The following is a 230,686-nucleotide window of genomic DNA, read 5'->3' as shown; positions in this document are numbered from 1 at the left end:
CGTGCCGAATGCGTCGGTGATGGTTATCGAATCGGCCGAGCGGTTTGGCCTCTCGCAGCTGCACCAGCTGCGCGGCCGCGTGGGCCGCGGCGCCGACCAGAGCTACTGCGTGCTGATGACCGGCTACAAGCTCAGCAAAGACACCCGCACCCGCCTCGAAACGATGGTGCGCACCAACAACGGCTTCGAAATTGCCGACATCGACCTGAAGCTGCGCGGCCCCGGCGACCTGATGGGCACCCAGCAAAGCGGCGTACTGGATTTGCTGATTGCCGATTTGGCCAAAGACGGAAAGATTTTGGCCGAGTCGCGGGCGGCGGCGCAGGAACTGCTCAACGACGACCCCGACCTGAGCAAACCGCTGAATGCCAACATCCGGCAGCACATCCTGTCGCTACCGGCCACGGCCGTAAACTGGAGCCGAATCAGTTGAACGGTTGAGCTTCGGGCAAAAAAAAGCGACTCCTGCAGAGTCGCCGCTCGTTAATTCATGCTAACCGCTGCCGCACTTGCAGAAGGGCCTGGTATCCGGTCCCGATTGACGGCGGGACCGACCAGGCTAACCTGTCGGGTAAAAAAGGATTGTACCGACCGCGTGGGCTGGGTGCCGGGCTGGCTGATGGCGGTGGGAAATGCACCGGGTTGTTTGGCAAGCTTTCCTAGCACAACAAGGCTAAGGAGTAGGATGAGGCGTAGCAACGATTTCATAGCAAAAACACTTGGTGGAGTAGCGCGGCAGGGCCGCTCTGCAAGAACTACGCCAACAACCACATACAGGCCGGCAGCTTGCGGGTGGAGTTGGCTAAAAAAATTCCCGGGCCGTGGCGTAACCAGAGAAGGTAGAAAGGAACAAATACGCTGAGTGCATAAAACTCCAGCTTACATCCAAGATAGTAAAACCATTTAGTTTCCCTACCTCGGCTGCAAAAACCTCTCAAAGTAAACGGGCGTCTTCCGTCAAGGTCTTGCTTTCGCTGTTATCAATGCATCAACAAATGGTGACCGGCCGGATGCCAGCGGGGCGTTTACGGTAGGCCGGGGGAGAATGATACCTTTGGGGAGGACTTTTTTTGCGCATTTCTCCTGCGTGTTTCTAACTGTCTTACTCTGTGCGAATTTCCTTTTTGACTTGCTCGACCATTGCTTTAGCCATCGGTTTGAGTCTTGGCCCCACTCCTTTTGCTTCGGCTCAGAAAGTTCGGTCGGCAGCATTTGCTTACGTGCCGGAGCATACCGAAGACCCTTATAACCAGCGTGTACACGTGAAGACGCTGGCACTGCCTGGCGGCAAAGACTTCATTATTCTCAGTCACCGCTCGGCCACCGAATACGCCGTGGAGCGCTACGACGCCGACCTCAAGAAAGTATGGACCGCCGCCGTACCCGTAACGGCCGACGAAAGCCTGGAAGCCTTTGCCCGCAACGACCAGCAGGCCTTGGTGGTGGTGCACAACAAAGACGAAACCGGCCAGCATCTGCTGGTGCAGCCCATCAACCTCGGCAACGGCCAAAAGCTGCCGGCCAAAAAGATGGCCGAAGCCGGGCCGCGTGAACGGCGGCCGGGCGTGAGTATCTCGCCCGACGGCACGCACGTGGTGGCGTGGCGCTACGTTACCCGCGACGAGCAAATTAAGTCGCTGACGGCGGCGCACTACGACCGGCAACTCAACAAGCTGAAGGACCGCACCTACGACTTCCGCGACCTAGGCTCGTTTTTCTCCCCCACCGTGCAGGTTGCCAACGACGGCACGCAGTACGTGGCCCTCATCGGCGACAACAACCAGAAGCTGACCGTGCGCCGCTACCGCGACGCCGAGCCCGACGTGAAGGCCATGTCGGTAGCCGTGGGCGGGACGTTTGGCGGCAAAAAAGTAACCGTGCGCGACACCCAGTGGCGTCTGCTCGATGGGCAGACGCTCTACGCGGCCACCATTTGCGCCGACTATGCCAGTGGAGACTTCTACAGTCTGAAGCTCGTCAAATTTGACTTTGCCAACGCCGACATGAAGTTTGCGCCCGAATCCCGCTTCACGCCGGAGTATTTGGCCGAAGTCAACAAAGCCACCGGCGGCAGCGCCAAGCGGCTCGACGACGTGTACCTCTCGGATGTAGTGCGCACCGCCGACCAGAACGTAGTGGTCGTTGCCGAAAAGAAAGCGGAGGAAGGTCCCGATGCTCCCGTGCGGGCCCGGGAGTTGCACGTCTTTGGCTACAACGAGTTTCAGTCGCCCACCTGGCACAGCATCATTGCCAAAAACCAGCAGGCCCCCATCACCGAAAGCTTCACCGGCATCGGCTACCGCGCCGCCGCAATCGGCAACGACGTGCAGGTAGTAACCCTAGAGAAGCTGAAAGACAAAACCGACCTATACCTGCGCAAAATAGCCGGGCTGACGGGCGTTGTGTCTGAACCCAAAGGCATTGGCCTGAACGTGGCCAACGACCAGCAGCTTGCCTACGTGAAAGACTTCACCACTTGGCTCGATGACAAAACGATGATAGTGGTGACGCGCCCCAGCAAGAAATCGGCGGCGCTGCAGCTCAACAAGCTGGTTTTTAAGTAAGCCATGCTTGATTTTTACCTACTGGCCGATGCAGACCCAAAGCCTAGCCCTGCGCGTTTGGCGGAACTGCCCAAAGCAGGTCAACTGTCAGCCGAAGACTTTGCGCATCTGCAGAAGCAGCGCATCATCGAAGTCCGTCTCGATTACCACCAAGATTTTCGTTGGAGCAGCAGCGTGGTGAAGATGAAACTACAACTGCTGTTGCACCAGCACCCGCAGCTGCGCCCCGAAAACGCCAGCACCCCGGAGCAGCGACTCTTTGTGGTGCTACTAAATGCTTCGACGGCGGACTCGGGGCTATTGGCTGCAGCCGATTAAATTCGACCATTGACCCGGTAGGATTTGCGTCGAAATACTTGCATCTTTTGGGTAACCGTTTTGGTTTCACCCAATTCTGCTAAGTATCATGGGGTATTTTGAGGTTTACACCGGCAAAAACGGTGACCATTACTTTCGGCTACGAGCCGGCAACCACGAACCCATTCTGCAGAGCGAAGGCTACACCACCCGCGCCGCCTGCGACAATGGCATCGACTCGGTGAAGCGCAATGCCCCGGAGGATGCCCGCTACGTCCGCCGCGACGGTAGCACGTTCTCCTTCTCCCTAAAAGCCACCAACGGCCAGGTAATTGGGCACAGCGAGTCCTACACCAGTGCCTCAGGCCGCGACGGCGGCATTGAGTCGGTGAAGAAAAATGCACCTGGTGCCGAGGTAAAAGACAAAACCACTGTTTAACCGACCCATACAAAAACCGCCGCCCCAATGCTGGAGCGGCGGTTTTGTTTTCCCCCATCGGGAAGTATAACCGGCCGTTTCCCCGCGGCCGGTTATGGGTTGTGTACCGGGTTAGTACACGAAGTCGTTGGCGTCGATGAGCGTCTTGGCAATGCGGCGACGGGCGTCTTTCACGTTGAACAAGTCGGCTTTGGTGAAGCGCTTCAGGCCCATGGCCAGCAGGCGCTGCTCGTCGCCTTCGGCCATCGAGGCAATGGCGTCCTTGCCGGCCTTGTTCACCTGGTCGATGGTATCGGCGAGGTACACGCGAGCAATATCGATTTGCGTGGCCAAGGCTTCCTCGCCTTTGGTGCCGGCTTCCTTCTCCACGCGCAGCAAGGTGCTTTCGGCGGTGTACACCTTGATGGCCATGTCGGCAATGTTCATCAGCACTTCCTGCTCTTTGGCGAGCGAGTTCATGTACTTCTGCACGGCCGTACCGGCTACCATTAGAATGGCTTTCTTGAGCTTGGCAATGGTTTTCTTCTCGGCTGCAAACAGGCCGGTTTCTTCCTCACCGCCGAAATCCGGAATAGCCATCAACTCGTTCTGCACTGCCTGAGCCGGACCCATCAGGTCCAGTTCGCCGTTCAAACCCTTCTTCAGGATCATGTCGACGGCCAGCATGCGGTTGATTTCGTTGGTGCCTTCGAAAATGCGGTTGATGCGCGAGTCGCGGTAGGCGCGGTCCATAGGGTAGTCGGCCGAGAAGCCGTAGCCGCCATATACCTGCACGCCTTCATCCACCACGTAGTCGAGCACTTCCGAGCCTTCTACTTTCAGAATGGCGCACTCCACAGCAAACTCGCGGGCGGCACCCAGCAGCGCTTCGCTGTGGCTTTTGCCCGAAGCCAGCAGCTCCTGCTCCTTGTGGAAGATGTCCATACCGGCGCGGTAGATGGCCGATTCGGCGGCGTAGATGCGCACAGCCTGCTGGGCCAGCTTGTACTGAATAGCGCCGAACTTGCTGATGGGCAGCTTGAACTGCACCCGCTCGTTTGCATACTTCACGCTCAGCGAAGCGGCCATTTTAGAAGCACCCAAGCAAGCAGCTGCCAGCTTAATGCGGCCGATGTTCAGGATGTTGAAGGCAATCAAGTGGCCTTTGCCAATCTCGCCCAACACGTTTTCTTTCGGCACTTTGCAGTCCGAAAGAAACACCTGACGCGTCGAGGAGCCTTTTATGCCCATCTTGTGCTCCTCGTTGCCGAGGCTCAGGCCGGGCGTGTTTTTCTCGACGATGAAGCCCGTAAACCTCTCGCCGTCAATCTTAGCAAACACCACGAACACGTCGGCAAAGCCGCCGTTCGTAATCCACATTTTCTGGCCGTTCAGCACATAGTGCTGGCCGTCTTCGGTGAGGACGGCTTTGGTTTTGGCGCCCAGCGCGTCGGAGCCCGAGCCGGGCTCGGTGAGGCAGTAGGCGCCCATCAGCTCCCCGTTGGTGAGGCCGGGCAGGTATTTGGCTTTCTGCTCCTCGTTGCCGAAGTACAGAATGGGGAGCATGGCAATGCCCGTGTGCGCGGCAAAAGCTACCGGGAACGAGTGGCCGCCGCCCACGCCTTCCGTCACGCGCAGCGACGTGGGGAAGTCCATGTCCAGCCCGCCGTATTGCTCGGGAATGCTCACGCCGAACAAGCCCAGCTGACCGGCTTTTTCCATCAGCCCGCGCATCAGACCTTCCTCTTGGTTGTCGAGGCGCTCGAGCAGCGGCTGCACTTCCTTCTCCACGAAGTCCAGGGCCGTCTGGTGCATCATGTTTTGCTCCTCCGAAAAATCGGCGGGCGTAAATACGTCTTGCGCGTCGGTTTCTTTGATGATGAACTCGCCGCCCTTGGGGATTTTATTGGTGACTTCCATGGCCGTGGTGGAAAATTGAGAGGTCAAAAGTGTTAGGCTTGCCGACTATTACGAGCCGGCAAGGGCCGGCTGCTGTGTGTACCGAAAGGTAACAAAAAATGTTAGGCGTGCCGACTATTTTCGGTAAAAGAAACCCCGAAAGACCGGGGTTTCTGTTTGTTACCAATATCTAAACAGCAAACTATTCGCTTGCGTTCTGACAATCAGCGGGTTTTTGCGGGCTACTTCAGCAGCTCGTAGATGCCCGCCACGCCCTGGCCGCCGCCCACGCAGGCGGTTACCATGCCGTACTTCTTGTTGGTGCGCCGCAGCTCGTCGAACAGCTGAATCGAGAGCTTGGCGCCCGAGCAGCCCAGCGGGTGGCCGAGGGCAATGGCGCCGCCGTTCACATTCAGCTTTTCGGGGTCGATGCCCAGTTCGCGCGTCACGGCAATCGACTGCGAAGCGAAGGCTTCGTTGAGCTCAAACAGGTCGATGTCTTCGAGCTTCATGCCGGCTTGCTTGAGCACTTTCGGCACGGCCTTGATCGGGCCCATGCCCATGATGCGCGGGTCCACGCCCTCGGTGGCGTAGTTCACCATGCGGGCTACCGGCTCCAGGTTCAGCTCCTTCACCATGCGCTCCGACATGACAATGACGAAAGCCGCGCCGTCGGAAGTCTGCGAAGAGTTGCCGGCCGTTACCGAGCCGTTCTGGGCGAATACCGGACGCAGCTTGCTCAGGGCTTCTACCGAGGTGTCGGCGCGGGGGCCTTCGTCGGTGTCCACCACGTAGGAGCGGGTTTTCTTTTTGCCCGAAGCCGGGTCGAGGAAGGTCTCCTCCACCGTAATCGGCACAATCTGGCTTTTGAAGCGGCCTTCGGCAATGGCGCGAATGGCTTTCTGGTGCGACTGGTAGCTGAATTCGTCCTGCTCTTGGCGCGTGATGTTGTAATCATTGGCCACGGCTTCGGCGGTGAGGCCCATGCCGAGGTAGTAGTCGGGGTGCTTGGTGGCGAGGTTGTAGTTGGGCACGGTCTTCCAGCCCACGGTGGGCACGAGGCTCATGCTTTCGGTGCCGCCCGCAATAATGCAGTCGGCCATGCCGGCCTTGATTTTACCCACGGCCATGGCAATGGTTTCCACGCCCGAGCCGCAGTAGCGGTTCACGATGAGGCCCGATACGTTGATGGGCAGCGCCAGCAGCGAAATCAAACGGCCCATTTGCAGGCCCTGCTCGGCCTCCGGCACGGCGTTACCCACAATCACGTCGTCGACGCGCGTGGGGTCCAGTGCGGGCACCTCTTTCAGCAGGTGCTTGATTACCTCGGCGGCCAGGTCGTCGGGGCGGGTGAAGCGGAAACCACCACGGGGCGCTTTGCCCACGGCCGTGCGGTAACCAGCTACGATATATGCTTCCATGAGGAGTTTCTTCTTTTAAGGATTGTCCAAACGTCACCAATCGTTGTCATTCTGAGGCGCAAGCCGAAGAACCTTATCACGCTTGAACTCTTGTAGAACAGTCACGCGACCGTAATAAGGTCCTTGACTACGTCGACCTTCGGTTCGCTTTGCTCAGGATGACAGACGGGAGCTTAATTCCGCAGCGGTTTGCCTGTCGTGAGAATCGACTGAATGCGCTCCAGCGTTTTCCGCTCACCGGTCAGGCTCAGGAAGGCTTCGCGCTCCAGGTCCAGCAGGTACTGCTCCGACACTTCCGTGGGCGCCGACAGGTCGCCGCCGCACATCACGTAGGCCAGCTTGTTGGCAATTTTCAGGTCGTGGTCGGAAATGTAGTTGCCCTGGCGCATGGCGTGCACGCCGGTCATGAACATGCCCAGGGCGCCTTTGCCGTGCACCTTGATGTTGGTTTTCTGCGTGGGCTGGGTGTAGCCGGCGTCGGCCAGCTCAATGGCAGCTTCTTTGGCGGCCGCAATGGCGCGGTTGCCGTTCACCACCACTTCGTCGCCGCGGCGCAGGAAACCGAGGTCGAAAGCTTCTTGAGCCGACGTAGACACCTTGGCCATCGAAATGGTCATGAAGGTGTTGCGCAGCAGGTTGTATTCCGGTTCGCCTTCTTCGTACTTGGCGGCCGTGCGCAGCACCATTTCCTTGGTGCCGCCGCCGGCCGGAATCAGGCCCACGCCGAATTCCACCAAGCCCATGTAGGTTTCGGCCGCGGCCACCACCTTGTCGGCGTGCAGGTTCAGCTCGCAACCGCCGCCCAGCGCCAGGCCGTGCGGCACGCCCACCACCGGAATGCTGGAGTAGCGCATGCGCATCATGGCGTTCTGGAACTGCCGGATCATCATGTTAATCTCGTCGTACTCCTGGTCGAGGGCGTACATATACACCAAGCCCAGGTTGGCACCGGCCGAGAAGTTGGCCGCGTCGTTGCCCACCACGAGGCCACGGTAGCCTTGCTCGGCGAGGTCCACGCCTTTCATCAGGCCCTGAATCACGTCGGAGCCCAGCGTGTTCATCTTGCTGTGGAACTCCACGTTCAGGATGCCGTCGCCGAGGTCGAGTACCGACGCGCCGGCGTTTTTCCACAGCACCTTGCCCGAAGCGCGCAGGTTGTCGAGGATGATGAAGTTCTCGACGCCCGGAATAGCCTTGTAGGCTTTGGTTTCCAGGTCGTAGAACTGCTTCACGCCCTGCTCGTTCACTTGGTAGAAGGTGGTGTTGCCGGTAGCCAGCATTTCCTCCACCCACGGGGCAATCTGCTTGCCTTCGGCCTTGGCCAGCTCTACGCCTTTGGGCACGCCTAGGGCGTCCCAGGTTTCAAACGGACCCATTTCCCAGCCGAAGCCGGCGCGCAGGGCGTCGTCGATTTTATAGAGGGCATCGGTGATTTCCGGAATGCGGTTGCTCACGTAGGCGAACAGGCTGCCGAAGCTCTTGCGGTAGAACTCAGCGGCTTTGTCTTTACCCGCCACCAGCACCTTGAAGCGGTCGGCCAGCTTTTCAATCGGCTTGGTGGCTTCCAGCGTGGCAAACTTCACCTTCTGGCTGGGCTTGTATTCGAGCGTACCAAGGTCGAGGGCCTGGATTTCGGACTTGCCGCCTTCGCCCTTCACTTTCTTGTAGAAACCCTGGCCGGTTTTGTCGCCCAGCCACTTGTTCTCGCCCATCTGCTTCAGGAAAGCGGGCAGTTGGAACGCGTCTTTGGCTTCGTCGTTCGGCAGGTTCTGCGCCAGGCCGTTGGCCACGTTGATGAGCGTATCGAGGCCCACCACATCGGAGGTGCGGAAGGTGGCCGACTTGGCGTGGCCGATAACCGGGCCGGTGAGCTTGTCGACTTCTTCCACCGTCAGGCCCAGCTGCTGCATGATCTGCAGCACGTCCATGATGGCAAACACGCCCACGCGGTTGGCAATGAAGGCGGGCGTGTCTTTGGCCAGCACCGTGGTTTTGCCCAGGTATAGGTCGCCGTAGTGCATCAGGAAATCCACCACCGCCGGGTCCGTATCGGGCGTCGGAATGATTTCCAGCAGCTTCAGGTAGCGCGGCGGGTTGAAGAAGTGCGTGCCGCAGAAGTGCTTCTTGAAGTCCTCCGAGCGGCCTTCCGTCATCAGGTGAATCGGAATGCCGGAGGTGTTGGAGGTGATGAGCGTGCCGGGCTTACGGTACTGCTCCACCCGCTCAAACAGGCTCTTCTTGATATCAAGGCGCTCCACGACAACCTCAATCGTCCAGTCGCAGGAGGCAATGTCCTTGAGGTTGTCGTCGAAGTTGCCGGTTTTGATGCGGGCGGCGTCCTGCTTGCGGTACAACGGCGAGGGGTTAGAGGCCACGGCCGCCTGCAACGAGGCATTCACGATGCGGTTTTTCACCGTGGGGTGGTCCAGCGCAAGGCCCTTCTTCTGCTCGTCGGGCGTCAGCTCTTTGGGCGCAATGTCGAGCAGCAATACCTGCACGCCGATGTTGGCGAAGTGAGCCGCAATGCGCGAGCCCATCACACCGGAGCCCAGCACGGCTACTTTCTTGATGGTACGATTCATAAGGGGTTCGGTCGAGAGGGGTTGGGTGCCGAAGCGTATGAAAAGAGTAAGAGGATGCAAACGACAAAGCCGCCGGCCGATGAAGCAGGTTAGCCTTTCTTCTCGGTCTTCAGCGGTTTCACCTTGAAGCCATCGAAAATGGCTTTGCTCTCAATGGAGCTGGTAATCTGGCCAATCACGCGAAAGAACACCTCCAGCTGATCGGCCGGGATTTTCTCGCGGATGTTGAGGTTGAAATGCCGCACCGTTTGGCGCGACACCTCTTTTTTGCGCTGGCCTTCCTCGGTCAGTAAGATGCGCACCGAGCGTTTGTCCTGGGTATCGGCCTGCTTGTAGATGAGGCCTTTCTCTTCCATTGAGCGCAGAATGCGCGTCAGGCTCCGGGTTTCGAGGCCTAGCAGCGGCGCAATCTTGGTGGCCGGCGTGCCGTTGTCCTGATCAATGTTCAGGAGCACGAAGCCAATGCTCGTGGTGATGTCGTGCTTGGCGGCCTGCACATTGTACATGCGCGAAATGGCGTGCCAGGCTACTTTGATGTTATAGTCTACGGTTTCTTCGGGTCTCATCTCGGGGTCGATGTCCGGTAAACGTACACAAATTTGTTATGCTTGCATACTAAATTACAAGAAAAAAGTTGGGCCCGAAACAAATATGCTTCCGGCCCAACCTCTACGCAAGCAGAACTACTACAGCAGGAAGAACGCCACGTTGGAGGCCGTCGAGCTAACGCCCGTAAAGACCGTGCGGCCGTTTTGCGGGTCGATGTAGGTTGGGTTGATGGCCGATACAGCGTAGGCGACTACGTATACGGGGGCGCCAATGGGGAAGCCCGCTCCCGTAAACGATGACTTCGACAGCGACGAATTAATTGTGCCACCGGCAGTGAAGATGGCCGTGGTGATGAGCGTACCGTTTGCGGCCGTTACGCCGGGCGTGGTGCTGGCGAAGAACGACACCCGATACGTGGCGTTAGTCGGGTTGGAGTTGTTGAGCGTGAGCGTGAACGGCACCGTGGAAGACGAGCTGGAAGTGCCGGTCAGCGCCAGGTTGGTTACCACACCGCTCGACGGTTGGGTAATGGAGGTAGTCCCCAGAAACGTCGGCTGGTCGCCGCCTACGTGGCCGATGCCGATGCGACGGAGCGACGCGTAACCCGCACGGCTGTAGGTCAGGTTGTAGGTGCCGTTGCGCAGGTTGGCAAACTCGTAGCGGCCGTTGGCGTCGGAGGTGGCGGTTTGGACCGGAGTCGTGTTTTCGAGCGTCACCGTGACGCCGGCGCGGCTTTGCACCGAACCGTTTTCGTCGACGGGGCTCACGAAGCCGAAGAGGTTGCCGGTCAGGTTCTGGCCCGAGGGGCCGGTTGCGCCGGTCGCGCCCGTGGCTCCCGTAGGGCCTGGGTCACCGTCTTTGCCTTTGCAGCCACCGAGCAGGGAGCCCACCACGACAGTAGCGGAGAAAAGTAGTTTGGTAAACGTGTTCATAAAAAATGGAGGGTTCAAAAGAATGTGCAAGTTATTGCCCAATGAGCGGTTTCTGCTGCGTATCGAGTGATTTACGGTCACAAAAAGCCCCGACTGGCACTAACCAATCGGGGCGTTGGGCCGACTTACGGCGGTCGGGCGCTATGGCACGATGAAGCTGATGGCCGGGTAGATGTATCGGCTGGTGGTTAAGTCCCGGTAGGAGTACTCGGGAAAATAAGATACCTCGCCGTGGGCTACAGCTTACACGCGGGTGCCACTGGCAAAGCCTTGGCTGCGCAGGAGCGCGCCGTCCAAATCAATCTGGTTGACACCGGGGTTCAGGAATTCCAACTGCTGGTTTTGAAGCGCCGTGGCGGCGGACACGGTAGCCTGCCGTAGAATACCGAGTAACGCATGAACAACGATGGAAATGAAACAGGCCGGCAAGATGCCGGCCTGCAAATCACACCTGATGCGTTGTACTCAGCAAAGGCTATTTGTACATACTCTCGATGATGTCCTTGTAGTTGGTGCTGACTACCTTCCGCTTGATGGAGAGTTTGGGCGTCATTTCACCCGACTCAATGGTCCAGGCTTTGGGCAGCAGGATTTCCTTTTTCACCTGCTCCCACTGTGCGAAGCTCTGGTTGTACTTGCCGATCAGCTCGTGGTACATCTTCTGCACCGCGGGCTCCTGCACCACTTGCTCGGGCGCGGTATAGTTCACGTTGTTGCGCTGGCACCACTTCTTCAGTTCGTCGAAAGCCGGCACGATGAGCACGCCCGGGAACTTCTGGTTGTCGCCCACCACCATGGCTTGCTCTACCAGCGGCGACTCTTTAAAGCGGTTTTCCAGCAACTGCGGCGCCACGTACTTGCCGCCGGAGGTCTTGAACATCTCCTTCTTGCGGTCGGTGATTTTCAGGAAGCGGCCGTTCACGAACTCGCCGATGTCGCCGGTGTGGAACCAGCCGTCGGCGTCGATGACCTCAGCCGTCATGTCGGGCTTGTTGTAGTAGCCCTTCATCACCGACTCCGACTTGGTCAGGATTTCGCCGTCGGCGGCAATCTTCACTTCGGTGTTGGCAATGATAGGCCCAACCGTGCCGATGAGGTTGTTTTCGGGCTCGAAGCCGCCCACGGCAATAACGGGCGAGGTTTCCGTCAGGCCGTAGCCTTCCATCACCCGAATGTCGGCGGCCCAGAACACGCGGGCCAGGCGCGGCTGCAAAGCGCCGCCCCCCGAAACGATGACGCGGATGTTGCCGCCGAGGGCTTCCTGCCACTTCGAGAAGATGAGCTTGCGGGCCAGCTTCAGCTGGGTGTTGTAGAAGAAGCCTTTGTCTTCCTGCGTGTCGTAGGTCAGGCCCAGGTTCAGGGCCCAGAAAAACAAGTTTTTCTTGACGCCGGTCAGGTCGTGGCCTTTCGCCACAATCTTATCATACACCTTTTCGAGCAGGCGCGGTACCGTGGTGAAGATGCTGGGCTTCACTTCGCGCAGGTTGTCGGCAATGACTTCCATGCTTTCGGCGTAGTAGATGCTCACGCCGTTTTGCATGTAGAGGTAGGTCACCATCCGCTCGAAAATGTGGCAGAGCGGCAGAAAGCTCAGGGCCGTGTCGGCTTTGGTGACGGGCACGAACGGCTGCGAGTTGCGGCAGTTGCTCAGGATGTTGTTGTGGGTGAGCATCACGCCCTTCGGAAAACCGGTGGTGCCCGAGGTGTAGATGAGCGTGAGCAGGTCGTCGGGCTGCACGGCGGCTTTCATGCGCTCCAGCTCGGCTTTGTCGCCGTCCTGGCCCAGGGCCAGCAGCTCGTCGAAGTGGCGGGCACCGGGCAGCTTCTCGAAGGTGAAGATGTTGGCGGCCGGAATGTTCTGGCCGGCAATGGCCAGCTGCACTTTGTCGTACAAATCCTGGGTCGAGACGAACACGGCCTTCACGCCTGCGTCGCCGAAAATGTACTTGTAGTCGTCGGCGGTGATGGTGGGGTACATGGGCACCGACACGGCCCCCAATTGCGCGATGCCGAAATCGGCCATCATCCACTCGGGGCGGTTCATCGAAATGATGGCCACCTTGTCGTCTTTCCCAATGCCCAGCTTGCGCAGGCCCAGGCTCACCTGTTCGGCTTTGTCCTTGAGCTGTTGCGTGCTGATTTTCTCCCATTGCCCGTTGATTTTGGCTGCGAGGCAGTCGGGCTGGGGAAACTTCTCAAGCTGGTAAGGGAGAATATCAAAAGAGCGGCGGACTTCCATTGCGGAGAGGGAAACGAGGGTAAGACTTCTGAAAGAAATAGAATTTTCGGCGGAAAGGCTATTCGGCACTTAACGGGCGGCTATTGGAGCGGGTTTTTAGTAGCTTTGACACCGGCAGTCTGGCGCATATTCACCGCTGCCCCGTTTGCCGTGAATCTGGCTTTGTTTTTCGACCCGCTTGCCGACGACGCGCCCGCCTTGGGCGGCACCACGCTGGGGGCCCACGTAGCCCGGTTTGTCGATACGTTTCCCGACTGGCGCACGGCCGACCTGGCCCTCATCGGCCTCAACGAGTGGCGCGGCAGTGCCGCCGGCGCGCCCGCCGCTTCCTCGGCCGATGCCGTGCGTCAGCGCTTCTACCCCCTGCAGCGCGGCACCGGCCCCTGCCGCTTGGTCGATTTGGGCACGCTGCGCAACGGCCTGACGCTGGAGGACACTTACTTACGGCTGCGCGAAATTGTGGCGGCCCTGCTGGAACACAACACGGTGCCCATTCTGCTGGGCGGCTCCCACGACCTCGATATCGGTCAGTTTCTGGCCTACGAGACCCTGGACCGTGCCGTGAGCCTGACCTGCATCGACGCTCGCGTGGACATGGTGGAGGACGATGACGCCCCCGCCGAGGCCAACCACCTGCGCCGCGTGCTCATGCACGAGCCCAACTTCCTGTTCAATTTCGGCCAGCTCGGCCATCAGCAGTACCTGGTGCCCACCAGCGTGCTGGCCGCGCTGGAAAAGCTGCACTTCGAAACGCTACGCCTCGGCCAGATTCGCGACGACGTGCGGCAGGCCGAGCCGCTACTGCGCCAGGCCGACCTCGTGAGCTTCGACCTCGCGGCGCTGCGCTGGCCCGATTTCCCGGGCTACATGCCGGCCAGTCCTTACGGCCTCACGGCCGAAGAAGCCGCGCAGCTGTGCTGGTACGCCGGCCACAACGACCAGCTCACCAGCATCGGCCTCTACGGTTACCGCCCCGACCACGACACCCACGGCCTGGCTGCCGCCACGGTGGCCACCATGCTCTGGTACTTTGTGGAAGGCTACTACCACCGCCGCCACGAAACCGATTTTCAGAGCCGCCGCTTCATTCGCTACGCCGTGGGGCTGCCCGGTAATCCGGCCAAGCTGGTGTTCTACAAGGCCAAGCGCACCGAAAAGTGGTGGATGGAAGTGGAAAGCCTGGCCGACCACGAAGTGCGCCGCATTGTGCCCTGCAGCTACCAAGATTACCTGCGCGCCGCCCAGGGAGACCTGCCTAACCGCTGGATTCTAACGCAGGCACTGCTCGGTTAAAAGCTGTCGATTCGCTGATGTCCGTATTCGACACTCCCCCACCCCACGTTCCCGCCACCGCTACCGGTCAGCCCGTGGCCGACCTGCCGGAGTACACCGTGCACCAGCTGGCCCTGCGCAACGGGCAGGACCGCGACGATATTTGGTTTGCCTACCGTGGCCTCATTTACGACGTCACCAGCTCGCGGCTCTGGCGACGCGGCAACCACTACGAGCATTGGGCCGGCCAGGACCTGACCGCCGAAATGGACAAGGACGCTCCGCACACCGTAAACGTGCTCGACAAGTTCTACGTCGTTGGGCGGCTAAAACAAGCTAACACGTAACAGGTGCTGAGGTGACAGGACCACTTGCTACCTTATCACCATTCCCCTCTCTTTTTCTCATGAGCACTACCGAAAGCCCGTCGCTGTTCAACGACCTGGAGCAGCAGTCGACCCGCACCTTGCTAACCAGCATGAACCAGCTCGACCAAACCGTGCCGCTGGTAGTAGAAAAAGCCCTGCCCCAGGTTGAGCGGTTGGTGGAAGCTACGGTTGCGGCGCTGAAAGCCGGTGGGCGCCTGTTCTACATCGGGGCCGGCACCAGCGGGCGGCTCGGCGTGCTAGATGCCTCGGAGTGCCCGCCCACGTTTGGCGTGCCGCAAGGCTTGGTGGTGGGCCTCATTGCGGGCGGCGACACCGCCATTCGCAAAGCCGTGGAAAACGCCGAAGACGATGCGGAGCAAGCCTGGCGCGACCTAAGCGCGCACGATATCAACGAGAAAGATATTGTGGTGGGCATTGCCGCTTCGGGCCGCACGCCCTACGTTATCGGCGGCTTGCAGATGGCCCGGCAGCGCGGCTTGGCTACGGGCTGCGTGGTGTGCAACGCCGGCTCGGCGGTGGCGGCCGCGGCCGAGTTTCCGGTGGAGGTGGTAACGGGCCCGGAGTTTGTGACGGGCAGCACGCGTATGAAGGCCGGCACCGCTCAGAAGCTGGTGCTCAACATGCTCACCACCGCGACCATGATTCGGCTGGGCCGCGTGAAAGGCAACAAAATGGTAGACATGCAGCTCAGCAACGCCAAGCTCGTGGACCGCGGCGAACGGATGCTCATGGACGAGTTGGGCATCGACCAAACCAAGGCTGCCGAGTTGCTGCAGCTGCACGGCTCGGTGCGGGCGGCGCTGGCGGCACAGAGCGGACACTAAGCCAGGGCTGCAGGTACTCAGCAGGAACGCGCTTCGGCGCGTTCTTTTTTTGCTCCGACCGGAACGCCACCGCCCGTTGTGCGTTCCTATAGCAGAGGCACTCCGCTGACGCTGCGGCTTTGCCCTGGTTATCCATCAGCCCAAACGCCTGTCCGCGTCATGCATACCATTGAGCCCCATTACCACTGGATGGAGCTGTACTCAGCTTCCGAAGACCCTCGTTCCCCGCTGTTCGAGGCCGAAAACAGCATCGATTCGTTTACCAATACCATCTACGGCTACTACATCCACCCGCAGTGGGACAGCATGGAGTCGGACACGCTGTTTCTGAAGATCTTGTTCGTGGATTACGAGCAAGGCGTAGGCGTCATCGAATTCATCGGCGAGTGGAACGACGCCATCGAAAACGACATCATGCAGCTCAAGCGCGGCATCATCGACCCGATGGTGCACGAGGGCATCCGCAAGTTCATCCTGGTGGGCGAAAACGTGTTCAACTTCCACGGCTCCGACGACTCTTACTACGAGGAATGGTTTGAAGACGTGGAAGACGGCTGGATTGCGGGCGTAAACTTCCAGGACCACGTCATCCGAGAGATGCACCAGTTCAACCTCGACTCCTACATCAACTTCGGCGGCAAGCTCGACGAGCTGCCGTGGCGCACCTACCCGCCTAAGCAGCTGGTAACCGTGGTGGATGGGTTGCTGCAGCGCCGACTCAACTAACGACCAAGCAAGGCAAAATAAAAAGGGCTCCTCGTTGCCGAGGAGCCCTTTTCGTGGTCTATACCAGACCGGAGCAGTAATTACTGAGCCGGGGTGGTCGTGGTGCCTTCGGCAGGAGCCGGGGTCGTCTGGCTAGCGCCAGCGTCGGCAGCATCTTCCATTTTGTCGGCGGTAGCGTCGGCCGAGTCACGAACGGCATCAGCTTGTTCTTCCATAGCGTCAGCTTTGGCTTCGCCAGCAGCTTCTACGTTGTCAGCAGCGTTTTCGCCAGCGTTTTCGGTTTTGCTGTCGCACGAAGCGAAGGTGAACGAAGCAGCAGCCAGGGCAAGGAACAGAACCTTTTTCATGGTGAGGGGTGTGGTGGAAATGATGAAAAATGAAATTTCTTGGGTCAGGTTCACCGCCTCGCGGCAGCAAAGTCTGGAGCTTTATACCCGGTAGCGGTGGAGGTAACCCGGCCAGAGGAAAAAATTTCTAAATTCCTGACGGTCTTCGCCTAAAAAACAAAAGCCCGGCTTTCCGGCCGGGCTTTTGTTGCGCTTCAACAAGCGTCCAACGCTTACTTCTTGCGGTACACGATGCCGATGGGCACGCCCGTGAAGTCGAAATGCTCGCGCAGGCGGTTTTCGAGGTAGCGGGTGTACGACTCCTTCACGTACTGCGGCAGGTTGCAGAAGAAAGCAAACACCGGCGTGTGCGTGGGCAGCTGCGTCACGTACTTGATGCGCACCATCTTGCCCTTCGACGAGGGCGGCTGGTGGGCTTCGATTTCCTTCAGCATCACCTCGTTCAGCTGCGAGGTCGGAATCTTCTTGGTTTTGTTGGCATACACCTCCATCACCGTTTCGATGGCCTTGTGCACCCGCTGCTTGGTAACGGTGCTGGTGAAAACGATAGGCGGGTAGCTGATGGGCGCAATGCGCTTGTAAATCTCGTCTTCGAACTCCTTGGCGGTGTTTGACTCCTTGTTTTCAATCAAATCCCACTTGTTCACCAGAATCACGATGCCCTTGCGGTTGCGGTCGGCCAAACCAATGATGGCCACGTCCTGGGCCTCGATGCCGCGGGTGGCGTCGAGCATCACAATGCACACGTCGGAGGCTTCCATAGCGCGCAAGGCACGCAGGTTGGAGTAGAACTCCACGTCCTCATCCACGCGGGCTTTGCGGCGCAGGCCGGCGGTGTCCACGAGGATAAACTCGTTGCCGAACGCGTTGTAGCGCGTGTCGATGGCGTCGCGGGTGGTGCCGGCAATGTCCGTTACGATGCTGCGCTCCTCGCCCAGCAGGGTGTTAACGAACGACGACTTGCCCACGTTGGGGCGGCCCACCACGGTGATGCGCGGAATGCCCGCGTCGGGGTCTTCCACGCCTTCCTGCTCGAAGTGGCTGACCACGGCATCGAGCAGGTCGCCGGTTCCGGAGCCCGTTTGGGAGCTGATGGTGAAGATGTCGCCGATGCCGATGCCCAGGGAGTAAAACTCGCCCACGGACTGCACGCGCTGGGCCGAGTCGGCCTTGTTGCCGACCAGATAAATCGGTTTCTTATTGCCGTAGCGGCGCAGCACCTCGGCAAACTCTTCGTCGAGCGGGTGCAGGCCAGCATCGAGGTCGACGAGGAACAGCACCACGGTGGCTTCGTCGATGGCCAGCTTTACCTGGCGGCGGATGCCTTCTTCAAACACGTCGTCGGAGCCCACCACGTAGCCGCCGGTGTCGATAACGGTGAAGTACTTGCCGGTCCAGTCGCCGTAGCCGTAGTGCCGGTCGCGCGTCACGCCCGACTGGTTGTCCATGATGGCCTTCCGCTCGCCTACGAGGCGGTTGAAGAGGGTGGACTTGCCCACGTTGGGGCGGCCCACAATTGCAATGGTGTTCGTCATGTTGCTGACCCCAGCCGCCGCTCCGACCAAGTGCGGCAGTGCCCGGGGTAGTTAAGTGGATGTGAGTGGTCGGTTGTTTTTAGAACATAAATGTGAGAACGGAGAGCTTAGAAGCCGTTCTCACATTTATGAAGAACGATTCTTACTTCTAAGTTCTACGCTCTCAAAAGCTAGTCCTGCTTGTAGCCGAAGCGGCCGAGCATCTTGGGGTCGTGGCGCCAGTTTTCGTTGACTTTCACGTGGATTTCGAGGAACACTTTCTTCTGGAAAAACTTCTCCATTTCCTCCCGCGCCCAGGTGCCTACCTTCTTGATGGCGCCGCCCTTGTCGCCGATGATGATGCCCTTTTGCGAGGCGCGCTCGGTGTAGATGATGGCGCGCATCCGGATGATGGCGTCGTCTTCCTTGAACTCCTCAATCACGACCTCGGTGCTGTAGGGCACCTCCTTCTTGTAGAGCTTGAAGATTTTCTCCCGAATCATTTCGGAGGCGAAAAAACGCTCCGGCTTGTCGGTTAGTTCGTCTTTGGGATAGTAAGCCTCATGCTCGGGCAGGCGGTCGATGATGTGGTTGAACACCTGCTCGGTGTTGAAGGCATTGAGGGCCGAAATCGGGATAATTTCGGCGGCGTTGGGCATGTGCTCCTGCCAGTAGGCCATTTTGGCCTCTACCTCTTCCTGCGTGGCCTGGTCGATTTTGTTGATCAGCAGCAGAATCGGCACTTCGGAGCGGCGCAAGCGTTCCACCACCGGCTCCTCGTCGTGCTTCTCGTAGATGTCGGTGACGAACAGAATCACGTCGGCGTCTTCCAAGGACGAATACACAAACGACATCATGGCCGACTGCAGTTCGTACTTGGGCTGGATGATGCCAGGCGTATCGGAGTAGACGAGCTGAAAGTCGGGGCCGTTGAGAATTCCCAGAATGCGGTGGCGCGTGGTCTGGGCTTTGCTGGTGATGATGCTGAGCCGCTCGCCCACCAGCACGTTCATCAGCGTCGACTTGCCCACGTTGGGCTTGCCGATGATGCTCACGAAGCCGGCGCGGTGCGGTTTGGGGGCTGTATCCACAGGTGGTAATCGGTTAAGGGGCACAAAGGTACGGCTTTGCGGCCGGCCGGGCAGCATGAACTGAATAATAGCAGCTTACGGAAAAGAGAGGGGTCCAGTGCGCCGCTTCCGCAGCGTCTCGCCAGCTGAATTCCTGACGGAAATCAGCTGGCGAGTCGGCTTGCCGGGGTCGGGCCGAAACTTTGGCGCCGTACCTTTGTATGGCATTCAGACGCTTGTATCCCGCATGATTTCACCTGCTTCCGCTCCAATTACCGCTCCCGCTTCCACCGCTACCCGTGGCCGCATCGGCGTGCTGCTCGTCAACCTGGGCACGCCCGACTCGCCCAGCACGCCCGACGTGCGCCGCTACCTCAACGAGTTCCTCACCGACGGCCGCGTGATTGACATGCCAGCCGCCGTGCGCTACCCGCTGTTTCAGGGCATTGTGGTGCCGCTGCGGGCGCCCAAGTCGGCCAAAATCTACCGGCAACTCTGGGATGAGCGCGGCTCGCCCCTGCTCTACCACGGCCTCGATTTGCAGAAGTTGGTGCAGGAGAAACTGGGCAAAGACTACTTGGTAGCCTTTGGTATGCGCTACCAAAAGCCCAGCATCGAAGCCGCGCTGCAAGAGCTAAGGGACGCGGCCGTGGAGCGCATCATCGTGCTGCCCTTGTTTCCGCAGTACGCGGCGGCCAGCACCGGTTCGGTGCAGGAAAAAGTGATGGAGCTGGTGAAAGACTGGTGGGTGGTGCCCAGCATCAGCTTCATCAGCACCTTCGCCGACGACCCCGGCTTCATCAACACCTTCGCTGCGCTGGGCCTGGCCGAAATGCAGAAGCGCGACTACGACCACGTGGTATTCAGCTACCACGGCATTCCGGAGCGCCACGTGCTGAAGGGTAGCCACAAGGGCTACTGCAAACTAGGCTCATGCTGCGCCAGCTACAACAAAAACAACCGCTATTGTTACCGGGCGCAGTGCTTTGCCACTTCGCGCCTGCTGGCCGCAGCCATGGGCCTGAATGCGGACCAGTACACCGTCACCTTCCAGAGCCGCCTGCAGAGCCGCCTACGGGACCCGTGGCTGCAGCCCTACACCGACGAAGTGCTGAAGGAAATGCCGGCCAAAGGCATTAAGAACGTGCTGGCTTTCAGCCCCGCTTTCGTGGCCGATTGCCTGGAAACCACCATCGAAGTGGGCGAGGAATTCAAGGAAATGTTTGAGCAGGCCGGCGGCAGCCACTGGCAGCTGGTGCCCAGCCTGAACTCGCACCCCATGTGGGTAGACGCCGTAGCCGATATGGTTCGGCGCAACTAACGTCTGCTTCCTTTTGGCGGAAGTTGCAGCTCATTAGCTCATTGCGGGCTGATGAGCGGCAATTTTTTATTCCGCGGCGTGGCCGCCGAAGTGATATTGCACGCCCACACCGGTAGCAAAAATCAGCACCGAGGGAAAAGTCTTTTGCAACGGAAAAAGGAAGCTCTGGCTGACCTGCAGCCGCAGCCGGGGCGTGAGGCGGGCGAATACATTATAGCCCGGTTGCATAGTCAGGCCGCCGTAGCCGGGCTGGTTGGTGGTCGTGCGCTGCTCCAATACTCCCCGCGGGTCGTTCGGATCGAGCACGAATTCGCGGCTGGAGGTGCGCCAGCGCAGGAAATCATAAGCGGCCATTTTTACGCCCGCACTCAGTGCAATGCTTTCGTCGGGCGTCCAGAGGTAAGTAGGCTGCACGTAGCCGTAGCCGTAGCGCACCCGGTACGAGGCCGGCAGGTCGCAGAGGTCGGGGCAGAACGTGTCGTAGGCGTAGCCCGCGCCGTAGCCCAAGCCGCCATACACCGTCCAGCGCTGCTTGTTGGGGCGGGCCAAGGTGTAGCCGGCGCCCGCTTCGCCGCTGTAGGCCCAGTGGCCGTGCTTGCTGCGGATTCGCTGGTGGCCGCTGCCGGTCACCGTGAGTCGGTCGGAAATTGCGTGGGCTGCTTGCACGTCGGTGCCGTGCAGGCCAACGTTGGCACCTAGTTCGGTGTCGCCGCGCTGTTGCACCAGCGGCGTTTGCAAGGTGTGCGGCACCACGGCGGCGCAGCCACTCAAGCCCGCCGCCACGGCCAATGAGCATATTTGAATAAAGAGGCGCATAGACGTAACAGAGGAGAATTCAAGCACGGGAGTCACCAGCCGGCCCGAAGGTTGGCAGGCGAGGCAAAAGTGGCGCAAATTCGATGGCTTATTTCCGCTATGTCGATTGCCCTAAGAATCTTTTTACCGATTTATCGGCGCCGCCCTAGCATTTGGGCATCCATTCTTTCTTCCCCGAAAGATTGTTTCCATACAGAGGCTCCGCGAACCTGACTGGGTTCTTCGTCGCCTTCGCCAGCGCCTCACGTTTTTCGCCACGCTGGGCATTACGCTCTGGCAAGGGGTGCTCGGGCTGATTATTAGTTGCGTGCTGGCCGCCTCGTTTGCTCCCCGGTTGGTCGGCCGCATTCCCATCCGCTGGATGTTCGTGGGCGGCATGGTTCATCGTCTGGAGTTTGTGGGCGCTGCGTAAGCTAGTGCTCTAAGCCGCCGGCTCGATTTCGCCACAAGCGTAAAACCGCCGTCGGGCGCCACAACCACTCAAAACTGGCTGCGGCGCCCGACAGCGGTTTTACGCTTGGTTTGTTTATACTAACGGAGGGTGGCCACTATCGGGCAAGCGCCGCATCGAGGCTTGGTCGGCGGCGCGGCGGGCGTTGTAAAAGTGGCTTTCGTCGTACGATGGACCGTCGTAGAAAGGTGAGTCGCTGGAAACAGGCACGGGCAAGCGCAAAGCCCGCAGCATAGCTTCCTCAAACTCGCGGCTGATGTAGATGTCTTGGTAGGGCGGGTAGCTGAGCACCGAATTGCTGTCGAGGCTGGGCACGAATACGTTGTCGTCGTCGTGGTCCAGGGCCGCGGCCCCGATGGGAATGAGCACGTGCCGTTCCCGGTCGTTGATGTGCAGCGACGAATCCAGCTCCACGTCGAGGTAGCGCACTTTCAAAGCCTCGGGCTCCACAATCAGCTCGTACACGTCGCCGAAGCGTTTGCCATCGAGGCCGCGCACCGCCCAGCCACGCACATCGGGGCTGCCGTCGGCTACTTCAAAGTCCTTCAGGTCGCGCAGGCGCACCAGGTGCATGCCATCGGCGCGGGGAATAGGGGTCGGTTCCATTACGTATCGGAAGTCAGAAGTACACTTACGGGGCGGGCTTTTCCAGCACGCGCAGCACGTTGGCGGCCTGTTGGAAAAACTCCTGCGTGGCTTGCTGCTCGGCTTGGGTAGTGGTGCGGCCGCTGAGCTGCATGGCTTGGTCGCGCAGGGTGTTCACGTCGCGCTCCAGCGTGGTGTAGCCGCGCTGCTGCAGGGCGCGCAGCATGTCGGCGGCGGCCACAAAACCGGGGCGCAGGCTGGCGTTGGGCTCTTCCAGCCGGCTGGTGGCGCTGGTCAGGTCGTTACGACGCTCCTCCACGGTAGCGTCGCGCAGGTCGCCGCGGTCGGCCATGCCGATGAGCACGTTGCTGAGCAGCAGCAACCCGCGGCGGGCGTAACTCTCGGAAGCCGGGTCGTCGGCCACAAAGGCGTAGAAATCGGCCGGCGCTACCGAGGTTTCGGTTGCCAGGTTATCGGTATCGGCGGCCGGGCGCGGCGTGGTTTCGGCACCAGCTTGGCTGGCAGCGGCAGTATCGGCGGGCGTGGCAGCCGGCACGGCCGCGGCGGTCGAAGCGGCTGGTTCGGGCGCCGAATCGCGCCGCAACAGGTACCACGCGCCCAGGCCCACTAGCGCCAGCACCAGCAGAATCAGCAGCCACGGACTCGCCGATTTCTTTTTGCGTTGAATGTTGATGTCGGCCATATGCGGAAAGGTCGTTTTGGTGGCAAGTACGCACGGCGGGCAAAATAGGTACTGCATTTATAGCCCACGGAGCATATTCTTGTCGAAGCACTGCTATGTCAGGAAGTTGATGCTACACTTATTTAACCCGAAAGCAAAAAAGCCCGCGCTCCAGAGTGGGCGCGGGCTTTTGATAGGTTGGTGCGACTAGGCCGGTACTTTGCGGTACATCTTGGCCAGCTGCGCCACGGCGTAGTCTACTTCATCGGCCGTGTTGTATTTGCTCATCGAAAACCGGATGGCGCCGCGGTTTGGGTCGCAGCCCAGGGCCGACAGCACGTGTGAACCAATGTTGGATCCGCTGGTACAAGCCGAGCCGCCGGAGGCCGAAATGTGGTTGATGTCGAGGTTGAAGAGCAGCATCTCGTTCATGTCCGACGGCGGCAGGCTCACGTTCAGCACCGTGTAGAGGCTTTGGTCGGCTTCGGCCGAGAGGCCATTGAACTGCACGTCGTCGATTTCGGCCCGCAGCCGGGCAATGAATCGCTCCTTCAGCGCCTGAATGTGCTGGTGGTGCTGGTCCATGTCGCGGTAGGCAATTTCCAGCGCCTTGGCCAGGCCCACAATACCGTACACGTTTTCGGTGCCGGCGCGAACGTTGCGCTCCTGCGCGCCGCCGTGAATGAGCGGCTGCACCTGCACCTCGCTGTTGCAGAACAAAAAGCCCACGCCTTTCGGACCGTGGAACTTGTGCGCTGAGCCCACCAGGAAATGGTTGCCGAGCTGGCGCACGTCGTGGCGGTAGTGGCCCATCGTCTGCACCGTGTCGGTATGAAAAATGGCGCCGTGCGTGCGACAAATGCCGCTAATGGCTTCGATGTCGTTGAGGTTGCCGATTTCGTTGTTGCCGTGCATCAGGCTCACAAACGAGCGAGTGTGCGTGCCCAGCAGCTCATCAAGGTGCGCCAGATCCAGCCGCCCTTGCGCGTCGTGGCGCACAAAGCTCAACTCAATTTCGCCCTGCTTGGCCAGCGCCTCCAACGTGTGCAGTACTGCGTGGTGCTCCAGCTTCGAGGTCACGGCGTGCTTCAGGCCCAGCGTCCGAATTGAGCCGAAGGCGGCGTAGTTGTCGGCTTCGGTACCCCCCGAGGTAAAGGAAATTTCCGCCGGGGCCGCGTTCAGGAAGTGGGCAATGGTTTTGCGGGCGTTTTCGATGGCGGCGCGCACCTTCCGGCCGTGGCCGTGGATGCTGCTGGGGTTGCCGAAATGCTCGCGCATAAAGGGCAACATAGCATCCAGCACCTCGGGGTCGAGGGGCGTGGTGGCGGCGTTGTCGAAGTAAACCGAAGCGGGGTTGGAAATCGGCGTCATACGCGGCGCAATCAAGGGTATCGGGGTGGGCAGGTAGGCCAGTAGCCCCGGGTGAGGGCGCCGCCAGCATACAAAAATAGCGTTTTACCGCTGAGCGCGCGGCCATTAAAAAAGCCAGCCCGCGGGTAGCAGACTGGCTTTCTAGGTTTCAAGTGCCTAGCGCTAGGCTTTGGCCGAAATGATTTCCTTGATGTCGCCGATGATCTTCTGCGCCAAATGGTCGGCCGTGGCGTTGGAATCCGACTCGGCGTAGATGCGGATAATCGGCTCGGTGTTCGACTTGCGCAGGTGCACCCACTCCTTGTCAAACTCGATTTTCACGCCGTCGATGGTATTCACCGGTTGCTTGGCATAGCGTTTCTGCATCTGCTCCAGCACCTTGTCGGTGTTGATGTCCGGCGTCAGCTCAATCTTGTTCTTCGAGATGAAGTAGTTGGGGTACGAAGCCCGCAGGCGCGTCATCGTCAGGCCCGATTTGGCCAGGTGCGTCAGAAACAGCGCAATGCCCACCAAGGCGTCGCGGCCGTAGTGCAGCTCGGGGTAAATGATGCCGCCGTTGCCTTCGCCGCCAATCACGGCATTGGTTTGCTTCATCATCGTCACCACGTTCACCTCGCCCACGGCCGCCGCCGAGTAGCTGCCGCCCTGCTTTTCGGTCACGTCGCGCAGGGCGCGGGTGCTGCTCAGGTTGCTCACGGTGTTGCCGCCGCCCTGGGCTTTCAGGATATAATCGGCCACCGCCACCAGCGTGTATTCCTCGCCGAACATCGAACCGTCTTCGCACACCAGCGCGAGGCGGTCCACATCGGGGTCAACGACGATACCGAGGTCGAACGAGCCTTTCTCAAGCACCTTGGCAATGTCGCGCAGGTTTTCGGGCAGCGGCTCGGGATTGTGGGCAAAGTCGCCGGTTGGTTCGCAAAACAGTTTCTCTACCGTTTTCACGCCCAAGGCTTCCAGCAGCAGCGGCACCGCAATGCCACCCGACGAATTCACGGCATCGACCACCACGCGGAAGTTCTTGGCCTGAATAGCCTCCACATCCACCAGCGGTAGGGTCAGAATGGCCTTGATGTGCTTTTTGAGGAAGGTATTGTCGGTGGTGTGCTGGCCCAGCTTGGTTACCGGCGCAAAATCGAAGGCTTCGGCTTCGGCCAGCTGCAGTACCTGCTGCCCGTCGGCATCGGAAATAAACTCGCCGTGCTGGTTTAGCAACTTCAGCGCATTCCACTGCTTGGGATTGTGCGAAGCCGTGAGAATAATGCCGCCAATGGCCTTTTTGGCCGGTACGGCCATTTCCACGGTCGGCGTGGTGCTCAGCCCCAGGTCGACCACGTCGATGCCCAGGCCTTGGAGCGTGCCCACCACCAGCTTGTTTACCATGTCGCCCGAGAGGCGGGCGTCGCGGCCGACCACAATGGTGCGGCCCTGGCCGTTGGCTTGTTTGAGCGCCCAGGTGCCAAAAGCAGCCGTGAACTTCACTACGTCGATGGGCGTAAGGGCTTCACCGGACGCGCCGCCGATGGTGCCTCGGATGCCCGAAATGGATTTGATCAGTGCCACAAGTACTATCTTCTTTAGTGAGCAAAAGTAACGAATACACCGTGCCCCGCCTACTACAGACGTGTACCGGCCGCCGCATGTTCTGGCCTGCATCGTATATTTGAACACCATGGAGCACTCCTCACCCAGCCGTCGGCCTGCCCAGTTAGAGGCGTTTGGCCGCCTTCTCGATGTACTCGAACGCCTTCGCGCCGAATGCCCGTGGGACCGGAAGCAGACCATGTCGAGCCTGCGCCACCTCACCATCGAAGAAACCTACGAGCTGAGCGACGCCATCCTGCGCCACGACCTGCCCGACGTTAAAAAGGAGCTCGGCGACGTGATGCTGCACTTGGTATTCTACGCCAAAATTGCCAGCGAAACCGGCCAGTTCGACATTGCCGACGTGCTCAACGCGCAGTGCGAAAAGCTCATCCACCGCCACCCGCACATCTACGGCGACGTGCAGGTGCAAAGCGAGGAAGACGTGAAGCGGAACTGGGAGCAGCTGAAACTCCAGGAAAAAGGCAACCACTCCGTACTCGGCGGCGTACCAGTTTCGCTGCCTGCCTTGGTAAAAGCCATGCGCATCCAAGAAAAGGCCCGCGGGGCCGGCTTTGATTGGGAGCGTAAGGAGCAAGTCTGGGACAAAGTACAAGAAGAGCTCCAGGAGTTTGCCGCCGAATTTCGCGACGGCGACATTACAGACCCAGCCCGGGCCGCCGGGGAGTTTGGCGACCTGCTGTTTTCCCTCGTCAATTTTGCGCGTTTCGCTGGCATCAACCCCGAAGAGGCTTTGGAACAAACCAACCGCAAATTCATGTCTCGTTTTCGCTACCTCGAAACCGAGGTAGCACGCACCGGCCGCCCCTTAGCCGATCTGACTTTGGCTGAGATGGACCGCTACTGGGAAGAAGCTAAAAAACTCCCCCTTGGCAGCCCGGATGAACACTCCGTGAAATAGCCTTTTTTTGAGTCCAACTCCCGTTTAAAGCGTTTAAAGCCATTTTTAATTTGGCGGCGCATCACCTTTTGTTTAGGTTTGCCAATGATAGACCGACTTCGGACTGAAGCCCCGCGCACGAGCAGACCCACGACTTTGGCTTTTTTTTAAGAGCTAAAACAGTGCGGGTGAGCGGGGCTCCGCCGTCTTCGGCCCTATCGTCGTTTGTAGTTTTTTCTACCCCCAGTTCAACCTTTTTTCACCAACCATCCCCTCCTAATTCTTCGGAACAATGGAACAAAAGAATGCCATGAATAAGCCCGCGGCTCCGGCCCGGCCTGCCGCTTCTGCCGCACCAAAAGGTGACGCAAAATCGGGCTCCTCGCTTTTCGCCGTTATCGTCATTGTTCTGGCGTTTGTCGTAAGCTATATCATTTTCCAGTTCGTACTGGGTGATTCAAGCCACTTTCAAGGCGGCAACAACGAAAACAACCCCCTGCCCGGCGACTACTTCGGCACGGTATACAAAGGTGGTTTCATTGTACCGTTCCTGATGACCATGTTCCTGATGGTAATTACGTTCTCGATTGAGCGTTTCCTGACCATCAGCAAGGCCAAAGGCTCGAAAGGCATCGAGGGCTTCGTACGCTCGATCCGCCAGAAGCTGAACGTGAACGACATCACCGGCGCCATTGCCGTGTGCGACCAGCAGAAAGGCTCGGTAGCCAACGTTGTAAAGGCTGGCCTGCTGAAGTACCAAGAAATGGCCCGCGAGCGGGGCATGGAAAAAGACCAGAAAATCCTGGCTATCCAGAAGGAAATTGAAGAATCGACGGCTCTGGAGCTGCCGATGCTGGAGAAAAACCTGGTTATCCTCTCCACCCTGGCTTCTATCGCCACGCTGGTAGGTCTGCTCGGTACGGTATTCGGTATGATCAAGGCCTTCTCGGCTCTGGCCCAGGCCGGTGCTCCTGACGCTGTAGGTCTGGCAACGGGTATCTCGGAAGCTCTGATTAACACGGCTTTGGGTATCGGTACGTCGGCTCTGGCCATCGTAGCTTACAACTTCTTCACCAGCAAAATTGACGAGCTGACCTACAGCATCGACGAGGCTGGTTTCTCGATCATTCAGACCTTCGCCGCTCAGCACGGCGAGGAGCGTACGCACGGCGCTGCTTAATTAGCTCATGCGCAACACCTTGTTGCGTGTAAACTAAACAGCGACCCTTGTACGTTACTGAATCAACCGAACCTTTTACTAGTCAGCAATGCCTAAAGTAAAGCCCCATAGAAAGTCCCCGTCGCTCGACATGACCCCGATGGTGGACTTGGCATTCCTGCTGGTGACATTCTTCATGCTCACCGCCACCCCTACGGAGGATACCGCCGTGTTGGTCGATACGCCGTCGTCGGTTTCCGACAAGAAGCTGCCCGAAACGGGTGTGCTGACCCTGGCCATCGACAAGGAGGGGCGCGTGTTCTTCAGCACCGAAGCGCAACAGGTCAAGATTAAAGCCCTGGAAACGGTAGGTGCCAAGTACGGTGTGAACTTCTCGCAAGCGCAAAAACGCACTTTCTCCCTGCTGCCCGATTTTGGGTTGCCGGTGCAGAAGCTGGGCCAGTACCTCAATCTTTCGAGCGAGGAGCGTAAGCAGGTGAAGCAGGAAGGCATTCCCACCGACTCGCTCAACAACCAGTTGGCTGAGTGGGTCATTGCCTCCCGTAGTGCCAACATCGCGCAGACGGGCAAGGCCCCCTACATTGCCATCAAAGGCGATGGACAGGCCGATGTACCGACGGTGAAGAACGTCATCAAGATTCTGCAGGAAAAGAACCTCAACCGCTTCTATCTCATCACCGACCTGGAAATCCAGCCGGTGGCAAGCAAATAGCGTCATGGCAGAAATTCAACAACAAGCCGATTCCGGCAAAGGCGGGAAGAAGCGGGCCAAGAAAATGTCGACCAAAATCGACATGACCCCGATGGTGGACTTGGCCTTCCTGCTCCTGACCTTTTTTATGCTGACGACCACGTTTGCCAAGCCAAGCGTGATGCAGATTTCGATGCCGGTAAAGCCCAAGGACAACGAAGAGCAGAATGAGCTGAAAGCTTCGGAAGCCTTTACCATTCTGCTGGGCGAGAACAACAAGGTTTTCTACTACGAAGGTCTTGTGGAAGCCAAGCCTGAGCTGAAGCTTTCCAACTACTCCGCTACCGGTATTCGTACCGTGCTGCAGGAGCGGATGGCCCGCCAGCCGAAGACGGTGGTGCTCATCAAAGCCGACGACAAAGCGAACTACAAAAACATGGTCGACATCCTCGACGAAATGACCATCACGGGGCAGAAAAAATACGCCTTGGTGGACATCTCGAAAGACGACGTAGACCTGATTAAATCTTCTGGCTTATGATGGACAATGCACAATTGGCCCGGGCCTCCTTCGAAGACATCGTTTTTGAGGGGCGCAACAAGGCTTACGGCGCTTATGTACTGCGCAAGCTGTACAGCAAGCACGTAACGCGGGCTTTCCTCATTTCCGCTCTCCTCTTCACCATCTTCATCGTGGGCCCGATTGTGGCCAAGCGCTTGATGCCGAAAGAGGAAGTGGCAGTGAAGCAAAAGATTGACGATGTGGTGCTGGAAGCGCCGCCTCTCAACCCCGATACGCCGCCACCGCCTCCCCCTCCCCCCTCGGCGCCGCCGCCCCCTCCGCCCAAGCTTTCCACTGTTAAGTTCACTCCGCCCGTCGTAAAGAAGGATGAGGAAGTGAAGAAGATCGAGGAAATTCCCGATCAGGAAGAACTGGAAGATAAGGTGGTAGCCACCAAAACGGTGGAAGGCAACACCAACCAGCAAATTGACCTCAGTGGCCTCGGCGACGAAGGCAACAAGGTGGTAGAAGAAGTAGTGGAGCAGAAGGTCTACACCTACGTAGAGCAGATGCCCACCCCTCCCGGCGGCATGGAAGGCTTGATGCAATACCTCGGTAAAAACATCAAATACCCCTCGCTGGCGCTTCGCAACCAGGTTGAAGGCAAAGTATTCGTCAACTTCGTGGTAGGCCCTAGCGGTCAAATCACCGATGTAAAAGTGACCAAAGGCATTGGTGCTGGTTGCGACGAAGAAGCAGTTCGCGTTATCAGCAAAATGCCCGCTTGGGCCCCTGGTAAGCAGAACGGCCGCGCAGTAAGTGTTTCGTACACCGTGCCGGTAACCTTCACCATCAAGTAGGTATTGTTCCGAGGCAACTCGGAATAAGCAGAAACCCCGAATCAGGCCTTGGCTTGGTTCGGGGTTTCTTTTTGCGAATATTTTTTCGCCTCGCATACGCTACACTTCAGCACCAGCGTTTTGCGGTTGATAGTCAGGCCTTGTTGACGGGGAGATGCAAGGGAAAGGCCGGCTGGAGAGTGACGTTTTGCAGTTTCACTTAACCTCATCCAGCTCATGCAAACCACCAACCTGCAGACGGCTTCGCTCGATGATATCGTGTTCGAAGGCCGCAACAAAGAATACGGCGCCTACCAGCTGCGCCAACTCTACGCCCGGCACTTGCAGCGTGCCCTATTCATTGCGCTTTCGCTCTGCCTGCTCCTGCTGGGCGGCTTGTTTGGCGTGCAGTACCTGAAGCCAGAAAAGATGGTGGTGGTACCGGAAATTCCGCTTGGCGACGGCGTGGTACTCACGCAGGTGGTACTGCCCGAAATCCACCAAACGGCGGCAACAGCTCCGGTAACTGTGCGGAGCGTGCGCGTGGAAGTGCCGACTCACGTTATTCGCGACGATAAAGCCACGACGAAAAACGTGGTGGAAGAACGCCCGACGGTGGTAGACGACAATGAACTGACGACAATAGGCCCAGCGACGCCAGGGGTTGCGAACGGCCCCGGTGGCCCCGGTACGGCCGTGGCTGGTCCTCCCACAGTGGTTGCACCACCCGCCAAGCCCGACATCTTTATTTCGGTGGAGGTAATGCCTGAATTCGTAGGCGGCCAACCGGCCATGATGGAGTACTTGCAGAAGCACCTGCACTACCCGCGCCAGGCGCTCAGCAACCAGATTGAAGGCAAGGTATTCGTATCCTTTACCGTGGACGCTACCGGCGCCATTACCGATGTGGAAGTGCTGAAGGGCTTGGGCTACGGCACCGACGAAGAGGCCGCACGCGTCATCGGCAGCATGCCCCGCTGGGAGCCGGGCCGGCAAAACAACCGGGCTGTAGCCGTGCGCTACACCCTACCGATTTCCTTTCACTTTGCTAAATAAGAGGGACATCCTCCAGCAGAAAACAGTCTGCGCCTTTTCAGCAGCCCGCCCGGAAACGCATTTCCGGGCGGGCTGCTCTTTTTTACTGGTTCGCATTTGGCCTATATAGCACTGGCACCCGTATTCAGCGAACAAACTGGCTACTTTTGCGCGTTAAGGAAGATCATTCACAGTCCAATGCCATGATTCCAACCAACACCGACGAGCGTATCCGGCACGATAAGACCCTGCGCATTCGGCTTTACTTCATGCTGATGATGGCGGTGGTGTACATCGGCCTGGGTTTGTTCCTGATACTTGTGCCCGAAGGAATTTTCCGGGCCCCCAAAGCTTACCGCATCGGGGCCGGCGCCCTGTTGGTGGTGTTTGGATTGGTTAGATTTGTCCGCATCATTCGCCAGAACAAACGCACCCGTCATGATTCGTACTAGTGGTAGCCGGCTATGGGCCGGGGTTGGTTTAACCTGTGCACTAGCACTTGGCAGTTGGGGCTTCATGGGGTGCGGCAACAACAACGGCGGCCAGGCACAATTCACCGACACGCCCACCAGCGGCACGGTGCCCATCGCCGTCGACGCCACCTTCGAGCCCATTCTGAAGTCGCACGTCGACACGTTCCAGAAGCTGTACACGTCGGCCCACGTAACGGCGAGCTACAAGCCCGAGCAGGAGGTCATGCGCGACTTGCTCGACGATAGTGTGCGCCTCGTGGTGGTGGGCCGGCCCCTGCTGCCCGACGAAAAAACTGTTTTTGACCAGCTCAAGATTGTGCCCCGCGTAACCCACGTGGCTACCGACGGGGTAGCCATCATTGTGCACCCGTCCAATCCGGACTCGTTGCTGACGATGGCCCAGCTGCGCGACATTTTTACGGGTGCCAAAACCAAGTGGAGCCAGCTGGGTGGGAAAAAGAGCCAGCCCGGCGACATCAACGTGGTATTTGACCAGAACCGCTCCAGCACCGCACACTACGTACAGGACAGTGTTGCGCGTGGCGCGGCGCTCATCAAACAGGCTTTTGCCAGCGAATCGAACCCCAAGCTCATCGAGTACGTAGCTTCGCATCCGAACGCAATTGGCGTGATTGGCGTTAACTGGATCAGCGACCAGGACGACGCCCAGGTCCAAAGCTTTCTGCGCCAAGTACGCGTAGTGGGGGTAAGCCGCTCGGCCACCCCTACCAAACCCGAGGATTACGTTCAACCGTTTCAAGCCTACTTGGCTACCAAAACCTACCCGTTGCAGCGGAAGGTATACATCATCAGCCGCGAGGCCCGCGCCGGACTTGGCACCGGGTTTGCATCCTTCGTAGCTGGCAACAAAGGGCAGCTGATTTTCCTGAAATCAGGCCTGATGCCCGCCACCGGGCAAGTGCGTTTGGTTCAGGCCAACGCCGAATAGCCCACCCGTTCTTTTGTCTCTCATTCACTCACTTTCCCTCACCACATGAACATTAAGCCCTGGAAGCTCACTTTCCTCGCTGCTTTTTCGCTTGCCGGCTCGGCTGCTTTTGCGCAGAATGTGCAGAGTGCTCAGAAAGCCATTCAACTGGAGCGCTACAGCGAAGCCAAACGCACGCTGCTGCCCCAAAGCTCGAATCCTGACGCTGCTTTTGAGCTAGGTCGCCTGTACCAAATGCAGGAAAAGCCCGACTCGGCTGCTTATTTCTTCAACCTGGCATCGAAAGACCCCAAGTCGCCCAAGTCGATGGTAGCGGCCGGCCGCGCTTTCCTGGCGCAAGGCAAGAAAGCCGAGGCTGAAATTCAGTTTGAAAACGCCGCCAAGGCGACCAAACGCAAGGACGCTCAGATTCTGGCGGCCATTGGCCAAGCTTACGCCGAAACCAAGACCAAGGACAACCAGAAAGGCATCGATTACATCAACGAGGCCCTGAAGGTGAACAAGAAGGATGATGCCGCTATGCTGGTAGCACTGGGCGACATCTACGAAAACCGCGACAACGGCGGCGGCGACGCCATGAACGCCTACGACCGCGCCCTGCGGGCTGACCCCAACTACGTGCCGGCTTACTACAAGAAAGGCCAGCTGAGCGTGCGCGCCCGCAACGGTAAGGATGCCCTGGAAAACTTCCAGAAGGTAACCAGCCTCGACCCGAACTTTGCGCCGGTGTACCGCGACATGGCTGAGATGTACTACTACGGCAACCAGTACGACCAGGCTGCCCAGACCATGAAGAAGTACACGGATATGTCGGAGAAGTCGCCCAACACCCAGGCGACGTACGCGGCCTTCCTGTACCTCAACAAGAAGTACCCCGAAGCCCTGACGCAGATTCAGGAGGTGTTGGCCAAAGACCCCAATAACCTGACCATGAACCGTCTGCTGGCTTATACCTACTTCGACATGAACCAGAACGATCTGGCGGTGACGGCCATGGACAAGTACATGAAGATGGCCCCGGCTGATAAGATCATCACCGAGGACTACGTGTACCAAGGCAAAATCCTGACGAAAGCCGGCCGCTCCGACGAAGGCATTGCCATCATCGAAAAGGCCATTAAAGCCGATCCGTCAAAGGCTTCGGACCTGCAGAACGACCTGGCCTCGGCTTACGTGCTGAAGAAGGACTACGCCAAAGCCATCAAGATCTACCGCGACAAACTGGCCAAAGAACCCGCGCTGGCCGACCAGGTACGCTTGGCTAACCTGTACAGCGTAAACAAGCAGTACACCCAAGCCGACAGCTTGCTGAACATCGTAGTAACAGCTCGTCCGACTTACGCGCCCGGTCACTTGCTGCGCGCGCAGGCCAATGCTAACCTCGATGCCGACATGAAGCAGGGTTTGGCTAAGCCGTACTACGAAAAGTACATTGAACTCTCGAAGGCTGAAGGCTCTGACCCCGCCAAGTTCCGTGGCGGTTTGATTGAAGCCAACAACTACTTGGGCTTCTACAACCTGCAGAAAGGCGACAAAGCAGCCGCTCAGACCTACTTCCAGCAGGTGCTGGCCTTGGACCCCACCAACGCCGATGCCACGCGTGCCATGAGCAGCACCACGGCCAAGGCAAAAGCGCCGGCTAAGGCTCCGGTAAAGAAGAAATAACCCGGTTTTACTACCGCCCAAATAGAAAAGCCCGCGGCCAATGGCCGCGGGCTTTTTGTTTATTGCATTCCAAGTAATTGGTTGCGGCGTTGCTATGCCTGCTGGGCGGCAAACGTTTCCCAGCGCTTCACAGCCGCCGAAAAATCCTCCGGCAGCGGCGTTTCAAACTGCAGGTTCTCGCCGGTGGTGGGGTGCACAAAGCCCAGCGACTTAGCATGCAACGCTTGGCGGGGTATGACTTCGAAGGTGCGCTCAACGAAAGCTTTGTAGGCGCCGGTGCGCTGCCCGAACAGGATACGGTCGCCGCCGTAGGCGGCATCGGCAAACAGCGGGTGGCCGAGGTGCTTCATGTGAGCCCGAATCTGGTGGGTGCGCCCAGTTTCAAGGTTGCACTGCACCAAGCTCACGTAGCCGAAGCTCTGCAGCACGCGGTAATGCGTTACGGCGTGCTTGCCCTCGGCGCTGCCTTCGGGAAAGACCGTCATCAGCTTCCGGTCCTTCGGGTGGCGCCCGATATTGCCGCGAATGGTGCCGGCGGCTTCTCTGGGTACGCCCCACACTAGCGCCAGGTACGTCCGCTCGATGGTGTGGTGGAAGAACTGCTGGGAGAGGTGCGTCATAGCCCACTCGCTTTTCCCGATAACCAGCAAGCCGGAGGTGTCCTTGTCGATGCGGTGAATAAGGCCTGGCCGGATTTCGCCGTTACGGCCCGTTGGCAGGTTTCGGATGTGCCAGGCCAGCCCATTCACCAGCGTGCCCGTCCAATTACCGTAGGCGGGATGTACGACCATGCCAGCGGGCTTGTTGACGAGTAGCAGCTGGTCGTCTTCGTAGGGAATGTCCAGCGCCATTTCCTCGGGCACTACTTTGCCTTCGCGTGGCGGCTCGGGCAAGGTCACCGTCACTACGTCGCCGGGCTTCACTTTGTAGCTCGATTTGGCGGCTTGGCCGTTCACCTGCACCGCCCCCACTTCAATGCCGGCCTGCACCTTGGTGCGCGACACGTTGGGCAAGCGGTTGAGCAGGAATTTGTCGAGCCGCATGGGCTCCTGCCGGCCGTCGGCCTGAATGCGGTGGTGCTCATACAGCTCGTCTTCGGCGCCGGTGTCGATGCCGTCGTCGGGCAGCAGGTCGGGGTCTAGGTCGTGCATGGCGTGTGGGGTAGCGGCGGAAAACAGAAAGCCGGAACCCCTAACAGGCTCCGGCTTTCGGAAACGAATAACGAAGAATTACTTCTTCTTGACTTTGGTTTTGCTGCTGGCCGGCGCTGCCGGAGTAGCGGCGGGCGTGCTGGCCGGCTTGGCCGTAGCAGCCGGGGCATTGTTTTGGCCCGGCGTCACGCCCATTTCCTTCAGCACAAGGTCGGAGATGTCGCCATCTTTCGGGCCGTGCAACAGAATGGGGGTAGTGCCGTAACCAGCGTCGGAGTTGAAGACGTAGGTGTAGCCGTTCTTCTCGGATACGGCGTCAATCGTCTTCTGTACTTTGTCTAGTACCGGCTTCAGCAGTTGCTGCTGCTTCTGCTGCACCGACTGTTCGGCGTTCTGCTGAAACTCCTGGATGGACTGCTGCAAGTTGGTCAGCTCTTTCTCTTTATCGGCACGGATGACATCGGTCATCGTGGCGGCGCCTTTCTGGTAGGCTTCGCCTTTCGTGCGGTATTCGGCTACTTTGGTGTCGAGCTGGTTCTTCAGCTGGGTGCTGTAGTCTTTCAGCTGCGATTCAATTTGCTTGCTTTCGGGCATCTGGCTCAACACGTAGTCTACGTTGGTGTAGCCAATTTTGAGGGGGCCTGCCGAAGCAGTAGCCGGCGCCGTAGTCTGGGCCAGGGTAGCGGGAGCAGCGGCGAGCGTGAGGGCTGCAACAGCCAGCGCGAGGCGAAACTTGCGGGTTAGAGTCATTGGGGTTGGAAAGCGTCTGGAAAGTTTACGAAGCAAATGTACTTATTCTGGCTTGGAGCCCTTGCGCACCGGCGGTTTGCGGGTGGCCGGCGCCTTGGAGGCCGGGGTTTGGTCGTCGAACACCGCGTCGTCGGCGGCCCCGCCGGGCGTAGCAGGCGTCGTTACGGTACGCACCGCGCCTTTCTGCGCCGGCTGGTTCCGGTCCTCAGATGCCAAACCTAATTCTTCCAGAACAAATTCCGTGTAATCGTGCGCCGGGTTGGTGTAGAGCATCGTCAGGTCGCCCGACTTATCGAACACGATGGCCAGCTGCTTTTTCTTGGCCACTTTCTCGATGGCCTCGAACACCTGATCCTGCACCGGCTTGGTGAGTTCCTGGCGCTTCTTGAACATCTGGCCTTCGTAGCCAAACACCTTGTTCTGGTAGGCCTTGATGTCCTGCTCTTTCTTCAGAATCTCGTCTTGGCGCTTCTTCTTCATGGCCTCGGTCAGCAGCACTTCTTCCGCTTGGTAGGTGCGGTAGAGCTTGTCAAGGTCCTTTTTCTGCGCTTCTACCTCCTTCTGCCAGTTTTGCGAGAGGGTATTCAGCTCGGCTTGGGCTTGCGCATAGCTGGGCATTTTCGACATCAGGAATTCCGAGTCGACGTACCCAAACTTCTGGGCTTGGCTGGCCATTGGCCACAACACGAGCCACAGCAGCGGCAACACATACAACAATCGTTTCATAGACGGAAAACGCTCGAGCTAGGCCGTTTGGTGCCCTAGCGAATTTGCTGACCGATGATGAAGTGGAACTGGCTCTTGTCTTGCTTGGCTCCGGCCACCGGCGCCACGTTGTCGAAGCCGTACCCAAAGTCGAAGCCCAACAGACCGAAGGCGGCCATGAACACGCGTGCTCCTACCCCAGCCGAGCGGTACAGCTTGTAGGGGTTGTAGTCGGAGTACTTGTCGAAGGCGTTGCCGGCTTCGGCAAAGCTGAGCACGTACACCGTGGCCGCCGGGTTCAGCGACACGGGGTAGCGCAGCTCCATCACGTACTTGTTGTAGGCAATACCGCCGCTTTCACCCTGGCGGGCCGTCGGAATGGCAAACTGCGCGTTCGGGTCTTCGTAGCCGCGCAGGCCCACGTACTCGGTGCCAATAACAAAGTTGGAAGCGCCACCGAAGCCCAGACCGGCACCACCCAGCTTGAAGCGTTCAAACGGACCGTAGGCCCGGCTGTGGTTGTAGCGGCCAATGAAGCCGAAGTGGGCCCGCGTGTTCAGCACCAGCTTGCCCACCAGCGGCGTAAACCACGAGGCGTCAAACATCCATTTGTGGAATTCCACCCACTCGTTTACGCCCGGGTGTGCCCCTTTGAAAATCGAGTACGGCGGCGTCAGGTTCACCGACAGCGACAGGGCCGAGCCCCGGCGGGTGAAAGTGGGGTTGTCGGTGCTGTTGCGCGCCAGCGTGGTATTGAAGGTGATGTTGTTAGCGTTGCCCGTGCTGAAGTTGGCGAAGTACGGGTAATCCTTCAGCTTGTACTGGCTGTACGACAATGAGTTGCTGAGCGTGAAGTAGTCATCGGGCCAGCGCAGGCGGCGGCCCAGGCTCACCGTGGCACTGTTCACCTTGATGTAACTGCCGTTCTTGATGTCGAGCACGCTACCGGTGGTGCTGGTACGCTGGATGCTCTTGTTCAGGCTCACCGAGAACGAGTTGGGCTTACGCCCGCCCAGCCACGGCTCCGTAAACGAGAACGAGTACGACTGGTACTGCAGACCGTTGGCCTGAATGTTCAGGCCCAGGCGCTGCCCGTCGCCGCCCGGTACGGGGCGCCAGTTGTGGAAGTCGCTGGCTTTGCGTAGCGAGAAGTTGTTGAATACCAAACCCACCGTGCCGATGAAGCCGGCATAACCGCCCCAGCCACCCGACAGCGTAATCTGATCCGAAGGCTTTTCAGACACCGTGTAGTTGATGTCTACCGTGCCGTCGGCGGGGTTAGGTACCGGGTTCAAGCCCACCTTCTCGGGGTCGAAGTAGCCCAGCGACGAAATTTCGCGTTGCGAACGAATCAACAGCTCACGGTTGAACTTGTCGCCCGGCAAGGTGCGCAGCTCGCGCCGAATTACGTGGTCCGAGGTTTTGGTGTTGCCGGCAATGTTGATGTCCTTGATGCGGGCCTGCACGCCTTCGCTCAGGCGCATCTCAATGTCAATCGAGTCGCCTTCTACCCGCGTTTCCACCGGGTCGATGGAGAAGAACAAGTAGCCATCGTTCATGTAGAGCGACGTCACGTCCTGCCCCGTGGGGTTGTAGTTCAGGCGCTTGTCCAGCGTTTCCTTGCTGTACACGCTTCCCTCCTTGATGCCCAGCACCGACGACAGCGTTTTGGAGTCGTAGAGGTAGTTGCCCGACCACGTGATGTTGCGGAAATAGTATTTGGGGCCTTCGTCGAGGTACACGCGCAGCACCAGCTTGTCGGCTTCGCGCACGGTGGCTTTGTGAATGCCGAATTTCCCGTTTTCGGTGCCAATCCAGCGGTAGCTGTACTCGTCCTGCACCGTTATCAGCGAGTCGCTGGTAATGATGGCGTCGCGGTAGCCCTGGGCATTGTAGAAATCGAGGATTTTCTCCTTGTCGGCTTCAAAATCGGCCCGCTGAAACTTGCCGGAGTTCAGAAATTTGTACGCTTTCTTCTCCTTCGTCTTCTTCATTTTGCCCTTCAACTTGCCATCCGAAATGGCCTCGTTGCCGACAAAGCTGATGTCGGAAATGCGCACTTTGTCGCCTTTCCGCACGTCCACCACTAGCTCTACGCTGTTGGGCAGCGACGAGTCCGGCTCTTGCGTGATGCCGACCTTCACGTTCATGAAGCCTTTGTCGGTGTAGAACTTGCGCACGGCCTGGCGCGTGTTGTTCAGCAACGCATCGGTCACCACCTTGCCGCGCACAATTTTCACCTTGTTGCGCAGCTCGTCCGCCTGGGTCTTGCTGATGTTGGTGAAATAGATTTTCGACAGGCGCGGCCGTTCTTTTACGTCAAACGTCAGGAACACGCGCTGCCCTTCGAAACGGTCGATGACCACGTTCACGTCGCCCAGAATGCCTTGGTCCCACAGCTTGCGGATGGCTCGGCCCAAGTCGTCGCCAGGAATGGAAATCTTGTCCCCCACCTTCAGGCCGGTCAGGCCAATCATGGTGTTGGGGTCGAGGTACCGGGTGCCCGTTACGTTGATGCCGCCGATTTCGTAGCGCGGGGGTTCTTGACTAGCGCCTTGTTGGCCCTGCGCACGAAGCGGTCCGGCGGCCAGCCACAACAGCAGCCACGCCAGCGCAGTGGCGCGCAGCCGATAAAAGGAAGAATGCATTCGAAGGAAAAAACTTACGAAACGGTCAGTTGCTCACTGGTTTTGCCGAAGCGACGCTCGCGGCTCTGGTAGGCCAAAATGGCCTCGTAAAAATGCTGGCGCCGAAAATCGGGCCACAGCAGCTCGGTGATGTAGAGTTCGGTATAAGCCAGCTGCCACAGCAGGAAGTTGCTGATGCGCTGCTCCCCGCTGGTGCGAATCAACAGCTCCGGATCGGGCATTCCGGCCGTGGCCAAAAAGCCCGCCACCGTATCTTCGGTCACGTCGTCGGGTTGCAAGTTGCCCTGCGCCACCTCCTGCGCCACTCGGCGGGCAGCTTGCGCCAAGTCCCAACGCCCGCTGTAGCTCAAAGCCAGCACCAACGTCATGCGCGTACCCGCGGCCGTCAACTCAATGGCTTCGGCCAACTCGCGCTGACACGCCTCGGGCAGTTGCGTCGTGTCGCCGATGGATTGGAGCCGCACGCTGTTTTTGAGCAGCGTGGGCGTTTCCTGCCGAATGGTGTGCACCAACAATTGCATCAGCGCCATCACCTCGTGCTTCGGCCGCCCCCAATTCTCCGTCGAAAACGCGTAGAGCGTCAGGAAAGATACTCCCAACTCAGCAGCGGCCTCTACCGTATCCCGAACCGCCGTAATGGCGCTTTGGTGCCCAAAAATGCGTAAGCCACCGCGTTTTTTAGCCCAGCGCCCATTGCCGTCCATAATAACGGCAACGTGGCGGGGCAAACGAGCAGAATCAATAGCCGGATGAGCGGACATGCGTAGCGTTTGCGTAAAGAGGCCGCAAGTTACGCAAATGGTTGCACACGCTTAGGAGCCGGAATCCTTAGCGCAACAGCTTAGGATTGGCCTTATACGATTCGGGGCACTGGATTTTATAGAATGTATACGAGACACTTAGCCCGCCCAAGTAGTACCAATCCTGGTCGTGGCTGTTGGCAAAGGCTGGGCTCTGCTCACTTACGTTATCAAGCATATCCGTGAAAGCTTTGCGCGCCCCGGCTTCTATACCCAGGTTCCAGCGCCGCGACAAGGCCAGCTTCATGCCGACGCCCGCAGGAAAGGCAAAGCCCACCATGGTATTGGCGGCAGTGAAACCGGGCTGCGGGCCAGTAGTACGGACTCTGGATAGAAAAGGCGCCACCCCCACGAAGACATAAGGCGTGAAATGCACCTTGTCTCGCCGGTTGCGGTAGTCGAGGAAGTTGTACTCCGCAATACCGGCTAGTTCTAGCAGGTTACCGCTCATGCTGGCTTGCCGTGCCGCTGCCAACGGCAGCACGTTGCCGTTTTCGCCAGTCACATTGGTATCGGCGGCCCGAAGCATGCCATAGGCTACGTTGGCCCGCAACGTAATGGGCACCGAAATATCTTTTCGGTAGAAGGCGAATACGGCCGGGCGGTTATTACTCAGCCGATACTCGGGCGACAATTCGCCTTTGTAGGCTAAGCCGCCAAGGCCAATGCCTACTTCACTCGTGTTCTGTGCTTGCGCATGAAGCGCAAAAAAAGCACTCCCCATTTGCGCGAGGCAAACAAGGAGTGCTTTTTGGAGAGTTGTATTTACCATCAGGTTTGGCTGCGTTGGCAGCAGCCAACGACTGATTAGCGGAATTTGGGGCTCTTAACGCGCGGAGCCAAGATGTAGTTTACCGACAGACCCGTAACGATGTACCAGTCGTCTTCATTACTCTTGCCACGCTGACCACCGGCTTGGTTGGCTTCGGAGTAAGTACCATCCAGACCTTTGGTGATGTCGTAACCGAAGTAGCGAGCCGCGCCAGCCGACAAATCCGCCGGGTTGTTCACGTAGTTCGTGCTTACGTCGTCGATGTAGTCGGTGAAAGTTTTACGCCAGCCGATTTCCAGGCCCAGGTCGAAGCTCTTGTTCAGTTTGTAGCGCACACCACCGCCGAAGGGGATGGAGAACTGCCACAAGCCGTACTGGTCGCCGGTGAGGCGCTGGCCTTCGGTGCCGAGCGGTTGCAGGGCAATGTAGTCACCCTGGATGTCGGTCGGACCGTCGTTGCCCACCAGACCTTTGGGGTTGTGGTGGAAGCCAGCAATACCGGCAAAGATATACGGAACGAAGTCCGGACGCTTCAGGTAGTTGTTGCGGTTTTCAATCAGGTCGAATACACCAACCAGCGAGCCTTCCACGATATCGTTGCGGAAGTTCATGTTGCGGTTGAAGCGGTATTTAGCGTCCGGATCGGTGTCGTCGGCAGCTTTGGCATCGTCGCCGGTAATACGACCGTAGGCCAGACCAGCGCGTACCGAAATGCGCGGGGCAAAGCGGTGGGTGAAGCTAAAGCCGATGTTCGGACGCGTAGCGGCGAAACGGAAGCTGGCAATGCTGGGTTTGGGTGTGATGTCCCCAAAGTAGTTCATGGCGTTTAAGCTCACGCCTACGGAGTTGTACTGCTTCCGCTTGCTGAACTGCTGCGCACTCGCCTGGCTGCTTACCAGCACCAGTGCCAGCACCAGAGACAAGGTGAGAGTCAAAAATTTCTTCATATGGGGGCAAGGTTAAAATATCAAAGTCGAGGCGACGGGAAACGCGTGGACGCGGTTACAGTCGGAAGCAAAAGTAGTAGCTTAAGCCAATTATAAAAACAATTCATAGAAAAAATCCGATGCTTCATCCGTTGAATGCTACTGGATTGCGGCGGTCGAGGCCCCAATTGAGCTTACTACGCAAGGTGCTCAGGAAATTAACATGATTGAGTTTTATCAGGCAAGCATCAAAGGTTTCGCGCCGCACCGCTATTTGCACGCTGTTTTCCACGGGCATCGATCTGGAATCGAGGGACAACAGGCAGTTGTTGCTGCGGCCTTCTATTTCAAACGAGATGACGCTGTGGTCAGGCACAATAAGCGGACGGACGTTCAGGTTGTGCGGACATACGGGGGCAATAACGAAATTGTTGGTTTGCGGCAGCATTACCGGCCCCCCGCAGCTCAACGAATACCCCGTTGAACCAGTTGGAGTTGAGACTATTAAGCCATCGGCCCAGTAAGAGTTTAAATATTCGCCGTCGATGTAGGTATGCACCACAATCATCGACGACGTGTCGCGCTTGAGAATCGAGAATTCGTTCAGGCCGAAGTTGAGGCTGCCGAAAACCTCGGGGTCGGTATCTACGTGAATCAGGCTGCGGCGGTCGAGCACGAAGTGCCCGCGGAAAAGCGCGTCGACGGCTTGGGCGATGCGCTCGAGGGTAATAGTGGCCAAGAAGCCCAACCGCCCGGTATTGATGCCAAGAATAGGTATCTGCTGCTTGCCCACGTACGTGACAGTGTCAAGCAAGGTACCGTCGCCCCCGATGCTGAGCACGAACTGCGTGCCCTTGAGCGACTCGCCGTGCTGAAAGGTCGTCACTCCTTCGGGCAGACGCAGGCCGTCGAGGTGTTGGCGAAAAGGCTCGGCTATGCTGATTTCGGCGCCTCGGGCCGCCAGATCATCGAAGAGAGCCTGCAGGAATGGCGTTACGGCTGGCTCAAAAGGCTTGCCCAGAATAGCAATGCGCATAGGAAGAGAAAGCAGCCAAGAAGGCCCAGAAAATCAGATGGGAAACTCGCTTCGGAAAAAAAACCCGCCGAAGCCGTGCCTCGTGTGGGTGTACTCCAAGGTAAGCACGCGGTCGTAGTAGGTGACCAAGTGCAACCCGATTCCGGCACTTGCTAACAAGCGGTTGGGGAATTGGTTGGTGGATGGTACCGTTCGTTCAGCCACGTACCCGGCGTCGGTAAAAGTATTCAAATACACTTGCAGGGGCACCGAGCCAATACGCGGATCGGTAAAAAGCGGCAGCCGCAGCCGTCCTAAATCGAACAACTGGTACGAAAGCCCCTGGCGTATAAGGCCGTAGTGACGGCCGTCGATGACGTAGGCGTCGTAGCCACGCACCAAAGCCTGGTTGAAGCCCAGGGCATGACTATCGGCATAGGCGAGGCGGCGGGCGAAACGCAGGCGCGCTTCCAGGCCGATATTGTAGTAAAAGCGGCGGCCCACATCGGCGTAGCGGGCATACCGGCCGAGGGCGGTGGTTACCGGCGGCGTGCCATCGAAGAAGACGCGTTGGGTGAGGGCAAACTGCGCAAACCGGCCGGTAAGCGGATAGGAGAAGGTGTTGCGCTGGTTTACCGTTCGCGTGAGCACCACATCGAGGTAGCGGCGCTGGGTGCCGGAGAGAAAATACGTGGGGTTGCGACGGAAAACGGAGTCGCTGACTTGTTCGTGGTAATAGAAGGCCTCCAACGTGGTGAGGCGCTGCACGGTGCGGCGCCAGCGGAGCCCGGCGGTGGCGTACCACCGTTCGATGGGAAAGCCGTGGTCGTCGCGGAAGGCTACCAGACTATCGCGCCGAGTGGTGTAGTCGAGGGTGTGGCTGCGGAAGTAGGACGCACCGGCCGAAATACCTACGCGGTGCCGCCCGAGGCGAGGCGTGAGGTAGAACAACTCGTACTTGCGGTTGAAGCCCAGCTGCAGGTTGCCGCGGATTTCTTCGTTGCGCCCCCGGAAATTGTAGCGCACCAAGTGCACGCCGTAGTCAACGCGGCGCCACCGGTCGGGACGGTTGGCCCAGGCTCGGAAGTTGCGGTCGGCAATGGACAGGATGGGAACTGGGAATGTGTACCAACGCTCCTGCAGGGCAAACAGCACGATTAGTTGCCCGTCGCGACACGTCACCTGAACCTGCACTCGCGTAAAAAGGCGCAGGTTGAAAAGGCGGAGCCGGTTTTGCTCAAGCCTTTTTGCTAATGTACTTACGGTCAGTGAGTCGCCCTCGCGAAAGTCCAGCTCGGCCCGCAGAATCCGTTCCTTGGTAACGTCGTTGCCCACAAACAGCACCTGGCTAACGTGCACCGCGGTATAGCCGGGGCATTGCGCCAGCACCAAGCTATCTAACGTGGCGGGCCGCAGCGAATCGGGGATGGAAGCCGGGCGGGGCGGCTGCGGCGGCAACCGAACAGCCACCGGCGGAACGACGTGCAACCAGCCTGACAGCGCAACGAGGAAAAGAGCAAGCACCCAGCTACAAACTCAGGTAGCGCATCAACGCATCGAGGCGCTCCTGATCGGACTCGGTGATTTCGCCGCCGCCGCTGAACTGGGCCGTAATGAGGTACCCAAACCGTTCCAACGTAGCCACAATACGGCCCATGTTGCCGGTATTGAGCTTGAGGGTGAGGCGAATGCGCTGCGGGTCCAGCTCGTCCTGCGCCACGTGGGCACTCATCACTTTGGCGTTGTTTTCCTCGACGTAGCGGCTGATCTGGCTGAGCGAATAGTCGCGCTCTTCCATCGACAGCACCAGAATACCGTTGTCGCCGGCGGCGCCGGGCAGCTGGCCGAAAGCAGCTAAGGTGTCGCCCACCGTTACCACACCGATGTAGTCGCGGTCTTCGCCGAGCACGGGCACCAGCTGCACCTTGTTGCGAATGGCCATTTCCATCACGGTATAAAAGTGCTGGTCGTGGCGCACGTGCACGTCGGCAAACCCAAAGGGCACGCTCGAAAGCAACTGGTCGGGGTCGGCGGCTACGTCGATGAGGTCGGCTTCGGTGACCATGCCACGGTACTTGCGGTTTTGCACCACCGGCAGCTGGTCGACGTGGAATTCCTCCAGCCAGCGCGCGGCTTTGCCCGCCGAGTCGGACACTTTCAGCGGAGGAATCATTTGGTTGAGCAAGTCTTCGGCGAGCATCGAATGCATGGCGGCTCGGGAAAAGCGGTGGAAAGGAGCCCCTGTATAAGCAGCAAAGGCCCGGCAAGGTTCGGCAGCCGTACCCATAGCAGCGGCTACGGCGGCAGATGAAGCTACGAGCCAGCGCGCACTTTTGCTACGCTGCGCCGGAAGCCTACAGAGAATCTACGGAGAAGAGGCTCAGGCGCTGGCCGTTGGTTGCAAGTCTTCCTGCGCCAGAAACGCTTTTAATAAGCGGTTGAACGCCTGCGGGCGTTCCATCATGGGCGCATGGCCGCAATGGTCGAGAAAATGCAGCTGAGCGCGGGGCAGCAGCCGGTTGAACTCGTGGGCTACCACCGGGGGCGTGATGGTGTCGTTGAGTCCCCATATCAGCAGCGTGGGCACCTCAATGCGGCCCAGGTCTTTGGCCAGATTATGCCGCTGAGCCGAGCGCGCAATGGTGATGATGCGCAGGCATTTGGAGTTAGAATTGGTAATGCCGAATACCTCGTCGACCAGCTCTTTGGTGGCTACTTTGGGGTCGTAGAACGTGTAGGCCACGCGCTCCTGCACGTAGGCGTAGTCGCCGCGGCGCGGGAACGAGCCGCCCATGGAATCTTCGAACAAGCCGCTGCTACCGGTGAGAACCAGCCGCTTCACTTTGGCGGGGTTGCGCAGCGTGTATACCAGCGCCAAATGACCACCGAGCGAGTTGCCGAGCACCGTGGCGGGCGCGGTCAGGCCGATGGCTTTGACGAAATCCTGCACAAAGTCGACCAGACCCGAAATGCCCGCCCGGGTGAGGGGCATGTCGTAGAGCGGCAACATGGGAATGATGACGCGGTAGCCGTGGCCAAACTCGTCGATGACGCCGTGCCAGTTGCTGAGCGCGCCGAACAGGCCGTGCAGCAGCAACAGCACTTCCCCGCTTCCCTCGTCTACGTACTGAAACCCGCCTTGCTGCTTAATCTGCAATTCCATCGTCAACAATAAGCCCGTGGGTAGCGGCCGAAGTGGCAGCCCTATCCTTGCAATTATACGCAATACGGACCCAATTGCGCAGCAGTTCGAGGCCGTGGGCCGTGAGCAAGGCTTCGGGGTGAAACTGCACGCCGTAGAGCGGCAGGGTGCGGTGGCGCAGGGCCATGAGTTCGGGCGCGGGCGCAACCGTTTGGGCCAGAGGCTGCAACTCGGCCGGCAAGCCCCGTAGCACCAACGAATGGTAGCGGGTAACGGGAAAAAGCGCCGGCAAGCCTGCAAACAGCGGTTCGTTGGGCTGCAGCAGACCGATGTCGGATACTTTGCCGTGCATGGGCCGTGCCCCGCGGGTTAGTTCGGCCCCGAAAAACTCGCCCAGTGCCTGGTGGCCGAGACACACGCCCAGCACGGGCAGCCGCTGGTACACCTGCGCCAGCAACGTCATCATGACGCCGGCGCGGCGCGGCGTGCCCGGCCCCGGCGACAGTACCACGCCGTCGACATCGAGGGCCAACAATTCTGCTAAGGGCGCGTCGTTGCGGCGCACCAGCACCTCTACTTCCAACTGCTGGAAATAATCGAGCAGATTGAAGGTAAAAGAGTCGAAGTTGTCGAGCAGCAGCAGGCGCATGGGGTGACAATGGTCGAATTGCGGAAGGGCTAGCCGGTGGCGGTTCAACGTTTGATGCACCGCCACCGGCTAGCCCTTCAACAGGGCAGCCATTTAGAAAACGTTCCGCAGGGTACTCAGCAGCTCTTTGGCGAAGGGCAACACCACGCCCACTACGTTCAGCGCGACGGGCGTAGCTTGTTGCACAATCGGCAGCAGCATGGAATCGTGGGTGAGCTGCTGACCAATGGGCAAACCACCCAAACCGGTGAAATACAGCAGCAGGCTCAAGCCCAGCACCCACTTCACCACGCCCACGGCCCCGCCCAGAATATGGTCGAGCACGCCCAGCGGCGTGAGGTGAATGGCGCTGCGCACCATGCCGCCCACCAGATGCACGCCCCAGGTGAGCAGTGCAAACACGAGCACAAACGAGACGAGCGGCAACATGCCAAAGGCCTCGCCCACGTAGTGCCGCACCAACGGAATGGCCGCACCCAGCAGTTTCAGCCCGCCAATGAGGCCCAGCACAAACGCCACCAACGACACGATTTCCATGACGATGCCGCGCCGAAAGCCTTTCACAGCGCCCACGGCCAGCGGCATCAGCAGCAGCAAATCGAAACCGGACATGTTTTTTAGTGCTTGGTGGTCAGTGCTTGGTGCTTAGTGCTTGGTGCAGGACGCAACGAGAACGAACCAGGCACTAAGTCCCAAGCACCAAGCACTAAAAGTTCGTGTTGTTGAGCAGGCGGTTGACTTCCTGCGAAATGGCTTTGCCGTCGGCCTGGCCCGACAGTTCGCGGGCCGCGACGCCCATCACCTTGCCTAGGTCGGATGGGCCGGCAGCGCCCACGCGGCGGATGATTTCGATGAGCTTTTCGGTCAAATCGGCTTCGGAAAGCTGGGCCGGCAGGTACTCTTCGATGATGGCGAGTTCGGCCAGCTCCACTTCTTCGAGGTCGGAGCGGAACTGCTGCTGGTAGGTTTCGGCGGCTTCGCGGCGCTGCTTGGCGGCTTTATTGAGCAGCTTCAGCTCCGTGTCGGCGGTGATGGTGCCGTGGGCACCTTCGGCTGTTTCGGCCAGCAGGATTTGCGACTTAATGCTGCGCAGGGCCGTGAGGCGCACTTTGTCTTTGGCCAGCATGGCCTTCTTGATATCGGCGTCGATGCGTTCTTTCAGCGTCATAGGGCAAGAAAAAAGAAGTGCAAGATTAGGCCTTTTAAGCCATACCTGGCGAATCGGTGGCGGGCAAGGAGGCGCGTCAAGCCCACCGATGGGCTGCGGACGGGTACGTATCTTTGACCGGCTGCCGCCCGGTGAAGCGCCGGCCGCTTTCCGCTTCTTGCGGCACCAGGGTCCACTCAGCGTAAACCTGCCCAGCATGACCAAGCTTAGCGTAAACATAAACAAAATTGCCACCCTGCGGAACGCCCGCGGCCACAACCGCCCCGACGTGCTCCAGGCCGCCAGCGACTGTGAACGGTTCGGCGCCCAGGGCATTACGGTGCACCCGCGCCCCGACGAGCGGCACATCCGCTACCAAGATGTGCGCGACCTAAAACCCATCGTGACCACCGAGCTGAACATCGAAGGCAACCCCACGCCCGATTTCCTCGACCTGGTGCGCGAAGTGCGCCCCGAGCAAGTAACGCTGGTGCCCGACGCCCCCGACGCCATTACCTCCAACGCCGGCTGGGACACGGTGCGTCACCAGCAATACTTACAGGGCATCGTGCGGGAGCTGAAGGACTTGGGCTGCCGCGTGAGCATCTTCCTCGACCCCGACCTGGAGATGGTACGGGCCGCCGCTACCACCGGCACCGACCGCATTGAGCTGTACACCGAGGCCTACGCCAGCGGCTACCACGCCGACCGCGAAGCCGCCATAGCTCCCTACCGCGCGGCCGCCGAGCTGGCGCAGCAGCTGGGTTTGGGCCTGAACGCCGGCCACGACCTCGACCTCGACAACCTGGCCTACCTTCAGCAGCAGTTGCCGGGTCTGGCCGAAGTTAGCATCGGTCACGCCCTCATCTGCGACGCGCTCTACCTCGGCCTGGAAAACACCATCCAGCTTTACCGCCGTCAACTGGCATAATGGGAAATGCCGAGCAAAGGACGAGGCGTTATCGGGACGTCTTCGTCCTTCCCTCTTCGTTTCTCGTTCTTCATTAAACGCCATGCCCCGCCTTCCCCTCGACGAGTTCCTGACCGGCCCTACCCACGCGCCTATTTTCGACGCCCGGGCGCCGCTGGAATACACCCAGGGGCATATTCCGGGCGCGGTGAGCTTCCCCATTTTTTCCGACGAGGAGCGGGCCCGCATCGGCACTACCTATAAACAAGTCAGCCAGGACAAGGCCGTGCTGCTGGGCCTCGATTTCTTCGGGCCGAAGATGAGCCAGATGGTGAAGCAGGCCCAGAAACTCGCGCCGCAGAAGGAAGTGCGGCTGCATTGCTGGCGCGGCGGCATGCGCTCGGGCGCCATGCAATGGCTGCTGGAGCTGGCCGGCTTCAAGGTGCATTTGCTCGACAAGGGTTACAAAGACTACCGCCGCTGGGCGCTGGGCGCCTTTGCCGAGCCGCGGCCCCTGCTGGTGCTCGGTGGCCTCACCGGCTCGGGCAAAACCGACGTACTGCAGGAACTGGCCCGCCGCGGCGAACCGGTGGTCGACCTCGAAGGGCTGGCCCACCACAAAGGCTCGTCGTTTGGGGCCATCGGCCTGCCGCCGCAGCCCACCCCCGAGCAGTTTGAGAACGAGCTAGCCTGGCAGCTGCGTCACCTGCCCAGCGAAACGCCGGCGTGGCTGGAAGACGAAAGCCGCATGATTGGCGCCATTCCACTTCCCGGTGCGCTTTTCGAGCAGATGAGCGTGGCACCGCTGGTGCTGCTGGAAGTACCGCGCGCTGCCCGCACCCGCAAGCTGGCCGACGAATACGGCAGCCAAGACCCGCAACTGCTGCGCGAGGCCATTGGTCGTATTCAAAAGCGCCTGGGGGGGTTGGCTACCAAGGAGGCGCTGGCGGCTATTGACGCGGGCGACATGGAAAAGATGGTAGCTCTTGCGCTTGACTACTATGATAAAACGTACACGCACGGGCTCGAAAATCGCCGCAGCGCCAGCATCGTGCGGGTAACCTCTGATACCTGCGACGCGGCCGTAAATGCCGAGTTGGTGCTGCGGGCTACTCACGAACAGCGCCTCGGTCGGGTGCAGATTCACCCAAAACGCTAGGTGCTTGTGGCGCCATTTCCCACATTGCGCGTGGCTCGGCCCACCAACGACCTAGCCGCCCTCCTGCCCTTCTACCGCGACGGGCTGGGCTTTGCCGTCATTGGGCAGTTTGAGAACCACGCCGGCTTCGATGGCCTGATGCTAGGCCACCCGCGGGCCCCATACCACCTGGAGTTTACCTGCCAAGCCGGCCACGATGCTGGCCGGGCGCCCTCGAACGAGCACCTGCTGGTGTTCTATTTCCCCGATGCGGCCGAGTGGCGCGCCGCCGTGCAACGGATGCAGGATTGCGGTTTTTCGCCTGTAGCGGCCCACAACCCTTATTGGGACCAGCACGGCCGCACCTTTGAGGACCCCGACGGCTACCGCGTGGTGCTACAGCAAGCTTCCTGGAACGTGTAGCTGCGTTGCTTCTACACTCGCGTCGTTACCTCTTTCCTACCACCACGTCACAAACTCGCGCTGGAGGTGCTCCGCCTGCTTTGGTAGCTCAACTATGCTATAAGAGCCCGGCCGCAGCTGCTATTTGCTGCTACGCGCTAGAAAAGACACTACTAAAATAATTTTCGGCAAGGCTCCGCATTTAGCAATATATTTTGCACTTTTATCACATAAACTATCAGCCCAGCAAGCACAAGGTTTCCAGTTGGGCAGTTGCTGAAAGTTGCCAGAGCGGGGTGCAGGCGGGTTAAGCGTAATGGTTCTGCTAGCGTCTTTTCAGAGGCGGAATTTGCGAAGTTGAAGGATAACTCGAAAAAAGCAGCACTGATTGACAAGCAACTGTGGATAACCTCTCTATATTTGCTATAGGTAATGTTAAATTACGAAAACCTTGCCTGCTCCTCAAGTGCCTGTTCTTGCCCTATTCAAAAGCTTAGCAACGGCTCCTTTCTGTCGGGCCATTGCCGCACACGAGTAGCAAGTAAGAACTTGTACTTTCTGCCTAGACTTGGCTTTTCTCAGCTACTCACAAACCAGCTAGTGGCCCCTTGGCCGCGCGGTTTTAGTCCCGTTTCACCCAACCCTTTTGCCTGTGCCCCACTTTTACTCCTCGCTTTCTGCTGTACTGCTTTGTAGTGCACTGGGTACTACCCAGGCCACAGCCCAGCAGCGGGCCCCTGCCACGCCTTGGCACGACGAAGCCGCTGCCCGCACGCTTATGCAAGCCGGTCCTTCCGGCAACTGGACCACGCATTCCCGTGCTCTTTCCCTCGACGTAACCGCCATGAAGGCGGTGCTGGCCGCTACACCGCTGGAAAACCTGGCTGCCCGCGGTACCCAGGCCGGCACGGTGCTCACGTTGCCGCTACCCGATGGCAGCAACGGCCGCTTCCGCATTGTGGAGGCTCCCATCATGGAGCCGGCTCTGGCGGCGCGCTACCCCGGCATTCATACCTACACCGGCGTGGGCCTCGATGACCCGTACGCAACACTGCGCTGCGACCTGACCCCACAGGGTTTCCACGCGCAGGTGTTGTCGCCGGTTACGGGCTCGATTTACATCGACCCGGTTAGCCTGACCGACACGGGCCACTACATCAGCTACTTCAAGCGCGACCTGCGCCGCGGCGGACAGGCCAGCATGGGGTGCGGTTTTGTGCCCACGCCCGAAGAAGCCGGCAAAGTACTGCCCAGCCTTGCCGAAGAAGCCGCCGGAAACGTGCGCCGCTCGGCCGTGGGCAGCGGTACCCAACTGCGTACCTACCGCTTGGCTATGGCCGCTACCGGCGAATACACGCAGGTGAAAGGCGGTACCGTAGCCGCGGCGCTGGCCGCCATTACCACGAGTGTAAACCGTGTGGTGGGGGTGTACGAGAAGGAATTAGCGGTACGCCTGGTGCTGGTTGGCTCCACCGACCAAGTCATTTATACCGACCCAGCCACCGACCCCTACTCCAACCTGAGCAACAGCGCGACGCTTTCGACCAACCAGACGACGCTGGACAACCGCATCGGCTCAGCCTCTTACGACATCGGCCACGTGTTCAACACGGCCGACGGCGGCATTGCCGGCTTGGGCGTGGTGTGTTCCTCCACCCGGAAAGGGCAAGGCTCTACCGGTTTACCCAACCCCACCGGTGATGCTTTCGACATCGACTACGTAGCCCACGAAATGGGCCACCAGTTCGGCGGCAACCACACCTTCAACAACAACAGCGTGGGCAGTTGCACCGGCAACCGCAACGGCAGCACCGCTTTCGAGCCGGGCTCGGGCTCTACGATTCAGGCCTACGCCGGTATTTGCGGCACCGTCAACAACCTGCAGGCCCACTCCGATCCGTTTTTTCACTCGGGCAGCTTCGAAGAAATGCGGACGTTTATTGCTGGCACCAGCTGCGGTACCACCACGGCCACCAGCAACACGGCGCCGGTGGTAACGGCACCGGCCAGCGGCAAAACACTGCCCATCAGCACCCCCTTCAAGCTCACGGCCTCGGCGACTGATGCCGAAGGCGACGCGCTGAACTACAACTGGGAAGAAATGGACCTGGGCCCGGCGGCCAACACCAACGATGCGCAGGTAGCCAACTCCACTGTACCGCTGTTTCGCTCGTTCAATGCCACCACCAGCCCCACCCGGTACTTCCCCCAGCTGAGCGACATTCTGGCGGGCACCTCGGTAGTGGGTGAGCGGCTGCCGACGGTAACGCGCACCCTGAAGTTCCGCTGCACCGCCCGCGACCAGCACAACAGCGGCGGCGCGCTCGGCGTCATCGGCGGCGTCGACTTCAGCAGCTTCGTGAACCTGAACGTAACCAGCGCGGCCGGCCCTTTCGTGATTAACTCGCCCAACACGGCCGTAAGCTGGGCCGGCAGCTCTGTTCAGACTGTTACCTGGAACGTGGCGGGCACCAGCGCGGCTCCCGTGAGCTGCGCGCAGGTAAACATTCGCCTCTCGACCGACGGCGGCCTTACTTACCCCTTCCTGTTGGCCGCCAACGAAGCCAACGACGGCTCAGCGTCGGTAACGCTGCCGAACGTGGTGACCAGCACCGCGCGCGTGATGGTGGAAGCCGCCGACAACTACTTCTTCGACCTGTCGGACGTGAACTTTGCCATTACGCCGGCCGCTACCGGCCTGAGCGTATCCAGCTTCACGCCCACGAGCGGCCCCGTTGGCACTTCCGTAACGGTGAACGGCAACGAATTTACCACCGGCGCGGGCACGCTAGGCGTGACCTTCAACGGCGTGGCGGGCACTCCGACTAACATTACCAATACCAGCTTCACGGTGCTGGTACCCACCGGCGCAACCACCGGCAACCTCACCGTTACCAAAGGCGCGGCTTCGGCCACCGGCGGCGTATTTACGGTGACGGTGGTGGCCACGGCGGGCTCCAACGGCCCGCTTTGCGCCGGCAGCAGCCTGAACCTAACGGCCTCGGGCGGCACGTCCTACAGCTGGACGGGCCCTAACGGCTTCACCAGCACGTTGCAGAATCCGAGCATTTCGAACGTGACCACCGCCGCCAGCGGCACCTACACCGTGACCGTGACCAGCGGCACCATCAGCGCCCAGGCTACCACCAGCGTAACGGTAAACGCGGCGCCAGGCGTCCCCACTATTGGGCCGACTACTCCGAGCACCTGCTCCGGCACGCCCGTAACCCTGACGGCCAACGCCCCAACCAACGGCTCCATCAACACCACGCTGATTGATGAGAACTTCAACGGTACGGCTACCGGTTGGACGCCAACCTACTCGACTACTGGCAACGCCGCTAATGCGGCCAATACAGCGTGGCAGTTGTATGGCCCTTCCGACATTCTTTTGAACAGCGCCGATTATTCGCTGGACGGCACGCAATACATGGCTGCCGCTTCCGCTTTCGGAGGCAATGCCACCAACACCCGCACCCAGCTGACGTCGCCGGTATTCAGCGCAGCTGGCTATTCTTCGCTGACGTTGTCTTTTCAGCACGGCTACTTCTATACCAACACCGTGGATGCCGCTGCCATTGTGGAAATTTCAACCAATGGAGGCAATAGCTGGGCCGCAACCTTAGTCGATTACAAAGCCATTGGCAGCGACCAAAGCGGAAGCGTTTCGCTTAACCTGAACGCCTACGCCGGCCAGAGCAACCTGCGCCTGCGCTGGCGTTATGAAACCAATGGCAAAACCCTGCTCTGGGCCATCGACAACGTGAAAGTCATCGGCTCGGTGCCAGCGCCGAATACTTACGCCTGGACGCTGGTGAGCGGCAACGGTTTGCCGGCTACCACCAATACGGCCAGCCTCACCGTTAGCCCCACCACCACCTCGGTGTACCAAGTAACGGTGACCAACAGCACCGGCTGCCCCGGCGTGGGCCAGGTGACGGTGAACGTAACGGCTGGCTCTACCTGGACCGGCAATACGTCGACCAGCTGGACGGCGCCCGGCAACTGGTCGGGCTGCGGCGTGCCCACCGCCACCACCGACGTTCAGATTCCGGCCGGCCGCACCAACTACCCCAGCCTGCTGGCCGGTACCACGGCCCAGGCCCGCTCGCTGACCATCGAAAACGGCGGCCAACTGACCATGAATGCCACCGCCACACTGCAGGTTTCCGGCAACTTTATCAACCAGAACGCCGCCGCTTACAGCGCCGCCGGCACGCTTCAGTTCCTAGGCACCAACCCCGAGCTGACGGGCCTGGCATCGGCCAACAATCTGGTGATGGACCTGGCCACCGGCAGTACCAACCTCGCAAACGACCTAAGCGTGACGGGCGGCCTGACCATGACCAACGGCCTGCTTAATACCGGTTCGCACACGCTCACCTTGGGCTCCGCGGCAACCCTGACGGAGAGCGAAACCAGCTACGTCGTTGGGAAGGTGCAAACGACCCGCCCGCTAAGCCCCGGCACGGCCCAAACGTTTGGCGGCCTGGGCCTGACCCTGGCGCCCGTCGCCGGTTCCACGTCGCCCGGCTCCACGCTGGTTATCCGCACCACCGGCACGGCGCTGAACGGCACCAACAACAGCCAGAGCGTGAAGCGGTATTTTGACATCCGGCCGGCCACCAGCACGGGCCTGAACGTGAACATGGCCTTCCGTTACTTCGCCGCCGAGCTGAACGGCATCAGCGAATCGAACCTCATGCTGTTCCGCTCGACCTCGGGCGTGGCCGGTCCGTGGCAGCCGCAGGGCTACAGCACCCGCGACGCCGCCACCAACACCCTGACGAAAACCGGCGTAACGGCCTTCTCCATCTGGACCTTGGGTAGCTCGGTGCTGCCGCTGCCGGTTGAGCTGAGTGCCTTTACCGCCGAACGCCGCAATTCGGCGGTGCAGCTGAAGTGGACCACGGCCCAGGAGAAAAACAACGACCACTTCGACGTGGAGCGCAGTCTCGACGGGAAGAGCTTTGCCGCTCTTGGGCAGGTAGCGGGCAGCGGCTCCAGCAGCACCCCGCGGGAATACGCCTGGACCGACAGCCACCTGCCCACGGCTTCGGTACTGTACTACCGTCTGCGGCAGGTTGATTTCGATGGCAAGAGCACGGTATCGGAGGTGCGCACTGTGGTGCTGGCCGAAAGCGCCGACCTGTTGGTGGCTTCGGCCATGCCCAACCCCTTCGATTCCCGCCTCGGCCTGGCCGTGACGGCGCCCGTAGCGGCTCCCGCCAAACTGGCGCTGACCGATGCCCTGGGCCGCCCGGTGCTGCACCACAGCGCCACCTTGCCGGCTGGCTACTCCGAGGTAGAGCTGCCCGGCGTGGCGCGCCTGGCGCCCGGCGTGTACTTCCTGCGCTTGCAGCAGGGCCGCATGCAGCGCGTGGTGAAAGTGGTGAAGAACTAGCCTCCACGCCTGCTGCGTAGCCGGGCCATTAGCCCGTACCACGTGCAATACCCCCACGAGCCGACGGCCTCTTCGGATGGCCGCCGGCTCGTGGCCTTTCGGCTGGTTGCCTCCCGTTACCTTTGCTTGCGCGGGCGTTATTGCCTGCGGGCCGGTTGTATGCCGTAAGCTCTTTTCCTCCCGTTCCTCCTAGCCATGTCTGCCGATACCCCCGCCACTATTCGCCTGACCCAGTACAGCCACGGGGCCGGCTGCGGCTGCAAAATTGCGCCGAAAGTGCTCGACCAGATCCTGCACACCAGCCTGCCCCAGGCCCACGACCCGCGCCTGCTCGTGGGCAACGCCTCCCGCGACGACGCGGCCGTGTACGACCTTGGCACCGGACAGGCGCTCATCAGCACCACCGACTTCTTCATGCCCATCGTCGACGATGCCTACGACTTCGGACGCATTGCCTCGGCCAACGCCATTTCCGACGTGTACGCCATGGGCGGCCGGCCCGTGCTGGCCATTGCCGTGCTGGGCTGGCCCATCGACAAGCTGCCGCCCGAAGTGGCCCGCCGCGTGATTGAAGGCAGCCGCAGCGTGTGCGCCGAAGCCGGCATTGCCCTGGCCGGCGGCCACAGTATCGACTCGCCCGAGCCCATTTTCGGGCTGGCCGTGAGCGGCCTCGTCGACATTGCGCACCTGAAGCGCAACGACACCGCTACCGAGGGCAACTTGCTGTACCTAACCAAGCCCCTGGGCGTGGGCATGCTCACCACCGCTCAGAAAAAAGGCCTGCTCCGCGACGAAGACGCCCACCTGGCCCCGCAGCAGATGATGCAGCTCAACAAGCTGGGCGAGCCGCTGGGCCGGTTCCCGCAGGTGAAGGCCATGACCGACGTGACGGGCTTCGGCCTGCTGGGCCACCTGGCCGAAGTGTGCGAAGGCAGCAACCTGACCGCCGAAGTAAACTTTGCCCGGGTGCCACGCCTTGCCGCCGCCGAAACCTACCGCGCCCAGAACGCCATTCCGGGCGGCACACACCGCAACTGGGACTCCTACGGCCACAAGATTGCGCCCCTCGAAGACGAGCAACGGCACTGGCTCTGCGACCCGCAAACGTCCGGCGGCCTGCTGGTGTGCGTGGCGCCCGAAGGCCGCGCCGAGGTAGAAGCCCTGCTGCAAGCCGCCGGGGTGCCGGCCGAGCCGTTTGGGGTGCTGCGCGCCCACCAGCCCACCGAGCCTTACGTGCTGGTGCGCTAGATGCGGCGCTTGATTTGGCCGCTGCTGGAAATGGCCGTGGCCTTGGGCTTCACGGCCTACGGGCTGCGCTGGCTGCTGGGGTTGTTCGGCCGCAAGCGGGTAGTGTTTGAGGTTACGTACTGGCGTAGCGTGTATTTGCTGGCTTGGCCGCTGGCCTGTTTGGCGGTGGGGCTGCCGTTTGTGGCCACGTTTTTCGCGGGCACGCACTCGGCCTGGGAAACGGCGTTGCTGGGCGCGCTCGGCGTGGTGGTGTTGGGTTTTTCGGTGCCGGCGTTTCTTCTGCACGCCCAGTACTACGTGCGCAACCGGGCCACGTCCCTCGTTTTCGACCCCGCGCGCAACCGGCTGGAAGTGTACCAGGCCGGCCAGCGCGTGGCCTTCGAGCGGCGCGACATCGTGCGGGTAGAACGCGTGACTTGCCGCTCGCCGCGCCTGTTTTGGAGCGCCTACGACTACCTGCGCCTGCATTTGCAGGACGGGCGCGTCGTCACCCTCACCTCCTTGCTCACGGATTTACAACCGCTGGCGACGTTCCTGCGCAACACCCATTTTGTGCCGGAGCAGCGGTGGCTGTGCTGGGCCTGAAGTTGCACTATTGCAAGGCATCCAGCATAGTGTATATTTGTAGGGTGCCGGGCTCTGCTGCTTGGCCAAATCGTTGAGTACAATGCGGTTCTTCCCGCTCTGGTTCGTCTTCCTCTTCGCGTTTCACGCCGCGTGTGCCCAAGACACGCTGGCGGTGGTACGCCTGCGCCAGCAGCTCGGCTCGGCTACCGATACCAGCCGGGTCCGCATCCTCAACAGTCTCTGCTACCAGCTGCACGACCAGGCCCCGCTGCGCGCCATGCACTACGGCGAGCAGGCCGCCGCCCTGGCCCGCTCCACCGCCGACAGCCTGGGGCTGATGCGCGCCCTGCTGAACCTGGGCAGCTGCTACGGCAACCTCTCCGACGGCCCCCAGGCCCTGCGCATGCAGCAGGAAGCCCTGCAGATTGCCCGCCGCCTGCGCAACGCCGACGGCCTTGTGCGCGCCTACGCCGGCATGGGCAGCATCCACCACGAGCGCGGCGACACCCTCAGCGCCATGCGCAACTACCAGCAGGCCCTGCAGCGGGTGCGCGAGCCGGGCGTGAGCACCCGCACCCAGCTCATGCTCTACGGCAACCTGGGCAGCATCTATTCCTTTATGGGGCAGTACCAGAAAGGCCTCACCTACACCCGCGACGCCATGTTTCTGGCCCGCCGCTCGGGCGACAAAGCCGGCGAGTCGATGTACGTGGCCAACCTGGGCAGCTACTACCTCCAGCAGCAGCGCTACGAAGTGGCCGAGGGCCTCCTGCGCAAGGCCCTTTCCATCAGCGAGCCGCTGCATGCCCCGCGCTACGAAACCAGCCAGCTGGAAATGCTGGCTACGGTGCTGCTGCTCACCAACCACCTCGACGAAGCCGAAGAACTGACCCGCAAAGCCCTACGCAAGGCCCGCAGCATCGGCTACCAGGAGCGCGTGCTCGATGCCTACGACCTGCTGGCCAACATCAACGTGAGCCGGCGCCAGTACGAGCAGGCCTACGGCTGGCGGCAGCTGTACCTGGGCCTGAACGACACGCTCAACAACCGGGCGCGCCTGAACACGCTCACGGCCTTGCAAACCCGCTACGAAACCCACGACAAGGAAAACCAGATTCAGCTGCTCACCCAGCAGGGCCAGCTGCAGCGCGCCCACAACCGCGAGCTGTGGGTGGTGGTGGGGGCCCTGGTGCTTGGCCTAATGGGCGCGGGTGTGTTCTACGGCAAGCTGCGCCGCAGCCAGCAGGCCCTGGCCGCCAACAACGCCGCCCTGGCCCGCGCCACCGAGCAAACCCGCCAGCTGGCTGCCAGCAAAGACCGCCTCTATTCCATTGTGGCCCACGACCTGCGCGGCCCCGTTACCTCCTTTGTGGGCGTAACGGAGCTGATTGATTTCTACCTGCGTACCGGCGACGAGAAAGGCCTCAAGCGCCTGCCCCAGCAGGTGCGCCAGTCGGCCCAGAGCCTCAACAACCTGCTCGACAACCTGCTGAGCTGGGCCGTGACCCAAACCGGGGAGCTGATTTTTCAGCCCGAGCCCCTGGCCGTGGCCCCGCTGCTGGAAGGCGCCGTGGAGCTGCACCGCACCACTGCCGAGGCCCGGCAGGTAACCGTAACCACCACCGACCCCGAGCACCTCTCGGTGCTGGCCGACGTGAACATGACGCGCACCATCCTGCGCAACCTGTTGGCCAACGCCCTCAAGTTTACGCCCGTGGGCGGGGCCATTCAGCTCACTGCCGAAGCCTCGCCCGACGGCCGCTCCGTGACCCTGGCCGTTACCGACACCGGTCCCGGCATTCCGCCCGAGCAGCTCAAGCAGCTGCGCAGCGCCGAACCGGCCGCCGGCCGCCCGGTGGTCAACGGGGCCCGCAGCGGCACCGGCCTGGGCCTGCCCCTGTGCCGGGCCTTCGCCCAGCGCCACGGCGGCGCCCTCGACATCCGGAGCACGCCCGGCCACGGCACCCAGGTGCGCGTGCAGCTGCCCCGCGCCGTGGCGTAGGGTGCGCCTGTTCCTGCTCAAGCACAACGGCCCGGACCGCGCAAAGCAGTCCGGGCCGTTGTGGTACCCGTTGGCAAGGCGTGTTATGACTTTGCAGTGGGCGCCGGGCCCGCTTTGCCGGCCGCGGCTTCCACTACATCAAAGCCGTACTCGCCGAGGCGGCGCAGGTTCTGGCTGTGCACCCCGCTGAGCAGGTCGCGGGAGCGGCGCACCAAGGGCGTGAGCACGTCGAGGTATTGATTACGCTGTCCGTACATCACTTTCAGGTCTTTTTCGGCCTGCTCGATGCGGCTTTGCAGCTCCTGGGCCGTAGCCACGCTGCCACCGGCATCGGCCCAGGTGGGGCCTTCTTCGAGGGCGTTGAGCGGCGACTTGGCGGCCAGCTTCTGGTGCTGGGCGTACACCGACGCGCTCAGCTTTAGCAGCTCACCGGCATTTTCGGGAATTTCAATACGGGGTTTGCGGGGCATGGAGAAAGGAATGTGAAAGTGAAACAATACTTCTTTGAAATATAAAAAGGCACCCGCATAATGCAAAGCTTGGCTGCCCTTCCTCCCCTTTTCTTTCCCCGGCTGCCCCCGGCAAGCTGCCGCGGAGGCCTTGCGGCTGCAGCGGAGGGCGTCCGGCTGTAGCGGAGGGGCCTCCGCTGCACCGGAATACCGTTCGGCTACAGCCGTTTCACGTTCGGCTGCACCGGAATGGCAATCCGCTACAGCCCGATGGCATTCCGGTGCAGCCGAACGTGGTTCCGGCGCAGGGGAATGGCGTTCGGCAGCAGCCGAACGGCCTCCGGCTGTAGTCCGAGGGCTTCCGCTGCAGCCGGACGCCATTCCCCTGCACCGGAATGGCGTCCGGCTGCAGCCGGACACCTCACGGGCACCCGACCGAGCCGGCGCGGGCCTATGACGACTACTCGTGGTGGAGCAGGCGGGCGTGCCAGCGGCGGCCGTCGGGGGCTTGGAGCTGCACGTGGTAGAGGCCGGCGGGCAGGCCGGCCAGCGGCACGTCGGCCGCGGGGGCACCGGCCGGCAGCGGCCAGGTGCGCACCGCGCGGCCCAGCGCGTCACGCAGCACCAGCGTGGCGGCCCCGAGCAGGGCGGCGAGCCGCGCCGCCTGCGCCCACTCGCCGGCCGGGTTGGGCCACAGGGCCAGCACGCCGGCCGGGCCGGGCGCGGCGGGGCGCCCGGCCAGCACGCGGGGGGCGGGCTCGAGGCGCGCCAGCCAGGCGCGCTGGGTGTTGTCGGGGTAGCCCGCCGTGCCGCAGACCACGAAGCTCGAGTCGCCGCGCACGGGCTGCCAGTCGTAGGGCGTGAGCCAGCGCGGGCCGGGCACGAGCACCTCGCGCCGGCGCAGCAGCTGGCCCGTGGCGGCCGCCAGCGTGTACACGTACAGGTAGGGCGTGTTGGGCGCGTACTCGCCGGCCAGCACCGCCAGCTCGCCCGTGGGCAACTGCCGCACCTGCCCGATGCGCAGCTCGGCGCTGCGCTCGGGCGGCAGCAGCCGCGTCCAGACCGGGGCCAGGGCCGTGTCGAGGCGCGTGACGAAGCCCGTCCAGCCCCCGGCCGCCCCCTGCACGTAACCGTTGAGCACGTAGCCCGTGCCGTCGGCCGTGGCCAGCAAGCTGCCCCACAGCCGCTGGTGGTGCTCGAAGAGGTTCGGGTCGTGGGCCACCACAAACCGCCGCCGCCGTTCCCGGCCCAGCGAATCGGTTTCGAGCAGGAAGGGGTGCGGCGCGTAGCCGGGAAAGCCCGGCCCTTGGGCCGTGGCCGAGAGCAAGTACCCCCCGCGGGCCGTGCGCAACAAGCAGGTGGATACCACTGTGCCGTTGGGCAGCGGGTTGGGATAAGTACGCTCCCAGAGGACCGCCCCGGCCGTGTCGGTGCGCTGCAAGAACAATTGCGGTTCGTTTGGCAGGGTTTGGTTGAACCCCGCCGCGGTGAGCCCGCTCGCATCGGCCACCAGGGCCGTGGCGGCCCGGACAGTTCCGGGCACCAGGTAACGCCGGGCGGGCAGCGTGTCGCCGTTCGGCCGCAGGCGCTGCACCAGCAAGGGTATCTCCCGGTCCAGGGATTCGGACCCGGCAAAGACAAGTCCGCCGCGCCAGGGCACCAAATCCTGCTCGCCGGTAGCCAGCAGGCGCCCGTCGCGCTGCCAGCGGAAGGTGCCGGCCGTGTCGTACTGAGCGAAAATGCCGGGGTAGTAGTTGCCTGAGCCCGTACCGCTGAGCGTGATAGTGCCGTTGGTACCCAGCACCAGCTTGTCGAAATACGAGCTGCGGCTGGGGGCGGGCTTGAGGTAGGTCTGCTGCCAAGCCACGCGCAGGCCCTGGGCCGATGTACTGAGCGGGGCCAGCAGCAGTGCTGCCAGCCCCAGTAGAACAGAGAAGAGTTTCATGCTACTCGACTACGGCTAAACGGCGCACGGCCACGGGCCGCCCGTCAACTACGAGCGTGCAGCTGTACTGGCCGGCGCGCAGGCCGGTGAGGGACACAGCCGCTTCCGCCGCGCCCACGGCCAGCGGGGCGGTGTGGGCGGCGCGAGGCAGCGCATAGCGGAGGCGCACTGCACCCGTGGCGGGGTCTGGGTGCAGGGCAAGGGCAGAAAAAGCCGGTGGGTTGGCAAGCCGGTGGTGGAGCAGCATGTAGGTAATAGATAGTGAGCGGATTGACCTACGCGAAAGTTGCACATTAATCGTACCCCGGCCAAGCGCCCGGCCCTGGCCGCCGCCCGTTTGCCCGCCGCTGCCGACCTTTGCCCCATGACGCTTCCGCTGCATTTCCGCGAACTGGGCCAGGGCCGCCCGCTGGTCATTCTCCACGGCCTCTTCGGCACCCTCGACAACTGGCAAACCCTAGCCCGGCGCTGGGCCGAGCACGCCCGCGTGGTGGTGGTCGATTTGCGCAACCACGGCCGCTCGCCCCATTCGCCCGAGCATTCCTACGCCCTGATGAGCGCCGACGTGCTGGCCCTGTTCGACCAGCTTCAGCTCGGGCCCGACACCACCCTGCTGGGCCACAGCATGGGCGGCAAAGTAGCCATGCGCTTCGCCCTCGACCACCCCGAACGCCTCGCCAAGCTGGTGGTGGTGGATATTTCGCCCCGCTTTTCCACCATGGAGCACCAGCACGACGTGCTGGCCGGCCTCAACTCGGTCGACTTTACCACCCTCAGCAGCCGCCAGGAGGCCGACGACGCCCTGGCCCGGCACATCCGCCAGCCCGACACCCGCCAGTTCCTGCTCAAAAACCTCTACCGCCGCGACGACAACACCTTCGCCTGGCGCATCAACCTGCCCGTACTCACCAGCGGCCTGACCACCGTGGGCGAGGCCATTACGGCCGAGCATCCCTTCCTGAAACCGGCCCTGTTCATCCGCGGCGGCAAGTCCGACTACATCGACGCCGAAGACAAGCTGCACCACATTCCGGCCCTGTTCCCCAACTCGCAGGTCGAAACCGTGGTAGACGCCGGCCACTGGGTACACGCCGAGAAGCCCGAAGAAGTCTACGCCTTGGTGCAAGCCTTTATCAATTCGTAATTACTACTCAACGCATGACGCTCTACCTCATTCCCACCGTGCTGGCCGACGACACGGCCGCGCAGGTGCTGCCGGCGCAGGTAGCCGAGCGCGTGGCGGCCCTCTCCTGCTTTTTGGTGGAAAACGCCCGCACCGCCCGCCGCTTCATCAAGCAGGTAGCCCCCGCGCAGGTGATTGAGGAGCTGCGCATCAGCGTCATCGACAAAGACTCGACCGAAGCTGAGGTGCGCACCGCCCTGCAAACGGCCGCCAAGCAGGGCCTCGACGTGGGCGTGCTCAGCGAGGCCGGCTGCCCCGGCATTGCCGACCCCGGCGCCGCCCTGGCCCGCGAGGCGCACCGCCTGGGCATGCGGGTGGTGCCGCTGGTAGGCCCGAGCAGTCTGCTGCTGGCCCTCATGGGCTCGGGCCTGAACGGGCAGAGCTTTGCCTTCCACGGCTACCTCCCCATCGAGCGGGCCAAGCGGGCGGCGGCCATCAAGCAGCTGGAGCGCACCGCCGTGCAACAGCGGCAAACCCAGCTCTTCATCGAAACGCCCTACCGCAACGGACAGCTGCTGGAAGACTTGCTGGCGAACCTGCAGCCCACCACGCGCCTCTGCATTGCCGCCAACCTCACGGCATCCGATGAGTTCCTGCGCACCGATACCGTGGCCGGCTGGCGCGGCAAGCTGCCCGAACTGCACAAACAGCCGGCGGTGTTCCTGATTGGAACATAAACTTGGTGCTGTCATCCTGAGCGTGAGCGAAGGACCTTCTCACGCCAGAACGAATGTCTTTGCAATGACTCGTTCAGCGGTAAGAAGGTCCTTCGCGTTGCTCAGGATGACAATTGCTTTCGCAACGCCCCTCCTACTTCATCAGCTGGTACACCAGCAGCGAGGCGGCGTAGGCCAGGCCGGTCATGTACACCAGTTGGAGCAGCGGCCAGGTCCAACCTTTGGTTTCGCGGTAGGTGGTGGCCAGGGTGCTCACGCACTGCATGGCAAACACGTAGAACACCAGCAGCGAGAAGGCCCGCGCCGGGGTGAAGAACGGCTGGCCGTCGGGGCCTTTTTCGGCCAGCAGCTTCTCGCGCACGGTGCTCATGTCGGCGTCCTGCCCCACGCTGTAGATGGTGGAGATGGTGCCCACAAATACTTCCCGCGCGGCAAATGAGGTGATGAGCGCAATGCCGATTTTCCAGTCGAAGCCCAGCGGCCGAATGACCGGCTCGATGCTGCGGCCGAACACACCGGCGTAGGAGCTTTCAAGCTTCTGCGACGCTATTAGGTTGTCGGTTTGCTCGGGCGTGAAGGCCCGCTGTGCGGCCTCGGTGCGAGCTTGGGTTTCGGCCTGTTGCAGCGCACTGCCCGGGCCGTACGAGGCCAGTACCCACAGCAGCACCGATATGGCCACGATGACCTTACCGGCCTGAAACACAAACGCCTTGACTTTCTCGACGATGGTCAGGCCCACGTTTTTCCAGCGCGGCCAGCGGTACACCGGAAACTCCATGATGAAGAAGCTCCGCTCCTTGGCCCGCAACAGCGTCTTGAGCACCCACGCCGACAACACCGCCGACACGAAGCCGAGCAGGTACAACCCCATCAGGGCTACGCCCTGCAGGTTGAAGATGCCCAATACCGGCTCGTCGGGTACCACCAGCGCCACCAGCACCGTGTACACCGGAATGCGCGCCGAGCACGACATCAAGGGCACCACGAAAATGGTGATGATGCGGTCTTTCCAGTTCTCAATGGTGCGCGTGCTCATGATGGCCGGCACGGCGCAGGCCATGCCCGAAATCAGCGGCACCACGCTCTTGCCGTTCAGCCCAAACTTGCGCATGATGCGGTCCATCATGAACGTGACCCGCGCCATGTAGCCCGATTCTTCGAGCACGGCAATGAAGGCAAACAGCAGCGCAATCTGCGGAATGAACATCAGCACCCCGCCCAGGCCGGCCAGAATGCCGTCGGCCGCAAGGTCCACGAGCGGGCCGCTGGCGCGGGCTTTCAGCTGCCCACCCAGCCAGGCCACACCCTGGTCGATGAGGTCCATGGGGTACTGCGCCCAGGCGAAAATGGCCTGGAACAGCAAAAACAGAATGCCCAGAAAAATGAGGTAGCCCCACACCCGGTGCGTGAGCACCCGGTCGATGCGGTTGCTGTACGACTCGTTCTTTTCGGCCCGCGTCACGCGCACCACGTCCAGCAGCAGCTCCGAAATGTGGGCATAGCGGGCAATGGTTTCCTGCGCCTGCTGGCTCACCGAATCGAAGCCGTAGCGCTGGCACAGCTCGTGAATGTAGCTGCGCTCATCGGCGCTCAGAAAAGCCAGCCGCTGGTACTGGTGCGCGTAGTGCAGCGCCAGATAGTCGTTGTGCAGGTTGAAATAGTAGCGAATCTGCCGGATCATCGGCAGCAGTTCCTCGCTCGGCTGGTAAAACGTCTGCGTCGGCGGCCCCAACTCCTGCGCCATCACAATTTTGAGGGCCGTGATGCCCACGCCCTTGCGGGCGTTCATCGGGATGATGGGCACACCCAACTGGCGCTGCAGCTCGGCCACGTCAATCTGAATGCCGTGCTGCTCGGCCGTGTCCATCATGTTCAGGGCCAGCACCATCGGTAGCTGCAAATCGGCCAGCTGGGTATACAGCAGCAGGTTGCGCTTCAGGTTCGAGGCGTCGGCCGTTACCACCACAAAATCGGGGTATTCGCTGGAGCCCCGGTCGTACAGCAGGTCGGTAATGACCTTCTCGTCGAGGCTCTTGGGGTACAGCGAATAAGTACCCGGCAGGTCGATGATGGCGGCGCGGTGGTGCGGCGTGAGCTGTGCGGTACCGGTTTTGCGGTCTACCGTCACGCCGGGGAAGTTGCCCACCTTCTGGTTGAGGCCCGTGAGCTGGTTAAACAGCGACGACTTGCCCGAGTTGGGGTTGCCAATCAGCGCGATGCGCGTAAGCCGAACCGACTCGAAAGAAACCGATTGCGCCGCTGTCTGCTCGGCTTCTAGTACTGCCCCACGCCCCATCCAGTTGTTACTCTTTAAGCAGAATCGTAGCCGCCTCGCTCACCCGCAACGACAACGTGTATTCCCCGTCGACGTGCAGCGTAATGGGACAGCCCAGGGGGGCCCGGCCGTTCAGCGTTACCCGCGTGCCCGGAATACAGCCCATTTCCAACAGCTTGAGGGCCATTTCGGGGTCTTTCAGGCAGCAGATAGTGCCCGTTTCGCCTAGGCGCAAATCTTTCACGCTGCGTTGGGCAGAGGCAGAAGTGGTGGACGCTGTAGGCACGGGCGGCGGGGTTATTTAGACAAACTATAAACAAAGATACACTGCCCAAAGGTTTCCGCCAAAGTACCCGGTATGATGGGCCGAACGGAAGTATCATTTAGGTAAACACAAATTGGATTCTTATAAATATTCGAAGCAAACGCATGGCGGGCCGCCAAACTGCTTGTATTTTTGACATATAATCCACCTCTTATGCTCAAACGCCTACTCTTTTTCGTTGCGCTCGGATGGCTGCTCCCCCAGCTGGTGTCGGCGCAGGATAACCGCATTACGGGCCGGGTTGTTGACTCGAAAACCAAAGAGCCCATTCCCTTCGCTTCCATCGGCCTGAAAATCGAAGAAAGCGGCGCCCTGACCAACGAGTACGGGTTTTTCCAGATGGCTCAGCCCGAGAAATCGGCGCAGGACTCCCTGATTGTGCAGGCCCTGGGCTACTTCCGCAAGGCAGTGGGCGTGAAAAAAGGCGACAAGCTGGAAGACCTCATCATTGAGGTAGAAAAGCGCAACATCGTGCTGGAGACGGTGAAAATCGAGGCCGGCAAGGTAAAGGCCAAGGACTTGGGTGCCAGCTCGAATACGCCCGGCGAAGGCATGATTCAGGGCATGCCCGGCAGCCAGTACGCCTTCTTCGTGAAAAACGAGAAAAACAAAAAGCTTGGTGCCATCCGTTCGGTGTCGTTCTACATTGGGGAGCACGGCTTCCCGAAAGAGCCGTTCCGGGTGCGCATTTACAAAGCCGACGGTGACTATAACGCGCCCAACAGCGACTTGCTGACGGAAAACGTGGTAGTATCAGCCCCCGGTGGCGGTGCCTGGTTCACCATCGACATGACGCCGTACAACATCATTGCGCCCGACGAAGGGTTCTTCGTGGCCATGGAATGGATTGTGTCGGGCGACAAGTTCTACACCACCAACTTCATGGACAACTACACGCCCTACGGCCAGATCATGCGTCCGACCTTCGAATTCAAGGAAAGCCGCACCTGGACCTACACCATGGGTAAAGGCTGGAGCCTGATTACGATGTCGAACGGCTCGGGGCTGCGCTACAACGCTATGATCAAGGCGGAGGTAGACATCTACAAGTAAGCCTCTCTCGCTTTCTGCCAGAGCAAAAACACCGCGGCCCGGACGAGTAGTCTGGGCCGCGGTGTTTTGCTTAGTTCTAACTTTTACTTGGAAGCGCAGGACGTTGCTACTGCTTCTTTGCTTGGGCTACAATCCACTCCCGAATCATTTCCTGAGCTAAGGGCGAAAAGGTTTCGCGGGGCTGGCCATTGACCAAAGGCCACTGGCCAGGGTCGGACTGAAACAGGTGGTTGACGCCCGGCAGCTTCTTTACGATGACGTTCTTGTTGCTCTTCAACCCCTTTGCCAGAATGGCTAAGTTGGTTTCGGGGGCTACAAACATATCGGCAGTCCCGTTGAGCAGTAATACCGGGCAGCTCACCTGGGCCAGCTTCTCGGCGGGGTCGAAAGTCAGGAAATGGCGGTAGCGGGCCGAAGTCAGTTCGCCGGCGCTGGCCAGGGCCGTGTTTTGGTCAATCGAGGTATTGGTTTGGCGCAGCATGTTGGCCACAATGGCCTGTGCCTGCGGTCCATCAGGAGTTTGCCGGATGATTTCCAGCATGGCCTGGTGGCGCTTCACGGCCGCTTCTATTTGGGCTGGCTCGGTGCCCAGCGACCGGAGAATGTTGGCTTGCTGCTGCACTACAATATCACTGCCGGGCTGCCCATAGGCGGCCAAGGCTACCACAAAGGAGGGGGGCAAGGGCTGAGCAGCAGCCAACAGCGCCACGTTACCGCCTTCGCCGTGGCCTATCACGCCCAGGTGCGAAACGTCGGCTTCCGGACGGGTACGCAAGAAATTTAATGCGGCTTGCACGTCGGCTACCAGCTCGGGGATGGTAGCGCTACCGGCAGTGCCGCCCGACTGGCCCACGCCCCGGTCATCGACGCGGAGAACGGCAATGCCACGGCGCGTCAGGAAGTCGGCCAAGGCACCCATGGGGCGGTAGTCGCCCACGGTAGCGTCGCGGTCCTGGGGCCCTGCATCGGAAACCAATACCACGGCCGGAAACGGGCCTTTGCCGGGCGGAACCGAAAACATGCCGGCCATGCGGAGGTTCACCGGAATGTTGGTGAAATTAACTTCTTCTTCGCGGTAGGGTGGCGTCAGGCGCACTTTGCCGCCAGGAGCAGCCTGCGGTGCGGCGTACTCCAGCGTCATGGGAGCTTTCAGGCCCGGTTGCTGCCAAGTGCCTTCCACGTGCTTGCCATCGGCCGAAATGCGGCCCACAAACTGGCTAGCGGCCTCGTCGGCCACGAAGATGACGGTGTCGCCGTGCGCTTGCACCTTCACCCCCATGCGGGTGACTTTCTGCATAGGCACGTCGAGGGTAGCGTAGTAAGAGCCACCCGTCAGCGTAACTACTCGGAAAATCACTTCCCACTGCCCACCAGGCACTTTCAGTGGCCCTTTCCACAGGCCATCGAGAGCAGGAGTAGCTTGAGCGGAGGCACTAATCAGGCCCAAGCCCAGCAGCAATGCGAACCAGAAACCTAACTTTTTCATTGCAAGCGCGGGTAATGCAGTAGAAGTAGATAATGAGCAGCGGCTTTGACGATGCTAATCTAGTAAAATATTATTAAATAATAGAACTATAATACCAGCGCATTTATTTAAAACCAAGTTAATTGCATTTGGGCGGCACGTTATACTATCTCAAAGGCCAAACTGGTAGGCAGCCTTCAGGTAAAAGAACCGGCCGTTGAAACTCATTTGCTGCGACTGGTAAGGCAAGATGTCAAAGTCGTAGGGCAGGTTGGAAGGGCGTCCGTATTTGGCCTGGAAATAAGCATTGAACTCGTCGAAAGTTTTGAACCCGACCGGCGGACGGCCGTTGCGGTAAGCAGCCGTGTGAATGTTGTCGGGGTACACGTTGAACATGTTGTTTACCCCGCCGGTGAGCATGAAAGCCTTGTTCGGACGGAAGTTGAGGATGAGGTCGGTGGATACTTTCGGGCGAAACACCATGTACACACTGCCTTCATCGAGCGGGTCGAAGTTGAAGTCGTAAGTCTTCACTTGACCGAAGGACTGGTTGCGCACCAAGACGCTGAATTTGCCGATTTCGTACCCCGTATTCAGCACGATCTTCTCGTTGGGGTTGCCGGTTTCAATCAGCGAGAGTTGGCGTTGGTCGACGTAGTCGTTGCCGGGCAGGTTATCGGTTTGCAGGTTCTGGAACGCGGCCGGCACCTGCAGGCTCCGGATGATGGTTTTGTTGAAGTTAGCCGCCAAACCCAGGTTCAACGTGCCGTGGCCCACCGTCGGGCGGTAGGTAGCCACCAAGTCGAGCCCGCGGGTGCGGGTGTTCACGGCATTGGTGAAAAACTGCGCGTTGTCAGCGTTGGCGCGGGTCAGGGCGTTGTTGAGGGCCGCGCGGGTACCGGAGGGGTCGAACCCGAAAATACCCGACAGAATGATGCGGTCGTCGATGGCAATCTGGTAAGCATCGACGGAGAAGCTGAGCGCAGGGGCCGGCGTCAGGACCAATCCGGCGCTCAGGTTGCGCGAGCGTTCGGGCTGCAGCTGCCCAATGCCGGCGGCGCGGGCCACGTCGCTTTGGTTGTTGAAAATGCCGCTGTAGACGTTGCCGTTGGAAGTCGGCAGCAGCGTGAGTTGGCGGTACAGCTCCTGTTGCAAGGCGGGTGCCCGGAACCCGGTGTTGTAGGCTGCCCGAACAGCTACCGGCTTGGCCAGTTGCAGGCGCGACGAGACTTTGTAGATGAAGGCGGAACCGAAGTCGGAATAATTCTCGAAACGCACGGCCGTGCCCACGGTCCACTTTTTGGTAACGTCGGCCTCCACGTCGGCAAAGGCGCTGACGTTGCGGCGGTTGCCGGCCACCGCCGAATTGGGGTCGAAGCCAATGAAGCCCTGCGCACCGGGCGAGGCGTCGGGCTTGCCTTGGCCGTAGTCTTTGTAGGAAGCTTCTTCGCCCGCTATGATTTCGTACCGGTCGGCCCGAAATTCGCCGCCGAAAGCCACGTTGGTTCCGGCCAATGCCTTGGGGAACAGGCGGCTCAGCGTGGCGTTGCTCACGTTCTGCGAGAACCGGAACCCGCCCGCATCGAAGTTGGTGGGCGAGGCCGCCCCGAGGGAGCTGTTGAGGGTGTGGCTGATGTCGTAACGCATCTGGTTGACCCCGAGCACGTGGCTCAGGTCCAGGGTCCACTGGCCCAGGCCGAAGGCAAAGCCTGCCGTGCCGGTGGCGTCGTGCACGCGGGTGTTGATATGGGGCTGGTAGCCGTCGGGGAAAATGCCGTCAACGATGTCGACTTCCTGGGCAGCGGGCAGCACCCACGGCGCTACAGCCTGGCCGCGGCGGCTGTTGTAGCTGCCGAAGGAGTAAAAGTTCGATTTGGCGCCCACGGGTACGCTCAAATTGTAGAGTCCCCGGAAGTTACGCACGTTGGCGTCGCCGTTTTTCTGCCGAAAGTCGTCGTAGGTTTTGCCACTGGCGGCCAGCAATTCGGCTTCTTCCTGGGCGTCGTACGAAAACACCGGCCACGAGGTGATGTCGCGCTGGGCGCTGCCGCGGGTGGTGGCGCCGCGGTGGTCGGCCTCGGCGGTTAGGTTCAGAAAGCCCTTCTGCCCCAACTTCAAGCCTTTGTTAACGCTTAGCAGGCTGGTAAATCCGTCGCCTCGGCTGGTAATACCGGTATTTAGCAGCACGTTACCGCCTTTGTTGTCGGACTTCAGGTTTAGGTTGATTACCCCGGCAATGGCGTCGGAGCCGTACTGGGCAGCAGCCCCGTCGCGCAGGATTTCCACGCGGTCCAGCGCGTTGGAGGCGAAGGCGTTCAGGTCGTAGTTGACGCTGCCCAACCCGCGGCTCCCCAGCAGGTTGATGAGGCCGGTGGTGTGGTAGCGTTTGCCGTTCACGAGCACCAGTGTTTGGTCGGGCGCCAAACCGCGCAGGCTGATGGGGTCGATGTGGTCGGCGCCGTCGGCCGAAGTCTGCCGGGTGGAGTTGAACGAGGGCACCACGTAGTGCAACACCTGCGTCAGATCGGTCTGGGGCGCAGTGGGCGTCAGTTCGCGCATGTCGATAACGTCTACGGCTACGGCCGATTCGAGCAGGGTACGGTCGGTACGGCGCGTACCTACCGCTACTACTTCGGGCACCAGCGTAAAGTCCAGCACGGTGGGCTTGTCGGAGGCGAAAAATACGTTGGTTACCACCTGCGGGCGAAAACCCGGCTGCAGCACCTGCAACGTAAACGGTCCGCCCGACAGTACGTCCGGCATGGTGAAACTGCCATCGGGCCCGGCTACGCTGGTGCGCCGAATGCCGGTGGGCATGTGAATGGCTACCACCGTGGCACTGGCTACCGATTCGCCCTTTTCCGAGTGGATGCTGCCGTTGAGGCTAGCGTTTTTGGACTGTGCTTGCCCAACAAGCGGCATGCTTGTAGCGGCGGTCAGGGCAAGCAATACAACTAGAGTAGAAGTTTTTCCCATATGGGCCAGATCGAATATGGAACAGCAAGGAGTCACCTAGCAAGTCAATATTCAACCGGAATAGTGCACGATACCAGGTATGCAAACCTACTACACTGCTGTCTTTTACCAAGATTATATTATCCAAACCAGAAATTTTTCTCGCTCAAATCAGCTAATTGCTTGGCAGACATATCATATAGTAGCACAGCCCTACGTGGCTCCGATCTTGCAAGCCTAGAACCTTCTGCCTCGGCTTTAGCAGCCAGGGTTTATTCCGAGACAAAGATTCGCTTTACCCGCTCGCTTACGCTCGTCAGCAGTTCGTAGGGAATGGTACCGATGCGCTTGGCCAACTCAGTCAGGCCCAGACCTTCACCGAATACCAGGGCCGTGTCGCCTTCCTGCACGTCGGCAATACCGGATACATCGACCATACACATATCCATGCACACATTGCCCACGAGCGGGGCGCGCTGCCCGCGAATGAGCACCTCTCCTACGCCGCGCGAAAAGCGCCGGTCGTAGCCATCGGCGTAGCCAATGGCCAGGGTGGCAATGCGGCGCGGGTAGTCGGCCGCGTCGCCACGGCGGCCATAGCCTACGGTTTCACCGGCCGGCAGCTGCTTGATCTGCGACACGGTGGTACGCAGGTTGCTCACCGGGCGCAGCGCTGTCGGGTCGAGTCCGGCGGCTTCGACCCCGTAGAGGCCTATGCCCAGGCGCACCATGTCGAAATGGGCCTCGGGAAAGCGCAGGATGCCGGGCGAGTTCAGAGCGTGCTTGATGATGGGGTAGCCCAGCTCGTTTTCCAGCCGCGCGGCCATGCGCTGGAAAGCCGAGAGCTGGCGGCGAGAGAAGTCGTTGTGCTGCTCTTCGTCGGCACCGGCCAAGTGCGTGAGGGCGCTGGCCACGCGCAGGCGGGTGGCGTGCTGGCGCAGCAAGGGCAGCAGCTCGTCGAGGTCGGCTTCGTCGAAGCCCAGGCGGCGCATCCCGGTATCGAGCTTGAGGTGCACGGCGGGCAGCGGCCCGGCGGCGGCGGCTTGCAGGTACTCGCGCAGCCGGGCGAAGGAATAGATTTCGGGCTCCAGATGATACTGCCGCAGCAGCCCAAAGCTGTCCGGCGACGGGTTCATCACCATGATGGGCAGCGAGATGCCGTTTTCGCGCAGCTGCACGCCTTCGTCGGTGTAAGCCACGGCCAAGTAGTCGACGCGGTGAAACTCCAGCAGGTTGGCTACTTCGTAGGACGAGCTGCCGTAGGCGAAGGCCTTCACCATCACCATCAATCGCGTGCCGGGCTGCAGGCGGGCGCGGTAGTAGTTCAGGTTGTGCACCAGCGCATCGAGGTTCACTTCGAGCACCGTGCCGTGAATTTTCTGCTGAAACGCGGCCACTACCCGCTCAAACCCGAAACGCCGGGCGCCTTTCACAAGGATGGTCTCCTGCCGGAACTTGTCGGGGTGGAACCAGGCCAGCAGCGCCTCGGTATCGGCGAAGAACAACACCTCGGGCACGGCTGCCGCCAGCACAGCCTGGTGTTGCCCGATGGCCTCGCCCACGGCCAGCAGCCGCTGCACGCCGTGCTGCGCGGCCAGCTCGGCCACCCGGCCATACAGTTCCTCCGGCGCCAGTCCCGATTCGAGCACGTCGGAGAGGATGAGCGTGCGGCGGCCGCGCCGGGGCTGGCGCTGCAGGGCGTCCAGCGCAAGGTCGAGGCCGGTGAGGTCGTTGTTGTAAGTGTCGTCGAGTACGTAGCAGTCGTGAATGGCCTGCTTCATTTCGAGGCGCATGGCCACGGGGTGCAGGCGCAGCAGCCGCCGCTGAATCTCGGCCGAGGCGAGGCCGCGCCAGAGCAGCACCGTGAGGCAATGCAGCACGTTCTCCACCGAAGGCTCGTCGGCGAAGGGCAGCGTGAATACTTCTTCGGTGCCGGCGTAGCGCACTTTGGCCAGCATCTGGCTGGGGTCGGCAGAAGGTTCCAGCGCCACTTGCACGGCGGCATCGGGCACGGCGTGGCGCGACCAGGTAAGGCGCTGCACCGAAGCCGGCAGCGCGGCGGCTGCGGCGTGCACGGCGGCGTGGTCGCGGCAGTACACCAGCCTTTCAACGCCGGCAAAGAGCTGCATCTTCTCGGCGGCTTTTTGCTCGCGCGAGGCAAAACCGGCGTCGTGGGCCGGGCCGAGGTTGGTGAAGATGCCGGCCGTGGGCTGAATGATGTGGGCCAGCCGGGCCATTTCATCCGGCTCGGAAATGCCGGCCTCGAAAATACCCAGCGTGTGCTGCGGGCGCAATTCCCACACGCTCAGCGGCACACCCACCTGCGAGTTGTAGGAGCGCGGCGAGCGGCAAATCAACTCGTCGGGGCTCAGCAGTTGCGCCAGCCATTCCTTCACAATGGTTTTGCCGTTGGAGCCGGTTATGGCCCACACCGGACCGCCGAAACCTTGCCGGTGCTGCGCTGCCAGCTGCTGCAGAGCTTCCAATGCGCTGTTTACCTGCACAAATCCAGCTTCGGAATACGCGGCCGCGAGGTTGGCTACCGGTACCTCCACCACAAACAGCCGCACACCGCGCTGGTACAGCTCGGCTATGTACTGGTGGCCGTCGTGGTGCGGGCCGCGCAGGGCGAAGAACACGGTGCCGGCCGGCACGCCCACGCGGCGGCTGTCGAGCAGCAGGTGCTGCACGGTGGCAGCGGCATCGGTGGGCGCTTGCAGCAGGGTGCCGCCAAGCAGCGCGGGCAAAGAAGCGAAGCGAAGCATGGGAACAGGAATGGCGCCGGCAAAGGTACGCCACGCCGCCAGCCGGGGCGGTGTTTGTCGGTGGCGAGCAGCACGCCGTCAAAAGCTAGAACCCGAGGCCGAGGCGGAAGCCTTGCTGCACCTTGCGGCCCGACTGCACGGCCGTAAAGTAGTCGACGCGCAGGAGCTTGAACACGTGCTCCAGGCCCACGCCCAGCTCGGCGTAGTGGCCGGCGGCCGGGGTATGCAGGTAGTTCACGGTGCCCACTTCCTGCCATTTCAACCGGCGCATGAGCGGGATTTTGTTCAGGAAGAAGCCGTTGAAATGGTGGTCGAAGTGCGCCTCCACGAACGTCTTGCGGGTGCTGTAGCGGTAGTAGTCGAGCAGCTGAAACTGGGTGAAATCGGCGGCCAGAAGGGTTTGGTTGCCCGCGAAATGCCGGTAGTCCATAAACGCCAGCTTGGGGTTGCCCAGGAAACCGCCCACGTTGACGTGGTAGCTGCTCGAGCCCAGCAGCCCAAACTGCACCGATTGCCGGATACCGCCTTCGAGGTAGGTGTAGCGCACGTCGGAACCGGGCACGCCCCAGCCCTGCCGCCACGTGAGGCGCAACAGCGGGTACTTCGAGCCGAGGTTGATTTTGCCCGTGGGCCGCGTGATGAACCGCTGGCCGGGACGGTAGCTCAGCCACAGTTCGGAGCCCAAGGCCCGGCTGCGGCCGAAACCGGAGCCGTTGGGCAGCTCGGCCGCCACGGGCGTGTTGGGCGTGAAGGCCCGGCCGGGCACGTCGGTAATCAGGTCGATGGTGGAATTCTGCAGCTCGCGGCGGTCGAAGTAGCTAACGGCGGTGCGCACATCGAGGCCATTGAGCATTTCGGCCAAGTAGCCCACTTCGGCCCCGCGGCGCTGGTAGTACTTGGCGTAGTTGCGGTTGCGAAACAGCGTGTAAGTAGTATTAATGGCCGGCGTGAGCTGCGAGTTGGGGTCGAAGTTTTCGATGGTGCGGCCCACTATTACCTGCAGCCGGGCCGTGCGCATAGCATCGTGCTGCCAGTTGATTTCCACCGATGGACTGAAAAGCTTGGCATCGACGCCGTAGCGGAACGAGGGCGTCATCCAGAAACGGCGCCGGTCGTCGGTGTAGCGCGAGTACGTCAGCTGCGGGTTGACGATGGTGCCCTCGACGGTGCTGTACTGCAAAATTTGGAACACCGGCGCTACGTAGTATTGCTGCTTGCGGTGGGTATCGTTGTAGGTGTAGCCGGTCAGCAAGAACTTATCGGTGCTAAACCGATTCCTGATTCGGTCGAGTGAGTCCTGGTAGGGCTTGGAGTTGCGAATGGTCTCGGTGCTGTCCTTCACGTGGTAGTCTTTCACCTCCTCCTCGGTCAGGGGCACCGGCCGAATCTGGGCCCAGTAGGCGCTGTCCCGCTCGTTGGCACCTTTCTCCACCCGCATAATTTCGCCGTGCGCCAGCTTTTCCACTTCCATCAGCGGCGCGCGGCGGCCGGCCGAGTCGGCAGCCGCCGCGGCTTTGCGGCTCTGGCGCTTCACCTGCCGGCTGATGGCCCGCACGGCCGGACGCTCCTGCTTGGCCTCGGCCACGGTTTCGGCGTGCACTTCGGCGGGCGTGGGCTGCGGGGCAGGCGCGGCCGGCGCCGGGCGGCTGGGGTAGGTGGGCGTTACGCGGTAGTTGGAAAAAATGGCCGTCAGGTAGGCGTTGCCGTGGAAACCAAACGCCGAAATGTTGGCCGTCAGCGTCTGGCTCTGCATCACCCACACGTGCGGCGCGTTGGGTGCGGGCGCGTACTGCTGGTCGATGCGCACGTTGTCGACGTAATCGAGCTGGGCATCTTGGTTGAGGGTGAGGCCCACCGAATGAATGCGCCACGTGCCGTCGGCAATGTAGATGTGGCCGGCAAACACCGGGTCGGTGCGGCGGCGCGGTATTACTTTGATTTTGTGGATCAGTTGCCCGGCCTGCTCGGTGGTGCCCTCCAGCACATATTGGTAGAATAGAAACGCGTTCGGCGCGATGGGCGACACAAACCCCCGCTCCGAAAACGCCTTGATGACGGGGTTGTAGAAGCTCATGCCCCGCCCCGCCCCGGCCCGGTTCAGGCTGAAAGCCTTGGCGTCGCCGCTCACGCGCGAAGAAATCATGCGCTCTTTCACCACGTTGGGCTGCTGAAACGATACTTCCGACACCGACTCGGACAGATACAGAATGCCCGGCTTCAGATCGGGCCCAACCTTGAACAAGCCCAGCACGCGGCTGGGCGCGTCTTTCAGCCGGGCCAGCGCCTTGATATAAGTGCGCGCCGTGAAGGCCGCCACCTCGCGCCGGTGGTAGGTGCGCCAATCCATGGCGTGCTGGATGATGGCATAAGCGGGGTCGCGGTCTTTGGCGCGCACCACCACTTCGCGCAGCTGGTACTGCTCGGGCGTGAGCGTCACGTTGAGCACCGTGGCCGTGTCGCCGCCGGCAATGCGCACCTGCTCCAGCCGGGGCTTGAAGCCCACGTACTGAAACACAATTTCGTAGCTACCGGCCTGCAGCGGCAGCTGGTAGTTGCCCTGTTCGTTGGAGGCGGTGTTGGTGGTGGTGCCTTTCACGGCCACGTTGGCAAAGCCCAGGGGCTGCCCGGCGGGGTCGGTAATGCGGCCGCGCAACACCCCGGCATGGCCCAGTAGGGGCAGGAGCAAAAGCAGACTCAACAGGCGGGGTATCCGACGAAACATAGCTAATCGCGCGTTTAAGGGCAAGTTAGGAGGTAGAGCCGCTTGCCGGTGAAGCCGTTGCCTGCACCAGCAAAATATATTGGCTGCCCCGCAACATCCTGCATCCTCAACGCTCCAGCGGCGGCGTGGCCGGAATGGCGTCGGGCTCGGGTACCGGCAACGGGGCGCGGCGAGCGTGCTGAGCAAGGTACCAAGCGTTCAGCAACACGCCGGCCAGCACCAGGCCCATGCCGGCGTAGGCACCCGGCGGGAAGGCTTCGCCGAAGAAAGCCAGCCCAAAGCCCAGCGCGTACAGAATGCCCAGGTAGTTCCAGTTGGCCACTTTCGAGAGTTGCTCGGCCTGATAGGCTTTGGTCATGTACACCTGCGCGCCCTGGGTAAACACCCCCGTGAGCAGCAGCCACAGCCAGTCCCAGCCGTGTGGAGCCGTCCAGTTGAAGAGGCAGTACACGCCCGCAATGGGCAGGGCCACCATCGGGAAGTAAAACACCACCACCAGCGGGTGCTCTTTCCCCTTGAGCCGCCGGATGGAATTGTAGCTGAAGCCCGAAAAAACCGCCGACAACACGCCCAGGCCCAGCCACAGCGGCTCCACGCGGGTGTCCACGCCTTCGGCCCACAGCACGCCGGCAAACGAGAGCAGAAAGAACAGCCATTGCCAGGGCTTCACTGCCTCCTTCACCACGAAAATGCCGATGATGGCCGTGAAAATGGGCGCCAGGTATTGGAGCGTGACGGCCGTGGCCAGCGGCATGCGCTGCAGCGTGCCAAAGTACAGCATGAGGGCCAGCGCGCCGGTGGTGCCGCGGGCAATCAGGAAGAAGTGGTTGGTGCCCCAGGGCCGGATGCGCAAGGCGCGCAGCGTGAGGTAGCTGAGCCCAACCGAGATGAGCGAACGGAACAAAATGATTTCCATGGCCGGCAAATGCGGCAGCAGTTTCACGCACACGTTCATGAGCGCGAAACAGAGCGTAGACAGCAGCATGTAGCGGACGCCGCGGGTAAAAACCATACATCGGAGATTCTGGCGAAGGCGGCTGCAACCCGAAAGTGCGCACACACCTACCCGATTGCAACTAGGTACCAAACAAGCAAACAATCTCGCGGTTGTATATGGAAATGTGCGGTTTGCATACTACATTGCCTCCCGGTAGCCCAATGGTCTTCGGATAATACAGCGGGCTGCCGGTTTTTGGATGAATCAATCCAACTTGTTTATGTGAGCGAACAGCCGCCGCCTTCTGGGCGGCGGCTGTTTTTTTACCCCCTCCGGTTTTCCGGCCAAAGTCGGTGGTACAGGCGCCCCGTGCGGCACCAATTGCGTACAAGAAGGACTCCATTTCCCGTTAGCCAGCCCATGGAAGACGCTTCCCGCAAACGCAAATTCTACACGCCTGCCGAAGCCCTGCAGAAGATTGCCGCCTTCTGCGCTTACCAGGAGCGCAACCACAAAGAAGTAGAAGCCAAGCTGCGCACCTACGGGCTCGACGAAGACGAAGCCGCCGAAATCCTGATGCGGCTGGTGCGCGAAAAGCTGCTCGACGACGAGCGGTTTGCCCGCTCGTTCGTGCGCGGCAAGTACCGGCTCAAAAAGTGGGGCCGCCGGCGCATCCGGCAGGAGCTGAAGCAGCGCGGCATTTCCGAGTACTGCATCAAGGCCGGCATGAGCGAAATCGACGGCGACGAGTACTACCAGAACCTGGTGGAAGTGCTGGAGAAGAAGAACGCGCAGGAGAAGGAGCCGAACCCGCACAAGCGGCGACAAAAACTCACGCTCTACGCTACGGCCAAGGGCTACGAAGGCGAGTTTATTCAGGACGCGCTAATTGAGGTGCTGGGCGTGCGGAAATAACCGCGCCTAACGGCTTGCCCGTTAAACGCGGCAGGCAATGCCAGCTTGGGCAGCGGAGCAACTGATTATGTACGCTGGTGCCGCCGGGCGTTGTGGCGTCTGTCGCAGCGTCAGCACTGCTCCTACGCCCAAGGCGGCACCCACGGCCAGTAGGCAGATGCCGGCAATCATGCACAGCAGGGCCCAAGACCGAAATACTAACTGGTACATCGTTTCGGTGGGTTAAGTAGGTCGAGATTATTCAACTGAATACTGGGACGTGTCAACTGGCCTGTAGGCCGTAGTGCTTGGCTACGGCGGCAATCCGGGCGGCATTGGGGTTGGTGGGAAGCGCTGGTATTACCAGTGCCTGGGCCGGCTCCGCCAAGTCGCGGAAGAAGTTTTCGAACCCGGCGGGCGAAATATGCAGCAGCGTGCGGGCGTAATCGGTTTCGAGCCGGAAGGTGTGGCGAATGCCGCGCGGCAGGTGCACCACGTCGCCGGGACCGGCGTGCAATTCTTCGTCGCCCACGTGAAAGGTAAGCTGCCCGTCGAGCACGTACACGGTTTCGTCTTCGCGCAGATGCGTGTGAACCGGCGGCTCGACTCCTCGCTGCAGGCTGACATCGAGCAGAGCAAATTCCCCGTTCGTTTCGGCGCCCGTAATCAGTGGGGTGGTGAGCGTGCCCATGTACCACCACGATTCGGCGAGCGTGCGCCGCCGCAGAAAGGGCGAGCGGGCCGGCATCAGGGTGGTTTGCATAGCGAAGTCGGCGGCCAGGACGTGCGGAGGCGTGAGGGTTTTCATAGCGGCAGTAGCGGCTTGGGTGGGTACACCAAAACTACCACCGCCTCGCTCCTACGCCCAACCTCGCTTCGTCACATAAACATGCGAACCAAGCAGTTGCCCGCCGTTTTCGCCGCGCTGCCTACATCAATATGTTAGGCCACCGGGCTAGCGTAGCGGTTCGCGGCGGGGCGCTGCCAGTTGGTGCGTCAGCACCACGCGCCGGCCGGTCATGGTTTCGAGCATGGGCCGCAGGATCTGCTCGGCGTTTTGCTCGGTTTGGGCCAGAATACCCGACTGCAAGGCAGCGCGGCGCACATTCTGTTCGGCGTATTTGTAGCCGGCATCTACCAGTTCGGCATCGTTGAAAAAGCCGTTTTCCACGCTGTACACCTTGCTGCCGTTGTGGTCGATGCGCCACGTGCACAGCTCGGGCGCCGGCAAAGCCACGCGCACCACCGAGTCGCCTTCGAACACCACATCAAGCGGCTTGATTTTGCGCAGATCGAGGCAGCCTACTGCTTCGCCGGCCACAATGAGGGCCACTTTGGCGTCGGGCAGAAAGCGGTAGGTACTCTTCTTGTACTCCACCACGTCCTTGAAGCGGTAGCGCACCAGCTCCAGCTTGCCCAGGGCTTCTATTTTTTCCAGCACGGTGTTATGCGTCACCGTCACGCGCGGCGCGGCCCGCAGCGGGTTAAAGGTGTCGAGCGAGGGGGCCACTTTCTGCCACAGAAACCAACCCAGCCCAACCAGGAACAGCAACGGCAGCAAACGGCGCAACAAACGAAACAGAGGCGGCATAGGTAGCAACAATACAAACTCAACCGCAAACTATACGGCGGCGGGCGGCCGCACGCCGAAACGCGCGGCAAAGCCGGCCCAGCCCTGCAGCCCGCCGGTATGCACCGCCACCACGGTGCTGCCGCGCGGGAAGTGTCCGGCTTCAACCAAGGCCAGCGTGCCGTAGAGCAGTTTGCCGGTATACACGGGGTCGAGCAGCACGCCGTGCCGCTGGTAGAACTGCTCGATGAAAGCCAGCAGCGGCACCGAATACCGGGCGTACCCGCCAAAGTGAAACTCGGTGCGCAGTTCCCAGTTGCCGAAAGTGCGCCCGGCCGTTTGCTGCACCCATCGTTCCACTTCGGCCCGCAGACTGCCGCCGCTGCCTTTAAGCGCCGAAACGCCCACTACCTGCTGGTGGCCTTGGCTGCCCAGCACCAGCCCGGCCAGCGTGCCCCCGGTGCCGCAGGCTACTGTCAGCGCATCGAAGGGCTCGTGGGCAGCTTCAAGTTCGGACACGATTTCGGCACAGCCTCGCACGGCCAGGGCATTGGTGCCGCCTTCGGGCAACACATACGCCGGGCCGAGGCGCTGCAGCACATCAGCCAGCCACGCGGCGTCGTGGCGCCGGCGGTAGTCTTCACGGCTCACAAAATGCAGCTGCATACCTTGGGCCGCACAAGCAGTCAAGGTTGGGTTGTGCGGCTCCAGCTCGTCGCCGCGCACAATGCCGATGGTGCGGAAGCCGTAGAGCCGGCCAGCCGTGGCCACGGCGGCTAAGTGGTTGGAATAGGCACCGCCGAAGGTCAGCAGTGCCGCGTGGCCTTGCTCACGGGCCGCCAGCAGGTTGTATTTCAGCTTCCGCCATTTGTTGCCGGGCAGTTCGGGGTGGTGCAAATCGTCGCGCAGCACCCGCAGGCGCACACCCCGCCGCTCGGCCACCGGCTCGGGCAAATCGGTCAGAATGGGCGGCTGGTATTCCGTTGAAAGCACGGCGAGTTGGAGTCGGGCGCTGCTAAAATGCAACGGTGCCGCGACGTTGGGGTCGCGGCACCGTTGCCATCAATTCATCGATACGGCGCCTAGGCAGGCAGCAAATCGTCGTCTGCGGCGGGCGCGTCGGGCGCGGGCCGGCGGCGCACGGCGTACACCACGGCGCCAATCAGCACGGCAAACAGCGCAATGGACGACACCAGCGACACGGTGTTGCCAATCTGGTACTCCTTGGGCTCGAACTTGAAGTCGATTTTGTGGCGGCCGGCCGGCACGGGCATGGCGCGCAGCACGTAGTTGGCGCGCACGTGCGGCACCAGTTTGCCGTCGAGGTAGGCGTTCCAGCCGTCGGCGTAATAGATTTCGGAGAAGACCACGAAGCCGTCCTGCGCCGCGTTGGCCTCGTAGCTCAGCGCGTCGGGCGAGTAGTGCGTAAGGCGAATGGTGGAGCCGGCCGCGTTGTAGCTGGTTTTGGCCTGCGGAAACTTGCTCACGTCCACAATGGCCGTGGTTACCGGGTCGAAGGTGCTCAGGGCCGCCATTTCCTGATCGGGGTTCTGCACCGGCTGAATGGTAGACACAAACCAGGCGTTGCCCAGCGCGCCGGGGTTTTGCTGCGCCACCGGCGCACCGGTTTTCTGGTCGCGCCCAATGAAGTAGCGCGCGTTCAGCATGGACATAATGCGCGGGTTGTTCTGCGAAATCTGCCGCTCAATCAAATCCTGGTAGCGCCGCAGCTTGGCCCCGTGGTAGCCGCCAATGCTCTTGTGGAAATACGAAGTGTTGGCTTCGTTGAAGGGGTTGTCTACGTTCAGCACCCGGAAGTGCAGCGTGGGGTCGTTGAAAATCTGCTGATCAGCGGCCGAGGGCACAAACTCCTGCGCCACAGTCTTTTCCTGGAAGTTCGACTCGCCCAAGTAGCGCTTGTCGACGGCCCAAAGGTCCACGAGCGTGAGGGCCGCCACGAGGCCGGCAGCTACGGTCACCGTGAGCTTGCGGCGCAGGTAGAACCACAGCACCGCGGCCGTGGCCAGCACAAAGAACAACGAGCGGAACACGTCGGCGCGCATCAGGCTGGCACGGTCCTGCCGCAGCGCGTCGAGCGGGAAGCCCTGTTGCTGCAGGTTGCTGTCAATGGGCGAAGCAAAATCGGCCCCCAAGCCAACAATGAAAGCCAGCAAAATAATACCCGCCGTAATGCCGGTGGCCAGCAGCAGCTTGCGGTTGAGGTCTGCAGTTTCGGACGAAACAACTGCCGCAGTGGGCAGCTTAGGATGTGCGCCTGGCAGCACGGTGGCAACCGGGCGGGCGCGCAGCACGCGGGCCAGGGCCAGCACGGCCAGCAGCGGCATGGCCAGCTGAGCAATAACCAGCGCCATCGACACCGAGCGGAACTTGTTGTAGCCCGGGAAGTAGTCGAACATCAGGTCGTTGAACGTCGCGAAGTTCTTGCCCCAGGCCAGCAGAATCGACAGAATGGTGCCGACGAGCAACCAGGTGCGCGTGCGGCGGTCGGCCACGAACAGGCCGAGCACAAACAGCAGACAGACCACCGCGCCCACATACACCGGGCCGCTGGTAATGGGCTGGTCACCCCAGTAGGTCGGAATGTTTTGCAGGTAGTCGCGCAGCTGCACGGGCGGCACGCCCAGGCCAGCCAGGGCTTTGCCGGTAGCCGAATTCTCGTCGAGCTTGCCCGACGAAGCACCGCCGTAGTAGTTGGGAATCAGCAGCGTAATGGTTTCGCCCACACCGTAGCTCCAGCCGAAGGCGTAGTCGCGGTCGAGGCCCGAGCCGGCTTCCTGTTTGGCTGCCGGCTGGCCCGGCGCCGCGGGCGGCGGGGTGGTCAGCTCCGACTTGCCGCGGATGCTGTACTTGCCGTAGGAAGCCGTGGTGTAGAGGCGCCCGAAGCTGACGCCTACCGCCAGCAACGCCGCCACGCCCAGAATAGCCGAGCGTTGTAGGAAGTCGGCAAGCCGCTTTTCCCGCAGGGCAAACACAAACTCCACAATGCCGAAAATCAGCACCAGCAAGAGCAAGTAGTAGGTGATTTGCAGGTGGTTGGCCCGTACGTTCATCGTCAGGCCCAGGGCAAACAGCGCCGCGCCGAGCCAGCGTTGCCGCCGGAACGCAACCAGCAGGCCCGCCAGCACCAGCGGCGCGTAGGCCAGGGCATAGGACTTGGAGTTGTGCCCTGCCGCCAGAATCACCAGGTTGTAGCTCGTCAGGCCCAGCGCCAGCGCACCTGTGAGGGCCACGATGGAGCGCATACCCAAGGCCACAAACAAGAGGTAGCCGCAAAGCAAGGCCACAAACAGGTTGGCCACCACGGCCGGCAGGCCCAGCGTAAAAATGCTGCTCAAATACACCGACAGGTCGCCCGGGAAACGGGTACCAATCAGGTAGGTGGGCATGCCCGAAAACATGGAGTTCGTCCAGAGCGCCTCCTGGCCGGTGGCCTGGCGGTAGGCCGCCGCCTCTTGGGCGCCGCCGTTGAACTGCACAATGTCGTGCTGGCTCAGGGTCTGGCCCTTGAAGACGATGGGCGAGAAATAGAGCACCGCAACTCCCAGCAGGAAGACTACGGCCAAAAGGTGCGGCAGCAAACGGCGCCACAGCGGGAGGGCGGCCGTCGTCGGCGGAACAACTGAGGTCATTCGGCAGGCGAAATAAACAGGCGGAACAAAGGAAAACCCGGCCCACACGCAGCAGGCCGGGCAGAAACAGCCCGAAGGTAGGTCGATTATTTCACTTCCTCGAAGTCCACGTAGTCGCCGCCACGGAATTCCTCGGCGCGGCGCGGCTTGGCGGCGGGCGGCACGTAATCGACGCGCACTTTGCCCTCGGGCCCCGGGTTAGGCGGCGGGGGCGCACCAAACGGCGCCGCCCTGGGGTCAAACCGCACACCGCCACGCTCCATTTGCTTGCGCACAAACGTGGTGAGCAGCCAGCGCATGAGCAGCGGCAACACCATGCGCAGCAGCGTGGCTACCAAGAAGAATATGAGCAGGGTCTTGATGATCATCCGTGCGCAGCCTCGTCGGGTTTGAAGTAAAAGTCGCGGTCGGCCGTGGTTTGCAGCTCGGCTGGCCCGCAAGGTACTAACCGCGGCTCGGCGCCGCTAGTTTCCAGCACGTACGGCCGGTAGCCCAACCCGGCCAGCAACTCGCTCACCTGGCGGCGGTTGTCGCCACCGTTAAGCTCGGTTTGGATAACGGGGCGGTGCCGGCGCAGTGTAGCCTGCATGTGCTGAAACACCTGGTGCTCGAAGCCTTCCACGTCGCACTTCACAAAGTCAAGCCGGTCGAAATCGGCCAGCAACTCGTCGGGCACGCGCATGTCCACGTCGTAGAACTGCCCGTATTGCTCGGCGGGGTTGGAGTCGGCAATCTTGGTCATGCCGTGGTGCAGCAAGCCGTTGCGGGCAGGCGTGCCCATTCGCACGGAGGTATTTTGCCCGCCCAAAGCGTAAGGCAGCAGCAGCAGGTTATTGATGCCGCTCAGGCGCACGTTGTCTTGCCAGATGCGCTGAAACAGCGGCACCGGCTCCACGGCCAGCACTTTGCCCGTGGGCCCCACCAGCCGCGACAAGGCCACGGAGTAATAGCCCAGGTTGGCGCCGATGTCGAGGCATACGTCGCCGGGCTTCACCAGCCGGGCCAGATAAAACAGCTCCGGGTACTTCGCCTTGCCCCAGCCCACCGCCACCAGCCGCAGGTACATGCGACTAACGAACCGGATGTACCGCTCGAAGCCGAGGGTGCCGACGAGGAGTTTGCGCAACGCTTTCATGTGCCAGCAAAGGTAACAGTCGGCGCGGGGCCGCACGGCTCTCGGTGACTTGGCGCTTACTTCGCTGCGCTCCACCAGCGCGATACGCCCGCGGCCACCAAGCCGCCCAACGTGTACCACGCCACGGTCATCAGCTGGGTTTGCGGCGTGCGGTTGCTGGGTCCGTCGCCTAGCCCCAACGGCCCCGGCAGCACCACCCCACCCACGCCGGCCGCTACGCCCAGGACCGCCCCGCGCCACCACGCATCCTTGCCCGACCCCACCAAGCTGTAGTAGAGGCCGTTGCTGAACAGGTCGCCGGCCATGGTCGCGTTGTAAAGCGTCTGCTGATCAGGCGCAGGGGCATCGGCGGCGGCCAGCAGCTTGCGCAGACCGCGCATACCGAGAATGTCCATTCGCGGCGCATCGGGCGTTAGTTTGCGGGCGGCTTGGTGTACCAGCGTCAGGGCAACGGCCCCGGACAAGCCACTGACGAGAGCTTGGGTAATGTCGGCGGAAGCGGAGGATTTCATAAGTAGTAAATCGAGGTTATCAGTGAAAAACGCACTGGAGGAAGCGAGGTTGAGAACTTCGCCCGGAAAAATTTCCGCCGAACTTTTGCGCGGCGTTTCCCGGCCCTGTTATATTTGCACTCCCATTGCGGCGTTTCCGCCCGGTGGCAGTTGCCTGCTTAGCTCAGTTGGTAGAGCAGCTCATTCGTAATGAGCAGGTCGTTGGTTCGAGTCCAATAGCAGGCTCCAGACGCAAAGCGGCCCGTTTCCGAAGAGGAAACGGGCCGCTTTCGTTTTTCAGATCAGTTTGGCGCGACTACGCGCTGCGCTTGTTGGTCAGTTTCGAGAGGTAGCTGATGCCCAGCGCCAAGGCCAGGCCGCCTACTACTTTTTGGGTGGTGCTGAGCTTGCCTACTTTGCCGGCAGCGGCATCACCAAAGTTTTTGAGGGAGTTGTTCACACCGTCGAGCACCGAGGAGGCTTTGCTGCCTACGCTGCCCTGGGGCTGCGAAGCGGCCGGCGAGTTGCTCAGGAAATCGGTATTGGCGGAGGTGTTGTTCATGGCCATGAGTTTGAAAGTCAGGAGTTGTAAGAGTTCAGAACCGACCTCGCAAAGAGGTTTGTGGTCTATTCGTAAACTAGCCTTGTAGGGTTGCGTTATTTACGCGTTTAAGCCCTCAGAAGTGGCAGTCTTGGGTTTTGCACTGGGTTTTCGTGGATCTGCCCGACACTTTTCAAAACCAAAACCGGCCGCCGCTGTCTATCAGCGTATCACCCGAAAAGCCACGCCTTCACTACCACCCTACCCTATGCCGGAGCGTTTCAAAGACAAAGTATGCTTGGTCACGGGCGGCACCTCGGGCATTGGGCGCGCGGCGGCCGAGCAATTGGGCCGCGAGGGTGGCAAAGTAGCCGTGTTGGGGCGTCATGCCGAGGCCGGGCGGGAGGTCGTGCAGGTTATTCGGGCAGCAGGTGGCGAGGCCCGGTTCATTAGCTGCGACGTAGGCCGCGATGCGCACCTGAGCCGCGCAGTAGAGCGCGTGCTGGGCTACTGGGGGCGCGTTGACGTGCTGGTAAACGACGCTGCCATGATGACCTTCGAGCCCATTCTTAAGCTCGACCCGGCGCAGTGGGACTTGCTCATGAACGTCAACCTACGAGCTCTTTTCCGACTGTGCCAGCTGTGCCTGCCGCACATGCAGGGCGGCAGCATCGTGGCGGTAAGTTCGGTGCACGCGCATCAAACCACGCCCAACGTGGTGCCCTACGCGGCCAGCAAAGGAGCCCTCGAGGCGTTTGTGCGAGGCCTCAGCCTGGAAATTCCGCATACCCAGGCCCGTATCAATGCTGTAGCTCCGGGGGCCGTGGATACGCCAATGCTCTGGAGCAACCCCAACGTGAAAAGCGGCAAGGAAAAAATTACGGGGCAGGTGGGCACGCCCGCCGAGCTAGCCGCTGCCATCTGCTTTCTGGCCTCCGACGAGGCCAGCTTTATCAACGGCACCTCGTTAGCCGTCGACGGTGGCCGGCTGGCTGCCTTATAGCTTGATGCGCATCTCCAAAGCCCACTAGCTACAGCACCAGATCGGGGCGCGGGTCTTGCGGCGTAGGCTCGGTGCCTCGACCGGGACCGGGCGGTACTGCCACGCCCAAGGCTGCGGCGTAGCGGCTGGTGTCGCGCACTGCCGCTTCGCGCGCTTCTACCTCGAACCGGTTGGCGTAATAGCCCACCCGAACCGACTCAATCAGGTATTTCCACAGGAACGGCACCAAGCCGTGCTCCTGCACCTGCCGGATGTGGCACATCTCGTGCGCGACCCACGACGGGTCGCGCAGGAAGGCCTCGCGCGTCACGCCGCTCAAGTGAATGGCCTTGCCCAACACCATGGCCACGTTGGGCTGCCCCAGCTTCAAGCGGGCTATGCGAGCGAAGGGCGAATTTTCAACGATGCGGGGGAGTTCCATGGCCGTTTCTGTGACAAGCACCGAGTACGCGCTATATAACAAAGCAGTTATACAACTCATCAATATTATTCCGCCAACACATTGGACCAAACAATGAAAATCACCTTGTTTTCGGCCATAAATTTGGACGCTTAGGCTGACGGGTCTAGATTTACCCTATCAGCCCGGATAGAATCTTTCTGATCCGGCTGGTTAAAACCTCTTTTTTCGCTTCTCAAACTACCTGACTTAGAGAAGAAAAGTACGCCATCAGACCCCTTCGGGTCACCGCCTGGGGGCGGAGTTTCATACCCACACGACGGACAATGAAGAATACCTTTTTGTGTTGCCTCGCCGCTGTTTCACTGGCCCTTTCCTTTTTCTTTGATTACTCGCCCGAGGCGAAGGTTGCATCGGCAGCCGGCAGCCCGGCCCTGGCCGAAGCCTCGCTCCTGAGCTTCGCCAACGGCGACGAAGGCGACCGGCCTTCCGCCACCTTCCGCGACTCGCTCAACGTGGGCTACTACGCCCAAACCCTCGGCATCAAAGCCGACTACGACGAAAACGCCTCGTTGCTGCGCACCGTGAGCGAGTGGATTGGAACTCCCTACCGCTTCGGTTCGAACTCCAAAAAAGGCACCGACTGCTCGGGCTTCGTGACCCGCGTATTCAAGGAAGTGTACGGCATCAACCTCGTGCACAGCTCCCGCTCGATGTTCAACAACGTGAAGCGTGTAGCCAAAGCCGAGATGCAAGCCGGCGACCTGGTATTCTTCCGCCGCGGCCCCGGCCAGCCCATCTACCACGTAGGTATTTACCTCGCCGATGGCAAGTTTGCCCACGCCGCCACCAACGGCGGCGTAATGGTAAGCTCGCTCGAGCAGGCTTACTACCACCGCAACTTCTACGCGGCTGGCCGCGTGGCCACTGCTACCGAGTAGCAGGCTCACTTACTCAGCAACATCTCCAAAGCCCTTGCTCCACCGCAAGGGCTTTTTTGTTTGCTTTGCCCCGCAAACATGCGCTGATAACTATTTTGGCGCGAAACAGTATAGGACGGCAGTTGGCCGGCGCGTGCTTCAGCCTGTGGCGGCGGTCGGTCGCACTTCTCTTGTTTCTTCTCAACAGCCCTCTTGATATGGCTTCGCAACAACCCAACGGCGAACGAATTGCGTCGTCCCCGTTCTTCAAAAGCCTCCTCGGCAAAGCCGAAGGCTACCTCAAACAGCCGCTGCGCATCAAGCAGCTCGTGAATGACGCGTACCAGAAAGCCAGCGAAAAGAACGACGTGGGCACCATTGCCCACGAGGCCTGGGAAAGCATGCAGACGCTCTTCCGTCTCATCAAAGCGGCGGCATCGGGCGAGTACACCGGTATTCCCACACCCACCATTCTGGGCGCCATTGCCGTGCTCATCTATTTCCTGAGCCCGATTGACCTCGTGCCCGACTTCATTCCGGTGGTGGGCCTGCTCGACGATGTAGCGCTGATGGCGTGGTTCATGAGCACACTCAAAACCGAAATCGACCACTTCCACGAGTGGGAAAGCACCCGCCCGGCCACCGCCGCCAGCGCCAACGTGCCGGCCGAAAAGTGGCAGCCGACAACCGACAGCAAAGCGCCGGTGCGGCTGCTCGAAAAAGCCGAGCACAGCGTGAGCAGCGGCTCGTTCGACGAAAGCACCGACTCGGCCAAGCGCGCTGGCAAAGCCGACCTGCCCGGCGGCTCGTCGCCGGACCCGGCAAACCCGGCCGAGCCGCACCACCCCACCATCGACGTGACGCCCAACCCGAACGTGACCGGCGCCAGCGTGGCCGGCAGCCGCGACCCGAAGGACCCGGGCATCCGCGGCGGCGACACCGGCGGCAACGTACGGTAGGCTGCTTCGCTTACTTCACAAGCACAAAAGGCCCGCAACCAGTGGTTGCGGGCCTTTTGGCGTTTTTCAGAGCCAGCTAGCTTAGCGCGCCTGCCGCCCCCCGAGGTGGGAAGACACGTAGCGGACGAAGTCGCGCACCGTGTTCAGGGGCACTTCGTCGGGGATGGTGATGTGGAAGCGACGCTCCAGTTCGAGGATGATATCGACCACGTCGACCGTGTCGAAGCCCAACTCGCGGCTGAGGTTGCTGGAGACACGCAGGCGCTGGGGCTTGATGGCCTTGCGCTTGCTGATGATGCGCAACACCTGTTGTTCGATGTTGCTGGCGGCAGAAGTCGTTTGGGTTAGCATGGCTGAAACGACGAGTCAGGTAGAAAAAGAGGGAGAACGGGAAAAAACGGTGGCTAGTACTCGGCCAGCACCGGCGGGCGCGTGGCTTCCTGCTCCTCCGCATCGGCGGCAGCAGCTTGCGAAGCGTGCGAATCGGGGTGCTTGCCGGTAATCAGGGCGCGCAGCTGCTCGTTGAGCAGATACATTACCGGGACTACCACAAGGGTGATAATGGTTGCAAAGGACAACCCAAAAATTATCGTCCAAGCCAGCGGGCCCCAGAAGGTCACCGATTCGCCCCCGATGAAGAAGTGCGGCTGGAACGAGTTGAACATCTCGTAGAAGTCCACATTCAGGCCGATGGCCAAAGGAATCAGGCCCAGAATGGCGGCCGTGGCCGTCAGGATTACCGGGTTCAGACGCGTGCGGCCGGCCAGAATGATGGCCTCGCGCAGCGGCATTCCCTGGGAGCGGAGCATGTCGGTGAATTCCACGAGCAGGATACCATTTTTTACTACGATACCGGCCAGCGCAATTACCCCTACGCCGGTCATCACAATACTTACGTTCATGCCCGTAATGGCCAGGCCAAGCATTACGCCGATGATGGAGAAGAACACCTCGGTGAGAATGATGACGGGTTTGCTGAACGAGTTGAACTGCGTGACCAGGATCAGGAAGATGAGGGCCACGGCACCCAGAGCGGCTACGCCCAGGAAGTCGGAGGTTTCCTTTTGGTCTTCCTGCGCGCCGCCCATCTTAATGGTGTAGCCGGGCGGCGTGGGGTAGGCTTTCAGGGCCTGCTCTACCTGGCGCACCACGTCGGGGCCGGTAAAGCCGTTGAGCACGTTCGACGAGATGGTGATAACGCGCTTCACGTCTTTGCGCTTGATGCCGCCGTAGGTGGTGCCGTACTTCACGTCGGCTACCGACGACATGGGCACCTGGCGGATGGCGCCGGTGGCGTCGCGGAAGGTCAGCGGCGAGTTCAGGATGGCGTCCACGTTTTCGCGGTAGGGCTTGGCGTAGCGCACCTGAATTGGGTAGTCATCGTCGGAGGTCTTGAATTTGCTGGCCTCGTAGCCGTAGATGGCCGTGCGCACTTCCATCCCAATCTGGGCGGTGCTGATGCCTTCGCGGTTGGCCCGCACGCGGTCGATGTTGACGGCAATTTCAGGGTTGCGGTCTTCGAGGTTGGAACGCAGCTGCTCAATACCGCCGATGTTCTTCGAGTTGATGTAGCGCGTCACGTCCTTCGAGAGTTTGGCCAGCTCCTGGTAATCGTCGCCGATAACCTCGATGGCAATGGGCTTGCCCTGGGGCGGGCCGCTGGCTTCCTGGTCCACCGAAATTTCGGCGCCCGGAATGCCTTTCACCACTTCCCGGATTTTGTCCATGTACAAGGACGTGGCCGGGCCCTTCCGCTCGCTCAGTTCCTTGAAGGCCACGCCCACCTTGGCCAAGTGCGACTGCGACGTACCGGAAGCCGAAGCTTCGCCCGGGTCGCCGGCGCCGATGGCTACGTTGGTAATAACCGATTCCACGTCGGGGTTGCTGCGGCCGATGACGCCGTAGATGCGTTTCTCCAGCTCCCGTGCTACCGAGTCAGTTACCTCTACCCGCGTGCCCACCGGCATTTTCAGGTAGGTGTACACGAATTTCGGGTCGCCTTTCGGGAAGAAGTCCACCTTGGGTTTGCGCAAGGCCACCGCGAAGATAGAGGCGAAGAACAGCAGCACCAGACCGAGCATGATGCCCACCTGACGCCAGATGGATCCGCCAACGGCTACGCGCACCAGGTTGGCATACCCGTTCTGGAAGCGCGGCAGAGCCTTCGTTTGGAACCAGGCAATCCATTTGTGGAACACGAACTGGTCGAGGAACGCAAACAGAGACAAGAACACGAACAAGTTGCCCACGAACAGCGACTGGGCCAGGTAGCCGATGAGTGCAATGCCCAGCAACACGCCCATCACAATCTTGAAGCCCTTGCTGAAGCGCGACTTGTGGGCGTTTTCGCCGTGGTGGTCTTCGCGCTCCATGAACGACACGGCAAATACCGGGTTCATGATGAAGGCCACGATGAGCGACGACATGAGCGTCAGAATGAGCGTGACGGGTAGATAGAACATGAAACTACCCACAATGCCCGGCCAGAACAGCAGCGGCACAAAGGGCGCTACCGTGGTGAGCGTACCGGCCAGCACGGGCACGAATACCTCGCCGGCGGCAAACTTGGCGGCCTGGGCCGTGCTCAGGTTCGGGTGCTCGTGCAGGAGGCGGTGGGTGTTTTCGATGACCACGATGGCGTCGTCGACCACGATACCCAAGGCCAGCAAGAAGGCGAAGAGCACAATCATGTTCAACGCGAAGCCGAACATGGGCAGCATCACGAAGGCCAGAAACATCGAAATCGGCACCGAGAGGCCCACGAACAGGGCGTTGGTGGTGCCCATGAAGAACATCAGAATCAGCGTCACCAGGATGAAGCCAATGACGATGGTGTTGATCAAATCGTGCAGCGTGACGCGGGTGTCGTTCGAGGTGTCGCCGGTGATGGTAATGCGCAGGTCGCTGGGCAGCGTCTTCTTCGCGTCGTCAACAATCAGTTTGATCTTGTCCGACGCGTCGATGAGGTTTTCGCCCTGGCGCTTAATCACGTTCAGCGTAATCGAGGGCTTGCCGTCGAGACGGGCGTACGATTCGCGGTCCTTGAAGGCATCTTCGACGGTGGCAATGTCGCCGAGGCGCACGGCCGAACCGTTCAGGTTCTTCACCTGAATGTCGGCAATGTCGGAGGCGCGGGCGTACTGACCGGCCACGCGCACGGCGCGCTTCTGGCTGCCTACGTCGATGGAACCGCCCGAAATGGTAATGTTTTCGGAGGCAATGGCGCGCTCGATGTCGGAGAAGCCCAGGCGCGAGGCGCGCAGCTTGTTCAGGTCCACATCCACGTTCACCTGCTGCTCCAAGGCCCCGATGATGTCGACGCGGGTAATTTCGGGCAGGGCCTCAATCTTGTCCTGGAAGTCGTCGGCTAGCTTTTTGAGCTGCGACGCCGGTAGGTTGCCGGCCAGGTTCACGTTCATGATGGGCAGCTCCGAGAGGTTTACTTCCTGCACGGTGGGCGGTGTGGGCAGGTCGCTCGGCAGCTCGTTGGAAGCCTTGTCGACGGCGTCCTTGATGAGTTGCTTGGCGTACTGCACGTCCACGTTGGAGTTGAACTCCACGTCCACGATGCAATAGTCTTGGTTGGAGGTGGAGCTGATTTTCTTCACCCCGTTCACCGACTTGATTTCCTTCTCGAGCTGGCGCGTCACCAGGTTCTCGATGTCGGCCGGCGAGGTGCCGGGGTACACCGTGGCCACGATGATGCGCGGAATCACGATGTCGGGGAATTTCTCCTTCCCGAGCTTGATGTAGGAGAAGATACCCGCCACGCACAGCAAGAGCGTGATGATGTAAATGCTCGTCTTATTATTAATGGACCAACTGGTGGGCCCAAACTCTTTTTCCACGTCCTGCATGGCGTTCGGCAGTTAAATGTGGGTGTATACTCGTGGTACCGCGGCGGGCAGCCGGCCCGCCAAGCGGTGCTACAGGCTAACCACCTGTCCTTCGTTAAGATTCTGGTAGCCGGCCGAAATAACCTGGTCGTCCTGCTTCAGGCCGTTGGTCACTTCCACCTTGCCGTTGTAGGTGTTGCCGATCTGGATGATGCGTTTGGCCGCCACTTTCTGGCCGCCTTTCTGCTCCACCACAAACACGTAGCTGTTCTGCTCGTCGCGCTGCACCAGGTCTACGGGCAGCACCGTGGCGTTCTGGCGGTTGTAGTTCTGAATGCGCACCGTGGCCACCATGTTGGGGCGCAGCTGCGCGGCGTTTTGCCCGCTAGGGCGCAGCTCCACCGTGAAGGTGCGGCTGGTAGGATTAATAGTGCGGCTCACCGTGCGCACCGTCGATTTGATTTCGGTGCCGCCGAGGTCGGGAATGGTCACCAGGGCCACGTCACCCGCCTTAATGCTGTTGGCGTAGGCTTCCGACACGTCGGCCACGATTTTGCCGCCCGAGCCGCTCACCAAACGCACCACCGGCACGCCGGGCGCGCCGTTTTCGCCCACTTTGGCCGGCACATCGTCGACCACACCGCTGAAGGGCGCTACCACGTTGTACTGGGCGCGCTGGCGTTGCTGGGTAGCGAGGCTGCGCTGCAGGGCTTCGTAGTTGTTTTTGGCTTGCAGGTACTGAATTTCGGTGCCAATCTGCTGTTTCCAGAGACGGTCCTGCTTTTCAAACACCGTACGGGCCAGATCGAGGCGGGTGCGCAGCTCGGCAATGCCCGATTCGAGGACCGAGGCGTCCTGCGTGGCCAGCACCTGGCCGCGGCTCACCCGGTCGCCGCGCTGCACGCGGATGTCGGTGAGCACGCCGGGCATGCGCGGCGACACGTTGGCGTTTTCGTCGAAGTCGACGCGGCCCTGCACTTCCAGGTAGCTGGTGAAGCTTTCGGGCTTCACGCTGATGGTGGACACCGGCGTGGCTGCCACCGCGGCCTCGGCGGGCTTGCCCACCTTGGTTTCCAGCTCGGCAATCTTGGCTTGGTTGGCGGCTTGTTCCTGCTTGAGTTTGGCCAGTTCGGCCGCGGGGTCTTGTTTGCCGCCGCAGGCAGCCAGCAGTGCCAGCGCCAGCACGGCCGTGGAGGTAGTGTATTTCATGGAGCGAGTGCGTTTTTCAGTAGCGTGCGAGGCAGCGGCGGAACGGTTCATGCGAAGCGCGGAGAGAATCATCGGCGGAAGGAGTCGTTCGGGCTAGCCCGCTTATTTTTTGGCTTGGCTGAGCGAGCCAGCGGCTTTGTTGTAATCCACTTTGGCCACGAGCACGTCGTAGAGGGCCGAGTAGTAGTTGGTCTGAGCCTGGCGCAGGTCCGTTTCGGCGGTAATCACCTCCAGGTTCGAGCCCACGCCCTCCTGGAATTTGATCTTGGCCACCCGGGCCACGTTGGTTGCCAGGTCGAGGTTGGCTTTCTGGTTGCTGAGCACGTCGAGCGAGTTCTGCAGGGTGGTCTGCGTTTGGGTGCGCTGCAGGTCGATGCTCTGCTGCAGGGTGGTAAAGCCCTTGTTCACCTGTTCCAAGGCCAGCTTGCCCTGCTCGATGTTGTACTTCTTGCGGAAGCCGTCGAACACCGGCACGCTCAGCTGCAGGCCGAAGTTGCCGAAGCCAAACCAGTTCTGGTTGATGAAGCCGGTTTCGGCGCGCGAGTTGGGGCCGCGGAACTCCATCAGCCCGCCCAGCTTGGGGTCGGAGCCCACGAAACCGTAGGAGGCAATGGCGTTGAGCGTGGGCAGGTAGCCGGCGCGGCGGTTGCGGATGTCGAGCACCGCCAAATCGCGCTGGGTTTCCAGCACCGAGTACTCGATGCGGTTGCTGTAGTTGAACTCGGCGGTGCTGCCGCTTTGCAGGCGGGCGCGCTCGGCTTCCGCATCTATCACGGCCCCGTCGAGGCGGTCGGTCAGCTCCACGGGTTGGCGCTGGTCGAGGCCCATCTGAAACTTCAGCAGGGCCACGCTCAGGTCGATAAGGCGCTGGGCGTTCTGCTGCTCGATTTTCAGGTTGTTCACCTGCACCTGCAGGCGGTCGACGTCGAGTTTTTCCACGAAGCCTTCCTTAAAGGTCTGCTGCGTTTGGTAGAGCAGGGTATCGAGGCGCTGCACGTTGCGGGCCAGCAGCTGCAGCCGCTCACGGGCCACCAACGTGCTGTAGTAGGCTTTCGACACCTGCTCCGTCACATCGATTTCGCTTTGCTGGGTTTGCTTCACCGACAACGACTCGTACACCTTGGCGGCCTTCAGGCCCAGCAGGTAAGAGCCGTTGAAGAGCATCTGCGAGGCCTGCGCGGCCGCGTTGCCCTGCCACTGCAGGCCGAACGCAATCGGCTGGGGCGGCAGCGCCACGGCTTCCTGCTTGGTGTAGGTCGGCGACAAAGTCACGTTCTGCCCGTTGTTGAGGGCGGCCAGCTGGGCCGGCGTCAGCGTGAAGGGGTCGAGCGTGGAAGCGGCCCCGCCCCCGAAAGCGCCCACGTCGACGAGCGACTTCTGCAGCTTGTAGTTGTCGGTTACCGAGCCCGAAACGTTGACCTGCGGCAAACCGGCCGAGCGAATTTCGCCGACGCGGGCCTGGGCCACTTTCTCGTTGATACGGGTAGCCTGCAAAGTCGATTTGTTTTGCAGGGCGTAGTCGATGGCCTGTTGCAGGCTCAGCGACATGGGCGTGGAGGAGGCTACCGGTTGGCCCGTGGAGGGCGTTTGGGCCAGTAATTGGTGCAGCCCCAGGAAGCCCAAGGCAGCTACTAGCAGCAGTAGGCGAAACGCTTGTCTCATAAAGCGGAATGGGTGGTTGAGAGCGGGTTGATTATTCAGCTTCCGTCACTTGACGGTACTCGTTGATAAGCTTGTGGCCCTGCAGGGTGGAAATGCCCGTCAGGAAGTGCTCGACCAGGGCCGTATTGACGCGCTGGATGCCGAATTGCTTGGGCGGAAACACCGTGTTGTTGAACATCAGCTCGATTTCGGCCAGGTGCAGGCGGGCCAGCACGTCCACATCCAGGTCGGGGCGGTAGAGGCCTTCTTCCATGCCGCGGCGAATGTTGGCCACCACTTTCTGCAGGATGAAGTTGTTTTTGTGCTCTTCAAACAGGGCCCAGGCCTGGGGGTAGTATTTCTGCAGTTCGTGAAACACGCTGGGGTGAATGGTGGCCAGCATGCCTTGGTGCCACTGCACCAGGTTGAACATGGCCTCCAGGGCATTGGCGCCCGTCAGGAAGGCCTGTTCGCAGTCGACTTCCTCTTTGTTGAGGCGGCCCTGCATGACGGCCAACACAATTTGGTCCTTGTTTTCAAACCATTTGTAGAGGGTTTTTTTCGACATGCCCAAGTGGGTGGCAATGTCATCCATCGAAACGCTGCGGATGCCGTTGCGCATGAACAGCTCGACAGCGGCCAGCAAGATCCGGTCCTTGATTTCCATACTCACGCCACAAAGGTACAATGGAAACTTTTAATGACTCCAAAGTTTCCATGTTATTTTTTTGGATACATAATCATGCGCCGGTGAGTTCCCAGCTGGGTAGACGCCGCATGGCGCAGATTACTTTATAGGCGCCCACAAATATTTCCGGCCGTCGGTTTCCGCGTTTCAGGCTGCGTTGCGGTGAGGCAAGCCCGCAACCTCCCGTACCTTCGGCCTTCGTTTTACCTCCCATTTCCCCGACTCCATGCGCATTCGTACCGGCTTCGGCTACGACGTTCACCAGTTGCAGGAGGGCCTACCCTTCTGGCTCGGCGGCATTCTGGTGCCCCACACCCACGGCGCCCTCGGCCACTCCGATGCCGACGTGCTCATCCACGTCATCTGCGACGCGCTGCTGGGCGCGGCCAACCTGCGCGACATCGGCTTCCATTTCCCCGACACCGACCCGCAGTACAAAGGCATCGACTCCAAGCGCCTGCTTGCCGGCGTGATGCAGCTACTGCAGGAGCGCGGCTACCAGGTCGGCAACATCGACTCGACCATTTGCTTGGAAGCGCCCAAGGTGAACCCGCACATTCCAGAAATGCGCCGCGTGCTGGCCGGCGTGATGGGCATTGCAGAAGACGACATCAGCATCAAAGCCACCACCACCGAAAAGCTGGGCTTTGTAGGCCGGCGCGAAGGCGTGGCTGCCTACGCCACGGTACTCATTGTAAAGGAGTAGCCAGCCGGCGCCCAGCCACAACGCGGTGGCTGCCTATCTTGGGGCAACTCCCCGCCGCTGGCGCTGTCTTTGCAGCGTCTCTCGGTTCCCATTCACTCACCCACTTCCCCTACCGCCCGCCACGGCGGCTAGCCTATGACGTACAAATTGTTTCCGGCCCTGCTGCTGGCCGCGGGCCTGGTAGCCTCGCCGGCCCTGGCCCAGGACGCCAAGCCCGGCAAAGTAAAAGTTAAGCGCAAGGCCAAAACCGAAACGCCCGTAACGCCGGCAATGGAAGCGGCACCGGCCGGCACCGGCCGCCAGGCCCCGATTATTACCGACTGGAACACCCAGTACGCCGGCACCATCAACATGAACGACCTGCGCATGCACCTCTCGGTGCTGGCGTCGGATAAGTTTGAGGGCCGCGAAACCGGCGAAATCGGTCAAAAAATGGCCGCCGAATACATTGCGCAGCAGTTCAAGGCAATGGGCCTTGTGGGGCCGGTGAAGGATTCCGACAACCCCTACCTGCAGCACTTTACCATGGAGCGCAGCACCTGGACGGGCACCGGCACCCTGAAAGTGGGCACCCAGAGCTACCAGTGGATGAAGGATTTCTACGGCTACGGCAGCTCGCCTTTTCAGACGGCCACCACCTTGCAGCCGGTGTTTGCCGGTTACGGCATCGAGCAGGAAGGCTACTCCGACTACGCCGCCCTGGGCGACGTGAAAGGCAAAGACCTGATTGTGCTGCTAGGCGAGCCGAACCAGGATGGCAAAGCCCTGCTGGGCAAAGAGGGCCAGCCCAGCAAATGGGGCATGGATTTCCGCGCCAAGTCGGCGCTGGCCACGCAGAAGGGCGCCCGCAGCGTGTTCTTCGTGTACGCCGATGCCAAAGACAGCTTCAGCAAATCGGCGGCGCGCATGGCGCCCTACCTGAGCCGGCCGAGCATTCGGTTTATGGATGCCAAGAAAGACGCCAAAGCCGCCACGTTCTTCGTGTCGCAGGCGGCGGGGGCCAAACTCCTGGGCACCACCGAGGCGGGCCTGACGGCCTATATGGCTTCGGTGAACAAAGCCAACAAGGCGCTGCCCAGCAAATTCAAGCCGGCCAAACTCACGCTGAACGCGCCCAAGAAAGTGGAGCCGTTTACGACGGAAAATGTGCTGGGCTTCCTGGAAGGCACCGACAAGAAAGACGAAATCATGGTGGTGTCGGCGCACTACGACCACATCGGCATCATCGGCGGGCAGGTGCACAACGGCGCCGACGACGACGGCTCGGGCACGGTATCGGTGCTGGAAATGGCGCAGGCCTTCACCCAAGCCAAAGCCGAAGGTCACGGTCCGCGCCGCAGCATTCTGTTTCTGACGGTGACGGGCGAGGAAAAGGGCCTGCTGGGCTCGGAATACTACACCGACCACCCCGTGTTTCCGCTTGAGCAGACCATCGTCGACCTGAACATCGACATGGTAGGCCGCACCGACAAAGACCACGAAGGCAAAGCCGACTACGTGTACGTCATCGGCTCCGACAAGCTCTCCTCGGAGCTGTACCAGATTGTGGAAACCGCCAACAAGCAGTACATCCAGATGGACCTGGACTACCGCTTCAACGACCCCGGCGACCCGAACCGCTTCTACTACCGCTCCGACCACTACAACTTCGCCAAGCACAAAATCCCGGTGGCGTTTTTCTTCAACGGCGTGCACGACGACTACCACGGCGCAGGCGACGAAATCGAGAAAATCGAGTTTCCGAAGATGGAAAAGCGCGCCCGCCTGGTGTTCTACTCGGCTTGGGAGCTGGCCAACCGCGACAACCGCATCGTGGTCGACTCAAACAAACCCTAATGATGTGCTGACCGTGACTGGCTGCCGGTGGCCGGGCGCACTGCGCTGCCACCGGCAGCCATTCGGCTGGTGCTTTCCCGCTACTTCTCTCTCCCCGCTCCCATGCCCAACCCATTACTCTCTGCGCTGGCCCTGGCCGCCGCGTGCGTTGCGCTAGCCCCGGCTTCGCAGGCCGTGGCCCAAGGCAAAACCAAAGTCAAGACCAAAACCAAAACCGAGCAGCCCGCCACCGCGGCGCCGGCTACCGATTGGTCGGTGAATTACGCCAATACCATCACCCAGGAAGACCTGCGCCAGCACTTGTCGGTGCTGGCCTCCGACGAGTACGAAGGCCGCGAAACCGGTGAGAAAGGGCAGAAAATGGCGGCGGCTTACCTGGCCCAGCAATTCCGGCAAATTGGGTTGGCCGGCCCCGTGAAGGATTCCGACAACCCGTTTATTCAGCACTTTACGCTGGAGCGCAGCCTCTGGGACCTTGCCAAAATGAAGCTGCAGATTGGCAAGCAGAGCTACGCCTGGATGACGGATTTTTATGCGAGCGGCGACTCGCCGTTCAGCCAGGAAACCACCTTGCAGCCGGTGTTTGCCGGCTACGGCATCGAGCAGGGCGACTACAACGACTACGCCACCCTCGACGTGAAGGGCAAGGACGTGGTGGTGCTGCTGGGCGAGCCGCTGAAAGACGGCAAGCCCTTGCTGAGCACCACCGGCAAGCCCAGCAAGTGGGGCACCGATTCGCGCGCCAAGGCTGCGCTGGCCACTGAAAAGGGCGCCCGCAGCGTCTTTTTCGTCAACCCCGATGCGGCCAAATTCACCCAAAGCCTCACGCGCCTCAAGCCTTACCTGCAGCGCCCGCGCATGAGCATGCCGGCCCAGGCGCTGGGCATGAGCAAGGAGCAGGCGCCGGTGGCTCGTGCCGCCACGTTCTTTGTGTCGACGCCCGTGGGCCTCGAGCTGCTGAACACCTCGGCCGAGGGCGTGGCCAAATACCAGGCCGCTGTGGCCACAGCTGGCAAGCCCACCAAAGCCGCGTTTCGGCCCGAGAAAGTAGTTATTCGGGCGCCGCGCAAGATGGAAACCTTCGCCACCGAAAACGTGATGGGCTACCTCGAAGGCTCCGACAAGAAGGACGAGGTGCTGGTGGTATCGGCCCACTACGACCACCTGGGCATCCGCGACGGGAAGGTGTTCAACGGCGCCGACGACGACGGCTCGGGCACGGTGTCGGTGCTGGAAATGGCGCAGGCGTTTGTGCAGGCCAAGCAAGAGGGCCACGGCCCGCGCCGCAGCATTCTGTTTCTGACGGTGACGGGCGAGGAAGAAGGCCTCTTCGGCTCGGAATACTACACCGACCACCCCGTGTTTCCGCTCGAGCAAACCATTGCCGACCTGAACCTGGACATGGTGGGCCGCACCGACGACAAGCACAAAGTCGGCGACCAGTACGTGTGCTTGGTGGGCTCCGATAAGCTGTCCTCGGAGCTGCACGCCATCAACGAGGCCATGAACAAGCAGTACACCCAGCTCGACCTGGACTACCGCTACAACGACCCCGCCGACCCCGAGCGCGTGTACTACCGCTCCGACCACTACAACTTCGCCAAGCACCGCGTGCCGGTCATTTTCTACACCACCGGCGACCATGCCGACTACCACCAGGAAACCGACGAAGTCGACAAGATTGAGTTTCCGCTGATGGAAAAGCGCGACCGGCTGGTGTTCCATACTGCCTGGGAGCTGGTCAACCGCGACCAGCGCATTGTGGTCGACTCGAATAAGCCGTAATTGATTCTTGATTGCCAAATGGCTGATTGTTGCTGAGTGTCTTGCTCGGGCGGCAATCGGCCATTTCGTTTTACCCGCGCCTGTCGGCTCCTCTTTCCGATGCTAAAACGCTTCATTCTGGCCCTGGCGCTTGTCAGCACTGCCGCAGCTTCCATCCCCGTTTGGGCACAGAGCAAGGTCAAAGTCAAGACCAAGACTACCGCCGCCCTAGCAACGGTCAGCGACGACGCCGCAGCCTACGCCGCCACCATCACGGCGGCCGACCTGCGCCAGCATTTATCGGTGCTGGCTTCGGACGCCTTCGAGGGCCGGGCCACCGGCGAGAAAGGCCAGAAGCTGGCGGCCGACTACCTAAGCAAGCAGTTTGCTGACCTCGGGCTGCAAGGCCCCCTGACGGGCGCGGCCAGTGCGTATCTGCAGCCTTTCCGGCTGGTACGCTTCGCCGCCGAAGGTGTGGCCATTATGCGCCTGGGCAGCCGAACCTTTGAGGGTCTGCATGATTTTGCGGGCTTCGGACCGTCCGCTTTTCGCATCCAGGCCCCCGCCGCGCCGCTCTTTCTGGGCTTCGGTATCGAAACCGACCGCTACAACGACTACGCCGGGCAAGACGTGAAAGGCCGCGACGTGGTAGTGCTGCAAGGCGAACCGACCGACGGCCGGGGTCATTTTCTGTTATCGGGCGGCAAGCAGGAAAGCGAGTGGAGCGGCCCGTTTCGCAAAGCCGCCCTGGCCCGCGACAAAGGCGCCCGCAGCGTGTGGGTTGTCACTTTCGCGCCGGCCAAGGAGTTTCGTTCGATGGCCCTGGGCATGGCGCCGCAGCTGGCCGAGCCGGCCTACGAGCTGCTCGATTCGCCCGCGCCGCCCGCCACCGGCCTGCTGCTCACCGACGTGCCGCCCACCGGCCTCGGCACCTACCTGACCTCGCTCGACATGGGCGCCGCGCTGCTGGGCACCACCCCGCAGGCCTTAGCCGATTACGTGCTGGGCAGCTACAGCAGCGCCAAGCCGCCGACGGCCAGCTTCAAGCCGGCCGCATTTGAGGTGTTTGTGCCGCAGGCCCGTCAGGAACTGGCTTCCGAAAACGTGCTGGGCTTTCTGGAAGGCACCGACAAAAAGGACGAGGTGCTGGTGGTGTCGGCGCACTACGACCACGTGGGCATTGAGCACGACACGATTTACAACGGCGCCGACGACGACGGCTCGGGCACGTCGGCGGTGCTGGAGTTGGCCCAGGCGTTCAGCCAGGCCAAGAAAGAAGGCCGCGGACCACGCCGCAGCATCCTGTTTTTGCTGAACGCGGGCGAAGAGCGTGGCCTGCTGGGCTCCGATTTCTACACCAGCCACCCCGTGCAGCCGCTGGCCCAAACCGTGGCCGACCTGAACATCGACATGGTGGGCCGCACCGACCCCATGCACACCGCCAAAGACCGTTACCTCTACCTGATCGGCGCCGACAAGCTCTCCTCCGAGCTGCACGCACTCAGCGAAGCCACCAACGCCAAGCACAGCCGCTTCAAGCTCGACTACCGCTACAACGACCCCGCCGACCCCGAGCAGCTCTACTACCGCTCCGACCACTACAACTTTGCCCGGCGCGGCGTGCCGGTCATTTTCTACACCAGCGGCCTGCACCAGGACTACCACAAAGCCACCGACGACGTGGAGAAAATCGAGTTCGACAAGCTGGCCGAGCGCGCCCGGCTGGTGTTTTACACCGCCTGGGAGCTGGCCAACCGCGAAGCCCGCCCGGTGGTTGATTCCAACAAACCCTGATTTTTCGCGCCCAGCCGCTGCCGAGAACGTGCGGAAGTTGACCGGGGCTGAACTCCGAGGCAACTTCCGCACTTTTACTTTTGCGTACTTGCCGCTCACCGCTGACTCCGTGCTGCCATGCCTACCGTTGCCAAAGCCTCCCAGTTTCTCGTCGACTCCGACCGCAAAGCGTTTGACCTGGAGCACCGCCGCAAAATTCGCTTCAACATCGGCAAGTACAACGCGGCCGTAGAAACGGGCCTGAACTGGTACCGCGACCATGAATTGGCGCGGGCGCGGGCGGCTTACCGCAAAAGTGAGGTCATCAACCACCTCGACCAGTACCTGCTGCAGTGGGAGGAGAACTTCACCAAGCGCGGCGGCAAGGTCATCTGGGCGCAGAACGCCGACGAGGCCCTGCGCGAAATCGGCAAAATCATGCAGCGCAAGCGGGCCCGCACCGTGGTGAAGGCCAAGAGCATGACCACCGAGGAAATTCACCTCAACCACTACCTCGAAAAGAACGGCGTCGAGTCGGTGGAGACGGATTTGGGCGAGTACATCGTGCAGCTGAACGGCGAGCGGCCCTACCACATTGTGACGCCGGCCATGCACCTGAGCAAGAAGGACATTGCCGATATTTTCGTCAAACACCTGCACATCGAGCCCACCGACGACGCCCAAAAGCTGGTAGCCACGGCCCGCAAGTTGTTGCGCAGCAAGTACACCTCGGCCGAAGTAGGCGTGACGGGCGGCAACTTTCTAATTGCCGACGTGGGCGGCGTGGCCGTGACCGAAAACGAAGGCAACGCCCGTCTGTCGGCCTCGTTTCCACGCACCCACATTGCCGTGGTGGGCATTGAAAAGCTCATTCCCACGCTGGCCGACCTCGACTTGTTCTGGCCCTTGCTGAGCACCAGCGGCACCGGCCAGCAGCTGACGGTGTACAACACGGTGTACCTGGGCCCGCGCCAGCCGCTAGAAAAAGACGGCCCCGACGAAATGTACGTGGTGCTGCTCGACAACGGCCGCACCAACCTGCTGGCCCAGCCCGACAAGCGCGAGGCGCTGCAATGCATTCGGTGCGGCGCCTGCCTGAATGTGTGCCCGGTCTACAAAAACATCGGCGGCCACACCTACGAAACGACGTACTCCGGCCCCATCGGCTCGGTCATTACCCCGCACCTCGACGGCATGGCCGACAACAAGCACCTGAGCTACGCCAGCAGCCTGTGCGGCGCGTGCTCGTCGGTGTGCCCAGTCAAGATTCCGATTCACAACATTCTGCTGCTCAACCGCCAGCAGGCCGTGAAAGAGCACCTGACCGACAAAGAAGAACAACGCGCCATTCGGCTGTGGCTCTACGGCATGAAGCACCGCTGGTTGTGGGGCATGGCGCCGGTAGCCGGCAAAAACTGGGTACTCAGCCGCCTACTGGGCGAAGTAGGCTGGAGCAAGCGCCGCGACGCGGTGCAGGTGGCGCCCAAGTCGTTCCGGCAGCTCTGGAAGGAGCGCGGCAAGAAGTAGTTGCCAGTTGCCAGTTGCCAGTTGCCAGTTGCCAGTTGCCAGTAAAAGAACGTCATCCTGAGCGCAGCGAAGGACCTTTTCACCGCTGAACGAGTCGTCGTAACGATTATCGTCCCTGCAGTGAGAAGGCCTTTCGCTGCGCTTAGGATGACGGGAATATCAAACTGTTGACTCGCAGGAAGCAACCAACTAATCCTGGCGCAGCAACATCGAAGCCATTGCCGCCGCTACCGGCGCCTGCAGCTCGGGCGAAATGCGCGGCGACAACCACACCCGGCCGCGGCCAAACAGCTCCACGGCGCCCACCACCGAGCCGTTGGGCCGCACAAACTCGTAACCCACGGGCACTCCAAAGGGCATGTTCATAGTCCGGCCGTCGCGGCGCAGCATTTGGGAAATGGGGCGCACCTGCAGCAGGGAGTCGCCGTTGGATAGGGTGCCTCGGGCAAACTGTTTGCCTTCGCCCAGCCGGCTTTGGCTTTCGATGACCAATTGCCAGGTATGTTGGTGGCCGGGCCCTTGAATGATGCTGCTGTACACGTCTTCCTGGTTGAGCGTGAGGCCCACCGAGGAATTAGCGTTGGGTGCCAGCGTCAGGTCTTGGCTCCAGGAGTAATAGGCGCCCTGCACGTGCCAAGGGGCGCCGGCCTGCGGCTGCAGCGTAAACGAAAACTTGCGCTTGGCCCGGCTTTGGTCGTACCACGCGGCCACGGGCAGCCAGTTGCGGCCCACCGGCGCCGACCACCCGCTGGTGCTTAGCCAGCCCGAGCGCACATTGGTGGTGGCAAACGGCCCAAACTCGCGCGTTTGCTTAAAGCCCTGCTTGCCCGTGACGGGCAGGGCCGTGGCGGTGCTGAGCTGGTCGGGCACTTTCATGCTGATGTTGCTGGTAGACGAGCAGCTGACCAAGGCCAGCAACGCCGCCGCGGGTAGCAGCAGGCGCAAGGAGTGAAAAAGCGTTTTCATAGCGGGCAGCAAGAAGTGGGGCGTGAATCGGGGTAAATGGCTCAGGCAAAGAGCGTGAAACAAAAGTAGGGCCACGGCCGCACTGGGTGCATCACATCTTCGGGTGAATCGGGCCGGCCGCCAACTGCTAGCCGCCGCACCCGTACAAGCCACATTCACACCTGTTTTATGCCGCTTTGCTGATGCTTTGGGAGTTGCTGTTGCGCGGCGTGGCGGTGCTGGCTGGTGTGGCGTTGGTAGTAGTGGTGGTGTCGGCGGCCATTCGCTCGTTTGTGCTGCCGCGCAACGAGTCGGTGCTGGTCAGCAATTATGTCTTCCGGTTCGTCCGGGTGGTGTTCGATGTGGTAGCCAGCCGGGCCCAGACCTACGCTCAGCGCGACCGGGTGCTGTCGATTTACGCGCCCGTAGCCCTTATTGCCCTGCCGGTGGTGTGGCTCGGGTTGCTGTCGGTGGCTTACACCTGCATTTTCTGGGGCCTGGGCGAAGGCAGCTGGGAACGGTGCTACCTGATCAGCAACAACGCCCTGCTCACCATCGGGGCCGAAGAACCGACGCACGGCCTGGTGGCCAGCTCGGCCTCGTTTTCGGAGGCCTTGCTGGGCCTGCTGCTGCTCACGCTCCTGATTTCGTACCTGCCCACGATTTACCAAGCTTTTTCGCGGCGCGAGCTGGTGGTAGCGCGGCTGGAGCTACGCGCCGGGGCCCCGGCCTCGGCCACGAACCTGATTACGTGGCTCAACCGCAGCGGCTCCTTGCTCGACGACGAAGACCAGTGGCAGCGCTGGGAAGAATGGTTCGTGGAAATTGAGGAGAGCCATACCTCGCTGCCCATCATCTCGTTTTTCCGCTCACCCCAGCCGGGCCGCTCGTGGGTCACCTCGGCCGGCATCATTCTCGACACGGCAGCGCTCATTTTCAGCACCGTAGACCAGCCGCGTAGCAGCAACGCCGAGTTGTGCTTCAAGGCCGGCTGCATTGCCATGAACCGGGTGTACCGCTTTTTCCAGAACCGGGCCCACAGCCAACCCTCGGGCTTGGTGGCCACCGGCAATCCGCTGGAAGAACCGTCACGCCGCGACTTTGAGCACGCTTACGACCAGTTGCAAGAAGCCGGTGTGCCCGTGGTGGCCAACCGCGCCGAGGCCTGGCAACACTACCACGAGCTGCGCAGCCGCTACGAGCAGGCGGTGGTGTTTCTGGCCAAGCTCACAGTGGCACCCGAAGTAAAGCCGGTATGAATGGGGCTGGTTGAGCCACCGAGTAGGATTATTAGCACACGGCACGCCTCCATTCGGCTAGCAAGTTCATCTGTTTAGCCGAAAAAATACTAGCTTTCCGCAGAAGCTTTGCTGAAAAGCCCTGCCCTTCTGCTGCTTCTAAGATTCTACTGTTCAGGCCTGTGTACTCAACCCGTGGTTGAGTATCGCAGCGCCGCGGCTTACCGTGCCGGCATATTGCCCAGTGAATGACCGGCGAACATCGGCGCTTCTCTTTCCAGTTTTTTCACGCTCACCTTTTTTCTATGCCCACATCTTTACCCCGCAAGAAGCCCATTGGTTTGCTTGGTGCTGCATGGCACACTGGCCTTGGCTGGCTGCTGTGCTTGTCCTTGCTGTTGCCCTTCGGGGCCAACGCGCAGAGTGGCATCTACGAAGGCTACGTGGTGCTGAATGCCAACGGCAGCGGCAACACGTTTTACGACATGGTGCCCAGCACGACCACTGCCAACCCTGATTTCACGGGCTCCTTGGGCACTTTCACGCCGGCTCAGTCGCTGGTACTCAGCGGTGCGCAGTTGAAAACCTTTAAAAACCTGGCCACCGACGACGTGCAAAGCGCCCGGCTGCAATACCGCGTGTACCTGGGTACCGGAGCGGGCAGCGGCGCTTTTACGGCCATCAACCTACCGTTCGACGGCAACATCGGTGGCGCGGGCGCGGGCTTCCAAAACCAGCAGTGGACCAACACCTCCAACACTGCCAACCTGCTGGCTGGCCTGCCTAACGGCACTTACACGCTGGAAGTGTATGGCGAGGCCAGCACCACGCCCGGCGGCACCGTGTTTTACAGCAACAGCGGCGCCAATTACAAAGCCACCTTCACCGTCAGCAACCCCAGCACCGCGCTCATCAACGAGAGCTTCGAGGGTGGCTTCGGCAGTTTTACTACGGTTCTCAACGGCAGCGCCACCAACAAATGGTTTACCGGCACGGCGGCTGGCGCTACTCAGGGCAGTGCCGCAGCCTATATTTCCAATGACCCCGCCGGCGCTACGCACACCTACACGTCAAGCACAGCTGGTGGCTCGGAGGTTGTGCATTTTTACCAAGACGTGGCTATTCCGGCGGGTCAAACCCTAGTTAGCTTATCATTCGACTGGAAAAACAACGGCGAGAATAACTTTGATTACCTGCGGGTTTCGTACGCTCCTACCAGTTTTACTCCAACGGTTGGCACCTCCCGCATTGCTCCTGGCACCGCAATTTCCGGTACAGGTACGGGTACACCAACGATAATTGTAGACAACCTGCGCGGGCAAAGCAGCGGCTTTGTGGTTTCTACCAGCACCTTGCCCACCAGCACAGCCGGCACTACTATTCGCCTGATTTTCACGTGGGTTAATGACAACGCTTCAGCCAACCAGCCCCCGGCCGCCGTCGACAACGTGGTGCTGACGAGCCGGGCCCCGCTACTGCTCTCGGGCCAGTACACCATCGACAATACGGTGGCCACCGGTGGGCGCAACTTCCAGACCTGGACTGCCGCCGTGGCCGCGCTCAACGAAGGCCTAGGCGGTGCGGTAACATTTAACGTAACGTCGGGCCAGACCTTCAACGAGGCGCCTCTGACCATCACGGCGACCGGCACGGCCTCCAACACCATCACGTTCCAGAAAAGCGGCCCGGCCGCCAACCCCGTGGTGCAGGGCACCGGCGGCACCGGCTCCACCGACGCTGTCATTACCCTCAACGGCTCCGACTACGTCACTATCACCAGCATCGACCTAAAGGACAACACCGCCAACGCCACGGCCACCACCAAGATGGAGCGCGGCCTGTGGCTCAACGCGCTTTCGGGTACCGACGGCTGCCAGTTTGTGACCTACCAGAACGGCACCATCACGCTCGACAAAACCAACGCGAACGGCCCCGTCGGCATCTATACGCTCAGTTCGGCCACGGCTGCTGGCGGCGCCAACAGCAACCTGTCGGTGCTCAACAGCACGATTCAGAACGCGTTGCGCGGCATCCAACTCAACGGCGGCAGCACGGCCCTCGACCAGAACACGACCATTCAGAACACCACCATTACCAACCTTTCACCGACAGGTTCTACCGCGGCTTCGGGTATCGATTTCAACGCCCAGAACCTGCTGACCATCAGCAACAACACCCTAAACACCTTTTCGGCTGCCGCCAGCACGGGCCCGCTTTACGGCCTGAGCAACCTGACCACAGCCAGCACCAACCTGACCATCAGCGGCAACACCATCACGGGCTTTACCAGCGCGTTGGCTTCGTCGGGCTTTGGCGTGGTGGGCATCGACTTCTCAGTAGCCAGCACCGGCAACATCAGCAACAATACCATTACGCAGCTTAGCTGCTCGGCCACGGCTACGGGGTTGTACGGTATTGCGTCGACTAGCACAACGTCGCGCTTCAACGTCTTCGACAACAAGATCAACAACCTCACGCTCACCAGCACGGCCAGCAACACGGCCGGCCTGGAAGGCATTGACGTGGCCACACCCTCGGGCCAGACGGTAAACATCTACCGCAACTACATTCACACGCTGATACACAGCGGCAGCAGCACCAACAACACCTACGGCATCCGGCTGCAGAACGGCAGCGGCGCGGCCAACACCGTGTGCAACATCTATAACAACCTGATTGCCAACCTACGGGCCGATGCCTCCAGCAGCAACCCAGGCGTGCGGGGTATTGCCATTTCGGTGGGCAACGTAGTAAACGTGTACTACAACACGGTGTACCTGAGCGGTACGGCTACCAACACCAGCCACCAGTCGGCGGCGCTGAATGCCACCACCGGCATGAACAGCTTGGACTACCGCAACAACATCTTGGTGAATAAGTATGTGCTGGCGGCGGGTGCTACGGGCACTTCGCGAGCGGTGGCTTTTTACCGCACCTCGGCTGCAGTAACCACGCTGGCCACCACCAGCAACAACAACCTGCTCTACGGCACCACGGCGCTCTACTATGACGGCACGAACTCGGCCACCACGCTGGCTCAATACCGCTTGCTCGTCAACGGCGGTACGGTAAGCACGCCGCGCGAGTCGGCGGCCGTGACGGAAAGCACCACCCCCTTTGTTAGCGCCGCCGACCCGCACCTGACGCCCGGCGGCTCGACCCAGGCCGAAGGCGGCGCCCAGCCGCTGACCGGCGGCTCGCAGTCGGGCCTAGCCGTGGCCGACGACTACGACCAGAACCCGCGCAATGCCACCACGCCCGACATCGGAGCCGACGAAGGCGCCTTCACGGCCATCGACCTGACGGCGCCGCTCATCACCATTGGCACGCCGCTGACCAACACCACCAGCACCACCGGCCCGACGCTGACCAACGTCACCATCACTGATGCCAGCGGCGTGAACGTGACGGCGGGCACGGCACCGCGCCTGTACTACAAGCTGAGCACCGACGCCAATACCTTCAACGACAACACCAGCACCACGGCAGGCTTCAAGTATGTGGAAGCCACGGGCACTACCTCGCCGTTCAGCTTTGTGCTCGACTACTCCAGGCTGCCGGGCAATGTGGGCGGTGCGCTGCCAGCCGGCACCACCATTCAATACTTCGTAGTGGCGCAGGATTTGGCCGGTTCTCCCAACGTGGGCATCAGCTCGCCCAACACCTTTGCGGCCACGCCCGCGAGTGTGGCGCTGACCAGCGCGGCCTTCCCCATCGGCGGTACCTTGCCGAGCTATTCCATTCAGGCTTCGTTCAGTGGTACGGTGAATGTGGGCCCCGGCCAGACGTACACCTCGCTGACGGCGGCCGGCGGCCTATTTCAGGCCCTGAACGGCGGCATTCTCACCGGCAACCTGACCGTCCTCATTACCGGCGACATTACGACTGAAGACGGCTCAAACGTGCTCAACCCACCCACGGAACAGGGCACAGGCTCTTACACCATTCGGGTGCAGCCTAGCGCGCCCACTTTGCGCACCATTACGGGTTGGGCCGCCACCGGCACCGGAAGCCCCTCCAACGGCGTCACGCTAAACGGAGCAGACCGGGTGATTTTCGACGGTCGTTTTGACCAAACCGGCACCGACAAGTTTCTGCTCTTCCGCAATGCCAACGTCAACGGCGTGGTATTCAACCTGATTCAGGACGCGACTAATAACGTCATCCAGTATGTAGTGGCCGAAGGCGCTGGAACCCTTTTGAGCAACGGTGTCATCACGTTTGGCAGTTCGAGCAGCACGGCTGTGTTCAATGGCGTGACGGCCGGCGTGACCGGCAACGACAACAACCAAGTGCTGAACTGCGACATTCGCGACCTGAGCAACGTGGCAACGTCGCAACCGGGCCAGGGGGTATACTCTGTAACTACCAGCACGATCAGCAACAGCGGTAACACCATCTCGGGGTGCAATATTTTCAACTTCACCTTCCAGGGTTTTGGTGTAGCCACGGGCACGGGCGGCAGCAACTGGACGATTAGCAATAACTCGTTTTACAGCACCGGCCCGGCGGCAGTACTCACGGCTACCGGCCTGAACGTCATCAACCTGAACTTTGCCTCGTCGGTGACGGGCATTGTGGTAAGCGGCAACTACATTGGCGGCTCCCAGCCCCAAGCAGGAGGCGCCGCCTGGGTCAACTCGTCTCCCAACGGTGTGGTGAAGGGCATCCGGCTGGTGGCCGCCGGCACTAGCAACGCTCCGAGCGTAAGCATCAGCGGCAACGTCGTCCGGAACTTCACCCTTTCAGGCGGAGGCTCGTCGGCTTCCTTCATTGGCATCGACGCCACCCAATCCAGCCTTGACAACACTTCTTACTCGATCAGCGGCAACACCGTAAGCAACATCACCAGCAACTCGACGCAGTCGGGAGGAATTGGATCCATTGGCTTGGTGGGCATTGCGGCCACCACCAACGCCTCGGCTTCCACGGCCCAGCTGGTTACCGGTAACACTGTTTCGGACTTGGATCTGAATCCTGCAGTGGCTAGCACGCCCAACATTTACGTGACGGGTATTCAAACGCGCACTTCGACGGTGAATACGGGCACCATCAGCCGCAACCGGGTGTACAACCTGACCAACAGCGGTACGGCTGCCACGGCCGGCGTTGTCGGCATCGCGCTCAACGGGGGCAGCTGGACGGTAGCCAACAACCAAGTAACGCTGGGCAATACGAGCGCGGCTGTCTCCAGCCTGAGCAACGCGCCTATTATTATTGGCATACTCAACAATACGTCTCTTATCACCACCGAAAACTTTTACTTCAACTCGGCATTGGTGAACGGCACAGCTGGCACCGGGGCCGTGAAGACTTACGCTTTCCGCATGTCTGGTACTGCTGGTTCGCTGCTACGCAACAACGTGCTGGTGAACGTGCGCACCGGCGGCACGGGCGGGCACTTTGCTATTGGGGTGCCCGGCAGTGCCACGTTCCCGGGTAGCGTCAACTCAAATTACAACAACCTGTACGCCGCCGTGGCTGGCCAAACGGCCGAAAACAACGCCACGGCCCTCACGTTTGCGGCTTGGCAGGCGCAAACCGGCTCCCCCGACGCCAACTCCAAGAACAGCAACGCCAAGTTTGTCGACCCCAGCGCGGGCAACCTCAACCTCGACCCCACCACCAACTGCCAGCTCAACAATGCCGGCCTAGCCGTGGCGGGCGTGAACGGGGAATTCGACAACGCCGCCACCGACCGCCAGACCACGCCTGACATCGGCTCCGATGAGTTCAGCTACACTCAGCAGTTGGCCGCGTTTGCCGGCCCGACCACCCAGCAGGTGTGCACCGGCGGCTCGGCCACGCTCACCGTGAACAGCGCCGGCAACGGCGGCCTCTTTACGGTGGTGTACTCCAACGGCACGGCCCAAACGACCGTGAACAACGCCACGGCGGGCCAGGCCATTACGGTACCGCTCGTGGGCGCTAGCACCACCTACACGCTGGTGAGCGTGACGGACGCCTACGGCTGCAGTCTGGGCGTGAGCGGCAGCGCCAATACGGTGACGCTCAACGAAACCACCACCACTACCTGGACCGGCTCGGCCTCGACCGACTGGTTTAGCAGCGCCAACTGGACCAATTGCGTGCCCAGCGCCGCCGTGGATGCCGTGGTGCCCAGCGGCACAGCCAACAAGCCGGCCCTCGGGGCTGGAGCTGCCGCCGTGCGCACACTCACGTTTGCCGGCGACGCCAAGCTGGCCATGACCGGCGGCACGCTGAGCGTGAGCGGCAACTGGACGCGCACAGGCACCGGCGCCACCAGCGCCTTCAGCGGCGGCACGGTGGCCTTCGTGGGCAGCACGGCCCAGCAGCTAACCGACGCGGTGAGCTTCTTCGATCTGACCGTAAACAAGCCTGGTGACACGCTGCGCCTGGCGGCCAACCAAAACGTGGCCGGCACCTTGTCTTTGAGCGGTGGCATTCTGAAAACCTACACCCCCGCCACTACCTACCAAGTGAACCTTGCGGGTTCCCTCACCGAAACGGCCTCCAGCTACGTGCTGGGCAACGTGGTGGTGGCGGCGACGCTGAGCACCGACGGCAGCACCAGCAATTTCGGCGGCGTGGGCCTGACATTGACTGCCCACGGCAACGGCACGACTACTGCCCTGCCGGGCCCTACCACGGTAACGCGCTCCACCGGCAAGCCGGTGTACGGCACGGGTGCCAACAGCACCAACGCCAGCATCCGCCGACAATTTGCCGTTGTGCCTACTACCGACACGAACCTGAATGTGGATCTGGTGTTCGGCTACGCCGACTCCGGCTATGAGCTGAACGGCTTGGCCGAAAATCGCCTAGCCCTGTACAGCGCCGCTACGGCTGCCGGCCCCTGGCGCCCCGAAGGGGGCAACCGCGACACCGGCGCCAACACCGTGACCAAGCTCGGCCTCGACCACCTCTCCGTCTGGACGCTGGGCAGCCTCGATACACCGCTACCTGTGTCGCTTACTTCGTTTGAAGCCAAGCGCGACGGCACCAACGCCGTGGTTACCTGGGCCACAGCGCAGGAAAAGAACAGCCGTGGCTTTGAGGTGCAGGTATCGGCCGATGGCGTGAACTACCGCACGCTGGGCTTCGTGGCCAGCGAGTCGCCGAACTCGAGCGGCCCGCGCAGCTACCGTTTCATCGACCGCGAAGCCGGCAAGCTGGGCCTGCGCTACTACCGTTTGCGTCAGTTCGATTTCGACGGCAAGGACGCCTTCTTCGGTCCGCGCACGCTGCAGTTTGAAGCCCCGGCCCAACTGGGGCTGGCCGCCTACCCCACCCGCTTTGGCTCCCAGTTGACGGTGGAAGTAAGCAGCCCGACCGCCGCCCACACTACCGTGGAATTGCTCGACGCCGTGGGCCGCGTACTGCTTCGTCAGCCAGCCGAACTCGTGCCGGGCCTGCAGCAGCTGCCGTTGCGCCGCGTGGAGCAATTGGCTACCGGCACGTACCTGCTGCGCCTGACCGCCACCGGCCAAACGCGCACGGTGCGGGTGGTAAAGGAGTAAGCCACCTTCGTTGCCCTGAGAAGCCCCGCCGAATTCGGCGGGGCTTTTTTTGTAGGCGGGTAGCTGGACCTTCGAGCCGGCCGGCTCCCATCATCGGGGCTTGCCGAAGCCGGCCATAAGCGCGCAGGCAACGTGGCGCACCACATGATGATGTAGGCCGCCGCACATGCTTGTGTGATGAGGCAGGGGCGGTGGCCAGCGGTTGGCCCATCTACTTTTGTCGCGGTTGAAACGCCGGAGTGCCCCGTGAGTGCCTTCGGCCAACTGCCTCCCAGCTTTTGCTGCCGTTGCTGCCCCGGTTTTACGGCCGGGCTGGCCGCGCTTTGCCTGCCCATTCCACACTACCTATGCTATGAAACCTGTTGTACCGATTGCGCGCCGTTCCCCCGGCGACGGAATCCCACCCTGGCTGCGCATCCCTATGCTGCTGTTGCTGGCTCTGTTCGTCAGTCAGCTAACCCAGGCCCAAACCACGCTCGTTAATGAAACCTTCGAGGGCGGCTCGTTTGGCACGTTTACGGTGCTCAATGGCACCCAAACCAACCGCTGGGCGGCTAGCAACGCCCCCGGCAACGGTCCGTCGGCGGCCGGCGCGGGCGCGGCGCACATTACCAACGACGTGGGCACGGCCCTTTACGCCTACACCACAGGCGGCGTCAACGTTAGTTCTGCGGTGCATTTGTACCGCGACGTAACCTTCCCGGCCGGCGAAACCATCATCAGTCTGTCGTTTGACTGGCGCGGCCAGGGCGAAGGCAGTTGGGACTTTCTGCGGGTGTACCTCGTGTCGCCGTCCTACGCGCCGCTGCCGGGCACCGTTCCCGCAGCGGCCGACGGCACGCAGCTGTTTCAGCTTAACCTGCAGAGCGCCTACACCACGTCCGCGGTGCAGCTGCCGTCCGGCCTGGCGGGCACTACCAAACGACTGCTGTTCACGTGGGTAAACGACGGTAGCCAAGGAGCCCAGCCGCCGGCAGCCCTCGACAACGTGCGGCTTACCAGCCAAGCTCCCACGCCCATGTCGGGCACCTACACCATCGACAATACGCTGCCCGCCAGCGCCACCAACTTCCGCACGTTTGCCGCCGCCGTTACATCACTCAACCAGCACGGGGTGGGCGGCGTGCTGCGGTTTGACGTGGCCGCCGGGCAGCAGTTTGCCGAAACCTTGCCCGCCATTACGGCCACGGGCGCCAGCTCCCGCCGCGTGACGTTCGTGCGCAGCGGCAGCGGCCCCAACCCGGTGCTGCAAACCAGCGGCACGGCCGGCATCGACCTCGTCGGCACCGACTACTACACCTTCGACGGCATCGACGTGAGTGGCAACCCCACCTATGCCTACCGCGTGCGCAGCGCCTCCGGCACCGACGGCGCGCAGAACAACGTCATCAAAAACGCCGCCATCACGCTCACGGGCGCGGCCAACTCGGTGGGCGTATTGCAGGCATCGAACGGCTCGTACGGCAGCGTGTCGGCCTCCAGCACCGACGGCCTCAACCAAGGCTGCCGCTACCTGAACCTAACCATCAGCAAGGTCAACCACGGCATTGAGGTGTTCAGCGTGGGCTCGTCGTTCCCCGAATACGACATCGAAATCGGCGGGTGCACCATCGGCGACGCCGGCGACGCCACTAGCATCGGCAACACCACTTCGGCTGTGGCCTACGGCATTCATACCTTCATGGTGCGCCGCCTGAGCGTGCACGACAACCGCGTGCAGAACGTGGCCGGACAGCCCGGCAACGGCATTCACCTGGAGTACTGCCAGGGCATCGGCACCAACCTGACGTCGGCCCCGGCGGCCGGCGCGGGCAACGACGCCTCCAACGTGTACAACAACGTGGTGACGGGCATTCGGCAGTTGGTATCGACCAACACCAACGCGGTGTACGGCCTCTACGTGACCACCTACAACAACGGCGGGCACGTGCTCAACCTCTATAACAACGCCGTGAGCAACGTGACGACACCCTACGCCGGCGCGGCCACGGCCACGCGCGTAGTTACGGGGCTGTACCTGAGCACCTCGGGCGGCTACGGCAACGAAACCAACGTGTGGCACAACTCGGTGCGCATCGACGGCTCCGACGCGCCTACGGCTACCAATACGTGCTTTGAGCTGGGCAACAGCAGCGTCTCGAAGCTGAACCTGCGCAACAACGTGTTTGCCAACTACACCAGCGCCCAAAGTCTGGCCAAGCACTACTGCTGGATTACGCAGAACTCCGCGTCGTCGGTGGCCATCGGCCCGGCCGGCTCGGTATCGGACTACAACGACCTGTACCTGCTCAATACCGGCAACGGGTTCATCGGGGCCACCGGCATTCCAAGCCTTAACTCCGGCACGCCCGACAAAGCCACGCTGGCCAACTGGCAGACCGCCACCGGCAACCAGGACCCGCACACGCTCACGCTCGAGCCGCTGTTTGCCTCCTCCACCCTGCTCAAGCCCAGCAGCGCCGCGCTTAACAACGCCGGTGCTTCCATTGCGGCCATCAGCACCGACATAACCGGCGCTACCCGCACCACTCCGCCCGACATGGGCGCCTACGAATTCGCCCCGGCGGTCAAAGATCTGGCCGTGGATGCCCTGGTGGCGCCCGGCACCGGCACCTGCTACAGCCTCACCGACGAGCCGGTAGCTGTGGTTTTGCGCAACGTGGGCACCAGCCCCATCACGTTTACACCCGCCGAGCCGCTGACGGTGACGGTGCAAGTAAGCGGGCCGGTGACGAAAACCATGACCGGCACGATGGACTTTGGCACCGTGCAGCCCAACGGCACCGCCCAGGTGCAGGTGCTCGGCCCACTGCCGATGGCTGCTGCCGGCACTTACACGTTCAATGTGAGCCTGGCCCTGCCCGGCGACGGTACCGCCAGCAACAACACCCTCACGCCCGTGCCCACCCGCACGGTGCTGCCCACGGCCGCGCTGCCCCAGAACGTCGACTTCGTCGGCTATACCGGCACCAACCTCGCCACGGCTTTCCCCAACTGGTACGAAGCCACCGGCAGCACTGCGCCCGCCGCGCAGGATGTGGCCTGGACCGGCTCCACGGCTTTTGCCGGCAACGCAGCCGCCCGCATCAACCTTTACAGCGCCGCGCACCAGGATTGGCTGGTAGGGCCGAAGGTGACGCCCACGGCCGGCACGATTTTCCGCTTTAAGGCGGCCGTGGCCGAGTACGGCACAGCCGGTACCACGCCCGATGCGCACGGCGGCATGGCGGCTACCGATGACGCGCTGCACGTAATGGTTTCGACCGATTGCGGCGCCACGTTCACCTCCATTTTCGCCGTTAGCGCCGCCAACGGCAACGTGCCCGCAAACGGCGGCGGTTTTGCCGACTACGTAGTGCCCCTCGGTGCCTACGCCGGGCAGCAGATTCTGGTAGCCCTGAAAGCCACCGACGGCCCCGTGGACAACACCCCCGACTACGACCTGCACATGGACGACCTGTTCATTGGCACGCCCACGGCCGACGTGGGCGCCGTGGCCCTGGTGGCGCCGCTGGCCGCCGGCTGCTACTCGGCCACCGAAAACGTGACGGTGCAGGTGCGCAATTACGGCATCAGCCCCATCAGTAACGTGCCGGTGCAAGTGGTCGTGGGCGGGGCCCTCAGCACCACACTTAGCACCACGTTTGCCGGCCCTATTGCGGCCAACGCCACCGCCGATGTGGTGGTGGGCCAGCTGAGCCTGACGGCGGCCGGCACCTACACCTTTGTAGCCAGCACCCAGCTGCCCGGCGACGGTGTGCCCGCCAACGACGCGCTGGCCCAGCAAACCCGGGTGCAAAACGGAGTGGCCGCGCTGCCCCAGATGGTAACCTTCACCGGCTACAACGGCAGCGCCAACCTCCCCACCCTGAGCCCCGGCTGGTACGAAGGCGGCACCCAGGCCGCCGCCCCCACAGCGGCCGACTCCTATTGGACCACCAACTCCTCGAACCAGCGGCCGGCGTTCGGCGAAACGGCCAAAGTAAACCTCTACAGCGCCAACCTCAGCAGCTGGCTGGTGGGCCCGCGTGTGCTGGCCACCGCCACTACCAAGCTGAGCCTGCGCGCCGGCACCACCGACTACGGCCAAGCCACCGGCGACCCGCTGGGCATGGCCGGCACCGACGACCGCGTGCAGGTGCTGGTATCCGCCGACTGCGGCGTGAGCTACGTGCCCGTCTACACCTTCGACGCTGCTCACCCGGTGCCCAACAACGGCACGCTCGGCCTCTTCGACGTACCGCTGGGCGCTTACGCCGGGCAGGAAATCATAGTGGCGCTACGCTCTTCCTCGGGCACTACCAGCGACGGACCGGATTACGATTTCCACGTCGACGACCTGTACCTGTCCAACGGCCAGGGGCTTGATCTACGCCCCGTTACGCTGGCCCTGCCCACCGTGCGCGGCTGCTTCAGCAACAACGAGCGGGTGGAAGTAACCGTGAAAAACGACGGCACCGCCCTCATCGACTTCGCCGTCAACCCCATTACCATCACGGCCCAGGTGACGGTGCCCGGCGGCACCACCCGCACCTTGAGCACCACCCTTTCGTTTGGCACACTGGGCCCCGGCGGCTACTTCGATGCCTACGCCGGCCTGCTCGACATGAGTGCTCTGGGCACTTATTCCTACGTGCTGAGCACCACCGTGGCCGGCGATACCAACCCCGGCAACGACCAACTGGCCACGCCCATTACGCGCACCGTAACTGCACCGTCGGTCGGCAGTGTTTCGCCCAACAACGCGAGCGTGTGCGAAAACGGCACCGTACAACTCACCGTCAGCAACGCTGTCAACGGCACCATTCAGTGGCAGCAATCGGGCGACGGCACCACCTTCACCGACATCAGCGGTGCCGATCAAGCCACCTACACCACCCCGGCCCTGACGGCCAATACCTGGTACCGGGTGCAGGTGCGTTGCGGTAGCCGCGTGGCAACGTCCAGCATTGTGCCGGTGACGGTGGGCAACCCACGGATTCTGAACACCAACGGGCCCGTGCGCCGCTGCGGCCCCGGCAACGTTACCCTCACGGCCACGCCCAACACCGGCGGCACCGTGCGCTGGTACGCCGCGCCCACCGGCGGCCCCGTGCTGTCGACGAGCACGAGCTACACCTTCGCACTGGCCGCTTCGGGCACGTACTATGTGTCGGCGGTGGTGAGCGGCGGTAGCGGGCAGTGCGAAAGCGCCCGCACAGCTGTAGCCGTATTTGCCGACGACGCCCCGACGGTGGACGCCGGTCCGGCCGAAGCCAGTTTGTGCGGCACCGCGGCCTACACCCTGGCCGGCAGCATAGGCGGCGGAGCCACCAGCGCTGCCTGGACGACCTCCGGCTCGGGCACGTTCGCCCCATCGGCTACGGCCCTGAATGCCACCTACACGCCTTCGGCGGCCGACCGCACGGCCGGCACCGTAACGCTCACCTTGCGCAGCACCAACGCCAGCGGCTGCACCGCGGCGCAGGATCAGCTGGTGCTCAACCTCGGCCCCACCCAGTGGACCGGCGCCGTGAGCAGCGACTGGTTTGATGCCCGCAACTGGACCGCCTGCGTGCCCGACGCCGCTACCGACGCCATCATTCCGAACTCCGGCGGCAGCCTGCGCCCGGTGCCGCAAATCAGCGGTGGCACGGCAACCGTGCGCGCACTTGCCTTCGACGGCGACGCGGGCCTGGTGATGACCGGCGGTACCCTGCGGGTGCACGGCAACTGGAACCTGCCCAGCTCGGCCACAGCTCTGCTCACGGGCGGCGTGGTGGAATTCCGCAGCGCAGGCGACCAGTACATCACCGGCAACGTGCTCTTCGCAAATATTTCGATGATCAAGCCCGCCGCTGACTACCTCTACGCCGTGAACGTAGTGCGCGTGAACGGCACGCTTACCACCACCAGCGGCCACTTTTACGCCGGTATTAACCCCATTGTGCTGGAGGCGGGCGCGCAACTAGTGGGCGAATCGGCCACCGGTTATGTAGACGGGCAATTAAAAACCATTGCCAACCTGAACGCGCCCGACGTCACGTACACCTTTGGTGGCATGGGCCTGAGCCTCACGCCCCACGGCAGCACCCTGCCGGGGCTGACCGAGGTCGTGCGCACGACCGGCCAGTGGAGCAGCGGCGCCAGCCTGACCAAAGGCATTCGGCGCGGTTTCACCATCAAGCCGGCCGTGGATGCTGGCCTGAACATCGACCTGCGCTTCACGTACCGCGACGACGAGCTGAACGGCCTGAGCGAGTCGCGCCTGACGCTCTTCAGCGCGCCTGTCAGCACCGCCAACTGGCAGCAGCTGAGCTACTCAACCCGCGACCTGGACGCGAACCAGATCGGGCGCAACGGCCTCACCCACCTCTCATGCTGGACGTTGGGCGAGGGCGCCGGGCCGCTGCCCATCAGCCTGACTTCACTCACGGCGCAGCGCCAGCAGGCCAACGCCGTGGTGCGCTGGGAAACAGCGCAGGAGCAAGACGTGCTCCGCTACGAGGTGCAGGTATCGACCAATGGAGTGCAGTACCGCACGCTGGGTACGGTGGAGCCCGCGTCGCCCAGCTCCAGCAGCCCGCGCAGCTACAGCTTCGCCGACCGCGAAGCGGGCAAGCAGGGTCTGCGCTACTACCGCCTGCGCCAGCTCGACCTCGACGGCACGGAAGCCTTCTTCGGTCCGCGCACGGTGAACTTCGACGGGGCAACGGCCAGCCTGAGTGCCTACCCCAACCCCTTCGGCTCCCAGCTGACGCTGCGCCTGAGCGCCGCCACGGCCCAGCCCGCTGCGCTGCTGCGCCTGCTCGATGCCAACGGCCGCCTGGTGCTGACCCGCACCGTGGACCTGCCTGCCGGCGCCAGCGACCTGCCGCTGCCCGGCGTGGAGCAGTTGCCCAGCGGCGTATACACGCTGCTGCTCATCCTCGACGGCCAGCCGCAACGCTTGAAGCTGGTGAAGCAATAGCCTGCTTCCGCTGCGCAGTTCTTGAAATGCAACAAGCCCCGCGTCCGGATGGACGCGGGGCTTGTTGCGTGTTGCAGTTTCTGAAACACAGGCCTACATCTGGGCTTCGTCGGGCAGAATCTGGATGTCCTGGATGAGTACTTTTTGCTCGATCTGGCGGGCGCGCGGCGTATTGGCCAGGCCGCCGAGGGCGGTTTCTTTGTAGCGCGTTTCCATGCTTTCGCCCACTTCGCCGAGGGCAGCCACGCACTGATCGACGGGAATAACCGGGTCGACACCGGCTATGGCAATCTGGGCCGAGGAAAAGGCAATGGCCGCCGCCGAGGCGTTGCGCACCACGCAGGGCACTTCCACGAGGCCGGCTACCGGGTCGCACACCAGGCCCAGCATGCACTGAATGGTAATAGCCACGGCCGCCAGCGCCTGATCGACAGAGCCACCGAGGCAGTACACGATGGCGCCCGCGCCCATAGCTGCCGCCGAGCCGGTTTCGGCCTGGCAGCCGCCCACCGCGCCAGCCAGGGAAGCGTTCTGCTCGATGATGAGGGCAATACCGGCCGCCACGAGCAGGCCCTCCAGAATGCTGCGGTCCTCAAGCTTGTGCAAATCCTGCAGCGTGACGAGCACACCGGGCAGAATACCCGAGGCGCCGGCCGTGGGCGCGGCCACCACCCGGCCCATGCACGAGTTAACTTCCTTCGCTCCCAAGGCGCGGGTGATAAGCTGCTTGAACTCGGGCGACAACACGGTGACGGGCGAGGCCGCCACTTTTTTTGCGCCGTTGTTGATCATGCCCGAGCGGGAGGTCATGTTTTCCGACAGACCGGTGTGCACGGCGTCGCGCATCACGTCGTAGGCCCGCTGCAGACCGTCCCAGATAGCTTCTTCGGAGCGGCCTTTCTGCTCCATTTCGTAGTTCAGCACGGGTTGCCAGAGCGGCTCACCGGTTTGGGCGCAGTGCTGCTGCCAGGAGGCGAAATCGGTGAAGAGCAGGGACATGGGGAAAGGGGGTTGGGAGCAGAAGTAGAACAGCCACCGGGGCCGATTGGAATACAAACGTACGCCGCGCCCGGCGGGTGCCCAAGCAAGTGGTTTTCGTTGTCAACGACTGGCGCATCCCGCCACCATCAAGCAACAGCGCCGGCCCCGAAAGCCGGGGCCGGCGCTGCTAGCGGCCGTGTATAGTCGTTATTGTACTACCAGCTTGGTTTGCTGGCTACGGCCCTCGGCGGTGCGCACGCGCACGGTGTAGAGTCCGGCGGGCAGTGCGCCCGGCAGGGCCACGCGTTGCCCGCCGGCGGCTTGGGCCTGCCGGGCTATGGGCATGGCTACCACGCGCCCGAGTGCATCGAGCAGTTCCACCGTTACTACTTGCGCCGCGGGTAGGCGGTAGGTAGCAATAGGCGCTTCAGCGGTGGGATTGGGGTACACCGCCAGATCGGCCTGCAAGGCGCGGCCGGGCGCAGTCGCCAGAATGCGCTGGTACGTGTAGAGGTACCGCTCGTCGTCGGCGTAGGCCCCGTTGCGGTACTGCTGCGTCAGCTCCTGGGTCAGGTTCAGGTCGGCGTCGTAGGTTTCGAAACCCCGCGCGTACGGCTGCCAGTTGGGAGGCGTGATGATACCCACGGCGCGCTCTAACACGTAGCTCGTGAGCAGGTTGGTGGTGGCGTTGTAGGTATTGGTAACGCGGAAAGCATCGGCGTAGGCGCCGTTGACAAACTGCTGTTGCAGGTCGGTGGCGACCAAGCCCTGCGCGTTGTAGGTAAAAATATCCTTCAGGAAGGGGCTGAACGTGGAGCCCGAGGCGTCGGCTACCTGAAACTCGTCGCTGCTGACTTTGCCCTGCGCGTTGTAGGTGAAGAGTTCCTGGTAGTCGGCCAGCCACGACGACCCGAAGTACGATTCACCCAAAATACGGGTGTTCTGGCCCTGCGCATTATAGGTGTAGGTGTCGCGGCCGTAGGGACGCAGCGTACCGGCCACGCTGACTTGCTGCAGCTCCTGCGCCAGCAGGCCCTGGCTGTTGTAGGTGAACGTGACGACCAGTGAGGGCGCGGTGTTGAGCGTGCCGTTGTTGTACACGAAGGTCGAATCCGAGGTTTTCTTGCCGGCCGCGTTGTACTGGTAGTTCTCCTGGCGCAACAGGCGGAACGCCGCCCCGCGGGTGGGGGCGTTTTCGCGCACCTCGCGCATGGGCAGATTAGCGGCGTTGAAGCGCAGGTAGGTAAAGCGCAGCGTGTCGAGCCAGGCGCTGTTGCGGTACTGCTGCTTGGTCACGCTGGTCAGTCGAAAGGCCGGGTTGGCGTTTACGCTCCGTTCTGCCGACTGGGACGTTGGTTTGGGCAACCGGGGCAAAGCCGGCTGGGCCTGAACTGCGCTTGCGGCAAGCAGCGGCAGCGCGAAGAATAGAATTGCTTTCAAGGAAACTAAGGTTTAGGGAAGTTACCGTGCTGAGTAGCACCGCATAAAGGTAACTCTTCAGCAGATATAGCTCTGCAGCCGTTTTCTTTGGGACAACTGGTTTTTCTTCCTGCTTTTCATGACGGCCGCCTACACCATCAGCACCGACCCCGCCCGCCTCGACGTGGCGCTTGTCCACGACTACCTCAGCCACCACTCCTACTGGGCCCCCGGCATCAGCCGCGAGTTGGTGGAGCGCTCCATCCAGAATTCCTTGTGCTTCGGCGTTTACGCGCCCGATGGCCAGCAAGTGGGGTTTGCCCGGGTGGTGACGGACCGCGCCACCTTTGCCTACCTCTGCGACGTGTTTGTGCTGGAAGCCCACCGCGGCCAGGGCCTGAGCAAGCTGCTGATGACGCACATTATGGCGCACCCGGAATTGCAGGGCCTGCGCCGCTGGCTGCTCGGCACCCGCGACGCCCACTCGCTTTACGCGCAGTTCGGTTTCACACCGCTGGCTTCGCCGCCGCGCTTCATGGAAAACGCCAAGCTCGACCCGTACCGGCAAGCCCCGCAATAGGGCCGCCGACCAGAATCGAGCTTGGCGGTTGGTTGCTGCCCGCGTGGTGCTACGCTTCGGTTTTCTCGCCTACCAGTTTGATGGCGGCCGAATTGATGCACAAGCGCAGGCCGCTGGGCGGCGGACCGTCGGGGAAGACGTGGCCCTGGTGGGCGTCGCACACGTTGCAGAGCACTTCCACGCGGGTCATGCCGTAGCTGGTGTCTTTTTTGTACCTGATGGCGTTTTCCTGTACCGGCTGGGTAAAGCTCGGCCAGCCCGTGCCCGACTCGAACTTGGTGCGCGAGTCGTAGAGCGGAGTGCCGCAGCACACGCAGGCGTAAAGGCCGGCCTCGTGGGCTTCGCAGTACTCGCCGGTAAAGGCGCGCTCGGTGCCGTGTTCCCGCGTCACGCGGTACTGCTCGGGCGTGAGCTGGGCCCGCCACTCGGCATCGGTTTTCTCGACGCGGCGGTCGGGGGCAGGAGTGCCGTTGTTGGCAAGGCGGATGACGTCGGCCCAGGTTTGCATAGCGGGGTGGTTACGGTTTCAGATGTTAGCGGAATGGTTTGATACAACGGCTTTCCGCGCCCGGTTGTTTAGCGCGGCTCGTTCGTCGGCCGTTCACCGCAGCTGCCCGAAGTTGTCCTGCGTTATCCATTGCCGCCACTGCTGCCGGGCAAATACCAGAAACGGCCGCGGCGCGGCGCGAAACTCTTTTTCCGTTTCGTAGCGGCCCGCGTACAGCTCGTAGCCCTCGGGGGCTTCCAGCTGTTGCCGGCCGATGGTGTCGAGGCAGCAGGAATTGGCCGGCACACGCTGGGTCAGCGGAATAGAATCGTACTGCACCACCATGTGCCCCCGCAGGGCATATTTGGCCGGGCCCTCGTGCATGATGAGCTTCATCTGCGAGGGGCTGACGTCGCTGCGGCAGGTGAGTTTATAAACGAGCGTGGTTTCGGTGGTGCCATCTTGGTCGAGGTCGGTAATGCGAGTGGAGCTGGGCAACGGGCCCAGCCACATATCGAAGGGGCAGTGGCGCACGGCATCCTGCAGGCGCCACAGTTCCTGGTAGCGGCCGTTGGCGGGCCGCACATACTGCCGGGCAAACAGCTCTACGTGCTGCTCGCCCTCCATTTCCGAGTGCTTTTCGGTGGCGGGTTTCGTGCGGTATACCACCAGCAGGTTGTCGCCGGCGGCATCGGTCCAGCGGCGGCTTTCCAGCAGCTGGCCGGGCAACGCGAGGCCAGGCGGCACCTGCCGCGTGGTATCGATTGCGCCGTGCCACCCAGCTGTAGTTTCGGCGGTGGCGGCAGACGGCGGAGCGTTTTGTCCGGCTTGCTCGACCGGCTGTTTGGCGTCGCACGCGGCCAGGAAAAAAGCCAGCACGAGCAACATGGCCAGGGAATAAGGCGGCATAAGTCGAGGCGGTGCGTATGGAGAGGGTAGAAAGCCGCAAGCAACGTATAATCGTTGTAACCTGCATCCATGAAACTCCTCACCGCCGCCCAAACCCGCGCCGCCGACGCCGCCACCATTGAGGAAGAAGGCATTGGCTCCGATGTTCTGATGGAGCGCGCCGCCACGGCCTTCACCAACTGGCTGACCCCTCGCCTCACCCCTGCCGATGCCGGCAACGTGCTGGTGCTGTGTGGCCCCGGCAACAACGGCGGCGACGGACTGGCCGTGGCGCGCCTGCTGCACCAGCGCAGCTACCACGCGCAGGTGTGGCTGCTGCCCGCCGAGCGGCACTCCGCCGACTGGGAAATCAACCGCCAACGCCTGCCGGCCAAAGTAGAGGTGCTGGAGCTGAACCCGGCGCACCTGCCCGCCATTGCTCCCGGCACCGTAGTGGTCGATGCTTTGTTTGGCACGGGCCTGAACCGGCCGCTCGACGGCCCGGCCGCTGATGTGGTGCGTCACCTGAACGCCGCCCAAGCCCGCGTCGTGAGCATCGATGTGCCCTCAGGCCTGCTCTCCGATGCTCCGCAGCCGCCCGACAGCGCCGTGGTGCAGGCCCGCCACACCGTGGCCTTCGAGCTGCCGAAGCTGGCCTTTCTGCTTCCGCAAAACGCGCCCTATGTAGGCCAGTGGCACACCGTACCCATCGGTTTGAGTGCTGATTTCCTGGCCCAGGTTGCTGCCAACATGACGGTGGTGGATGCGGCCGAGCTGGCTGGCCGCCTGCCCCGGCGCGGTACGTTTTCGCACAAAGGCACCTATGGCCACGCGCTGCTGCTGGCCGGCAGCAAAGGCAAAATAGGCGCCGCCGTATTGGCGGCCCGCGCCAGCCTGCACGGCGGCGCGGGGCTGCTCACGCTGGCCGTGCCGGCCGTGGGCTACGCGGTGGCACAAACTGCCGTGCCCGAGGCCATGTGCCTGCCCGACGACGCAAAAAACCACCTGACTACGCTACCCGACCTGCAGCCCTACGCGGCCGTGGGCATGGGCCCCGGCATCGGCCAGCACGACGATACCCGCGCCGTGCTGGAGGAGCTGCTATGCACGGCGCCGGCGCACAAAGTCCCGCTGGTGCTCGATGCCGATGCCCTGAACCTGCTCGGCGCCAACCGCCCCCTGCTCGACCTACTGCCCCCTGATACCGTGCTGACGCCCCACCCGAAGGAGTTTGAGCGCCTCACCCAACCGGCCCGCAACGACTACCACCGGTTGGAGCTGCTGCGTGATTTTGCCAGCCGCTACCGCTGCTACGTGGTGCTGAAGGGGGCCTACTCCTGCACCGCCACGCCCGAGGGCCACCTGTACTTCAACACCACCGGCAACCCCGGCCTGGCAACTGGCGGCACCGGCGACGTACTTACCGGCCTGCTCACCGCCCTGCGCGCCGACCAGCGCCTCTCCCCGCTCGATGCCACCTTGCTGGCCGTCTATGCCCACGGCCGCGCCGCCGATCTGGCCGTAGTGCACACCGGCCAGGCGGGGCTAACGGCTGGCGCACTACCCCATTATATCGGCGTGGCGCTGCAGGAGCTGACCACGCCCGACGAAACGCTTTGAGTAGTGCCCCGGTGCGGTTGTCAGCTAACGGTTGCGGCCAGCACCAGCGCGCCGGCTTGAATCAGCAGCAGGCCGTCGGCCAGCAGAGCGTAGTAGTAGTCGGAGCGGGTTTCGTCGGCAAACCAGGTGACCAGCGCCGAAAGCAACGTGGGTACCGCCAGCACGAATTGCCCGCCGGGAGAAAGATCGGGCAGCAGCAGCGCCGCCGACAGCAGCACACAGGCCAACGCCAGCCCCCGGCCCCTTCGGAAGCCCAGCAGCACGGGCAGCGTGGGCGTGCCGGCGCGCCGGTCTTTGCTAAAATCGCGCAGGTCGAAAATCAACGCCACGGCCAGAATAAAGCAGAACCGGCGCGCCAGCAACAGCGCCACTTCCGGCGCTGTGAGAGGCAGCCCCACGCTGAGGGCCGGCAGCCACACCGTCACGGCGGCCCACACGTAGCCGATGAGCAGGGTTTTCAGACCGGGCACGTCGCGCAGGCCGCGGCGCCGACCGCCGTGGCGTCCTGGTAGCACCGGCCAGGAATACGCCAACGACAGCAAAGCCAGGTGGGCCAGAAACCACGTCAGTGGCCCAACGAACGGACTGGTTGTATACAGCCACAGCAGGATGAGGGCCGAGCCAATGACCACGCCCAGCAGCAGCGGCCGGTGCTGCACAATCCAGCGGCGGCGGGCCGGCACGCCCGGCGGCAAGCGCAGGCTGTGGCGGCGGGCACCGTTGAGGTTGTACACAAACAGCGTGGCGGCCAATACCAGCATCGGAACCGTCCAGGGCAACGGCCGGTGCCAGTAGTGCGCCGAGGCCGCCGTGAGGGCCGCTGCCGATGCCGCCACCAAGCCGTTGCCGTAGAGCACTGCCTCGGTCAGGCGTTGGCCCAGGCGGGGCAAGGCGCCCAAAGACGGTGGCAAAGCGGGGTCAGGCATGAGACGGAGAGCGGGCAGCGCCGTTGAGGCCGCAAAGTACAGCCGCGCCGCCAAGCCGCCCGCCGCTACTTCCCGGTTTCGCTGTGCGGCGCATCCACGGGCTTCGACTCGGGGGAGCCGTGCTGCCGCAGCCAGATGGTGAGGACCACGATGGACACGATGCTGAGGAACTCGCTCTGCCAGTTCTGCAGCGACTCGAACCAGAACCGCGACGTAGCCAGGTAGCCCCACAAATCCACGGTTTCTTTGCCGTGGGCCTGCTGCTCGATGTTGTATACCTCGGTACCGCCCAGCGCGTGCAGAAAAAATGCCCCAATGAACAGGAGCAGAAACACAATGCTGAGCGACTGTTTGTAGAGCCACAGTACCACTCCGCCTTGCTTCACGGGCCACGGCGCGTCGTCGTTGTAAGGGTTGGGCTCCCGATCCACTTCTTCGGGTTCGTCCAGTTTTTTCGACTCGGCCGAGCCTTTCTGGCGCAGCTTCACGGTGAGTATCACGTACAGCGCCATCTGCAGAAACTCACTTTCCCAGTTTTCGAACGTGGCCTCCACCCAATGGCCAGATGTCACGTACTCGCTCAGGCTGAGCTGGGCCCGTTGCATTTCTTGCAGCTCGTCGTTGTAGTCGTGCCAGCCGGTGAGGGTTTGGCCGCCCAGCGTGAGCAGCACCATCGCGGTAATGACGAGCGAAAGGCCGTTTTCGTAGAGAAAACGCCTTATCGGGTTCTTAGGGGTATGTTGGGTCATCGGGAAAACCTAGGGTGAGGGAGGAGCTGAATTGTACGCGCCTCGGTCCCGTTGTGCTTTCCGCCGACGAGCTTTTTTCATAGAAAAGCCCTCGTATAAGTACTTATACGAGGGCTTAGCGGGAGAAACCCGGAGGCTTCGGTGCAACTTCTACAGCATCGAGAGCTGGGCGTGCTGGTTGTTGTGGCGGTAGGTTTCGTCGTACAGGTTCAGGCTGTCCTGCACAATCTTGTAGGCTTCTTCGCGGCCCATAAACTTCTCTACTACCACCTGCTTGTTTTCGAGGGCTTTGTAATCCTCGAAAAAGCGGCGCATTTCCAGCAGCGTGTGCGGGGGCAGCTCCGAAATGTCGTTGTAGTGGTTCATCGACACGTCGTGGGCGGCCACGGCAATGATCTTGTCGTCCTCCTCGTTGTTGTCAATCATTTGCATCACGCCGATGACCTTGGCCTCGATCAGGCACATGGGCACCACGTCGACGGAGCAGAGCACGAGCACGTCGAGCGGGTCTTTGTCGTCGCAGTAGGTCTGCGGAATGAAGCCGTAGGCGGCGGGGTAGTGCACGGCTGAAAACAGCACGCGGTCGAGCTTGAGCAGGCCGCTGTCTTTGTCGAGCTCGTATTTGCCTTTCGAGCCTTTGGGAATTTCGATGATGGCGTTAACAATCTGCGGGGCCTTGGGGCCGTAATTGACGTCGTGCCAGGGGTTGAAGTGAGCCATGTGGTAAGCTGTTTGCCGTCAGCAAGTGGCTGGTAGCGAAAAGATGGAGTGTGAAAAACGAGTTGGAGGGCTGCCCGCCGGCCCGAAGCCAGCCGCGGACGGCGTTATTTCTTCTTGGGTAATACTTCCAGCAGCGGTTCGCCGGTGCAGCCGTCGGGCTCCTGAATGTGGAGCAGCCGGGCTACGGTGGGCGCAATATCGGTAATACGCGCCGGGTGGCTCGACTCGCCCCGCGGAATGTGCCAGCCCCAGAACAGCAACGGCACGTGGGTGTCGTAGGCACCGCTGGAGCCGTGGGTGGTGCCCTTGTTCACCGGGTAGGCGTACGATTCGAGCCAGCCGGGCTCCATCACCACCATCACGTCGCCGCTACGCTTGGGCAGGTAGCCGTTTTCGAGGTACATCAGCAGGCCGCTTTCCCAGTGCGACTTCTGCAAATCGGTGGCGGCCACGGCCCGCGTAACGCCGGTAAACTGCACCATGCGCGCGGCCACGTCCTGCTGCATTTGGTAGAGGTCGAGCTTGTGCTGCTGAATCAGCGGGCGGTTGAGGTACACCTGCTGGTTTTCGTAGCTGAGCACCCACTGGCCCGGGCCGTAGCGCCGCACCAGCTGCGCCTGCAGCGAGTCGCGCCACAGGCGCGGCCCCACCGAGCCGGCGGGCAGGCGCTGGCTTTTCAGAAATTCGGGCGAGTGCGCCGCGCCGTGGTCGGCCGAGAGGAACACCAAGGCGTTGCCTTTGCCCACGGTTTTGTCGAGGTAGGTGAGCAGACGGGCCAGGTCCCGGTCGAGGCGCAGGTAGGTGTCTTCGGTTTCCACCGCATTCACCCCAAAGTGGTGCCCCACGTAGTCGGTCGACGAGAAGCTCAGGGCCAGGAAATCGGTTTGACCGCGCTGGCCCAGCTGCTCGGCCCGAATGGCTTCGAGGGCGAAGTCGAGGGTGAGCGTGTTGCCGAAAGGCGTAGTCCGAATCAGGTCGAGGTTGGTGGCGGGAGCCTTTTCTCCTTCGGCCTTGAGCGCCCCTTGCACCTGCGGGGGCGCCCAGCCGCTGAGCTTGGGCATGTCGTGCGGAAACACCGGCTTGGTTTCGCCCCGGAAGGTGTTTTCCCACGGCACGTCGTCGGCCGAGCTTTCGGTGTATTGGTCCAGGGGAAGCAGCGTTTCCCAGGATTTGCTCAGGTACTGCGCGGCCAGCTGGCGGTTGTTGAAGGCCGTAACCCACTCCGGCAGCTGCTGGGCGTAGAAGGTGCTGGTGATGAAGGCGCCGTTGGCGTTGTCGAACCAATAGGCCGCCGAGGCAGCGTGGCCGGCGGGCAAGATGGAGCCGCGGTCCTTGATGCACACCCCGATGGTCTTGGCCTGGAAGTTCGTGGCCAGGCGTAGCTCGTCGGTAATGGTGGTAACCAGCATGTGGCGCGGCGACATTTGGCCGGCCGCCGCCGTGCCGCCCACCGGCTGCACGGTTTTGTCTTCGGTTACGTAAGTGCCCTTGCCCGTTTCGCGCTCCAGCCAGTTGTTGCCAATGATGCCGTGGCCCGAGGGCGTAGTGCCGGTGTAAATGCTGGCGTGGCCCGGCCCGGTGTAGGTAGGCACGTAGTTGTAGTGGGTGTTTTCGAAGCTAAACCCCTCGCCCAACAGCCGCTTGAAGCCGCCTTCACCGTACTTGCTCCAGTAGCGGTAGAGGTAGTCGTAGCGCATCTGATCGACCACCACGCCCACGACCAGCTTGGGCCGCGCCAACGGCTTGCCCTTGCCCTGCCCCACGGCCTTGCTTCCGCCCAACAACGAGGAGGTCAGCAGCACGGCACCAATCAAGAAGGTCTTCAGCATAGAAAAACGCATCCTGTCCCTACGCGCACGGCGCGGCCAAGTTTGCGGCCGCAAAGGTAACCACGTATCCATGAAGAATGAGTAACGCGCAATTATCAGTAGGTAATGCTTCGCGTGCACCGGGCCCTGTTCCCAGGTCCTCCGCGCCGCGTTACCATAACCATCGTAAGGAATAATACCCGGGGCGACGGACAGTGCGTACCCGTGTGTTCCTCATTCTTCTTTCCTGCTTGCCTCTTATGCCCGCTACTTCCGACTACGCCCTCATCTTCGACATGGACGGCGTCCTCATCGATAACACCCGCTACCAGGCCCGCGCCTTCCAGCTGCTCTTTCGCGAGTTGGGCCTCGACACCAATGCCCTAACGCTGCTCAAGCGCCTCAACGGCATGCCGGCCACCAACATCCTGAAAACCGTATTCCGCTACCCCGTGCCCGAGAAGCAGCTGAAGCTCTACGCCGACCGCCGCGAGTTTCTCTACCGCGTGCTTTACTGGGACAAGCGCCAGGAGTTGGCTGGCCTCACTCGTTTTCTCGAAGCCGCCCGCGCCGCTGGCTTCAAGCTGGGTCTGGGTACCGGCTCGGCCCCCGAAACCATCGACTATATCATCGACCACCTGCACCTGCGCCGCTTTTTCGATGTGGTAGTGGGCAAGGACGATGTGGACCACGGCAAGCCCCACGCCGACACCTTTGCAGTGGTGGCCAAGAAACTGGGAGTTCCGCCGGCCCGCTGCGTGGTGTTCGAAGACGCTATTCTGGGCGAGCAGGCCGCCTACCGTGCCCGCATGCGCTGCATCGGCGTGGGCACCGCGCTGCGGGCCGCGCAGTTCCAGGCCCCGCTCACCGTTATCAAAGACTTCACCGGCCTCACGCCGGCGCGGGTGCTCAAGCTGCTGGCCGAGCAACCCGAAGTGCCCCAGCCCAGCAAGAAGTTGGCCGAGCGGCAGTACATGCAGCTGTAGATCGGGTACCAGTACCACTTGGCTTATAAGAAAAAAGGCCCGCCTCCTTCCGGAAGCGGGCCTTTCTGCAAATGGATGCGAACTACTACTTACCGGCAGCCAAGGCTTCGGCACCACCCACGATTTCGAGAATCTCGGTGGTAATGGCCGCCTGACGCGTGCGGTTGTAAGTCAGCTTGAGCGACTTGAGCAGCTCACCGGCGTTGTCGGTGGCTTTGTCCATGGCCGTCATGCGGGCGCCGTGCTCCGAGGCGTTGCTTTCCAGTACGGCTTTGTAGAGCTGCACTTTCAGCGAGGTCGGAATCAGGCTCTGCACAATTTCCTCTTTCGAGGGCTCGAAGATGTAGTCTACGTTCGAGGTGGTGGCGTTGGCCGGTGCCTCGGCGGGCAGAATGGGCAGCAACTGCTCGGCGCGGATGATCTGGGTAGCAACGTTCTTGAACTCGTTGTACACAATCACTACTTGGTCGTACTCGCCGTTGCGGAAGCCCTCCATGGCCTGCTCGGCGGCCACGCGCACCGTGTCGAAGGAGAGCTGGCTGAACACCTGCGTGTAGTTGCCCACCAGCGCGCCGCGGCGGCCGTAGTAGTCGTGCGCCTTGCGGCCGATGGCCATAAAGCTCACGTTGCCGGCGGCGGCCTGCGCCTGGTAGCGCTCCTGAATCAGCTGGTTGACGCCCTTGAACACGTTGCTGTTGAAAGCACCGGCCAAGCCGCGGTCCGAAGTAATGGCAATGATGAGCACGCGGCGCACTTCGCGCTGCACGCCGTAGTCGCCGGTTACTTCAGCGCCGGCGCCCTGCGAGAGGTTAGCCAGAATGCTGTTGAGCCGCTGGGCGTAGGGGCGCATCCGCAGAATGTTGTCCTGGGCCCGGCGCAGCTTGGCCGCCGCCACCATTTTCATGGCTTTGGTGATTTGCTGCGTCGAGGTGACCGACACGATGCGGTTGCGGACTTCTTTTAAGCTAGCCATAAGTTGAATGGTTGAATTGTTAAATGGCTAAATGGTTGATTGTTCTCGCGTTGCCAGAACGACCAACCATTTAGCCATTCAACCATTTAACAATCTATTTCGAAGCGTACGAGGCCGACAGGTCTTGCGTCACCTGGCGGATGGTGCCCGTGATGGTGTCGTCGAGCTTACCGGCTTTCAGGCCAGCCAGCACGTCGGCATGACGGGTGTTCATCACCTGGGTGAATTCCCGCTCGAATTCGCGCACGCGGTTTACCGGAACACGGTCGAGCAGACCGTTGGTGGCCGCGTAGATGATAGCAACCTGGTCTTCTACCTTCTGGGGCGAGAACTGCGGCTGCTTCAGTATTTCGAGGTTGCGACGGCCCCGCTCGATGGTGAGCTTGGTCGAGGCATCGAGGTCCGAGCCGAATTTGGCGAAGGCCTCCAGTTCGCGGAACTGCGCCTGGTCCAGCTTCAGCGTACCGGCCACTTTCTTCATCGACTTGATCTGGGCGTTACCGCCTACGCGGCTTACCGAGATACCCACGTTGATGGCGGGACGGATACCCGAGTTGAACAGGTTCGTCTCGAGGAAGATCTGGCCGTCGGTAATCGAAATTACGTTGGTCGGGATGTACGCCGAAACGTCACCGGCCTGGGTTTCGATCAAGGGCAGAGCCGTTAGCGAACCGCCGCCTTTCACCAAGTGCTTGATGCTCTCGGGCAGGTCGTTCATGTCGCGGGCAATCGTGTCGGAGGCGTTGATCTTGGCGGCACGCTCGAGCAAACGGCTGTGCAGGTAGAATACGTCGCCGGGGTACGCCTCGCGGCCCGGAGGACGACGCAGCAGCAGCGACACCTCGCGGTAGGCTACAGCCTGCTTCGACAAGTCATCGTACACCACCAGAGCCGGACGGCCCGTGTCGCGGAAGAACTCGCCGATAGCGGCACCCGTGAAGGGCGCGAAGAACTGCATCGGAGCCGGGTCGGAAGCCGAGGCGGCCACTACCACGGTGTAGTCCATGGCGCCACCCTTCTGCAGGGAGTTTACCACTTGGGCCACGGTCGAGGCTTTCTGACCCACGGCTACGTAGATGCAGAATACCGGCTCGCCGCGCTCGAAGAACTCGCGCTGGTTCAGGATGGTATCGATGGCAACGGTCGATTTGCCGGTCTGACGGTCACCGATGATCAGCTCACGCTGACCACGACCGATCGGAATCATGGCGTCGATGGCCTTGATGCCGGTTTGCAGGGGCTCATTTACCGGCTGACGGTAAATTACACCGGGGGCTTTCCGCTCCAGGGGCATCTCGTACAGCTCGCCGGCAATGGGGCCGCGGCCGTCGATGGGCTGGCCCAGCGTGTTGACCACGCGGCCTACGATGCCTTCGCCAACCTGAATCGAGGCAATCTTGTTGGTGCGGCGCACGGTAGCACCTTCCCGGATTTCGGAGTAGTCGCCGAGCATTACGGCACCTACGTTATCTTCTTCCAGGTTGAGCACCAGGGCGCGCAAGCCGTTTTCAAACTCGAGCAGTTCGCCCGATTGGGCCTTCGAGAGGCCGTAAATGCGGGCTACCCCGTCGCCAACCTGCAGCACCGTACCGACTTCTTCGAGTTCGGCTTCGGTCTTGAAATTGGACAACTGCTCCCGCAGAATGGCGGATACTTCATCCGGACGTACTTCTGCCATGACGCTGACTTATAGTTGGGCTTGGTAGGGGTTCTGTTTGAAGGTGGTGCGCAGGCGGTTGAGGCGCGTGCGTACCGAGTCATCGATCTGCCGGTCACCCAAACGCAGGACGATGCCACCGATGAGGCTGGCGTCGACGTGCTCACGCAGTTCGACGGTACCACCTCCGGTTTGTTCTTGTACCAGACGCTGAACCTGCTCGCGCAGTTCCGGCGTGAGCGGCGTGGCCGTGGTCACGTCGGCGGTCTGGATGTTGCGCAGCACGTTGAACTGCGTCTGAAACTCACTAGCAATGAATTCCAGCGCCGTTTCGCGGTTTTTCTGCGTGATGATGGTGAAGAACTTCATGGTGAGGTCCGACACCTTGCCTTCGAACAGCCGCCGCAGGATGTTCAGCTTTTTGTCGTGCTGCACAATGGGGTTGCGCAGGGCCAGGCGCAGGTCGCGGCTGCCTTCCAGCGTTTTGCCGAAAAGCTCCATGTCCTGCTGCACCGTGTCCAGCGTACCCTGCTCCTGGGCCAGATCCAGCAAGGACTTGGCGTAGCGGGCGGCGACTCTTTGTTCAGACATTGGTTTTAATCTTTTAGCTGCTGGCTTTTAGCTGTTGGCTGTCAGCCCGGAGAGGCTAACAGCCAACAGCTAAAAGCGAACGGCTTAGTTGAGTTTTACCTCTTGCAGGTAGTCGGTCACGAGCTGCTTTTGGGCACCCGAGTCCGACAGTTCGCGGCGCAGGATGCGCTCGGCAATGTCAATCGAGAGTTGGGCAGCCGTGTTTTTCACTTCGGCCAGCGCCGCCATCTTTTCGTTCTGGATGGCTTCGCGGGCTTGCATGATCATGCGGGCGCCTTCGTCGGTGGCTTTCTGCTTGGCCGTTTCGATGAGCTGGTTGCTCATTTCGCTGGCTTCTTTCAGCATCCGGTCGCGCTCCTGGCGGGCTTCGGCGATAAGCTTTTCGTTGCCGGCCTTCAAGGCCTGCATTTCGAGCTTCGCTTGGTCGGCTTGGCGCAGCGCCCCTTCGATGCTTTCCTCACGCTCGCGCAGGGAGGCCAGAATCGGTTTCCACGCGAAAGCGCGGAGGATGATGAGCAGAATTACAAAGATGGTGAGCTGCCAAAACAGCAAACCGAAACTAGGGTTGGTAAGCATGGGCGCTTAGCAAAGGCTAGATGAGAAATAGGCTCCGCACCGAAACCGCGTTCAGCGAGGCAAGCCGTTACAACCCGGTAACACTAGTAGGAAGCACGAACCCAAGGCGCCCGCCTTCCGAGGGGAAAACGGGCGCCGGGCTATGCGCACTACTACTGCAGTTTCAGGGCAATCAGCAGGCAGACTACGACTGCGAACAGAGCAGCACCTTCAACAAGGGCCGCTACAATCAGCATAGCCGTCTGGATTTTGCCCGAAGCTTCGGGCTGGCGGCCAATAGCCTCCATGGCGCTGCCGCCAATGCGACCGATACCAAGACCGGCACCTACGATGGCCAGGCCAGCACCGATACCAGCGCCCATTACGGCCAGACCAACAGCATTAACGACCTGCAGCAACAGAGTGAGAAGCATAAAACAGAAGTTTGGGGAGTGAAAGGAAAAAAGTCAGAAGAAAAAGAAAAGCGAGGGGGAGCGGCTTAGTGCGCGTGCACGTGGGCCGGGGCGTCGGCGTCGTCGCCGCCAATGCCGTAGTCGTGGTCGTCGTGCTCTTCCACGGCGCCGCCGATGTACATGGCGGTGAGCAGCGTGAAGATGTAGGCCTGCAGCGCGGCTACCAGCAGCTCAAGGCAGCTGATGAACAGACCGAAGGCCAACGACAGCGGCGAAATGGCCACGGTGTTGAAGATGAAGATGAGCGAGATGAAGCTCAGGATGATGATGTGACCGGCCGTGATGTTGGCAAAAAGTCGAACCATCAAGGAGAAAGGCTTCGAAATCACGCCGATCAACTCCACCGGAATCATGATCGGGCGCAGCCACAGCGGCACACCGGGCGTCCAGAAAATGTGCGACCAGTAGTATTTGTTGGAGCTGAACGTGGTGATGAGCAGCGTGATGAAGGCAAAGAGGAACGTGACGGCAATGTTACCGGTCAGGTTAGCCGCGCCCGGCAGCAGACCCAGCAGGTTGTTGAACCAGATGAAGAAGAAGATGGTCAGCAGGTAGGGCAGGTACTTGGCGTACTTGGGCCCGATGGCCTTCTTGGCTACTTCATCGCGAACGAAGATGATGATGGGCTCGAAGAACGACTGGATGCCGCGGGGCGCCCGGCCGTGGTTTTTCTTGTAACCGCTTGCTACCGACGTGAATACCAGAATCATGAGCGCCACGCTGATGAGCATCGAGGCGACGTTCTTGGTAATGGAGAAGTCGTATACGGTCGAGCCGTCTTCGGCTACCAGGTGCTCGTGCTCCAGCTTCAGGCCGTTGTAGCTGTCCTTAAACTCGTGACCGAAGCGGCTCGACGAGAATACCGACAGGCCCTTGCCAGGTTGGTAGGCTATAATGGGGAGCGGCAGGGTGATGTGCGATTCGCCGATAGAGGCAAAATGCCATTCGTGGGAGTCGCCCACGTGGTGCAGAATCATCTCACCGGCGTTGAACTTGCCCTCTTCGGTGGCTTCTACTTGCGTGTCGGCGGTGGTCGAAACCTCGGTTGGATGCTCTTGAGCAAAAACCGGCAACGTCAGAATGCAGAAGAAAAAGAGCAGTAACCGCTTCATTCAGATTGATTTAAGGCGAAACCTTGTCGAGCTTAGGAGGGCTCGGAGGCCGGTTTTGAAAACGGGCGCAAGTTAGTCACGACATTCCAGACTTCAAACCCGGTGTAGAGGAAATACAGCAGGAAGAACAGGCCCAAAAATGTCCAAGTGCTATGCCCGGCGTGGGCTCCGCCCCGAACCAAATAGGTTACAATCACGACTAAGGCCAGTACAAGCCGCAGGGCGGTAGTGCCGAACCAAGCTGTGAGCAGCGAATCGGGGTTGCGCTGAAACGCCCGCCACGTGAGCCAGAAGGTGATGACCGTCAGCCCCACGAAAAACAGCAACAGCCAGTCGGCCCAGGGGTGCACCACTACTTCGCCGAACTGCGCCCGGAGCAGGTACAGCAGCGCGCCGAGGGGCACGGAGAACAGCAGCAGGTTGCGGAAGAAACGGTTCAAGGGCGAAATGAAAACAGGCTGGCCGGGCGGGTCAGTTACGGGAGGCGGAAGAGCGTATTATTTGTCGCGGGAAGCGGCACGGATGATCTGGTACATGGCAGCAAACACGCCGAGCAGCGCCAGCACCACCGTGGCCCAGGGGCTCCAGCCCATGCGCTTGTCGAGCTCGATGCCGAGCCAAGTGCTGAGGCCAATGGTGGCCAGCATTTGCATGCCCACGCCGGAGTAGCGGGCCAGCTGGCTGGACTGCTTCTGGTCGGAGTTGGGCGGTTGCGGCTTCGTCGGCTCGGGCATGAAGGACAAATGAAGGGCGACAAAGGTACGGCACGGCGCCCGGACTTCGGCCCGGAAAACGCACATAATGAGGTCGGTTCTGTGTGGCCCGGGCGCAGCCGGGCAAAATTCACGTACTTTAAGCTGATTTGCGGCGTTGTACTTGGTCATCGACCTATCGAACGAAAGGGCTGCCTCGCAGCGTTTTCCAAGCCCAACACCCTTCCACCCCACCCGCTTGCTGCCCGTGGCGAATCCCTCGCGTATTGTTTTGTTACCGATTGGCGGCCTGCTTGTGGCTGCGGCGGCTTGGTTGAGCAGTTGCTCGGCCGAGCGGCACAATTTCGTAGCCCGTTCCTACCAGAACCTCGTCGCCCGCGACAACGGCTATTTCCTGGCCCGCGAGAAAATGCGCGAGGTAGAAGCTGCCTTATATAAGGAGCGTCCTGCCGACTACAACCGCACGCTGCCGCTCTTGCCGGTGGTCGACTCGGTGAAAGCCGTGCAGCTGGCCGCCGACCTCGACGACGTGGTGAAGAAGGCCTCACTGCCCATTCAGCGGCGCCCCGGCAGCGACTTCACCGACGACTCCTATATTCTGGTGGGCAAGACGCGCTTCTACCGCCGCGAATTTGAGGACGCTACCAAGACCTTTAAGTACGTCAACACCACCAGCAACGACCCCAACGCCAAGCACGAGGCGCTGATCTGGCTGATGCGCACGTACATGGCCACCCAGGAATGGGACAACGCCGCCTACGTATCGAGCCTGCTCGACAAAGAGAAAGGCACCGAGCGCAACGCCCGGGAGCTGTTTCTGACGCGTGCTCAGTACTATATCTGGCAGGGCGACGAAAAGCAGGCCATTGAGAACCTGAATAAGGCCATTCCTTACATTCCGCAGAAGGATGAACGCTCCCGCACGCGCTACGTGCTGGCCCAGCTCTACCAGAACCAGGGACAGGACAAGGAAGCCTACGCGCAGCTCAACCAAATTCTGAAGCGCAACCCGCCCTACGAGCTGGACTTCTTCTCGAAGCTGATGCTGGGGCAGGTGTCGGACCTGAGCCAGACCGACCGCGCGCGCCTCGACAAGTACTTCGCCAAGCTGCTGAAGGACCCGAAGAACAAGGAGTACCGCGACAAGATTTACTACGAAATGGCCCGGCTGGAATACCGCCAGCAGCACTACGACAAGGCGCTGGGGCTGCTGAACCAGTCGGTGCGGAACAATACCCAGAACCGGGCGCAGAAGGCCTACGCTTACTTGCTCTCGGGCCGCATCTATTACGAGAACCTGCAGAAGTATAGGCTGGCCGCGGCTTATTACGACAGCACCACGCAAAGCCTGCCGCGCGAGGCGCCGGAATACGCCGCCACAGCTGAGCGCCGCGACATTCTGCGCGACTTTGCCCAGCAGCTGACCACTATCGAAACCCAGGACAGCTTGCTGACGCTGGCGAAGCTGGACACGGCCACGCTGCGCACCCGCCTGCTGGCCTACGCTGACGCCGCGCTAAAAGCGCAGGAGAAGGAAGCCGAACGCCAAGCTTTGCTGGCCGCCCGCAGCGCCAATCAGACTGCCACCGGCCAAGACCCCAGTCGCACCGGCGACCCCAACATCGATCCGCTGGCTTTTGCCAACGCGTCGACCGGCAAGCAGTGGTACTTCGACAACCCGACGTCATTGGGTACGGCCCGCGCCGATTTCCAGCGGCAGTGGGGCGACCGGCCCTTGACCGATAACTGGCGTTTGAGCAGCCTGGCTACACAGGCCCCGGTAGCTAATGGCGGCGCGCCCGTGTCGGTGGGCGGCAGCGCCGATAGCAACGTAAACCCGCCGGCCCAGGCTTCCGCCGATCCGGCCAAGCTGCGGGCCGATTTGGTGGCGCAGTACCGCCAGCAGATTCCATTCGGTACCGAAGCGCAGCAGCAGGCCGAAGCCAAAATAGAAGACGCCACCTATGCCCTGGCGGCTATATACAGCCAGCAACTCAAGGAGCTGCCGAAGTCGGCAGAGACGTACGAGCAGTTTGTAACGCGCTTTCCGCGCAGCAAGCGGCTCCCGGAAGTGTACTACAGCGCCTACCTCGTCAACAAGGAAGTGCCGGACGCGCCCAAGGCTGAGCGGTACGCCCAGCAGCTGCGCGAACAGTTTCCGAACTCTTCATACGCCCGCTTGGTAGCCGACCCCGAGTACCTGCGCCGTACTTCGGTAGCCAATCAGCAGATGTCGGCGGTGCTCGACTCGGCGTTTGCGCTCTACAAGAAGCAGGAATTCAAAAAAGCCACGGCCGCCGTGGCGCGGGCGCGCAAGCAGTACCCGCAAACCGACCTGAACGACCGCGCCGATTATCTGCAACTGCTGCTGACGCTGCGCACCCAGCCACCCGCCACACACAAGGCCGCGGTGGAGGCGTTTGCCAAGAAATATCCCGAAAGTCCGCTAGTGGCCAAAGCCCAGGACTACTTGGCCTCGTACTCGAAGTATGAAGCCGGGCAGTTGGCAGGCGCGTTGGCGTCGACCGAGAAGCCGCGGGTGTCGTTTTTCCGCCCCGGCGAGGTAGATACCCGCATGCGCATTTCGACGGAAGAATACGAAACGCCAACGCCGGCACCGGCTGCTGGCACGCCGAATAAGCCGGCTGACAAGGCTCCGGTAACCAAAGAGGCGCCCAAGACAAAAACACCTGGCAAAACTTCAACCCCAGCAACTTCAGCGAAAACGCCGGCCAAAGACGCTCCCGCTGCCACGCCCACCCCAGCGGAAACCGGCAAACCCATGACACCGGAACAGCCAGCGGCGGCTCCCGCGGTGGTGCCGCCCGCTGGCTCGGCAGGGCCCGCGCCGGCGCCGGTTTCGCCGTACAAAGCCGACCTCAATGCTGCCCAGGCCGTTGTCATATCCTTCCCAACCAACAATGCTGCGTTCAAAGACCTGCAAACCCAGGTAGCTGCCTACAACAACCGCTTCTACAAAGCCAGCAACCTGCAGATTCAGCCCCAGACCGTGGGCGAAAACACCTTGCTGGTGGTGCAGCCGCTGGCCGGTAGCAAAGTGGCTCAGAACTACGCCCTCAAGCTGCGCGGTCCGCAAGGGCCGTTGATGAAGCTGCGCAACGCGGGTTACCAATCCTTCCTGATTGGTATTGATAACCTGCCGGTGCTGCTGCAGCGCGGCAATCTGGAAGAGTACCTGCAGTTCTTCCAGCAAACTTACCGTCCCTAATTTCCCGCATGTCCCCTACCGTTTCGCGGTCCAAGCCGGCTTTTCGCTCCAAACCCAACCGGCCCGAACGCTTTGCCGCCGTCACACGCACGTTGTGGGTGCTCTTTGGCGCGGCGGTGCTGGGCGCCATCCTGTTTGTGCTGGCCGTCAGCATCAACTTCCTGAACCTGTTTGGGCGCATGCCCAACCTGCGTACCCTCGAAAACCCTAAGAGCGAGCTGGCCTCGGAAATCTATTCGGCCGACGGCGTGCTAATGGGTAAGTATTTCCGCGAAAACCGCACGCCCGTGGAATACCAGGACCTGCCCCAGCACCTAATTGACGGGCTGCTGGCAACCGAAGACGTGCGCTTTGCCGACCACTCGGGCATTGACCCTAAGGGCATGGCGGCCATCCCGTACTACATGGTTTCGGGCCGCGTACGGCGCGGCTCCAGCACGCTCACCCAGCAGGTAGCAAAGTTGCTTTTCCGCACCCGCGAAGACCTTAATGATGGGCTCCTTAACGACGTGCGCGGGTTGCGGATGCTCATCACCAAAACCAAGGAGTGGATTCTGGCCGTGCGGCTGGAGCGGAACTATACCAAGCGCGAAATCCTGCGCATGTACCTGAACACGGCCGAATTCGGCTCCAACGCGTTCGGTATTCACACAGCGGCCAAAACGTTCTTCAACAAAAAGCCCCAGCAGTTGACCCTGGAAGAATCGGCTCTGATGGTAGGCGTCGTGAATGGACCGTCGTGGTTCAACCCGGTGCGCAACCCCGAGCGCAGCAAGCGCCGCCGCGACTGGGTGCTGAGCCAGATGCGCAAGTACGGCTACATCGACGAGCCGGCCTATGCCGCCGCCGTGGCCAAGCCCATCAAGCTTGATTACAAAGTCGAGAACCAGAACGAAGGCATTGCGCCTTACTTCCGCACCGAGGTGAGCAAGATGCTGCGCGAGTGGGCCAAGGAAACCGAGCGCGACCTGTACGCCGACGGCCTGAAGATTTACACCACTATCGACTCGCGCCTGCAGAAGTACGCCGAAACCGCCGTGGCCGACCACATGAAGCTGCAGCAGCGCTGGTTCGATGCGCACTGGAAAGGCCAGCAGCCGTGGCGTGACGAAAACGGCAAGCTCATTCCCAACTTCCTGAGCACGTCCATCAAGCGCACCGAGCGGTACCGCAGCCTCCAGGCCCGTTACCCCGACCACCCCGACTCCGTCAAGTACTACCTGAACAAGAAGTACCGGATGAAGGTGTTTACCTGGCAAGGCGGCGAGAAAGAGGTCTTGATGTCGCCGATGGACTCCCTCGCCTACTACAAACGCCTGCTGCACGCCGGCTTTATGGCCATGAACCCGCTCAACGGGCAAGTGCGGGCCTGGGTGGGCGGCATCAACTACAAGTACATCAAATACGACCACGTGAAGCAGGGCAAACGCCAGCCGGGCTCCACGTTCAAGCCGTTCGTGTACGTAGCGGCCATCGACCGGGGCTACTCGCCCTGCTACCAGCGTCCTGATATTGCCACTACCTTTCCGGCCGTGGCCGGCCGGCCGGCCTATACCCCCAAGAACTTCGAAGGCAGCTTCTCGGGCCGCACGTTCACGCTGCGGCAGGCGCTGGCCCGCTCTATGAACTCTATCACCGCGTGGCTGGTCAAGGAAATTGGGCCCGAAACGATAGTGAAGTATGCCCAGCGGCTCGGCATCACGTCGCCCATTGAGGCCGTGCCCGCCGTGGGCTTCGGCTCTTCCGACGTGAGCATTTACGAACTGGCCGGCGCCTACAGCACTTTCGTGAACAAAGGCGTGTGGACCGCCCCCATGATGGTGACGCGCATTGAAGACAAAAACGGCAACGTGCTGCGCGAGTTCGTGCCCCAGACCAAGGAGGCCCTCAACGAAGAAACGGCGTATCTGATGACCTACATGATGCGTGGCGCAGTGGAGGAGAAAGGCGGCACCAGCATCATTCTGCGCGGCGGCTTCGGCTTCCAGAACCAGATTGCGGCCAAAACCGGCACCACTTCCAACTACTCCGATGCATGGTTTATGGGCATGACCCCCGACCTAGTGTGCGGCATGTGGGTGGGCGGCGAAGACCGGTCGATTCACTTCCGCACCGGTGCCTATGGGCAAGGTTCGCGCCTGGCGCTACCCATCTATGGCGTATTCATGAAGCAAGTGTACAAGCACAACAAGGAAATTGGCATCAGCACCGCCGACTTCCCCATGCCCTCAAAACCGCTCGACATCGAAATCGACTGCTCGCGCTACTACGGTGGCACCCGCGACACCATTCCCTACGAGCAAAAGCTCAACCAAGTGGACATGCAGGACATCGACGACGAGGACATTTAATTTCTCGCCGTTTGCCCTCATTACCGGCCCTGCCTGCTCCCCGCACGCAGGGCCGCGTTGTTTACCCACGGCAGCCCCTTTGCGGCCGCTAGCGTGAATTCTGCCAACCCCGCCGTTGTTTTGGTAGTTTAACTCCCTGCTGACTTTCCGATTCTGCCCCGTATGGCCGCTCAAGAATACCTGCAAGACCAAATCCGCCAGCTGCCTCACCGGCCGGGCATCTACAAGTACTTCGACGACGAAGGCCGCATCATCTACGTGGGCAAGGCCATCGACTTGCGCAAGCGCGTGAGCAGCTACTTCACCAAGCAGGACCACAACCGCAAAACCCAGCAACTTGTCAAGAACATCCGCCGCATCGAGTTTACCATCGTCGACTCGGAGTCGGATGCTTTTCTGCTCGAAAACAACCTCATCAAGCAGCACCAGCCCAAGTACAACATCCTGCTGAAGGACGGCAAAACCTACCCCTACATCTGCATCACCAACGAACGGTTTCCGCGCGTACTGCCCACCCGCAACAAAATCAACGACGGCTCCCGCTACTACGGCCCCTACGCCACCGGCACCGGCCTGAACGTAATTCTGGAGCTCATCCGGGCACTGTACCCGTTGCGCACCTGCACGTACAACCTGAGCCCCGAAAACGTGGCGGCCGGCAAATACAAGGTGTGCCTGGAATACCACATCGGCAACTGCAAAGGCCCTTGCCAGGATCTTGTAGACGAAGAAACCTACAACGCCTCAATTCAGCAGATCCGCAACATCCTGTCCGGTAACCTCACCGTGGCCAAGGGCTACTTCAAGGAGCGTATGATGCAGGCTGCCCAGGACCAGCAATACGAGCTGGCGCACCAGTTCAAGGTAAAGCTCGACAAGCTCGACGACTTCCAGGCCAAGTCCACCATCGTCAACCCGCAGCTCTCGGATATCGATGTGTTCAGCATCGCATCCAACGAAAAATCAGCTTTCATCAACTACCTGAAGGTGATGAACGGCTCCATCATCCAGACCCAAAGCCTGGAGGTGCAGAAGAAACTCGACGAAACCGACGCCGACATCCTGTCCGTACTTGTGATGCAGTTGCGGCAGGAGTTCGAAAGCGAATCCAAGGAAATTCTGGTGAACGTGGAGCTGCCGCCCCTGCCCCTGCCGGGCGTGAAAGTGGCCGTACCTGAAATCGGCGACAAGCGCAAGCTGCTCAACCTCTCCATCAAAAACGTGCTCTACCTGCGCAAGGAGAAAGAGTCGATGAATGAGAAGTCGAAAGATGTGAACGAGGTGCGCATCATGGAGACGATGAAGAAAGATCTGCACCTGAAAGACCTGCCGCGCCACATCGAGTGCTTCGACAACTCCAACTTCCAAGGTGACAATCCAGTGGCGGCTATGGTGTGTTTCCGCAATGCCAAAGCCAGCAAAAAGGACTATCGTCACTTCCACATCAAAACCGTCGTCGGCCCCAACGACTTCGATTCGATGTACGAAATCGTGACCCGCCGCTACCGCCGCCTGCTCGACGAAGGTGCTAGTCTGCCCCAACTCATCATTGTCGATGGTGGTAAAGGGCAGTTGGGTATGGGGGTGAAAGCCTTAAAAGACCTTGGCCTGTGGGGCCAGATTCCCATCATTGGCATTGCCAAGCGCTTGGAGGAAATCTACGTCCCCAACGACCCATTGCCCCTCTACATCGACAAAAAGAGTGAAACCTTGCGTCTTATTCAGCGCATGCGCGACGAGGCCCACCGCTTCGGTATCACCTTCCACCGCTCCCGCCGCGACGCGGCTACCCTCAAAACCGAGCTAACCGACGTGAAAGGCCTTGGTCCCGTTACCGCCGACAAACTGCTCAACAAGTTCAAGTCGGTCAAAAAAATCAAGGAACTGAGTGAGTCGGAGCTAATAGCCGAAGTTGGTAAAGCCAAGGCCCGCGTCCTTATCAACTACTTCGCCGAGCAAGATCAACCAGATAAAGCAGCAGCTTCTGCTTCGTAAAGCTTCTTGATTGAATCCAGGTATAAACCAAAAGCCCCCGCCAATGCTGGCGGGGGCTTTTGGTTAAGGGAAGCCGGTAGAGCTTAGAAGCTCCAGAGGCTGTATTCGTACTCGATCAGGTCGGCAGCAGCCTGCGAAGCAGCCAGCACACCTTGCTGTTGGCCACCGTAGATATCGTCGAGACGCGAGTCGCTCGGGTTCGACACTTTCACGATGTAGGAGTTGAACAGCCACAGTTCAAATGCGTCAGCCAAGTTCTTGTGCTGGGCATCATTCTGCGGGTTAAACCAGATGGCTTTGTCAGGGTTGGCACGGAAAACCTTTACCAAATCCGAGTACTTGAACGTACCAATCGGCTTTTCAATGCCCGAGACGTTGGAGCTAAGCGTGGAGGGCACCAACAACGTCACCGTTTTGATGTCGTGGTACATTCTCGACCGTTTCTTGTCGAAAATCATATCCTCCTTCAGTTCCATCTGGTAGATGTCCTTGTAGCGGTATTCGTAGGAAGCGGGCGGCGGCGGGGTCTTCTTCACCGGGGCAGCCTTCTTGCCTTTGGCACCTTTCTTCGGCGCGGGCGTACCCCAACCGTCGTCGGTGCTGGTGTCTTCCTGCGTGAAACCGGCTGCCTTTTCTTCGTCGCTCAAGCCAGCAGAGGCCTCAGCGTACGACATGTTAGCAGAGACTTCCTGCGGGTTGTAAGTCGACGTAAGCGAGTCGTTTTTGTATGCCTGCAATTCGCCCCGCTTCACGGCTTCCATGATAACGCGGCTGATTTCCTTGCCTTCCGAGAACATGGGCTTGTTCTGCTTCTCCCGCAGGTCGATGGCACGCCATACGGTCTTGCGGAACATGATATCGGAATTGGGAATGGGGCGGTACGAACCGTTGCTGCTGGCCGTGGTAGCCTGCTCCTGCGCCGTAGCCGAAACCGACAGCGTCAGGCCGGCAGCCAGCGCGGCGAAGGAAAAGAACTTATTCATGTGAGGTAAAGCGAAAAGAGCGGGCAGTTAGTTCAGTTGCAAAGGCTTAGATCAGCGGCACGTTGAACACTTTCGACATGCGCACTTCTTCTTGCTCGCCGCGGAAATTGAGTCGGCGAACCTCCTTCACTTCGATGTAGAGACGGTCACCTTCGCGGGCGGTATTCACCACGTCGCTCAGGTTAGCATCCGGACCATCGATGGTGCGGGGGAAGCCAGACACCGGACGTTTGCCACGCACGAGGGTTACTTCGTAGCGGGTTACGCGGTAGCGGGCATCATCGGGCAGGAAGGTGGCGAAACCTTGGTCGGCTACAGCCTTCAGGCTCAAGTTACGCACAGCCGTAATCGGGGTACCCTGCTTTTCGTTAGCCTCGCGGCCGCCTACTACGCATTTGATATCCGGCTTCGGAATCGGGCGAACCTGGAAGGTTTGCGAACCAATGGCGTTGCCGCCGCTGCTTACGTTCAGGGTTACTTCGCGGGAATTCGGCACTAGCGTTACTTCGCCAACCGAGCTGCCCTGAATAACCTGGGCACCCGAGGCCGAGAAGCCAGGCTTGTACTGCGCACCCAAGGCCGGAACCTGTACGTTCAGCTTGTTGCCGCACTTGAAGTACAGCGCCTGAACCGAGGCCGACTGGATTTGCATAACGGGTTTCGAAACAACGTAGGGTACGGTTACCTTAAACGTCGTATCGCGACCGTTATTGCGGATGCGAACCGTACCGGTCCACGTTTTCTTGGCGTTGCCAGCGGCATCAAACGAACCCGGCGTAGCCGTAAATTCAATCTTGCCACGCCCGTCAGCATCCACTTGCAGGGGGCTGCCGTTCAAAGTCATCGTCGGGCGCAGGCCCGAAGCCGAAGCCGTGAGGAACAGTTGGGCTTTGTACTTGGTACCAGCAGCTACCGTGTTCGACTCAGCACTGGCAAAAGCACCAATTTTGTCGAATACGATGGTTTCGGCGCCTACTTTCTTCGACAGTTCGCTCAGAGCATCCGCTTCGTACTTCAATACCTCGGTTTCTTTCTGCGACAGAACAGCCAGAGCCGCTACCAGCGGGGTATTCTCAAAGTTCAGTTCAGCGAAATTCTTGTTCTTCTGCTCTTTGTCGAGGCTAGCTGTAGGATCATCCTTGGCATCGAGTGCCAACGGAGCTACACCGGGAGCAAATTGCTTGATGTAGTCGGAGTAGCCGTTCAGCTTGTCCTTCATCGGGTAAGCCAAGCCGTTGCGCTTGCCACCGAGCATGGTCTCTGCCACCTTATCTTCGGCGCTCATGTTCTTGTACTCGCTGCCTTTCACGTTCTCCGTGTTCTTCAGCAACTTGTCACGAACGTCCTGCAGATAGGCGACCATTTCTTTGGTCTTTTCGCGAATCTCCTGGCTCTGTTTCAGCACCACCAAGTCTTTGGCTTGGTTGCGGTTTTTCTCTACTTGAGCCTGGATGCCCTTCACAGCACCTTCGTTCGCCTTGGCAACTTTGCCGTTAACGTTGGTCAGGCTGTCGTCGAGAAACTTGAATTTGAGCAGAATCGCGGAGTTTACTTGCAGCGCGAGAAGGGCAGTCAGTACCAAGTACATCATGCCGATCATCTTTTGCCGCGGTGTTTCTTTGCCTCCCGCCATTGTTGTGTTTTCCTATAAAGCGTGTGGGTGGATTAAGGACTGATGCGCGTCGTGAACCAACAATTAGTTGGTCGCACGCATGGCGTTCAGCATGTTGCCGTACACGCGGTTCAGCGAGTTCAGGTTCACCGTCAGCTTGGCTACTTCGTCTTTGAACTGCTCGGTGTCTTTGCCGGCGCTTACCAGGTTTTCCATGGCTTGGCTCAGCGTGCCGTAGAACTTGTTCATGGACTTCAGGTGCGTGTTGGCATCCTGCAGCTCCATTTCGTACACTGCATTCAGCGCGCCCAGGTTCTTGGTCACGTTCTGCACCTGCAGGTGGTATTCTTTAGCATCCGACGTAGCATTCGACATAGCCGAAATAGCTTCTACCGTGTTGGAGTACGCATCGTTAATACGCTCCAGCGAGTTGGCAGCCGAACGTACTTTCTGGGTGTATTCGTCGGTAGCGTTGGTAGCATCGCCCAGCGTAGTCAGCTGCGCCGTGGTCGAGCTCAAGCGGTTCAGGCCTTCGCCCAGCGACTTGATAGCGTCAGGCGTAACGTTGGCATCCTTCAGCATATCGTCCAGCTTGCGGGTCAGGCCTTTGCCCGAGTTGTCCGCTTGCAGCGAGTTGTCACCCGTCGAAGGATCGTATCCTTCCGACAGTTGCGGGTATACCAACGACCAATCCGGGTCTTTAGCGGTAGGCTGGAAGGCGCTCAGGAAGAAGATCAAAGCCTCGGTGCCGAGACCAACGATCAGCATTTGGCTGGCACCTTCCCAGTGTTGGATTTTAAACAAAGCGCCGACGATTACGACTGCGGCGCCGATGCCGTAGACTTTCGGCATCAACACATCATACAGGAAGCTCCCTTTTTGTGCCATTGTTAGTTCAGTAGTGAAAGAGGTGGGTGTCTTGAAAGCAAATGGGTGGTTACAGAGCGTTGTTCGTGCCCATGCCAATCTGGATCATGGTGCAACGGAAGCCGATGTAGGAACGCGCCGAATCTTGGTATTCGAAGTTGCGGGTGCCGGTTTCGAGGAAGTATGCAATGTCTTTCCACGAGCCGCCACGCACTACTTTGCGGGGTTCGTTGTCATCGGGGTTGGTGGGGTTCATGTCCCACACAACCGGCATGGTCGACTCCATGTAAGCATCGTCGCACCATTCGGCTACGTTGCCCGACATATCGTACAAACCAAAGTCATTGGGGAAGTAGGCACCTACCGGTGAGGTGTAAGCGTAGCCGTCGGACGCATAATCGCCGCGGCCAGGCTTGAAGTTCGCCAGCATGCAGCCTTTCGAGTTGCGCAAGTAAGGACCACCCCAGGGGAACGTAGCCAGTTCACGGCCACCACGAGCGGCGTATTCCCATTCAGCCTCCGAGGGCAAACGGAAACCAGGAACACCAGCTACACCAGCTTCGGCAGCAGCAGCATTCTTGTTTTTGGTGCGCCAGTTGCAAAAATACTTAGCCGCAAACCAGTCAACGCCGACTACAGGGTAGTCGTCAAACGCGGGGTGCGAGTAGTAGTATTCCATCAACGGGTCACCCATGTGGTAGGTGAAGTCACGTACCCACACCGAGGTATCGGGGTACAGTTCCGTCATGATGTATTCCTGGCCCAGCACATCGACCGAGTCTTGCAGAATAGCATTCATGAACTGACGGTACTCGTTGTTGGTGATTTCCGTCTCGTCCATGTAGAAGCCGGCGATGGTCACCTGCTTGTTCATGTTCACCATTGAGGCGGCAATGTCCTCGTCGGTTTGGCCCATGTGGAACGTGCCACCGGGGCAGGGAACCATGCCAAACGGCACCTCCTGCGGGTTAAACTCGGGCCGATCTTCAGCGCCCACCAAGTCGCCTTGGGGACCTTTGCCGAAGCTGCAGCCGCCCAACATTAACGCCACACAGGCAATGATGGGCAAAGCGAAAAACTTGTTCATGTGAGGGTGATAGTGACTGTACAGGAGGCGGTACCCAAAGATTCCAATTTTTGCGGCTGGCAAATTTAGCGACAAAGGCTTTCATACGCAAGCCTTTCGCCCAACCCCATCGGTTTGTCTACGAAGCGGTTAGACCGCCGGATAAACGACCGAGGGGGTTAGGTTATTTTACAAGGCCAAAAAAGGCAGCCACCCGCGAATTGGGCATTAATAAATACAGTCGCTGTGGGCGTTAGAAACTGTAGCGCGGCGTGCGAATTGCAGGACGTACAGCCAACCCAGGCTTGGGCAAACGGTACGACAGCATAATCTCGTGCGAGCTTAATGCACGGGCATCTTGGTTGAATGCAATAAAGTCGAATGCATAGCCGAGGCGGAGTGCATTATCCTTAGCAAAGGCGACACCGGCCATACCGGTGAAGGACTCTTGGTAGCGGTAACCGAGGCCACCCCAGAATTTGTCGTTGACGGTAGCGCGGGCACCAACTTCAAACGAGTTGTTATCGATGGCAAAACCCGATTTGCCGGGAATAACAATTTTGGCAATGGCTGTCGGGGTCAGAACAACGGCATCGGCGAGGTCAAAATTGTAGCCGACGGTGAGGTAGCCGTGGTTAGCGGCCGTCATTTGAGCTGTTTTGCCGCCGCCTTCGCTTTGGAATTTAAATTTCGAACGAAGCAGGTTGTTGACGCTCAAGCCAGCGTACCACGTTGGCGACTCGTACCACACGCCCACGCCAGCATCGAATTTACGGTCGGAGCTGTTCAGCGGAACGTTGGGGTCGTTCGGATCGACGGCACGGTAGTCGCCGTGGTTGATGTTGTGGAAAATACCCTGCACGCCCAATCCCAAACGGCCTTCGTCGCCTACTTTGAGGTGCTTGGAGTAGGAAAGAGCTCCGCTGGTAATGCCTTGCTCGGCAATAACATCGTGGTAAATGGTGAGGCCTACGCCGCCACCAATTGCAGCAATGGGCAAGTTGGCGGTCAGTACGCCTACTTTTTCATCACCACCGGAATCAACCGACCCCTTGTAGTTGAAGTACTGGTTGCGCACAATGGCGGTGATGTCGCCTTGGCCTTTGATGCCGGCATATGCCGGGTTCAGGTACATGCCATTAAATCCGTAATGGCTGAACTGGGGTTGTTGCTGAGCCAAAGCGGTAGAAGCCGCGGCCGTTAGCAACAGGGTGGCAAGTAGAGTTCCCTTCATATGAAAGCGGGTGGTTTGGAACGTTACGATGGGGTGGTCAGCGTAAGTGTTTTCAAATGTAGAGATTTTTACTCCTGCAACAAACCGGTCCTAAAAACAAAAGGAGAAGCAAAATTATTTGCTTCTCCTTTTCAATCAACCAGTTAAGGCGCATTTACGCTTTTTGCTTGTTATTTCGGGCCTGTTCTTTGGCTATTTCCGCGCCGTGATGATAGCGAATGTAGGCTTCAATGGCGCCCGTCATGGAAGGGGCGTTTGGCTGAGGTGCTTCGATATCCAGTTCTAGTCCAGCGTCGCGAACGGCCTTAGCAGTGGTAGGGCCAAAGGCGGCGATGCGCGTTCCATCCTGCACGAAGTCGGGGAAGTTGATGAACAGCGAGCTGATACCGGACGGGCTGAAAAAGGCGAGGCAGTCGTACTTCACGTCCGACAGATCGGACAGGTCGCTGGCAACGGTTCGGTAGATAACCGCCTCGGAGAACTTGAAGCCGTTGGCCCGCATGAACTCCGGAATGTCATCCTTACGGATATCGGAGCAGGGGTAAAGAAACTTCTCGCTCTTGTGCTTTTTGATGACATCGAACAAATCGGCCGCGGTGCGCTGGCCGATGAACAACTTGCGCTTGCGCAGCACGATGTACTTCTGCAGGTAATTGGCGGTTTGCTCGGAAATGCAGAAATACTTCATCTCGGCGGGCATTTCCAGCTTCGCCTCCTGACAAATGCGGAAGAAATGGTCAACAGCATTACGGCTGGTAAAGATGACAGCCGTGTGCTCTTGAATATTGACTTTCTCTTTGCGAAAATCCTTGTAGGAAACCGGATCTACTTGAATGAACTCCCGGAAATCAACCTTGATGCCGTATTTCTCAGCAATGGTAAAGTAGGGAGATACATCATTGGCCGGTTTCGGTTGGGTAACCAGAATGCTGCGAATTCGCTGGGCATGCCGTCCCGTTCCCGGCTTATCTGTGCTCTCGGCCATAAGAAAGGAAGAAAGTAAATTTGGGGCTATACGGAGAAGGTTGGTGCGGTTTGAGCCGCGGGAAATCAATAGGTAAACACCAAGACCTTGAGCAAAATGGTCAAGGGTATGATTTCAGTGGCGCAAAAGTACGAAAACAAATGCAGATTTAGGAGGGACGCCCGACGGTGGATGGTATAGGCCACGCGCACGACGGTTGCCAACAACATGATGGTTACCACTCCGTTGGAAACCCAGAGTACTCCTTCGGGCCACGACTGATTCAGGACCAGATAGAGGAGCATTACGGCGGGCAGAAACAGGCCCATGAAGAGCAGACTGCGAATAAACTCGCGGTATTGAGTTAAGACCAGTGGGGACAGATCGAAGATGTAACCCATCAACAGCAAGAATAGAAAGCGCACCAGTACGAAGCCCCCCACGAGCAGGGTGTAAACGAGCACCCGGATCAGTAAATCGGACTCGGGTACGACGAACAGGCGCCGCAAAATGATGACATTCTGCACATTGGTATGAATGGCGGCAAGCAGTAGCGCAAACGACAGCGAAAAAACCAGTACCAAGAGCAGGTTCAGCCACGTAATGGTGGGCCGCGTCAGAAAGTTTTGCTCGCCAGGGGCGCTACTCCACAGTTCGTATATGCGGGCAAAGCCGGGCTGATAGGCTGTGCGAATACCACCGTACATGAGCCCGACCAGTAATAGGAAACAGAGAAACACATTTTGGCCTTGCGTGGCCAATGACTTGGCCTGGGGCTGCCACACGGGGCTGCGCCCAACTTTGGGACCCGGAGCTTTGGCAACCGGCAGCCGCTCATTGGTGAATGAGGTGTAATTGGGCGAAACATCGGGATGCCACACACACAGCAAGTGCTGGCCGGCATTGGCCGTGCGTGGCAGGTACCGACTCAAGTCGATGGTATAGTTTCCTGAATGGGGTGCTGTAAAGATTAAGCTATTGTCGAGGAATAAGCTCAGGGTTTTCTGCGCGGCAAAAGAGACGCGCAGCGGTTGCGAGGGCGTAAGATTCACCCACTGATAATAGGCCTGCGCGGGGGCATGGTACCCGGGCAAGTAAAGAATTAAGGAGTTGCGGCTGGCGTCAAAAATCAGCCAATCGGCGGTGATGCCAACGGGAGCAACTACAGGTAGAGGGCGGTATTCGGCAGCACGCGATGGGGTAGCCCAGGTGACCAAGAGCCATAGCGCAGCCCATAGCCAACGTACCAATGTGCTACGAAGCCACTCGTTGCTCGGCGCTGCGGCTGCGGTAGGTACCGAGGAAGACACTTAGAGCAAGTGAGAAAGACAGCAATACAGCAATGAGTACGGTATTGCCGTGCGTGGCAAAATTGATAACGAACAGTATCACCACCAAGTTGAGCAGAACGAGCAACAGTACGGTGCTAATCTGCTGAAAGCCCATTGCCAGAATACGGTGGTGAATGTGATTTTTGTCGGGTGTAAAGGGCGAAGTGCCTTTCAGGACCCGTACCGTAAATACCCGCAGGGTATCAAACAGCGGCACGAACAGAATACCGGCGGCTACAGCTGGGTTGGCCGAGCCAAATGGCTGACCTGTGCGTAGTCCCATTTCGATGAACTGTACGGTGAGGACCGAAACAATGAAGCCACAAACCAAGGAGCCGGTGTCGCCCATGAAAATGGTGGCCTTATGAAAATTGTAGCGCAGGAATCCCAGAATACCTCCGATTACGCAAACGGCCACGAACACGTAGTTGCCAAAATCCTGACCACCATAGCGGTAGAAATAAAAGCCGAAGGTGCCAACGATGATGATGACGACTGAACCAGCCAATCCATCGAGACCGTCAATCAGGTTGACAGCATTGGTAATACCGGTGATGACGAGAAACGTGAAAGCGTAGCTAAAGCTGACAGGCAGTGCGTGGATGCCAAAAATGCCTTGGAAACTGGTTACCCGTACATCGGCCATGAACATGACGATGCCGGTAGCCAATAATTGCCCGACCAGTTTTTTGGAAGCCGAAATAGAAACCAAGTCGTCCTTCAGGCCCACGAAAAACAGCACGATACACCCCGCCAGCAGCGCTTGAACACCATTGCCGAGATTGGCAAAAATGGTGAGGGCCGACATGAAGCCGGCGAAAATAGCCACCCCACCCAAGCGCGGCGTCAACAATGCATGCACCGTCCGCTTGTTGGGCTGGTCGAGCATGTTTTTAAGGTGGGCGATGTATATAACGGAGGGCACCGCAAACAAGGCCACCAAAAATGACCAGAGAAATGCCAAGCCCAACGTCACTCCGTTTGCGTCCATAAGTCGGTGGTGAGGGGGTAAAGTTACGCAACAACGGCTGAAGCCGACCACGCTAGCTGTGCAATACACCTTCACGCCTGAGCAGCGCAATCGGAATTAAGTTGTCGGGCACGATGGAATCGGGCACGAACACAAACTTCTTGTCGAAGATTTGGGCGTTGCGGTAGTAACTCAACCAATACTGGTTGTTGAGGTGAAACAACGCGGGGTCGATGGGCTCGATGGGCACTGCTGACTGCGCTTCTACCTCCGGGAAATGATGGCGCAGCGTGGAAGTACGCACGGTATGGCCGTCGGCGTCAACCCCGTAACCGTTGGAGCTGACGATGACATTGTCGAGGGCAAAGTCGTTGTAGTTAATGAGGTAGACCAGCCAACCGGCCTTGCCAACCTCAACCGCTGCGGCATCGTCGGGCACTACGGCAATGGAAACGCCTTCTACAGGCTCAAAGGGTATATCTTGCTTCATAGGGTTTTTCAACGATTTGTGCATCAAGGAGCTGCGCCAGGTGGGGCACAAAACGGTCCTCTATTTCGCGCAGCGGTACGGCGCGGCCGAGCTCCTGCTGCAGCGACGTCACGGCTTTGTCGGTGATGCCGCAGGGCACGATATGGCCAAAATAATTCAGGTCGGTGTTTACGTTTAGGGCAAAACCGTGCATGGTTACCCAGCGGCTGCACTTCACACCCATGGCGCAAATCTTGCGCGGATTGGAAGCGCCTTCCTCAAAGTCGAGCCAGACGCCGGTGAGGCCGGCAATGCGCCCACTTACAATTCCGTACTCGGCCAACGTCAGGATAACGGCTTCTTCGAGCGTGCGCAGGTACCAGTGAATGTCGGGCTTGAAGTTCTCCAGATCCAGAATAGGATAACCGACCAATTGCCCGGGGCCGTGGAAGGTGATGTCGCCGCCGCGGTTGATGCGGTGGAAGGTGGCGCCGTGGTCAGCCAAGCCGTTCTCGTCGAGCAGAAGGTGCTCGGGCTTGCCGCTCTTGCCGAGCGTGTACACCGGCGGATGCTCGCACAAAAGCAAGTGGTTGGGTGTGGACTCCAGCGGTGTACCTGCCGCCTCGTGCTGCCGGTTGCGCGTTTTCACGGCCACGGTTTCGGCCAACAGTTGCTCCTGATAATCCCAGGTAGGCACGTAAGCCGCGTGAGGCAGCCGCTGCAATTCGATAACCCGGTTGTGGGCCGGCGGGGCAAGCGTTGCGGTGGGTGCAGGCTGTGTGATTGAATCGGACATGCGGGGTCTGGCGGTTAAGTTGTAGCACGGCAACAACTTCCCGGCCAATTGATTTTTTCGAAACGATGAACAAATTACCGAATTTCGCTCTAAACGGCTACTGCGCAGTTTAGAGGCTGCGCAGTAGAGCACTTCTGCATGCATACTTTTCCTAGTGCCCACGGCCGACTTCTCACTCACTATTTTTGGCCTGCGTCATGTCTACCACCGCCACGCTGGGGGCTGCCGGCGAGCAAGCCGCCGCCGATTACCTGACTGCTAGTGGCTACACCGTGGTGGCGAGAAACTACCGTGCCGGGCGGGCCGAAATCGACCTGATTGCGCAGCAGGAGAACGAACGGCTGGTGTTTGTGGAGGTGAAGGTGCGCAGCGACCTGCGCTTCGGCTTTCCCGAGCAAAGCGTGACGCCCGCCCAGCAACAGCGCGTGCGCCGGGCAGCCGAACAGTACCTACTAGCCACCAACTGGCGGGCCGACATCCGGTTCGACATTCTGGCGCTGACGCCCATTTCCGAAGGCTTCCGCATTGAGCACTTCGAGGACGCGTTTTAGACAATGCGGTGCGCTGCGTGCTTAATGTGAAGAAGGTGCTGATGTGCTAATGGGTCGTTCTCATTAGCACCTTCTTCACATTCACTCACATTGGAGCGAAGCGCATTAATTACGGCGGAGCTGCAGCGGGTTTTTGGCGTCTTCGGCGCGCTTGTCGAGCTTGTCTTTCTCGTAAATGAGTACGCGGCTGCGGTTGTATTCCTTCACCAGCACCGGCTCGGTTTCGGGCTCGTAGCCCGACTCACCGTACTCGTACACGTAGTGAATGCGTTTGCCAAAGCCCCAGTACTTGGTCCAGGTGCCCACTTTGCGGCCGTTCTCAAACTGGCCGGTCCAGTCGGGTTGGCCGTCGGGCTTGAAGCTAGCGTACTCGCCTTCCAGCTTGCCGTCGACGTAGGGAATGACCTCCTTCACCATTGTGTGCGCGCCGTCGTAGTAATTGATTTGGGCGTCGCGTGGGAAACCTTGCTCGTAGTGGGTTTTGGTAACCAGAATGTTGTCTTTGGTGAACCGCTCCCAGCGCAGGTGCTTGGTGCCCACGTTGTAGTAACCGGTTTCGATGACTTTGCCGCCCTGCATTTTCTTGTATGGGCCGTGCAGCACCTTCACCTTGGTCAGGTCCTGGTCGGCGGCGTCTTTGTAAATGCGCTTCTTGGCGGGGTTGAAGTACCACTTGGCCGGCGCGTAGGCGTTGGGCTGCTTGGGCACCTTCAGGTAGTAGAAGATTTCGATAACCTGGTTTCGCCCTTTCGCGCCCGACTTCACGTAGCCTTTCTTGATCCGGTCGCCGAGGAAAATGTTCTTCTTTTTCTTGGTCGTGGCTTTGCGCTGCTCGGCTTTCTGCTTTTCGGCGGCTTTGCGCTCCTCTTCCTTGGTCAGCTTCTTGGCCGTGCTCAGCGACGGAGAATTCACGGTGTCGCGGGTGGCAGCCAGCGAATCGGTGCTGGCCAGCACGGCCGTAGCGGGCACTTCGGGCCGGCTGTTAAACGACACGGTTTTTTTGGCGCAGGCGCCGAGGAAAATCAGAAGCCCTAAAAACGTGGGCAACAAGCGAATCAAGCGCATCGGGTAGGCAGAGCGGGTGTCGAAGTGCGAAACGTAAAGATAGGGGTTGATAGTGCCCGGTGCTGTTGGTAGCCTGAGCCGCGGCCGGCAGGCACGGTGGCTCAAACGTCAAAAGCCGGCTGCGTCGCGTGGACGCAGCCGGCTTTTGCGCTTGCCATGAAGCAGAATTACTCAGCGGCCAGCAAATCGGCGCTGCGCTTCACGAAGGCGGTCAGCGCCTCGCCTTTCAGCATGCCCTGGGCCAGCAGCGCCAGGTCGAAAGCTTGCTTGGCCAGCTTGGCGGCGGCTTCGTCGTCGGCTTTGAGCACGCGCTGGGCCACGGGGTTGTTGGCGTTTACGCTCACGGTGTAGCTGTCGGGCAAGGAGCCGAACATGGCCATGCCGCCCCCGCCGCCAGCACGCTGCATGTCCTTCATGCGGCGCATAAACTCGGGCAGCGTGATGATAACCGGGGCATCCTGCGGGGCCAGCGCCTCCACCTGCACGTGCATGGCGGGGTTACTGATGGCCTTGGCGAACAACTCCTGCAGCTTGGTTTTCTCGTCGTCAGTCAGCACGCTCTCGGTGGTTTCGTCCTTCTCGATGAGCTTGCTCACCGTGTCGGCGTCCACACGCTTGAAGGTAGTTTTCTCCAGTTTCTGCTCCAGCAAGCCAATGAAGTGCGAATCGAGCACGCCGTCGAGCTTGAGCACGTCGTAGCCGCGCTCCTGGGCCGCCACCACGTAGGCGTGCTGTGCCTCGGCATCGGTGGTGTAGAGCAGCACGGTTTGCTCGTTTTTGTCCTGCTGGTTGGCCTGTACGTGCTCCTTGTACTCGTTCAGGGTAAAGAACTTACCGCCCACGTTCTGCACCAGCGCAATGTCTTTGGCCCGGTCGTAGAACTTGTCGTCGGAGAGCATGCCGTACTTCACAAACAAGCCGATGTCGGACCATTTCTGCTCGAAGGCTTCGCGGTCTTTACGGAAGATTTCGGCCAGCTTGTCGGCTACCTTCTTGGTGATGTACTGGTTGATTTTCCGCACGTTGGCGTCGGCCTGCAGGAAGCTGCGCGAGACGTTCAGCGGAATATCGGGCGAGTCGAGCACGCCGTGGAGCAGCATCAGGAACTCGGGCACCACGTCCTTTACCTCGTCGGTGATGAACACCTGGCGCGAGTAGAGCTGAATTTTGTTGCGCTGGAGCTGCAGCTCGTCCTTTACCTTGGGGAAGTACAGAATGCCCGTCAGGTTGAAGGGGTAATCCACGTTCAGGTGAATCCAGAACAGCGGGGCTTCCGAGAACGGGTACAGCTCCTGGTAGAACTTGGTGTAGTCCTCGTCGGTGAGGTCGGCGGGTTGCTTGGTCCAGAGCGGCTGCGTCTGGTTAATCACCTCGCCCTCGAACTCGATGGGAATGGGCAGAAACTTGCAGTACTTGGTGAGGATGCCGCGCAGGCGCTGCGGCTCCAGAAACTCGTCGGAATCTTCGGCCACGTGCAGCACCACGTCGGTACCGCGCTCGGCTTTGTCGGTGGTTTCGAGGGTGAATTCCGTGCTGCCGTCGCACACCCAGCGGGCGGCTTCGGTGTCTTCGCGGAAGCTCTTGGAGAAGATTTCAACTTCCTTGGCCACCATGAAGGCCGAGTAGAAGCCTAGGCCGAACTGCCCGATAATCTGGTCTTTGGCCGCGGCGTCCTTGTCCTTGTACTTCTCTACAAACTCGGTGGCGCCGGAAAAGGCAATTTGGTTGATGTACTTCTTAATCTCCTCGGCCGTCATGCCGATGCCGCGGTCCGACACGGTAATGGTGCGGGCTTCCTTGTCGACGCTCACCGTCACTTTCAGCTCGCCGGCTTCCCCCTGGTACTCGCCCAGCTGCGCGAGGCTTTTCAGCTTCTGCGTGGCATCCACGGCGTTCGACACCAACTCACGGAGGAAAATCTCGTGGTCGGAGTACAGGAATTTCTTGATGATGGGGAAGATATTCTCGGTGTGAATCGAGATGCTACCGGTTTCTTGCATAGCGGTTTAGCTTAAGCAGGGTTGAAGTTTCAGAAAGTACCAAAGCACCCCGAAGGTGCCACGGCGCGCTCCTCAAACCCTGTTCCACGCCAGCCGGGCGACGCAGTTAGCGCCAACATGGCAGCCGCCTGCCCGCATGATCTGCCGCATTGCCACGTCGGCTGATTATTGCCACCCTTCAACTCTTGGGTCCAGATGTTGCCCCAGGTTAGCCCGCCAGCAGCCATTGCTGGGCCGCTGGCCCTTGCCGCAGTGCGCCCGGAGTCGTCAGCCAGTCGTGGGCCGCCTGGGCATCGGCGAAGAACTGCATGTCGCACTGAATATGCCGCGCATCCGCTTCCACAATGCTTTCAGCGGCAAGCTGGTTGTACACGTTGGCGCCAAAAACCACTGCCAGATGGCTTAGTTGCAGGGAAGGCAAAGTGGGCATAACGGCCGCGCTAAACCACACCTGGTCATCGAAGCTGAGATTGGGCAGGCCATCCAGATCGAACAGCAAGCGGCGCACGCCCAGGTCGCGTGCGGCCTGTATTACTTGCTGAGTCGCAGTTCGGAAGAGCTGCATGTTGTACCGCCCGTGCCAGCGCTGGCACAGCAGCAGCAGTTGCGGGTCGAAGGATAACAGCCACGGGTCAATCGACGAAACTACCATACTAACTATTGATTAACGAATTACCTCACCAAAGGAAATCCGCGGCCTCAATAGTCGCCGGCAATTTTGCCGAATGGCCTGATTCGCTAGCTCAAGGAATTGAAATTGTGGGCGAAAAGCGCCTAAACGAAAAGCGTATCCGTTGATTCGGGGCGTTTGTGGGTAGGCGCAATCAGGCGCACAACGGAACGAAGGAGCAATAGGGGTAGCTTTTTCATCATCGAGGGGAAATTTGGGTGGGCGGATGCATGCAAACGCAACCGGCAGCGCAACGTTGCCGCCTCGGGTTGAGCGCAACTTCGTTGCGCCAGTTTGCGTCAGTGGGCACGTAGCTGAGCAGCCTGTATCTTTGGGCTGCTTACTCTTGCATGATGCACACGCTTCGGTCCCGTTTGGCTTTGGTGCTCCTCGCCTGCTTTATGCGGGTGCTGGTGCCCGAGGCGTGGATTCTGGCGTTGCACCAGCACCAGCACACCGAGCGTGAAGTCGCCCACGAAGGCCGCGGAGCCAAAGCTCTGCTGACCGAAAAGCACCAGCACTGCGGCGTCGACCACCTCTTCAACACGCCCTTTCAACCGGCGCCGGAGGTAGTATTTACGCCAGCGCACCGAACGTATGCTTCGGTGGTAGCCCCGAGCGGCCAATCGGTGTGGAACGGCACGGAACGGGCGACACTCCACCTGCGCGGACCGCCCACGCGGGCCTAGTACCACGCACATCGGCCCCTCGGCGGCTTTTCTACAAGCTCCGATCGACCGCAGACAACGTGGCAAGTGCAGCAAGGGCCGCCATGGCCCGTGTTTGTTGGTTTCAGTTTTGTAGCTGTCTTGTAGCATTACCCCGGTAGCTCGGCTTCGGAATAGTGTACTGCTTCAGCCCCCTGCCGCCGGCCTCACACGCCGCCGACGGGATACAGCCCAGCTCATTTTTTTTGACTCGCCCAGTTGCTTCCGGCTGCTAGGGCTGTAGTCTTTCCTCGACTTTCTATGTATCGATTTCTGCTTCTGGCGGCCCTTGGGGCGGCGAGCCAGACCGCGGTAGCCCAAGCCGTTCCGGCTCAGCGGCCCGCTACCACCGCCGTCGTTACCGGCCGCGTGCTCGACCAGGCAACCCAACAACCCATTCCGGGCGCTACGGTGCTGTTTTCCGACTTGCGCCAGGTCACGGCTACCGATGCCGACGGGCGTTTCAGCTTTGCCAACCTGCCGCGGGGCCGCTACCTAGTGCAGGTTCGTTCCCTGGGCTACGGCACCGTGGTGCGCACCGTGGATACCGCACAGCCACTGGAGTTTGCGCTGGCTCCGGCCGCTACCGAAATTGCCCAGGTTATCGTCACGGGTGTGTCGGCGGCTACCGAGATGCGCCGCTCGCCGGTGCCCACGAACGTGGTGGACCGTGAGCAGCTGAACCAGGCGGCTGCGACCAACGTGGTGGATGCCATTGCGCACACGCCGGGCGTGTCGCAGATTACCACCGGCGCGGCCATCAGTAAGCCCGTCATCCGCGGGCTGAGCTCCAACCGCGTCATCACGCTCAACAACGGCGCCAAGCAGGAAGGCCAGCAGTGGGGCGACGAGCACGGCATCGAGGTAGACGAATACAGCATCGACCGGGCCGAAATCATCAAGGGGCCCGGCTCCTTGCTGTATGGCTCCGACGGCATGGCGGGCGTCATCAACTTTGTGGCGCCCGACCCGGTGGAGGAAGGAAAGATTCTGGGCTCGTTTACAGCTAATTACCAGACGAACAACCACCTGCAAGGCTATTCGGTGATGAACGCCGGCAACCAAAACGGCTTCAACTGGCTGGTGCGGGGGTCGGGGAAAGTGGCCGGCGCCTACCGCAACCGCTACGACGGCCGGGTGTACAACTCCGGCTTTCGGGAGCTGAACGGCAGCGGCTACGTGGGCGTGAACAAGAGCTGGGGCTACTCCCACCTCACGGTCAGCTCGTTCAACCAAGCCGTGGGCCTGATGGAAGGCGAACGGGACACGCTTACGGGCCGCTTTCTGAAGCTGCGCAACGCCGGCGGCATAGCGGAGGAACAAGCGGTGACCGACGAGGACCTGCGCGGCTACGGCCTTGCCGTGCCGCGCCAGCAGATCAACCATTTGCGCCTCGGCACCGACAACAACTTCATCCTGGGCGCTTCGCGGCTAACCGTGAACGTGGGCTGGCAACAGAACCTGCGCCGCGAGTTTGGCGACGTCACCGCGCCCGATGATCCGTCGCTGTACTTCCAGCTGCGCACCGTGGACTACGCGGCACGCTATTTTCTGCCCGAGCTAGGCGGCTGGTCCACCACCCTGGGTGTGAGCGGCATGGCGCAGGAAAACCAGAACAAGGGCGTGGAATTTCTGATTCCGGCTTACCAGCTGTTCGACGGTGGCGTGTTCGGCGTCACCAAGAAAACCTTCGGCCGCCTCGACCTCAGCGGCGGCCTGCGCTACGACCGGCGCCGCATTGCGGCCGATGCGCTGTATTTGAACGAGGACGAGATGCCCGTACCAGCAGGCACGCCCGAAGCTGAAACGAAGTTTTCGGCCTTTCAGAACACGTACAGCAACTGGTCGGGCAGCGTGGGCGGGGCGCTCAATATTACCGAGCAGCTAGTGCTGAAAGCCAACGTGGCCCGCGGGTTTCGGGCGCCCAACATTGCCGAGCTGGCGTCGAACGGCAAGCACGAGGGCACGATTCGCTACGAAATCGGGGAAACCGGCCTGAAAGCCGAAACCAGTCGGCAGTTCGACGCCGGCCTGAGCTACACTTCCGACCACGTGGGGCTGAGCCTGGATGCTTTCGACAACCGCATCGGCAACTACATTTTCCCGGTGCGGCTGGCCGACTCTGTTTCGGCCGAAGGCGACCCGGTATTCCGCTACGGCCAGGGCCAGGCCCGCCTCTACGGCGGCGAAGTTTCCCTCGACCTGCACCCCCACCCGCTCGATTGGCTGCACTTCGAAAACTCGTTTTCGATGGTGCGGGCGCGGCGCCAAAACGCGCCCGAGGGCGAGCAGTGGCTGCCGTTCACGCCCGCCGACCGGGTGCAGTCGGAGTTGCGAGTGACGAAGGCGAAGTTTGGTTCGCAGCTGGCGCACCTCTACGCCCGCGTGGCCGTGGAGCACAATCTTGCCCAGAAGCGCATCTTCTCGGCCTTCGAAACCGAAACGCCCACGGCCGGCTACACGCTGGTGAACCTGGGCGCGGGCGGCGACGTGGTGAACGGCAAAGGCACGACGCTGTTTTCGCTGTTCCTAGCAGCCAACAACCTGTTTGACGTGGGTTATCAGAACCATCTGAGTCGCCTGAAATATGCGGCCTACAACGTGGCCAACGGCCGGATGGGCGTATTCAACCCCGGCCGCAACGTGAGCGTGAAGCTGGTGGTGCCGGTGCGGCTGCAGTAGCCAGCGGCGGCCGGCTGGCTACCAGAAACTTGGCAGCAGAACGCGGCACGGCAGTGCGCGGTATAAGGAGAGTTCCGCCGCATACTAGCTTTGCCGTCATGGCCCACGACCACGCGCATCATCACCACAACCACGCCGCCGACATCACGCATTTCGGTCGGGCTTTCGGTATTGGCATTGCGCTGAATCTGGTGTTTGTGGCCGCCGAAGCTACCGGCGGCTGGTGGGCCAATTCGTCGGCGCTGCTCTCGGATGCCGGCCACAACCTGAGCGACGTGCTAAGTCTGGCGCTGGCCTGGGGTGCTTCGCGCCTCGGCCAGCAGCCTACTTCCTCGCGCTACACCTACGGCCTGAAAAGCGCCACCATTCAGGCGGCGCTGCTGAATGCGGCTTTGCTGTACCTCGCGCTGGGCTTCATTCTATGGGATACGCTCGACCACCTGCGGCACCCCGAGCCGGTGAACGGCCAGCTCGTGATGCTGCTGGCCGGCGCGGGCATTGTGGTGAACGGTGCCACCGCCTTGCTCTTCCGCAGCGGCCAGCAGCACGACGTGAACGTGCGCGGCGCTTATCTGCACATGCTCACCGACGCGCTGGTGTCGTTGGGCGTGATGGCGGGCGGGGCGCTGGTGTATTTCACCGGCTGGCTCTGGCTCGATCCGGCCATCAGCTTCGTTATTCTGGGCATCGTGGGGTTCAGCTCGTGGGGCTTGCTGCGCGAAACGGTGCAACTGAGCCTGCACGGCGTGCCGGCCGCCATCGACCCTGAAGCTGTGCGGGCGTATCTGCTGGCCCAACCCGGCGTGGTAGGCGTGCACGACCTGCACATCTGGCCCCTGAGCACCCGCGAAACTGCCCTCACGGCCCACGTGGTGCGCCCCGCCGGCACCGACAGCCCGTTTCTGCACGAGCTGCAGCACGCCATGGCCCACGAGTTCAACATCGGCCACACCACGGTGCAGGTGGAAACCAGCGCCTGCACCAGCGAAAGCTGCGACGCAGTGCACCCGTAGCCGCAGCAACCTGCGCATCGGTGGCGTTGGTCGGCCGAATTCTGGGCCTGATTTCGGCAGTTTCTTCGTAACCTGCGGGCCTTATTCCGCTGCTGCATGGCCCTGACCTCTCCCCCACCCGTTTCCTCTTCTCCCAAAACCACCGGGCTATTCTCGGCCATTGTGGTCGTGGCGGCCCTCGGCTACTTCGTCGACATCTACGACCTGATTCTGTTCAGCATTGTGCGGGTGAAAAGCCTGAACGATTTGGGCATTACGGCCAAGGAAGCGGTTACCAACGAAGGCCTGTTCCTGATCAACATGCAAATGGCCGGAATGCTGCTGGGCGGTATTCTGTGGGGCATTCTGGGCGACAAGCGCGGCCGGTTGTCGGTGCTCTTCGGCTCGATTCTGCTTTACTCGGTGGCCAACATTGCCAACGGCTTCGTGCAGACCATCGACCAATACGCCTGGCTGCGGCTGATTGCGGGCATTGGGCTAGCGGGCGAGTTGGGCGCGGGCATCACGCTGGTGTCGGAAACCCTGCCCAAGGAAAAGCGCGGCTACGGCACCATGATTGTGGCCACGGTGGGCGTGTCGGGGGCCATGCTGGCGTATTGGATTGGCGAAAAATTCGGCTGGCGCAATGCCTATTTCATCGGCGGCGGGCTGGGCTTGGCGTTGCTCGCGCTGAGGGTGGGCGTGTACGAGTCGGGCATGTTTGAGCAGGCCAAGCAAGCCGAGGTAGAGCGCGGCAACTTCTTCCGGCTGTTTTCGGGCCCGCGGCTGCTGCGCTACCTCAAGTGCCTGCTCATTGGGGTGCCGCTGTGGTTTGTGGTGGGCATTCTGATTACGCTGGCCCCCGAGTTTGGGGAGGCGCTGAACGTTGGCGGACCAGTTTCGGCGGGGCTGGCGGTGTTCTGGTGCTACTTCGGCCTCGTGTTCGGCGACTTTGCCAGCGGTGCGCTCAGCCAGCTGCTCAAGAGCCGCAAAATTGCTTTGCAGCTGTTTCTGCTCATGTGCGGGGCGCTCATTGCCGCTTATCTGTTTGCGCTGCGCGGCGCTTCGCCCACGGCCTTCTACCGCATCTGCTTCGTGCTGGGCTTCACGGTGGGCTTCTGGGCTTTGTTTGTGACGGTAGCCGCCGAGCAGTTTGGCACCAACCTGCGCGCCACAGTGGCTACCACCGCCCCCAACTTCGCCCGCGGCTCGGTGGTGCTGCTGGTGCCCATGTTCAAGGGGCTGTCGGCGCTGCAAGTGAGCGGCCGGCCGCTGGGCATCATTGGGGCCGGCGCGGTGCTGGGGTTGGGCTCGTTGCTGGTGGCGTTTTGGGCCGTGAGTACCATGCCCGAAACCCACGGCAAAGACCTCGACTATGTAGAGCCGCTGTAAACCTCGGCCGGGCACGGTCGAAAACTGCTGCCGGGCCGAATCCGTACCAGTAGTTCACCGTTTGCCCTACCGCTATGCGCTTTGCCCTCAGCCTGTTTGTATTTGCCGCCGCCGTGCTGGCCGCTTCCGCCGCCCACGCCCAGGTAACGCCTCCGCCACCCGCCACCCGCCCCGCCGCCGACCCGTCGGCCGCCACCCCGCCACCCGCTTCGGCCCAGGCACCGGTGGTGCCGCCCCGCGCCGCGCCGCCGCTGGAAGGTGCCAAGGCCGAAAAAGCCAAGGAGCACCTGAACAAGGAACGCGAGAAGGCCGAACGCGACGAGGAAAAAGCCAAGCGCCGCAACCAACGCTAATCCTTCACTTTTTGCTTCTCAATGGCCGATTCGCCCCGCTTCACCCGCCGCTACTACTGGCCCCACCATTTTGTGGTGCTGCCCGCCGCCCTGGTCCTCACCTTCTATGCCGGGCGTCGCTACGCCGCCGTAGCCGGAGCCGATACCGACGAATCGCGCCTGTGGTTTACGCTGGCCGCCGTGGCCGCTACCCTGCTGGGCACCATCTGGATCATGCGCCAGCATTACGCCCTTACGTTGCAAGACCGGCTGGCCCGGCTGGAGGTGCGCCAGCGCTACTTCGAGCTAACCGGCCAACGCTTTCAGCCGGTAGAAGCGCGGTTGAGCCTGAGCCAGATTCTGTCCTTGCGCTTTGCTTCCGATGCCGAGCTGCCGAACCTGGCCGCCGCGGCAGCCGCGGAAAAACTGGCGCCGGCCGCCATTCGGGAGCGTATTCAGCAGTTCCAGCCCGATAGCATGCGGGTCTGAAAAGGCAAGCTGATGAGCCGCGGCGGCCGGGCGTTGACCGCAGCGGCACCTATTTTAGCAGTTCCTTTGTTGCGGAGTTTCAAATCCGTTTTTCCATGATTCTATACAACGTCACCAGCAGCGTCGACCCGGAAGTGGCCGAAGAGTGGCTGGCCTACATGCGCGACGTGCACATGCCCGAAATAATGGCCACCGGGTATTTCCTGCGCAGCCAGATTTGCCGCTTGCTCAACGAAGAAAACGACGGCTTTACCTACGCCACCCAGTATTACTGCGTGAGCGTGGAGCAGCTGGATGAGTACCAGGAAACCGTGGCTCCCGGCCTGCGCGCCGACCTCGAAACCCGCTTCCCCGGACAGTACGTGTCGTTTCGCACCGTGCTGGAAGTAATTGAGTAAGGAAAGAGCCAAACTGGTAAATTGTCGAATGGCTGATCGTTTCGGAACTTCCGAAGCGGCCAGCCATTCGCCCGTTTAACGCTTCGCCTTTCCCCGCCATGTCGCTCAACCCCATCGTGCTGTCGATTCCCATCTACTTCACGCTCATCGGGGTGGAGTTGCTAGTCGAGCGGCTGCAGCATACCGAGAAATACCGCTTCCACGACGCCATTACCAACATCAGCTGCGGCATGACCTCGCAGATTTCGGGCGTGTTACTGAAGGTCGGCGTCATCGGCGTATACGAGTTGCTCTACGAGCACGCGCGGCTGTTCAATGTGCCCCGCACCTGGGCTACGGGCATCCTGCTCTTTGTGCTGGCCGACTTGTGCTACTACTTCGCCCACCGCTACTCCCACGAAATTAACTTCATGTGGGGCGGCCACGTGGTGCACCACCAGAGCGAAGACTACAACCTCTCGGTGGCCTTGCGGCAAAGCTCGCTGCAGGGCTTGTTCACGTTCCTGTTCTACCTGCCACTGGCCGTGCTCGGCTTCGAGACGAGCTGGTTTGTGTACACTTCGGCCCTGGTTACGCTCTACCAGTTCTGGATTCACACCGAGTTCATCGGCAAGCTGGGGCCGCTCGAATGGGTGCTGAACACGCCTTCGCACCACCGCGTGCACCACGGCCGCAACCCCAAGTACATCGACAAGAACTACGCGGGCACCTTCATCGTGTGGGACCGGCTGTTCGGCACATTTCAGGAAGAAGAGGAGACGCCGGTGTACGGTATTACCACGCCCGTGCACTCCTGGAACCCGGTGTGGGTCAACTTCGGCCACTACTTCCAGATGCGCGAACAGCTGCGCCAGACGCCGGGCCTGGGCAACAAGCTGCGCGTGGTGTTTGGGCGGCCCGGTTGGCGGCCAGCCGCGCTGGGCGGCCCCTATCAGGTGCCGGAAGTAGAACCTGGCTCCTACCAGAAATACACCACCAGCGCGCCGCGCACGGTCAATTTCTATGTACTCGTGCAGTACGCGGCGCTGCTGGGCGTGGCGGCGGTATTCCTCTTCACTCAAAAAAACATGGAACCGCTGTTGCGCTGGCTGGTGGCGGGCTGGTGCGTGTGGGCCGCGCTGGCCTGCGGGGCGTTGTTTGAAGCCAAACGGCTTGGGTACTGGCTGGAGCCGCTGCGGCTGCTGGCGTCACTGGCGCTGCTGCTCTACGGCCTGCGCACCTCGCCGCAGCTCAACGTGGCCGCAGCGAGTGGCTTGGTTTGGGCGGCTGGCTCGGCGCTGTGGTGGTTCTCGTTTCGGCAGGCTTTCACCAAAGTTCAGGCGCAAAAAACGCCGGCCTATGCATAGGCCGACGTTTCGTGTCTGAGCTTCCAGTTGATTCGCTACCGCGCCACGGCCGCTTCCACGGCCGCGTCGCAGGTGTAAGCGTGCAACTGCTCGGCGGTCATGTTGCCATTGTGCCACTCGGGGTCGAGGTTGGCGCCGATGCGCTTGTAGAAGCCGATGGCCGGCTCGTTCCACTCCAGCACCTGCCACTTAAGGCGGTGCGCGCCGGTGCGGCGGGCCTCGGCCACCACAGCATCGAACAGCTTCTTGCCGATGCCCGTGCCGCGGGCGGCTTCGGTTACCACCAAGTCTTCGAGGTAAAGCATGCGGCCTTTCCAGGTAGAATAGGCCGTGTAGAACAAGGCAATGCCGAGGATGCCCTGCTCCGGGGTTTCGGCTACGAAGAAGCCGAAAATGGGCTGCGGGCCGAACCCGTCGCGGCGCATGTCGTCGAGGGTGTTGGTGACTTCGTCGGGGGCGCGCTCATAAATGGCCAGCTCCACGATGAGGGCGTGCACGTGGGGCAGGTCGGCTTCGGTGCCGCGGCGGATGCGTAGGGAGGCGGGAGCAGGCATAGCAGCTGGTATTTGGGCAAAGCTACGGCACGGCGCAGTAGCGCAGTCGGTAACATTGCACAGGTGCAACGCGAAACGCCCGGCTTCCTCGCGGAAACCGGGCGTTTATCCATATAGACACCCAGGTGCTTACATCGAGGGCTGCATCTTTTTGATGGCCTTGGTGGCGTTGACAGCCGAAAGCTCCTGCTCGGCTTGCTCGGCGGCTACGGCGGCCGAGTCTTTGCCGGCGGAGGCGGCCGGCATGGCGGGCAGCGGAGCCGAGGTCAGGTCGTCTTTTTGCTCGTGGTCGGGGTTACTGCAGGCCGATACCGACAGCATAGCGCCGGCTACCAGGCCGAGCATCAACAGTTTTTTCATGTCAGGGGAGCTAATGGAATTCCAGGCAAAACGCGTTTCGCGGCGCAAGATACAGAGAGGCTGTTGGGTTTTGGTTGCCGGCTGTTAGCTTTTGGCTATTAGCCTTTGGCCAAGGCTACTCAACCACAGCCAGCAGCTACTAGCTAGTAACTAACAGCTTGCAGCCTTATTTCACCAGCGCGTAGGGGTTCACGCCCATGTTCTGGTACGCGAACGACCACACGTCGGCCCACTCGTCGATGAGCAGCTTGGTGCTTTTGCCCGCGCCGTGGCCAGCATTCACGTCGATGCGAATGAGCTGGGGCCAGGGGCCGGCGTTCTTCTCCTGCAAGGTGGCGGCGAACTTAAACGAGTGGGCAGGCACCACGCGGTCGTCGTGGTCGGCGGTGGTGATAAGCGTGGCGGGGTAGGCGGTGCCGGTTTTCAGGGTGTGCAGCGGCGAGAACTTGTAGAGGTTCTGAAACTGCGCGTAGTCGTCGGAGGTGCCGTACTCGGGCGCCCAGTTCCAGCCGATGGTGAACTTCTGGTAGCGCAGCATGTCCATTACGCCCACGGCCGGGAAGGCCACGCGCACCAAGTCGGGCTTCTGCGTCATCACGGCCCCCACCAGCAGCCCGCCGTTGGAGCCGCCAGCCATGGCCAGCTTTTCGGTAGAGGTGTAGCCCTGAATCTTCAGGTACTCGGCGGCGGCAATGAAGTCGTCGAATACGTTCTGTTTGTTCGGCGTCATGCCGGCTTTGTGCCAGGCTTCGCCGTATTCGCCGCCGCCGCGCAGGTTGGGAATAGCCAGGATGCCGCCGTTTTCGAGCCACAGCATGCGCGCCACCGAGAAGCCCGGCGTCAAACTCACGTTGAAACCGCCGTAGGCGTAGAGGTAGGTAGGATTCTGCCCGTTGAGCTTCAAGCCCTTTTTGTGGGTGATGAACATGGGCACTTTCGTGCCGTCTTTGCTCTGGTAGAACACCTGCGTGGTCACGTACTGGTCGGGGTTCACCTCGGTTTTCGGCGCCCGGAACACCGTGCTCTGGTTCGTGGCCAGGTCGTAGCGGTAGATGGTCGTGGGGTACGTGAACGAGGTGAAGGCGTAATACACCACCTTCGAGTCGCGGCGCCCGCCGAAGCCCGATGCCGTGCCGAGCGTGGGTAGGGCTACGTCGTGCAGCGCTTTGCCTTGCTCGTCGAACACGCGAATGAGCGAGCTGGCGTCTTTCAGGTACGAGGCCACCAGCTTGCCGCCCACTTGGTCAATACCTTCGAGCTTGTTCTCGGTTTCGGGCAGCACGTCGCGCCAGCTGGCTTCGGCCGGCTGCTTCGGGTCGACGGCTACTACGCGGTAGCGCGGGGCTTTGTGGTTGGTGTACACCAGCAGCTTGCCGCCCACGTTGCCCACCACGTTCAGGTCCGATTCGTAGGTCGAGCCCACCATCGTCCATTTCGCGGCTTGCTTGGGGTCGGTCAGGTCGCGCACGGCTAGCTTGTTGCCGTCCGACTTGCCGTCGGTGAGGTAGAGGGTCAGGAACCGCTCGTCCTCCGTCACCGAGGCAATGCGGAAGCCCAGGGCCATCTGCTTGTTTTCGTACACCAGCTTATCGGCCGATTGCGGCGTGCCTATTTTGTGGAAGTACACTTTGTGGTACTCGTTTTTGCCGGCCAGCTTGTTTTCGCCGGCCTTGGGCGCATCGTAGCCGCTGTAGTAGAAACCATCCTTCACCCACGCCACGCCCGATACTTTCACCCAGTTCAGCTCGTCTTTCAGCGGCTGGCGGGTTTTCAAATCGAGCAGGTGAATGGTCTGCCAATCGGAGCCGCCGCCTGAGGTGGTGTAGGCCAGGTAGCGGTGGTCGTTGGAGAAATAGGTGCCCGACAAGGCCGTGGTGCCGTCGGCCGAGAACTTGTTGGGGTCTAGCAGCACGTCGCCTTCGCCGCCGTCCTGCCCGCGGCGCTGCACGTAGAGCACGGCCTGGTTCTGCAGGCCGTCGTTTTTCTGGTAGTAGAGGTAGTCGCCTTCTTCCTGCGGAATGCCGTACCGCTCGTAGTTCCACATTTTCGTCAGCCGCTCGCGGATCCGGTCGCGGTAGGGAATCTGGCTCAGGTAGGCGTTGGTGACATTGTTTTCGGCCGTCACCCACTCCTTGGTTTCGGGCGAGTCGGGGTCTTCCAGCCAGCGGTAAGGGTCGGTTACGGGCGTGCCGTGGTAGTCGTCGGTATGGTTTACCTTCCGGGGCTTGGGGTAATTGAGAGACGCCGGCTTGGCGCTGGGCTTTTCAGATTCGGTCACGAGGGGTTCGGTTTTAGGGGCGGTGGCCGTGGCCTGGTTGAGCGGCTTGGTGGTACCACAAGCCGCCAGTAAAGCCAGTGTTACGCCGAGTATGGGTCGGGTTGTTTTCATAGAGCGAGGGGTTGAATGGAGCCGTTGTACAAGTATACAACCCAACGGAGAGGAACGGCGGGCGGTTCCGCTTGGCAGAATGCTACTACTTGCTACTCACGGTGGCCGCCTGCATCTTGCCCACCTTGGGTATCACCTGAATCAGGAAGCGTTTGTTGTCGCCCTCGCGGCGGCCCAAGTAGCGCCCGGTACCAAAGAAGCCGCTGCCGCCGATGATCAGCTCGATGTTGCGGTCCTGCCCGAAGTTCAGCCCGTTCTGCTTCCAGAGGTTGAGCAGGTTCAAGGAGCGGCGGTAGCTGAGCTGGTAGGTACTCTGCTCGTCGCGGGCGTTGCGCGGGTCACCCTGTGGGTAGCGGGCCGCCATGCCTTCGACGATGACGAGGTAGCGCACCGGCAAATCGGTACGAATGCTGCGCAGCCGCTCGCGCAGGAGCCGGCCGGCGTTCAGCAGCGTGCTTTTGTACTGGTCCTGAATTTCGTCGCGACCGGCTTTGAACTGCACGTCCACGCGCAGCTCGTACCGCTCGTTTTGCGGGTCGTAGCGGAAGTAGCTGCCTTCGAGCCGCCGCAGCGCCTCCCGAATGCGGGTTATCTGCTCCAGCTCTTCGGCCTTGGCTTTCAGCTCGGTATTGGCCTTGCGCAAGCCTTCTTCGCGGTCTTTGAAGAGCTTGAAGCTGAACACGAACAGCACCAGCATGACCACGAACAGGGAGGTCATCAGGTCCACGTAGCTGGGCCAGAAGAAGTCGGAGCGTTGTGGGTCGGCGCTGGGCATGTTCTTGATTAGAAACTCATTTATGTCATCCTGAGCGCAGCGAAGAACCTTCTCACGTGTGAACGACCAACTTCAGACAGTTAATCCCAAACGTGAGAAGGTCCTTCGCTGCGCTCAGGATGACATGTTAGACAACATCAGCTACTCCTTCACCCCGCCAAACAGCTTGTCCATACCGCGCTGCCAGCGGTTTTTGGCGGTAGCTTTCCGTAGCACGTCGTTCAGCGTGGAAATTTCGCTCAGCAGCTTGGCGTCTACCTGCGCGTCCAATTCAATCTTGCGCAGCAGCTCGCGCTGGGTGGCGGTTACGTCGCGGGTCAGGGCTTCCTGGCTGGTTTTCACGTCTTTCAGCGGGTCGAGCTGGCGCATGATGCGTTCGAAGGCGTTGTCTTCGTTGATGCGGCGGAAGTATTCGCCCCACTTCTCGTAGGCCAGTTGGGCGTCGCGCTCGTGGTGTTCGAGGCGGCGGCGCATCAGCTCGGTCAGGTGCATCGAAGCTTCGTCGAAGTACTGCTCCGAGCGGGACGCTAGGTTGCCCATTTCCTGCTGGTGGCGCTGGAAGAAGTCGAGCTGCTGCTGAATCAGGTTGTCGTGCTGCCCGATGTACTGGCCGAGGTTGTTGATGCCGCGCTCGAAGCCCGTGAGGCGGTCGAGAATGCCGCCCACCACGCGGCCCGACTCGGCACCTTTGTCGAGCATCTGGTTGAGCTGCTGCTGGTAGTGCGTGAACTGCCCAAACAGCTCGGCCGACTGGCTCACCTTCTCGAACACCGCCAGGTTGGCCTGCGCCATCTTGTCGAAACCGACTTCTTCCAGCTTCACCAGAAAGTCACGCTGCACCCGAATGTTCTCGGTGATGGTGTTCAGGATGGGCTCGAACAAGGTGACCTTGCCCACGAAATCCTGGTTGAACGCGTCCAGCACGCCTTTCAGAGTCGAGAGGCTGTTGGCCATGTCGTTGTGCAGGATGGGCAGCAGGCGGGCTTGCAGGAAGGTGAAGTACTGGTTTTGGCGCTGGTCGCGCTGGGCGCGGGCGTGGCGCAGCACCGAGTTGCCAAACAACGTCAGCATCAGGCCCATAAACGAGCCGACCATGGCAATGAGCACGCCGGTCAGGAACGGTGTCAGCGCGTCGTCGGCCGACACGCCGCGCCGGGCTAGGCTGAGCAAACCGAGAATGACGCCCAGAAACGTACCCAACAGACCCAGGTAGAGCGGCGTAGCCACGTTGGCCTGGGCGCTGAACTCGGGGCCTTGCGCCTGCCGGATGGCAATGTCTTTCAGAATACCGAAGTCGGCTGCCGCGCCCTTGTTGTGGCGCAGGTAGTCGTTGGTGTCGCGCACCAGCTCACGGAAGTCATCCGAAGCCTGGTCGTAGCGGATGATGTCGACGGGAAATGCGTCGGCGGGCGCGTCGGCGGCGTAGTCGGCCATGTCGCGGCCGTCGGGCGTCACTAGGCGGTGCTCCACGCGCAGCTGTTCTTTGGGCGGGTACACCTCGGCCAGCCGCGTGGCTTGGCTGCGGGTGCGCAGAAACGCCCGTACCTGCAGCGCCACGATGACGGCTATAACGGCCAGTTCAAGGAAGATTTCGAGCATGGAAGCGAAAAGGCAAAAAAGCGTCTGTCATCCTGAGGCGCAGCCGAAGGACCTTATAACGTCAGAACGAATCGTGGAGACGAAAGCAGCTCTGGGTAAATAAGGTCCTTCGTGTGGCTCAGGATGACAGTTAAAGGTAGGCGCAACTACTCAAACCGAATGGAGGCCTTGTGCTCAATCTGCCAAGTGGTGCCGACTTTCCGCAGCTGCCCCGGCTCATCAGTGACGATGCGGCCGACGGCGCCGGTGGGCGGCTCGTAGCGGCAGGCCTCGCGCAAGGAGTATTGGGCGCTCTGGATAGCGTAGGCGTGCACCGCCGGGTTGGGGTTGATGCGGAACGAAGCCACATCGGGCCGCTGCGGGTCGGGCGTTATTTCATAGATGCTGTCGTGCTGGGCCGTAGTGTGCAGGTCGTAGTCGGAGAAGCCGCCGTTGACGGGCACTTTCACATAGAATTTTCCCACGGGCAGCGGTTCGGGCACGTGCGGCACCGGCGCTTCGGGTGCCGGGGGCACTACCGGCACGGGCGTTTGCGTCGGGTGTGGCAACTGCACGGGCGGCACAAGGCTGTCGAATTCGTCGCGGGGCGCGGCAGCGGGCGAGCCGGCCGGAATGGGTGCAGCAATCGGTGCTTCCGGCGACGGTTGCGGAGGCGCGGCTGCTACTGGCGGTGTAGGTTTGGCTTGCGGCGCGGCTGGCGCCGGCGCAGTGGTGCCACGCCCCGAAGACGCATTGCCACCCACATTGAACGACTGAGCTTGACTGGCTCGATTACCACTCTGCTTTACCAACGGCAGCGCCGGCTCGGGCGAAGCCGCCCCGCGGCCGTGCGGCTGGGTTTCGGCCAAGCGCTGCTGCACCAGTTTCTCGACCAGTTCCTCAATCTGCCGGCGCTGGGTGAAGGAAATTTCCTTGGTGCTGTCGCTGCTGGTCATGGAACTGGCGAAGTCACCCGATTTGATGGACTCCAGCTCGGTGCGGTGCCGCGACGAGCGGTTGCGCAAGTCCTCGATGTGATTGCGCAGCACCCGCCGCTCCAGAAACCATAGCACTAGGCTCAGCAACGACAAAATCAGCGCGATGGGCCCAAACAGGCGCGTCATCGGGCTGTCGGCCGATGCTCTCGTGGGGGCGCTGCTCGTGCCCGCGTCGCTCGTTTCATCGGCCACCATCGACTCCGTTTCCACGTCTGTGCCAGCCGTAGCCGTGGTATCGAAGGTTTCGCCGGACGCCGCAGCCTCTACCTGCCCAATGTCTTCGGGCATGGGCGTGCCTTGGTTGATGTAGGCCGCAAACGACTGCTTGAGCCGCTGCACCTGCGCCATGCGGGCGGGGTCTTTACGGCGCGCCGGCGAGGCTTCCAGCGTGCGAATGATTTCGGTGGTGAGCTTGGAGAGGCGCGACTGGTCGTTGCCGAGGCCTTTGTACATCACGCCTTTGCCTTCCAGCGGCTGGTAGAGGCGCGAGTACACGCGCTGGCTGTCGGTCCGGATGCTGGCTTCGAATTCCTTGAGCGTACCGCCGCAGTTGAGGGCGTTGTTCAGGTTCGAGCGGCCGTTGTCGTTGTACACAAAACGGGCCGTGGCGCACCATATCTGAATTTTCTTTTCGTCCAGCGTCGGCTGGCCCAGTGGGGTTTGGGCGTGGACGGTGGCCGAAATGGTCAGCAGTAAGCCAGCAACAAAAGCGGCGAGGCGGGAGGAAATCCTCATGAAATCAGAGTTTGTGGAAGCTACTGGTGTCGTAAGAAAGGAAAAGCCGCGTCAGCATGTCAACTGACGCGGCTTTCTAGCATTGCTACCCGTTCAGCAGTTCCCGGCTCAGGTTGTACAACGCCTGCTTGAGCGGCAGGAAGAACAGCGTTTCCGGCAGCGTTTCCTCGGCGCCGAGGTTGCGCTCCATCTGGTGCAGGCCCAGGTTCAGGCTGTCTTCGATTTCGCGCTGCATGAACTCCAGCACCCGCCCGCGGTCGATATCCACGCCCACCTCGCGCATGAGCGGCGCCACGTCGTCGTTGGTCAGCACCAGCTCCAGGAACGTGCGCATGTTCGACAGCACCGACTGACGCAAATCGGCATCTACCTGCTTGGCTTTCAGGCGCAACAAGCCAATGTCGCTCATTTCGGTGCTGCCCACGATGCGCACCGCCTTGATGCTGTCTACATCGGGCGCCGACTGGCTTTCCTCGAACAGCACGCCGCCGTTGGTGGTGGCTTCCTTGGGGTTGTCGGCCAGAATCACGCGGAAGTTGTGCGGCGGCTCCTGCCCCGTCACGGCCTTCATAATGGCCTTCGTGATGCGCTCAATGGCACCCATGTTGCTGCCACCGGCCAACAGGCGCAGGTACAGGCTGCCCTTGCCAGAGAAGCACAGGTAGCGCGGCAGCTTCAAGCCGAGGTGCTCGGTGAGCTGCGCCGTGTGGTAAATGATGCTGGTGTAGTGCAGGTAAAACAGCACACGCAGTTGCCGGCCTTTGCCCAGGGCGAGGCTCTGCGAAAAGCGGAGGGCGTCGTCGTAGAGGAACAGCAGCGAAGTCACGTCGGCCGAGCCGAAGTCGTTGTTGGCCAGCGCGGCCCGCAGGTAGCCTTTGTACTCCTGGTTCTGCTCCGAGTCGGGCAGGCTTTCCACGTGCTGCACCCCGAGGCGCAAGAGGCCGTTCTGCTTGGGCGCGCCCTGCACGCGGGCGTAGCCGTCGCCCCACAGGTCGTTGCCGGCGAAGCGGAACGAAGTGCTGTAGGCGGGGCGCGAATCGGCAAACAAGAGCAAGTCGGTAGTACCGCCGCCGATGTCGATGTTCACCACGTTTTCGTCGCGGCTGGGCACTACCTGGTTGGTGGCTGTGAGGTAGTAGTACGGCGCCACCGATTCGGTGAGGGTGAGAGTTTCGCGGCGCGAGCGGAACACCTGCTGGAAGGCCTCGTCCCACTTGCTCTTGAACTGGTTGCGCAGGAAAGCGTCGAAGCTCAGCGGTGCAAACCACACCACGCGGGTGTCTTCCATGATGCCGCCGTTCAGGGCCGCCTTGTGCTTGAGCAGCAGCATCACCTCGCGGAAAAACGCCTCGATGCGCGTCACTCCCCCCGGGTCCAGCTCCGCCGACCACTTCAAGTTGGTCACGAAGTGGTTCTGGGGCAGCTCGGCCGAAGTTTCGGTGTTGATGCTGAAGCCGATGTTGATGTTGCCCAGCACCCGGGCCGGCTCGTTGGTGAAGGTGCTCGTCTCGCACACGGCGGTGCGAATGGGGAAGGCATAGGCCGCGCCGCCTTCGCCGATGAACGAGGGCACGAACTCGCGGTTTTGCAGGGCTGCAATGTCGTTGTGCAGCTGCTGGGCGCCCTGGCGGTAGCGCTGCGCGCCCGAGAGGCCCATGTCGGGCAGCGGGGCGTGCAGCCACACCACCTGCTGGTCGAGCTCGGCAATGGTGAACGGCCGCGGGTGGCTGCTGGGGCCGTCGGAGTAGGCAATGTGGGTGTTGGTGGTGCCGAAGTCGACAGCAAACGTGAACCGACGGGTGCCGCGGTCCAGCTCGCGCCAGCGCGGAATGAGCAGGCCGCGGGCCGGGGCCTGACCGGGACCAGCCGGGCACACCAGCTCGGCCACGTCGAAGTGCGTGCCGGTGACTTCGTAGTACGTGCTGCCGGCGGTGGCGAGGCTCTTGCGGGTACGCTCGTAGCGGGTCGCACGTCGGGCAGCGCCTTGGTCGGTCAGCCGCTCACCACCCACGTAGAACTCCACGCTGTACTGCTTCTGCAGCTGCGCGGGGCCGTTGTCGGCGTCTACCAGCATCACCTTGTACAGGTCGTTGTACTCGGGCTGCTGGCGCATTTTGTAGAACGGGAACACGCCCAATCCCACCTGAGCCCGCACGATGCGGCCTTTCTCGGGGATTTCGCGGCCCATCTCGTCCTTGGGGTTCTGCGGGTTGGTGTAGTAGCTGCGCTCCAGCGTAATGAAGCGCCCCTGCTGCACCGGCACCCGCAGGCTCACGCGCACGTGGTTCAGGTCGATGGTGAAGTTGAGCAACTCGGCCAGGTCGTGCTCGGTGAAGTACTCGAAGAAGGCCGGCTGCAACGGCAGCAGGTACGGGAAACGGGCCCGGCCCTGCGCATCGGCGCCGTACTGGAACGTGACGCGGCCGGTGTGGAACCGCTCGGCGTTCAGCTCATATGGCAGCTCTACCAAGGAGTCGGCCAGCAAGTCGCCCACCGTTAGGTAGGGGTACTTGAAGCCTTTGCCGGGCAGCACGCGGCTGCTCATCGGCTGCTCGTCCATGTAGGGCACCGGCGTGCGGTCGTCCCAGGGCTGGCCGTTCAGGTAGTTCACGCCGCCCATGGCTAGGTTGGGGCGTAGCACCAGCGGCCGAACCTGGCCGGGCGCCAGCTCCCGCGTGGGCTGAATGAACAGGTCAGAGGAAACGACGGCTGTTTGATCGGCGCGGCCGGGCAAAGGAATGCCGCGCACGTAGGCCGGGTTTCCCTGCGCATCGGCCAGGGTGGGGAAGCGTGTGGCGAACAGCTGCGCGTTTCGGTCGCCCTGCAGCTGCATCTGGTTGATGCGGTTGCGGTCGAGCACGGCAAACACGCGGCTGGCGAAGTTGCGGTTCTGCAGCTGCGGGTAGGTCAGGAACAGCTCGTACACGAAGTCCTGAAACTGCGGGTCGCGCTGCTCCAGGCCCACGTACTGCTGATCGAAGTAGCGCCCACCGGCGCGGGGCCGCTCGATGTCGAGCACCGGCACGGCCGGGGCAGTGTAGAACAAGGTCAGCGGCGAGGTACCACCCAGCAGGCGCGGCCCGCCCGGCAGCCCCGGCGACTCGTAGAACACCATGTACAGGTCGGGCGTCTCGCGGAACTGCTCGTCCTGCCAGTACAGCCGCAACGTCTCGCCCAGCAGGCGGGTGTTCGGGTCCGACTGCATGCGGTTCAACTCCGTCTCGGCGTTCCAGCGGCGCAGCGTGAGGCGGCGGCCGGCTTGGCTGTAGAGGTGGTAGTTGTAGAGCAGTTCCAGCAAATCCCAGTAGTGCGACACCAGCTCGTGGTACACCGAGTTGGGGTTGCGGTTGCCCTCGCGCGCCACAAAATCGAAGGCGGTTTCGAAGAGGTGCATCCGCGCAAACGGCGTGGGAATGGACACGGCCAGGTTGCGCGCCCGGCCGCCCGTGGGGTCGGTAATGGTGTTGATTTCGGTGCTCGTGAGCGGACCGGTCTGTTGCCAGCCCTGAATTTGCTGCGAGCCGCTGGTATGCAGGCGAAGGACTTTAGCCATGCTTGAGGGGGAGTCTGTTTTAAGAGAACGAACTCCCCTCCTTCGTTAAAGGAGGGGTGCCCGAAGGGCGGGGTGGTTTCGTCGTTGAACGGCTTGCGCCTGAACGATACCCATCTGGAACGTCATTCCGAGCGCAGCCGAGGAATCTCGCGTGCTGGCAGCGAATAGTGATTTTGCTATCTGACCAAGCAGGAGAGATGCTTCGGCAAGCTCAGCATGACATGTTCTTTTATGCTACTGTGGTTGAGTTTACTATCTGGCGCCGGTTAACCACCCCGGCGCTGCGCGCCACCCCTCCTTGAAAATAAGGAGGGGAGCTTCGTTCTATACTACTTTCACCTTGTCACGGAAGGCTTCATCGGTTACGCCGTACATCAACGTGATGAGCTTGCGGAAGCTGTCGTCGTCGGGCACCTTCTTTTCCTGGGTGTTCAGCGCATCCAGCAAATAGTTGCGGCTGATGCCCTTGTTGAAGAAGCCCGTTTCCACCGGCTTGCCGTTGATCATCATGTTGAAGTCGTCGGTGGCGAGGTTGAAGGGACGGAAAGCGCGGCGGTTCTGGCTTAGTTCGTTGAACCAGCCATCTACTCCGAAGTCGGGGTTGTGCAAGAACGCGTCGAGCTGCTTGAAGATGGGCTCGTTTTTCAGCGCGTACTGCAGGTTCAGGTTCTTGGCGTAGGGCGCGTCGTCGGAAGGCAGGTGCTGCTTGTGGTACTTGGTGAAGTACAGCAGCTGCGTAAGGTGCTGCGCCACCATATCCTTGGTTTCGGTGGGCAGGTGCTGAAACTGCACCTCGGCCGTGTCGCCTTCCAGGCCGTACTCGTGGAACAACGGACCCTGGCCGCTGCGCAGCTCCAGGCTGGTGTAGTGCATGAAGTCCACGATGCTCAGCGCGGCCAGCATCTCAATGATGTGGGCTTTGTTGCGCTGGCCCACGCCGCCGGGCTGGTTGTCGTAGGGCGTGTCGGGCGTGTCGGCCAGGTAGTAGAGCGCGTCGAGGCCCTGCAGGTGGTTTTCGTAGTAACCGAGGGCGGCCTTGGTTTTCGTCAGAAAGTTATTCGAGTCGATAACCTGCTGATCCTCGCTCTGGAGCGCGAAGTAGGGCATCACCGTAACGGCACCCGTCAGCGCGTCGCGCAGGTAGCGGGCGTTCGAGAGGCGGGTGTTGGGGTCCTTCAGGTTTTTGAGCAGCAGCGGGAAACCGGCCGCGCCGGTACCGCCGAAGATGCTCGAGACGAAGAACACCCGGTCGTCCTGCTGGAAGTTGTCGGCGAAGAAGCGCATCTCCGGCGACTCAGCCAGCTTGTTCAGCACGATGGAGCCCACGTTGGGCGAGCCGCGGAAACCGATGGTGAGCGGGCTTTCCAGGTTGTCGGTGGTAAACAGCGACTCCACCAGCGCCTTCGACTCCACGGGCAGCGAGTTGTAGCCTAGGTAGTCGCGGAAGCTCCGGTTGATGCCGCCAAAGTCGAACACGAAAGTGTCCTTCACCGAGCCGTTCACGTCCTGGCTGATGGACGAGAGCGTGCTGATGTCGGTCTTGAAGAAGCCTTCTTCGCGCGGCCCGAGGCGCTTGTAAATCTGCTGGTAGGTTTGCAGCAGCTGCACGGTGCGGTTCATGTCCGCGTTGTGCGCGTCGGGGTCGATGATGATGGGCACTACCTGCTGGCAGTTGGGCAACTCAATGCCCGAGGCCAGCAGCATCGTGAGCGAGCGGACCACCCGCGAGCCGGTGCCGCCGATGCCGAAAAGAAAGAGTTTAGCCATGAGGGGAGTAGTGAGTAGTTGGTAGTGGGTATTGAGACTTCAGTTCGATGCATTCCCATTGGAGAGAAACCGCATCGAACTACTCAATACCCAATACTCAATACTAGAAAGGCGTGGTGCTGGCGTTGACCGACAGCTTACGGAAGATGAGCGAGAGGATGAAGAAGAACACCGCCGCGTAGATGGCGTTGAGCAGCGCCAGCCAGTAGATGTAGGAGTGCGACTCCACATTCTGCCCGTTGGCCTGCGCAATAACGATGACAAAGGCAATCAGCGCATTCAGACCCAGAAAAAGCGCCCAGTGGCGCGGGCGGCTGAACGTGGCCACGCGCATGTAGCGGTTGATTACCAGATAGAACAGCACCAGCAAGGCCAGCGTGATGCCGATGTTCAGCAGACCGATGTTGGGGAAAATGACCTCGCGGTACACCGGCGTTTCAGACGATGGCTGGGGCAGGCCGATGACCTCGTAGAGGGCGCGGAAGAAGCTCTTCATGCGGGAGGGAACGGGTTAGTCGGGTTGGATGGAGAGAGAGACGCGGAGCACGTCGGCAGCATTCGTGCCAGTGTTGCGGCTGGCCAGCAGGCGCTGCAGGCCGTCGAGCTGGCGGTTGAGTGCAAACGTGTACGGGCCGGGCTTGCTGTCGTTGGCCGTCGACCACTGCTGCACCCAGGTGGGGCGAGCGGCGGGCAAGGCCAGCGTAAGGTCTTGCTTGCTGCGCGGCTTGGCCGTCACCCGGATGGTAGCAAAGTGGGTGTAAGCGGCTTCGGGGCCGCCGCTGCGGCGCGTGGCCTCGGTGGCGGCTTCTACTTTGGCCACCTTGGCTGTGGTGGTATTGCCGCGCAGGGCCAGGTTTTTCTGCAGGTACTCCGGCTTTTGGAACAGCTCGGGCAGTTGGGCTAAATCTAAGCCGACCACGAATTCAGCCGGCTCTTCGGCCGTGGCTTCTTCTACGGCCACGGCGTGGCCGCCTGCGCCGGCCTGCTTGCCGGCATCGGCCACAAACCAGGTGCCTTTGCGGTGGAAGCGGCTGAGCACCGAGCTGGGCACTTCGGCCGCGGCTAGGCCAAAGTGCGCCTGCTCGCCCCGTTGGTCTTTCATCAGAGTGGCATCGAACTGGCCCACCAACTCGGCGGGGCCGAGCACCCACATATAATACGGAATGGGCTGGGGGCAGCAGCCAGCCACTTTGCCCTTCATGGCCGGGTAGTAGGTGCCCTTAAAATCCGACTTGAAGGCGTACACCGATACGGCCAAATCCCGGCGGCTGTGGGCCAAGGCGTCGGCAATGTCGGTGTTGATGTAGGGCACGTCGCCGGGGTTCTGGGGCGAGTAGATGAAGTCGGAAATGATGACGCTGATGGCCTCGTCGGCGAGGTAGCGGTTGGCTACGGTGTCGAGAATGGCCGGAATGCTGGTGCTGGTGGCGGGCTGCCGAATGCCGCGCCGCACGGTTTCGCTCAGGGCGCGGTACGTGTCGGCAATGGGCCGGTCGGCAATGCGGAAGTAGCGGCGCTGCTGCACCCGCCCGTCGCGCTCCAGCCCCGACAGCCACTCCGATACCTGCTGCTGGAACTGCGTGGTTTGGGCATTGGCGCCGGCAGCGGGCATGAAGCCCTGCATGGAGCCCGATACCTCCAGAAACACGTTTACCTGCGGGAAGCTGGTGGCGCTGGCGGCCGTTTTGGCGGGGCCTGGCGCGGTGTTGCCCTTGGGCTTGGTGGCCGCGGCGGTCGGCTCGGGTTGCTCGGTTGCGGCGGGCGTGGTTTTGCCCGCGCCCTGTTCCGCCTCCATGTCGGAGCGCGAATAGCAGCCGGCGAGCAGCACGGCTAGGGCGGGCAAAACTTTGTAGAATGACAATGAAGAAAAGCGCATCGGGCCGAACATACGCACCGCCACGCGGCTGGTGCAAGTGCAACTACTCCCCTTGCCCGCGGCGGGTTGTGGGGCTGAACGACCAAATGAGGCGAAAATTTTGCAGTGCGGCCCTTTCGACTACTTTTTACGCAACGGCGGCCGAGTGAACCATCCAAAAAGACGGGGTGTTACGTAGCTCATCAAAAGATTATAAAACAACCTTTTATCACGCAATACCCCGCCCTGCGCCCCGCGTAAATCTTTCCCACAACCAAGCTCCACCGACCATGATGTATACCGTAAGCGACTTCGTGTGCGTGCAACATGACTGGAATATTGGCCTGCTGCGTCACCGCTGGAACGGCGTCGAGCGGTTCGCCGGCCTTAGCTTGTTCCAGAGCGTGCACGAGTCGTTGCTCGACATAGCCCGCAAGGAACAGGCCTGCTGCTGGCTGATTGAACTGGGCGCCGCGCCGCTGGCGGTAGAAGACCAGCTGTGGCTCGAAAACAAGTGGCTGCCCGAACTCGCCCAGACCGCCGTGCGCCGCCTCGCCATTGTGGCCGACGACGCCTACAACCTGATGGTACTGGAAGACCTGCTCGGCCAGCAGCACCCCGGCACCCAGCGCCACGTGCAGCTATTTGCCGATTCTACCACGGCCCTGGAGTGGCTCACGCAGTCGTCGGGCCATGCCCGGGCCATGCAGCAAGAGTGGGAGTGCGGCACGCAGCCGCTGGCCATCGGTGCCTGACTGCCCCCCGACCCCGAAACGTAAAACCGCGGCCCGTTTTCCTTACTGAAGGAAAACGGGCCACGGTTTTCTTAGGGTGTTTACCCCAAATTACTGCGCGGCGGTGTAGTCGATTTCGGTGTTGTCGCCAATGTTCAGGCTGTGGTTCAGGCCGCGAAACGAGGCGTCGGAGCCCACAATGCAGTCGTGCATCACGGCCGAACGCAGCTCCGAGTACGAGCCGATGATGCTGTTGCGCAGGATGCTGTCTTGCACAATGGTCCGTTCGCCGATGGCCACGTTCGGGCCGATGATGCTGTTGCTGATGGCGCAGTCGCGGGCAATGCTGACGGGCGGAATGATGACGGTGTTGGGGAAGTCGTAGGCGTCGGCCGGCTGCAGAAACTCGGGGCGGTTGAGTAAGCGGGCGTTGGCTTCGAGCAAGGTGTCTTTGCGGCCGCAGTCGAACCAGCCTTCCACCTGCCAGACGTTCATTTCGGCGCCTTGCTCCAGCATTACCATCAGCGCATCGGTGAGGTAAAACTCGTGTTGGGTGCGGCGGTCGTCCTCAATAATGCGCTCCAGCGCCGAGGCCAGCCAGGCGGGATTGTCGATGCGGTAGATACCCACCAGGGCGAAATTCGACTTGGGAATGCGCGGCTTTTCCACGGCCTTCACCACCCGGCCCTTGCCGTCCAGCTCCACCACCCCAAACGCCGACGGCGTTTTGACTTCTTTCACGGCCAGCACGGTGCCGGTGGCCTCCACCAGCTGGCGCAGGTCCATGTCCACAATCGTGTCGCCGAGCTGAATGAGAACGGGCTCCTGCTCGTGGCGGAACAGCTCGCGGGCCAGCCACAAGGCGTGCCCGATGCCTTCGCGCGGCTCCTGCACCACAAACTGGGCCTGCAAATCGGGGTAGCGCAGGCGCACGTACCGCTCGATTTTCTCGCCCAAATAACCCACGATGAACACAAAATCGCGGATGCCGGCGGCTATCAGCCGGTCGATGATGTGCCCCAGAATGGGCGTACCGGCTACCGGCACCAGCGACTTGGGCTGGGTGTGGGTGTGCGGCCGCAAACGCGAACCAATGCCGGCAACGGGGATGACAGCTTTCATAAACCGAGGAAGCAGCAGCTGGGTGAAGGCGCAAAATAGGCAATTCGCCCCGGGCTGCAGCAGCCAACAACCGCTCTGCCGCGAATTCGTACTTTGCACCGGGCCCAAGCTCCACTGCTGCCCTGCCGGCTGCGGTACACGCGCCCCAACGAATATAGCCGCCGGCCGTTAAGTACCGGGCCGCGCTTCGTCGCCCTCCTTCGTCTTCTCTCAACTCACCTCCTACCCTTCTCCCTCATTCTATGGTCACCACTCCTTCCCTCTCCATTTTCAAGCGCCTGCTGTTCTACGTAGTGGGCACGGTAGTGCTGCTTTCGCAGTCGTCGTGCGGATACAACACCATGAACGAGCTGGACCAGAAAGTGCAGGCGCAATGGGCCAACGTGCAGAACTCCTACCAGCGCCGCTCCGACCTGATTCCGAACCTGGTAAACACGGTGAAAGGCGCCGCCAACTTCGAGAAATCGACGCTGACGCAGGTGATAGAGGCGCGGGCCAAAGCCAGCAGCGTGCAACTTTCGGCCGACCAGCTCACGCCCGAAAACATCAAGCGTTTCCAGGAAGCCCAGTCGCAGGTAAGCGCCGGTTTGGGTCGGTTGCTGGCCGTGTCGGAAGCCTACCCCGACCTGAAAGCCAACGCCAACTTCCAGGAGTTGCAGGCCCAGATTGAAGGCACCGAAAACCGCATCAACGTGGAGCGCCAGAAGTTCAACGACGTGACCCGCGAGTACAACACCTACGTGCGCTCCTTCCCCAACAACCTGTTTGCGGGCATCTTCGGCTTCAAGCAGAAAGGCTACTTCGAGGCCGATGCGGCCGCTCAGAAAGCTCCCTCGGTCAACTTCGAATAGCGGATTGGTTAATGGCCCGAGGCGAGTTGCGCGGTTTTTGCGCAGCTCGCTTCATTCCCCACTTACCTGACAACCCGCATTTGCCTATGTATTCCCCCCTCACGGCCCAGCAAGAGCAGCTGCTGGTTGACGCCATTCGGCAGGCCGAGCTGGCCACCTCCGGCGAAATCCGGGTGCATCTGGAAGAAGAATGCCCCACTCCCGAACCCATCGACCGCGCCGCGCAGGTGTTTACCCAGCTGGGCATGCACCGCACCGCCCAGCGCAACGGCGTGTTGTTCTACGTAGCGTGGGCCACGCGCCAGTTTGCCGTCGTCGGCGACGCGGGTATCAACGCGGCCGTTTCGGACGATTTCTGGGAGCGAACCAAGGAGCTGGTGCTCGACTATTTCCGCCGGCAGGACTACGTAAAAGGGTTGCAGCAAGGCATTCAGCTGGCCGGCGAGCAGTTGCAGCGCTACTTTCCCTACGACGCCCAGACCGATAAAAACGAGCTGGACGACACCATTTCCTACGGCGACGCCAAACCGCCGCGCGCATGAGAAATTCCCTACTGCGGCTATTGCACTGGGCTCCGCTGCTCGGCTTGCTGCTGTGGCTGGCCACGGCCGCCCACGCGCAGGACGTACCGCCGCGCCCTTCGCCGCCGCGCCTCGTCAACGACCTGGCGGGCATGTTTTCGGGCGCCGAAGCCCAAGCCTTGGAGCAAAAGCTGCTGGCCTACAACGACAGTACCTCTTCGCAGCTGGCGGTGGTAACGGTAAATACCCTCGGCGGCGACGAAATTGCCAACTACGCCCAGCGGCTGTTTGAAAGCTGGGGCATTGGGCAGAAAGACAAGAACAACGGCGTGCTGATTCTGGTGGCCAAAGAAGAGCGAAAGGTCACCATCCATACCGGCTACGGCATGGAAGGCGCCATCCCCGACGCGCTGGCCAAACGCATCATCACCAACAACATCGTTCCTGCTTTCAAAGCCGGCCAGTACTACCAAGGCATCAACGACGCCGTGGACCGCCTGATTGCGCTGGCTGCCGGCGAGTACCAAGCCGAACCGCGCGCCCAGGGCACCTACGACGAAGACCGGGGCGGTGGCGGCTTCATGTTTTGGGTGGTTTTGGCCATCCTGATCCTGTTCATTATTCTGCGCAGCCGCGGAGGCGGGCCCGGCGGTGGCCGGCGCAACCGCGGTTTTGGCGGCGGCTTCTTCCCGCCTGTCATCTTCGGTGGCGGCTTTGGCGGGGGCGGTTTCGGTGGCGGAGGTGGCTTTGGCGGCGGAGGTGGCGGCGGCTTCGGGGGCTTCGGCGGCGGCTCGTCGGGCGGCGGCGGCGCCTCGGGCAGCTGGTAAAGGTGCTCGAAATCAGCGAAGACACGGAAGTCCTTTTCAGCTATGAACTTTACGCAACGGGCCCCGGCACTTAGTGCCGGGGCCCGTTGCGCTTTCACTGGACTTATCTAGGGAATAGCGTACGGATGCAGCTACCGCTCCCTCCGGGCACAAGCATTAATGGTCGCTTTTCACCCCGGCCCTAATAGCCACGGGCAGGCGGTTTTCGGCGGGCGGCACGGGGCAGGAATACTGCGAGCTGTAGGCACAGTACGGGTTGTAGGCCCGGTTGAAATCCAGCCACAGTACATTGCCTTTGGGCACCCGCAAATCGAGGTAGCGCCCGCCGCCGTACGATTCATGGCCGTTGGTGAGGTCGGTGAAGGGCACAAACAGGTAGTCTTCGTAATGGGCTTGTTGCTTGAGGTCGAGGCTTTCGTAGGCCACCAAATGCAGCTTCTGCCCTTGCAGCGTGAAATACAAGTCGCCAAACTTGCGGTAAAGCGGCTGCCGGGCGGTACTGGTTTTCATGGCAAATGGCACGGCGGTGGAGTCACGCACCAGCCGGGCTTCGGTGTAATAGGCGAAATCGGGCGCGAAAAAAGGCAACCCCTGGAAGGTGGGCTGCGCCGCTGCCGGCAGTGGCGACTGCGCCGGGTCACGGAATTCGGCGTTTAGCTGCTGCTGGTAACTGAGTATCGATTGGTGATGCGCGGCTGCCGTGAGACGGGCGGGTTCCTGCGCTTGGGCCATCGTCACCAGCAGCAGCAGGCACGCTAGTAGAAAATATTTGTTCATGCCGCAAATTACTCCGGCGGTTGCGGAGTGCTGTCACTTGCGTCGGCTGGCGGCACCTGTTGGTACACCGGCAGCTCGTAGAACGGCCGCAGCAGCCGGATTACGTCCAGTGCGTCGGCTACGGCCTGGTGGGCCACGGTGTGGTCGGGGAAGTGGGCGCGGGCCTTGCAGATGCTCATGGTGGGCAGACGTGAGTCTTTGCGCCAGTTCAGGTAGAAGGCAGCCGGATCGAGCAGGGCGGGCTCGGCCCGCACCAACGTGCCCCAGCCGGGCAACTGCCGCAGAAACAGCAAATCGAACGAGCCGATGTTTTTGCCCGCCAGCGTGACGGCCACACGGTCTTTCTTGTCGGGCTTGAACCCCTGGCTCAGCAGCCAGTCGCGTAGCTGCGGCACCAGCTCGGTGGCCGAGCAGACGTCAGGTTGGTCGGCCGGGGCGTCGGCTAGCTCCTGCAGCAGGTCCGCGTTCAGGGCCAGGGCGCCGGCCGTGCCCACGTACTCCGGGTGGCGCACGGCCCGCCGAAACGTGGGCAGCTCGGCCAGCGGCCGCAGGTGCTTGGTGTCTTCTAGTACGGCCGCCAACTCGATAATCTGGTGGCGTTCGGGCTGGTTGCCCGTCATTTCAAGGTCGAGAGAAACGTAGCGCATCGGATACCGGCATACGCAAACACGCCCCGGCAGGCTCACGCTGAGCTTGCCGGGGCGTGTTTAGTAAGTTCGGAAGGCCGGGGTTACTCTATCACCACGCGGCGCGTAACTGGTCCTTCGGTGTAGTTGACCCGCAACAGGTACACACCGGTGGTCAGCCCTTGGAGCGGCAGCGCCATGCGGGCGGCGGGGTTCGTCCAGGTGCGCACCACCCGGCCGGTGGCATCCAGCAGGCTGATGCCGCGCGCCGTAGCGGCCGCGTCGAGCTGCACTTGCAGCTCGGTGTGAGCCGGCACGGGCCAGGCGGCCGTGCGCGTGGCCAGCTGCTTTGGCGTGACGCGCAGCACATCGGTAGCCGTCAGCCGCACCAGGTTCCAGGGGCCGAAGCCCCCGGGCTGCAGGTCGACGCCCGCCAGCAGCAGCTTGCCGTCGGGCTGGATAGCCAAGGTCGCCCCGTCGCCCAGCACGTCGTCGGAAAAACCAGCATCGATCTGTCCATTGCCCAACAGGCGGCGCACGGCCGCGTAGCCCAAACCTTGGTACAAAGAGCCCACCAGCAAAATACGGCCGTTGGGCTGCACCACCAGGCGAACCACATAGTCGTTGATGGTTACGCCCGAAGTATCAAACGTTGGGTCGGCGCTAGCGCCTGATGCCAGGTACCGGGCTATGGTGTAGCTATTTGTTGTGTAATTAAACATCACTGCCAAGGCCCGGCCCTGCGCATCAACGGCAAAGGCATCGGCATACACGGTGGTGCCCAGCGCGACTTCGGTGTACGAGGGGTCGGTGGTGCCATTGGCAAGCAGGCGTACCACTTTACTGTTGTCGTTGAAGTCGGTTAAATAGGCCAGCACGCGGCCGTCGGGCAGCCACTCGTATTGGCCCACATTGTCGGGGCGCGTGAACAGGAAGCTATTGTCGGGCTGGCCGTTGGGCTGCAGGCGGTACAGGCCCGACGACGCCCCGGCGTTCAGCAGCGTGCCGCTGACGAGGAGCGCACCGGCCGCATTTACCCGGAAATCATACACATATTCGTTGCCGTTGCTTCGCCGCTGAAAATCGAACGTTGCGTCCAACTGACCGGTGGGCAGCAGCCGAATCAGCGGGCGACACGTGGTGTTGATGCTGTTACGCGAGAACTGGCCCGCCGCCAGCACCCCGCCACCGCCGCCCGGCTGCCAGGCCACTTGGTTTACCTGGTCATTGACGGCGGCACGGCGGGTAAAGGCCGTATCGAGGGTGCCATCGGTGAGCAGGCGGGCTAGGTTAGCAACGGGCCGGCCTTGCAACCGCGAAAACAGGCCCCCAATAAGGATGCGGCCATCGGGCTGCACCGCCACCGCGCGCACGTCGCCGTGCCGCATCACGTCGGGCACCCACGTGCTGCTCAGGCTGCCGTTGGTTTCCAGCAGCAACGTGCGGCGCGCATCGGTAAGCCGAAAATTGGGGTACACAATGGAGGTAAAAGCCACCAGCACGCGGCCGTCGGCCTGGACGGCCATTGAAATTACGTCGTTGTTGACGTCCGGCGGCAGCGACACCAGAAACGAGGGGTCGGCGGCCCCATTGGGAAACAAACGACGCACCCCCGGCCCCGTAGTGGAACTGCGGAAAGGCACGAGCAGTGTTCCGTCGGGCTGCAACAGCAACTGGGCGGGTACGGCCCCGGAGGAAGCGCTGAGCAGGTATTGGGGGGTAAACGCGTTGTCGGCAGCGCCGGAGGGCAGCAGCCGTTGCACTTCGGTGTCGCTTTGCGCTACTATTTTACCATCGGGCTGCACCACCACGCCCCGGATGCGCACCGCCTGAGCGCCCGGCCACACCGGCTGAAAAGCCGGGTCGGGGGCGCCGCTGGGCAGCAGCCGCACCGGCCCGCGCACCGGCACACCGCCCACCGAGGCGATGTTGCCGCCTACCAGCACCTTGCCGTCGGGCTGCAGGGCCAGGCTTTGCAGGCGCACCGTGCCGTTGCCAGCAAATACCGGTGCCGTGAAGGACGGGTCGACGCTGCCATCGGTGAGCAGCCGCACCAGCCGGTTCGCCGGCTGCCCGTTGAAGGTGGTGAAGAACCCACCCACCAGCAGTTTCCCATCGGGCTGCTCGGCTACCACCAGAGACGACGAGGAATTGGTGCCGTTGCCGGCGTTGAAGTTGCCGTCTAGCGTACCATCTGCGTTCAGGCGCGTTAGGGTGCGGCGGGTCACGCCTCCGGCATTGGTGGAGCCGCCCACCACCATCAGCTGCCCGTTGCGGAGCGGAATGGTTTGGGAAGGAAACCAGCTGTAGCCGCTGACGGTGGCCATAAACGCCTGGTCCAGCGTACCGTCGGCGTTGTAGCGCACCACGCGGTTGGCTGTCTGGCCCTCGGCTTCGGCAATGATACCGGTCAGCAGACGCTTGCCATCGGCCTGCACCGCCACGTGCGTGAGGGCAGCGGGCGCCAGCACATCGGGCGGAGTAAAGGTCTGGTCGATCTGCTGGGCCTGGACGGGTGCCAGCCCGGTTAGGCAGAGGGCCGCCCACACAGCGGCGCGGCGTAGAAATACACGCATATATCGTTGAAAAAGGTGAGCAATACTCTTGATGGGAGCCCCTGTTCGCGGCCAGGGTTGCACGTCCTCCCAGGGTTTGTTCGCCTGTTACGCAGCGCGCATTAGGGTCCGATAGGGTGTGATGCGATGAACAGGACGAATACAACGGTCGAAAGCTTCGTCGAAAATAGTGGGTGAAAATGGATTGGCGGTAAGTAATGTCACAGCTACGCCGCGGGAGTGGCTTAACTGGAATTCGGGTCGGCGGCCAGCAAACGGCCAAAGCCGTAGCAGACCAATCTCTCCGCCGCCTCACCAGATGCACCCTCGTTCGGCCCGCTTGCGTACTTTCGCTCACTATGTCCGACGCCCCGAAAAAACTCTTCCTGCTCGACGCCTTCGCGCTGATATACCGCTCGCACTTCGCCTTCAGCAAGAACCCGCGCATCAACTCCAAGGGCCTCAACACGGGGGCCATCCTGGGCTTCACCAACACCTTGGTGGAAGTGCTGCAAAAGGAGAAGCCCACCCACCTGGGCGTGGCCTTCGACGCGGCCAAGAAAACCTTCCGCCATGACCAGTTTGCCGACTACAAGGCCCACCGCCAAGCCATGCCCGAAGACATTGGCGTGGCCATTCCCTACATCAAGCAAATCATCAAAGCCTTCCACATTCCCATTCTCAAAGTCGATGGGTTTGAGGCCGACGACGTCATCGGTACTCTGGCCCAGCAGGCTGAGCGCGAGGGGTTCGAGGTGTTTATGATGACGCCCGACAAAGACTACTGCCAGCTCGTGACGGACCGCATCAAGCAGTACCGCCCGGCCTTTATGGGCAACGCCGCCGAGGTCTACGACGTGGCCCGCGTGCAGGAAAAATTCGGCGTGGAGCGCGTGGAGCAGGTTATCGACATTCTGGGGCTGATGGGCGACGCTTCCGACAACATTCCCGGCATTCCGGGTATTGGTGAGAAAACGGCCCGGGCGCTGGTGCAGCAGTTCGGCTCGGTCGAAAACCTGATTGCCAACGTCGACCAGCTCAAGGGTAAGCAACAAGAAAACGTGCGCAACTTCGCCCAGCAGGGGCTGATGAGCAAGGAGCTGGCCACCATTCATACCTCGGTACCCATTGCCTTTGAGCCCGACAAGCTCGTGGTCGACAAGCCCGACGAGAAGGAGTTGACCGTCCTGTTCGACGAGTTGGAGTTCCGTCAGCTGGCCGCCCGCATCCTCAGCGACGCCGGCGCCCGCAGCGGCGGCGCTACCACCGGCGGCGCCGGCGGCACCCGCGGAGCGCGGCGCCCCAAAATTGCCACCGCCGGCCCCAGCCTGTTCGACTCGGCCGATGCTGCCGTGGCCAACGCCGCCGAAGGCGCCGACTTCGACGACATCGAGTTGGAGTCGCCGCAGCACAGTGGCCCGCGCCGCACCATCGACGATGTGGAGCACCAGTACCACTTCGTGGATGCGCCAGGGGCGCGCAAGAGCTTGCTACAGTTCCTGCTCAAGCAAAAGGAAGTGAGTTTCGATACCGAAACCACCGGCCTCGACACCATGACGGCCCGCCTCGTAGGCCTCTCGTTCTGCTGGCGCGTGGGCGAGGCCTACTACGTACCCGTGCCCTCGGGCCCCGATGACCGGGAAGCCGCCCAGGCCATCGTCGACGAGTTCCGGCCGTTTTTCGACGCCGAACACATTGCCAAAGTCGGCCAGAACATCAAGTACGACCTCACCATCCTCAAGCACTACGGCGTGAGCATGCGCGGGCGCCTCTTCGATACCATGCTGGCCCACTACCTGCTGGAGCCCGACATGCGCCACTCGATGGACGTGCTGGCCGAAACCTACCTGCATTACACGCCCATCAGCATTCTGGAGCTCATTGGGCCGAAGGGCAAAAACCAGAAAACCATGGCCGACATTCCGCCGGCCGAAGTATCGGACTACGCCTGCGAAGATGCCGACGTGACCCTGCAGCTCAAGCACGTGTTTGAGCCGCGCCTGGAAGCCCAGGGCCTGTTGCCGCTGCTCAACGACGTGGAAAACCCCTTGGTGCCGGTGCTGGCCGACATCGAGTACGAAGGCGTGCGCATCGACGCCTCGGCCCTGGCCGACTATTCCGTGACCCTGCAGGGCTACATCAAGGAAGTGGAGGAGCAGATTTTCAAGGTGGCCGGGGAGCCGTTCAACATCGGCTCACCCAAGCAACTGGGCGAGGTACTGTTCGACAAGCTGCAAATCGGCGGGAAGCCCAAGAAAACCAAGACCGGGCAATACGCTACCGGCGAGGAAATTCTGAGCGTGCTGGCCGCCGAGCACCCCATTGCGGCGATGATTCTGGAGCACCGCCAGCTCACCAAGCTCAAGAGCACCTACGTGGACGCTTTGCCGCAGTTGGTGTGCGAGCTGGACGGCCGCATTCACACCTCGTTCAACCAAGCCGTAACGGCCACGGGGCGCCTCTCCAGTACCAACCCCAACCTGCAGAACATTCCCATTCGCACCGAGAAGGGCCGCGAAATCCGCCGCGCTTTCGTGCCCCGCGACCAGGACCACATTCTCGTAGCGGCCGACTACTCGCAGATCGAGCTGCGCATCATGGCCTCGTTCTCGCAGGACCCCACCATGATTGAGTCGTTCCGGCAGGGCATCGACATCCACACCAGCACGGCCAGCAAAATCTTCAACGTGCCGCTGGAGCAAGTGGACTCGGACATGCGCCGCAAGGCCAAAACGGCCAACTTCGGCATCATCTACGGCATTTCGGCCTTCGGGCTGGCCCAGCGCCTGAGTATCAACCGTAAAGAGGCTACCGACCTGATTGAAGCCTACTTCGCGGAATTCCCGGCCGTAAAGCAGTACATGGACGAAAGCATCCGCAAGGCCCGCGACCTAGAATACGCCGAGACGCTGCTGGGCCGCCGCCGCTACCTGCGCGACATCAACTCGCGCAACGCCACGCTGCGCGGCTACACCGAGCGCAACGCCATCAACGCACCCATCCAGGGCACCGCAGCCGACATCATTAAGGTGGCCATGATCCGCATTCACGACTGGCTGGTGCAGGAAAAGCTGGGTACCCGCATGATCCTGCAGGTGCACGACGAATTGGTGTTCGACGCACCCAAAGAAGAAGTTGAGCTGATTCAGCCGCGTATTCGGGAGCTGATGATCAACGCCCTGCCGCTGCAAGTGCCTATGGAAGTGGAAATTGGCACCGGCGCGAACTGGCTACAGGCGCACTAACGGAGCGACGACGTCCGCTTGGTTTTAAACGCAAAACGCGTGTACCGCACCAGCAGCACACGCGTTTTGCGTTTAGTCAGTACTTAGAACGAGCCGTAGCTCAACTCGGTCACGTAAGTGATGTTCGATTGCGTGATGCTGTGTTTCAGCTTCAGCGTGCTGCCGCTCAGTTCAACGATGTCGAACGTAATACCCGAGGTGTTACCCTGCTCTCTTATCGTTAGCTTGGTTTCGTCGCTGTTGAAGTCCCACGCGCCCGTTTCGGTTTGGGGGTCGGCGGTGCTGCACTTGCTGCCGCCTTCGTTGAACTCCAACTTCTTGTCGGTCATGAATTTCACGAAGTCGTCTTTCTCGCAAGCCTGGTAGCCGGCGTAGTTGTCGTCGGTGCTGCTTTGCGTGCCAACGGTCGTGGTTTGCTTGTCGGCGGTAACGCGCCAGCTTTTGGCCGTCAGCAACTCGGTTTTAGACTTCTTGTCGTCGTCTTTTTTGCAAGCGGTAAACGTGCAGGCAAGAGCCAGCGTAGCGAGTAGAGCTACTTTTTTCATGTGGGGTGAAGGGGAAGGGTGGAATAGAAAACTACAGACTAGAAGAAATGCCTTGTGCTTAAAAACGAGCCCATTGCTAATTGCGCACTAATCTGCCGATCAAAGCTAGGCAATATTCTATAGCCGCAAAATGCAGTGCACCTAAAAAATTTATGGCTTTGGCTTTCCACCGCAGTCCTGCATTTTGTCCGCCGCTTTTGGCGAAATGACGTGCTGGCGCTTATTCCTTTTCCAGCTTCACTGTAGTGGTGCGCACCGCGCCGCTACTGAGGGTAATCTGCCAGCTTAGGGTCAGGCGTGCTTCGCTGAGCTCTATTACTTGCCACTTGTTGCGCAGCACCAGCCCGTCCCCGGCAACGCCTGACACCGTAAGCGAATCGAAGGCACTAACGGCCTTCCACGCCCCTTGGGCTGTTGGGCCGGCGGTTTCGTTGGAGCAGCGGCTACTACCCCGTTCTTCTACATAGAGTCCATCGGAGGCAAAGCGAAACCGGTCATCTTTGTCGCAAGCCTCACTCATCTCCACGGCTGCCTGTCCGGTGGTTTCGCTGCTGTAGCTGGTCATGGCCCAAGTATTCCCCGTTAGCAATTCCCGTTTCTGGTTTTCAGGATCTTCGGCTTTAGAACAAGCCGCCACTAGCCCACCGGCTAGCAGCAAACAAAGTATAGAGGTGTTTTCATGCGTACAAGGATTTGTTAAAAAGGGGGTTGCCGTTGCCATACAGCCAACTGAGCCGACCAGAAAAACCGAGCTTTAGCTGCCGTCGGTGTCGGTGCTATTCGGGCGCAGAAGAAAGAAACGATGGAGCGGTTGGTGCCGTAAGCGAGTCTCAGCGTTGAGCCACGCCGCCGTCGAGCTGCGAATCAATGAGTTGCGCGAAATAGGCGTAGGGCTTGGTGCCCATCGTGAGCTGGCCGTTGACGATGATGGCGGGCGTACCCTGAATACCCGCCGACGTGGCCTCGATGATGCTGTTTTCGATGGGCTTGATGTACCGGTGCTCGGCCATGCACTGGCCGTATTTCTGGGTATCCAACTGGGCCGAGGCTGCCCACTGGGTGAAGAATTCCAGCCCAAACTTGCCTTGGTTGGCAAATAAGTAATCGTGCATGTTCCAGAACCGGCCTTGCTCGTGGGCGCAGGAAGCAGCTTCGGCGGCCATCAGGGCGTTTTTGTGCATGGGCAGCGGCAGGTCTTTGAAGATGATCTTGAGCTTGCCCTTGTCCACGTACTCACTCTTGAGCTTGGGCAGAATGCGCTGCGCAAATTCCCGGCAGTAGTCGCATTCGAAATCCGACAGTATCGTCATGACGACCTTCGCGTCTTTCACGCCCATGTAAGGCAGCTCGTCGCCGAGGCTCACCTTGATTTTGTTCCCCGGTCCGGCTGAGCCCGATTGCATAAACAGGGTTAGCGTGCGGTTCAGGTCGGCCAGGCCGGCATTGACTTGGTAGATGGAGTAGAGCAATACCAGCAGCAGCACGGCTTGCGCAATACCGAGGCTGATGAGCAGCCAGTTTTTTCCAGAATGCTGTGTCAAAACGCGAAGAGTTGAAAGGAGCGGACGCACCAGGCGTCCGGCAGGCAATTACCTGCGGCGCAGGCCTCGCCGCCGGACTCCCAACGGCAAGGCCTGCGCCGCAGTGCTTTTAGTAACAGTAGCTGCAGTTGGGCACCCCGGCCACTTTGATGTCTTGGTAGTACTGGCATACCGCCTTCACCTGGGGGCTCGTCACCGACATGCCTTGCGTGCAGCGGTAAGTGTAGGCTGCGCCGCAGTATGCATTCAGTTGCGCGTCGCTGGAGGGACTCACGTACGAACCCGAGCACGTGCCGCTGCCTCCGCCGCCACTACCGCTGGTGCTGTTGCCCCATTTGCCGTACTTACCAGGGGTGGTGTTGGAGGTCGACGAGTAAGACCAGTTCATACCGCCATTGTAGCTATATCCCAGCTCTTTGCAGCTTTTGTCCTCGTAAAACTCCTCGTAGTAGTCGGTTTCGGTCTTGTCGCACGAGCCTTCGGCGGTGTTTTCGTTGCACTGGTACAGAATCGCGCCTTGGTAGTTCTTGATCCTCCGTTCGCAGGTGCCTTCTTTTTCGCAGGAAAACAGCAGCAGGGATGTTGCGCATACCAGCAGAGAAAGTAGTTGTTTCATCATGGGCTACGGTGAGTGAGTGTGGTGGAGAAAAGGTTGTTTGATGGACCGGGCTGCATTTGCTCTTCGCTCAGGCGTAACACCACCAAGACGTTGCCCAACGTAGCCAGGCGGCACCCCAGCCTGTTTAGCTTACTAAAAGCGCTGATTGGGTAGCCGTTGGCAGCAGAGAGTAGCCCGCAAACCTATCATTACCCATTGCTTTAGGCAATACCTACTTGTAGGTATTTTTGGGTTTTGTTGCACTCCGAATAGCTCCGCATTTAGGAATGATGGGTTGCCCGTGCGCTGGTGGCGGTGGGCAGCGTACTTGCAACAACCACTAACCTGCCTCCCCCTGCTGCCCAGGTGCCGAACCCGACCGCAAGTTGTCCTGTTAAGTAGCCTTTCGCCTTCTCTATGGTTGTTCCTGCTGTTCCCCCTACCCGCTACGACGTTGCCGTTATCGGTGCGGGCCCCGTGGGCTTGGCCTGCGCCCTCGAAATTCAGCGGCGCGGCCTTTCCGTGTGCGTCCTCGACAAAGGCGCCCTGGTCAATTCCCTGGTGGGCTACCCTACCAACATGGAATTTTTCTCTACGCCTGAGTTGCTTGAAATCGGCGGCTACCCCTTCCCGACTTCGCACTACAAACCCCACCGCGAAGAAGCCCTCGACTATTACCAGCGCGTAGCCCGCTCCGAGAAGCTGCCGTTGCGCCTCTACGAGCGGGTTGTTGGCCTCGGGGGCGAGCTGGGCAATTTCACGCTAACAACCAGCCGGGGCGAAGTTGCCAGCCGCTTTGTGGTAGTAGCCACGGGCTTTTTCGATGTGCCTAACCTGCTCGGAGTGCCCGGCGAAGACCAGCCGCACGTGTCGCACTACTACAAGGAGCCCTACGCGCACGTGGGGCAGCGGGTAATCGTTATCGGCGCCAAAAACTCCTCGGCCAAGGCAGCACTGGCCCTCACCCGCAGCGGTGCGCACGTGACGTTGGTGGTGCGCGGCGCGGCACTGAGCGAGTCGGTGAAATACTGGCTGCGACCCGATTTACTCAACCGCATTGCCGAAGGCCGCATCACGGCGCTCTACCATACCAGCGTGCAAGCCATCGGGCCTGATGCCATCGAGTTGCTGACGCCGGACGGTCCCCAAAACCTGCCCGCCGATTACGTGTACGCCCTCACCGGCTACCGCCCCGATTACTCCCTGCTGACCGCCCTGGGCGTGGCCACCGCTACCGATGCCGCCGCCACGCCCCTGCACGACCCCGCTACGTTTGAAACCAACCGCGCAGGCGTGTACCTGGCCGGCACAGTCTGCGGCGGGCTCAACACCAGCCGTTGGTTTATCGAAAACGGCCGCCACCATGCCCAGGTTATTGCCGCTCATTTGGCCGAGCAAAGTCATTAGCTCCCTTGCCAACGCACAACCGCCGCCCCAAACTTCATTGTTTAGAGCGGCGGTTGTGCGTTGGCTAGGGAGCTTGCCTGCTTAGTGCTTGGCAAACGTGAACGTAACGGTGTAGACTTTGCCGTCGTCATCGGTTTCCTGGCCACTCACTTTCAGGGTGTTGTCCGTCAGTTCCAAAATATTGAAGCTGTTGCCCACAGTTTGGCCTTGCAGCTTGGTATTGAGCACTTTCTCGCCTTCGCTGAACGACCACGTGCCGGGGTTTACCTGTGGAAAATTAGGTGCTTTCTTCGTGGCCCCTTCGTCGAGCTGGTATATATCCGGCTTCGAGAAGCGCATCAGGTCGTCGCGGTCGTAGCTGGGCTTTACGGCAAACAGGTCGGTAATCAGGCTGCCGTCGTCGGTGCGAATAGCGGGGCTGACGGTTTCGGCGGTCATAATCCAGTCTTTGCCGGTCAGCAGTTCGGTGCGGGTTTTGGGCTTGGCGGCTTCTTTGTCTTTGTCGCAGCTAGTGAGGGTGGCGGCGGCAGCCAAAGCAATAAACAGGGGCAGGTGCAAGGTTTTCATAGCGGTAGGGTTGTGAGGGTGTGAAGTGTGATGCAATTCTACCACCTTGACCGCCATGCATTGTAATTTTAACTATACATGATTGGGTTATAAACAGCTCATGTGTACTTCCATGGTAATATTATTTCTAGCATCTGCATCACATATATAGAGGATAAGCAGTGCCCGATACTTCGGCCAAACGAGCCCAAAAGCAACGCGCCGCCGCTGAAGTTTCAGCGGCGGCGCGTTAAGTAAATTACTGCCTGCGTACTGGTTACGGGAACAATACACCGCGGTAGAGGCTGGCATTTACACCTGGAATATTGGAGCCGTACTTGTCGTTGATATTACGCAGGAACTCGTTGGCCACCACGGCGTAGCCACGGGGCGTGGGGTGCACTCCGTCGAGCGAGAACAGGTTACCCGAAATGAAGCCGGTGGTGTTATTGATGCCGCTGGTATTGATGCCGTTGGCAGCAATGTTCGTGAAGAACACATTCATGTCAGCTACGCCTAGGTTTTTAGCGGTAGCCTGGCTGCGAATAGCAGTGTTGAAGGCCGTAGTAGCCGTTGCTACAGCAGCTTGCTCGGTATCGTCCAGCACGAGGCTGGTCGGCAGTGGGTTGCCGGCCGAGAGGCCGAACATGGCCGTAGTATCAACACCTTGGGCCAGCAGGAACTGCCCCAGCGAAGCACCACCTAACGACGGACGCGCTTGGGCGTATAGGTCGCGCCAAGCTTTGCCGGTCCGCTGGCCGAGCAGGGCTAGGTAGGGCTGCGCAGTGAGCGGAATGAGTTGGCGGCCAGCGGCCGTGCCAATGGCGCCGCCGTTGTTGATATCGGAGGTGAGGATAACCTTCCGTGTGGCAGGGGAGTTGGTCAGCGGGCCAGTGGTGGCTACAAACTGGGGAATGGGCCCGCCAGCTGCTGCCGGGTTAGTTTCCAGCTTCACGCGGAAAGCCGGACCTGCCGTTCTGAAGAATGGGATGTCCGTTACGTTCGGAATAGTAGCTACCACGCCGCGCGCACCATTGGCCGTCAGAGCCGTAATGATGGCTGTGTAGTTCGTGGTGAAGGTGGCAGTAGATGTGATGGGGCTTACCCCACCCGAAGTGGCATAGCCCAGCACGTCGTTGTTGCCCAGCCAGCAGGTAAAGAACGTGGCATTTTCGGCCGCCATGCGCTCCTGCACGAAGGTGGCGTAGGGCTTCAGCGCGTCAGCGGTGGGCAGCAGGCGTTCGTAGTAAGCGTTGCCAGCCGTGCTTCCGTAACCGGGGGTCAGTACATCGGCCACTCGAATACCAGGTACGCCTAAGTTCTGGACTGGCTCCGTGTATTTGGTATAAAGTGTAGGGTTCTGGCCACGCACGGCCAAATTGTTGGTGACGTTGCCAAGCGTAAAGGCGCGGGTAGCCAAGTCCAAAGTGGTAAGGCGCAGGTAACCTGAGCCATTGGCTTGGTCTTCGCTAAACAGCGGTTGCTTAAACTCGCCGCCGTTGGCGGTGCGAAACTGCTGAGCCAACAGGTTGGGGTACGAGTTCAGCTGTCCTTCGCGGTACAGGCCACCGTCGGAATAGCCCGCGGTCAGCGAGTTGCCAACGGCAATGTATTTCGAGAAATCAGCTTGTCCGCGGGCGCTGTTCGTTTCGTCGAGCTCGGGTTGGCAGCCGGTCAGGGCCAGGCCCAGCACAGCGCAACCCGGCAGAACAAATTTCAATGAGGTATTCATGAGTGCAGGGAGCTGGCGCAATTAGAAGTTGTAGTGCACGCCCACGCCGGGGATGCTGATGTAGGTTTTGTAGGTACCGGCCGGACGGTCGTCGGCCGTGCCTTTGGCCTGCAACTCGGCCAGGCTCTGGGTACGCTTCATGAAGTCTTCGAACAAGTACGACACGTCCACGCCAAAGTGCTCGTTCACGTTGTACGAGGCGCCGGCGCTCAGGCCGATGCGGTCGGCGTCGGGCGTTTCCGGCGACACGAAACCGTCTTTCACAGGCGTCTTGTCGTAGTTGGCGCCGGCGCGCACCGTCAGCTTCTCGCCGATGGCGTACTGACCGCCGAGGCGGAACGTCCAGCCCTGGTCGTACTCACGCTTCGAGGTCGAGGTGGTGTTGCCGTTGATGGGCTGGTCGAAGGTGAAGTCGAGGGTTTTGTAGTCGCTCCAGTCCACCCAGTTCACATCGATGCCGATGGTGAGCTTCTCGGTCGGCATCAGGCCGATGCCCAGCGTAGCCGTGGGCGGCAGCGGCAGCGTCACGTCGAATTTCTTCGCGGCGAAGTTGCTGGCTACCGAAGCCGGAATGTTGGTGAACGTCACGTCGCCGCCTTTCACCTTGGCTTCCATCTTCGAGCGGTAGCTCACGCCCACGCTGATTTTCTCCGACGGCTTGTAGTAAATGCCGGCGTTGTAGCCGAAGGTGTTGTCGGCGTGGCCGTCCAGCTCGCTGTGGGCATTGCCCTGGGCGCTGGTCAGGGGCAGGTCGCGCTGCAGGTTCACCGAGCCGTAGGCCAGCACCACCAAGCCCGCACCCACGCTCAGCTGGTCGGTAATGGCGTAGCTCACGGTGGGCTGCACGAAAATCGACTTCAGGTCGATATCCGTCAGGGCCGTGCGCCCTTCCCAGTTCTGGTCGTAGCGCAGCTTGCTGCCGAAGGGCGTATATACCCCAATGCCGGCCTTCCACTTGCCCTCGGCCGGGCCGAAGCTGGCGTACAGGTTGAACGGCGTTACGATGTCCTTCTGCAGGTTGCTCTGCGTGCCGCCGTTTTCACCCACGTGCGAAATGCGGGCGAAGGTGGCGTTGGCACCCACCTGCACACCGTTCTGGCGCACCATGGCCAAGGCACCGGGGTTGTAGAACATGGCCGCGTGGTCGATGGCCAGGCCCGTGCCGACGCCGCCCATACCAATGTTTTTCTGCCCGCCCAGGTTTACCTGAAACCCGCCCGCCTGCGCGGCCGTGGTGCCCAGCAAAGCGCTTCCGGCGAAGAGTAGTGACTTTAGATTCATACTCGAAGAGTAAGGAAAAAGGGGTTGTGTGAGCTAAATGTAGGGGAATTTTCTGCACCAAAAGCGCGGCATGCCGACTACTTTTTTCACCGTTGGCGCGGTGAGTAAGTGAATACTCGCAAAAACGCCGCTGGCATCGGGTTATAATGCATTTTCAGGCGTTTCTACTGCTACCCGCCGGGTGCGCAAATCGTAGTGCTGACCGGCCACCAGCAGGTGCACGCGCAGGTTTTGCCCCGCCACTGGTTCGCCCCGCCCAATGCGGCCCAGGTTGTCGCCGGTGAGGTGAGCCCCGTCGACGACTATCACCACGCCGTCGCCGAACACCTCGGTGTCGTGGCCGCCTCGGATGATAACGCCGGTTTCCTGCCCCAGTCCCAGCCCAATGGAGGCAGGGTGCTGCAGCACAGCGTGGGCCAGACGCCCAAACCGGCCGCGCTCGGCGAAATGCTGGTCGATGATCAGGTGCTGAATCAGGCTCAGCCCGTTGGCAGTGTGCATGCCGCCCTTGGTGAGCGAGCGGGCCCCAAAGCCAGCCACAATCATGCGCGAGGGCATGGCGGCCGCGCCCGCGCTGGTACCGGCAATGATGAAGTTGGGGTCCGTCTGGTACCGCTCGCACAGCAGCTGCAAGGCCGGGGTGTTGGTCCAGTGCTCGGTAATGCATTCCTGGTCGCCGCCGGTGAAGAACACCGCCCCGGCTTTTTCCAGACGGCGCAGGGTAGCGGCCCGGTCGCCGGGGTAGCTGGCGTCTACGCGCAGGTGGTGCACGTTGGTGCAGCCCAGTTCCCGCAGCGCGGCTACATAGGCGTTGCCGGTTTTCACGGGGTGCCGGTAGGCCGCCGTCGATACCACCTCCACGGGGGTGTCGGGCGTGGGCAGCAGTTCGTTGACCAGGGCCAGTACCGGGTCGTCGTCGCCGCCGCCGAGGGCAATGAGGGTTCCGAGGGGCAGTTTAGCAGAAGGCGCCATAAGTCAGCAGATACAACGGCAGAAATACGCTCATACGGCACAGTGCCCCGCCAAAACTATGGGTGTTGAATGAAAACGCGGTGCCGGGCCGCTTGCGCCGGCGGCCGGAGCGGCACCAACCAGACCATTGCGGCCGCGGCCACCAGCGGCAACCGCCTGAATATAAACGATTGAGCACTTTCCGACGACCCACCGCGCTTATCGGCAAAGGAAGCGTGGGACCAACGGAATTTTTCCGGGAAAAATGACCGTTACACTGGCGGATTTCTTCCGGCAGCAAAATACCTTTGCGCGCCCTTTCACCAAACCCCGTTTTGCCTAGCGAAACACTAGCTTCTTGCCGCCATGACCACGCAACAGCAACTGGCCCTCGACCAAATCACGGACCTGCTCGCCCAGCGGGAATTCCTGCGTTTGAAGAAGCTGCTGCGAAGTTTGGACACGCCGGAAGTGGTGGAGCTGATTCAGGACCAGGACGAGCGGAACCAGCTGATTATGTTTCGGCTGCTGCCGCTGAGCCGGGCCACCGAGGTCTTTGAGTACCTCGACCTCGACGTGCAGCGGCACTTCCTCGAAAACCTCTCGCAGGAAAAGATTGCCGACATCCTTAATGAGATGTCGCCCGACGACCGCACGGCCCTGCTGGAGTTTCTGCCCGACGACTTGGTGCGGGAGCTGATTCAGACCCTCTCGGAGCAGGAGCGCCGCGTGACGCTGCAGCTGCTGGGCTACCCCGAGTATTCGGTGGGCCGCCTGATGACGCCCGACTACATTGCGGTGCGCGAGGAATGGACCGTGCAGCACGTGTTCGATTACATTCGGGAGCACGGCCGCGGCTCCGAAACGGTGAGCGTGGTGTACGTCATCGACGAGCGGGGCGTGCTCATCGACGATATCCGCATCCGGGAGTTCCTCTTCGCTCGCCCCGACCAGCACGTGCACGACCTGATGGACCGCCGCTTCGTGCGCCTCAAGGCTATGCAAGACCAAGAAGAAGCCATCGACGTGTTTCGCCGCAACGACCGCACGGCCCTGCCCGTCGTCAACGACGACGGCGTGCTCTACGGCATCGTCACGATTGACGACATCCTGGCCATCCGCGAACAGGAAGACACCGAAGACATCCAGAAGCTCGGGGGTTCGGAAGCGCTTGATGAGCCTTACCTGACTACCTCTATCTGGAATATGGTGCGCAAGCGGGCCGGCTGGCTCGTTATTCTGCTGCTGGGCGAGATGCTCACCACTTCGGCCATGCACCATTTCGAAGACGACCTGCAGCGGGCAGCCGTGCTGGGCTTGTTTATTCCGCTCATCATTTCGGCGGGTGGCAATGCTGGTTCGCAGGCCACCTCGCTCATCATCCGGGCCATGTCGCTGGGCGAGTTTACGCTCGGCGACTGGTGGACGGTGATGCGGCGCGAACTGCTGGCGGGCCTTTTCCTGGGCCTCATTTTGGGTATCGTCGGCTCGTTGCGCATCGTGCTTTGGGCCACCGTCATCGACCCCGGCTATTTTGGCGACTATTGGCAGCTGATTGCCGTGACGGTGGGCATTTCCCTGCTGGGCATCGTGCTCTGGGGCGCGCTGTCGGGGGCCATGCTACCCATGCTGCTCAAACGCCTCGGCCTCGACCCCGCTACCGCCTCAGCGCCCTTCGTGGCCACGCTCGTGGACGTGACCGGGCTCATCATCTACTTCTCGGTGGCCACGGCGGTTCTGTCGGGCACGCTGTTATAGGTCGAGGCCCGGCCGGCGGTTGGCTTTCTTCTCACCGAGGCGCTTTTTGCTGTCGAGGCGCTTGCGCACGGCGCCTTTGCTGGGCTTGGTGGGCTTGCGGGGCTTGGGGCGGTGCAGGGCTTTGGCCAGGGTGTCGTGCAGCTTGAGCAGGGCCAGCTCCTTGTTGCGCAGCTGGCTGCGGTCTTCCTGAGCCGTTACCAGCAGCAGGCCGTCGGCGGTGAGCTGGGGGCCGAGTTTCTCCAAGATGCGCTGCTTCTGCTCGTCGGTGAGCAGCTGGGAGTGGGCCACATCGAAGCGTAGCTCCACGCGGGATTCTACCTTGTTCACGTTCTGGCCGCCCGGGCCGCTGCTGCGGCTGGTTTGCACCTGGAGTTCAGACCAAAAAGCGTCGGGGGGAGGGAGCATGGGGCAGAGGGCAGTAGCGCTACTGAGGAAGCATCTTCCCTCGTCTGTCATCCTGAGCAACGCGAAGGACCTTCTCACGTCAGCACGAATGGTTCAGCGGGGAGAAGGTCCTTCGCGTTGCTCAGGATGACAAACGTATTATAGGCAGCTTCGATGAGCAATGAACAAGGGGCAAGTAACGAGGAACCGATGAGACGGGCCCGGTAAGCGCCCGTACCCAACGCGAAAACCGGAGCCGTGGTTTTGGGCCGCCGAACGGCCGCCAGCCGGTCGGTTGCAACCTTGGGGCGTGGTTGCTGTCCTATCCATCTGCCGAAAAGCCTACTTTCGCGCCTGCCTTTTCCTCAACACCTGTTGTTTATGAACCACGCCTCCGCCCTCGGCAAAACCTTGCTGCTGGGCTCCCTTCTGGCCGCGGCCCTGCAAGGCTGCCAGTCGAACACCAACAACGGCGCCGCGCAGCCCGACCTGCTGCAAGCCAACCTCGACACCACCGTGCGCCCCGGCGACGACTTTTTCACCTACGCCAACGGCGCCTGGCTGAAGCAGCATCCCATTCCGGCCTCGGAAAGCTCGTGGGGCATTGGCAAAGAAGTGCAGAACGAGATATACGCCCGCCTGCGCGCCATCAACGAAGAGGCGGCAGTGGCCCACGCGGCGGCCGGCACCAACCAGCAGAAAATCGGCGACTTCTGGGCCGCCGGCATGGATTCGGTGAGCATCGACAAGCAGGGCATTGCGCCGCTGAAGCCGGAGCTGGACCGCGTTGCGGCCATGCGCACCGCGCAGGACGTGCAGGCTGAAATTGCGCGGCTGAAAGTATTGGGCGTGAATGCCTTATTCGGCTCCTACGTGGGCCAGGACGCCAAAAACAGCGACAAAATGGCCCTGCAGCTGTGGCAGGGCGGCCTGGGCTTGCCCAACCGCGACTACTACTTCAACAAGGACGCGCGCACGAGCAACATCCGGAAGGAGTACGTGAAGCACGTGGCCAACATGCTGGCGCTGGCCGGCCAGACGCCCGCCGAGGCCGCCGCCAACAGCGCCCGCGTGATGCAGCTGGAAACGACCCTGGCCAAGTCGAGCCGGAAGCTGGAGGATTTGCGCGACCCGTACGCCAACTACCACAAGATGTCGGTAGCCGAGCTGGGCAAGCTCACGCCCGGCCTCGACTGGCACGCGTGGCTGGGCCAGATGGAGTTGGCCAAGGCCGACACCGCCATTGTGGGCCAGCCCGAATTTTACCAAACTGCCGGCCAGCTGCTGAAAACCGCTTCCGTCGACGACTGGAAGGCCTACCTGCAGTGGCACCTGGTAAACACCTTTGCCTCGGAGCTTAGCAAGCCGCTCGACAACGAGCATTTTCACTTCTACGGCACCATTTTGCAGGGCCAGAAAGAGCAACGGGCCCGCTGGAAGCGCGTGCTCGACAACGAAGAGGACGCCATGGGCGAAATGCTGGGCCAGCTCTTCGTGAAGGAATACTTCAAGCCCGCCACCAAGGAGCGGTACGAGAAGATGGTACAGAACGTCATGGCCTCGTTTGAGGAGCACATCCAGCAGCTCGACTGGATGAGCGACTCGACCAAGCAAAAGGCACTGGTGAAGCTCCACAAAATCACGCCGAAGGTGGGCTACCCCAACAAGTGGCGCGACTACTCCACCCTCACCATTGGCCGCGACAGTTACGCCCAGAACGTGATGCGCGCCAACCAATGGGCCTACCGCTACAACATCAGCAAGCTGGGCAAGCCCGTGGACCGCACCGAGTGGGACATGACCCCGCAGACCTATAACGCCTACTACAACCCCTCCAACAACGAGATTGTGCTGCCGGCGGCCATCTTCGCCATTCCCGGCCTGCGCGACGAAGACGCCGACGACGCCATCGTGTACGGCTACGGCGGGGCCAGCACCATCGGCCACGAGCTGACCCACGGCTTCGACGACGAGGGCAGCCAGTTTGACGAGAAGGGCAACCTGCGCAACTGGTGGACGAAGCAGGACCGCAAGCAGTTCCAGCAGCGCGTCAACCAGATTGTGCGCCAGTTCAACTCCTACAAAGTGCTCGACTCCTTGCACATCAACGGCAAGGCCACGGCCGGCGAAAACATTGCCGACCTGGGCGGCATCGTCATTGCCCTCGACGCGTTCAAGAAAACCGATCAGTACAAGAAGGGCGAGAAAATCGGCGGCCTCACGCCCACGCAGCGCTACTTCTTGGGCTACGCCCTGGGCTGGCAAAACCACCAGCGCGACGAAGTGCTGGCTCAGCGCGTGCTGACGGATGTGCACTCGCCCGCTAACCTGCGCGTGAACGGGCCCTTCGCCGACGTGCCGGAGTTCTACAAGACCTTCGACGTGCAGCCCACCGCCAAGCTCTACCGCCCCGACTCGGCGCGGGTGACGATTTGGTAACGGCCCGTTGGGCTGACTTACACAACAAGGCCCGGCTGCAGCCGGGCCTTGTTGTTTTATGGTGCGCCGCCCGTCAACGCCTCTCTCGGTTTGTACTTCAGGCAGCCGAAAAGCAGTGGCGGAAGCCCGTCAGGATTAGTAGTTTGGGCAGCCGGATCAATCCACTGCCTCATGGGCCCTCCGTTCTGCCAGTTCTACCACCCGTGCGCGGCCTTGCAGCCCTTCGTGAGCAACTACATGCTCATGCACGTGCAGTTTGATGCGCAAGTGCCCCTGGCCGTCAACCCGTTTCCGACCAACCCCGAGCAGTGCCTGTACTTCTATGCCCGGGACGTCATTGAGGTGTTCAACTTCGCGCAGCAGAAGGAGCGCGCCAGCGCGCAGAGCGTGATAGTAGGCCCGCAGGTGGCGCGCGTAAACCTGCGTATGGGCCACAACCAGCTCACCATCAAAGTCGGCTTTCGGCCCGGCGGCTTGTTTCGGCTCTTTGGTCTGCCCATGTGGGAGCTGCTCGACCAAACCGTGGACAGCCACGACCTGACGGGCCGCGAGGTTAACGACGTGAACGAGCGGCTGCGGGAGGTGGATGACTACGCCCGGATGATTGCCTTGGTAGAGCAGTACCTGCTGCGCAAAGTGGCGGCGCTGAAAACCGAGGCCCACGCCGTCGACCACGTGGCCCGGCTGATGCTGCAGCCCCACGAGCAGCCCCGCAGCGTCGATTGGCTGGCCGCGCAAGCCTGCCTGAGCACCCGGCAGTTTGAGCGGAAGTTTCTGGAGCGCGTGGGCATGAGCCCGAAGCTGTTTGCGCGCGTGGCGCGCTTTGCCCGCGCCTACCGCCTGAAAGACCAGCAGCCCGCGCTGGACTGGCAGGACGTTGTGTACCAGTGCGGCTACTACGACCAGATGCACCTGATCAAGGACTTCAAGCTGTTTGCGGCCGTCACGCCTTCTGTTCTGGTGAAGGAGGAAGCCCGGTCGCCCTTGCGGCTCTTCCCGGGCAGCCCGTTCTAACGTCGTTTTTTTACTATTCTGCGCCGGCCCGCCGGGCTAGTTTCGCTCATCACCTAACCCCTGATGACGCGTATGAAAACCCTGCTCAGCTTCCTGCTGGCTTGCGTGCTGGCCGGTGCCGCCCAAGCCCAAACACCCAACCGCACCGCCGACGAACAGGCCGCGCTGCACGTGCTGGACCGCACCGTGGACGCCTGGAACAAGCACGACCTCGACCTCTACTTCCAGAACTTCGCCCCGGAGGCGCAATGGGTGAACGTGGTGGGCATGTGGTGGCACAACGCGGCCGAGCACCGCTATGCCTTGGACATCTTCATGAAGATGATGTTCAACAAAACCCACCACACTACCCTCAAGGCCGAGGTGCGCATGCTTCGGCCCGACCTGGCCCTGGTGCGCAGCCACTGGCAGCTGGACGGCTGGGTGATGCCCGACGGGCGCGACATGAGCGACGTTTCAACCGGCGTACTCACCCTGATTGTGGAAAAGCGCAAAGGCCAGTGGTTGGTCATCGACGGGCACAACACCTCCATTGACAAGAAAGCCCACGACCCGGTTCTGACGATGCAGAAGTAGCTGCTTGCGAGAACCTAACGGCTTTGCGCGGCGCGGGCTTCCTGAAACCGGCTCAGGCTTTCCCGCGCCGTTTTCTGCACTTTCTGCTGCAGCCACGGCGACCAGCCCAGCAGCCAGCCCACCGGCCCCAGCGCCTGCCGCGACCAGCGCCAGAAGCTGAACTCGTCGCGGTGAGTCAGGATTTTGCCGTCCTGAAACGTGAAGTGCGCCTGGATGTGGTTGTGCACCGGCCGCCGGGTTTGCGAAAACGTGTAGTGCGCATCCCACGTCGCCTGACCGTGCTGGTCGTCGGCCCGGATGTCGTTGAAGGTCAGGCGCAGGTCTTTGCCCCGCTCGCAAAGCATCTGCCACATGGCGCCTATTTCCGGGCCCTGCAGGTTGCGGAACGCGGCGTCGTTGAACGTGGCGTCGGGGTGGTAGCAGGCGGCCATGCCGGCGTGGTCGCGCCGCTGAAAGGCCTGGTAGAAGCGGTGCAGCAGTTCTTCGTGGGGCGTCATGGCGGGGGCAGTTGCGTGAGGCCCAAAGCTGGCGAAAAAACCACGCCTTCCAACTGCCCGCTGGCCGGCGCAGCCGGTTTCACTCCCCGCAGGCGCAGAGAAAGACCAAGCATTGGGCAACGCTTATATTCGGTTCTGCATCTGTGCTGCTGATAGTTGAACCCAAACCCCTTCTTCGCCGATGAAAACCTACCGATTCCTCCCGCTTGGTGCCTTGTTGCTGCTGGGTTTGCCGGCGTTTCGCTCCGCTGCGCCCGTTGGCTCGGCCACCACAGCGGCCAAAGAAGACCCGCGGCGCGAAGTGCGCGAGGTGGCGGCCTTCACGCACCTCTCGCTCAGCACCTCGGCCGAGGTGGAAGTACGCCAAGGGGCCAGCCAGAAAGTAGAGGTGCAGGCCACGCCCGCCGATTTGGCCGAGCTGGAAACCGTGGTGAAAGACGGCCGCCTCACCATTCGGGCCAAAGACCACACGGGCATGAACTGGCGCAGCTTCAAAGGCCCGGTGAAAGTGTTTGTGACCATGCCCACCATCAGCGCCCTGTCGGTAGCCGGTTCGGGCAGAATGACGGCCCTGGACGTGGTGAAAAACGACAAGCTCAAGCTGTCCGTCAGCGGCTCGGGGCGGTTGCAGGTACCGGTGCAGGCGCAGCAGCTCACTTCCTCCATTTCCGGTTCGGGCTCCATGAAGCTCAGCGGCTCGGCCCCAGCATTTGAGGTGCACGTAAGCGGCTCGGGCAGCATTCAGGCCGCCGAGTTGCGCGCCGAGGCCGTGGCCGTGCACATCAGCGGCTCGGGCAACTGCCAGGTTCAGGCCAGCCAAACCCTCGACGCCCATATTGCCGGATCGGGCAACGTACGCTATGCCGGCAGCCCGCGCATCACCCAGCACATCAGCGGCAGCGGCCGCGTGGTGCGCAGCTAAATGAGTCTGCTACACGCGAAAACCCCGCCCGGCACTGCTGCCCGGGCGGGGTTTTCGCGTGTAGGGCCCAGCGTCAGTCCACTACCAGCCGCACCGTGCTGCTGCCTTTGGCGTTGGTCAGGCGCAGGGCGTACACGCCGCGCTGCCAGCTGGTGGTCCGAATGGCCCGCTCCTTGGTGCCTGCCGGCAGCGTTTCGGTGTAGATGCAGCGGCCGCGCATGTCCAGCACCTGCAGTTGGGTATCGAGGGCGGCGGGCTCGGTCATGCGCAGCACAAAGGCGCCGTGGCTGGGGTTGGGGTACACGCTGGCCGCTGGGCCGCGGTCGGTGCCCCCGGTCAGCCGCACCACGGCAGGCTCGTTGTAGGTAGTGGTAGCGTCGAAATCCACCTGCTTGAGGCGGTAGTAGCTTAGGCCCGCCAGCGGCGTGGTGTCCACGAGGCGGTAGTTGCGCAGGCTGCTGGTGCTGCCGGCCCCGGCCACGCGGCCCACGGCTTCGAAGCTGCGTCCATCGGCCGAGCGCTCCACTTCAAAGTAGTCGTTTTCGATTTCCTGGGCCGTTTGCCAGGTTACTTCCACTCCGGGGCCGCTGGCTTTAGCTCCGAAGCGCACCAACGACACGGGTAGCGGCCGCACCGGCTGCACCACCGAGCAGAACGAGGTGGTGGGCACCAGTTGGCGGGCTATGCTGTTGGCGCGGCTGCTCCATTCCAGCACCAGCGTATTGCCCCCCACGTACTCGCCGTAGTGGATTAGCAGGTTGTGCAGGCCGACCGCGAGCATCACGCTGTCTTTCACCATGATGGGCGGGTGGCCCTGGCCGTTGTTGATGAGGGCGGCGCTGGTTGCGGGCGTGGCCGCCAGCGCGGCGTTATCGAGCCAGAGGTACGAGGCGTCGTCCGAAGTCAGGTAGAACGTGTACATGCCCGCCGTGGCCACGTAGAAGCTGCCGCGCAGCCGCAGGCTGAAGAAATCCGGGTTTTCTTCGGTGCCCTGTCCCGGCGGCACTAGGTTGCCCCAGGTTTCGGGAGTGGTGAAGTTGATGCTGGGCTCGGTGCGGGCAATTACGGGCGTATTGGTGTTGAAAAACGCCTGGTTGTTGGGCAAGTCGTCGAAGTAGCCGGCGTAGTACTCACCCCACAGGCCCGCGCTGGCGCCCTGGCCGCCCGGACCCGTGCCGATGCAGGCAGCGGGTGGCGGGGGCGTTATCACAAAGGTGTAGGAGTTGCGAAACAGCGTGGCCCCTTCGGCATTGATGGCCACGACATCGACGGCATAGGTACCGGTAGTCATGGAAGTGCCGGCCGTGAGCACACCGGTGGCCGCATTGAGGGTAATGCCGGCAGGCAGCGCGGCGGCGTTGGCCAGCACGAAGCCGGTAATCGGGCCGTGGCCGTTGGCATCGACCACCGGCGCAACCGACGACTGCGTGGTGCCCGACACCACCGTGCGCGTGGCGGGCGAGTAGCTGAGCGCCAAGGGCGGGAAACGCTCCGGCTGCACCACCGAACACAGGACACTCTGGGGAATTACCTGCCGTGCAATGCCCGCATCGGTGTTCTTCCATTCGAGCCGCAGCACGTTGCCACCTTCGCTTTCACCGTAGTGAATCAGCACGTTGTGCAGCCCAACCGTGAGGTACACAGTGGTCGAGTCGGTTTCTTCGCCGTGCATGCCGCCGTTGTCGATGCTGGCCTGGCTGTTGAGCACCGGCACGGCAATGGCGGCGTTGTCGAGCCAGAGGTACGAACCGTCGTCCGAGGTCAGGTAAAGCGTGTAGAAGCCGGGCGTCGTTACCCGGATGCTACCCCGCACCCGCACGCTGAAGTCCTCGGGGTTGTTGCTGGAACCCGAAGCCGGCGGCAGGATATTGCCCCAGCTGCTGCCGCTGCCACTGCTGCCGTTGCCAAAAGCCAGTTGCGCGTCAATCCGGCGCAGGCTTGGGGTATTGGTGGTAAAAAAGGCGGGGTCGTTCATAAAGTATCCGGCGTAGAACTCCATGTAGAGTCCGGCCGAGGGCGCAGCCCCGCCGGGGTCGGTGCCGGCACAGCCCGAGGGCGGCGGCGGCAGAATAGTGAAGCTGAACACCCCCGAAAAGGTGCTGACACCGTCGGCATTGGTCAGCGACACATTTACGCTGTATTGCCCCGTGGGCACCGTGGCCGCCGCCGTCAGCACGCCCGTGCTGGCATTGATGCTAATGCCCGCCGGCAACGCCGCGGCGTTGGCAATGGCAAAAGCGGTGATGGGCAAGCCGCCGTCGTTGACGGTGGGCACACCCGAGCTGACGGCCGTGCCGTTGGAGGCAGTGGCCGTGTTGGGTGAGTAGGTAATGGCCAAAGGCAGCTGCCGGGCATTTTGCACGCGCGTGCAGAGCACCGAACTGGGCACCGGCGCCCGCACAATGCCGGCATCGGCGCTGGCCCATTCCCATACCAGCGTGTTGCCGTAGAGGTATTCCCCGTAGTGAATCAGCACGTTGTGGTAGCCGGCCGTAAGCGTGAGGGTCACTTGCTGGGTAATGGCGCCGTGGGCTCCACCGTTGTTGATGGCGGCCCGGCTGGTCAGGGCGGGCAGGTCCTGCGCGGCGCTGTCGAGCCAGAGGTACGAGGCGTCGTCCGAAGTCAGGTAGAACGTGTAGGAGCCGGAAACGGGAATCCGGATGCTGCCCCGAAACCGCGTGCTGTACAACTCGGGGTCGGTGAGGCTGCCGCTGGCCGGGGGCGCGATGTTGCCCCAACTGCTGTCGGCCGCAAAGTTCACTTGCGCATCAACGCGCTGCAGGGGCGCGGGGCCCGAGGTGAAAAAGGCATGGTCATCGGCAAAGTACCCGGCGTAGTATTCGGCGTAGAGCCCGTTGGTGGCCGGATTACCCCCCGGGTCGTTCCCGGTGCAGCCCGTGGGCTGAGCGACGGCTCGGAAACTGCCAACAACAAGTAGCAGCAAGAGAAGCCATTGCTGCGGCAAGATGAGAGTGGAGCTCTTCTTCATATCCGTACAGCATGAATGGTGGAGGAAGCAGTGAAAACACCATACTAAATATACACATCTAAGATTTATTTGAAAGATATTTATATAAATATTTCCGCTTGGTTATATCACTCCTCCTTATGTGCTACTTGGATGCTTGCTCTAGTGGCTGTCTGGGCACTGAATTTGGCCACTTGAGCACACAGCCCTGCAGGGGAAATGCTTACTTGCGGCGCGGGGCCGCAGGTGGCCCGCAAGTCACTCTGAGTTCCGATGGCGTCCCACGCTACGCACCGCCTTCCCGTTTGCCCCAACTGCGGTTTCGACTTCGCCGCTTCTTCCGGTCCCGACGCGTTCTGCCCCCAGTGCGGCCAGCCCAACCACCCCCTCGATATTTCCTTCGGGCACGTGGTGGAAGAAACCCTGGAAGGCATATTTCACTTCGACGGCAAGTTCTTCAGCACGGTGCGGGCCTTGTTTATGCCGGGGCGGCTCACGCGCCACTTCAATGAAGGCCGCCGCATGCCGTTTGTGCCGCCCATCCGACTGTACGTGTTCATCAGCTTTGTCTTCTTCCTGCTGCTGGCCTTGGTGTCGGGCCACGACCGGCGCACCGTGCAGGAGGTGTTTGCCGGCGGCAACCGCGGCACCAAGCTTTCGGCCGATTCGGTGCTGAACACCATTCCCATTCAGGCTGATGCGGCCACCCAGGACTCGGTGCGGCAACAGCTGCGGGAAGCACTGACCCAACGCAACCGGCCGAACGTGAACGTGACTACCGGCGCGTACTGGAACTACACCCAAGCCGACGTGGAGGCGTACCAGCGCCGTCCCACACCCGCGCACCTCGACTCCTTGCTGAGAAGCCACGGCCACGAGCCGTCTTTCGGCAACCGCCTCACGTTCCGCCAGTACGCCCGCTTCCAAACCGCTACCGTAGACGAAGCCCGGCAACGGATTCTCAAAAACACCTCGGTGGCGCTGTTTTTCCTCATGCCGGTTTTTGCACTGCTGCTCAAGGTGTTGTATCTACGGCAGAAGCGCTTCTACCTCAACCACCTCATTTTTTCGCTCCACCTGCACAGCTTCATTCTCACGCTGTTCATCGTGAGCGTCCTTTGGAACCACTTTCTGCACAACGACTGGTATATGCAGCTGCTGCTTTGGGTGCCGCCGCTCTACTTGGTGGTAGCCTTGCGCCACGTGTATCAGCAAAGCTGGCGCAAGTCGACGGCCAAGGCGCTGCTGCTCATGTTCAGCTACGCCTTCGTGCTCACGTTCGGCATTCTGACCACGCTGGTGGTGGGGGCGGCGCTGCTATAGCAGAGGGCCAGCTTCGGCGGTCCGCTAAAAAACCCGGTCGCGCAGGCGCGGCTGGCTGTCGTTCTTTTTGTCGGGGCGCTGCTTCTTGGTTTTCTCTTTGTCACCTCCGCCGAACAGCCCATCGAGCACACTGGCTTTTTTCTTCTCCTTAATAAGGACGTAGCGCAGCGAAAACGCCGTGGGGAAGCGAAACCACTCGTCGTTATTGATTTCATAGCTGGGCTTGAAATCGAAGCTCACCACAAACGGGATGAAGGCAATTTTGTACTCGGCGCCGACAATGGCGTCGAAACCGCCCACGGTGCCGTAGTCTTTGTGGCCGCCCAGGTGCCCGCCAGCCCCAAAGTAGTAGTTGAGGCTGGGCCCCAGAATGGGGAAATGCCGCTCGGCTAGCAGGGTGCCCGTTACCTCGCGCGTGTTCAGAATGCCCAAGCCTTCGAGGGTGGCTTTGGGAGCTATTTTCTGTTGAATGCTGAGGCCGTAGTTGCCGCCGCCCAAGCGCAAGCCCGCGGCGGTGCGGTATTTCTGGGCTTGGGCCGTGGTGGCGGTTACTACAAGAAAAGCCAGCGGCAACAAACGACGAACAGACATAAAGGGCTGCATAGGGGCAAAAAGCAGAAACCAGCACCAACTGGCTGCCTCTGTGCCCGACGGTACGCAGGGCCAGAAGGCGGCGTTGCCGGAGTTGGCGCAGAAACAGCCGGTCGTGCTGCCTTCCCAGGCAAAAAGCCCACCACATTATGCCGCTAGTCGATTTTTAGCAGCGGAACAACGCCTTTTCGGCCATTGCCCTCCCACCGCATGGCATACCACCCCGCCCGCAGGCCGTTCGGCAACGGCAAAATGAGCTTGTTGAGGCCGGCCTGGGTTGCCGTCAGGCGCTGCCCAAACCGGTAGCGCCCGATGGCGTCGTACAAGCGCACTACCACGTCGCCAGGGCCGGAGGCTTTGTAGAGCAGTTGCACCGTGGCACCTCGTACCGGATTTGGGAAAACCGAAAACTCATCGGCTTCGGCCTGCACCAGTACAGCCGGCGCTGGCAAGCTGGCCCCGTCGCTGGCCAGCACCACGCGCAGCCGGTAGTAGCTCAGGTCGCTCAGCGGCTGGGTATCGATGCGGGTATAAGTGCTGGCGGGCGAAGCGGCTGGCACCTGCGCCACGGTTTGCCAGGTTTGGCCGTCGGCACTTCGCTCCAGCACGTAGCTCTGCACGTTGCACTCGTCGCGGGTGGTCCAGCTGAGTGTCACGGTTTTATTGGGCGTCGCCTGAGCTTGCAGCGGCGCCACCAGCGGCGCGGGCTGCATAGGTGCCGGCTCGCAGGCATTGGCCACAAAACTGCGGGTGAGCAGCACCGTGCGGCCGCCGGCCACGTCGCGGGCCGCATTCAGCTGCCGCTGGTTTTGGCCGCTTGCCACGGCGTAGTGCATTACCGCGCCCGGCTGAATGAGGTGCGTGAGCTGCTGCGCATGACCTAACTCGTGCACCACCACCGACTCGAAATCGAACTGACCGGCAGCGGCCAGGGCGGGCCCGAACTGCCACGCAATGCCGTCGTCGAACTGCATGTCGATTTCGCTGACCCAGAACACCACCTCGCCGGTAGAGGTGCGGCACCCCTTGTAGCTGCTGGACGTGCGCCCCAGTATCCGCACCGGCAACTCCGCTCCTTGGTCGAATTCGATGGCGTTTACCCCATCAACGCCCACTCCCCGGCCCGGCCGAGGCGGCCCCACCTCCCAATTGACGGTGGTTTGGCAGCGCCACTGGGCCAGGGCCCGTTGAAAGGCGGCCGCGGCCGAAGCGTTTTGCGCCAGGGCCAGATCGAACCGGAACGTGTAGCCTCCGGTACCATTCTGGTTGATGTGGTCGGTGGGGGACACCTCCTTCGTGTTGGTTTCCTGCACGTTGGTTTGGGCAAACACAATGTTGACCTGCGCCACGCTCACGCTTTGCTCCTGCGCAGCCGTAACCACCCGTACCACACCCGAGCCAGCCGGATGCCCCTCGGCACTGTACGAAGGAACCCGCACCTGAATCTGAGTATCCGACCACGTCACGATGTCAGCACTAAGCACCGGGGTGAAGGTTGCGCCGCCGTCATCGGCGTTGCGAAAGGCTACCGAGCCAGGGGCTGCCCCAAAGCTGGCGCCGTTGATGGTGAGAACGGCCCCCGTTCCGGCCGTAATGGTAGTGGGGCTCAACCCCGTAATGACCACGGCGTTGATGTCGCGGGTTTTCGCGGCTTGGCGGCTTTGCGCCTCGGCCAAGGCAATATTCGGCCGCACATCTTGGAGCGGCAGCGACAAGCCCGGAAGCAGAGCGCGGTAAAAAGCAGCGTCGATGTGCGGGTATGTGCGAAACGGTTCGGCGGCCGTACCGGTGGTCAGGTCGTAGCGCACCAGGCCCTGCTGGCTGGCGTAAGCGGCCCAACTGCCGGCGGCCAGCGCGGCGGGTAAGCCGGGAAACGACTTGGGCGTTAAAAAGAGAAGCCCCTGGCTACCAACCTGTAGGTCCAGGGTGTTGGTGAGTGTCTGCCGATCAAAGCCCACGGTACCACCTTCGGTCAGCACCATTATGTCGTTGTCAGGCGGCAGTGTCCCCTTTAGCAGCTTGTATACCCGTATGATGTTGGCGGTATAGATGCGCCGGTGGTTCTCGTCCCAGAAACTACGCTGGCTGAGCACCTCCCCTTCCACCACCAGTGCGGCTTGCGCAGCGCGTTCGGCTGGGTCGAGTGGCAGCAGCAGGCAGTGCGTTTGCGGGGCCGCCGGCACAGTGGGTTGTGCCACGCTTCCCGTGCTCATCAACAGTGCGCTCATCAAAGCCACGAACGACGCCTTACTACTGGAAAAACGAGCCATACCTGATGCAGTGAAGAAGCCGACGGGGCCCGACAAAATACGGAGTTTAGACCAGCCCAGACGCTTCAAGCCTCCTCACCGTCAAAACAACTGGCGCAAGGCGTTTCCTGGCTCTTGCAGAAGCACTTCTCCTCCGTTTTGTTTCTCAAAATAGCTTGCCCTGCACCGGTTGCACTACCAGCTTGGGCAGGTGCAGCTCGCGGCCAGTCAGCTTACTCAGGCGCTGCAGAAAATACTGCGCCCAAGTCGGCGCGTCGTTCACGTCGCGCTGGTGAATAAAGAAGTACACCGCGTGCAGGCCCTGGCTCAGCCAGTAGGCAATGCGCTCGGCCCAGGCGTCGGCGCGTAGGTAATCGGTGCGGTGCAGGGCGTGGCCGTTGAAGCGCACGAAGGCCGCGGGCGTGGTCAGGCGCTGGTGCAGCACGTCGCGGCGGCTGGCCACGTCGCTGATAACCCAAGTTTTGCCCAGGGCCTCGAGCAGGGCGCCGGTTTCGGCCAGCAGGCCGGCATCGTGGTACCACGCGGGGTGGCGCAGCTCCACGGCCAGCGGCAGGTGCGCGGGCCAGTCGAGCAGGTACCGCTCCAGGCGCGGCAGTTGCGGCGGCGCAAACGTGGGCGGCAGCTGCAGAAACGCAGTACCCAGGCGCGGCCCCAGGGCCTCTAGGGCGCGGCAGAAGCTGTTGGTCAGGTCTTCGGTGCGAAACAGCTCCCGGTCGTGGCTGATGGCCTGGGGCAGCTTGGGACAGAAACGGAAGTGCTCGGGCGTGGCCGCCAACCAGCGGCGCACGGTTTCGGCGTCGGGCACGCGGTAGTGGGTCACGTTTACCTCTAAGCTATTGAACTGCCGGGCGTACCAGTTCAGCTGCTCGGTTTCGCGCAGGCCCAGCGGGTACCACGTGCCGAGCCAGGCTTTGTTGGTCCACGTAGGGCAGCCCACCCAAATGCCCGGCTCGGCCGGGGCCGGGTCGGCGCGCTGCAGCAGCGCCCGCGCGTCGGGGTGGTCGAGCGGGAGAGTGAAGTCGATGCCCTGTAACTCGGGAAGACGGCCGAAATCCATACGGCAAACCTACGCAATTCCGCACCGGCTGGCTGGCGCTATTCCCATACGCATTGTAGCGGACTTTTGCAACCAGGCTTTGGACAAAACCCCGAGCAGCTAGGCAAACTTTTTTTGGCGGCGGATAATCTTATTTCCGCCAAATCGATTATATGCTCCTTTCAGAATCCAAAATCCGCCTGCTTCCGGCACAATCAGCTATTTACACCGACCCGGCCATTTCGTATTAATGCAATAATTCTTGGCGAAGGTCAATTTTGAAAAATTATCTGTATGCTTGCAAACGGCGCAATCATTTTGCATTAGAATAAGGCTAATAGTTTTGGCCGTTCACCAAAGCAGAGACAGAATGCAGTTTAAACAACGACTCAACCTCTCGGGCTTCTTGATGATGTGGCTGCTGGCTACCGTGTTTGCCGCCACCCCGCTTCGCACTCTGGCCGACGATACGCCGGCCGCAACCACCAGCAAATCAAGCGCATTACGCGGCCGGGCTTCCTGGTACGGCCGCGAGCATCAAGGCCACCGCACCAGCAACGGCGAGCGGTTCGATCGAAACAAATACACCTGCGCCCACAAAACCCTGCCCTTCGGCACCAAGCTGCGCGTAACCAACGCCCGCACCGGCAAAGCCGTGGTGGTGCGCGTATCCGACCGCGGCCCGTTCCGCCACCAGCGCATCCTCGATCTAGCCGAAGTAGCGGCCCGCCCGCTCGACATCGTGCGCCTCGGCGCCGTGGATGTGGTAGCTGAGGTAGTACCCAACGACACCCCGCTGGGCCCCGTAGCCGGTACCGTAGCCGTGGCCGATGTTCCGGCTGATAGCCCGGAAGTTCCTGCCGCTGTGCTCGAAGCCACCGCCGACCTCAACGCCACGCCCGACCCCGCGCCCACCTTCGTGGTACAGGCCGGCACTTTCGCCACCACGGCCAACGCCGAAGCCCTGCGCCAGCGCATTGCCCAGCTCGACAACGCCCTTCCGATTGCCGTGCAGCCCACCACCACGCCCGAAGGCCGTAGCGTGAGCCGCGTAGTCGTCGGCCAGGGCCTCGACCGCTCGGCCGCCGAAGACCTGCGCAAACGCCTGCAGCAGCGCGGCATCAATGGCTTGGTGCGCCAGGCCGAGAACCTATAGCTAGGCCTTACGGCTCATTGCGTCGGCGGCGCCTCAACTTCCCGGTTGAGGCGCCGCTGTCGTTTGGCCGGGGCCCCCGTTTGGTTACCAGCAGCTGAGCGTGCATCTTGAGGACCGTTCTTTTGGCTGCTTATGATGTTTCGTTGGGTTAAAGCCGCGCTGAGTCTGTTGCTCACCGGCGTCCTCGTTTGGGTACTGAACACCTCGCACGGCCAGGTGCCCGCGTTTGGCAAGTTCCTGAGCCCGTTTGAAGGCTTCTGGCGCAATGGCGAGGCCGACGCAGATTTCGCCGCTGAGCAGACGCTGACCTTGCCCGGCCTGCAGCAGCCCGTGACCGTGCGCTTCGACGACAAGCGCGTGCCGCACGTCTTCGCCCAGAACGACCACGACCTCTACTACGCCCAGGGCTACCTCACGGCCCGCGACCGGCTCTGGCAGATGGAATTTCAGACCCACGTGGCGGCCGGGCGGCTCTCAGAAATCGTGGGCGAAGGCCGGCTCGAAACCGACCGTTTTTTCCGGCGCATGGGCATGGGGTACGGCGCCCAAAAGTCGCTCGACGCGATGATGAGCGACCCAACCACGCGCACCGTGCTGACGGCGTACTCGGCCGGCGTGAATGCCTATATCGGCAGCCTCGCGCCGCGGGATTTGCCCTTCGAGTACAAACTGCTGAACTACCGCCCCGAGCCGTGGCAGCCGTTGAAGTGCGCGCTGCTGCTCAAGTTCATGGCCTGGGACCTAAGCGGCCGCTCCGACGATTTGCGGATGTCGAACGCGCTGAGCGCCTACGGGTCGGCGGTGGTGCAGGACTTGTTTCCCGATTACCCGCAACGCGAAGACCCGATTGTGCCGGTGGGCACGCCACTCGACTACAAGCCGGTAGCGGTGCCCGAAGCACCAAATTTGTTTAAAGCGGCGCTGTCGAACCGCGTGCCGCAGCACGAGCCCGACCCGGAGCTGGGCTCCAACAACTGGGCCGTGAGCGGCGCCAAAACCGCTACTGGCCTGCCCATGCTGGCCAACGACCCGCACCTGCAGCTAAACCTGCCCAGCATTTGGTACCAGATGCAGCTGACCGCGCCCGGCGTGAACGTGTACGGTGTGACCATTCCGGGTGCGCCCACCATCATCATCGGCTTCAACCAGCAGGCAGCCTGGGGCGTCACCAACGTGGGCGCCGATGTAGTGGACTGGTACCAGATAAGATTCAAGGACCACACCAAGCGCGAATACTGGCACGACGGCCGCTGGAAGCCGGTGCGGCGTGTGGTGGAGCACATCAAGGTGCGCGGCCTGCCCGACCGCCTCGACACGGTGCTCTACACCCACCACGGCCCCGTAGTGTACGACCACGACGAGAAGCCCTTCCTCGACCAAACGCCCATCCGGCACGCGCTGCGCTGGACGGCCCACGACCCCGCCAACGAAGTGCTGGCCTTCTACCGCCTGAACCGCGCCCGTTCCTACCAAGACTATACCGCGGCGCTGGCCTCGTACGGCTCGCCGGCCCAGAACTTCATTTTCGCTTCGAACCAGAACGACATTGCCATTTGGCCCAACGGCCGCTTCCCCCTGAAGTGGCGCGACCAAGGCAAATTCATTCTTGACGGCACCGACCCAGCCTACGACTGGCAAGGCTGGATTCCGGCCGCCCAAAACCCGCACGTGAAAAACCCGGCGCGCGGTTTTGTGTCGTCGGCCAACCAGTTTTCGGCCGGCCCCGACTACCCCTACTACCTCGGCTGGAGCTTCGGCAGCTACGAGCGCGGCCACCGCATCAACCAGCGGCTGGCGCGCATGACGCAGGCCACCGTGGACAGCCTGCGGCTGCTGCAGAACGACAACCTGAACTTGAACGCCCAGCTGATGCTGCCGCGCATGCTGGACCTGGTGCAGCCGGCCCAACTCACCGCCGACCAACGCCGCGCCTACGACGAGCTGCGCCGCTGGAACTACTTCTACGACGCCAACGCCATCGGGCCCAGCATTTTCGAGCTGTGGTATACCAACTTGGTAAAGCACCTTTGGGAAGACGACTTCGGCACCCAGCCCGGCCGCCCCATGCGCTACCCCGGCCGCGACCGGACCAATACGCTGCTACTGCAGGAGCCCACGTCGAAGTGGATCGACGACCGCCGCACGCCCGGCAAAGAAACCCTCGACCAACTGGCGCTTAACTCTTTGCAATGGGCCACCGATTCGCTGCAGCGCAAGTTTGGGCCGCTGGGCCCCGAGTGGCGCTGGGCGCACCAGAAAAGCACCGACATTCTGCACCTGGCCCAGCTACCCGGTTTCGGCCGCATGGACTTGGACTGCGGCGGTGGCGCGGGCATCGTAAACGCTACCTCGGAGCGCAACGGGCCCTCCTGGCGCATGGTGGTAGCCCTGGGACCCGAGCCGAAAGCCTACGGCGTGTTTCCGGGCGGGCAGAGCGGCAACCCCGGCTCCCGCCACTACGACGACCTGATCGAGACTTGGCGCGTGGGCCAACTCAACGAGTTGGTGTTTTTGCACAGCGCCGCCGAAACCAACCCGCGCGTGCCGGCGGCTTGGCAACTCCGTCCGTGACCCTCGAATTCATTGTTCCTCACTGCAGCTCCGCTATGCGCAATTCCCTGGTTCTGTTTCTACTGATTTTGATAGGTGCCGCGCTGGCACAGCTGGTTTTGCCGTGGTGGTCGGCAGCGGTGGTAGCGGGGTTGCTGGGACTGTGGTGGGGCCGGCACGCGGGCCGCACGTTTTTGGCAGGCTTCAACGGCGTGGGCATGGGCTGGATGGCCCTGGCCACGTGGCACCACTTGCACAGCGGCGGCGAGCTTAGCCAGCGCGTGGCGCAACTGCTTCCGTTGAGCGGGAATGCGTGGGCGCTGGTAGTGGTTACGGCCGTGCTTGGCGGCTTGGTGGGCGGACTGGCTGCCTTGGCGGGCGTCTGGATACGGCAAGCTGTGGCACCGGTCAAATACAACAATGCTTCAGACGTTGCAGAAACGACTGTGTCACGCAAAACCGTAGCCTGATTACTAGCTTTTTTACAATAGCCAAGCTTGTCTTCCTGCTCGTCTCCTTGAGCCCCTGCACCGTATGGCGCGGGGGCTTTTTGCATGGTCTTTCTATCGGGTTCTAGCAAAAAACTACATCAATAGTTTATTAACTAAAAAATTAGTTATACATTCAGTTCATCATTTCCATTATGCAGAACCTCCCCGAACTCACCCGCGCCGAAGAACAGGTAATGCAAGTGCTCTGGCGCTTGGGTCCTTCCTTCGTGAAAGAAGTGCTGGCCGAAATGCCCGCGCCACGACCGGCCTACAACACGGTGTCCACCATCATTCGGATTCTGGAACAAAAGAGCTACGTAGGTCACGAAGCTTTCGGGCGCACGCACCGCTACCACGCCTTGGTGCCACAGGACGACTACCGCCGTTTCTCGTTGGGCAAGCTGCTCGGCGGCTACTTCGGTGGCTCGTTCAGCCGCTTGGTGTCCTTTTTCGCGAAGGAAGAAAACCTGACCGCCGCGCAACTGGACGAACTGCTGCGCCATGCCCACCCAAACCCCAATCCGCCTACCGATGACGACCATCAACCTGCTTAATTGGATGGGCCAAAGCACGCTTTTTCTGGGCGTATGCTGGCTGTTTTACCGCTTGGTGCTATACCGCGAACGGTCGTTTCAGTTCAACCGGGGGATCCTGCTGCTCGCTCCACTGCTGGCAGCGACCCTGCCGCTGCTGCCACTGAACTGGTTCAACTCAGCAACTGCCCTGCCGACGTTGCCGACCACTTGGCTTCCTGCTACCTGGCTGCCTGAAGTTCGCGTGGGCGGTGTCCCAGCCGCCGCTGCCCCGCTGCCCTGGTCTTGGCTGGGGTTGATGTACGCAGGCGGTGTGCTGGTGAGCCTACTACACCCTGTGCGCGGCTTAGGTCAGCTGTGGTGGATGAGTCGCGGGCTGCCCCGGCAGCCCCAGTCCGGCTACACGCTGCGTCTGACGGGCGGCCGACTACCTATTAGCTCGTTTGGGCGCAACGTGTACTGGGACGAAACCGCGCCGCTCACGCCCGCGGAGGCAGCGCAGGTGCTCCGCCACGAAGTAGCCCACGTGCAGCAGGGCCATTCGGCCGATTGCCTGTGGCTGAATTGCTGGCAGGCGGTGCTTTGGTTCAATCCGTTCGTGTACCTGCACGGCCGGGCGCTGCGCCTCACCCACGAGTATCTCGCCGATGCCGCTGCCGCCTATCCCGCGGCAGCCCCCACCGTTTACTCCGCTTTGCTGGCCCGGCTGGCGGTGGCGCAGTTTGCCGCCGCTCCGCCGCCAGCTCACTCTTTTTCCACTTCCCAAACCTTGAACCGCATTGCTATGCTAAGTAGTAGAACACCTGTGCGCCGCTGGAAGCAGTGGCTCGTACTGCCGCTACTGAGCCTGCTGGTGGGCACGGCAGCCTGTGAAAAGGCCGAACCGCTGACTCCGCCGTCAGCCCCCGCTGCCCAGGAGACTCCCGCGCCTGCTCCCGGCAAAGAGCGCGTATACGGTTTCGCAGAACGCATGCCCGAGTACGCGGGTGGTTTGCAGCAATTGATGCGTGACCTGGGTGCCCAGATCAAGTACCCGACCGCCGCCAGGCAAGCCCATGTGGAAGGCAAGGTGTACGTGCATTTTACCATCGACTCGCAAGGCCAGATGCGCGACATACACGTGCAAAAAGGCGTGAGGACCAGCCCGGACAAGCAGTGGATGGCCGACGAGATGAACCAGGCAGCGCTACTTGCCGTGCGCAACCTGCCCGGCCGCTGGACGGCTGGCTCTCAGAATAAGCGCCCGGTATCGGTGGGCTGCACCGTGCCGGTTTCGTTTGCCCTCCCGTGGCAGGCCGCCAAGCTCGGGCTTTTTCCCGCACTGAACCCCTCGGATAAAAATTGCTGATAGATGGACCGGCTTGGCCGATGCCTGCGCCTCCGGCCCGTCATGCTTGCCTATTTCTTTTCGGCTTCGAGCACTCGGTAGCACCTATCTATTTTGGCCTGCGCCGCTCCTCTCCTGCACACGGCAGCAGAGGAGCGGCGCTGCGTTTTAACTCGCTTTTAATGCCCTAAGCTCCGGTAGTTCTTCCATTCTCCCCACGAAACGCCCTATCTTTGCTGCTACACCTTTGCCCACCAACACCCTCATAGTGACTTATTTCCCGCGTACCTCCCGCCTCGCAGCCGTGGCGCTGCCCGTGCTGGGCTTGTTGCTCACCACTACCCTCACTCCCAGCTGCTCTACCCGCTCCGACGCCGAAACCGGTGCTACCGCCGCCGATTCGGCTGAAGCCGTCAAGCCCGCCGTCATCGATACGGTAGCACTGAAGCGCGAGGCCATGCGCCGCGACTCGCTGAAGGCCGACTCGATTGTGCGCAAAAGCGGGCAACTGCCGGGCGCCATTTTGCCGGGCAAGCGAATCGTGGCCTTCTATGGCAACATCCGCTCAAAGGGCATGGGCATCTTGGGTCGTGAGCCGAAGGAGCAGATGTTCCGCAAGTTCGAGAAGGTGTTGGCCGAGTGGCAAGCCGCCGACCCCAGCATTCCGGTGCAGCCGGCCCTGCACAACGTGACCATCACGGCCCAGGGCACGCCCGGCAAAGACGGCAAGTGGCGCCTGATGAACTCCAAAGCCACCATTGAGGAAGTGCGCAAGTGGGCCAAAGAGCACAACTGCATCCTGTTTCTGGACGTGCAGCCGGGCCACAGCACGCTGCAGGTCGAGCTGCCCAAGCTGGAAGAATACCTGAAGGACCCGACCATTCACCTGGGCATCGACCCCGAGTTTTCGCTGGCCACCATGCCGGGCATCCGCCCCAACCAGCGCATCGGCACCCTCGACGCCAAGGACATCAACTTCACCATCAACTTCCTGGCGCGCATCGTGAGCGAAAACCACCTGCCGCCCAAGGTGCTGACCGTGCACCGCTTCACGCGGAAAATGGTGACCAACTATAAAAACATCAAGCTCGACCCGCGCGTGCAGGTGGTGATGCACATGGACGGCCACGGCGAACCGACGCTGAAAAAGGACTCGTACCACGACTACATCCAGACCGAGCCGGTGCAGTACACGGGCTTCAAGCTCTTCTACGAGTACGACCCCAAGCCCAAGCCGCACCACCTGATGACGCCCACCGAAGTACTGACGCAGCTCACTCCCAAGCCCCTGTACATTCAATACCAATAGGTCGCTAGGCTCTGGGTGGTCGGTTGACACCCGAACCGCACTTGGACCCAACAGAAAGCCCCGGCCGCATGCGGCCGGGGCTTTCTGTTGGGTGCTGCTAACGGAGCTTTAGTGCGCCGCATTCAGGTCGACCTTCACGCCCGGCTTGGGCCGCTTGATGAGGAACACGAGCGGGATGCAAAGCATGAAGAAGGAGCCGATCATCAGGAAGGTCTGCGAATACGTGATGAGGGCCGTTTGCTTCATAACCATGCCTTCGAGGGCGGCGTAGGCCTGCTGCTGCGCCTGCACAAAGCTGGCGCCTTTGGCCATGAAATTGGCCACCAAGCCCTGCAGGCGCTGCTGGGTTTCGGGGTCGTAGAGCGACACATCCTCGATCAGGCCCACGCGGTTTTGCATGGTGGTGCGCTCCAGATACGTACCCACCAGGGCCACCCCAAACGAGCCGCCGAGCTGGCGAATCATGCCGGTGAGGCCGGCGGCCTGGCCCGCATCTTTGCCGCTGAGGCCGGCCAACGACATGGTGGTGATGGGCAGGAAGAGCAACGCCAAGCCGAAACCGCGCAGCATCAGCGGCCAGAAAAAGTCATGCTCGCCGGCGGTGGGCGAAATCTGGGTGCTCATCCAGTACGAGAAGAAGAAGAACACCACGAAGCCCACCGGCAGCATGAATTTCTGCGACACTCCTTTCTGAATCATCTTGCCCACCATGGGCATCATAAAGCCCGTGAGCAAAGCGCCCGGCAACAGCAGATAGCCGGTTTGGGCCGCCGTAAAGCCCAGAATGCGCTGGCAGAAAATGGGAAAGACAAACACCGAGGCAAAGAGCCCGAAACCGAGGATAAAGGAGAGAAACGCCCCCACGGCCAGGTTGCGGCTCTTGCCCAATACCCGCAGGTCTACAATGGGTTGCCGGGCCGTCAGTTCGCGCCAGACAAAACCGGCCAGCCCGATGACGGTGAAGCCCGTGAAGAGCAGGATGTTCTGGTCCTCGAACCAGTCTTTGCTTTCGCCCTGCTCCAGCACGTACTGCAACGAGCCCACGCCCAGAATCAGCAGGAATACCCCGGCCCAGTCGATTTCCCCAATGGGCCTGCGGACGGCGTTTTTGATGCGCTCCGGGTCGCGAATGAACGTGACGGTGAAAATGGAGGCCAGCACGCCCACCGGCACGTTCACGTAGAAAATCCAGGGCCAGTCGTAGTTATCCACGATGTAGCCGCCGAGCGTGGGGCCGATGGTGGGGCCGATGATGACCCCCATGCCGAACAACGCTTGGCCCAGGGCCAGCTGGTTGGGCGGGAAAGTGTCGATGAGGATGGCTTGCGAGGTGGCCATAAGGGCGCCGCCGCCCACGCCCTGAATGAAGCGGAAGGCGACCAGCTCCCAGATGTTGGTGCTCTGCCCGCAAGCCATGGAGGCCAGCGTGAACAGCACTACCGAGAACAGGTAGTAGTTTTTGCGGCCGAACTGCTCGGCCAGAAAGCCCGTCATCGGAATCACGATAACGTTGGCAATGGCGTAGGACGCTACTACCCAGCTCACCTCCTGCTGCGTGGCCGAGAGGTTGCCCATCATCTGGGTCAGGGCCACGTTCACGATGCTGGTGTCAATAAGCTCCAGCAAGCAGCACATCACCACCGTGACGACGATGATCCACTTGGTAAATCCGGTTTCCAATGCTGATGCTTAATAGCGTCATCCCGATGAAGGAAGGACCTTGCCACGCCCGATAGCCACTATCCAGCGACAGTCGTTCCGCCGTGAGAAGGTCCTTCGCAAGCGCGGGATGACAGGTGAATTACTTGTTCCCCTTCGTTGCTACCGTTGCCGTCACGCTCATGCCGGCGCGCAGCGGGTGCTCGGGGTCTACTTTGTCTAGGGCAATGCGCACGGGCACGCGCTGGGTCACTTTCACGAAGTTGCCGGAGGCGTTGTCGGGCGGCAGCAGGGCGAAGCGTGCGCCCGTAGCCGGCGACAACGACTCGATGTGGCCGGTAAATTCCTCGTTTGGGTACGCATCAACTTCTACCTGCACCGGCTGGCCCACGCGCATGTTTTCCAGCTGGGTTTCCTTGAAGTTGGCAATAATCCAGGTGCGGTTGCTGGCTACCAGGCCCATCAGCTGCTGCCCGGGCGCTACCACCTGGCCCGGCTGCACGTTCTTCTTGCTGATGATGCCGTTGGTCGGGGCCTTGATGGTCACGTAGCTCAGCTGCAGCAGGGCATTGTCAAGGTCGGCTTGGCGCTGCTTCACAATGGCCTGCGCCACGGCTACCTGCTGCTGGGCCGCAGCTACCTGCTGACGAGCCACGTTCACCTGGTCGGCGGCGGTGGCACGCTGGGCGCTGGTAGCTTTCAGGTTGGCCTGCACGGCATCCAGCTCGCTTTGCGGGATGATGTCTTCCTTGCGCAGGAACTGGCTGCGCTTCAGGTCTTTCTCCAGACGCGCGCGGTTGGCGTCGCTCACGCCAATGGCCGACTGCGCCTGGCTGACGCCGGCCGAAGCCGTGCCCACGGCGGCGCGGGCGGCTACCACATTGGCTTGCGCGGCAGCCAAAGCAGCCTGCGCGGCATTCACGCGCTGCTGATAGTCGCCGGGGTCGAGCGTCACGAGCACGTCGCCCTTTTTCACTTCTTGGTTGTCTTCGGCTTTCACCTCCAGCACCGGCCCGGCCACGCGGGGCAGTACGGGGTAAATATCGCCTTCTACTTGCGCGTCGTCGGTTTCTTCGTGGGTTTGGCCAAACTGGTAGCGTTGGTAGCCGAAGTAGCCGCCCACGAGCAGCAACAGGGCCAGTACCAGCAATACAATCGGGCGCTTCGAGCGGCCCTCGGGCTGCTCGTCGTAGGCGGTGTCAACGGCGGCGGGTTGGGCTGGGCCACCGGTTTGCGAAAGGGGGCGGTCTACAACCGGTTCTTGCGTTGCCATTCGGATGCGAAATAAGAAAGGATGGAAAGTCGGGAGAAAAGCTTAGGCCGACTGGCGGAACGCGCTGTCGGACTGGGGTTTTACGAGAATGGCGGCGCATGGGGCGCAGCGGACCACGTGCTCGGCGGTGTTGCCCATCAGGAAACGGGTCAGGCCCGTTTGCCCGTGCGACCCAATTACAATCAGGTCGGCGTGGTGCTCAGCGGCCTCCCGCACAATTTCGCGGGCCGCCTCGCCGTGGCGTACCAAGGTTGCTACGCGCTGGGCGCCGGCCTGGGCAGCCTGGGCCTGGTACTGCAGCAGTAGCTGTTGGGCTTCCGGCTCGGGCAGGGCCGCCGTCTCGCCGCTCAGCACCAGTTGCGGCTCCAGCACGTGCAGCAGGCGCAGTTCGGCGCCGGTGCAGCTAGCCAGGGCCGTGGCATAGGCCAGCAGCGGAGCCGAGGCCGCCGAGAAATCGAGCGGACAAAGAATGGTGACCAGCTGCATCATTACCAGATTTGCTCGCCGGTAGCGCGCTTGAGCTGGTACTGTCCCAGCGTGTAGTTGTAGATGGCCTGCAGGCGGGCCAAGCGGGCCTGGGCCAGCTGGGTCTCGGCGTCCAGCACGTCGAGGTTCGAGCCTACGCCGTAGCGGTAGCGGGCCTGAGCGCGGGTAAGCGCATCGGAGGCCTGCACAATCTGCGCTTCGGCGTTGGTGTAGCGGGCGGCGCTGGCGTCCATGTTGTTGGCGGCCTGCCGCACATCGGCCCGAATCTGCTCCTGCGTGTCTTGGGTGCGAGCCTGCAACGAGCGAATGGTGGCCTGGGCTTCCACGCGCTGGTTGCGGTTCTTGTTGCCGTCGTAAATGGGCACCGAAAGCTGGGCCACGCCTACGGAGTTAGGTCGAATCTTATTCAACTCGGGCAGGTAACCGTTTTTGGCGCCGAACTGTGCCCCCACGCCCAGGGTGGGCATGTTGGCGCGCTCAATCACCCGCAGGTTCATGGTGGCCGTGTTTTCGGCGTCCTTTGCCAGCTTTATTTCGGGTCGGTTTTCGCTGGCCTGCGTTAAGGCCTGGTTCAAGTCAA

At 61.2% G+C, this 230,686-nt stretch carries 187 protein-coding genes, 1 tRNA gene and 1 pseudogene (2 of these 189 cut by a window edge); 74 read left to right on the top strand and 115 right to left on the bottom strand.

What is annotated here, in order from left to right; translation table 11 throughout:
* The 4 genes from recG to F0P96_RS15145 form a co-directional block, all read left to right on the top strand.
* Positions 1-433: the 3' portion of an ATP-dependent DNA helicase RecG gene (gene recG / locus F0P96_RS15160; RefSeq protein WP_151079752.1), read on the top strand. It extends 1,664 nt beyond the left edge of the window; only the last 433 of its 2,097 coding nucleotides appear in the window; its start codon lies beyond the left edge, outside the window; it ends in the stop codon at positions 431-433.
* A gap of 787 nt (positions 434-1,220) precedes the next feature.
* Positions 1,221-2,564 carry a hypothetical protein gene (locus F0P96_RS15155; protein WP_151079751.1) on the top strand — a complete coding sequence of 448 codons (1,344 nt, stop codon included), beginning with the start codon at positions 1,221-1,223 and terminating at the stop codon, positions 2,562-2,564.
* 3 nt (positions 2,565-2,567) lie between these two features.
* Positions 2,568-2,882: a hypothetical protein gene (locus tag F0P96_RS15150; RefSeq protein WP_151079750.1), complete on the top strand. Its 315-nt coding sequence runs from the start codon at positions 2,568-2,570 to the stop codon at positions 2,880-2,882.
* Positions 2,883-2,970: 88 nt separating this feature from the next.
* On the top strand, positions 2,971-3,300 hold the full coding sequence (locus F0P96_RS15145) for a YegP family protein (RefSeq protein WP_201743854.1): 330 nt from the start codon (positions 2,971-2,973) through the stop codon (positions 3,298-3,300).
* Between the two features lie 111 nt (positions 3,301-3,411).
* Here F0P96_RS15145 and F0P96_RS15140 read toward each other — a convergent pair whose 3' ends face one another.
* The 7 genes from F0P96_RS15140 to F0P96_RS15115 all read right to left on the bottom strand — a co-directional run bounded on the left by F0P96_RS15140 (position 3,412) and on the right by F0P96_RS15115 (position 12,901).
* Positions 3,412-5,199, bottom strand: a complete 1,788-nt coding sequence (locus F0P96_RS15140) for an acyl-CoA dehydrogenase family protein (RefSeq protein WP_151079748.1) — start codon at positions 5,197-5,199, stop codon at positions 3,412-3,414.
* Between the two features lie 221 nt (positions 5,200-5,420).
* Positions 5,421-6,599, bottom strand: a complete 1,179-nt coding sequence (locus tag F0P96_RS15135; protein ID WP_151079747.1) for a thiolase family protein — start codon at positions 6,597-6,599, stop codon at positions 5,421-5,423.
* A gap of 173 nt (positions 6,600-6,772) precedes the next feature.
* Positions 6,773-9,181 carry a 3-hydroxyacyl-CoA dehydrogenase/enoyl-CoA hydratase family protein gene (locus F0P96_RS15130; protein WP_151079746.1) on the bottom strand — a complete coding sequence of 803 codons (2,409 nt, stop codon included), beginning with the start codon at positions 9,179-9,181 and terminating at the stop codon, positions 6,773-6,775.
* An 89-nt stretch (positions 9,182-9,270) separates the two neighbouring features.
* Complete coding sequence (locus tag F0P96_RS15125; protein WP_151079745.1) at positions 9,271-9,747, bottom strand: MarR family winged helix-turn-helix transcriptional regulator; 477 nt, start codon at positions 9,745-9,747, stop codon at positions 9,271-9,273.
* 120 nt (positions 9,748-9,867) lie between these two features.
* A complete protein-coding gene (locus tag F0P96_RS15120; RefSeq protein WP_151079744.1) occupies positions 9,868-10,662 on the bottom strand; it encodes a carboxypeptidase-like regulatory domain-containing protein in 795 nt (264 codons plus the stop codon).
* A gap of 243 nt (positions 10,663-10,905) precedes the next feature.
* The gene (locus tag F0P96_RS21325; protein ID WP_262714371.1) at positions 10,906-11,028 is read right to left on the bottom strand and encodes a hypothetical protein; all 123 of its coding nucleotides are present in this window, start codon (positions 11,026-11,028) and stop codon (positions 10,906-10,908) included.
* A gap of 109 nt (positions 11,029-11,137) precedes the next feature.
* The gene (locus tag F0P96_RS15115; protein WP_151079743.1) at positions 11,138-12,901 is read right to left on the bottom strand and encodes an AMP-dependent synthetase/ligase; all 1,764 of its coding nucleotides are present in this window, start codon (positions 12,899-12,901) and stop codon (positions 11,138-11,140) included.
* Between the two features lie 150 nt (positions 12,902-13,051).
* On the opposite strand from F0P96_RS15115, the gene F0P96_RS15110 reads away from it, so the two are divergent.
* From F0P96_RS15110 to F0P96_RS15095, 4 genes are all read left to right on the top strand, one after another.
* The gene (locus tag F0P96_RS15110; protein ID WP_151079742.1) at positions 13,052-14,194 is read left to right on the top strand and encodes a formimidoylglutamase; all 1,143 of its coding nucleotides are present in this window, start codon (positions 13,052-13,054) and stop codon (positions 14,192-14,194) included.
* A gap of 17 nt (positions 14,195-14,211) precedes the next feature.
* Positions 14,212-14,520 carry a cytochrome b5 domain-containing protein gene (locus F0P96_RS15105; protein WP_151079741.1) on the top strand — a complete coding sequence of 103 codons (309 nt, stop codon included), beginning with the start codon at positions 14,212-14,214 and terminating at the stop codon, positions 14,518-14,520.
* Between the two features lie 59 nt (positions 14,521-14,579).
* Entirely contained in the window at positions 14,580-15,386 is an 807-nt protein-coding gene (gene murQ / locus F0P96_RS15100; protein WP_151079740.1) for an N-acetylmuramic acid 6-phosphate etherase, read from the top strand.
* Between the two features lie 159 nt (positions 15,387-15,545).
* Positions 15,546-16,112, top strand: coding sequence for a hypothetical protein (locus F0P96_RS15095; protein ID WP_151079739.1), 567 nt, complete (start codon positions 15,546-15,548; stop codon positions 16,110-16,112).
* An 80-nt stretch (positions 16,113-16,192) separates the two neighbouring features.
* Here the strand turns inward: F0P96_RS15095 and F0P96_RS15090 are convergent, their stop codons facing one another.
* The 3 genes from F0P96_RS15090 to era form a co-directional block, all read right to left on the bottom strand.
* Entirely contained in the window at positions 16,193-16,459 is a 267-nt protein-coding gene (locus F0P96_RS15090) for a hypothetical protein (RefSeq protein ID WP_201743853.1), read from the bottom strand.
* 212 nt (positions 16,460-16,671) lie between these two features.
* Positions 16,672-17,994: a ribosome biogenesis GTPase Der gene (gene der, locus F0P96_RS15085; protein ID WP_151079738.1), complete on the bottom strand. Its 1,323-nt coding sequence runs from the start codon at positions 17,992-17,994 to the stop codon at positions 16,672-16,674.
* A 170-nt stretch (positions 17,995-18,164) separates the two neighbouring features.
* Entirely contained in the window at positions 18,165-19,064 is a 900-nt protein-coding gene (era, locus tag F0P96_RS15080) for a GTPase Era (RefSeq protein ID WP_235917486.1), read from the bottom strand.
* 226 nt (positions 19,065-19,290) lie between these two features.
* Here era and hemH point away from each other — a divergent pair, with 226 nt between their 5' ends.
* Positions 19,291-20,364 carry a ferrochelatase gene (gene hemH, locus F0P96_RS15075; RefSeq protein WP_151079736.1) on the top strand — a complete coding sequence of 358 codons (1,074 nt, stop codon included), beginning with the start codon at positions 19,291-19,293 and terminating at the stop codon, positions 20,362-20,364.
* A gap of 66 nt (positions 20,365-20,430) precedes the next feature.
* Here hemH and F0P96_RS15070 read toward each other — a convergent pair whose 3' ends face one another.
* The 5 genes from F0P96_RS15070 to glmM form a co-directional block, all read right to left on the bottom strand.
* The gene (locus tag F0P96_RS15070) at positions 20,431-21,180 is read right to left on the bottom strand and encodes a hypothetical protein (RefSeq protein WP_151079735.1); all 750 of its coding nucleotides are present in this window, start codon (positions 21,178-21,180) and stop codon (positions 20,431-20,433) included.
* Positions 21,181-21,706: 526 nt separating this feature from the next.
* The gene (locus F0P96_RS15065) at positions 21,707-22,237 is read right to left on the bottom strand and encodes a PRC-barrel domain-containing protein (RefSeq protein WP_151079734.1); all 531 of its coding nucleotides are present in this window, start codon (positions 22,235-22,237) and stop codon (positions 21,707-21,709) included.
* Positions 22,238-22,262: 25 nt separating this feature from the next.
* Positions 22,263-22,919, bottom strand: coding sequence for a hypothetical protein (locus F0P96_RS15060; protein ID WP_151079733.1), 657 nt, complete (start codon positions 22,917-22,919; stop codon positions 22,263-22,265).
* 186 nt (positions 22,920-23,105) lie between these two features.
* Positions 23,106-24,269: a cysteine desulfurase family protein gene (locus F0P96_RS15055; RefSeq protein WP_151079732.1), complete on the bottom strand. Its 1,164-nt coding sequence runs from the start codon at positions 24,267-24,269 to the stop codon at positions 23,106-23,108.
* A 162-nt stretch (positions 24,270-24,431) separates the two neighbouring features.
* The gene (gene glmM, locus F0P96_RS15050) at positions 24,432-25,832 is read right to left on the bottom strand and encodes a phosphoglucosamine mutase (RefSeq protein ID WP_151079731.1); all 1,401 of its coding nucleotides are present in this window, start codon (positions 25,830-25,832) and stop codon (positions 24,432-24,434) included.
* Positions 25,833-25,941: 109 nt separating this feature from the next.
* Here glmM and mazG point away from each other — a divergent pair, with 109 nt between their 5' ends.
* From mazG to F0P96_RS15005, 9 genes are all read left to right on the top strand, one after another.
* A complete protein-coding gene (mazG, locus tag F0P96_RS15045; RefSeq protein ID WP_151079730.1) occupies positions 25,942-26,775 on the top strand; it encodes a nucleoside triphosphate pyrophosphohydrolase in 834 nt (277 codons plus the stop codon).
* 271 nt (positions 26,776-27,046) lie between these two features.
* Complete coding sequence (locus F0P96_RS15040) at positions 27,047-27,934, top strand: MotA/TolQ/ExbB proton channel family protein (protein WP_151079729.1); 888 nt, start codon at positions 27,047-27,049, stop codon at positions 27,932-27,934.
* A gap of 88 nt (positions 27,935-28,022) precedes the next feature.
* Positions 28,023-28,646, top strand: coding sequence for an ExbD/TolR family protein (locus F0P96_RS15035; RefSeq protein WP_151079728.1), 624 nt, complete (start codon positions 28,023-28,025; stop codon positions 28,644-28,646).
* Positions 28,647-28,650: 4 nt separating this feature from the next.
* Positions 28,651-29,166: an ExbD/TolR family protein gene (locus tag F0P96_RS15030; RefSeq protein WP_151079727.1), complete on the top strand. Its 516-nt coding sequence runs from the start codon at positions 28,651-28,653 to the stop codon at positions 29,164-29,166.
* The gene (locus F0P96_RS15025; RefSeq protein ID WP_235917485.1) at positions 29,163-29,987 is read left to right on the top strand and encodes an energy transducer TonB; all 825 of its coding nucleotides are present in this window, start codon (positions 29,163-29,165) and stop codon (positions 29,985-29,987) included. The genes F0P96_RS15030 and F0P96_RS15025 overlap by 4 nt, the downstream gene beginning before the upstream one ends.
* A gap of 216 nt (positions 29,988-30,203) precedes the next feature.
* Positions 30,204-31,022, top strand: a complete 819-nt coding sequence (locus F0P96_RS15020; protein WP_151079726.1) for an energy transducer TonB — start codon at positions 30,204-30,206, stop codon at positions 31,020-31,022.
* Positions 31,023-31,204: 182 nt separating this feature from the next.
* The gene (locus tag F0P96_RS15015; RefSeq protein WP_151079725.1) at positions 31,205-31,453 is read left to right on the top strand and encodes a hypothetical protein; all 249 of its coding nucleotides are present in this window, start codon (positions 31,205-31,207) and stop codon (positions 31,451-31,453) included.
* A gap of 64 nt (positions 31,454-31,517) precedes the next feature.
* Complete coding sequence (locus F0P96_RS15010) at positions 31,518-32,423, top strand: PstS family phosphate ABC transporter substrate-binding protein (protein WP_235917484.1); 906 nt, start codon at positions 31,518-31,520, stop codon at positions 32,421-32,423.
* 45 nt (positions 32,424-32,468) lie between these two features.
* Positions 32,469-34,088, top strand: a complete 1,620-nt coding sequence (locus F0P96_RS15005; RefSeq protein ID WP_151079723.1) for a tetratricopeptide repeat protein — start codon at positions 32,469-32,471, stop codon at positions 34,086-34,088.
* A 92-nt stretch (positions 34,089-34,180) separates the two neighbouring features.
* Here the strand turns inward: F0P96_RS15005 and F0P96_RS15000 are convergent, their stop codons facing one another.
* From F0P96_RS15000 to F0P96_RS14935, 14 genes are all read right to left on the bottom strand, one after another.
* A complete protein-coding gene (locus tag F0P96_RS15000) occupies positions 34,181-35,239 on the bottom strand; it encodes an RluA family pseudouridine synthase (protein WP_151079722.1) in 1,059 nt (352 codons plus the stop codon).
* 78 nt (positions 35,240-35,317) lie between these two features.
* Positions 35,318-35,989: an OmpH/Skp family outer membrane protein gene (locus tag F0P96_RS14995; RefSeq protein ID WP_151079721.1), complete on the bottom strand. Its 672-nt coding sequence runs from the start codon at positions 35,987-35,989 to the stop codon at positions 35,318-35,320.
* 42 nt (positions 35,990-36,031) lie between these two features.
* A complete protein-coding gene (locus F0P96_RS14990) occupies positions 36,032-36,715 on the bottom strand; it encodes an OmpH/Skp family outer membrane protein (RefSeq protein ID WP_151079720.1) in 684 nt (227 codons plus the stop codon).
* A gap of 35 nt (positions 36,716-36,750) precedes the next feature.
* A complete protein-coding gene (gene bamA / locus F0P96_RS14985) occupies positions 36,751-39,342 on the bottom strand; it encodes an outer membrane protein assembly factor BamA (RefSeq protein WP_151079719.1) in 2,592 nt (863 codons plus the stop codon).
* Between the two features lie 14 nt (positions 39,343-39,356).
* Positions 39,357-40,103: an isoprenyl transferase gene (locus F0P96_RS14980; protein WP_151079718.1), complete on the bottom strand. Its 747-nt coding sequence runs from the start codon at positions 40,101-40,103 to the stop codon at positions 39,357-39,359.
* Between the two features lie 67 nt (positions 40,104-40,170).
* Positions 40,171-40,866 carry a type IX secretion system protein PorG gene (porG, locus tag F0P96_RS14975; RefSeq protein WP_160620335.1) on the bottom strand — a complete coding sequence of 232 codons (696 nt, stop codon included), beginning with the start codon at positions 40,864-40,866 and terminating at the stop codon, positions 40,171-40,173.
* Between the two features lie 83 nt (positions 40,867-40,949).
* Positions 40,950-41,861 (bottom strand): DUF6089 family protein, encoded by a 912-nt coding sequence (locus F0P96_RS14970; RefSeq protein ID WP_151079716.1) that lies wholly within the window; start codon positions 41,859-41,861, stop codon positions 40,950-40,952.
* Positions 41,862-41,985: 124 nt separating this feature from the next.
* Positions 41,986-42,876: an NAD kinase gene (locus F0P96_RS14965; protein ID WP_151079715.1), complete on the bottom strand. Its 891-nt coding sequence runs from the start codon at positions 42,874-42,876 to the stop codon at positions 41,986-41,988.
* Between the two features lie 33 nt (positions 42,877-42,909).
* Positions 42,910-44,325: a POTRA domain-containing protein gene (locus tag F0P96_RS14960; RefSeq protein WP_160620333.1), complete on the bottom strand. Its 1,416-nt coding sequence runs from the start codon at positions 44,323-44,325 to the stop codon at positions 42,910-42,912.
* Positions 44,326-44,383: 58 nt separating this feature from the next.
* Positions 44,384-45,064, bottom strand: a complete 681-nt coding sequence (locus tag F0P96_RS14955) for a CBS domain-containing protein (RefSeq protein ID WP_151079713.1) — start codon at positions 45,062-45,064, stop codon at positions 44,384-44,386.
* A gap of 171 nt (positions 45,065-45,235) precedes the next feature.
* Positions 45,236-46,018 (bottom strand): alpha/beta fold hydrolase, encoded by a 783-nt coding sequence (locus F0P96_RS14950; protein ID WP_151079712.1) that lies wholly within the window; start codon positions 46,016-46,018, stop codon positions 45,236-45,238.
* On the bottom strand, positions 46,002-46,646 hold the full coding sequence (locus F0P96_RS14945) for an anthranilate synthase component II (RefSeq protein WP_151079711.1): 645 nt from the start codon (positions 46,644-46,646) through the stop codon (positions 46,002-46,004). The genes F0P96_RS14950 and F0P96_RS14945 overlap by 17 nt, the downstream gene beginning before the upstream one ends.
* A 93-nt stretch (positions 46,647-46,739) precedes the next feature.
* Complete coding sequence (locus F0P96_RS14940) at positions 46,740-47,258, bottom strand: CvpA family protein (protein WP_151079710.1); 519 nt, start codon at positions 47,256-47,258, stop codon at positions 46,740-46,742.
* Between the two features lie 94 nt (positions 47,259-47,352).
* On the bottom strand, positions 47,353-47,814 hold the full coding sequence (locus tag F0P96_RS14935; RefSeq protein ID WP_151079709.1) for a GatB/YqeY domain-containing protein: 462 nt from the start codon (positions 47,812-47,814) through the stop codon (positions 47,353-47,355).
* A gap of 196 nt (positions 47,815-48,010) precedes the next feature.
* On the opposite strand from F0P96_RS14935, the gene F0P96_RS14930 reads away from it, so the two are divergent.
* The 7 genes from F0P96_RS14930 to F0P96_RS14900 all read left to right on the top strand — a co-directional run bounded on the left by F0P96_RS14930 (position 48,011) and on the right by F0P96_RS14900 (position 59,464).
* Complete coding sequence (locus tag F0P96_RS14930; protein ID WP_151079708.1) at positions 48,011-48,724, top strand: pyridoxine 5'-phosphate synthase; 714 nt, start codon at positions 48,011-48,013, stop codon at positions 48,722-48,724.
* Between the two features lie 82 nt (positions 48,725-48,806).
* A complete protein-coding gene (mnmH, locus tag F0P96_RS14925) occupies positions 48,807-49,862 on the top strand; it encodes a tRNA 2-selenouridine(34) synthase MnmH (RefSeq protein ID WP_151079707.1) in 1,056 nt (351 codons plus the stop codon).
* Positions 49,863-49,892: 30 nt separating this feature from the next.
* Positions 49,893-50,264: a VOC family protein gene (locus tag F0P96_RS14920; RefSeq protein WP_201743852.1), complete on the top strand. Its 372-nt coding sequence runs from the start codon at positions 49,893-49,895 to the stop codon at positions 50,262-50,264.
* Positions 50,265-50,895: 631 nt separating this feature from the next.
* Complete coding sequence (locus tag F0P96_RS14915) at positions 50,896-55,647, top strand: reprolysin-like metallopeptidase (RefSeq protein ID WP_151079705.1); 4,752 nt, start codon at positions 50,896-50,898, stop codon at positions 55,645-55,647.
* 195 nt (positions 55,648-55,842) lie between these two features.
* A complete protein-coding gene (gene selD, locus F0P96_RS14910) occupies positions 55,843-56,895 on the top strand; it encodes a selenide, water dikinase SelD (protein WP_151079704.1) in 1,053 nt (350 codons plus the stop codon).
* The gene (locus F0P96_RS14905) at positions 56,896-57,480 is read left to right on the top strand and encodes a PH domain-containing protein (protein ID WP_160620331.1); all 585 of its coding nucleotides are present in this window, start codon (positions 56,896-56,898) and stop codon (positions 57,478-57,480) included.
* A gap of 82 nt (positions 57,481-57,562) precedes the next feature.
* Complete coding sequence (locus F0P96_RS14900) at positions 57,563-59,464, top strand: ATP-binding protein (RefSeq protein WP_151079702.1); 1,902 nt, start codon at positions 57,563-57,565, stop codon at positions 59,462-59,464.
* 83 nt (positions 59,465-59,547) lie between these two features.
* Here F0P96_RS14900 and F0P96_RS14895 read toward each other — a convergent pair whose 3' ends face one another.
* From F0P96_RS14895 to F0P96_RS14885, 3 genes are all read right to left on the bottom strand, one after another.
* Entirely contained in the window at positions 59,548-59,934 is a 387-nt protein-coding gene (locus F0P96_RS14895) for a hypothetical protein (protein ID WP_151079701.1), read from the bottom strand.
* A 439-nt stretch (positions 59,935-60,373) separates the two neighbouring features.
* Entirely contained in the window at positions 60,374-61,858 is a 1,485-nt protein-coding gene (locus F0P96_RS14890) for a hypothetical protein (protein WP_151079700.1), read from the bottom strand.
* Position 61,859: 1 nt separating this feature from the next.
* Entirely contained in the window at positions 61,860-62,105 is a 246-nt protein-coding gene (locus F0P96_RS14885; protein ID WP_151079699.1) for a hypothetical protein, read from the bottom strand.
* 117 nt (positions 62,106-62,222) lie between these two features.
* Here F0P96_RS14885 and F0P96_RS14880 point away from each other — a divergent pair, with 117 nt between their 5' ends.
* The gene (locus tag F0P96_RS14880) at positions 62,223-63,002 is read left to right on the top strand and encodes an alpha/beta fold hydrolase (RefSeq protein ID WP_151079698.1); all 780 of its coding nucleotides are present in this window, start codon (positions 62,223-62,225) and stop codon (positions 63,000-63,002) included.
* A 14-nt stretch (positions 63,003-63,016) separates the two neighbouring features.
* The gene (locus F0P96_RS14875) at positions 63,017-63,718 is read left to right on the top strand and encodes an SAM-dependent methyltransferase (protein WP_151079697.1); all 702 of its coding nucleotides are present in this window, start codon (positions 63,017-63,019) and stop codon (positions 63,716-63,718) included.
* A gap of 133 nt (positions 63,719-63,851) precedes the next feature.
* On the opposite strand, the gene feoB is transcribed toward F0P96_RS14875, so the two are convergent.
* A complete protein-coding gene (feoB, locus tag F0P96_RS14870; RefSeq protein WP_151079696.1) occupies positions 63,852-66,014 on the bottom strand; it encodes a ferrous iron transport protein B in 2,163 nt (720 codons plus the stop codon).
* 7 nt (positions 66,015-66,021) lie between these two features.
* A complete protein-coding gene (locus tag F0P96_RS14865; protein WP_151079695.1) occupies positions 66,022-66,279 on the bottom strand; it encodes a FeoA family protein in 258 nt (85 codons plus the stop codon).
* A gap of 192 nt (positions 66,280-66,471) precedes the next feature.
* On the opposite strand from F0P96_RS14865, the gene F0P96_RS14860 reads away from it, so the two are divergent.
* A complete protein-coding gene (locus F0P96_RS14860; RefSeq protein WP_151079694.1) occupies positions 66,472-67,371 on the top strand; it encodes a carboxypeptidase-like regulatory domain-containing protein in 900 nt (299 codons plus the stop codon).
* A gap of 106 nt (positions 67,372-67,477) precedes the next feature.
* Here F0P96_RS14860 and F0P96_RS14855 read toward each other — a convergent pair whose 3' ends face one another.
* The 5 genes from F0P96_RS14855 to F0P96_RS14835 form a co-directional block, all read right to left on the bottom strand.
* The gene (locus tag F0P96_RS14855; protein ID WP_151079693.1) at positions 67,478-68,857 is read right to left on the bottom strand and encodes an alpha/beta hydrolase family protein; all 1,380 of its coding nucleotides are present in this window, start codon (positions 68,855-68,857) and stop codon (positions 67,478-67,480) included.
* 150 nt (positions 68,858-69,007) lie between these two features.
* Positions 69,008-71,758, bottom strand: a complete 2,751-nt coding sequence (locus F0P96_RS14850; protein ID WP_160620327.1) for a TonB-dependent receptor — start codon at positions 71,756-71,758, stop codon at positions 69,008-69,010.
* A gap of 305 nt (positions 71,759-72,063) precedes the next feature.
* On the bottom strand, positions 72,064-74,556 hold the full coding sequence (locus F0P96_RS14845) for a bifunctional UDP-N-acetylmuramoyl-tripeptide:D-alanyl-D-alanine ligase/alanine racemase (protein WP_151079691.1): 2,493 nt from the start codon (positions 74,554-74,556) through the stop codon (positions 72,064-72,066).
* 85 nt (positions 74,557-74,641) lie between these two features.
* Positions 74,642-77,242, bottom strand: a complete 2,601-nt coding sequence (locus tag F0P96_RS14840; protein WP_160620326.1) for a DUF5686 and carboxypeptidase regulatory-like domain-containing protein — start codon at positions 77,240-77,242, stop codon at positions 74,642-74,644.
* A gap of 142 nt (positions 77,243-77,384) precedes the next feature.
* Positions 77,385-78,290, bottom strand: coding sequence for a DMT family transporter (locus F0P96_RS14835; RefSeq protein ID WP_235917483.1), 906 nt, complete (start codon positions 78,288-78,290; stop codon positions 77,385-77,387).
* A gap of 345 nt (positions 78,291-78,635) precedes the next feature.
* Here F0P96_RS14835 and F0P96_RS14830 point away from each other — a divergent pair, with 345 nt between their 5' ends.
* On the top strand, positions 78,636-79,130 hold the full coding sequence (locus tag F0P96_RS14830) for a regulatory protein RecX (protein ID WP_151079689.1): 495 nt from the start codon (positions 78,636-78,638) through the stop codon (positions 79,128-79,130).
* 262 nt (positions 79,131-79,392) lie between these two features.
* On the opposite strand, the gene F0P96_RS14825 is transcribed toward F0P96_RS14830, so the two are convergent.
* The 7 genes from F0P96_RS14825 to F0P96_RS14795 all read right to left on the bottom strand — a co-directional run bounded on the left by F0P96_RS14825 (position 79,393) and on the right by F0P96_RS14795 (position 85,976).
* Positions 79,393-79,917: a quercetin 2,3-dioxygenase gene (locus F0P96_RS14825; RefSeq protein ID WP_151079688.1), complete on the bottom strand. Its 525-nt coding sequence runs from the start codon at positions 79,915-79,917 to the stop codon at positions 79,393-79,395.
* A 147-nt stretch (positions 79,918-80,064) separates the two neighbouring features.
* Complete coding sequence (locus F0P96_RS14820; protein WP_151079687.1) at positions 80,065-80,700, bottom strand: DUF4230 domain-containing protein; 636 nt, start codon at positions 80,698-80,700, stop codon at positions 80,065-80,067.
* Positions 80,701-80,730: 30 nt separating this feature from the next.
* Positions 80,731-81,672, bottom strand: coding sequence for a 1-aminocyclopropane-1-carboxylate deaminase/D-cysteine desulfhydrase (locus tag F0P96_RS14815; RefSeq protein WP_235917482.1), 942 nt, complete (start codon positions 81,670-81,672; stop codon positions 80,731-80,733).
* Positions 81,673-81,761: 89 nt separating this feature from the next.
* Positions 81,762-84,329 (bottom strand): YfhO family protein, encoded by a 2,568-nt coding sequence (locus F0P96_RS14810; RefSeq protein ID WP_151079686.1) that lies wholly within the window; start codon positions 84,327-84,329, stop codon positions 81,762-81,764.
* Between the two features lie 86 nt (positions 84,330-84,415).
* Entirely contained in the window at positions 84,416-84,697 is a 282-nt protein-coding gene (locus tag F0P96_RS14805; protein ID WP_151079685.1) for a hypothetical protein, read from the bottom strand.
* The gene (locus F0P96_RS14800) at positions 84,694-85,464 is read right to left on the bottom strand and encodes an FkbM family methyltransferase (RefSeq protein WP_151079684.1); all 771 of its coding nucleotides are present in this window, start codon (positions 85,462-85,464) and stop codon (positions 84,694-84,696) included. Before F0P96_RS14800 ends, F0P96_RS14805 begins: the two co-directional genes overlap by 4 nt.
* A gap of 56 nt (positions 85,465-85,520) precedes the next feature.
* On the bottom strand, positions 85,521-85,976 hold the full coding sequence (locus tag F0P96_RS14795; protein WP_151079683.1) for a hypothetical protein: 456 nt from the start codon (positions 85,974-85,976) through the stop codon (positions 85,521-85,523).
* 152 nt (positions 85,977-86,128) lie between these two features.
* On the opposite strand from F0P96_RS14795, the gene F0P96_RS14790 reads away from it, so the two are divergent.
* A tRNA-Thr gene (locus F0P96_RS14790) sits at positions 86,129-86,204 on the top strand.
* Positions 86,205-86,271: 67 nt separating this feature from the next.
* Here the strand turns inward: F0P96_RS14790 and F0P96_RS14785 are convergent.
* Entirely contained in the window at positions 86,272-86,517 is a 246-nt protein-coding gene (locus F0P96_RS14785) for a hypothetical protein (protein WP_151079682.1), read from the bottom strand.
* Positions 86,518-86,764: 247 nt separating this feature from the next.
* Between F0P96_RS14785 and F0P96_RS14780 the strand changes: the two genes are divergently transcribed.
* Complete coding sequence (locus tag F0P96_RS14780; protein ID WP_151079681.1) at positions 86,765-87,499, top strand: SDR family NAD(P)-dependent oxidoreductase; 735 nt, start codon at positions 86,765-86,767, stop codon at positions 87,497-87,499.
* A 28-nt stretch (positions 87,500-87,527) separates the two neighbouring features.
* Here the strand turns inward: F0P96_RS14780 and F0P96_RS14775 are convergent, their stop codons facing one another.
* Positions 87,528-87,920: a hypothetical protein gene (locus F0P96_RS14775; RefSeq protein ID WP_201743851.1), complete on the bottom strand. Its 393-nt coding sequence runs from the start codon at positions 87,918-87,920 to the stop codon at positions 87,528-87,530.
* Between the two features lie 305 nt (positions 87,921-88,225).
* On the opposite strand from F0P96_RS14775, the gene F0P96_RS14770 reads away from it, so the two are divergent.
* Together F0P96_RS14770 and F0P96_RS21445 are read left to right on the top strand one after the other, a co-directional pair.
* Positions 88,226-88,840 carry a C40 family peptidase gene (locus F0P96_RS14770; RefSeq protein WP_151079680.1) on the top strand — a complete coding sequence of 205 codons (615 nt, stop codon included), beginning with the start codon at positions 88,226-88,228 and terminating at the stop codon, positions 88,838-88,840.
* Between the two features lie 197 nt (positions 88,841-89,037).
* Positions 89,038-89,391 (top strand): annotated as a pseudogene (locus tag F0P96_RS21445) (YkvA family protein); the annotation flags it as partial.
* Between the two features lie 468 nt (positions 89,392-89,859).
* Here the strand turns inward: F0P96_RS21445 and F0P96_RS14760 are convergent.
* The 5 genes from F0P96_RS14760 to F0P96_RS14740 form a co-directional block, all read right to left on the bottom strand.
* On the bottom strand, positions 89,860-90,129 hold the full coding sequence (locus tag F0P96_RS14760) for an acyl carrier protein (RefSeq protein WP_151079678.1): 270 nt from the start codon (positions 90,127-90,129) through the stop codon (positions 89,860-89,862).
* A 53-nt stretch (positions 90,130-90,182) separates the two neighbouring features.
* Positions 90,183-93,635 (bottom strand): efflux RND transporter permease subunit, encoded by a 3,453-nt coding sequence (locus F0P96_RS14755; RefSeq protein WP_151079677.1) that lies wholly within the window; start codon positions 93,633-93,635, stop codon positions 90,183-90,185.
* 69 nt (positions 93,636-93,704) lie between these two features.
* Positions 93,705-94,823 carry an efflux RND transporter periplasmic adaptor subunit gene (locus F0P96_RS14750; RefSeq protein WP_151079676.1) on the bottom strand — a complete coding sequence of 373 codons (1,119 nt, stop codon included), beginning with the start codon at positions 94,821-94,823 and terminating at the stop codon, positions 93,705-93,707.
* A 102-nt stretch (positions 94,824-94,925) separates the two neighbouring features.
* Positions 94,926-96,485: a TolC family protein gene (locus F0P96_RS14745; protein ID WP_151079675.1), complete on the bottom strand. Its 1,560-nt coding sequence runs from the start codon at positions 96,483-96,485 to the stop codon at positions 94,926-94,928.
* Between the two features lie 31 nt (positions 96,486-96,516).
* On the bottom strand, positions 96,517-97,131 hold the full coding sequence (locus F0P96_RS14740) for a TetR/AcrR family transcriptional regulator (RefSeq protein ID WP_151079674.1): 615 nt from the start codon (positions 97,129-97,131) through the stop codon (positions 96,517-96,519).
* Between the two features lie 247 nt (positions 97,132-97,378).
* On the opposite strand from F0P96_RS14740, the gene ispF reads away from it, so the two are divergent.
* From ispF to F0P96_RS14715, 5 genes are all read left to right on the top strand, one after another.
* Complete coding sequence (gene ispF, locus F0P96_RS14735) at positions 97,379-97,858, top strand: 2-C-methyl-D-erythritol 2,4-cyclodiphosphate synthase (RefSeq protein WP_151079673.1); 480 nt, start codon at positions 97,379-97,381, stop codon at positions 97,856-97,858.
* Positions 97,859-97,993: 135 nt separating this feature from the next.
* Positions 97,994-99,694 (top strand): M28 family peptidase, encoded by a 1,701-nt coding sequence (locus tag F0P96_RS14730; RefSeq protein WP_151079672.1) that lies wholly within the window; start codon positions 97,994-97,996, stop codon positions 99,692-99,694.
* 102 nt (positions 99,695-99,796) lie between these two features.
* Positions 99,797-101,479, top strand: coding sequence for a M28 family peptidase (locus F0P96_RS14725; RefSeq protein ID WP_151079671.1), 1,683 nt, complete (start codon positions 99,797-99,799; stop codon positions 101,477-101,479).
* A 99-nt stretch (positions 101,480-101,578) separates the two neighbouring features.
* On the top strand, positions 101,579-103,252 hold the full coding sequence (locus F0P96_RS14720) for a M28 family peptidase (protein WP_151079670.1): 1,674 nt from the start codon (positions 101,579-101,581) through the stop codon (positions 103,250-103,252).
* Positions 103,253-103,369: 117 nt separating this feature from the next.
* Positions 103,370-104,758, top strand: coding sequence for a LutB/LldF family L-lactate oxidation iron-sulfur protein (locus F0P96_RS14715; protein ID WP_151079669.1), 1,389 nt, complete (start codon positions 103,370-103,372; stop codon positions 104,756-104,758).
* Positions 104,759-104,947: 189 nt separating this feature from the next.
* On the opposite strand, the gene F0P96_RS14710 is transcribed toward F0P96_RS14715, so the two are convergent.
* Positions 104,948-105,724: a hypothetical protein gene (locus tag F0P96_RS14710; protein WP_151079668.1), complete on the bottom strand. Its 777-nt coding sequence runs from the start codon at positions 105,722-105,724 to the stop codon at positions 104,948-104,950.
* Between the two features lie 182 nt (positions 105,725-105,906).
* Here F0P96_RS14710 and F0P96_RS14705 point away from each other — a divergent pair, with 182 nt between their 5' ends.
* From F0P96_RS14705 to F0P96_RS14695, 3 genes are all read left to right on the top strand, one after another.
* Positions 105,907-106,962: a hypothetical protein gene (locus tag F0P96_RS14705; RefSeq protein ID WP_151079667.1), complete on the top strand. Its 1,056-nt coding sequence runs from the start codon at positions 105,907-105,909 to the stop codon at positions 106,960-106,962.
* 284 nt (positions 106,963-107,246) lie between these two features.
* A complete protein-coding gene (locus F0P96_RS14700) occupies positions 107,247-114,443 on the top strand; it encodes a T9SS type A sorting domain-containing protein (protein ID WP_151079666.1) in 7,197 nt (2,398 codons plus the stop codon).
* A gap of 352 nt (positions 114,444-114,795) precedes the next feature.
* On the top strand, positions 114,796-121,392 hold the full coding sequence (locus tag F0P96_RS14695) for an Ig-like domain-containing protein (RefSeq protein ID WP_167291217.1): 6,597 nt from the start codon (positions 114,796-114,798) through the stop codon (positions 121,390-121,392).
* A 93-nt stretch (positions 121,393-121,485) separates the two neighbouring features.
* On the opposite strand, the gene sdaAA is transcribed toward F0P96_RS14695, so the two are convergent.
* On the bottom strand, positions 121,486-122,391 hold the full coding sequence (gene sdaAA, locus F0P96_RS14690; protein WP_151079664.1) for an L-serine ammonia-lyase, iron-sulfur-dependent, subunit alpha: 906 nt from the start codon (positions 122,389-122,391) through the stop codon (positions 121,486-121,488).
* Positions 122,392-122,580: 189 nt separating this feature from the next.
* Complete coding sequence (locus F0P96_RS14685) at positions 122,581-123,813, bottom strand: T9SS type A sorting domain-containing protein (RefSeq protein ID WP_151079663.1); 1,233 nt, start codon at positions 123,811-123,813, stop codon at positions 122,581-122,583.
* Between the two features lie 118 nt (positions 123,814-123,931).
* Here F0P96_RS14685 and F0P96_RS14680 point away from each other — a divergent pair, with 118 nt between their 5' ends.
* Entirely contained in the window at positions 123,932-124,372 is a 441-nt protein-coding gene (locus tag F0P96_RS14680; RefSeq protein ID WP_151079662.1) for a GNAT family N-acetyltransferase, read from the top strand.
* A gap of 49 nt (positions 124,373-124,421) precedes the next feature.
* Here the strand turns inward: F0P96_RS14680 and msrB are convergent, their stop codons facing one another.
* Positions 124,422-124,880, bottom strand: coding sequence for a peptide-methionine (R)-S-oxide reductase MsrB (gene msrB, locus F0P96_RS14675; RefSeq protein WP_151079661.1), 459 nt, complete (start codon positions 124,878-124,880; stop codon positions 124,422-124,424).
* Positions 124,881-124,973: 93 nt separating this feature from the next.
* Complete coding sequence (locus tag F0P96_RS14670) at positions 124,974-125,768, bottom strand: M949_RS01915 family surface polysaccharide biosynthesis protein (RefSeq protein WP_151079660.1); 795 nt, start codon at positions 125,766-125,768, stop codon at positions 124,974-124,976.
* A gap of 69 nt (positions 125,769-125,837) precedes the next feature.
* Here F0P96_RS14670 and F0P96_RS14665 point away from each other — a divergent pair, with 69 nt between their 5' ends.
* A complete protein-coding gene (locus tag F0P96_RS14665; protein WP_151079659.1) occupies positions 125,838-127,367 on the top strand; it encodes an NAD(P)H-hydrate dehydratase in 1,530 nt (509 codons plus the stop codon).
* A 20-nt stretch (positions 127,368-127,387) separates the two neighbouring features.
* On the opposite strand, the gene F0P96_RS14660 is transcribed toward F0P96_RS14665, so the two are convergent.
* The 4 genes from F0P96_RS14660 to pafA all read right to left on the bottom strand — a co-directional run bounded on the left by F0P96_RS14660 (position 127,388) and on the right by pafA (position 131,591).
* Positions 127,388-128,293 carry a UbiA family prenyltransferase gene (locus F0P96_RS14660; protein ID WP_151079658.1) on the bottom strand — a complete coding sequence of 302 codons (906 nt, stop codon included), beginning with the start codon at positions 128,291-128,293 and terminating at the stop codon, positions 127,388-127,390.
* A gap of 65 nt (positions 128,294-128,358) precedes the next feature.
* Positions 128,359-129,042 (bottom strand): DUF6766 family protein, encoded by a 684-nt coding sequence (locus F0P96_RS14655; RefSeq protein ID WP_235917481.1) that lies wholly within the window; start codon positions 129,040-129,042, stop codon positions 128,359-128,361.
* Between the two features lie 150 nt (positions 129,043-129,192).
* Positions 129,193-129,762 (bottom strand): inorganic diphosphatase, encoded by a 570-nt coding sequence (locus F0P96_RS14650; RefSeq protein ID WP_151079657.1) that lies wholly within the window; start codon positions 129,760-129,762, stop codon positions 129,193-129,195.
* A 104-nt stretch (positions 129,763-129,866) separates the two neighbouring features.
* Positions 129,867-131,591, bottom strand: a complete 1,725-nt coding sequence (gene pafA, locus F0P96_RS14645) for an alkaline phosphatase PafA (protein ID WP_235917480.1) — start codon at positions 131,589-131,591, stop codon at positions 129,867-129,869.
* Between the two features lie 239 nt (positions 131,592-131,830).
* Between pafA and F0P96_RS14640 the strand changes: the two genes are divergently transcribed.
* Positions 131,831-132,556, top strand: a complete 726-nt coding sequence (locus F0P96_RS14640) for an HAD family hydrolase (RefSeq protein ID WP_151079656.1) — start codon at positions 131,831-131,833, stop codon at positions 132,554-132,556.
* A gap of 85 nt (positions 132,557-132,641) precedes the next feature.
* Here the strand turns inward: F0P96_RS14640 and atpG are convergent, their stop codons facing one another.
* From atpG to F0P96_RS21040, 8 genes are all read right to left on the bottom strand, one after another.
* A complete protein-coding gene (atpG, locus tag F0P96_RS14635) occupies positions 132,642-133,529 on the bottom strand; it encodes an ATP synthase F1 subunit gamma (RefSeq protein WP_151079655.1) in 888 nt (295 codons plus the stop codon).
* 94 nt (positions 133,530-133,623) lie between these two features.
* Positions 133,624-135,207 carry a F0F1 ATP synthase subunit alpha gene (atpA, locus tag F0P96_RS14630; protein WP_151079654.1) on the bottom strand — a complete coding sequence of 528 codons (1,584 nt, stop codon included), beginning with the start codon at positions 135,205-135,207 and terminating at the stop codon, positions 133,624-133,626.
* Positions 135,208-135,216: 9 nt separating this feature from the next.
* Positions 135,217-135,777 carry an ATP synthase F1 subunit delta gene (atpH, locus tag F0P96_RS14625; RefSeq protein ID WP_151079653.1) on the bottom strand — a complete coding sequence of 187 codons (561 nt, stop codon included), beginning with the start codon at positions 135,775-135,777 and terminating at the stop codon, positions 135,217-135,219.
* An 84-nt stretch (positions 135,778-135,861) separates the two neighbouring features.
* Complete coding sequence (locus F0P96_RS14620; RefSeq protein ID WP_151079652.1) at positions 135,862-136,353, bottom strand: F0F1 ATP synthase subunit B; 492 nt, start codon at positions 136,351-136,353, stop codon at positions 135,862-135,864.
* Positions 136,354-136,505: 152 nt separating this feature from the next.
* Positions 136,506-136,766 (bottom strand): ATP synthase F0 subunit C, encoded by a 261-nt coding sequence (gene atpE / locus F0P96_RS14615; RefSeq protein ID WP_151079651.1) that lies wholly within the window; start codon positions 136,764-136,766, stop codon positions 136,506-136,508.
* 65 nt (positions 136,767-136,831) lie between these two features.
* Positions 136,832-137,917 (bottom strand): F0F1 ATP synthase subunit A, encoded by a 1,086-nt coding sequence (atpB, locus tag F0P96_RS14610; RefSeq protein ID WP_151079650.1) that lies wholly within the window; start codon positions 137,915-137,917, stop codon positions 136,832-136,834.
* Between the two features lie 32 nt (positions 137,918-137,949).
* Positions 137,950-138,357, bottom strand: coding sequence for a hypothetical protein (locus F0P96_RS14605; protein WP_151079649.1), 408 nt, complete (start codon positions 138,355-138,357; stop codon positions 137,950-137,952).
* A gap of 57 nt (positions 138,358-138,414) precedes the next feature.
* A complete protein-coding gene (locus F0P96_RS21040; protein ID WP_160620322.1) occupies positions 138,415-138,651 on the bottom strand; it encodes an AtpZ/AtpI family protein in 237 nt (78 codons plus the stop codon).
* A 226-nt stretch (positions 138,652-138,877) separates the two neighbouring features.
* Here F0P96_RS21040 and porW point away from each other — a divergent pair, with 226 nt between their 5' ends.
* The 3 genes from porW to uvrC all read left to right on the top strand — a co-directional run bounded on the left by porW (position 138,878) and on the right by uvrC (position 146,205).
* Positions 138,878-141,859, top strand: coding sequence for a type IX secretion system periplasmic lipoprotein PorW/SprE (gene porW / locus F0P96_RS14595; RefSeq protein ID WP_151079647.1), 2,982 nt, complete (start codon positions 138,878-138,880; stop codon positions 141,857-141,859).
* 8 nt (positions 141,860-141,867) lie between these two features.
* Positions 141,868-144,210: a penicillin-binding protein 1A gene (locus F0P96_RS14590; protein ID WP_151079646.1), complete on the top strand. Its 2,343-nt coding sequence runs from the start codon at positions 141,868-141,870 to the stop codon at positions 144,208-144,210.
* Positions 144,211-144,372: 162 nt separating this feature from the next.
* The gene (uvrC, locus tag F0P96_RS14585; RefSeq protein ID WP_151079645.1) at positions 144,373-146,205 is read left to right on the top strand and encodes an excinuclease ABC subunit UvrC; all 1,833 of its coding nucleotides are present in this window, start codon (positions 144,373-144,375) and stop codon (positions 146,203-146,205) included.
* A gap of 83 nt (positions 146,206-146,288) precedes the next feature.
* Here uvrC and porN read toward each other — a convergent pair whose 3' ends face one another.
* The 10 genes from porN to lipB form a co-directional block, all read right to left on the bottom strand.
* Entirely contained in the window at positions 146,289-147,188 is a 900-nt protein-coding gene (gene porN, locus F0P96_RS14580; RefSeq protein ID WP_151079644.1) for a type IX secretion system ring subunit PorN/GldN, read from the bottom strand.
* A gap of 46 nt (positions 147,189-147,234) precedes the next feature.
* The gene (gene porM / locus F0P96_RS14575) at positions 147,235-148,821 is read right to left on the bottom strand and encodes a type IX secretion system motor protein PorM/GldM (protein ID WP_151079643.1); all 1,587 of its coding nucleotides are present in this window, start codon (positions 148,819-148,821) and stop codon (positions 147,235-147,237) included.
* Between the two features lie 63 nt (positions 148,822-148,884).
* A complete protein-coding gene (gene porL, locus F0P96_RS14570; RefSeq protein ID WP_151079642.1) occupies positions 148,885-149,688 on the bottom strand; it encodes a type IX secretion system motor protein PorL/GldL in 804 nt (267 codons plus the stop codon).
* A 49-nt stretch (positions 149,689-149,737) separates the two neighbouring features.
* On the bottom strand, positions 149,738-150,754 hold the full coding sequence (porK, locus tag F0P96_RS14565) for a T9SS ring complex lipoprotein PorK/GldK (protein ID WP_151079641.1): 1,017 nt from the start codon (positions 150,752-150,754) through the stop codon (positions 149,738-149,740).
* A gap of 232 nt (positions 150,755-150,986) precedes the next feature.
* On the bottom strand, positions 150,987-151,967 hold the full coding sequence (locus F0P96_RS14560) for a PorP/SprF family type IX secretion system membrane protein (protein ID WP_151079640.1): 981 nt from the start codon (positions 151,965-151,967) through the stop codon (positions 150,987-150,989).
* Positions 151,968-152,121: 154 nt separating this feature from the next.
* On the bottom strand, positions 152,122-152,952 hold the full coding sequence (locus F0P96_RS14555) for a uroporphyrinogen-III synthase (RefSeq protein WP_151079639.1): 831 nt from the start codon (positions 152,950-152,952) through the stop codon (positions 152,122-152,124).
* 65 nt (positions 152,953-153,017) lie between these two features.
* Positions 153,018-154,148: a DUF4271 domain-containing protein gene (locus F0P96_RS14550; protein ID WP_151079638.1), complete on the bottom strand. Its 1,131-nt coding sequence runs from the start codon at positions 154,146-154,148 to the stop codon at positions 153,018-153,020.
* A 37-nt stretch (positions 154,149-154,185) separates the two neighbouring features.
* Positions 154,186-155,253 (bottom strand): glycosyltransferase family 4 protein, encoded by a 1,068-nt coding sequence (locus tag F0P96_RS14545; protein ID WP_235917478.1) that lies wholly within the window; start codon positions 155,251-155,253, stop codon positions 154,186-154,188.
* Positions 155,254-155,305: 52 nt separating this feature from the next.
* A complete protein-coding gene (locus F0P96_RS14540; protein ID WP_151079637.1) occupies positions 155,306-155,722 on the bottom strand; it encodes a hypothetical protein in 417 nt (138 codons plus the stop codon).
* Entirely contained in the window at positions 155,700-156,497 is a 798-nt protein-coding gene (lipB, locus tag F0P96_RS14535; RefSeq protein WP_151079636.1) for a lipoyl(octanoyl) transferase LipB, read from the bottom strand. Before lipB ends, F0P96_RS14540 begins: the two co-directional genes overlap by 23 nt.
* A gap of 197 nt (positions 156,498-156,694) precedes the next feature.
* On the opposite strand from lipB, the gene F0P96_RS14530 reads away from it, so the two are divergent.
* Complete coding sequence (locus tag F0P96_RS14530) at positions 156,695-157,048, top strand: YraN family protein (RefSeq protein ID WP_151079635.1); 354 nt, start codon at positions 156,695-156,697, stop codon at positions 157,046-157,048.
* A 105-nt stretch (positions 157,049-157,153) separates the two neighbouring features.
* On the opposite strand, the gene F0P96_RS14525 is transcribed toward F0P96_RS14530, so the two are convergent.
* The 3 genes from F0P96_RS14525 to F0P96_RS14515 form a co-directional block, all read right to left on the bottom strand.
* Entirely contained in the window at positions 157,154-158,113 is a 960-nt protein-coding gene (locus F0P96_RS14525; protein ID WP_151079634.1) for a toxin-antitoxin system YwqK family antitoxin, read from the bottom strand.
* A gap of 167 nt (positions 158,114-158,280) precedes the next feature.
* Positions 158,281-160,113, bottom strand: coding sequence for a molecular chaperone HtpG (htpG, locus tag F0P96_RS14520; RefSeq protein WP_151079633.1), 1,833 nt, complete (start codon positions 160,111-160,113; stop codon positions 158,281-158,283).
* 208 nt (positions 160,114-160,321) lie between these two features.
* Entirely contained in the window at positions 160,322-160,765 is a 444-nt protein-coding gene (locus F0P96_RS14515) for a hypothetical protein (protein WP_151079632.1), read from the bottom strand.
* 368 nt (positions 160,766-161,133) lie between these two features.
* Between F0P96_RS14515 and F0P96_RS14510 the strand changes: the two genes are divergently transcribed.
* From F0P96_RS14510 to F0P96_RS14475, 8 genes are all read left to right on the top strand, one after another.
* Positions 161,134-161,472 (top strand): hypothetical protein, encoded by a 339-nt coding sequence (locus F0P96_RS14510; protein WP_151079631.1) that lies wholly within the window; start codon positions 161,134-161,136, stop codon positions 161,470-161,472.
* 279 nt (positions 161,473-161,751) lie between these two features.
* Positions 161,752-164,172, top strand: coding sequence for a TonB-dependent receptor (locus tag F0P96_RS14505; protein WP_151079630.1), 2,421 nt, complete (start codon positions 161,752-161,754; stop codon positions 164,170-164,172).
* 98 nt (positions 164,173-164,270) lie between these two features.
* Positions 164,271-165,185: a cation diffusion facilitator family transporter gene (locus F0P96_RS14500; RefSeq protein WP_151079629.1), complete on the top strand. Its 915-nt coding sequence runs from the start codon at positions 164,271-164,273 to the stop codon at positions 165,183-165,185.
* Between the two features lie 96 nt (positions 165,186-165,281).
* On the top strand, positions 165,282-166,556 hold the full coding sequence (locus tag F0P96_RS14495; protein WP_151079628.1) for an MFS transporter: 1,275 nt from the start codon (positions 165,282-165,284) through the stop codon (positions 166,554-166,556).
* 74 nt (positions 166,557-166,630) lie between these two features.
* Positions 166,631-166,909 (top strand): hypothetical protein, encoded by a 279-nt coding sequence (locus F0P96_RS14490; protein WP_151079627.1) that lies wholly within the window; start codon positions 166,631-166,633, stop codon positions 166,907-166,909.
* 21 nt (positions 166,910-166,930) lie between these two features.
* A complete protein-coding gene (locus F0P96_RS14485) occupies positions 166,931-167,377 on the top strand; it encodes a DUF6526 family protein (protein WP_151079626.1) in 447 nt (148 codons plus the stop codon).
* Positions 167,378-167,472: 95 nt separating this feature from the next.
* The gene (locus F0P96_RS14480) at positions 167,473-167,775 is read left to right on the top strand and encodes a DUF4286 family protein (RefSeq protein ID WP_151079625.1); all 303 of its coding nucleotides are present in this window, start codon (positions 167,473-167,475) and stop codon (positions 167,773-167,775) included.
* A gap of 98 nt (positions 167,776-167,873) precedes the next feature.
* Positions 167,874-169,121 (top strand): sterol desaturase family protein, encoded by a 1,248-nt coding sequence (locus tag F0P96_RS14475; protein WP_151079624.1) that lies wholly within the window; start codon positions 167,874-167,876, stop codon positions 169,119-169,121.
* A gap of 35 nt (positions 169,122-169,156) precedes the next feature.
* On the opposite strand, the gene F0P96_RS14470 is transcribed toward F0P96_RS14475, so the two are convergent.
* From F0P96_RS14470 to F0P96_RS14425, 10 genes are all read right to left on the bottom strand, one after another.
* Entirely contained in the window at positions 169,157-169,675 is a 519-nt protein-coding gene (locus F0P96_RS14470; protein WP_151079623.1) for a GNAT family N-acetyltransferase, read from the bottom strand.
* Between the two features lie 129 nt (positions 169,676-169,804).
* Complete coding sequence (locus F0P96_RS14465; protein WP_151079622.1) at positions 169,805-170,035, bottom strand: hypothetical protein; 231 nt, start codon at positions 170,033-170,035, stop codon at positions 169,805-169,807.
* Between the two features lie 166 nt (positions 170,036-170,201).
* Positions 170,202-172,424: a prolyl oligopeptidase family serine peptidase gene (locus F0P96_RS14460; RefSeq protein ID WP_151079621.1), complete on the bottom strand. Its 2,223-nt coding sequence runs from the start codon at positions 172,422-172,424 to the stop codon at positions 170,202-170,204.
* An 85-nt stretch (positions 172,425-172,509) separates the two neighbouring features.
* On the bottom strand, positions 172,510-173,199 hold the full coding sequence (locus F0P96_RS14455) for a hypothetical protein (RefSeq protein WP_151079620.1): 690 nt from the start codon (positions 173,197-173,199) through the stop codon (positions 172,510-172,512).
* Positions 173,200-173,340: 141 nt separating this feature from the next.
* Complete coding sequence (locus F0P96_RS14450) at positions 173,341-174,798, bottom strand: hypothetical protein (protein WP_151079619.1); 1,458 nt, start codon at positions 174,796-174,798, stop codon at positions 173,341-173,343.
* Positions 174,799-174,944: 146 nt separating this feature from the next.
* Positions 174,945-176,510 carry a hypothetical protein gene (locus tag F0P96_RS14445; protein WP_151079618.1) on the bottom strand — a complete coding sequence of 522 codons (1,566 nt, stop codon included), beginning with the start codon at positions 176,508-176,510 and terminating at the stop codon, positions 174,945-174,947.
* A gap of 85 nt (positions 176,511-176,595) precedes the next feature.
* Entirely contained in the window at positions 176,596-180,063 is a 3,468-nt protein-coding gene (locus F0P96_RS14440) for an acetate and sugar kinases/Hsc70/actin family protein (RefSeq protein ID WP_151079617.1), read from the bottom strand.
* A 324-nt stretch (positions 180,064-180,387) separates the two neighbouring features.
* Positions 180,388-181,830: a hypothetical protein gene (locus F0P96_RS14435; RefSeq protein ID WP_151079616.1), complete on the bottom strand. Its 1,443-nt coding sequence runs from the start codon at positions 181,828-181,830 to the stop codon at positions 180,388-180,390.
* Positions 181,831-181,933: 103 nt separating this feature from the next.
* On the bottom strand, positions 181,934-182,326 hold the full coding sequence (locus F0P96_RS14430; RefSeq protein ID WP_151079615.1) for a hypothetical protein: 393 nt from the start codon (positions 182,324-182,326) through the stop codon (positions 181,934-181,936).
* Positions 182,327-182,341: 15 nt separating this feature from the next.
* Positions 182,342-183,691: a hypothetical protein gene (locus F0P96_RS14425; protein ID WP_167291213.1), complete on the bottom strand. Its 1,350-nt coding sequence runs from the start codon at positions 183,689-183,691 to the stop codon at positions 182,342-182,344.
* 284 nt (positions 183,692-183,975) lie between these two features.
* Between F0P96_RS14425 and F0P96_RS14420 the strand changes: the two genes are divergently transcribed.
* Complete coding sequence (locus tag F0P96_RS14420) at positions 183,976-184,440, top strand: hypothetical protein (RefSeq protein ID WP_151079613.1); 465 nt, start codon at positions 183,976-183,978, stop codon at positions 184,438-184,440.
* A gap of 90 nt (positions 184,441-184,530) precedes the next feature.
* Here the strand turns inward: F0P96_RS14420 and F0P96_RS14415 are convergent, their stop codons facing one another.
* Entirely contained in the window at positions 184,531-185,541 is a 1,011-nt protein-coding gene (locus F0P96_RS14415) for a sugar phosphate nucleotidyltransferase (protein WP_151079612.1), read from the bottom strand.
* A gap of 242 nt (positions 185,542-185,783) precedes the next feature.
* Between F0P96_RS14415 and F0P96_RS14410 the strand changes: the two genes are divergently transcribed.
* The 3 genes from F0P96_RS14410 (at position 185,784) to F0P96_RS14400 (ending at position 187,740) form a co-directional block, all read left to right on the top strand.
* Complete coding sequence (locus F0P96_RS14410) at positions 185,784-186,392, top strand: LemA family protein (RefSeq protein ID WP_151079611.1); 609 nt, start codon at positions 185,784-185,786, stop codon at positions 186,390-186,392.
* 86 nt (positions 186,393-186,478) lie between these two features.
* On the top strand, positions 186,479-186,934 hold the full coding sequence (locus F0P96_RS14405) for a TPM domain-containing protein (RefSeq protein WP_151079610.1): 456 nt from the start codon (positions 186,479-186,481) through the stop codon (positions 186,932-186,934).
* Positions 186,931-187,740, top strand: coding sequence for a TPM domain-containing protein (locus tag F0P96_RS14400; RefSeq protein ID WP_151079609.1), 810 nt, complete (start codon positions 186,931-186,933; stop codon positions 187,738-187,740). Before F0P96_RS14405 ends, F0P96_RS14400 begins: the two co-directional genes overlap by 4 nt.
* Before the next feature lie 156 nt (positions 187,741-187,896).
* On the opposite strand, the gene F0P96_RS14395 is transcribed toward F0P96_RS14400, so the two are convergent.
* The 3 genes from F0P96_RS14395 to F0P96_RS14385 all read right to left on the bottom strand — a co-directional run bounded on the left by F0P96_RS14395 (position 187,897) and on the right by F0P96_RS14385 (position 191,719).
* On the bottom strand, positions 187,897-188,517 hold the full coding sequence (locus tag F0P96_RS14395) for a DUF1684 domain-containing protein (protein WP_151079608.1): 621 nt from the start codon (positions 188,515-188,517) through the stop codon (positions 187,897-187,899).
* An 8-nt stretch (positions 188,518-188,525) separates the two neighbouring features.
* Entirely contained in the window at positions 188,526-189,164 is a 639-nt protein-coding gene (locus F0P96_RS14390; RefSeq protein ID WP_151079607.1) for a 3'-5' exonuclease family protein, read from the bottom strand.
* Positions 189,165-189,247: 83 nt separating this feature from the next.
* Positions 189,248-191,719, bottom strand: coding sequence for a T9SS type A sorting domain-containing protein (locus F0P96_RS14385; RefSeq protein WP_151079606.1), 2,472 nt, complete (start codon positions 191,717-191,719; stop codon positions 189,248-189,250).
* 338 nt (positions 191,720-192,057) lie between these two features.
* Between F0P96_RS14385 and polA the strand changes: the two genes are divergently transcribed.
* The gene (gene polA, locus F0P96_RS14380; protein ID WP_151079605.1) at positions 192,058-194,943 is read left to right on the top strand and encodes a DNA polymerase I; all 2,886 of its coding nucleotides are present in this window, start codon (positions 192,058-192,060) and stop codon (positions 194,941-194,943) included.
* Positions 194,944-195,026: 83 nt separating this feature from the next.
* On the opposite strand, the gene F0P96_RS14375 is transcribed toward polA, so the two are convergent.
* The 4 genes from F0P96_RS14375 to F0P96_RS14360 form a co-directional block, all read right to left on the bottom strand.
* The gene (locus F0P96_RS14375) at positions 195,027-195,488 is read right to left on the bottom strand and encodes a hypothetical protein (protein WP_151079604.1); all 462 of its coding nucleotides are present in this window, start codon (positions 195,486-195,488) and stop codon (positions 195,027-195,029) included.
* 220 nt (positions 195,489-195,708) lie between these two features.
* A complete protein-coding gene (locus F0P96_RS14370) occupies positions 195,709-196,053 on the bottom strand; it encodes a hypothetical protein (RefSeq protein WP_151079603.1) in 345 nt (114 codons plus the stop codon).
* Positions 196,054-196,318: 265 nt separating this feature from the next.
* Complete coding sequence (locus tag F0P96_RS14365) at positions 196,319-197,029, bottom strand: DsbA family protein (RefSeq protein WP_151079602.1); 711 nt, start codon at positions 197,027-197,029, stop codon at positions 196,319-196,321.
* Positions 197,030-197,138: 109 nt separating this feature from the next.
* On the bottom strand, positions 197,139-197,648 hold the full coding sequence (locus tag F0P96_RS14360; RefSeq protein ID WP_151079601.1) for a hypothetical protein: 510 nt from the start codon (positions 197,646-197,648) through the stop codon (positions 197,139-197,141).
* Between the two features lie 396 nt (positions 197,649-198,044).
* On the opposite strand from F0P96_RS14360, the gene F0P96_RS14355 reads away from it, so the two are divergent.
* The gene (locus F0P96_RS14355; RefSeq protein WP_151079600.1) at positions 198,045-199,034 is read left to right on the top strand and encodes a YpdA family putative bacillithiol disulfide reductase; all 990 of its coding nucleotides are present in this window, start codon (positions 198,045-198,047) and stop codon (positions 199,032-199,034) included.
* A gap of 81 nt (positions 199,035-199,115) precedes the next feature.
* Here F0P96_RS14355 and F0P96_RS14350 read toward each other — a convergent pair whose 3' ends face one another.
* From F0P96_RS14350 to F0P96_RS14335, 4 genes are all read right to left on the bottom strand, one after another.
* Positions 199,116-199,601, bottom strand: a complete 486-nt coding sequence (locus F0P96_RS14350) for a hypothetical protein (protein ID WP_151079599.1) — start codon at positions 199,599-199,601, stop codon at positions 199,116-199,118.
* 256 nt (positions 199,602-199,857) lie between these two features.
* Positions 199,858-201,312 carry an SGNH/GDSL hydrolase family protein gene (locus F0P96_RS14345; RefSeq protein ID WP_151079598.1) on the bottom strand — a complete coding sequence of 485 codons (1,455 nt, stop codon included), beginning with the start codon at positions 201,310-201,312 and terminating at the stop codon, positions 199,858-199,860.
* Positions 201,313-201,333: 21 nt separating this feature from the next.
* Positions 201,334-202,593 (bottom strand): OmpP1/FadL family transporter, encoded by a 1,260-nt coding sequence (locus F0P96_RS14340; protein ID WP_151079597.1) that lies wholly within the window; start codon positions 202,591-202,593, stop codon positions 201,334-201,336.
* A 141-nt stretch (positions 202,594-202,734) separates the two neighbouring features.
* On the bottom strand, positions 202,735-203,565 hold the full coding sequence (locus F0P96_RS14335) for a cyanophycinase (protein WP_151079596.1): 831 nt from the start codon (positions 203,563-203,565) through the stop codon (positions 202,735-202,737).
* A gap of 345 nt (positions 203,566-203,910) precedes the next feature.
* Between F0P96_RS14335 and mgtE the strand changes: the two genes are divergently transcribed.
* Positions 203,911-205,302 carry a magnesium transporter gene (mgtE, locus tag F0P96_RS14330; RefSeq protein ID WP_151079595.1) on the top strand — a complete coding sequence of 464 codons (1,392 nt, stop codon included), beginning with the start codon at positions 203,911-203,913 and terminating at the stop codon, positions 205,300-205,302.
* Here the strand turns inward: mgtE and arfB are convergent.
* Positions 205,297-205,707: an alternative ribosome rescue aminoacyl-tRNA hydrolase ArfB gene (gene arfB, locus F0P96_RS14325; protein WP_151079594.1), complete on the bottom strand. Its 411-nt coding sequence runs from the start codon at positions 205,705-205,707 to the stop codon at positions 205,297-205,299. The genes mgtE and arfB overlap by 6 nt on opposite strands.
* Positions 205,708-206,067: 360 nt before the next feature.
* On the opposite strand from arfB, the gene F0P96_RS14320 reads away from it, so the two are divergent.
* From F0P96_RS14320 to F0P96_RS14310, 3 genes are all read left to right on the top strand, one after another.
* A complete protein-coding gene (locus F0P96_RS14320) occupies positions 206,068-208,125 on the top strand; it encodes a M13 family metallopeptidase (protein WP_151079593.1) in 2,058 nt (685 codons plus the stop codon).
* A 171-nt stretch (positions 208,126-208,296) separates the two neighbouring features.
* Positions 208,297-209,139: a helix-turn-helix domain-containing protein gene (locus F0P96_RS14315; RefSeq protein ID WP_151079592.1), complete on the top strand. Its 843-nt coding sequence runs from the start codon at positions 208,297-208,299 to the stop codon at positions 209,137-209,139.
* A 63-nt stretch (positions 209,140-209,202) separates the two neighbouring features.
* Complete coding sequence (locus tag F0P96_RS14310; protein ID WP_151079591.1) at positions 209,203-209,715, top strand: SgcJ/EcaC family oxidoreductase; 513 nt, start codon at positions 209,203-209,205, stop codon at positions 209,713-209,715.
* Positions 209,716-209,729: 14 nt separating this feature from the next.
* Here the strand turns inward: F0P96_RS14310 and F0P96_RS14305 are convergent, their stop codons facing one another.
* The gene (locus F0P96_RS14305; protein ID WP_151079590.1) at positions 209,730-210,212 is read right to left on the bottom strand and encodes a nuclear transport factor 2 family protein; all 483 of its coding nucleotides are present in this window, start codon (positions 210,210-210,212) and stop codon (positions 209,730-209,732) included.
* 181 nt (positions 210,213-210,393) lie between these two features.
* On the opposite strand from F0P96_RS14305, the gene F0P96_RS14300 reads away from it, so the two are divergent.
* Positions 210,394-211,134 carry a head GIN domain-containing protein gene (locus F0P96_RS14300; RefSeq protein WP_151079589.1) on the top strand — a complete coding sequence of 247 codons (741 nt, stop codon included), beginning with the start codon at positions 210,394-210,396 and terminating at the stop codon, positions 211,132-211,134.
* 73 nt (positions 211,135-211,207) lie between these two features.
* On the opposite strand, the gene F0P96_RS14295 is transcribed toward F0P96_RS14300, so the two are convergent.
* Complete coding sequence (locus F0P96_RS14295; protein ID WP_151079588.1) at positions 211,208-214,123, bottom strand: PA14 domain-containing protein; 2,916 nt, start codon at positions 214,121-214,123, stop codon at positions 211,208-211,210.
* Between the two features lie 252 nt (positions 214,124-214,375).
* On the opposite strand from F0P96_RS14295, the gene F0P96_RS14290 reads away from it, so the two are divergent.
* On the top strand, positions 214,376-215,425 hold the full coding sequence (locus F0P96_RS14290; protein ID WP_151079587.1) for a DUF3667 domain-containing protein: 1,050 nt from the start codon (positions 214,376-214,378) through the stop codon (positions 215,423-215,425).
* 24 nt (positions 215,426-215,449) lie between these two features.
* On the opposite strand, the gene F0P96_RS14285 is transcribed toward F0P96_RS14290, so the two are convergent.
* The 3 genes from F0P96_RS14285 to F0P96_RS14275 form a co-directional block, all read right to left on the bottom strand.
* Complete coding sequence (locus F0P96_RS14285; RefSeq protein ID WP_151079586.1) at positions 215,450-216,016, bottom strand: hypothetical protein; 567 nt, start codon at positions 216,014-216,016, stop codon at positions 215,450-215,452.
* Positions 216,017-216,171: 155 nt separating this feature from the next.
* Entirely contained in the window at positions 216,172-218,286 is a 2,115-nt protein-coding gene (locus tag F0P96_RS14280; protein WP_151079585.1) for a matrixin family metalloprotease, read from the bottom strand.
* A 145-nt stretch (positions 218,287-218,431) separates the two neighbouring features.
* Positions 218,432-219,343 carry a DUF72 domain-containing protein gene (locus F0P96_RS14275; RefSeq protein ID WP_151079584.1) on the bottom strand — a complete coding sequence of 304 codons (912 nt, stop codon included), beginning with the start codon at positions 219,341-219,343 and terminating at the stop codon, positions 218,432-218,434.
* Between the two features lie 349 nt (positions 219,344-219,692).
* Here F0P96_RS14275 and F0P96_RS14270 point away from each other — a divergent pair, with 349 nt between their 5' ends.
* The 6 genes from F0P96_RS14270 to F0P96_RS14245 all read left to right on the top strand — a co-directional run bounded on the left by F0P96_RS14270 (position 219,693) and on the right by F0P96_RS14245 (position 226,688).
* The gene (locus tag F0P96_RS14270; RefSeq protein ID WP_151079583.1) at positions 219,693-220,478 is read left to right on the top strand and encodes a septal ring lytic transglycosylase RlpA family protein; all 786 of its coding nucleotides are present in this window, start codon (positions 219,693-219,695) and stop codon (positions 220,476-220,478) included.
* 132 nt (positions 220,479-220,610) lie between these two features.
* Positions 220,611-223,049 (top strand): penicillin acylase family protein, encoded by a 2,439-nt coding sequence (locus F0P96_RS14265; RefSeq protein WP_338074398.1) that lies wholly within the window; start codon positions 220,611-220,613, stop codon positions 223,047-223,049.
* 35 nt (positions 223,050-223,084) lie between these two features.
* Positions 223,085-223,498, top strand: coding sequence for a hypothetical protein (locus tag F0P96_RS14260; protein WP_151079582.1), 414 nt, complete (start codon positions 223,085-223,087; stop codon positions 223,496-223,498).
* A 173-nt stretch (positions 223,499-223,671) separates the two neighbouring features.
* Positions 223,672-224,073, top strand: a complete 402-nt coding sequence (locus F0P96_RS14255; protein WP_151079581.1) for a BlaI/MecI/CopY family transcriptional regulator — start codon at positions 223,672-223,674, stop codon at positions 224,071-224,073.
* On the top strand, positions 224,051-225,400 hold the full coding sequence (locus F0P96_RS14250; protein WP_160620314.1) for a TonB family protein: 1,350 nt from the start codon (positions 224,051-224,053) through the stop codon (positions 225,398-225,400). Before F0P96_RS14255 ends, F0P96_RS14250 begins: the two co-directional genes overlap by 23 nt.
* 226 nt (positions 225,401-225,626) lie before the next feature.
* On the top strand, positions 225,627-226,688 hold the full coding sequence (locus F0P96_RS14245; protein WP_235917477.1) for a hypothetical protein: 1,062 nt from the start codon (positions 225,627-225,629) through the stop codon (positions 226,686-226,688).
* A gap of 108 nt (positions 226,689-226,796) precedes the next feature.
* Here F0P96_RS14245 and F0P96_RS14240 read toward each other — a convergent pair whose 3' ends face one another.
* From F0P96_RS14240 to F0P96_RS14225, 4 genes are all read right to left on the bottom strand, one after another.
* Positions 226,797-228,368, bottom strand: a complete 1,572-nt coding sequence (locus tag F0P96_RS14240) for a DHA2 family efflux MFS transporter permease subunit (protein WP_151079579.1) — start codon at positions 228,366-228,368, stop codon at positions 226,797-226,799.
* A gap of 121 nt (positions 228,369-228,489) precedes the next feature.
* On the bottom strand, positions 228,490-229,620 hold the full coding sequence (locus F0P96_RS14235; RefSeq protein WP_151079578.1) for an HlyD family secretion protein: 1,131 nt from the start codon (positions 229,618-229,620) through the stop codon (positions 228,490-228,492).
* Between the two features lie 42 nt (positions 229,621-229,662).
* A complete protein-coding gene (locus F0P96_RS14230) occupies positions 229,663-230,109 on the bottom strand; it encodes a universal stress protein (protein WP_151079577.1) in 447 nt (148 codons plus the stop codon).
* Positions 230,109-230,686, bottom strand: the 3' end of a protein-coding gene (locus tag F0P96_RS14225; RefSeq protein WP_151079576.1) for a TolC family protein. It continues 751 nt past the right edge of the window; the window shows 578 of its 1,329 coding nt (coding positions 752-1,329); its start codon lies beyond the right edge, outside the window; the stop codon is at positions 230,109-230,111. Before F0P96_RS14225 ends, F0P96_RS14230 begins: the two co-directional genes overlap by 1 nt.

The organism is Hymenobacter busanensis, assembly GCF_008727865.1.
Lineage (GTDB): Bacteria > Bacteroidota > Bacteroidia > Cytophagales > Hymenobacteraceae > Solirubrum > Solirubrum busanense.
The sequence above is the reverse complement of the archived record's forward strand: the minus strand, read 5'-3'. Positions and strand labels throughout refer to the sequence as shown.

Excerpts from the sequence above, each read along its gene's own strand:
- F0P96_RS15150 (WP_151079750.1), top strand. The coding sequence starts at position 2,568 with ATGCTTGATTTTTACCTACTGGCCGATGCAGACCCAAAGCCTAGCCCT.
- F0P96_RS15145 (WP_201743854.1), top strand. The coding sequence starts at position 2,971 with ATGGGGTATTTTGAGGTTTACACCGGCAAAAACGGTGACCATTACTTT.
- F0P96_RS15140 (WP_151079748.1), bottom strand. The coding sequence starts at position 5,199 with ATGGAAGTCACCAATAAAATCCCCAAGGGCGGCGAGTTCATCATCAAA.
- F0P96_RS15135 (WP_151079747.1), bottom strand. The coding sequence starts at position 6,599 with ATGGAAGCATATATCGTAGCTGGTTACCGCACGGCCGTGGGCAAAGCG.
- F0P96_RS15130 (WP_151079746.1), bottom strand. The coding sequence starts at position 9,181 with ATGAATCGTACCATCAAGAAAGTAGCCGTGCTGGGCTCCGGTGTGATG.
- F0P96_RS15125 (WP_151079745.1), bottom strand. The coding sequence starts at position 9,747 with ATGAGACCCGAAGAAACCGTAGACTATAACATCAAAGTAGCCTGGCAC.
- F0P96_RS15120 (WP_151079744.1), bottom strand. The coding sequence starts at position 10,662 with ATGAACACGTTTACCAAACTACTTTTCTCCGCTACTGTCGTGGTGGGC.
- F0P96_RS15115 (WP_151079743.1), bottom strand. The coding sequence starts at position 12,901 with ATGGAAGTCCGCCGCTCTTTTGATATTCTCCCTTACCAGCTTGAGAAG.
- F0P96_RS15105 (WP_151079741.1), top strand. The coding sequence starts at position 14,212 with ATGTCCGTATTCGACACTCCCCCACCCCACGTTCCCGCCACCGCTACC.
- murQ (WP_151079740.1), top strand. The coding sequence starts at position 14,580 with ATGAGCACTACCGAAAGCCCGTCGCTGTTCAACGACCTGGAGCAGCAG.
- F0P96_RS15095 (WP_151079739.1), top strand. The coding sequence starts at position 15,546 with ATGCATACCATTGAGCCCCATTACCACTGGATGGAGCTGTACTCAGCT.
- F0P96_RS15090 (WP_201743853.1), bottom strand. The coding sequence starts at position 16,459 with ATGAAAAAGGTTCTGTTCCTTGCCCTGGCTGCTGCTTCGTTCACCTTC.
- der (WP_151079738.1), bottom strand. The coding sequence starts at position 17,994 with ATGACGAACACCATTGCAATTGTGGGCCGCCCCAACGTGGGCAAGTCC.
- hemH (WP_151079736.1), top strand. The coding sequence starts at position 19,291 with ATGATTTCACCTGCTTCCGCTCCAATTACCGCTCCCGCTTCCACCGCT.
- F0P96_RS15070 (WP_151079735.1), bottom strand. The coding sequence starts at position 21,180 with ATGCGCCTCTTTATTCAAATATGCTCATTGGCCGTGGCGGCGGGCTTG.
- F0P96_RS15065 (WP_151079734.1), bottom strand. The coding sequence starts at position 22,237 with ATGGAACCGACCCCTATTCCCCGCGCCGATGGCATGCACCTGGTGCGC.
- F0P96_RS15060 (WP_151079733.1), bottom strand. The coding sequence starts at position 22,919 with ATGGCCGACATCAACATTCAACGCAAAAAGAAATCGGCGAGTCCGTGG.
- F0P96_RS15055 (WP_151079732.1), bottom strand. The coding sequence starts at position 24,269 with ATGACGCCGATTTCCAACCCCGCTTCGGTTTACTTCGACAACGCCGCC.
- mazG (WP_151079730.1), top strand. The coding sequence starts at position 25,942 with ATGGAGCACTCCTCACCCAGCCGTCGGCCTGCCCAGTTAGAGGCGTTT.
- F0P96_RS15040 (WP_151079729.1), top strand. The coding sequence starts at position 27,047 with ATGGAACAAAAGAATGCCATGAATAAGCCCGCGGCTCCGGCCCGGCCT.
- F0P96_RS15035 (WP_151079728.1), top strand. The coding sequence starts at position 28,023 with ATGCCTAAAGTAAAGCCCCATAGAAAGTCCCCGTCGCTCGACATGACC.
- F0P96_RS15030 (WP_151079727.1), top strand. The coding sequence starts at position 28,651 with ATGGCAGAAATTCAACAACAAGCCGATTCCGGCAAAGGCGGGAAGAAG.
- F0P96_RS15025 (WP_235917485.1), top strand. The coding sequence starts at position 29,163 with ATGATGGACAATGCACAATTGGCCCGGGCCTCCTTCGAAGACATCGTT.
- F0P96_RS15020 (WP_151079726.1), top strand. The coding sequence starts at position 30,204 with ATGCAAACCACCAACCTGCAGACGGCTTCGCTCGATGATATCGTGTTC.
- F0P96_RS15015 (WP_151079725.1), top strand. The coding sequence starts at position 31,205 with ATGATTCCAACCAACACCGACGAGCGTATCCGGCACGATAAGACCCTG.
- F0P96_RS15010 (WP_235917484.1), top strand. The coding sequence starts at position 31,518 with ATGGGGTGCGGCAACAACAACGGCGGCCAGGCACAATTCACCGACACG.
- F0P96_RS15005 (WP_151079723.1), top strand. The coding sequence starts at position 32,469 with ATGAACATTAAGCCCTGGAAGCTCACTTTCCTCGCTGCTTTTTCGCTT.
- F0P96_RS15000 (WP_151079722.1), bottom strand. The coding sequence starts at position 35,239 with ATGCACGACCTAGACCCCGACCTGCTGCCCGACGACGGCATCGACACC.
- F0P96_RS14995 (WP_151079721.1), bottom strand. The coding sequence starts at position 35,989 with ATGACTCTAACCCGCAAGTTTCGCCTCGCGCTGGCTGTTGCAGCCCTC.
- F0P96_RS14990 (WP_151079720.1), bottom strand. The coding sequence starts at position 36,715 with ATGAAACGATTGTTGTATGTGTTGCCGCTGCTGTGGCTCGTGTTGTGG.
- bamA (WP_151079719.1), bottom strand. The coding sequence starts at position 39,342 with ATGCATTCTTCCTTTTATCGGCTGCGCGCCACTGCGCTGGCGTGGCTG.
- F0P96_RS14980 (WP_151079718.1), bottom strand. The coding sequence starts at position 40,103 with ATGTCCGCTCATCCGGCTATTGATTCTGCTCGTTTGCCCCGCCACGTT.
- porG (WP_160620335.1), bottom strand. The coding sequence starts at position 40,866 with ATGGGGAGTGCTTTTTTTGCGCTTCATGCGCAAGCACAGAACACGAGT.
- F0P96_RS14970 (WP_151079716.1), bottom strand. The coding sequence starts at position 41,861 with ATGAAGAAATTTTTGACTCTCACCTTGTCTCTGGTGCTGGCACTGGTG.
- F0P96_RS14965 (WP_151079715.1), bottom strand. The coding sequence starts at position 42,876 with ATGCGCATTGCTATTCTGGGCAAGCCTTTTGAGCCAGCCGTAACGCCA.
- F0P96_RS14955 (WP_151079713.1), bottom strand. The coding sequence starts at position 45,064 with ATGCATTCGATGCTCGCCGAAGACTTGCTCAACCAAATGATTCCTCCG.
- F0P96_RS14950 (WP_151079712.1), bottom strand. The coding sequence starts at position 46,018 with ATGGAATTGCAGATTAAGCAGCAAGGCGGGTTTCAGTACGTAGACGAG.
- F0P96_RS14945 (WP_151079711.1), bottom strand. The coding sequence starts at position 46,646 with ATGCGCCTGCTGCTGCTCGACAACTTCGACTCTTTTACCTTCAATCTG.
- F0P96_RS14940 (WP_151079710.1), bottom strand. The coding sequence starts at position 47,258 with ATGTCCGGTTTCGATTTGCTGCTGCTGATGCCGCTGGCCGTGGGCGCT.
- F0P96_RS14935 (WP_151079709.1), bottom strand. The coding sequence starts at position 47,814 with ATGACGCTGAAAGAACGCATCGACGCCGATATCAAGAAGGCCATGCTG.
- F0P96_RS14930 (WP_151079708.1), top strand. The coding sequence starts at position 48,011 with ATGACCAAGCTTAGCGTAAACATAAACAAAATTGCCACCCTGCGGAAC.
- mnmH (WP_151079707.1), top strand. The coding sequence starts at position 48,807 with ATGCCCCGCCTTCCCCTCGACGAGTTCCTGACCGGCCCTACCCACGCG.
- selD (WP_151079704.1), top strand. The coding sequence starts at position 55,843 with ATGTCTGCCGATACCCCCGCCACTATTCGCCTGACCCAGTACAGCCAC.
- F0P96_RS14905 (WP_160620331.1), top strand. The coding sequence starts at position 56,896 with ATGCGGCGCTTGATTTGGCCGCTGCTGGAAATGGCCGTGGCCTTGGGC.
- F0P96_RS14900 (WP_151079702.1), top strand. The coding sequence starts at position 57,563 with ATGCGGTTCTTCCCGCTCTGGTTCGTCTTCCTCTTCGCGTTTCACGCC.
- F0P96_RS14895 (WP_151079701.1), bottom strand. The coding sequence starts at position 59,934 with ATGCCCCGCAAACCCCGTATTGAAATTCCCGAAAATGCCGGTGAGCTG.
- F0P96_RS14890 (WP_151079700.1), bottom strand. The coding sequence starts at position 61,858 with ATGAAACTCTTCTCTGTTCTACTGGGGCTGGCAGCACTGCTGCTGGCC.
- F0P96_RS14885 (WP_151079699.1), bottom strand. The coding sequence starts at position 62,105 with ATGCTGCTCCACCACCGGCTTGCCAACCCACCGGCTTTTTCTGCCCTT.
- F0P96_RS14880 (WP_151079698.1), top strand. The coding sequence starts at position 62,223 with ATGACGCTTCCGCTGCATTTCCGCGAACTGGGCCAGGGCCGCCCGCTG.
- F0P96_RS14875 (WP_151079697.1), top strand. The coding sequence starts at position 63,017 with ATGACGCTCTACCTCATTCCCACCGTGCTGGCCGACGACACGGCCGCG.
- feoB (WP_151079696.1), bottom strand. The coding sequence starts at position 66,014 with ATGGGGCGTGGGGCAGTACTAGAAGCCGAGCAGACAGCGGCGCAATCG.
- F0P96_RS14860 (WP_151079694.1), top strand. The coding sequence starts at position 66,472 with ATGCTCAAACGCCTACTCTTTTTCGTTGCGCTCGGATGGCTGCTCCCC.
- F0P96_RS14855 (WP_151079693.1), bottom strand. The coding sequence starts at position 68,857 with ATGAAAAAGTTAGGTTTCTGGTTCGCATTGCTGCTGGGCTTGGGCCTG.
- F0P96_RS14850 (WP_160620327.1), bottom strand. The coding sequence starts at position 71,758 with ATGCCGCTTGTTGGGCAAGCACAGTCCAAAAACGCTAGCCTCAACGGC.
- F0P96_RS14845 (WP_151079691.1), bottom strand. The coding sequence starts at position 74,556 with ATGCTTCGCTTCGCTTCTTTGCCCGCGCTGCTTGGCGGCACCCTGCTG.
- F0P96_RS14835 (WP_235917483.1), bottom strand. The coding sequence starts at position 78,290 with ATGGTTTTTACCCGCGGCGTCCGCTACATGCTGCTGTCTACGCTCTGT.
- F0P96_RS14830 (WP_151079689.1), top strand. The coding sequence starts at position 78,636 with ATGGAAGACGCTTCCCGCAAACGCAAATTCTACACGCCTGCCGAAGCC.
- F0P96_RS14825 (WP_151079688.1), bottom strand. The coding sequence starts at position 79,917 with ATGAAAACCCTCACGCCTCCGCACGTCCTGGCCGCCGACTTCGCTATG.
- F0P96_RS14820 (WP_151079687.1), bottom strand. The coding sequence starts at position 80,700 with ATGCCGCCTCTGTTTCGTTTGTTGCGCCGTTTGCTGCCGTTGCTGTTC.
- F0P96_RS14810 (WP_151079686.1), bottom strand. The coding sequence starts at position 84,329 with ATGACCTCAGTTGTTCCGCCGACGACGGCCGCCCTCCCGCTGTGGCGC.
- F0P96_RS14805 (WP_151079685.1), bottom strand. The coding sequence starts at position 84,697 with ATGATCATCAAGACCCTGCTCATATTCTTCTTGGTAGCCACGCTGCTG.
- F0P96_RS14800 (WP_151079684.1), bottom strand. The coding sequence starts at position 85,464 with ATGAAAGCGTTGCGCAAACTCCTCGTCGGCACCCTCGGCTTCGAGCGG.
- F0P96_RS14795 (WP_151079683.1), bottom strand. The coding sequence starts at position 85,976 with ATGAAATCCTCCGCTTCCGCCGACATTACCCAAGCTCTCGTCAGTGGC.
- F0P96_RS14785 (WP_151079682.1), bottom strand. The coding sequence starts at position 86,517 with ATGAACAACACCTCCGCCAATACCGATTTCCTGAGCAACTCGCCGGCC.
- F0P96_RS14780 (WP_151079681.1), top strand. The coding sequence starts at position 86,765 with ATGCCGGAGCGTTTCAAAGACAAAGTATGCTTGGTCACGGGCGGCACC.
- F0P96_RS14775 (WP_201743851.1), bottom strand. The coding sequence starts at position 87,920 with ATGGAACTCCCCCGCATCGTTGAAAATTCGCCCTTCGCTCGCATAGCC.
- F0P96_RS14770 (WP_151079680.1), top strand. The coding sequence starts at position 88,226 with ATGAAGAATACCTTTTTGTGTTGCCTCGCCGCTGTTTCACTGGCCCTT.
- F0P96_RS14760 (WP_151079678.1), bottom strand. The coding sequence starts at position 90,129 with ATGCTAACCCAAACGACTTCTGCCGCCAGCAACATCGAACAACAGGTG.
- F0P96_RS14755 (WP_151079677.1), bottom strand. The coding sequence starts at position 93,635 with ATGCAGGACGTGGAAAAAGAGTTTGGGCCCACCAGTTGGTCCATTAAT.
- F0P96_RS14750 (WP_151079676.1), bottom strand. The coding sequence starts at position 94,823 with ATGAAATACACTACCTCCACGGCCGTGCTGGCGCTGGCACTGCTGGCT.
- F0P96_RS14745 (WP_151079675.1), bottom strand. The coding sequence starts at position 96,485 with ATGAGACAAGCGTTTCGCCTACTGCTGCTAGTAGCTGCCTTGGGCTTC.
- F0P96_RS14740 (WP_151079674.1), bottom strand. The coding sequence starts at position 97,131 with ATGGAAATCAAGGACCGGATCTTGCTGGCCGCTGTCGAGCTGTTCATG.
- ispF (WP_151079673.1), top strand. The coding sequence starts at position 97,379 with ATGCGCATTCGTACCGGCTTCGGCTACGACGTTCACCAGTTGCAGGAG.
- F0P96_RS14730 (WP_151079672.1), top strand. The coding sequence starts at position 97,994 with ATGACGTACAAATTGTTTCCGGCCCTGCTGCTGGCCGCGGGCCTGGTA.
- F0P96_RS14725 (WP_151079671.1), top strand. The coding sequence starts at position 99,797 with ATGCCCAACCCATTACTCTCTGCGCTGGCCCTGGCCGCCGCGTGCGTT.
- F0P96_RS14720 (WP_151079670.1), top strand. The coding sequence starts at position 101,579 with ATGCTAAAACGCTTCATTCTGGCCCTGGCGCTTGTCAGCACTGCCGCA.
- F0P96_RS14715 (WP_151079669.1), top strand. The coding sequence starts at position 103,370 with ATGCCTACCGTTGCCAAAGCCTCCCAGTTTCTCGTCGACTCCGACCGC.
- F0P96_RS14710 (WP_151079668.1), bottom strand. The coding sequence starts at position 105,724 with ATGAAAACGCTTTTTCACTCCTTGCGCCTGCTGCTACCCGCGGCGGCG.
- F0P96_RS14705 (WP_151079667.1), top strand. The coding sequence starts at position 105,907 with ATGCTTTGGGAGTTGCTGTTGCGCGGCGTGGCGGTGCTGGCTGGTGTG.
- F0P96_RS14700 (WP_151079666.1), top strand. The coding sequence starts at position 107,247 with ATGCCCACATCTTTACCCCGCAAGAAGCCCATTGGTTTGCTTGGTGCT.
- F0P96_RS14695 (WP_167291217.1), top strand. The coding sequence starts at position 114,796 with ATGAAACCTGTTGTACCGATTGCGCGCCGTTCCCCCGGCGACGGAATC.
- sdaAA (WP_151079664.1), bottom strand. The coding sequence starts at position 122,391 with ATGTCCCTGCTCTTCACCGATTTCGCCTCCTGGCAGCAGCACTGCGCC.
- F0P96_RS14680 (WP_151079662.1), top strand. The coding sequence starts at position 123,932 with ATGACGGCCGCCTACACCATCAGCACCGACCCCGCCCGCCTCGACGTG.
- msrB (WP_151079661.1), bottom strand. The coding sequence starts at position 124,880 with ATGCAAACCTGGGCCGACGTCATCCGCCTTGCCAACAACGGCACTCCT.
- F0P96_RS14670 (WP_151079660.1), bottom strand. The coding sequence starts at position 125,768 with ATGCCGCCTTATTCCCTGGCCATGTTGCTCGTGCTGGCTTTTTTCCTG.
- F0P96_RS14665 (WP_151079659.1), top strand. The coding sequence starts at position 125,838 with ATGAAACTCCTCACCGCCGCCCAAACCCGCGCCGCCGACGCCGCCACC.
- F0P96_RS14660 (WP_151079658.1), bottom strand. The coding sequence starts at position 128,293 with ATGCCTGACCCCGCTTTGCCACCGTCTTTGGGCGCCTTGCCCCGCCTG.
- F0P96_RS14655 (WP_235917481.1), bottom strand. The coding sequence starts at position 129,042 with ATGACCCAACATACCCCTAAGAACCCGATAAGGCGTTTTCTCTACGAA.
- F0P96_RS14650 (WP_151079657.1), bottom strand. The coding sequence starts at position 129,762 with ATGGCTCACTTCAACCCCTGGCACGACGTCAATTACGGCCCCAAGGCC.
- pafA (WP_235917480.1), bottom strand. The coding sequence starts at position 131,591 with ATGCTGAAGACCTTCTTGATTGGTGCCGTGCTGCTGACCTCCTCGTTG.
- F0P96_RS14640 (WP_151079656.1), top strand. The coding sequence starts at position 131,831 with ATGCCCGCTACTTCCGACTACGCCCTCATCTTCGACATGGACGGCGTC.
- atpG (WP_151079655.1), bottom strand. The coding sequence starts at position 133,529 with ATGGCTAGCTTAAAAGAAGTCCGCAACCGCATCGTGTCGGTCACCTCG.
- atpA (WP_151079654.1), bottom strand. The coding sequence starts at position 135,207 with ATGGCAGAAGTACGTCCGGATGAAGTATCCGCCATTCTGCGGGAGCAG.
- atpH (WP_151079653.1), bottom strand. The coding sequence starts at position 135,777 with ATGTCTGAACAAAGAGTCGCCGCCCGCTACGCCAAGTCCTTGCTGGAT.
- F0P96_RS14620 (WP_151079652.1), bottom strand. The coding sequence starts at position 136,353 with ATGCTTACCAACCCTAGTTTCGGTTTGCTGTTTTGGCAGCTCACCATC.
- atpE (WP_151079651.1), bottom strand. The coding sequence starts at position 136,766 with ATGCTTCTCACTCTGTTGCTGCAGGTCGTTAATGCTGTTGGTCTGGCC.
- atpB (WP_151079650.1), bottom strand. The coding sequence starts at position 137,917 with ATGAAGCGGTTACTGCTCTTTTTCTTCTGCATTCTGACGTTGCCGGTT.
- F0P96_RS21040 (WP_160620322.1), bottom strand. The coding sequence starts at position 138,651 with ATGCCCGAGCCGACGAAGCCGCAACCGCCCAACTCCGACCAGAAGCAG.
- F0P96_RS14590 (WP_151079646.1), top strand. The coding sequence starts at position 141,868 with ATGTCCCCTACCGTTTCGCGGTCCAAGCCGGCTTTTCGCTCCAAACCC.
- uvrC (WP_151079645.1), top strand. The coding sequence starts at position 144,373 with ATGGCCGCTCAAGAATACCTGCAAGACCAAATCCGCCAGCTGCCTCAC.
- porN (WP_151079644.1), bottom strand. The coding sequence starts at position 147,188 with ATGAATAAGTTCTTTTCCTTCGCCGCGCTGGCTGCCGGCCTGACGCTG.
- porM (WP_151079643.1), bottom strand. The coding sequence starts at position 148,821 with ATGGCGGGAGGCAAAGAAACACCGCGGCAAAAGATGATCGGCATGATG.
- porL (WP_151079642.1), bottom strand. The coding sequence starts at position 149,688 with ATGGCACAAAAAGGGAGCTTCCTGTATGATGTGTTGATGCCGAAAGTC.
- porK (WP_151079641.1), bottom strand. The coding sequence starts at position 150,754 with ATGAACAAGTTTTTCGCTTTGCCCATCATTGCCTGTGTGGCGTTAATG.
- F0P96_RS14560 (WP_151079640.1), bottom strand. The coding sequence starts at position 151,967 with ATGAAGGGAACTCTACTTGCCACCCTGTTGCTAACGGCCGCGGCTTCT.
- F0P96_RS14555 (WP_151079639.1), bottom strand. The coding sequence starts at position 152,952 with ATGGCCGAGAGCACAGATAAGCCGGGAACGGGACGGCATGCCCAGCGA.
- F0P96_RS14545 (WP_235917478.1), bottom strand. The coding sequence starts at position 155,253 with ATGGACGCAAACGGAGTGACGTTGGGCTTGGCATTTCTCTGGTCATTT.
- F0P96_RS14540 (WP_151079637.1), bottom strand. The coding sequence starts at position 155,722 with ATGAAGCAAGATATACCCTTTGAGCCTGTAGAAGGCGTTTCCATTGCC.
- lipB (WP_151079636.1), bottom strand. The coding sequence starts at position 156,497 with ATGTCCGATTCAATCACACAGCCTGCACCCACCGCAACGCTTGCCCCG.
- F0P96_RS14530 (WP_151079635.1), top strand. The coding sequence starts at position 156,695 with ATGTCTACCACCGCCACGCTGGGGGCTGCCGGCGAGCAAGCCGCCGCC.
- F0P96_RS14525 (WP_151079634.1), bottom strand. The coding sequence starts at position 158,113 with ATGCGCTTGATTCGCTTGTTGCCCACGTTTTTAGGGCTTCTGATTTTC.
- htpG (WP_151079633.1), bottom strand. The coding sequence starts at position 160,113 with ATGCAAGAAACCGGTAGCATCTCGATTCACACCGAGAATATCTTCCCC.
- F0P96_RS14515 (WP_151079632.1), bottom strand. The coding sequence starts at position 160,765 with ATGGTAGTTTCGTCGATTGACCCGTGGCTGTTATCCTTCGACCCGCAA.
- F0P96_RS14510 (WP_151079631.1), top strand. The coding sequence starts at position 161,134 with ATGATGCACACGCTTCGGTCCCGTTTGGCTTTGGTGCTCCTCGCCTGC.
- F0P96_RS14505 (WP_151079630.1), top strand. The coding sequence starts at position 161,752 with ATGTATCGATTTCTGCTTCTGGCGGCCCTTGGGGCGGCGAGCCAGACC.
- F0P96_RS14500 (WP_151079629.1), top strand. The coding sequence starts at position 164,271 with ATGGCCCACGACCACGCGCATCATCACCACAACCACGCCGCCGACATC.
- F0P96_RS14495 (WP_151079628.1), top strand. The coding sequence starts at position 165,282 with ATGGCCCTGACCTCTCCCCCACCCGTTTCCTCTTCTCCCAAAACCACC.
- F0P96_RS14490 (WP_151079627.1), top strand. The coding sequence starts at position 166,631 with ATGCGCTTTGCCCTCAGCCTGTTTGTATTTGCCGCCGCCGTGCTGGCC.
- F0P96_RS14485 (WP_151079626.1), top strand. The coding sequence starts at position 166,931 with ATGGCCGATTCGCCCCGCTTCACCCGCCGCTACTACTGGCCCCACCAT.
- F0P96_RS14480 (WP_151079625.1), top strand. The coding sequence starts at position 167,473 with ATGATTCTATACAACGTCACCAGCAGCGTCGACCCGGAAGTGGCCGAA.
- F0P96_RS14475 (WP_151079624.1), top strand. The coding sequence starts at position 167,874 with ATGTCGCTCAACCCCATCGTGCTGTCGATTCCCATCTACTTCACGCTC.
- F0P96_RS14470 (WP_151079623.1), bottom strand. The coding sequence starts at position 169,675 with ATGCCTGCTCCCGCCTCCCTACGCATCCGCCGCGGCACCGAAGCCGAC.
- F0P96_RS14465 (WP_151079622.1), bottom strand. The coding sequence starts at position 170,035 with ATGAAAAAACTGTTGATGCTCGGCCTGGTAGCCGGCGCTATGCTGTCG.
- F0P96_RS14460 (WP_151079621.1), bottom strand. The coding sequence starts at position 172,424 with ATGAAAACAACCCGACCCATACTCGGCGTAACACTGGCTTTACTGGCG.
- F0P96_RS14455 (WP_151079620.1), bottom strand. The coding sequence starts at position 173,199 with ATGCCCAGCGCCGACCCACAACGCTCCGACTTCTTCTGGCCCAGCTAC.
- F0P96_RS14450 (WP_151079619.1), bottom strand. The coding sequence starts at position 174,798 with ATGCTCGAAATCTTCCTTGAACTGGCCGTTATAGCCGTCATCGTGGCG.
- F0P96_RS14445 (WP_151079618.1), bottom strand. The coding sequence starts at position 176,510 with ATGAGGATTTCCTCCCGCCTCGCCGCTTTTGTTGCTGGCTTACTGCTG.
- F0P96_RS14440 (WP_151079617.1), bottom strand. The coding sequence starts at position 180,063 with ATGGCTAAAGTCCTTCGCCTGCATACCAGCGGCTCGCAGCAAATTCAG.
- F0P96_RS14435 (WP_151079616.1), bottom strand. The coding sequence starts at position 181,830 with ATGGCTAAACTCTTTCTTTTCGGCATCGGCGGCACCGGCTCGCGGGTG.
- F0P96_RS14430 (WP_151079615.1), bottom strand. The coding sequence starts at position 182,326 with ATGAAGAGCTTCTTCCGCGCCCTCTACGAGGTCATCGGCCTGCCCCAG.
- F0P96_RS14420 (WP_151079613.1), top strand. The coding sequence starts at position 183,976 with ATGATGTATACCGTAAGCGACTTCGTGTGCGTGCAACATGACTGGAAT.
- F0P96_RS14415 (WP_151079612.1), bottom strand. The coding sequence starts at position 185,541 with ATGAAAGCTGTCATCCCCGTTGCCGGCATTGGTTCGCGTTTGCGGCCG.
- F0P96_RS14410 (WP_151079611.1), top strand. The coding sequence starts at position 185,784 with ATGGTCACCACTCCTTCCCTCTCCATTTTCAAGCGCCTGCTGTTCTAC.
- F0P96_RS14405 (WP_151079610.1), top strand. The coding sequence starts at position 186,479 with ATGTATTCCCCCCTCACGGCCCAGCAAGAGCAGCTGCTGGTTGACGCC.
- F0P96_RS14400 (WP_151079609.1), top strand. The coding sequence starts at position 186,931 with ATGAGAAATTCCCTACTGCGGCTATTGCACTGGGCTCCGCTGCTCGGC.
- F0P96_RS14395 (WP_151079608.1), bottom strand. The coding sequence starts at position 188,517 with ATGAACAAATATTTTCTACTAGCGTGCCTGCTGCTGCTGGTGACGATG.
- F0P96_RS14390 (WP_151079607.1), bottom strand. The coding sequence starts at position 189,164 with ATGCGCTACGTTTCTCTCGACCTTGAAATGACGGGCAACCAGCCCGAA.
- F0P96_RS14385 (WP_151079606.1), bottom strand. The coding sequence starts at position 191,719 with ATGCGTGTATTTCTACGCCGCGCCGCTGTGTGGGCGGCCCTCTGCCTA.
- polA (WP_151079605.1), top strand. The coding sequence starts at position 192,058 with ATGTCCGACGCCCCGAAAAAACTCTTCCTGCTCGACGCCTTCGCGCTG.
- F0P96_RS14375 (WP_151079604.1), bottom strand. The coding sequence starts at position 195,488 with ATGAAAAAAGTAGCTCTACTCGCTACGCTGGCTCTTGCCTGCACGTTT.
- F0P96_RS14370 (WP_151079603.1), bottom strand. The coding sequence starts at position 196,053 with ATGACCAGCTACAGCAGCGAAACCACCGGACAGGCAGCCGTGGAGATG.
- F0P96_RS14360 (WP_151079601.1), bottom strand. The coding sequence starts at position 197,648 with ATGATGAAACAACTACTTTCTCTGCTGGTATGCGCAACATCCCTGCTG.
- F0P96_RS14355 (WP_151079600.1), top strand. The coding sequence starts at position 198,045 with ATGGTTGTTCCTGCTGTTCCCCCTACCCGCTACGACGTTGCCGTTATC.
- F0P96_RS14350 (WP_151079599.1), bottom strand. The coding sequence starts at position 199,601 with ATGAAAACCTTGCACCTGCCCCTGTTTATTGCTTTGGCTGCCGCCGCC.
- F0P96_RS14345 (WP_151079598.1), bottom strand. The coding sequence starts at position 201,312 with ATGAATACCTCATTGAAATTTGTTCTGCCGGGTTGCGCTGTGCTGGGC.
- F0P96_RS14340 (WP_151079597.1), bottom strand. The coding sequence starts at position 202,593 with ATGAATCTAAAGTCACTACTCTTCGCCGGAAGCGCTTTGCTGGGCACC.
- F0P96_RS14335 (WP_151079596.1), bottom strand. The coding sequence starts at position 203,565 with ATGGCGCCTTCTGCTAAACTGCCCCTCGGAACCCTCATTGCCCTCGGC.
- mgtE (WP_151079595.1), top strand. The coding sequence starts at position 203,911 with ATGACCACGCAACAGCAACTGGCCCTCGACCAAATCACGGACCTGCTC.
- arfB (WP_151079594.1), bottom strand. The coding sequence starts at position 205,707 with ATGCTCCCTCCCCCCGACGCTTTTTGGTCTGAACTCCAGGTGCAAACC.
- F0P96_RS14320 (WP_151079593.1), top strand. The coding sequence starts at position 206,068 with ATGAACCACGCCTCCGCCCTCGGCAAAACCTTGCTGCTGGGCTCCCTT.
- F0P96_RS14315 (WP_151079592.1), top strand. The coding sequence starts at position 208,297 with ATGGGCCCTCCGTTCTGCCAGTTCTACCACCCGTGCGCGGCCTTGCAG.
- F0P96_RS14310 (WP_151079591.1), top strand. The coding sequence starts at position 209,203 with ATGACGCGTATGAAAACCCTGCTCAGCTTCCTGCTGGCTTGCGTGCTG.
- F0P96_RS14305 (WP_151079590.1), bottom strand. The coding sequence starts at position 210,212 with ATGACGCCCCACGAAGAACTGCTGCACCGCTTCTACCAGGCCTTTCAG.
- F0P96_RS14300 (WP_151079589.1), top strand. The coding sequence starts at position 210,394 with ATGAAAACCTACCGATTCCTCCCGCTTGGTGCCTTGTTGCTGCTGGGT.
- F0P96_RS14295 (WP_151079588.1), bottom strand. The coding sequence starts at position 214,123 with ATGAAGAAGAGCTCCACTCTCATCTTGCCGCAGCAATGGCTTCTCTTG.
- F0P96_RS14290 (WP_151079587.1), top strand. The coding sequence starts at position 214,376 with ATGGCGTCCCACGCTACGCACCGCCTTCCCGTTTGCCCCAACTGCGGT.
- F0P96_RS14285 (WP_151079586.1), bottom strand. The coding sequence starts at position 216,016 with ATGTCTGTTCGTCGTTTGTTGCCGCTGGCTTTTCTTGTAGTAACCGCC.
- F0P96_RS14280 (WP_151079585.1), bottom strand. The coding sequence starts at position 218,286 with ATGGCTCGTTTTTCCAGTAGTAAGGCGTCGTTCGTGGCTTTGATGAGC.
- F0P96_RS14275 (WP_151079584.1), bottom strand. The coding sequence starts at position 219,343 with ATGGATTTCGGCCGTCTTCCCGAGTTACAGGGCATCGACTTCACTCTC.
- F0P96_RS14270 (WP_151079583.1), top strand. The coding sequence starts at position 219,693 with ATGCAGTTTAAACAACGACTCAACCTCTCGGGCTTCTTGATGATGTGG.
- F0P96_RS14265 (WP_338074398.1), top strand. The coding sequence starts at position 220,611 with ATGATGTTTCGTTGGGTTAAAGCCGCGCTGAGTCTGTTGCTCACCGGC.
- F0P96_RS14260 (WP_151079582.1), top strand. The coding sequence starts at position 223,085 with ATGCGCAATTCCCTGGTTCTGTTTCTACTGATTTTGATAGGTGCCGCG.
- F0P96_RS14255 (WP_151079581.1), top strand. The coding sequence starts at position 223,672 with ATGCAGAACCTCCCCGAACTCACCCGCGCCGAAGAACAGGTAATGCAA.
- F0P96_RS14250 (WP_160620314.1), top strand. The coding sequence starts at position 224,051 with ATGACGACCATCAACCTGCTTAATTGGATGGGCCAAAGCACGCTTTTT.
- F0P96_RS14235 (WP_151079578.1), bottom strand. The coding sequence starts at position 229,620 with ATGGCAACGCAAGAACCGGTTGTAGACCGCCCCCTTTCGCAAACCGGT.
- F0P96_RS14230 (WP_151079577.1), bottom strand. The coding sequence starts at position 230,109 with ATGATGCAGCTGGTCACCATTCTTTGTCCGCTCGATTTCTCGGCGGCC.